The 223521-nt window shown below is 72.9% G+C and carries 219 protein-coding genes and 1 pseudogene (2 of these 220 running past the window's edge); 95 read left to right on the top strand and 125 right to left on the bottom strand.

Annotation, left to right across the window (positions count from 1 at the left end; genetic code table 11):
* The 4 genes in view from resB to hemL are tightly spaced (each overlapping or abutting the next) and all read right to left on the bottom strand, a layout consistent with a single transcriptional unit that may run on beyond the window.
* Positions 1 to 1175, bottom strand: partial view of a cytochrome c biogenesis protein ResB gene (gene resB, locus ABFT23_RS12870; RefSeq protein WP_347895754.1) — the 5' portion only. It extends 466 nt beyond the left edge of the window; the window shows 1175 of its 1641 coding nt (coding positions 1-1175); it begins with the start codon at positions 1173 to 1175; its stop codon lies beyond the left edge, outside the window.
* Entirely contained in the window at positions 1168 to 1719 is a 552-nt protein-coding gene (locus tag ABFT23_RS12865; protein WP_347895752.1) for a TlpA family protein disulfide reductase, read from the bottom strand. Before ABFT23_RS12865 ends, resB begins: the two co-directional genes overlap by 8 nt.
* The gene (locus ABFT23_RS12860) at positions 1716 to 2396 is read right to left on the bottom strand and encodes a histidine phosphatase family protein (RefSeq protein ID WP_347895750.1); all 681 of its coding nucleotides are present in this window, start codon (positions 2394 to 2396) and stop codon (positions 1716 to 1718) included. The genes ABFT23_RS12865 and ABFT23_RS12860 overlap by 4 nt, the downstream gene beginning before the upstream one ends.
* Positions 2396 to 3733: a glutamate-1-semialdehyde 2,1-aminomutase gene (gene hemL, locus ABFT23_RS12855; RefSeq protein WP_347895748.1), complete on the bottom strand. Its 1338-nt coding sequence runs from the start codon at positions 3731 to 3733 to the stop codon at positions 2396 to 2398. The genes ABFT23_RS12860 and hemL overlap by 1 nt, the downstream gene beginning before the upstream one ends.
* Before the next feature lie 259 nt (positions 3734 to 3992).
* Here hemL and ABFT23_RS12850 point away from each other — a divergent pair, with 259 nt between their 5' ends.
* The gene (locus tag ABFT23_RS12850) at positions 3993 to 5228 is read left to right on the top strand and encodes a lytic transglycosylase domain-containing protein (protein WP_347895746.1); all 1236 of its coding nucleotides are present in this window, start codon (positions 3993 to 3995) and stop codon (positions 5226 to 5228) included.
* A 24-nt stretch (positions 5229 to 5252) separates the two neighbouring features.
* On the opposite strand, the gene hemB is transcribed toward ABFT23_RS12850, so the two are convergent.
* The 7 genes from hemB to ABFT23_RS12815 all read right to left on the bottom strand — a co-directional run bounded on the left by hemB (position 5253) and on the right by ABFT23_RS12815 (position 13124).
* Entirely contained in the window at positions 5253 to 6245 is a 993-nt protein-coding gene (gene hemB, locus ABFT23_RS12845; RefSeq protein WP_347895744.1) for a porphobilinogen synthase, read from the bottom strand.
* A 97-nt stretch (positions 6246 to 6342) separates the two neighbouring features.
* Positions 6343 to 8049, bottom strand: a complete 1707-nt coding sequence (locus ABFT23_RS12840) for a bifunctional uroporphyrinogen-III C-methyltransferase/uroporphyrinogen-III synthase (protein WP_347895742.1) — start codon at positions 8047 to 8049, stop codon at positions 6343 to 6345.
* A gap of 85 nt (positions 8050 to 8134) precedes the next feature.
* On the bottom strand, positions 8135 to 9097 hold the full coding sequence (gene hemC / locus ABFT23_RS12835) for a hydroxymethylbilane synthase (RefSeq protein WP_347895740.1): 963 nt from the start codon (positions 9095 to 9097) through the stop codon (positions 8135 to 8137).
* Positions 9094 to 10383, bottom strand: coding sequence for a glutamyl-tRNA reductase (locus tag ABFT23_RS12830; RefSeq protein ID WP_347895738.1), 1290 nt, complete (start codon positions 10381 to 10383; stop codon positions 9094 to 9096). The genes hemC and ABFT23_RS12830 overlap by 4 nt, the downstream gene beginning before the upstream one ends.
* Positions 10380 to 11039 carry a redox-sensing transcriptional repressor Rex gene (locus tag ABFT23_RS12825; RefSeq protein WP_347895736.1) on the bottom strand — a complete coding sequence of 220 codons (660 nt, stop codon included), beginning with the start codon at positions 11037 to 11039 and terminating at the stop codon, positions 10380 to 10382. The genes ABFT23_RS12830 and ABFT23_RS12825 overlap by 4 nt, the downstream gene beginning before the upstream one ends.
* A gap of 154 nt (positions 11040 to 11193) precedes the next feature.
* A complete protein-coding gene (locus tag ABFT23_RS12820; protein ID WP_347895734.1) occupies positions 11194 to 11457 on the bottom strand; it encodes a glutaredoxin family protein in 264 nt (87 codons plus the stop codon).
* Positions 11454 to 13124, bottom strand: a complete 1671-nt coding sequence (locus tag ABFT23_RS12815; protein ID WP_347895732.1) for a class I adenylate-forming enzyme family protein — start codon at positions 13122 to 13124, stop codon at positions 11454 to 11456. Before ABFT23_RS12815 ends, ABFT23_RS12820 begins: the two co-directional genes overlap by 4 nt.
* Positions 13125 to 13201: 77 nt before the next feature.
* Here ABFT23_RS12815 and ABFT23_RS12810 point away from each other — a divergent pair, with 77 nt between their 5' ends.
* From ABFT23_RS12810 to ABFT23_RS12800, 3 genes are all read left to right on the top strand, one after another.
* The gene (locus ABFT23_RS12810; protein ID WP_347895730.1) at positions 13202 to 14083 is read left to right on the top strand and encodes an HAD family hydrolase; all 882 of its coding nucleotides are present in this window, start codon (positions 13202 to 13204) and stop codon (positions 14081 to 14083) included.
* 291 nt (positions 14084 to 14374) lie between these two features.
* Positions 14375 to 15124: a sigma-70 family RNA polymerase sigma factor gene (locus ABFT23_RS12805; protein WP_347895728.1), complete on the top strand. Its 750-nt coding sequence runs from the start codon at positions 14375 to 14377 to the stop codon at positions 15122 to 15124.
* A 109-nt stretch (positions 15125 to 15233) separates the two neighbouring features.
* Positions 15234 to 16415, top strand: coding sequence for a DUF5667 domain-containing protein (locus ABFT23_RS12800; protein ID WP_347895726.1), 1182 nt, complete (start codon positions 15234 to 15236; stop codon positions 16413 to 16415).
* A gap of 9 nt (positions 16416 to 16424) precedes the next feature.
* On the opposite strand, the gene ABFT23_RS12795 is transcribed toward ABFT23_RS12800, so the two are convergent.
* The 4 genes from ABFT23_RS12795 to ABFT23_RS12780 all read right to left on the bottom strand — a co-directional run bounded on the left by ABFT23_RS12795 (position 16425) and on the right by ABFT23_RS12780 (position 19288).
* Positions 16425 to 17573 (bottom strand): lysophospholipid acyltransferase family protein, encoded by a 1149-nt coding sequence (locus ABFT23_RS12795; RefSeq protein WP_347895724.1) that lies wholly within the window; start codon positions 17571 to 17573, stop codon positions 16425 to 16427.
* Between the two features lie 5 nt (positions 17574 to 17578).
* Positions 17579 to 18679, bottom strand: coding sequence for an NAD-dependent epimerase/dehydratase family protein (locus ABFT23_RS12790; RefSeq protein WP_347895722.1), 1101 nt, complete (start codon positions 18677 to 18679; stop codon positions 17579 to 17581).
* Positions 18680 to 18694: 15 nt separating this feature from the next.
* The gene (locus ABFT23_RS12785) at positions 18695 to 18796 is read right to left on the bottom strand and encodes a 30S ribosomal protein bS22 (protein WP_008356322.1); all 102 of its coding nucleotides are present in this window, start codon (positions 18794 to 18796) and stop codon (positions 18695 to 18697) included.
* Between the two features lie 288 nt (positions 18797 to 19084).
* Entirely contained in the window at positions 19085 to 19288 is a 204-nt protein-coding gene (locus ABFT23_RS12780; RefSeq protein WP_347895717.1) for a helix-turn-helix domain-containing protein, read from the bottom strand.
* Between the two features lie 217 nt (positions 19289 to 19505).
* On the opposite strand from ABFT23_RS12780, the gene ABFT23_RS12775 reads away from it, so the two are divergent.
* The 7 genes from ABFT23_RS12775 (at position 19506) to ABFT23_RS12745 (ending at position 25831) form a co-directional block, all read left to right on the top strand.
* Positions 19506 to 20783 carry a hypothetical protein gene (locus ABFT23_RS12775; protein WP_347895715.1) on the top strand — a complete coding sequence of 426 codons (1278 nt, stop codon included), beginning with the start codon at positions 19506 to 19508 and terminating at the stop codon, positions 20781 to 20783.
* Between the two features lie 27 nt (positions 20784 to 20810).
* Entirely contained in the window at positions 20811 to 22496 is a 1686-nt protein-coding gene (locus tag ABFT23_RS12770) for a DUF885 domain-containing protein (protein ID WP_347895713.1), read from the top strand.
* Positions 22497 to 22654: 158 nt separating this feature from the next.
* Positions 22655 to 23728: a tryptophan--tRNA ligase gene (gene trpS, locus ABFT23_RS12765; RefSeq protein WP_347895712.1), complete on the top strand. Its 1074-nt coding sequence runs from the start codon at positions 22655 to 22657 to the stop codon at positions 23726 to 23728.
* Positions 23729 to 23791: 63 nt separating this feature from the next.
* A complete protein-coding gene (locus ABFT23_RS12760) occupies positions 23792 to 24205 on the top strand; it encodes a hypothetical protein (protein WP_347895710.1) in 414 nt (137 codons plus the stop codon).
* Between the two features lie 12 nt (positions 24206 to 24217).
* Positions 24218 to 24643 carry a DCC1-like thiol-disulfide oxidoreductase family protein gene (locus ABFT23_RS12755; RefSeq protein WP_347895708.1) on the top strand — a complete coding sequence of 142 codons (426 nt, stop codon included), beginning with the start codon at positions 24218 to 24220 and terminating at the stop codon, positions 24641 to 24643.
* Positions 24600 to 25289 (top strand): TetR/AcrR family transcriptional regulator, encoded by a 690-nt coding sequence (locus ABFT23_RS12750; protein ID WP_347895707.1) that lies wholly within the window; start codon positions 24600 to 24602, stop codon positions 25287 to 25289. The genes ABFT23_RS12755 and ABFT23_RS12750 overlap by 44 nt, the downstream gene beginning before the upstream one ends.
* Positions 25286 to 25831, top strand: a complete 546-nt coding sequence (locus tag ABFT23_RS12745; protein WP_347895706.1) for a hypothetical protein — start codon at positions 25286 to 25288, stop codon at positions 25829 to 25831. The genes ABFT23_RS12750 and ABFT23_RS12745 overlap by 4 nt, the downstream gene beginning before the upstream one ends.
* A 76-nt stretch (positions 25832 to 25907) precedes the next feature.
* On the opposite strand, the gene ABFT23_RS12740 is transcribed toward ABFT23_RS12745, so the two are convergent.
* Genes ABFT23_RS12740 through ABFT23_RS12730 form a run of 3 tightly spaced genes read right to left on the bottom strand, consistent with a single transcriptional unit; the run spans position 25908 to position 28184 of the window.
* On the bottom strand, positions 25908 to 26417 hold the full coding sequence (locus ABFT23_RS12740; RefSeq protein WP_347895705.1) for a hypothetical protein: 510 nt from the start codon (positions 26415 to 26417) through the stop codon (positions 25908 to 25910).
* Positions 26418 to 26419: 2 nt separating this feature from the next.
* Positions 26420 to 27241, bottom strand: coding sequence for a pyrroline-5-carboxylate reductase (gene proC, locus ABFT23_RS12735; RefSeq protein WP_347895703.1), 822 nt, complete (start codon positions 27239 to 27241; stop codon positions 26420 to 26422).
* Between the two features lie 7 nt (positions 27242 to 27248).
* Positions 27249 to 28184: a proline dehydrogenase family protein gene (locus ABFT23_RS12730; RefSeq protein WP_457623400.1), complete on the bottom strand. Its 936-nt coding sequence runs from the start codon at positions 28182 to 28184 to the stop codon at positions 27249 to 27251.
* Between the two features lie 188 nt (positions 28185 to 28372).
* Between ABFT23_RS12730 and ABFT23_RS12725 the strand changes: the two genes are divergently transcribed.
* The 5 genes from ABFT23_RS12725 to ABFT23_RS12705 all read left to right on the top strand — a co-directional run bounded on the left by ABFT23_RS12725 (position 28373) and on the right by ABFT23_RS12705 (position 33833).
* Positions 28373 to 30517 carry an MMPL family transporter gene (locus tag ABFT23_RS12725; RefSeq protein ID WP_347895701.1) on the top strand — a complete coding sequence of 715 codons (2145 nt, stop codon included), beginning with the start codon at positions 28373 to 28375 and terminating at the stop codon, positions 30515 to 30517.
* A 106-nt stretch (positions 30518 to 30623) separates the two neighbouring features.
* Positions 30624 to 31832: a sensor histidine kinase gene (locus tag ABFT23_RS12720; RefSeq protein ID WP_347895699.1), complete on the top strand. Its 1209-nt coding sequence runs from the start codon at positions 30624 to 30626 to the stop codon at positions 31830 to 31832.
* Positions 31829 to 32503 (top strand): response regulator transcription factor, encoded by a 675-nt coding sequence (locus ABFT23_RS12715; protein WP_347895697.1) that lies wholly within the window; start codon positions 31829 to 31831, stop codon positions 32501 to 32503. The genes ABFT23_RS12720 and ABFT23_RS12715 overlap by 4 nt, the downstream gene beginning before the upstream one ends.
* A complete protein-coding gene (locus ABFT23_RS12710; protein WP_347895695.1) occupies positions 32500 to 32877 on the top strand; it encodes a DUF7674 family protein in 378 nt (125 codons plus the stop codon). Before ABFT23_RS12715 ends, ABFT23_RS12710 begins: the two co-directional genes overlap by 4 nt.
* Positions 32878 to 32930: 53 nt before the next feature.
* Entirely contained in the window at positions 32931 to 33833 is a 903-nt protein-coding gene (locus ABFT23_RS12705; protein WP_347895693.1) for a ribonuclease Z, read from the top strand.
* Here ABFT23_RS12705 and ABFT23_RS12700 read toward each other — a convergent pair whose 3' ends face one another.
* Together ABFT23_RS12700 and ABFT23_RS12695 are read right to left on the bottom strand one after the other, a co-directional pair.
* Positions 33834 to 34631, bottom strand: coding sequence for a sugar phosphate isomerase/epimerase family protein (locus tag ABFT23_RS12700; protein ID WP_347895691.1), 798 nt, complete (start codon positions 34629 to 34631; stop codon positions 33834 to 33836).
* Positions 34625 to 35572, bottom strand: coding sequence for a Ppx/GppA phosphatase family protein (locus tag ABFT23_RS12695; protein ID WP_347895689.1), 948 nt, complete (start codon positions 35570 to 35572; stop codon positions 34625 to 34627). The genes ABFT23_RS12700 and ABFT23_RS12695 overlap by 7 nt, the downstream gene beginning before the upstream one ends.
* Positions 35573 to 35706: 134 nt before the next feature.
* Between ABFT23_RS12695 and ABFT23_RS12690 the strand changes: the two genes are divergently transcribed.
* The 4 genes from ABFT23_RS12690 (at position 35707) to ABFT23_RS12675 (ending at position 38787) form a co-directional block, all read left to right on the top strand.
* A complete protein-coding gene (locus ABFT23_RS12690) occupies positions 35707 to 36426 on the top strand; it encodes a hypothetical protein (RefSeq protein ID WP_347895687.1) in 720 nt (239 codons plus the stop codon).
* Positions 36427 to 36436: 10 nt separating this feature from the next.
* Positions 36437 to 37198 (top strand): hypothetical protein, encoded by a 762-nt coding sequence (locus tag ABFT23_RS12685; RefSeq protein WP_347895686.1) that lies wholly within the window; start codon positions 36437 to 36439, stop codon positions 37196 to 37198.
* Positions 37199 to 37417: 219 nt separating this feature from the next.
* Positions 37418 to 38056, top strand: coding sequence for a VOC family protein (locus ABFT23_RS12680; RefSeq protein ID WP_347895684.1), 639 nt, complete (start codon positions 37418 to 37420; stop codon positions 38054 to 38056).
* A gap of 29 nt (positions 38057 to 38085) precedes the next feature.
* Positions 38086 to 38787, top strand: coding sequence for a class I SAM-dependent methyltransferase (locus ABFT23_RS12675; protein WP_347895683.1), 702 nt, complete (start codon positions 38086 to 38088; stop codon positions 38785 to 38787).
* Positions 38788 to 38794: 7 nt separating this feature from the next.
* Here ABFT23_RS12675 and ABFT23_RS12670 read toward each other — a convergent pair whose 3' ends face one another.
* The gene (locus tag ABFT23_RS12670) at positions 38795 to 39835 is read right to left on the bottom strand and encodes a LacI family DNA-binding transcriptional regulator (protein WP_347895681.1); all 1041 of its coding nucleotides are present in this window, start codon (positions 39833 to 39835) and stop codon (positions 38795 to 38797) included.
* A 536-nt stretch (positions 39836 to 40371) separates the two neighbouring features.
* On the opposite strand from ABFT23_RS12670, the gene radA reads away from it, so the two are divergent.
* Together radA and disA are read left to right on the top strand one after the other, a co-directional pair.
* The gene (gene radA / locus ABFT23_RS12665; RefSeq protein WP_347895679.1) at positions 40372 to 41811 is read left to right on the top strand and encodes a DNA repair protein RadA; all 1440 of its coding nucleotides are present in this window, start codon (positions 40372 to 40374) and stop codon (positions 41809 to 41811) included.
* A gap of 35 nt (positions 41812 to 41846) precedes the next feature.
* Positions 41847 to 42929: a DNA integrity scanning diadenylate cyclase DisA gene (gene disA / locus ABFT23_RS12660; RefSeq protein WP_347895677.1), complete on the top strand. Its 1083-nt coding sequence runs from the start codon at positions 41847 to 41849 to the stop codon at positions 42927 to 42929.
* A 3-nt stretch (positions 42930 to 42932) separates the two neighbouring features.
* Here disA and ABFT23_RS12655 read toward each other — a convergent pair whose 3' ends face one another.
* On the bottom strand, positions 42933 to 43739 hold the full coding sequence (locus tag ABFT23_RS12655) for a hypothetical protein (RefSeq protein ID WP_347895676.1): 807 nt from the start codon (positions 43737 to 43739) through the stop codon (positions 42933 to 42935).
* 14 nt (positions 43740 to 43753) lie between these two features.
* Between ABFT23_RS12655 and ABFT23_RS12650 the strand changes: the two genes are divergently transcribed.
* On the top strand, positions 43754 to 44677 hold the full coding sequence (locus ABFT23_RS12650) for an HhH-GPD family protein (protein ID WP_347895673.1): 924 nt from the start codon (positions 43754 to 43756) through the stop codon (positions 44675 to 44677).
* 75 nt (positions 44678 to 44752) lie between these two features.
* Here the strand turns inward: ABFT23_RS12650 and ABFT23_RS12645 are convergent, their stop codons facing one another.
* From ABFT23_RS12645 to ABFT23_RS12585, 13 genes are all read right to left on the bottom strand, one after another.
* On the bottom strand, positions 44753 to 47365 hold the full coding sequence (locus tag ABFT23_RS12645; protein ID WP_347895671.1) for an ATP-dependent Clp protease ATP-binding subunit: 2613 nt from the start codon (positions 47363 to 47365) through the stop codon (positions 44753 to 44755).
* A 133-nt stretch (positions 47366 to 47498) separates the two neighbouring features.
* The gene (locus tag ABFT23_RS12640; RefSeq protein WP_347895669.1) at positions 47499 to 47927 is read right to left on the bottom strand and encodes a type II toxin-antitoxin system VapC family toxin; all 429 of its coding nucleotides are present in this window, start codon (positions 47925 to 47927) and stop codon (positions 47499 to 47501) included.
* On the bottom strand, positions 47924 to 48202 hold the full coding sequence (locus tag ABFT23_RS12635; protein ID WP_347895667.1) for a hypothetical protein: 279 nt from the start codon (positions 48200 to 48202) through the stop codon (positions 47924 to 47926). The genes ABFT23_RS12640 and ABFT23_RS12635 overlap by 4 nt, the downstream gene beginning before the upstream one ends.
* Before the next feature lie 119 nt (positions 48203 to 48321).
* Positions 48322 to 48660, bottom strand: coding sequence for a histone-like nucleoid-structuring protein Lsr2 (locus ABFT23_RS12630; RefSeq protein ID WP_347895665.1), 339 nt, complete (start codon positions 48658 to 48660; stop codon positions 48322 to 48324).
* Between the two features lie 68 nt (positions 48661 to 48728).
* Positions 48729 to 49502 (bottom strand): type III pantothenate kinase, encoded by a 774-nt coding sequence (locus tag ABFT23_RS12625; protein ID WP_347895664.1) that lies wholly within the window; start codon positions 49500 to 49502, stop codon positions 48729 to 48731.
* 4 nt (positions 49503 to 49506) lie between these two features.
* Positions 49507 to 50412, bottom strand: coding sequence for a carboxylating nicotinate-nucleotide diphosphorylase (gene nadC, locus ABFT23_RS12620; RefSeq protein WP_347895663.1), 906 nt, complete (start codon positions 50410 to 50412; stop codon positions 49507 to 49509).
* Positions 50412 to 52085: an L-aspartate oxidase gene (locus ABFT23_RS12615; protein WP_347895661.1), complete on the bottom strand. Its 1674-nt coding sequence runs from the start codon at positions 52083 to 52085 to the stop codon at positions 50412 to 50414. Before ABFT23_RS12615 ends, nadC begins: the two co-directional genes overlap by 1 nt.
* A 9-nt stretch (positions 52086 to 52094) precedes the next feature.
* Complete coding sequence (panD, locus tag ABFT23_RS12610; RefSeq protein WP_347895659.1) at positions 52095 to 52511, bottom strand: aspartate 1-decarboxylase; 417 nt, start codon at positions 52509 to 52511, stop codon at positions 52095 to 52097.
* Positions 52511 to 53395 carry a pantoate--beta-alanine ligase gene (gene panC, locus ABFT23_RS12605; protein ID WP_347895657.1) on the bottom strand — a complete coding sequence of 295 codons (885 nt, stop codon included), beginning with the start codon at positions 53393 to 53395 and terminating at the stop codon, positions 52511 to 52513. Before panC ends, panD begins: the two co-directional genes overlap by 1 nt.
* Positions 53392 to 54342 (bottom strand): Rossmann-like and DUF2520 domain-containing protein, encoded by a 951-nt coding sequence (locus ABFT23_RS12600; protein ID WP_347895655.1) that lies wholly within the window; start codon positions 54340 to 54342, stop codon positions 53392 to 53394. The genes panC and ABFT23_RS12600 overlap by 4 nt, the downstream gene beginning before the upstream one ends.
* A gap of 154 nt (positions 54343 to 54496) precedes the next feature.
* Entirely contained in the window at positions 54497 to 55372 is an 876-nt protein-coding gene (locus ABFT23_RS12595; protein ID WP_347895653.1) for a hypothetical protein, read from the bottom strand.
* On the bottom strand, positions 55369 to 56316 hold the full coding sequence (locus ABFT23_RS12590) for a glycosyltransferase family protein (protein WP_347895651.1): 948 nt from the start codon (positions 56314 to 56316) through the stop codon (positions 55369 to 55371). Before ABFT23_RS12590 ends, ABFT23_RS12595 begins: the two co-directional genes overlap by 4 nt.
* A gap of 7 nt (positions 56317 to 56323) precedes the next feature.
* Entirely contained in the window at positions 56324 to 57382 is a 1059-nt protein-coding gene (locus ABFT23_RS12585; RefSeq protein ID WP_347895649.1) for a sulfotransferase family protein, read from the bottom strand.
* Positions 57383 to 57410: 28 nt separating this feature from the next.
* Here ABFT23_RS12585 and ABFT23_RS12580 point away from each other — a divergent pair, with 28 nt between their 5' ends.
* The 5 genes from ABFT23_RS12580 (at position 57411) to ABFT23_RS12560 (ending at position 61980) form a co-directional block, all read left to right on the top strand.
* Complete coding sequence (locus ABFT23_RS12580; protein WP_347895647.1) at positions 57411 to 58532, top strand: glycosyltransferase family 2 protein; 1122 nt, start codon at positions 57411 to 57413, stop codon at positions 58530 to 58532.
* A gap of 157 nt (positions 58533 to 58689) precedes the next feature.
* Positions 58690 to 59550, top strand: a complete 861-nt coding sequence (locus ABFT23_RS12575; RefSeq protein WP_347895645.1) for an ABC transporter ATP-binding protein — start codon at positions 58690 to 58692, stop codon at positions 59548 to 59550.
* Positions 59547 to 60260, top strand: coding sequence for an ABC transporter permease (locus ABFT23_RS12570; protein ID WP_347895643.1), 714 nt, complete (start codon positions 59547 to 59549; stop codon positions 60258 to 60260). Before ABFT23_RS12575 ends, ABFT23_RS12570 begins: the two co-directional genes overlap by 4 nt.
* Positions 60260 to 61042 (top strand): ABC transporter permease, encoded by a 783-nt coding sequence (locus tag ABFT23_RS12565; RefSeq protein ID WP_347895641.1) that lies wholly within the window; start codon positions 60260 to 60262, stop codon positions 61040 to 61042. Before ABFT23_RS12570 ends, ABFT23_RS12565 begins: the two co-directional genes overlap by 1 nt.
* Positions 61039 to 61980, top strand: a complete 942-nt coding sequence (locus tag ABFT23_RS12560; RefSeq protein WP_347895639.1) for an ABC transporter substrate-binding protein — start codon at positions 61039 to 61041, stop codon at positions 61978 to 61980. Before ABFT23_RS12565 ends, ABFT23_RS12560 begins: the two co-directional genes overlap by 4 nt.
* A gap of 77 nt (positions 61981 to 62057) precedes the next feature.
* On the opposite strand, the gene ABFT23_RS12555 is transcribed toward ABFT23_RS12560, so the two are convergent.
* A complete protein-coding gene (locus ABFT23_RS12555; RefSeq protein ID WP_347895637.1) occupies positions 62058 to 63143 on the bottom strand; it encodes a GNAT family N-acetyltransferase in 1086 nt (361 codons plus the stop codon).
* Between the two features lie 43 nt (positions 63144 to 63186).
* Between ABFT23_RS12555 and ABFT23_RS12550 the strand changes: the two genes are divergently transcribed.
* Positions 63187 to 64089 (top strand): sulfotransferase, encoded by a 903-nt coding sequence (locus ABFT23_RS12550; protein ID WP_347895635.1) that lies wholly within the window; start codon positions 63187 to 63189, stop codon positions 64087 to 64089.
* A 10-nt stretch (positions 64090 to 64099) separates the two neighbouring features.
* On the opposite strand, the gene ABFT23_RS12545 is transcribed toward ABFT23_RS12550, so the two are convergent.
* The 11 genes from ABFT23_RS12545 to dacB form a co-directional block, all read right to left on the bottom strand.
* Entirely contained in the window at positions 64100 to 64717 is a 618-nt protein-coding gene (locus tag ABFT23_RS12545) for a hypothetical protein (protein ID WP_347895633.1), read from the bottom strand.
* 106 nt (positions 64718 to 64823) lie between these two features.
* Positions 64824 to 65309, bottom strand: coding sequence for a DUF3180 domain-containing protein (locus ABFT23_RS12540; protein WP_347895631.1), 486 nt, complete (start codon positions 65307 to 65309; stop codon positions 64824 to 64826).
* A 7-nt stretch (positions 65310 to 65316) separates the two neighbouring features.
* Positions 65317 to 65886, bottom strand: coding sequence for a 2-amino-4-hydroxy-6-hydroxymethyldihydropteridine diphosphokinase (gene folK, locus ABFT23_RS12535; protein ID WP_347895629.1), 570 nt, complete (start codon positions 65884 to 65886; stop codon positions 65317 to 65319).
* On the bottom strand, positions 65879 to 66253 hold the full coding sequence (gene folB, locus ABFT23_RS12530) for a dihydroneopterin aldolase (protein ID WP_347895628.1): 375 nt from the start codon (positions 66251 to 66253) through the stop codon (positions 65879 to 65881). The genes folK and folB overlap by 8 nt, the downstream gene beginning before the upstream one ends.
* Positions 66250 to 67071, bottom strand: coding sequence for a dihydropteroate synthase (gene folP, locus ABFT23_RS12525; protein WP_347895626.1), 822 nt, complete (start codon positions 67069 to 67071; stop codon positions 66250 to 66252). The genes folB and folP overlap by 4 nt, the downstream gene beginning before the upstream one ends.
* A gap of 73 nt (positions 67072 to 67144) precedes the next feature.
* Complete coding sequence (folE, locus tag ABFT23_RS12520) at positions 67145 to 67762, bottom strand: GTP cyclohydrolase I FolE (RefSeq protein ID WP_457623386.1); 618 nt, start codon at positions 67760 to 67762, stop codon at positions 67145 to 67147.
* 9 nt (positions 67763 to 67771) lie between these two features.
* Positions 67772 to 69850 carry an ATP-dependent zinc metalloprotease FtsH gene (gene ftsH, locus ABFT23_RS12515; RefSeq protein WP_347895624.1) on the bottom strand — a complete coding sequence of 693 codons (2079 nt, stop codon included), beginning with the start codon at positions 69848 to 69850 and terminating at the stop codon, positions 67772 to 67774.
* Positions 69851 to 70170: 320 nt separating this feature from the next.
* Complete coding sequence (gene hpt, locus ABFT23_RS12510) at positions 70171 to 70722, bottom strand: hypoxanthine phosphoribosyltransferase (RefSeq protein ID WP_347895622.1); 552 nt, start codon at positions 70720 to 70722, stop codon at positions 70171 to 70173.
* Between the two features lie 10 nt (positions 70723 to 70732).
* Positions 70733 to 71728 (bottom strand): tRNA lysidine(34) synthetase TilS, encoded by a 996-nt coding sequence (gene tilS / locus ABFT23_RS12505; protein WP_347895620.1) that lies wholly within the window; start codon positions 71726 to 71728, stop codon positions 70733 to 70735.
* Positions 71728 to 72801: a zinc-dependent metalloprotease gene (locus tag ABFT23_RS12500; protein WP_347895619.1), complete on the bottom strand. Its 1074-nt coding sequence runs from the start codon at positions 72799 to 72801 to the stop codon at positions 71728 to 71730. Before ABFT23_RS12500 ends, tilS begins: the two co-directional genes overlap by 1 nt.
* Before the next feature lie 9 nt (positions 72802 to 72810).
* On the bottom strand, positions 72811 to 74271 hold the full coding sequence (gene dacB, locus ABFT23_RS12495; RefSeq protein WP_347895618.1) for a D-alanyl-D-alanine carboxypeptidase/D-alanyl-D-alanine endopeptidase: 1461 nt from the start codon (positions 74269 to 74271) through the stop codon (positions 72811 to 72813).
* 128 nt (positions 74272 to 74399) lie between these two features.
* On the opposite strand from dacB, the gene ABFT23_RS12490 reads away from it, so the two are divergent.
* Positions 74400 to 74891, top strand: coding sequence for an inorganic diphosphatase (locus ABFT23_RS12490; RefSeq protein WP_347895617.1), 492 nt, complete (start codon positions 74400 to 74402; stop codon positions 74889 to 74891).
* A gap of 341 nt (positions 74892 to 75232) precedes the next feature.
* On the opposite strand, the gene ABFT23_RS12485 is transcribed toward ABFT23_RS12490, so the two are convergent.
* Entirely contained in the window at positions 75233 to 76753 is a 1521-nt protein-coding gene (locus tag ABFT23_RS12485; RefSeq protein WP_347895615.1) for a molybdopterin-dependent oxidoreductase, read from the bottom strand.
* Positions 76754 to 76784: 31 nt separating this feature from the next.
* Here ABFT23_RS12485 and ispF point away from each other — a divergent pair, with 31 nt between their 5' ends.
* Entirely contained in the window at positions 76785 to 77312 is a 528-nt protein-coding gene (gene ispF / locus ABFT23_RS12480) for a 2-C-methyl-D-erythritol 2,4-cyclodiphosphate synthase (RefSeq protein WP_347895613.1), read from the top strand.
* Between the two features lie 15 nt (positions 77313 to 77327).
* On the opposite strand, the gene nirD is transcribed toward ispF, so the two are convergent.
* Positions 77328 to 77690, bottom strand: a complete 363-nt coding sequence (gene nirD / locus ABFT23_RS12475; RefSeq protein ID WP_347895611.1) for a nitrite reductase small subunit NirD — start codon at positions 77688 to 77690, stop codon at positions 77328 to 77330.
* Between the two features lie 95 nt (positions 77691 to 77785).
* Here nirD and ABFT23_RS12470 point away from each other — a divergent pair, with 95 nt between their 5' ends.
* Positions 77786 to 78478 carry an IspD/TarI family cytidylyltransferase gene (locus tag ABFT23_RS12470; protein WP_347895609.1) on the top strand — a complete coding sequence of 231 codons (693 nt, stop codon included), beginning with the start codon at positions 77786 to 77788 and terminating at the stop codon, positions 78476 to 78478.
* On the opposite strand, the gene ABFT23_RS12465 is transcribed toward ABFT23_RS12470, so the two are convergent.
* Both ABFT23_RS12465 and ABFT23_RS12460 read right to left on the bottom strand, forming a co-directional pair.
* Complete coding sequence (locus ABFT23_RS12465) at positions 78431 to 78991, bottom strand: 2-C-methyl-D-erythritol 4-phosphate cytidylyltransferase (protein ID WP_347895607.1); 561 nt, start codon at positions 78989 to 78991, stop codon at positions 78431 to 78433. The genes ABFT23_RS12470 and ABFT23_RS12465 overlap by 48 nt on opposite strands.
* 63 nt (positions 78992 to 79054) lie before the next feature.
* Positions 79055 to 79540, bottom strand: coding sequence for a CarD family transcriptional regulator (locus tag ABFT23_RS12460; RefSeq protein ID WP_347895605.1), 486 nt, complete (start codon positions 79538 to 79540; stop codon positions 79055 to 79057).
* 188 nt (positions 79541 to 79728) lie between these two features.
* On the opposite strand from ABFT23_RS12460, the gene ABFT23_RS12455 reads away from it, so the two are divergent.
* The 3 genes from ABFT23_RS12455 (at position 79729) to ABFT23_RS12445 (ending at position 82138) form a co-directional block, all read left to right on the top strand.
* Positions 79729 to 80676 (top strand): UbiA family prenyltransferase, encoded by a 948-nt coding sequence (locus ABFT23_RS12455; RefSeq protein WP_347895604.1) that lies wholly within the window; start codon positions 79729 to 79731, stop codon positions 80674 to 80676.
* A gap of 65 nt (positions 80677 to 80741) precedes the next feature.
* The gene (locus ABFT23_RS12450; RefSeq protein ID WP_347895602.1) at positions 80742 to 81395 is read left to right on the top strand and encodes a copper chaperone PCu(A)C; all 654 of its coding nucleotides are present in this window, start codon (positions 80742 to 80744) and stop codon (positions 81393 to 81395) included.
* Positions 81395 to 82138: a phosphoglyceromutase gene (locus ABFT23_RS12445; protein ID WP_347895600.1), complete on the top strand. Its 744-nt coding sequence runs from the start codon at positions 81395 to 81397 to the stop codon at positions 82136 to 82138. Before ABFT23_RS12450 ends, ABFT23_RS12445 begins: the two co-directional genes overlap by 1 nt.
* Before the next feature lie 162 nt (positions 82139 to 82300).
* On the opposite strand, the gene ABFT23_RS12440 is transcribed toward ABFT23_RS12445, so the two are convergent.
* Entirely contained in the window at positions 82301 to 83230 is a 930-nt protein-coding gene (locus ABFT23_RS12440) for a DUF559 domain-containing protein (RefSeq protein ID WP_347895598.1), read from the bottom strand.
* 355 nt (positions 83231 to 83585) lie between these two features.
* Positions 83586 to 84239, bottom strand: a complete 654-nt coding sequence (gene phoU / locus ABFT23_RS12435) for a phosphate signaling complex protein PhoU (protein WP_347895596.1) — start codon at positions 84237 to 84239, stop codon at positions 83586 to 83588.
* Positions 84240 to 84361: 122 nt separating this feature from the next.
* Between phoU and ABFT23_RS12430 the strand changes: the two genes are divergently transcribed.
* The 4 genes from ABFT23_RS12430 to ABFT23_RS12415 all read left to right on the top strand — a co-directional run bounded on the left by ABFT23_RS12430 (position 84362) and on the right by ABFT23_RS12415 (position 87689).
* Positions 84362 to 85618, top strand: a complete 1257-nt coding sequence (locus tag ABFT23_RS12430) for a sensor histidine kinase (RefSeq protein ID WP_347895594.1) — start codon at positions 84362 to 84364, stop codon at positions 85616 to 85618.
* Complete coding sequence (locus ABFT23_RS12425; RefSeq protein WP_347895592.1) at positions 85615 to 86292, top strand: response regulator transcription factor; 678 nt, start codon at positions 85615 to 85617, stop codon at positions 86290 to 86292. Before ABFT23_RS12430 ends, ABFT23_RS12425 begins: the two co-directional genes overlap by 4 nt.
* A 96-nt stretch (positions 86293 to 86388) precedes the next feature.
* Entirely contained in the window at positions 86389 to 87342 is a 954-nt protein-coding gene (locus tag ABFT23_RS12420; protein ID WP_347895590.1) for a DMT family transporter, read from the top strand.
* Positions 87339 to 87689 (top strand): DUF1304 domain-containing protein, encoded by a 351-nt coding sequence (locus ABFT23_RS12415; RefSeq protein ID WP_347895588.1) that lies wholly within the window; start codon positions 87339 to 87341, stop codon positions 87687 to 87689. The genes ABFT23_RS12420 and ABFT23_RS12415 overlap by 4 nt, the downstream gene beginning before the upstream one ends.
* 50 nt (positions 87690 to 87739) lie before the next feature.
* Here the strand turns inward: ABFT23_RS12415 and ABFT23_RS12410 are convergent, their stop codons facing one another.
* Entirely contained in the window at positions 87740 to 88234 is a 495-nt protein-coding gene (locus ABFT23_RS12410; RefSeq protein WP_347895586.1) for a GNAT family N-acetyltransferase, read from the bottom strand.
* Between the two features lie 68 nt (positions 88235 to 88302).
* Here ABFT23_RS12410 and ABFT23_RS12405 point away from each other — a divergent pair, with 68 nt between their 5' ends.
* The 13 genes from ABFT23_RS12405 to ABFT23_RS12345 are packed head-to-tail and all read left to right on the top strand — an operon-like array spanning position 88303 to position 102100.
* Complete coding sequence (locus ABFT23_RS12405; RefSeq protein ID WP_347895585.1) at positions 88303 to 89187, top strand: LysR family transcriptional regulator; 885 nt, start codon at positions 88303 to 88305, stop codon at positions 89185 to 89187.
* A 45-nt stretch (positions 89188 to 89232) separates the two neighbouring features.
* Positions 89233 to 90312 carry an acetamidase/formamidase family protein gene (locus ABFT23_RS12400; protein WP_347895583.1) on the top strand — a complete coding sequence of 360 codons (1080 nt, stop codon included), beginning with the start codon at positions 89233 to 89235 and terminating at the stop codon, positions 90310 to 90312.
* On the top strand, positions 90309 to 91790 hold the full coding sequence (locus ABFT23_RS12395; protein ID WP_347895581.1) for an AtzH-like domain-containing protein: 1482 nt from the start codon (positions 90309 to 90311) through the stop codon (positions 91788 to 91790). The genes ABFT23_RS12400 and ABFT23_RS12395 overlap by 4 nt, the downstream gene beginning before the upstream one ends.
* Positions 91790 to 92320 (top strand): 2-oxo-4-hydroxy-4-carboxy-5-ureidoimidazoline decarboxylase, encoded by a 531-nt coding sequence (uraD, locus tag ABFT23_RS12390; RefSeq protein ID WP_347895579.1) that lies wholly within the window; start codon positions 91790 to 91792, stop codon positions 92318 to 92320. The genes ABFT23_RS12395 and uraD overlap by 1 nt, the downstream gene beginning before the upstream one ends.
* Positions 92317 to 92637, top strand: coding sequence for a hydroxyisourate hydrolase (gene uraH / locus ABFT23_RS12385; protein ID WP_347895577.1), 321 nt, complete (start codon positions 92317 to 92319; stop codon positions 92635 to 92637). The genes uraD and uraH overlap by 4 nt, the downstream gene beginning before the upstream one ends.
* A 4-nt stretch (positions 92638 to 92641) precedes the next feature.
* Entirely contained in the window at positions 92642 to 93544 is a 903-nt protein-coding gene (gene pucL, locus ABFT23_RS12380; protein ID WP_347895575.1) for a factor-independent urate hydroxylase, read from the top strand.
* The gene (gene allB, locus ABFT23_RS12375) at positions 93544 to 94887 is read left to right on the top strand and encodes an allantoinase AllB (RefSeq protein WP_347895573.1); all 1344 of its coding nucleotides are present in this window, start codon (positions 93544 to 93546) and stop codon (positions 94885 to 94887) included. Before pucL ends, allB begins: the two co-directional genes overlap by 1 nt.
* Before the next feature lie 36 nt (positions 94888 to 94923).
* On the top strand, positions 94924 to 96141 hold the full coding sequence (locus ABFT23_RS12370; protein ID WP_347895571.1) for a pyridoxal-phosphate-dependent aminotransferase family protein: 1218 nt from the start codon (positions 94924 to 94926) through the stop codon (positions 96139 to 96141).
* A 7-nt stretch (positions 96142 to 96148) separates the two neighbouring features.
* The gene (locus ABFT23_RS12365) at positions 96149 to 97372 is read left to right on the top strand and encodes an allantoate amidohydrolase (RefSeq protein ID WP_347895570.1); all 1224 of its coding nucleotides are present in this window, start codon (positions 96149 to 96151) and stop codon (positions 97370 to 97372) included.
* 7 nt (positions 97373 to 97379) lie between these two features.
* A complete protein-coding gene (locus ABFT23_RS12360; RefSeq protein ID WP_347895568.1) occupies positions 97380 to 98195 on the top strand; it encodes a MurR/RpiR family transcriptional regulator in 816 nt (271 codons plus the stop codon).
* Positions 98195 to 98956, top strand: coding sequence for an FAD binding domain-containing protein (locus tag ABFT23_RS12355; protein ID WP_347895567.1), 762 nt, complete (start codon positions 98195 to 98197; stop codon positions 98954 to 98956). The genes ABFT23_RS12360 and ABFT23_RS12355 overlap by 1 nt, the downstream gene beginning before the upstream one ends.
* The gene (locus ABFT23_RS12350; protein WP_347895565.1) at positions 98953 to 101631 is read left to right on the top strand and encodes a molybdopterin-dependent oxidoreductase; all 2679 of its coding nucleotides are present in this window, start codon (positions 98953 to 98955) and stop codon (positions 101629 to 101631) included. The genes ABFT23_RS12355 and ABFT23_RS12350 overlap by 4 nt, the downstream gene beginning before the upstream one ends.
* Entirely contained in the window at positions 101609 to 102100 is a 492-nt protein-coding gene (locus ABFT23_RS12345) for a nucleoside deaminase (protein WP_347895563.1), read from the top strand. Before ABFT23_RS12350 ends, ABFT23_RS12345 begins: the two co-directional genes overlap by 23 nt.
* Before the next feature lie 119 nt (positions 102101 to 102219).
* Here ABFT23_RS12345 and ABFT23_RS12340 read toward each other — a convergent pair whose 3' ends face one another.
* From ABFT23_RS12340 to ABFT23_RS12325, 4 genes are read right to left on the bottom strand one after another with little or no spacing between them, the layout of a single operon-like run.
* Complete coding sequence (locus tag ABFT23_RS12340; protein WP_347895561.1) at positions 102220 to 103812, bottom strand: DUF6892 domain-containing protein; 1593 nt, start codon at positions 103810 to 103812, stop codon at positions 102220 to 102222.
* Between the two features lie 10 nt (positions 103813 to 103822).
* Complete coding sequence (locus ABFT23_RS12335) at positions 103823 to 104338, bottom strand: type III secretion system chaperone family protein (RefSeq protein WP_347895559.1); 516 nt, start codon at positions 104336 to 104338, stop codon at positions 103823 to 103825.
* Entirely contained in the window at positions 104335 to 105603 is a 1269-nt protein-coding gene (mshA, locus tag ABFT23_RS12330) for a D-inositol-3-phosphate glycosyltransferase (protein ID WP_457623373.1), read from the bottom strand. Before mshA ends, ABFT23_RS12335 begins: the two co-directional genes overlap by 4 nt.
* A gap of 18 nt (positions 105604 to 105621) precedes the next feature.
* Positions 105622 to 105987 (bottom strand): hypothetical protein, encoded by a 366-nt coding sequence (locus tag ABFT23_RS12325; RefSeq protein ID WP_347895557.1) that lies wholly within the window; start codon positions 105985 to 105987, stop codon positions 105622 to 105624.
* Positions 105988 to 106068: 81 nt separating this feature from the next.
* Here ABFT23_RS12325 and ABFT23_RS12320 point away from each other — a divergent pair, with 81 nt between their 5' ends.
* Both ABFT23_RS12320 and ABFT23_RS12315 read left to right on the top strand, forming a co-directional pair.
* Positions 106069 to 106830: an SDR family NAD(P)-dependent oxidoreductase gene (locus tag ABFT23_RS12320; RefSeq protein WP_347895555.1), complete on the top strand. Its 762-nt coding sequence runs from the start codon at positions 106069 to 106071 to the stop codon at positions 106828 to 106830.
* 173 nt (positions 106831 to 107003) lie between these two features.
* Positions 107004 to 107696 carry an aspartate/glutamate racemase family protein gene (locus ABFT23_RS12315; RefSeq protein ID WP_347895553.1) on the top strand — a complete coding sequence of 231 codons (693 nt, stop codon included), beginning with the start codon at positions 107004 to 107006 and terminating at the stop codon, positions 107694 to 107696.
* Positions 107697 to 107858: 162 nt separating this feature from the next.
* On the opposite strand, the gene ABFT23_RS12310 is transcribed toward ABFT23_RS12315, so the two are convergent.
* Positions 107859 to 109184, bottom strand: a complete 1326-nt coding sequence (locus tag ABFT23_RS12310; protein ID WP_347895551.1) for a protealysin inhibitor emfourin — start codon at positions 109182 to 109184, stop codon at positions 107859 to 107861.
* Between the two features lie 279 nt (positions 109185 to 109463).
* On the opposite strand from ABFT23_RS12310, the gene typA reads away from it, so the two are divergent.
* Together typA and ABFT23_RS12300 are read left to right on the top strand one after the other, a co-directional pair.
* Entirely contained in the window at positions 109464 to 111350 is a 1887-nt protein-coding gene (gene typA / locus ABFT23_RS12305) for a translational GTPase TypA (RefSeq protein WP_347895549.1), read from the top strand.
* Between the two features lie 14 nt (positions 111351 to 111364).
* Entirely contained in the window at positions 111365 to 112762 is a 1398-nt protein-coding gene (locus ABFT23_RS12300; RefSeq protein WP_347895548.1) for an MFS transporter, read from the top strand.
* Here ABFT23_RS12300 and ABFT23_RS12295 read toward each other — a convergent pair.
* Positions 112743 to 113399, bottom strand: a complete 657-nt coding sequence (locus ABFT23_RS12295; RefSeq protein ID WP_347895546.1) for a hypothetical protein — start codon at positions 113397 to 113399, stop codon at positions 112743 to 112745. The two genes, ABFT23_RS12300 and ABFT23_RS12295, sit on opposite strands and share 20 nt — an antisense overlap.
* Positions 113400 to 113499: 100 nt before the next feature.
* On the opposite strand from ABFT23_RS12295, the gene ABFT23_RS12290 reads away from it, so the two are divergent.
* From ABFT23_RS12290 to ABFT23_RS12275, 4 genes are all read left to right on the top strand, one after another.
* Entirely contained in the window at positions 113500 to 114759 is a 1260-nt protein-coding gene (locus ABFT23_RS12290; protein WP_347895544.1) for a multidrug effflux MFS transporter, read from the top strand.
* Positions 114760 to 114939: 180 nt separating this feature from the next.
* Positions 114940 to 115713, top strand: coding sequence for a GntR family transcriptional regulator (locus tag ABFT23_RS12285; RefSeq protein WP_347895542.1), 774 nt, complete (start codon positions 114940 to 114942; stop codon positions 115711 to 115713).
* A 96-nt stretch (positions 115714 to 115809) separates the two neighbouring features.
* Positions 115810 to 117117 carry an NtaA/DmoA family FMN-dependent monooxygenase gene (locus ABFT23_RS12280; RefSeq protein ID WP_347895540.1) on the top strand — a complete coding sequence of 436 codons (1308 nt, stop codon included), beginning with the start codon at positions 115810 to 115812 and terminating at the stop codon, positions 117115 to 117117.
* The gene (locus ABFT23_RS12275; RefSeq protein WP_347895538.1) at positions 117117 to 117650 is read left to right on the top strand and encodes an NADPH-dependent FMN reductase; all 534 of its coding nucleotides are present in this window, start codon (positions 117117 to 117119) and stop codon (positions 117648 to 117650) included. Before ABFT23_RS12280 ends, ABFT23_RS12275 begins: the two co-directional genes overlap by 1 nt.
* A gap of 221 nt (positions 117651 to 117871) precedes the next feature.
* Here the strand turns inward: ABFT23_RS12275 and ABFT23_RS12270 are convergent, their stop codons facing one another.
* From ABFT23_RS12270 to ABFT23_RS12210, 13 genes are all read right to left on the bottom strand, one after another.
* Entirely contained in the window at positions 117872 to 119185 is a 1314-nt protein-coding gene (locus tag ABFT23_RS12270; RefSeq protein WP_347895536.1) for an NtaA/DmoA family FMN-dependent monooxygenase, read from the bottom strand.
* A 46-nt stretch (positions 119186 to 119231) separates the two neighbouring features.
* Positions 119232 to 120857 carry an ABC transporter substrate-binding protein gene (locus ABFT23_RS12265; protein ID WP_347895534.1) on the bottom strand — a complete coding sequence of 542 codons (1626 nt, stop codon included), beginning with the start codon at positions 120855 to 120857 and terminating at the stop codon, positions 119232 to 119234.
* Positions 120858 to 120948: 91 nt separating this feature from the next.
* Complete coding sequence (locus tag ABFT23_RS12260) at positions 120949 to 121875, bottom strand: ABC transporter permease (protein ID WP_347895532.1); 927 nt, start codon at positions 121873 to 121875, stop codon at positions 120949 to 120951.
* Complete coding sequence (locus ABFT23_RS12255) at positions 121872 to 122921, bottom strand: ABC transporter permease (protein ID WP_347895530.1); 1050 nt, start codon at positions 122919 to 122921, stop codon at positions 121872 to 121874. Before ABFT23_RS12255 ends, ABFT23_RS12260 begins: the two co-directional genes overlap by 4 nt.
* Complete coding sequence (locus ABFT23_RS12250) at positions 122918 to 123724, bottom strand: ABC transporter ATP-binding protein (RefSeq protein WP_347895528.1); 807 nt, start codon at positions 123722 to 123724, stop codon at positions 122918 to 122920. The genes ABFT23_RS12255 and ABFT23_RS12250 overlap by 4 nt, the downstream gene beginning before the upstream one ends.
* The gene (locus tag ABFT23_RS12245; RefSeq protein ID WP_347895526.1) at positions 123721 to 124794 is read right to left on the bottom strand and encodes an ABC transporter ATP-binding protein; all 1074 of its coding nucleotides are present in this window, start codon (positions 124792 to 124794) and stop codon (positions 123721 to 123723) included. The genes ABFT23_RS12250 and ABFT23_RS12245 overlap by 4 nt, the downstream gene beginning before the upstream one ends.
* Positions 124795 to 125024: 230 nt before the next feature.
* A complete protein-coding gene (locus ABFT23_RS12240) occupies positions 125025 to 125246 on the bottom strand; it encodes a hypothetical protein (RefSeq protein ID WP_347895524.1) in 222 nt (73 codons plus the stop codon).
* Positions 125247 to 125249: 3 nt separating this feature from the next.
* Positions 125250 to 125795 (bottom strand): flavin reductase family protein, encoded by a 546-nt coding sequence (locus ABFT23_RS12235; RefSeq protein ID WP_347895522.1) that lies wholly within the window; start codon positions 125793 to 125795, stop codon positions 125250 to 125252.
* A gap of 315 nt (positions 125796 to 126110) precedes the next feature.
* Positions 126111 to 129983: an amidase family protein gene (locus tag ABFT23_RS12230; protein WP_347895521.1), complete on the bottom strand. Its 3873-nt coding sequence runs from the start codon at positions 129981 to 129983 to the stop codon at positions 126111 to 126113.
* A 107-nt stretch (positions 129984 to 130090) separates the two neighbouring features.
* Complete coding sequence (locus ABFT23_RS12225; protein ID WP_347895520.1) at positions 130091 to 130771, bottom strand: class I SAM-dependent methyltransferase; 681 nt, start codon at positions 130769 to 130771, stop codon at positions 130091 to 130093.
* Positions 130768 to 131571, bottom strand: a complete 804-nt coding sequence (locus ABFT23_RS12220; RefSeq protein ID WP_347895518.1) for an ABC transporter ATP-binding protein — start codon at positions 131569 to 131571, stop codon at positions 130768 to 130770. The genes ABFT23_RS12225 and ABFT23_RS12220 overlap by 4 nt, the downstream gene beginning before the upstream one ends.
* On the bottom strand, positions 131568 to 132548 hold the full coding sequence (locus ABFT23_RS12215) for an ABC transporter substrate-binding protein (RefSeq protein ID WP_347895516.1): 981 nt from the start codon (positions 132546 to 132548) through the stop codon (positions 131568 to 131570). Before ABFT23_RS12215 ends, ABFT23_RS12220 begins: the two co-directional genes overlap by 4 nt.
* 45 nt (positions 132549 to 132593) lie before the next feature.
* Positions 132594 to 133718, bottom strand: coding sequence for a FecCD family ABC transporter permease (locus tag ABFT23_RS12210; protein WP_347895514.1), 1125 nt, complete (start codon positions 133716 to 133718; stop codon positions 132594 to 132596).
* A gap of 119 nt (positions 133719 to 133837) precedes the next feature.
* Between ABFT23_RS12210 and ABFT23_RS12205 the strand changes: the two genes are divergently transcribed.
* The gene (locus ABFT23_RS12205) at positions 133838 to 134536 is read left to right on the top strand and encodes a DsbA family oxidoreductase (protein WP_347895512.1); all 699 of its coding nucleotides are present in this window, start codon (positions 133838 to 133840) and stop codon (positions 134534 to 134536) included.
* Between the two features lie 99 nt (positions 134537 to 134635).
* Positions 134636 to 136222, top strand: coding sequence for a fatty acyl-CoA synthetase (locus tag ABFT23_RS12200; protein ID WP_347895510.1), 1587 nt, complete (start codon positions 134636 to 134638; stop codon positions 136220 to 136222).
* 19 nt (positions 136223 to 136241) lie between these two features.
* Here the strand turns inward: ABFT23_RS12200 and ABFT23_RS12195 are convergent, their stop codons facing one another.
* The 4 genes from ABFT23_RS12195 to ABFT23_RS12180 form a co-directional block, all read right to left on the bottom strand.
* The gene (locus tag ABFT23_RS12195) at positions 136242 to 136832 is read right to left on the bottom strand and encodes a rhomboid family intramembrane serine protease (RefSeq protein ID WP_347895508.1); all 591 of its coding nucleotides are present in this window, start codon (positions 136830 to 136832) and stop codon (positions 136242 to 136244) included.
* Between the two features lie 159 nt (positions 136833 to 136991).
* Complete coding sequence (locus tag ABFT23_RS12190) at positions 136992 to 138263, bottom strand: glycoside hydrolase family 6 protein (RefSeq protein ID WP_347895506.1); 1272 nt, start codon at positions 138261 to 138263, stop codon at positions 136992 to 136994.
* The gene (locus tag ABFT23_RS12185) at positions 138254 to 139651 is read right to left on the bottom strand and encodes an MFS transporter (RefSeq protein ID WP_347895504.1); all 1398 of its coding nucleotides are present in this window, start codon (positions 139649 to 139651) and stop codon (positions 138254 to 138256) included. The genes ABFT23_RS12190 and ABFT23_RS12185 overlap by 10 nt, the downstream gene beginning before the upstream one ends.
* A gap of 278 nt (positions 139652 to 139929) precedes the next feature.
* Positions 139930 to 142524, bottom strand: a complete 2595-nt coding sequence (locus ABFT23_RS12180) for a reprolysin-like metallopeptidase (protein ID WP_347895502.1) — start codon at positions 142522 to 142524, stop codon at positions 139930 to 139932.
* A 90-nt stretch (positions 142525 to 142614) separates the two neighbouring features.
* Between ABFT23_RS12180 and ABFT23_RS12175 the strand changes: the two genes are divergently transcribed.
* Both ABFT23_RS12175 and ABFT23_RS12170 read left to right on the top strand, forming a co-directional pair.
* The gene (locus tag ABFT23_RS12175; RefSeq protein ID WP_347896069.1) at positions 142615 to 143343 is read left to right on the top strand and encodes a dihydrofolate reductase family protein; all 729 of its coding nucleotides are present in this window, start codon (positions 142615 to 142617) and stop codon (positions 143341 to 143343) included.
* A gap of 5 nt (positions 143344 to 143348) precedes the next feature.
* Positions 143349 to 144233, top strand: coding sequence for a dihydropteroate synthase (locus ABFT23_RS12170; RefSeq protein WP_347895501.1), 885 nt, complete (start codon positions 143349 to 143351; stop codon positions 144231 to 144233).
* 8 nt (positions 144234 to 144241) lie between these two features.
* Here the strand turns inward: ABFT23_RS12170 and ABFT23_RS12165 are convergent, their stop codons facing one another.
* The 4 genes from ABFT23_RS12165 to galE are packed head-to-tail and all read right to left on the bottom strand — an operon-like array spanning position 144242 to position 148319.
* Positions 144242 to 145414, bottom strand: a complete 1173-nt coding sequence (locus ABFT23_RS12165) for a glycerophosphodiester phosphodiesterase family protein (RefSeq protein ID WP_347895499.1) — start codon at positions 145412 to 145414, stop codon at positions 144242 to 144244.
* A 37-nt stretch (positions 145415 to 145451) separates the two neighbouring features.
* Positions 145452 to 146363: an alpha/beta hydrolase gene (locus tag ABFT23_RS12160; protein WP_347895497.1), complete on the bottom strand. Its 912-nt coding sequence runs from the start codon at positions 146361 to 146363 to the stop codon at positions 145452 to 145454.
* A 25-nt stretch (positions 146364 to 146388) separates the two neighbouring features.
* Positions 146389 to 147216, bottom strand: coding sequence for an N-acetylmuramoyl-L-alanine amidase (locus tag ABFT23_RS12155; protein ID WP_347895495.1), 828 nt, complete (start codon positions 147214 to 147216; stop codon positions 146389 to 146391).
* On the bottom strand, positions 147213 to 148319 hold the full coding sequence (gene galE / locus ABFT23_RS12150) for a UDP-glucose 4-epimerase GalE (protein ID WP_457623455.1): 1107 nt from the start codon (positions 148317 to 148319) through the stop codon (positions 147213 to 147215). The genes ABFT23_RS12155 and galE overlap by 4 nt, the downstream gene beginning before the upstream one ends.
* A gap of 9 nt (positions 148320 to 148328) precedes the next feature.
* Between galE and ABFT23_RS12145 the strand changes: the two genes are divergently transcribed.
* Together ABFT23_RS12145 and ABFT23_RS12140 are read left to right on the top strand one after the other, a co-directional pair.
* Positions 148329 to 149321, top strand: a complete 993-nt coding sequence (locus ABFT23_RS12145) for a GDP-mannose 4,6-dehydratase (protein ID WP_347895491.1) — start codon at positions 148329 to 148331, stop codon at positions 149319 to 149321.
* 8 nt (positions 149322 to 149329) lie between these two features.
* Positions 149330 to 150250, top strand: a complete 921-nt coding sequence (locus tag ABFT23_RS12140; protein WP_347895490.1) for a GDP-mannose 4,6-dehydratase — start codon at positions 149330 to 149332, stop codon at positions 150248 to 150250.
* A 98-nt stretch (positions 150251 to 150348) separates the two neighbouring features.
* Here the strand turns inward: ABFT23_RS12140 and rfbA are convergent, their stop codons facing one another.
* Positions 150349 to 151215 carry a glucose-1-phosphate thymidylyltransferase RfbA gene (gene rfbA / locus ABFT23_RS12135; RefSeq protein WP_347895488.1) on the bottom strand — a complete coding sequence of 289 codons (867 nt, stop codon included), beginning with the start codon at positions 151213 to 151215 and terminating at the stop codon, positions 150349 to 150351.
* 102 nt (positions 151216 to 151317) lie between these two features.
* On the opposite strand from rfbA, the gene rfbB reads away from it, so the two are divergent.
* Together rfbB and ABFT23_RS12125 are read left to right on the top strand one after the other, a co-directional pair.
* Positions 151318 to 152319 carry a dTDP-glucose 4,6-dehydratase gene (gene rfbB / locus ABFT23_RS12130; RefSeq protein ID WP_347895486.1) on the top strand — a complete coding sequence of 334 codons (1002 nt, stop codon included), beginning with the start codon at positions 151318 to 151320 and terminating at the stop codon, positions 152317 to 152319.
* A gap of 4 nt (positions 152320 to 152323) precedes the next feature.
* On the top strand, positions 152324 to 153706 hold the full coding sequence (locus ABFT23_RS12125; protein WP_347895484.1) for a bifunctional dTDP-4-dehydrorhamnose 3,5-epimerase family protein/NAD(P)-dependent oxidoreductase: 1383 nt from the start codon (positions 152324 to 152326) through the stop codon (positions 153704 to 153706).
* A gap of 50 nt (positions 153707 to 153756) precedes the next feature.
* On the opposite strand, the gene ABFT23_RS12120 is transcribed toward ABFT23_RS12125, so the two are convergent.
* The 14 genes from ABFT23_RS12120 to ABFT23_RS12055 form a co-directional block, all read right to left on the bottom strand.
* Positions 153757 to 154038, bottom strand: a complete 282-nt coding sequence (locus ABFT23_RS12120; RefSeq protein ID WP_347895482.1) for a DUF2516 family protein — start codon at positions 154036 to 154038, stop codon at positions 153757 to 153759.
* Between the two features lie 137 nt (positions 154039 to 154175).
* On the bottom strand, positions 154176 to 154751 hold the full coding sequence (locus ABFT23_RS12115; protein WP_347895481.1) for a hypothetical protein: 576 nt from the start codon (positions 154749 to 154751) through the stop codon (positions 154176 to 154178).
* 3 nt (positions 154752 to 154754) lie between these two features.
* A complete protein-coding gene (locus ABFT23_RS12110; RefSeq protein ID WP_347895479.1) occupies positions 154755 to 155177 on the bottom strand; it encodes a helix-turn-helix domain-containing protein in 423 nt (140 codons plus the stop codon).
* A gap of 85 nt (positions 155178 to 155262) precedes the next feature.
* On the bottom strand, positions 155263 to 156366 hold the full coding sequence (locus tag ABFT23_RS12105; RefSeq protein WP_347895477.1) for a glycosyltransferase: 1104 nt from the start codon (positions 156364 to 156366) through the stop codon (positions 155263 to 155265).
* Positions 156363 to 157637 (bottom strand): Wzz/FepE/Etk N-terminal domain-containing protein, encoded by a 1275-nt coding sequence (locus tag ABFT23_RS12100; RefSeq protein WP_347895475.1) that lies wholly within the window; start codon positions 157635 to 157637, stop codon positions 156363 to 156365. Before ABFT23_RS12100 ends, ABFT23_RS12105 begins: the two co-directional genes overlap by 4 nt.
* Positions 157638 to 157642: 5 nt before the next feature.
* Positions 157643 to 158752 carry a cellulase family glycosylhydrolase gene (locus tag ABFT23_RS12095; RefSeq protein WP_347895473.1) on the bottom strand — a complete coding sequence of 370 codons (1110 nt, stop codon included), beginning with the start codon at positions 158750 to 158752 and terminating at the stop codon, positions 157643 to 157645.
* 199 nt (positions 158753 to 158951) lie between these two features.
* Positions 158952 to 160862 carry a GNAT family N-acetyltransferase gene (locus ABFT23_RS12090; protein WP_347895471.1) on the bottom strand — a complete coding sequence of 637 codons (1911 nt, stop codon included), beginning with the start codon at positions 160860 to 160862 and terminating at the stop codon, positions 158952 to 158954.
* Positions 160859 to 162034: a glycosyltransferase family 4 protein gene (locus ABFT23_RS12085; protein ID WP_347895470.1), complete on the bottom strand. Its 1176-nt coding sequence runs from the start codon at positions 162032 to 162034 to the stop codon at positions 160859 to 160861. The genes ABFT23_RS12090 and ABFT23_RS12085 overlap by 4 nt, the downstream gene beginning before the upstream one ends.
* Complete coding sequence (locus ABFT23_RS12080; protein ID WP_347895468.1) at positions 162031 to 163155, bottom strand: glycosyltransferase family 4 protein; 1125 nt, start codon at positions 163153 to 163155, stop codon at positions 162031 to 162033. The genes ABFT23_RS12085 and ABFT23_RS12080 overlap by 4 nt, the downstream gene beginning before the upstream one ends.
* The gene (locus tag ABFT23_RS12075) at positions 163152 to 164687 is read right to left on the bottom strand and encodes a flippase (protein WP_347895466.1); all 1536 of its coding nucleotides are present in this window, start codon (positions 164685 to 164687) and stop codon (positions 163152 to 163154) included. Before ABFT23_RS12075 ends, ABFT23_RS12080 begins: the two co-directional genes overlap by 4 nt.
* Complete coding sequence (locus tag ABFT23_RS12070; protein ID WP_347895464.1) at positions 164681 to 165727, bottom strand: glycosyltransferase family 4 protein; 1047 nt, start codon at positions 165725 to 165727, stop codon at positions 164681 to 164683. Before ABFT23_RS12070 ends, ABFT23_RS12075 begins: the two co-directional genes overlap by 7 nt.
* Positions 165634 to 167046 carry an O-antigen ligase family protein gene (locus tag ABFT23_RS12065; protein WP_347895462.1) on the bottom strand — a complete coding sequence of 471 codons (1413 nt, stop codon included), beginning with the start codon at positions 167044 to 167046 and terminating at the stop codon, positions 165634 to 165636. Before ABFT23_RS12065 ends, ABFT23_RS12070 begins: the two co-directional genes overlap by 94 nt.
* Positions 167043 to 168368 (bottom strand): sugar transferase, encoded by a 1326-nt coding sequence (locus tag ABFT23_RS12060; RefSeq protein ID WP_347895460.1) that lies wholly within the window; start codon positions 168366 to 168368, stop codon positions 167043 to 167045. The genes ABFT23_RS12065 and ABFT23_RS12060 overlap by 4 nt, the downstream gene beginning before the upstream one ends.
* 438 nt (positions 168369 to 168806) lie before the next feature.
* Positions 168807 to 169784 carry an asparaginase gene (locus tag ABFT23_RS12055; RefSeq protein WP_347895458.1) on the bottom strand — a complete coding sequence of 326 codons (978 nt, stop codon included), beginning with the start codon at positions 169782 to 169784 and terminating at the stop codon, positions 168807 to 168809.
* Positions 169785 to 169883: 99 nt separating this feature from the next.
* Here ABFT23_RS12055 and cysC point away from each other — a divergent pair, with 99 nt between their 5' ends.
* From cysC to ABFT23_RS12020, 7 genes are all read left to right on the top strand, one after another.
* Entirely contained in the window at positions 169884 to 171641 is a 1758-nt protein-coding gene (gene cysC, locus ABFT23_RS12050; protein WP_347895456.1) for an adenylyl-sulfate kinase, read from the top strand.
* Positions 171641 to 172627, top strand: coding sequence for a sulfite exporter TauE/SafE family protein (locus ABFT23_RS12045; protein WP_347895454.1), 987 nt, complete (start codon positions 171641 to 171643; stop codon positions 172625 to 172627). Before cysC ends, ABFT23_RS12045 begins: the two co-directional genes overlap by 1 nt.
* A 16-nt stretch (positions 172628 to 172643) precedes the next feature.
* Positions 172644 to 173876, top strand: a complete 1233-nt coding sequence (manA, locus tag ABFT23_RS12040) for a mannose-6-phosphate isomerase, class I (protein WP_347895452.1) — start codon at positions 172644 to 172646, stop codon at positions 173874 to 173876.
* A 10-nt stretch (positions 173877 to 173886) separates the two neighbouring features.
* Positions 173887 to 174108 (top strand): hypothetical protein, encoded by a 222-nt coding sequence (locus tag ABFT23_RS12035; RefSeq protein WP_347895450.1) that lies wholly within the window; start codon positions 173887 to 173889, stop codon positions 174106 to 174108.
* Between the two features lie 59 nt (positions 174109 to 174167).
* Positions 174168 to 175466 (top strand): MSCRAMM family protein, encoded by a 1299-nt coding sequence (locus ABFT23_RS12030; protein ID WP_347895449.1) that lies wholly within the window; start codon positions 174168 to 174170, stop codon positions 175464 to 175466.
* A gap of 90 nt (positions 175467 to 175556) precedes the next feature.
* Positions 175557 to 177059 carry a glycosyltransferase family 2 protein gene (locus tag ABFT23_RS12025; RefSeq protein WP_347895447.1) on the top strand — a complete coding sequence of 501 codons (1503 nt, stop codon included), beginning with the start codon at positions 175557 to 175559 and terminating at the stop codon, positions 177057 to 177059.
* Positions 177056 to 177769, top strand: coding sequence for a hypothetical protein (locus ABFT23_RS12020; protein WP_347895445.1), 714 nt, complete (start codon positions 177056 to 177058; stop codon positions 177767 to 177769). Before ABFT23_RS12025 ends, ABFT23_RS12020 begins: the two co-directional genes overlap by 4 nt.
* Positions 177770 to 177927: 158 nt before the next feature.
* Here the strand turns inward: ABFT23_RS12020 and ABFT23_RS12015 are convergent, their stop codons facing one another.
* Both ABFT23_RS12015 and ABFT23_RS12010 read right to left on the bottom strand, forming a co-directional pair.
* Positions 177928 to 178860, bottom strand: coding sequence for a response regulator transcription factor (locus tag ABFT23_RS12015; protein WP_347895443.1), 933 nt, complete (start codon positions 178858 to 178860; stop codon positions 177928 to 177930).
* A gap of 56 nt (positions 178861 to 178916) precedes the next feature.
* A complete protein-coding gene (locus ABFT23_RS12010; RefSeq protein WP_347895441.1) occupies positions 178917 to 179897 on the bottom strand; it encodes a glycoside hydrolase family 6 protein in 981 nt (326 codons plus the stop codon).
* A 203-nt stretch (positions 179898 to 180100) separates the two neighbouring features.
* On the opposite strand from ABFT23_RS12010, the gene cysD reads away from it, so the two are divergent.
* The 3 genes from cysD to ABFT23_RS11995 all read left to right on the top strand — a co-directional run bounded on the left by cysD (position 180101) and on the right by ABFT23_RS11995 (position 183556).
* A complete protein-coding gene (gene cysD, locus ABFT23_RS12005; protein WP_347895439.1) occupies positions 180101 to 181015 on the top strand; it encodes a sulfate adenylyltransferase subunit CysD in 915 nt (304 codons plus the stop codon).
* Complete coding sequence (locus ABFT23_RS12000) at positions 181015 to 182277, top strand: sulfate adenylyltransferase subunit 1 (protein ID WP_347895437.1); 1263 nt, start codon at positions 181015 to 181017, stop codon at positions 182275 to 182277. Before cysD ends, ABFT23_RS12000 begins: the two co-directional genes overlap by 1 nt.
* A 112-nt stretch (positions 182278 to 182389) precedes the next feature.
* Positions 182390 to 183556 (top strand): nucleotide sugar dehydrogenase, encoded by a 1167-nt coding sequence (locus tag ABFT23_RS11995; protein ID WP_347895435.1) that lies wholly within the window; start codon positions 182390 to 182392, stop codon positions 183554 to 183556.
* 94 nt (positions 183557 to 183650) lie between these two features.
* Here the strand turns inward: ABFT23_RS11995 and ABFT23_RS11990 are convergent, their stop codons facing one another.
* From ABFT23_RS11990 to ABFT23_RS11975, 4 genes are all read right to left on the bottom strand, one after another.
* A complete protein-coding gene (locus tag ABFT23_RS11990) occupies positions 183651 to 184118 on the bottom strand; it encodes a Fur family transcriptional regulator (RefSeq protein ID WP_347895434.1) in 468 nt (155 codons plus the stop codon).
* Positions 184119 to 184170: 52 nt separating this feature from the next.
* Complete coding sequence (locus tag ABFT23_RS11985; protein ID WP_347895432.1) at positions 184171 to 184665, bottom strand: FABP family protein; 495 nt, start codon at positions 184663 to 184665, stop codon at positions 184171 to 184173.
* 21 nt (positions 184666 to 184686) lie between these two features.
* A complete protein-coding gene (locus ABFT23_RS11980) occupies positions 184687 to 185538 on the bottom strand; it encodes a BKACE family enzyme (protein WP_347895430.1) in 852 nt (283 codons plus the stop codon).
* 202 nt (positions 185539 to 185740) lie between these two features.
* On the bottom strand, positions 185741 to 186433 hold the full coding sequence (locus ABFT23_RS11975) for an SGNH/GDSL hydrolase family protein (protein ID WP_347895428.1): 693 nt from the start codon (positions 186431 to 186433) through the stop codon (positions 185741 to 185743).
* A gap of 26 nt (positions 186434 to 186459) precedes the next feature.
* Between ABFT23_RS11975 and dtd the strand changes: the two genes are divergently transcribed.
* Entirely contained in the window at positions 186460 to 186882 is a 423-nt protein-coding gene (gene dtd / locus ABFT23_RS11970) for a D-aminoacyl-tRNA deacylase (protein WP_347895426.1), read from the top strand.
* A 126-nt stretch (positions 186883 to 187008) separates the two neighbouring features.
* Here the strand turns inward: dtd and ABFT23_RS11965 are convergent, their stop codons facing one another.
* The 6 genes from ABFT23_RS11965 to ABFT23_RS11940 form a co-directional block, all read right to left on the bottom strand.
* On the bottom strand, positions 187009 to 187308 hold the full coding sequence (locus ABFT23_RS11965; protein WP_347895424.1) for a DUF1416 domain-containing protein: 300 nt from the start codon (positions 187306 to 187308) through the stop codon (positions 187009 to 187011).
* Positions 187308 to 188162 (bottom strand): sulfurtransferase, encoded by an 855-nt coding sequence (locus ABFT23_RS11960; RefSeq protein ID WP_347895423.1) that lies wholly within the window; start codon positions 188160 to 188162, stop codon positions 187308 to 187310. Before ABFT23_RS11960 ends, ABFT23_RS11965 begins: the two co-directional genes overlap by 1 nt.
* Positions 188163 to 188175: 13 nt before the next feature.
* Positions 188176 to 188619, bottom strand: coding sequence for a DUF4395 domain-containing protein (locus ABFT23_RS11955; protein WP_347895421.1), 444 nt, complete (start codon positions 188617 to 188619; stop codon positions 188176 to 188178).
* A gap of 233 nt (positions 188620 to 188852) precedes the next feature.
* Positions 188853 to 189272, bottom strand: a complete 420-nt coding sequence (locus ABFT23_RS11950) for a TlpA family protein disulfide reductase (RefSeq protein WP_347895419.1) — start codon at positions 189270 to 189272, stop codon at positions 188853 to 188855.
* A gap of 117 nt (positions 189273 to 189389) precedes the next feature.
* Positions 189390 to 193178 (bottom strand): Ig-like domain-containing protein, encoded by a 3789-nt coding sequence (locus tag ABFT23_RS11945; RefSeq protein ID WP_347895417.1) that lies wholly within the window; start codon positions 193176 to 193178, stop codon positions 189390 to 189392.
* A gap of 223 nt (positions 193179 to 193401) precedes the next feature.
* Entirely contained in the window at positions 193402 to 193677 is a 276-nt protein-coding gene (locus ABFT23_RS11940) for a MoaD/ThiS family protein (protein ID WP_347895416.1), read from the bottom strand.
* Between the two features lie 122 nt (positions 193678 to 193799).
* Between ABFT23_RS11940 and ABFT23_RS11935 the strand changes: the two genes are divergently transcribed.
* Positions 193800 to 194540, top strand: coding sequence for a winged helix-turn-helix transcriptional regulator (locus ABFT23_RS11935; protein WP_347895414.1), 741 nt, complete (start codon positions 193800 to 193802; stop codon positions 194538 to 194540).
* Positions 194541 to 194583: 43 nt separating this feature from the next.
* A pseudogene (locus ABFT23_RS11930) lies at positions 194584 to 195453 on the top strand (acyltransferase family protein); the annotation flags it as partial.
* A gap of 87 nt (positions 195454 to 195540) precedes the next feature.
* On the opposite strand, the gene ygfZ reads toward ABFT23_RS11930, so the two are convergent.
* On the bottom strand, positions 195541 to 196485 hold the full coding sequence (ygfZ, locus tag ABFT23_RS11925; protein ID WP_347895412.1) for a CAF17-like 4Fe-4S cluster assembly/insertion protein YgfZ: 945 nt from the start codon (positions 196483 to 196485) through the stop codon (positions 195541 to 195543).
* A 62-nt stretch (positions 196486 to 196547) separates the two neighbouring features.
* Between ygfZ and ABFT23_RS11920 the strand changes: the two genes are divergently transcribed.
* The 4 genes from ABFT23_RS11920 to ABFT23_RS11905 are packed head-to-tail and all read left to right on the top strand — an operon-like array spanning position 196548 to position 199690.
* The gene (locus ABFT23_RS11920) at positions 196548 to 196910 is read left to right on the top strand and encodes a DsrE family protein (RefSeq protein ID WP_347895410.1); all 363 of its coding nucleotides are present in this window, start codon (positions 196548 to 196550) and stop codon (positions 196908 to 196910) included.
* The gene (gene mshD / locus ABFT23_RS11915; RefSeq protein ID WP_347895408.1) at positions 196910 to 197788 is read left to right on the top strand and encodes a mycothiol synthase; all 879 of its coding nucleotides are present in this window, start codon (positions 196910 to 196912) and stop codon (positions 197786 to 197788) included. Before ABFT23_RS11920 ends, mshD begins: the two co-directional genes overlap by 1 nt.
* A gap of 10 nt (positions 197789 to 197798) precedes the next feature.
* The gene (locus tag ABFT23_RS11910) at positions 197799 to 199079 is read left to right on the top strand and encodes a hypothetical protein (protein WP_347895406.1); all 1281 of its coding nucleotides are present in this window, start codon (positions 197799 to 197801) and stop codon (positions 199077 to 199079) included.
* Positions 199076 to 199690 carry a hypothetical protein gene (locus tag ABFT23_RS11905; RefSeq protein ID WP_347895404.1) on the top strand — a complete coding sequence of 205 codons (615 nt, stop codon included), beginning with the start codon at positions 199076 to 199078 and terminating at the stop codon, positions 199688 to 199690. The genes ABFT23_RS11910 and ABFT23_RS11905 overlap by 4 nt, the downstream gene beginning before the upstream one ends.
* Before the next feature lie 16 nt (positions 199691 to 199706).
* Here ABFT23_RS11905 and ABFT23_RS11900 read toward each other — a convergent pair whose 3' ends face one another.
* Positions 199707 to 200753 carry an alpha/beta hydrolase gene (locus ABFT23_RS11900; protein WP_347895402.1) on the bottom strand — a complete coding sequence of 349 codons (1047 nt, stop codon included), beginning with the start codon at positions 200751 to 200753 and terminating at the stop codon, positions 199707 to 199709.
* 80 nt (positions 200754 to 200833) lie between these two features.
* On the opposite strand from ABFT23_RS11900, the gene ABFT23_RS11895 reads away from it, so the two are divergent.
* From ABFT23_RS11895 to ABFT23_RS11885, 3 genes are all read left to right on the top strand, one after another.
* On the top strand, positions 200834 to 203026 hold the full coding sequence (locus ABFT23_RS11895; protein WP_347895401.1) for an RNA degradosome polyphosphate kinase: 2193 nt from the start codon (positions 200834 to 200836) through the stop codon (positions 203024 to 203026).
* Positions 203027 to 203116: 90 nt separating this feature from the next.
* Positions 203117 to 203734 (top strand): DUF47 domain-containing protein, encoded by a 618-nt coding sequence (locus ABFT23_RS11890; protein ID WP_347895399.1) that lies wholly within the window; start codon positions 203117 to 203119, stop codon positions 203732 to 203734.
* Between the two features lie 2 nt (positions 203735 to 203736).
* Positions 203737 to 204774, top strand: coding sequence for an inorganic phosphate transporter (locus ABFT23_RS11885; RefSeq protein ID WP_347895398.1), 1038 nt, complete (start codon positions 203737 to 203739; stop codon positions 204772 to 204774).
* 109 nt (positions 204775 to 204883) lie between these two features.
* On the opposite strand, the gene ABFT23_RS11880 is transcribed toward ABFT23_RS11885, so the two are convergent.
* The 6 genes from ABFT23_RS11880 to ABFT23_RS11855 form a co-directional block, all read right to left on the bottom strand.
* Positions 204884 to 205738, bottom strand: coding sequence for a hypothetical protein (locus ABFT23_RS11880; RefSeq protein ID WP_347895396.1), 855 nt, complete (start codon positions 205736 to 205738; stop codon positions 204884 to 204886).
* A 477-nt stretch (positions 205739 to 206215) separates the two neighbouring features.
* The gene (gene pstB / locus ABFT23_RS11875; RefSeq protein ID WP_347895395.1) at positions 206216 to 206995 is read right to left on the bottom strand and encodes a phosphate ABC transporter ATP-binding protein PstB; all 780 of its coding nucleotides are present in this window, start codon (positions 206993 to 206995) and stop codon (positions 206216 to 206218) included.
* A 24-nt stretch (positions 206996 to 207019) separates the two neighbouring features.
* Positions 207020 to 208108, bottom strand: a complete 1089-nt coding sequence (gene pstA / locus ABFT23_RS11870) for a phosphate ABC transporter permease PstA (protein ID WP_347895393.1) — start codon at positions 208106 to 208108, stop codon at positions 207020 to 207022.
* Between the two features lie 4 nt (positions 208109 to 208112).
* A complete protein-coding gene (pstC, locus tag ABFT23_RS11865) occupies positions 208113 to 209048 on the bottom strand; it encodes a phosphate ABC transporter permease subunit PstC (RefSeq protein ID WP_347895391.1) in 936 nt (311 codons plus the stop codon).
* A 158-nt stretch (positions 209049 to 209206) separates the two neighbouring features.
* The gene (locus tag ABFT23_RS11860) at positions 209207 to 210358 is read right to left on the bottom strand and encodes a phosphate ABC transporter substrate-binding protein PstS (RefSeq protein WP_347895389.1); all 1152 of its coding nucleotides are present in this window, start codon (positions 210356 to 210358) and stop codon (positions 209207 to 209209) included.
* A 168-nt stretch (positions 210359 to 210526) separates the two neighbouring features.
* Entirely contained in the window at positions 210527 to 211402 is an 876-nt protein-coding gene (locus ABFT23_RS11855) for an NUDIX hydrolase (protein WP_347895387.1), read from the bottom strand.
* 60 nt (positions 211403 to 211462) lie between these two features.
* Between ABFT23_RS11855 and ABFT23_RS11850 the strand changes: the two genes are divergently transcribed.
* Positions 211463 to 212557, top strand: a complete 1095-nt coding sequence (locus tag ABFT23_RS11850; protein ID WP_347895385.1) for a hypothetical protein — start codon at positions 211463 to 211465, stop codon at positions 212555 to 212557.
* Between the two features lie 99 nt (positions 212558 to 212656).
* Here the strand turns inward: ABFT23_RS11850 and ABFT23_RS11845 are convergent, their stop codons facing one another.
* The 4 genes from ABFT23_RS11845 to ABFT23_RS11830 form a co-directional block, all read right to left on the bottom strand.
* On the bottom strand, positions 212657 to 212812 hold the full coding sequence (locus ABFT23_RS11845) for a hypothetical protein (RefSeq protein WP_347895383.1): 156 nt from the start codon (positions 212810 to 212812) through the stop codon (positions 212657 to 212659).
* A 211-nt stretch (positions 212813 to 213023) separates the two neighbouring features.
* Entirely contained in the window at positions 213024 to 213227 is a 204-nt protein-coding gene (locus tag ABFT23_RS11840; protein WP_056863399.1) for a cold-shock protein, read from the bottom strand.
* 269 nt (positions 213228 to 213496) lie between these two features.
* Complete coding sequence (locus ABFT23_RS11835) at positions 213497 to 214528, bottom strand: YihY/virulence factor BrkB family protein (RefSeq protein ID WP_347895381.1); 1032 nt, start codon at positions 214526 to 214528, stop codon at positions 213497 to 213499.
* Positions 214515 to 215315, bottom strand: a complete 801-nt coding sequence (locus ABFT23_RS11830) for a TetR/AcrR family transcriptional regulator C-terminal domain-containing protein (RefSeq protein WP_347895379.1) — start codon at positions 215313 to 215315, stop codon at positions 214515 to 214517. Before ABFT23_RS11830 ends, ABFT23_RS11835 begins: the two co-directional genes overlap by 14 nt.
* A gap of 181 nt (positions 215316 to 215496) precedes the next feature.
* On the opposite strand from ABFT23_RS11830, the gene ABFT23_RS11825 reads away from it, so the two are divergent.
* From ABFT23_RS11825 to ABFT23_RS11810, 4 genes are all read left to right on the top strand, one after another.
* Positions 215497 to 215670 carry a CsbD family protein gene (locus ABFT23_RS11825; protein ID WP_347895377.1) on the top strand — a complete coding sequence of 58 codons (174 nt, stop codon included), beginning with the start codon at positions 215497 to 215499 and terminating at the stop codon, positions 215668 to 215670.
* Positions 215670 to 215792, top strand: coding sequence for a hypothetical protein (locus ABFT23_RS11820; protein WP_347895375.1), 123 nt, complete (start codon positions 215670 to 215672; stop codon positions 215790 to 215792). Before ABFT23_RS11825 ends, ABFT23_RS11820 begins: the two co-directional genes overlap by 1 nt.
* Positions 215793 to 215895: 103 nt before the next feature.
* Entirely contained in the window at positions 215896 to 216633 is a 738-nt protein-coding gene (locus ABFT23_RS11815; RefSeq protein WP_347895373.1) for an SDR family NAD(P)-dependent oxidoreductase, read from the top strand.
* A gap of 50 nt (positions 216634 to 216683) precedes the next feature.
* Positions 216684 to 218447 (top strand): GAF domain-containing SpoIIE family protein phosphatase, encoded by a 1764-nt coding sequence (locus tag ABFT23_RS11810; RefSeq protein ID WP_347895371.1) that lies wholly within the window; start codon positions 216684 to 216686, stop codon positions 218445 to 218447.
* Between the two features lie 49 nt (positions 218448 to 218496).
* Here the strand turns inward: ABFT23_RS11810 and ABFT23_RS11805 are convergent, their stop codons facing one another.
* From ABFT23_RS11805 to arsM, 3 genes are read right to left on the bottom strand one after another with little or no spacing between them, the layout of a single operon-like run.
* Positions 218497 to 218937, bottom strand: a complete 441-nt coding sequence (locus ABFT23_RS11805; RefSeq protein WP_347895369.1) for an arsenate-mycothiol transferase ArsC — start codon at positions 218935 to 218937, stop codon at positions 218497 to 218499.
* Positions 218934 to 220061, bottom strand: coding sequence for an ACR3 family arsenite efflux transporter (gene arsB / locus ABFT23_RS11800; protein WP_347895368.1), 1128 nt, complete (start codon positions 220059 to 220061; stop codon positions 218934 to 218936). Before arsB ends, ABFT23_RS11805 begins: the two co-directional genes overlap by 4 nt.
* Positions 220058 to 220876 (bottom strand): arsenite methyltransferase, encoded by an 819-nt coding sequence (gene arsM / locus ABFT23_RS11795; protein ID WP_347895366.1) that lies wholly within the window; start codon positions 220874 to 220876, stop codon positions 220058 to 220060. Before arsM ends, arsB begins: the two co-directional genes overlap by 4 nt.
* Positions 220877 to 220964: 88 nt before the next feature.
* Between arsM and ABFT23_RS11790 the strand changes: the two genes are divergently transcribed.
* Entirely contained in the window at positions 220965 to 221315 is a 351-nt protein-coding gene (locus ABFT23_RS11790; protein ID WP_347895365.1) for an ArsR/SmtB family transcription factor, read from the top strand.
* 39 nt (positions 221316 to 221354) lie between these two features.
* On the opposite strand, the gene ABFT23_RS11785 is transcribed toward ABFT23_RS11790, so the two are convergent.
* Together ABFT23_RS11785 and ABFT23_RS11780 are read right to left on the bottom strand one after the other, a co-directional pair.
* Positions 221355 to 221624 (bottom strand): metal-sensitive transcriptional regulator, encoded by a 270-nt coding sequence (locus ABFT23_RS11785; RefSeq protein ID WP_347895363.1) that lies wholly within the window; start codon positions 221622 to 221624, stop codon positions 221355 to 221357.
* A complete protein-coding gene (locus tag ABFT23_RS11780; protein WP_347895362.1) occupies positions 221624 to 222040 on the bottom strand; it encodes a DUF302 domain-containing protein in 417 nt (138 codons plus the stop codon). The genes ABFT23_RS11785 and ABFT23_RS11780 overlap by 1 nt, the downstream gene beginning before the upstream one ends.
* Positions 222041 to 222198: 158 nt before the next feature.
* On the opposite strand from ABFT23_RS11780, the gene ABFT23_RS11775 reads away from it, so the two are divergent.
* Positions 222199 to 223521, top strand: partial view of an MMPL family transporter gene (locus ABFT23_RS11775; RefSeq protein ID WP_347895360.1) — the 5' portion only. The gene runs 849 nt beyond the window's last position; the window shows 1323 of its 2172 coding nt (coding positions 1-1323); it begins with the start codon at positions 222199 to 222201; the stop codon falls past the right edge of the window.

Raw genomic sequence — 223521 nt, 5'->3', positions numbered from 1 at the left:
ATGAGCGGGCGGCCGAGCGCGGGGAACTGCGTGGTCGGGTTGCCGTCGACGAAGAAGTAGGTCGGGTAGAGGATGCCCTCGAGGCCGATCTGCTGCGGTCGGGCGCTGGGCGCCTTGACGACTCCGAGCGACTGGAACGACGGGTCGGTCGGCAGGAACACCGTGGGCCCGCTGTAGGCGATGTCGCCGTTGCCGTCGCGCACGGTGATCACCGGCGCGTAGCCGTGGCCGATGAGGAAGACGTCGGTGTCGCCGATCGAGAGCGGGTGGTTGACCCGCAGGTCGTAGCTCTTCTCTTCGTCGCCCGGGTTCTCGCGGTAGGCGATCTGCGCCTCGAACTTGCGGGCGGTGCCGGCGCCGGAGCCCTCGGTGAGCCACTCGAGGTCGAAGTCGTCGACCCGGAACGAGAAGGGGTCGAAGTCGTCGGCGCCGAACAGGCTGCCGGGGTCGAGGTCGTCGTAGGACGCGGCGGTGTTGGTGAACGGCTGGCCGTTGACCAGCACGATCACGCCGCCCTGGTAGCCGAACAGCCCACCGATCGCGAACCCCACGAGGACGACGATCACCGAGACGTGGAAGAGCAGGTTGCCGGCCTCGCGCACGAAGCCCTTCTCGGCGCTCACGCTGTCGGCGCCGGGGCCGTCGGGCTCGGCGACCCTCAGCCGGTAGCGCCGCTTGCCGAGCACCTCGCGCGCGCGGGCCAGGACGGCGTCGGGCTCGAGGTCGGTGGTGTACGACGTGTGGTCGGGCAGGCGGGCGAGGTTGCGCGGCGTGGCCGGTGGCTGGGCGCGCAGCGCGCGGGCGTAGACGAACGTGCGCGGCACGATGCAGCCGACCAGCGAGACCATCAGCAAGATGTAGATCGCCGAGAACCACGGCGAGTCGTAGACCGAGAAGAGCCCGAGCCGCTCGTAGACCGGCGTCAGGCTCGGGTGGTCGGCCTTCCAGCGCGAGACCTCGAGCGAGTCGACGTTCTCCTGCGGGATCACCGAGCCGGGGATCGCGGCGAGCGCGAGCAGGAGCAGCAGCACGAGGGCCGTGCGCATCGAGGTGACCTGGCGCCAGGTCCAGCGGCCCAGCTCGCGCACGCCGAGCTCGCCGGGACGGCGTCCGCCACCGTCGTCGGGCGGCGGTCCGTCGACGTGGCCCTCGGGCCGGCTGGCGACGTCAGCCACCGTCGGCCACCTCGGTGACGACGTCCTCGAGCGTGCCGCTGGAGGTGACGGCGCCGGTGATGACGGCGGCGACGCGGCCCTCGGCATCGAGCACGTAGGTCGACGGCGGGGTGCGCGGCACGAACCGGCCGAGCTCGAGCACCTGCTCCTCGTCGGTGATGGTGGGGTACTCGATGCCGTACTCGCGCTCGAAGGAGCGCGCGTTGTCGGACGACGTCTCCCGGAAGCTCAGGCCGACGAACTCGGCGTCGAGCTCCTCGGAGGCGAGCTTGAGCACGGGCGCCTCGTCGCGGCACGGCGTGCACCACGAGCCCCACACGTTGAGCACGACCACTCCCCCGCGCAGGTCGGCGAGGTCGAGCTCGTCGCCGTCGAGGGTGGTGCCGGCGATGTCGACCGGGCCGGCGCGGTCGTCGGGGTCGACCTGCACGATGCCGGCGCCGTCGGTGCGGTAGTTGACGTCGTCGGTGCCGCTCAGCCCGCTGCACCCCGACAGGGCCGTCAGGGCGAGCAGCGCGACGACGGCGCCGACGACGCGCCTCACGGCCGCTTCTCCTCGGGCGCGCCCCCGGCCGAGAACGGCGCGTGCTTGTCGCCCACCGGGATGAGGTCGCCGGCGGGCTCGCTGTAGGCGATCTGGGTGACGCGGTCGCCGACGAAGTGCAGCGAGGTGACCGAGCACAGCGTGCACTGGCGCTTGCGGGGGTCGTGCAGGAAGGTACGTCGGCGCTCGAGGTGCAGGCGCGTCGTCCAGATGGGCAGCTGGTGCGAGACGACGACGGCCTCGTGCCCGGCCGCGGCCTCACGCGCCGCGTGCACGGCCGGCATCATGCGGGCCACGATGTCCTTGTAGGGCTCGCCCCACGACGGGCGCAGCGGGTTCCACAGGTGCCGCCACGACGACGGGTTCTTCAGGCCGTTGCGGCCCGCGGCGAAGCTCATGCCCTCGAACTTCGAGCTCGACTCGATCACCCGCTCGTCGAGCCGGACGTCGAGCCCGACCGCGTGCGCGAGCGGCGCGGCGGTCTCCTGCGCCCGCTCGAGCGGTGAGGAGACCAGGTGCACGATGTCGCGGTGCTGGAGGCTGGCGGCGACCTTCTCGGCCATCTGCCGGCCGAGGTCGGAGAGGTGGAAGCCGTCGCGACGTCCGTAGAGGACGCCGTCGGGGTTGTGCACCTCGCCGTGGCGCAGCAGGTGGACGATCGTGTCGGGCGTCGCCATCAGTCGAGCCGCCCCTCGGCCGACTGCACGCGGGCGGCGGCCGTGGCCGCGGCCGGCAGCGCGTCGAGCACCACCTGCACGGCCCGGTCGTCGTGGGCCGCGGAGAGGAACCACGCCTCGTAGGCCGACGGCGGCAGGTAGACGCCGGCGTCGAGCATCGAGTGGAAGAACGCCGCGTAGGCGGCCGAGTCGGTGCGCGAGGCGTCGTCGAAGTCGCGGATCGGGCCGTGGCACAAGAAGACCGAGAACATCGTGCCGGCCGACTGCACGACGTGCGCGACGCCGGCGGCGGTGAGCGCCTCGGACGCGGCGGTCTTGACGGTCTCGGCCACGGCACCGACGTGGGCGTAGACGTCGTCGGTGGCCAGGCGGAGCGTGGCGAGGCCGGCCGTGGTGGCGACGGGGTTCCCCGACAGCGTGCCGGCCTGGTAGACGGGGCCCTCGGGGGCGAGCATCGACATGACGTCGGCGCGGCCGCCGAACGCCGCGGCCGGGAAGCCGCCGCCCATCACCTTGCCGAACGTCATCAGGTCGGGCGCCCAGCCCTCGACGGCGCCGTCGAGGCCCCAGTAGCCCTGGCGCGAGGCGCGGAAGCCGGTCATCACCTCGTCGCTCACGAACAGGGCGCCGTGGGCCCGGCAGGTGGCGGCGAGGAAGCGGTTGAAGCCGGGCTCGGGCGGGACGACGCCCATGTTGCCCGGGGCCGCCTCGGTGACCAGGCAGGCGATCCGGTCTCCGTGCTCGGCGAAGACGGCCTCGACCGCGGCGGGGTCGTTGTAGGGCAGCACGAGGGTGAGCGCCGTCGACGACTCGGGCACGCCCGGCGTGCCGGGCACGGCGAAGGTGGCGAGCCCCGAGCCGGCCGAGGCCAGCAGCGAGTCGACGTGGCCGTGGTAGCAGCCCGCGAACTTCACCACGACGTCACGACCGGTGAACCCGCGCGCCAGCCGGATGGCCGACATCGTGGCCTCGGTGCCGGAGGAGACGAACCGGACCCGCTCGACCGGCGTCCGGGCGACGATCTCCTCCCCCAGCGCCACCTCGGGCTCGGTCGGGGCGCCGTACGACGTGCCGCGCGCGACGGCGGCCTGGACGGCGGCCAGCACGTCGGGGTGCGCGTGGCCGAGCAGCATCGGGCCCCACGAGCCGACGAGGTCGACCAGCTCGGTGCCGTCGGCGTCGGTGAGCCAGGCCCCCGACGCCGAGGTGATGAAACGGGGCGTGCCGCCGACGGCGTTGAACGCGCGTACCGGCGAGGACACCCCACCCGGGATGACGGCGCGGGCCCGCTCGAAGAGCGCCGCCGACTGGGACTGGGTCTCCTGGGGCGCGGTCACCTGTTCATTGTCGCCGAGGGCCGGTGAGCGGCCACATCCGCCCGGGGCCGACGGCGCCGAGCCTCACGGCCCGCGGCGGCCGGATTCTCGTCGTGGCCGGTCAGCGACGGGATACTTGTGCGTAACATAGGTGTCGTAGGTCACGGGGTGATGCGCCGATGGAGTGACGACCGTAACTTCTCGTGGAACAGTCAGTTGGGTCTGCAACAGCGCGGCATGGGGCCGTCGGCGCTCGTGGACACATCCGAGGGAGAGCACAATGTCCGGAACGCGAACCAGGCAGGCGAAGAAGGCTGCCGCGCTGGTCCCGCTGGCCCTGCTGTCGGCCGCGTGGACGGCCAGCATCACCTCGGCGGCCACCTCGTCGCCCGGCGGAGGCTCCGCCGGCGCCGCGGCCAGCCCCGACGACGCCACGCTCCCCGACGGCTCCAGCGTGCCGGCCGAGGCCATCGAGGCCCCCGCCTCCGTCACCGACTCGACGTCCACCACCGGCTCCGTCGGCGGGGTCGACGGCGACGCCGAGCAGATCGTGGCCACGTCGTCCACCAACGGCATCCCCTCCTCCGCGCTCGCCGCCTACCAGCGCGCCGAGACCGTCATCAACGCCGCCGACAAGGCCTGCCGGCTCAGCTGGCAGCTCGTGGCCGCGATCGGCCGTGTCGAGTCCGACCACGGCCGCTTCGGCGGCAGCGCGCTCGACGCCGACGGCATCGCCCGCCCCGACATCGTCGGGCTGCCGCTCAACGGCAAGAACGGCACCGCGCTCATCCGCGACACCGACGCCGGCCAGTACGACGGCGACACCGCCTTCGACCGCGCGGTCGGGCCCATGCAGTTCATCCCGTCCACCTGGGCGGTCGTGGGTGTCGACTCCGACAACGACGGCGTCCGCAACCCGCAGGACATCGACGACGCCGCTCTCGCCACGGCCGTCTACCTGTGCAGCGGCGACGACGACCTCTCCACGCTGTCGGGCCAGCGCGCCGCGGTCTACCGCTACAACCACTCGCAGCGCTACGTCGACCTCGTGCTCGACGTCGCCGACTCCTACCTCGAGGGCGACTTCACCGCCGTCCCCGACGGCACCATCGCCGCCGGCTACCTGACGCCCAACCCGTCCACGGCGCCCGCGCCGTCCGGCGGCCGCGGCGGCAAGGGCGAAACCAAGGACACCCGTAGCGACGCCGAGCCCGTGCCCGGCGGCGACCAGCCGAGCGCCGGCACCGACCAGCCGGCCGCGCCCGAGCCCGCCGAGGAGGAGCCGAGCCAGGCCCCGCCGTCGTCCGGCCCCGCGCCGTCGGTGCCGTCGCTCCCGGTGCCCTCGCTGCCCCCGGTCTCGGTGGCGCCGCTGCCCACGACCGGCGTCCAGCCGGTCGACGACGTGCTCACGGTCGCCCAGGCCATCGTGCAGTGCACCCTCGACGGCCACGTGAACAACCTGCTGGTCAACAACGACCCCTTCGACCTGTGCGTGAAGGAGTACACGACCCGGTAGCGCTCGTGCCGGCCGGAGCGGCCGTCAGCGCAGCAGGCGGGAGGCCGCCTCGGCGGCCCAGTAGGTGAGCACCAGGTCGGCGCCGGCCCGGCGGATCGAGACGAGGGTCTCGAGGATGGCGGCGTCGCGGTCGATCCAACCGTTCGCCGCGGCCGCCTCGACCATTGCGTACTCGCCGGAGATGTTGTAGGCCGCGACCGGCACGTCGACGGCGTCGCGCACCCGGCGGACGACGTCGAGGTAGGCCAGGGCGGGCTTGACCATCACGACGTCGGCGCCCTCGGCGACGTCGAGCAGCGCCTCGCGCACGCCCTCGCGCCCGTTGGCGGGGTCCTGCTGGTAGGTGCGGCGGTCGCCCTGCAGCGACGAGTCGACGGCCTCGCGGAACGGGCCGAAGAACGCCGAGGCGTACTTGGCCGAGTAGGCCAGCACGGCGACGTCGGTGTGGCCGGCGCCGTCGAGCGCCTGCCGGACGACGGCGACCTGGCCGTCCATCATCCCGCTCGGCCCGACGAGGTCGACGCCGGCCGCGGCCTGCGCCCGCGCCATCTCGGCGTAGACCTCGAGCGTGGCGTCGTTGTCGACGCGGCCCGCGGCGTCGAGCACGCCGCAGTGGCCGTGGTCGGTGAACTCGTCGAGGCACAGGTCGGCCATCACCGGCAGCGCGTCGCCGACCTCGGCCTTGACGTCGGCGACGGCCCGGTTGAGCACGCCGTCGGGGTCGACCCCGGCCGAGCCGACGGCGTCCTTGTGCTCGGGGATGCCGAACAGCATGATCCCGGCCAGGCCCAGCTCGGCCGCCTCGGACGCCGCCGCGAGCAGCGACGAGCGCGTGTGCTGGACGACGCCCGGCATCGACGAGATCGGCTTCGGCTCGCTCAGCCCCTCGCGCACGAAGACCGGCAGGATCAGCTGGCGCGCCTCGAGCGAGGTCTCGGCGACCGCGCGCCGCAGCGCCGGCGTCGTCCGCAACCGGCGGGGACGGACGACCGGTCGCTCGATCGGATCAGGGCTCACCACGAACTCCTTGCACGAAACTCACGGTTGTGGCCCGAAGGTTCAGGCCAGATGGCTGAGTTTCACCGGTTAACCGGTGAAACTCAGCCCCGGGCACTCAGGCCTTGGCGCGCGAGCGCCGTGCGGGCGGCTTGCGGTCGGAGGGCTTGGTGACCGGCTCGCCGGCCTCGAGCATGGCGAGACGACGCGCGGCACCGAAGTCGGCAAGCGCGCCGACGAGCTCGTCGACGTCGGGCTTGGGCGCCAGGACGTCGACGCGCAGGCCGTGCTCCTCGGCGGTCTTGGCCGTGGCCGGACCGATCACCGCGATCACGGTGGAGGGGTGCGGCTTGCCGGCGATGCCGACCAGGTTGCGCACGGTCGACGACGACGTGAAGACGACGGCGTCGAACTTGCCCGACTTGATGGCGTCGCGCGTGGGCGCCGGCGGCGGGGTGGCCCGCACCGTGCGGTAGGCGGTGACGTCGTCGCACTCCCATCCGAGCTCGACCAGGCCGGCCACGAGGGTCTCGGTGGCGATGTCGGCGCGGGGCAGGAAGACCCGGTTGATCGGGTCGAGGACGTCGTCGTACTCGGGCCAGTCGGCCAGCAGGCCGGCGGCCGACTGCTCGCCCGAGGGCACGAGGTCGGCCCGCAGGCCCCACGCGGCGATCGCGGCCGCGGTCTTGTCGCCGACGGCGGCGATCTTGAGGCCCGAGAACGCGCGAGCGTCGAGGCCGTACTCCTCGAACTTCTCGCGCACGGCCTTGACCGCGTTGACCGAGGTGAACGCGATCCACTCGTAGCGGCCCTCGACGAGGCCACGGACGGCCTTGTCCATCTGCAGCGGGTTGCGCGGCGGCTCGACCGAGATGGTGGGCACCTCCTCGGGCACGGCGCCGTGGCCGCGCAGGCCCAGCGACAGCGAGGCGGCCTGGTCCTTGGTGCGGGGTACCAGCACGCGCCAGCCGAACAGCGGCTTGGTCTCGAACCACGACAGCGTCTCGCGCAGGTCGACGACCTTGCCGATCACGACGACGGCCGGCGGCGCGATGCGCGCGGTGCGGACGTCGGCAGCGACGTGCTCGAGGGTCGAGGTGACCGTCGTCTGCTCGGTGGTGGTGCCGACGCGGGTGACCGCGACCGGGGTCTCGGCCGAGCGGCCCGCGGCGACGAGGGCCTTGGCGATGTCGCCGATCTGGCCGACGGCCGAGAGCAGCACGAGCGTGCGGTCGTCGGCGTACGTCGTCCAGTCGGTGCGCGAGGCGGCGTGGTCGCCACAGGTGACCACGGCGACCTCACGGTGGTCCTTGGTGGTCAGCGGGATGCCGGCGTAGGCGGGCACCGCGGAGACCGACGAGACGCCGGGCACGATCTCGAAGCCGATGCCGGCCTTGGCGCAGGCTTGCGCCTCCTCGGGACCGCTGGCGTAGAGGAACGGGTCGCCGGCGAGCAGCCGGACGACGCGCAGGCCACGCTTGGCCTGCTTGACGACGACCTTGGCGCGGTTGGCGTGGGTGAGCGGCTGGCCGTCCTCGCCGAAGCCGCCGTCGACCAGCTCGGGGCCGACCTGCTCGGTCTCGTCGGCGGCGTCGACCGCCGGCTCGACCGGGGCCGGGAGACCGAGCACGGTGCGCACCAGGGCGGCGTGCTCGGGCGTCTCGGTGACGACGACGTCGGCGCGGCGGAGCAGGTCGACCGCGCGGACGGTCAGCAGGTCGGGATCGCCAGGGCCGCTGCCGACGAACGACACCCACGAGCGGGCAATGCGGTCGGCGACGGTCTCGGGGCTCTTTCCGTCGGAAAGGGTCTTGGCTCGGGTCATGCGGCACCTCTGCTGACTGGTGTGCGGTCGTTCTGGCGGTGTTGCGGGTGGTGCGGGTCGTGCAGGTCGTGCGGGTCGTGCGGGATCAGGCGGGCGGGTCGTCGAGCTGCCCGGCGCCGTCGGCGAGCATCTCGTCGGCGAGCCGGTGGCCGACGCCGGCGGCGTCGGCGGGATCGCCGGCGGCCGACATGCGCACGGACAGGCCGCCGTCGACCGAGAGCGCGATGGCCCGCACCCAGAGCTCGTCGCCGTCGTCGCCCTCGACGATCTCGGCGAGCGCCCCGACGGCGGCCGAGCAGCCGCCCTCGAGGGTGGCGAGCACGGCCCGCTCGGCGACGACGGCGGCGCGCGTGGGAGCGTCGTCGAGCACGGCGAGCGCGGCGGCGAGGTCGTCGTCGCTGCGGCACTCGACGGCGAGGGCGCCCTGGCCCGGCGCCGGCAGCATCTGGAGCGGGTCGAGGACCTCGGTGGCGTCGTCGAGGCGCCCGATGCGCGACAGCCCGGCCCGGGCCAGCACGACGCCGTCGAGCTCGCCGTCGCGGACCTTGCCGATGCGGCTGTCGACGTTGCCGCGGACGCCGACGACGTCGAGCCCGAGACCGAGGGCGTGCAGCTGGGCGACGCGGCGCGGCGAGCCGGTGCCGATGCGGGCGCCGGCGGGCAGCTCGCCGAGGGTGAGGCCGTCGCGGGCCACGACGACGTCGCGGGGGTCCTCGCGCGGCGGGACGGCGGCGAGCGTCAGCCCGTCGGCCGGCTGGGTGGGGAGGTCCTTGAGCGAGTGGACGGCGACGTCGACGCGACCGTCGCGCAGCGCCTCGCGGAGCGCGCCGACGAAGACGCCGGTGGTGCTGCTGCCGGCCAGCGGGGTGCCCGCGGCCTGGCTGCGGTCGCCGTCGGTGGTGATCTCGACGAGCTCGGCCTCGCGGCCGAGGCGCTCGCGGATGAGGTCGGCGACGTGGCCGGCCTGCGTGGTGGCGAGCAGGCTGCGGCGGGTGCCGACCCGCACGGTGGCGGTGGCCGGCGCCGCGGCGGACGAGGTGGCCGTCATGGGCGCTCCTCGCTCACGGTGGCGCGCGTGACGGCGTCGACGGAATCGGGGTCGAGGGCGAAGAGCTCGGCGAGGGCCCGTTCGTAGGACACCGCGCCCTGCTCGTCGCTGAGCTCCTTGACGCGCACGGTGGGCTCGTGGAGGAGCTTGTCGGCGACGCGGCGCACGGTGTGGCGGATCTCGGCGCGGGCGGCGTCGTCGAGCTGCGGCAGGCGCGACTCGAGCCGGGCCAGCTCGGCGTCGACGACGGAGGTGGCCATCGAGCGGAGCGCGACGACGGTGGGCTTGACCTTGGCCTGGCGGCGGGCGGTGAGGAAGGCGGCGACCTCCTCGCCGACGATGCGTCGCACCTCGACGACCTCGCGGCCGGCGTCGGAGTCGGCCAGCGTGTCGCCGAGCTCGGCGAGCCCCACGAGACGGACGCCGGGCAGGTCGCCGACGCTGGGCTCGACGTCGTGCGGCAGCGCGAGGTCGACGACCAGCAGCGGACGGTCGCGGCCCTCGCGCGCGGTGGCGACCATGTCGCGGGTGACCAGCACGCCGGTGGCGCCGGCGCAGGTGATGACGACGTCGGCCTCGGCGACCTCGGCCGGCAGGTCTGCGAGCGCGACGGCGCGGCCACCGTGCTCGGCGGCGAGGCGCCGGGCGCGGTCGGGGGTGCGGTTGACGACGCTGATGCGCGCGGCGCCCATGCGGCTGACGGTGGCCGTGGCGAGGCCGGCCATCGCGCCGGCACCGACGACGACGACCGAGGCACCCTCGACGCCGTCGACGGGACCGAGGCCGGCGGTGACGAGGGTGGGGGCGACGCGATCGATGCCCGTCTCGGCGCGGGCGCGCTTGCCCACGCGCAGCGCCTGCTGGAACAGCGAGTTGAGGGCGGTGCCGACGGTGCCGGCCTCCTGGCCCGAGCGCAGCGCCTCGCGCGCCTGGCCGAGGATCTGGCCCTCGCCGACGGCCATCGAGTCGAGCCCGGCCGCCACTTGGAACAGGTGGGCGACGGCCCCGTCGTCGTAGTGCACGTAGAGGTGGGGCAGCATCGTCTCGGCGTCGCCGCCGCGCTCGAGCAGCAGCCGCGAGAGCGCCTCGACGCTGCCGTGGAAGCGGTCGACCTCGGCGTAGACCTCGACCCGGTTGCAGGTGGAGACGACGGCGGCCTCGGTCACGTGGGCGCACGCCGCGGCGTCGGTGAGGAGCTTGTGGGCGCCGTCGGCGTCGAGCGCGACGCGCTCGAGCACCGAGACCGGCGCGGAGTTGTGGGAGATGCCGACGACCAGGACGCTCATACTGCGTTCGCCTTCCGCTGCTCGTGGTAGGCCAGGATCTGGAGCTCGATCGACAGGTCCACCTTGCGCACGTCGACCCCGTTGGGCACGGAGAGCACCGACGGTGCGAAGTTCAAGATGCTGGTGATGCCGCAGGCGACCATGCGGTCGGCGACGTCGTGCGACGACGCGGCCGGTGTCGCGATGACGCCGATGGCCACGCCATGGGTCGTGACGATCTCCTCGAGGTCCTCGAACGCGCGGACCTCGACGCCGGCGACCTCCTCGCCGTGACGCGTCTCGTCGGCGTCGAGCAGCGCGACGACCCGGAAGCCGCGGCTGCGGAAGCCGGAGTAGTTGGCCAGCGCGTGGCCCAGGTTGCCGATGCCGACGATGACGACCGGCCAGTCCTGCGTGACGCCGATCTCGCGAGCGATCTGGTAGCGCAGGTAGTCGACGTCGTAGCCGACCCCGCGGGTGCCGTAGGAGCCGAGGTAGGACAGGTCCTTGCGGAGCTTGGCGGAGTTGACGCCGGCCGCACCTGCGAGCTCCTCGCTCGAGCAGGTGCGGATGCCCTCCTCGGACAAGGAGGTCAGCGCCCGGAGGTAGACGGGCAGGCGGGCGACGGTGGCCTCCGGGATGTCCCGGGCCGTCTCGCTCGAGCTGCGGGCAGTCACGACTCTGCTTCCTAGTCGGACCCTCGGGAGGCCCGGCGCGTTCACAGTAGGAGTTTGTGAACGCGAGAACAAATCGAGTGCCCGTGGCCTAGCACACCCGTTCGCCGACTTGACACGCGGACCCCGTTTCGGCGGTCGGACACCTCGCCGCCGGTCAGCCGAGCGCGGCCCGCAGCCTCGCCTCGTCGACCCGCCAGAAGTCGTGCTGGGCGCCGTCGACGAACGTCACCGGCACCTCGTCGCTGAACCGCGCCTGCAGCTGCGGGTCGGCGTCGACGTCGACCACGACGTAGGACTCCCCCAGGTCGGCGCAGACCTCGCGGACGACGGCCTCGGCCGCCTCGCACAGGTGGCAGCCGGCGCGGGAGTACAGCGTGACCCGCGGACCGCCGGGCTGCCGGCGGCGGCGCAGCCTCACTCGAGCAGCCCCAGTGCACGACGGCGCTCGAGCCCGCGCAGGCGGCCCTTCTGCACCTTGCCGGTGACCCCGACCGGCAGCCGGTCGACGACCTCGATGCGCGAGGGCACCTTGAACCGCGCCAGCGCCCGTTCGCAGGCGGCGCGGACGTCGCCCGCCAACGCGTCGGCGTCGGCGGACCCGTCGCCCGTTGCGACGACGTAGGCGACGACGGCCTCGCCGGTGGCCTCGTCGTCGACGCCGATGACGGCGACGTCGGCGACGCCTGCGACCTCGGCCACCACCCGCTCGACCTCGACCGGGTAGACGTTGAAGCCGGAGACGATGACGAGCTCCTTGACCCGGTCGACGAGGTAGACGTCGCCGCGGGCGTCGAGGAAGCCGACGTCGCCCGTGGACCACCAGCCGTCGTCGTCGGGCCCGTCGGCGCCGTCGGGCCAGTAGCCGCTGAACAGGTTGGCGCCCCGGACCTGGATCTCGCCGGGGTCGCCCGCGGCGGCGTCGATCTCGGCGCCGGAATCGTCGACCAGCCGCAGGTCGATGCCGCCGAGGGGCGCGCCGACCGAGGCGGGGTCGGGGTGCTCGGAGCACAGCGTGCTCGTGACGACGGGGGCCGCCTCGGTCAGGCCGTAGCCCTGGTGCACCGCCACGCCGGTACGCGCGGCGAACTCCTCGACCACCTCGGGGGCGACCGGGGCGGAGCCGGAGAGCACCACCCGGACCGGGCCGAGGCGGCCGGCCAGGTCGACGTCGCGCCAGTGGGCGAAGACGGCGGGCGCCACCGGGACGACGCTGCACGCCTCGTCGTCGATGAGGTCGAGGGTGCCCTGCGGGTCGAAGCGCTCGGCCAGCACGAGCTTGGCGCCGCTGCTCAGCACCGAGCCGAGCACGGCGTTGAGGCCGTAGACGTGGAAGAGCGGCAGGACGCCGAGCACGACGTCGTCGCCGTGGATCATCGGCGGCTCGACGGCGGCGACCTGGGCGATGTTGGCCGCGAGCGCGCGATGGCTGAGCATCGCGGCGCGCGGCAGCCCGGAGGTGCCGCTGGTGTAGAGCAGCGCCGCGACGCGCTCGGCGTCGTGCAGCTCGGGGGCCGGTCGTGCGGTGTCGGAGCGCAGGTGGTCGTAGGAGCGCTCGCCGGGCAGGAGCGTGGTGCCGATCGCGACCACGCGCGGCTTGACGAGGCGCTCGAGCACGTCGGCGGGGACGTCGTCGGCGAGGCTGCTGTGCTCGCCGGCCAGCGCGGCGTCGACGGCGGCCGCGGCCTCGCGCACGAGGCCGATGGTGGTCTCGTCGGCGACGACCATGCGGGCGCCGCAGTCGGCGACGACCCGGGCCACCTCGCGCGGGCTCGACCCGGGGTTGAGCGGGACGGCGACGGCCTGCGCCCGCAGGATGCCGAGGTAGGTGGTGACGAACTCGAGCCGGTTGCCACAGACCAGCACGATCCGGTAGCCGGCGACGACCCCCGCTGCGGCCAGGCCGGTGGCGACCCGGGCGACCTCGGCGTCGAGCTCGGCCCAGGTGAGGCTGCGGCCGCGCGCCTCGACGACGGCGAGCTTGTCGGGGTGCTCGGCGGCCGCGGCGGCGAGCAGCTGCGCGGGTCCGGCCACGTCGTCGACCCCGGCGTCGGCCGTCGGGACGTCGGTCGTGGGCGCGCCAGGCATGCGCGGCAGTCTACGTACCGCCCCCGATCCGTCTCGTGGCCCGAACGGACGGACCCGGATGTGCATAGGCTCACCCCATGTCCTCCAGCGACAAGACGCGTCGGCCGCCGAACCTGCGGCAGCGCTCGACGCTGGCCGGCGAGGCGGCGGCGGCCGCGGCGGAGGTCGAGGCGTCGCTCGACCACCCGGTCGACCCGACGTCGGCGGCCTTCTTCGACGTCGACAACACCGTCATGCAGGGCGCGAGCATCTTCCACCTGGCCCGCGGCCTGCACCGACGCGACTTCTTCACGACCCGCGACATCCTCGGCGCGATGTGGAAGCAGGCCTACTTCCGCGTCGTCGGCGTCGAGGACCCCGACCACATCGCCGAGACCCGCAACTCGGCGCTCAGCTTCATCGCCGGGCACACGGTGACCGAGCTGGAGGAGCTCGGCGAGGAGATCTTCGACGAGGGCATGGCGCACCGCATCTGGCCGGGCACCCGGGCGCTGGCCCAGCTGCACCTCGACCAGGGTCAGCGGGTGTGGCTCGTGACGGCGGCGCCCATCGAGATCGCGCAGATCATCGCCCGCCGGCTGGGGCTCACCGGCGCGATGGGCACGGTGTCCGAGCACGTCGACGGCGTCTACACCGGCCGGTTGGTCGGCGACCTGCTGCACGGCCCGGCCAAGGCCGAGGCGATCCTGGCCCTGGCCGCGCGCGAGGGACTCGACCTGGCGCGCTGCTCGGCCTACTCCGACTCCAGCAACGACCTGCCGATGCTCGGTCTCGTCGGCGACCCGGTCGCCATCAACCCCGACGCCCGCCTGCGCGCGCACGCCCGCGAGCAGGGTTGGCGCATCCGCGACTACCGCACGGGTCGCAAGGCCGCCCGGGCCGGGCTCGTCGTGGCCGCCACCACCGGAGCCGTGACCGGCGCCGTCGCGGCCGGTGTCGCCGTCCGCCGCAAGCGCTGACCTGCTAGCTGGTCCCAGCCTCGGCAAGCGCGGCGGTAGTCCCTCACGTCGATCAAGCCCGACGCCCCGGAAAGGTTGATGTCCGTCAGGGACTATCCCGCCGCGGGCCGCGTCGGACGAGCCGCGCCAGCCGGCGGCAAGCGGGTCGGAGGTGACGGACGTCACCGCGGCGTGCGGGTCCGTCGGGTCCGGCTTTTGCTGTACGGGCCGGTGATACCTGATCTACCCTCAGGTATCGGCCCCGGGGAGGGGGCCAGCCGGGAGGGCGACATGCCTCAGTCGAGGCGGGACGTGACGCGCGGGCTCGACGCGCTGCGCCACGCCGTCGCGCGGCTCCTCGTCCCCGCACCGGGTCTCGCTCCTGCCGGCCCGCTGCTCTCCGAGGCCGTCTCCGAGGACGTCGACCACGACGCTCCGCTCGGCGGCACCGGTTCCGGCGGTGGCTTCGACGACGCCGAGATGGCGACGTCGTCGGAGGAGACCGAGGCCGAGCGCACGCGGCTGATCGCCCTGGTCGAGCTCGCCCGCGGTGGCGACGCCGAGGCGTTCGGCCAGCTCTACGACCACTACCAGCCGTCGGTCTACCGCTTCCTCTACTACCGCACCCGGTCGGCCACGCTCGCCGAGGACCTCACCTCCGAGACGTTCTTCCGCGCCCTGCGCAACATGACCTCGTTCCGGTGGCAGGGCAAGGACTTCGGCGCCTGGCTGATGACCATCGCGCGCAACCTGGCCACCGACCACTTCAAGGCCGGTCGCACCCGCCTCGAGTCCACCACCGAGGACATGGGCGCCCACGACGACACCACCGAGGGCCCCGAGTCGCTGGTGCTGGCGAGCCTGACCAACGAGATGCTCCTCGAGGCCCTCACGCAGCTGCCCGACGAGCAGCGCGACTGCCTGGTGATGCGGTTCCTGCAGGGCATGAGCATCGCCGAGACCGCCGCCGTCCTCGGTCGCAGCGACGGCGCCGTCAAGCAGCTGCAGCTGCGCGGGGTGCGCAACCTGGCCAAGCTGATGCCCGAGGGGATCCGCGACTGATGGCCACGACCCGAGCCCCGCGCACGACGACCGTAACCTCGACCGTCCCCGCCTCGTTGAGGGGTGCGACAGGCCTCCGCGGCATCGGTCACCACCCAGGACGGAAGCGATGAACCCCGTGTTCCCGGCGCGTCGACGCGCCGACGAGTTCAACGCGATGGTCGAGGACGCCTCGACCGTGCCGTTGGCCGACGCGGAGTCCGCCAGGGTCGCCGAGCTGACGGCGCTCGTCGACGTCGTCACCGCCCTGCGCGCCGCTCCCCCGGCCGAGGCGCGACCCGAGTTCGTCTCCGACCTCCGCAGCCGGCTGGTGCTCGCCGCCGAGACCACGCTCGTGCCCGATCCCCCGGCCCGGCTCGAGGTGCGCCGCCAGGCCCAGAGCCGGCGCACCTCGCGCGAGCGCCGCCTCGCCGTCGCGATCGGCGGCTTCGCCCTGGTCAGCGCGTCGGCCTCGATGTCGGTCGCGGCCCAGTCGGCCCTTCCGGGCGACACCCTCTACCCGCTCAAGCGCGGCCTCGAGAACGTTCATGAGCGCGTCGTCCGCGACCCCGACGACCGCGGCGCCACGATGCTCGCCAACGCCGAGGGCCGCCTCGACGAGGTCGACTCCCTCAGCCGGGCCGGCGACGGCGACGCCGAGGTCATCGCCCAGACGCTGGAGGACTTCTCCGACCAGGCCGTCGAGGCCTCCACGGTCCTGCTCGACGACTACGCCGACACCGGCCGCGTCCGCCCGATCGAGGACCTCCGCGCGTTCACCGCCCAGAGCATCGGCACGCTGCGCCGGCTCGAGGCCGTCGTCCCCGTCGACGCGCGCGGCACCCTGATCAGCGCGGCCCGCATCATCGACGGCATCGACGCCGAGGCCCTGCTCGCCTGCCCCGCGTGCGGCGACGCCCTCCCGGTCGGTCCGCTCGAGACGGCCGGCGACCTCGGGCCGATCCTCGACCTCCTGCCGCCGCCCGGCAAGCCCGCGCCGGCCACACCGGCCGCACCTGCCCCGACGCCGAGGGCCGAGGCCCCCCAGACGCCGGCCCCGGCCGGCCAGCCGGCACCCGTGCCGGTCGAGCCCGTCGTCCCGGCGCCCGTGGAGGAGCCCGCCACGCCGGTCCTCCCGCAGCCGTCGACGCCGCAGGCGCCGTCCGGCGACGGCACGCCGCGCAACCCGCTGCAGGTCCCGCTCGCCGGCCTGCAGAGCCCGGTCGAGGAGCTCGGCGACCTGCTCACCGGCGCGGTCGACGAGACGGTCGGCGGTCTGCAGGGCCTGCTCGGGGGTCAGCCGAAGAACTAGCGCCGTCGGCTACTTGAAGACCGACTGGCGCTGCATCAGCAGGGTGTAGAGCGTCTGCTGGATCGTCTCGCGCACCTGGTCGGTGACGTCGAAGACCAGCATCGGGTCCTCCGCCGCACCGGGCTCGTAGTCGTCGGTGCGGATCGGCTCGCCGAACTCGAGCAGCCACTTCGAGGGCAGCGGCACCATGCCGAGCGGCCCGAGCAGGGGGAACAACGGTGTGATCGGGATGTAGGGCAGGCCGAGCAGGCGCGCGAGCGCGGGGATGTTGCCGACGAGCGGGTAGATCTCCTCGGCCCCGACCACGGCCAGCGGCACGATCGGCACACCGGTGCGCAGCGCCGCGGAGACGAAGCCGCCCCGGCCGAACCGCTGCAGCTTGTAGCGCTGCGAGTAGGGCTTGCCGATGCCCTTGAAGCCCTCGGGCCACACGCCGACGAGCTCGCCGCCGCGCAGCATGCGCTCGGCGTCCTCGTTGCAGGCCAGGGTGGCGCCGCCCTTGCGGGCGACGCTGCCGACGACCGGCATCTTGAACACGAGGTCGGCCCCGAGGGGCCGCAGGAAGCGCTGGGTGTGGTCGTGGATCGAGACCATCGTCATCAGGCCGTCGATCGGCACCGTGCCGGAGTGGTTGGAGACCACCAGGGCTCCGCCGGCGGTCGGGATGTTCTCGACGCCCCGCACCTCGATGCGGAACCACTGCTGGGCGATCGGGCGCAGCGCGGCCATGAAGAAGCGCTGGGTGACCTCGGCGTCGAAGCCGTACTCGTCGACGACGTAGTCGCCGGTGACCCGGCGCCGCAGGAAGGCGAGGAAGTGAGCCAGCCGCGGCTCCCACTGCTCGCCGAACACCTCGAGCGCGGCCTGCTGGAACGCCGAGAGCCAGGCCGAGGTGGGGATGCCGCGCATCGGGTGCCGCTCGGACGTCGTGACCGGTGCCGCCGGGCCCGTCGCGGTCTCGGTGACCGCGACGTCGTCGTCGGTCGGGGCGACGTCGGCCGGGGGGTCGATGACGGCGTCGGGCTCGGGGCTGGCCGGCGGGCGGGCCGGCGTGCGCGGCTTGGGCGCGAGTCCGCGCGCGGCCGACGACGGCTGCTTGCCGCTACCGCGCCCGGGCTTGCCACGGGTGCCGATCGGGATGATCTCGGCGTCGCCCACGCGACTCACCTCGCCTTTCCGGAGGCCGGCGGCCGGGGCGCGACGGCGAGCGCGGGCCGGACGTCGACGGGGCGGTCGGCGGTGACCGAGGGCGTGGAGGGCAGCCGCTCGGCGAGGCCGGCGAGGGCACGCTCGGTGCGGCCGCCGGTCGGCGTCAGGTCGGCGGCGAAGTCGGCGAAGGCCTCGGCCGTGGAGTACTGCGGCTCGAAGCCCAGCACGTCGCGCATCTGGGTGGTGTCGACGCCGCGGCCGAAGGTCAAGAAGGCGGTCTGCTCGGGCGAGAAGTCGGCCAGGCGTGCCGAGCGGAGCACGTTGCCGAGGCTGCCGACGGCGAAGCCCGGCATGGGCACGCTCGGGCGCTGCAGGCGTCGGATGGCCTGGCTGAGCATGAGGACGCCGTCGCCGGCCACGTTGAACGTGCCGGGGACGTCGTGGGCGACCGCGTGCTGGAGCACGCCGCGCAGGTCGTCCTCGTGCAGGAACTGCATGCGGGCGTCGAAGCCGAGCACCGTGGGCAGCACCGGCAACCGGAAGTAGGAGGTGATCGGGCTGACGACGTGGGGCCCGATGACGTTGGCGCAACGCAGCATCGTGACCCGGACGTCGCCGCGACGGCGCGCGAAGCCGCGGACGTAGCCCTCGATCTCGGCGACGTCCTTGGCGTACCCGGTGCGCGGGGCACCGCGCGGGTCCATGTCCTCGGTGAACATCGCCGGGTCGCGGTTGCTCGCGCCGTAGACCGTGGTGGTCGACTTCACGACCAGGTCGGTGACGCTGGGCGCCTTCTGGCAGGCCGCGAGCAGCTGCATCGTCCCGATGACGTTGAGCTCCTTCATCGTGGCCCGGCCGCCGGTGGCGCCGGGGGTCGCGATGACGCTCATGTGGACGACGGTGTCGACGTCCTCCTTGGCGATCACCTTGGCGATCACCGGGTTGCGGATGTCGGCGCGCACGAACGAGACGTCGCCGAGGTCGCCCCGCGGAGGGGTCACGTCGACGCCGATCACCCGCCGGACGGACGGGTGCTCGGCGATGGCGCGCGCACAGCGGCGGCCGAGGTCACGGGAGACCCCGGTGACGAGCACGACCTTGTCGCCGCCGCCCATGAGGAGAGGCCTGCGCTACTTCCCGAGCTTGCGACGCTGGACGCGCGTCTTCTTCAGGAGCTTGCGGTGCTTCTTCTTGGCCATGCGCTTGCGGCGCTTCTTGATGACGGAACCCACGGGACCCAACTCTCAGACAGACGTGCAGCGCCTGGAGGTGCCCAGGCGATCCGGGTCAGCCTATCGGCCCCACCCACGCGGCAGAGAATCGCCCGTCCCACCGCGCTCGCGCCCGTGCAGCCGCTGAGCTCTCAACGCCCCCTCATGTGCAGCCGGCGCGCTGCGAGGGCGTCTCGGTGCGCGTCGAGGGTGCGCGGAGCGAGGTACGAGCGGAGCGTGCGCTCGGCGTGTGCCGAGGCGGCCTCTTCAGGCGGCGCGCCACGCGCGAAGCGGAGCGAGCGCCATCACCTAGCCAGCGTTGAAGAACGAGTTCTTGAGGTACTCGTCGACGTCGTCCTCGGAGACGCGGAAGGAGCGGCCCACGCGGACGGCGGGCAGCTCGCCGTTGTGCACGAGCCGGTAGACGGTCATCTTCGAGACCCGCATGAGTGCGGCCACCTCGGCGATGGTCAAGAACTTCGGGTCGGAGAGGCCTCCGGACGTGTTGGACACGTGGCACCAGCTTTCTCTACGCCCGCCACCGGCTTCCCCACCGGTGATGACACGAGCGCTTCGAGAGGACAATAGGGCTTCGTGTGACGCGTGGGGAAGAATTTGCCAGGTGAAACTTCTGGGATCTCGGCGAGCCTACCAAGGATCCCCCCGTCCGGCGTGCTAGCCGACCCCGGCCGGGGACGGCGCGGAGGGGCCCCGGCCTACCCTGTGCGGCATGACGGGGACGGCGACGGAGCGGCTGCGCCTGCCGACCGGTGACGACGTCCGCGCCCTACCGCTGTGGGTCAAGGCGGCCGCGATCTACCTCGCGATGCGCCTGGTCAGCGGGCTGCTGCTGGCCCAGGCGGCCGACCAGGCCGGGTTCTTCCCGGGCGTGCAGCCGGGCGTCGTGGGGCCGACCGAGGACGACCTCACCCTGACCCTCAACTGGGACGCGCGGTGGTACGGCGAGATCTACGAGAACGGTTATCCCGACGAGATCCCGGTCAACCCCGACACCGGCCGGGCCGAGCAGAACCCGTGGGCGTTCTACCCGGCCTATCCCTACGCGGTGCGCCTCGTCGCGACCCTGCTCGGCTCCGACTTCGCCACGACGGCTCCCCTGCTGGCCCTGGTCGCCGGGCTCGGCGCGGCCCTGGTGATGGCGCGACTGCTGGTCGAGTCGCTGCCGTCGGGTCCGCGGGTCGAGGTGGCGGCGCTCTCCGTGGTGGCCGTGTGGGCGGCCTGCCCGGTGTCGCCGGTGCTGCAGATGGCCTACACCGAGTCGTTCTCGATGCTGCTGCTGGTCACGGTGCTGTTGTTCCTGCGCCGGGAGTGGTGGTGGGCGGCCGGCGTCGCCGCCCTGGTGCTCGGCCTGACCCGGCCGATCGCCCTGCCCCTGATCGTGGTGGTCGCGGTCGGGCTGTGGCTGCGCTGGCGGGCACGGGCCGATCGGCCGATCGCGCCGCGCGAGGCCGTGGCGATGCTGTGGACGTTCGGCGCGACCGGCCTGTCCGGCATCCTCTGGACGACGATCGCGGCGTTGGCCACGGGGCGCCGCGACGCCTACCCGGCCACGATGACCGCCTGGCGCTCGACCGACGAGATCGACCCGATCGCGCCGTGGAAGCGCACCGTCGAGGCCGCCCTCGAGACCCACGACAAGACCTGGGTGCTCTCGGCGCTCGGCCTGCTCGTGCCGCTGGCCCTCGCACTGGCGATGCTGCTGCCCCAGGTCGCCCGCGGGCTCGACCTGCGCCTGCGTGTGTGGTCGGCGGCCTACGCGCTCTACCTGCTCGCCGTCGTCGACGGCCACACCAGCATCTTCCGCTACCTGATCCCGCTCTTCCCGCTGCTCGCGCTGCTGGTCGGCGCCCACCGCGACCCGCCCCGCTGGCTCGGCCTGCGCACGACGTTCTGGCTCGTCGCGGGCGTCGTCGGCCAGGTCGGCTGGATCTGGTGGCTCGTGGTCTTCGAGCCGCCGCCCGGTGGCTACGGCGACTGGCCGCCGTGACCCGAGGGGTGGTCGTAGGGTCGGTCCATGACCGAGACCCCGGACCCCGCCCAGGCCGCCAGCGACGACCTCACCCGGCTCGCCGAGGCGTTCTGGGGCCACTACCTCGAGACCAACCCCACCGAGGCGCACCTGCTCGGCGTCTACCGCTACGCCGCGTTCTACGAGGACTTCACCCGCGAGGCGGAGGACCGGCAGATCGCCGCGCTGCGCACGTTCGCCGACGACGCCGAGGCGATCGACCCCGGCGCCCTCGACCCGGCCGAGCGGACGACGCGCGCCGTGCTCATCGACATCGCCACCTCGACGGCCGGGCGGCTCGAGACGCGGCTCGGCGAGGTCGCCGCCGACCCGATCTTCGGGCCGCAGGTCGGCATCCCAATCGTCACCGGCATGCTCGCGCTGCCCGACGCCGACGTGGCCGAGGCCCTCGTCGACAAGCTGCGCGGGGTGGCCCGCGGCTACCGCGAGGAGGCCGACCGGTTCCGTCAGGGCGTGGCGGCCGGCCGGCTGCCGGCGGCGTTCGCGGCGTCCGACACGGTGGCGCAGATCGACGCGATCCTCGACGGCCCGGTGGCCGACGACCCGGTGCTGGGTCGCGTGCCCGAGCCGCCGTCCGGCGTCGACGCCGACACCTGGCGCGCTCGGGTGGCCGCGGTCGTGGCCGACGAGCTGCGCCCGGCGATGGGCGCCTACCGCGACGTGCTGCGCGACGAGGTGCTGCCGCAGGCGCGGCCCGACGAGCGGTGCGGCCTGTCGGGGCTGCCCGATGGTGAGGCCGCCTACGCCGCGATGCTCCGCTACTACACGACCACCGACAAGACGGCCCAGGAGATCCACGACCTCGGCCTCGCGACGGTCGCCAAGCTCGCCGACGAGTACCGCGCGCTCGGGCCGGAGGTCGTCGGCACCGACGACCTCGCCCGGATCTTCGAGGCGATGCGCACCGACCCCAAGCTGCACTTCGAGCGCGGCGAGCAGCTCGTCGAGGCCTCCGAGGTCGCGATGGCCCGCGCGTGGGAGGCGATGCCAGCGTGGTTCGAGGTGCTCCCCCAGGCGCCGTGCGCGGTCGAGTCGACCATGACCGGCGCGAAGGCGTTCTACTTCCCACCGGCCGGCGACGGCAGCCGGGGCGGCACGTTCTTCATCAACATCGACGACCCGTCGTCGTGGGGCACCTTCGAGCTCGAGGCGATGGCCTTCCACGAGGGCATCCCGGGCCACCACCTGCAGCTCGCGATCGCCGCCGAGCTGCAGGGCATCCCCGAGTTCCGCAAGCACATCCACAACTCCGCCTACGCCGAGGGCTGGGGCCTCTACACCGAGCGGCTCTCCGACGAGATGGGGCTCTACTCCTCCGCCGTCGACCGCATGGGCATGTACGCCGCCGACTCGATGCGCGCCTGCCGCCTCGTCGTCGACACCGGTCTGCACGCGCTCGGGTGGAGCCGGGAGCAGGCCGTGCAGTACATGGTCGAGAACTCCCCGTTGGCCGAGGGCGTTGTGCGGCCCGAGGTCGACCGCTACGTCGTCACGCCCGGCCAGGCGTGCTCGTACATGGTCGGCCGGGTCGAGATCGAGCGCATCCGTCGCGAGGCCGAGGCCCGCCAGGGCGCGGCGTTCGACGTCCGGGCGTTCCACTCCGCCGTTCTCGACTCGGGCTCGCTGCCACTCGGCGTGCTCGACGAGGTGGTCACCGCACGCCTGCCGTGACATGCTCGGCTCGTGCTGACGACCCGATCCACCCAGTGGTGGCCCGCCTGACCGGCGGACCACCCCTCTGACGCACACCTCAGACACGGCCGCCCACGGGCGGCCGTTCTGCATCTGCGCGGCGCGGTGTCCGTGGGCCCTCACTCCAGGAGCCCCGCATGACCAGCCCGACCCGCACGCTGTCGTTGCTCACGCCGTCCGGCCACCTCACCCTCGGCAGCCTGCTCGGCGCGCTCGCGCCGATGCGCGAGCGTCAGGACGACGCCTTCTACGGCATCGCCGACCTGCACGCCATGACGACCGACCAGCACGACCCGGGCCGGCTGCGCGCGGCCGCCGACGAGATGGCGGCACTGTTCCTGGCTCTCGGCCTCGACCGGGCCACCCTGTTCCGCCAGAGCCACGTGCCGGCCCACGCCCAACTGGCCTACCTGCTCGAGTGCGTGGCCACGACCGGCGAGCTCGGCCGGATGACGCAGTTCAAGGAGAAGTCGAAGGCCGACGAGACGCGCTTGCGCGGCTCGTCGACGGCCTTCGAGGTTGAGGAGGCTGGGCTCACACCGTCGCGCCAGCGACGGGCTGAGCCAGCTGCCTCGAAACCACGCGGGGTCGCCTCGACCAGGGTGAGCCTGTTCACCTACCCCGCGCTGATGGCGGCCGACATCCTGCTCTACGCCCCGCGCGCCGTCCCGGTGGGCGCCGACCAGAAGCAGCACGTCGAGCTGACCCGCGACCTCGCGCTGCGCTTCAACCGGCGCTACGGCGAGGTGTTCGTGGTGCCCGAGGTGGTCACCGCCGACGACGGCAGCGCGCGCGTCATGGACCTCGCGCAGCCGACCCGCAAGATGTCGAAGTCGGCCGAGGCGCCCGGCACGATCTACCTCCTCGACCCCCCGGACGTCGTGCGCCGCAAGGTCGGTCGCGCGGTCACCGACGGCGACGTCGGGCCGGACGCCGTCCGCCGCGACCGCGAGGCCAAGCCCGGGGTGACCAACCTGCTCGAGGTGCTCGTCGCGTGCGGCGGGTCGGGCGACGGGCTCACGACGTACGGCGCCCTCAAGCGGGCGGTCACCGACGCGGTGGTGGCGACGCTGGAGCCGATCCAGAAGCGGTACGCCGACCTGGCCGACGACCCGGAGCACGTGCGGTCGGTCTTCGCCGACGGCGCCGCGCGGGCCCGGTCGGTCACCGAGCCGGTGCTGGCCGCAGCGCAGGCGGCCATGGGACTTTGAACGCGTTCAGAATCACGCTACCGTAGTCTTGAACACGTTCAAACACCTACCCGGGAGCCTGCCATGGACTGGACCGTCGCCACCTACGTCACCTACCTGCTCGTCGCCGTCCCGCTCACCGTCTGGGTCGCGCACACCCTGTCGAGCAACGGCCAGGTCTTCCTCGAGGAGGTGTTCACCGGCAACGAGCGGCTCGCCCAGGCGGTCAACCGGCTGCTCGTCGTCGGGTTCTACCTGCTCAACCTCGGCTTCGTCAGCCTGTACCTGCGCACCGGCGGCGAGGTGGTCGACCTGCGCGGGCTGCTGGAGGAGCTGAGCGTCAAGATCGGCGTGGTGACGCTCGTGCTCGGCGTCCTGCACTTCCTCAACGTGTGGGCGTTCAGCTCGATGCGGCGCCGGCACGCGATGGACTCCTTCCGCAGCGCCCCGGTCGCCCCGCAGGGCTTCGTCCCGGCCACGCCCTACCCCGCCCCCTGAGCCGGGCGCGCGATGACCACCGCTCTCTACGTCCTCTACGACGCGAGCTGCCCCCTGTGCTCGCGGTTCCGCGACTGGCTCGGCGCCCAGCGCACGCTGGTGCCGTTGCGGCTCGTGCCGGCGGCGTCAGCGCAGGCCAGGGAGCTCTTCCCGACGCTCGACCACGCCGCGACGCTTTGCGACATCACCGTGGTCGGCGACGACGGGAGCGTGTGGACCGGCGAGCACGCCTGGGTGATGTGCCTGTGGGCGACGCGGCGGTTCCGGCCGATGGCCGAGCGTCTCGCGCGACCGGCGTGGCTGCCGCTCGCCCGCGGGGCGGCCGCGAGCGCCGCCGGCCTGCGCCACCTGCTCACCACCGGAGCGCCACAGGGAGGTGGTTACGCTGACTGCCGTGCCGGAGCCTGCTCGCCGAACGTCGCTCACCAGCAAGGCTGAGCAGACCCGGGCGACGATCGCCGACGCCGCCATGCGGCTCTTCCGCCGCGACGGCTTCGACCGGACGACGATGCGGGCCGTCGCCAAGGAGGCCGGCGTCTCGGTGGGCAACGCCTACTACTACTTCTCCTCCAAGGAGCACCTGATCCAGGCGTTCTACGACGGCATCCAGGTCGAGCATGCCGAGCGGGCGGACGCCGTCCTCGAGCGCGAGACGTCGCTCGAGGCCCGGCTGCGCGGGGTGCTCGAGGCCTGGCTTGACGTCGCGGCGCCCAACCACGAGTTCGCCGCCCAGTTCTTCAAGAACGCCGCCGACCCCGCCAGCCCGCTCTCGCCGTTCAGCGAGGAGTCGACACCGGCGCGCGAGGCCAGCATCGAGCTCTACCGCCGCGTCGTCGACGGGTCCGAGGCGAAGATGACCCCTGCGCTCCGCGCCGAGCTGCCCGAGCTGCTGTGGCTGCTGCAGATGGGGTTCGTGCTGTTCTGGGTTCACGACGCCTCGCCCGGCCAGACCCGCACCCGCACCCTCGTCGCCCAGGCCACGCCCCTGGTCGACCGGCTCGTCCGGCTCGGCCGGCTGCCCGTCGTCCGCGGCGTCATCGACGACCTCATGGGCGTCGTCCGCACGATCAGGTCGACGGCGTGAGGCACCTGCTCGTGGCCCTCGCCGCCGCGCTCGCCCTGACCGCGTGCAGCGGCGACGACGAGCCCGGCGGCAGCCCCCCGCCCGCCCCGGCGTCCGGGACGACGTCCAGCCCGTCGACCCCGTCGCCCACCCCGACCGCGACGCCTCCGGTCGCGTGCGAGGCCTTCGTCGACGCCGTCAACGCCGAGGTCGCACCCCTGCTGGCGGCCGGCGACTTCAGCCCCACCGGCGAGCTGACCCAGCTCTGCCTGGCGACCAACGACCGCGGCGACGAGCTCTCCGTCGTCGCCCTCGACCTGCCCGACGAGGGCTGTCTCGGCGAGACCCGGGACCTGCCGGGCCTCGGCCGCGGCTCCTACTCCTGCGTCGGCGAGCAGCAGGGCACCCAGGTGCTGCAGGGCACGGTGGTCGCCGAGGGCGCGACCCGCTCGCTCACCGCGCTGGTCGAGCTGGCGCCGAGCCCCGAGCTGGCCTACACCACCAGCGACCTCGCGCCGGTCGCCGCGACCCTGGCGCGCAGCCTGGCCGGCCTCAGTCCGTAGGAGACGCGACCAACGCCCGGCGCACGACCGCGCGCAGCGCCGAGCGCCGACGGTCGTGATCGGCGTCGGGGTGGCCTCAGCCGGTCGTGGTCTGCTCGGCGAGGTCGCGCAGCGTGTGCAGCTGCTTGCGCATCATCGCCAGGTCGCCCCACGCCAGGGCGTCGAGGGCCGGCCGCGGCCAGGTGGCCACGAGGCGGCAGACCAGGCGTGACGACGCCGGCGAGACCGGCTCGGCGGCGTAGGTGATCGCGGCGGCGCCCAGCCGTCCGCGGCCGGGCGTGACCGCCGTCCAGTGGTGGCCGTCGTCGAACGTCGTCAGCCGGAAGACCTTCGCCATCGGCTGACCGGCCTCGAGCCGGTCGGCGCCCGGCGTGAGCTCGCGCGGGCTGCGCCGGAAGCCGTTGTCGACCCAGTCGTAGCTGTACGGCGCCACGGCGACCTGGCAGAGCCACCGCCACAGCACCTCGGACGGCGCGGCGACGTCGACCGCGCGGGTCATCGGCCGACCCTCGACGGCGTCGTCGGCCGGGTAACGGCGGGCGGCCTCCTCGGCCGTCGCGCCCCAGACCCACGGCAGCCCGCTCACGCTCAGGACCCCTCGGCGAGCTCCCGCGAGCGGTTGCGGGCCGACTCCATGGCGGCCAGGAACGCGGCGCGGACCTTGTGGATCTCGAGCTCGCGCAGCGCCGAGGCGGTGGTGCCGCCGGGCGAGGTGACCTGCTCGCGGAGCACGGTGGGGTGGGTGCCGGTCTCGCGGAGCATCTTGGCCGAGCCGACCAGGGTCTGGATGACGAGGTCGCTGGCGGTGGCGCGCGGCAGGCCGAGGTGCACGCCGGCCTCGATCATCGACTCGACGACGAAGAAGATGTAGGCCGGGCCGGAGCCGGAGATGGCGGTGACGGCGTCCTGCTGCCGCTCGGGGATGCGCAGCACCCGACCGACCGAGGCGAGCAGCGCCTCGGCCTCGGCGAGGTCGTCGTCGGAGCAGTGCGAGCCCGGCGAGATCGCAGCCATGCCCTCGTCGACGAGCGCCGGCGTGTTCGGCATGACCCGGACGACGGCGACGCCCTCGGGCACGCGCGACTCGATGAACGCCGTCGTGATGCCGGCGGCCAGCGAGACCAGCAGCTGCCCCGGTCGTAGTGACGGGGCGATCTCGGCGAGCACGTCGCCCATGTCCTGCGGCTTGACGACGAGGGCGAGCGTGTCGGCCTTCGCGGCGGCGTCGACGTTGGAGACGACGGAGACGCCGTAGCGCTCCTCGAGCTCGGCCGCGCGCTCGACGCGCTTCTCACCGACGAGGAGCCGGTCGACGCGGCGTCCGGCCCGGACGAGGCCGGAGAGCAGGGTCTCGCCCATCACGCCGGCGCCGATGATGGCGGTGGTCGAGGGGCTCGAGGTCGACGTCATGGCGGGCCTACTTCTTGGAGATGAGCGAGCGGAGGAAGAAGGTCAGGTTCTGCGGACGCTCGGCGAGCCGGCGCATGAGGTAGCCGTACCACTCCTGGCCGTAGGGCACGTAGACGCGCACGGTCTCGCCGGCCGCGGCCAGGCGGCGCTGCTCCTCGGGACGGATGCCGTAGAGCATCTGGTACTCGTAGGTGCCGGTGGCGCGGCCGAAGCGGCTGGCCAGCGAGGCGGCGATGGCGATCATCCGCGGGTCGTGCGTGGCGATCATCGGGTAGCCGGCACCGGCGAGCAGGACCTTGAGGCAGCGCACGTAGGACTTGTCGACGTCGATCTTGTCCTGGAACGCCACCGACTCGGGCTCGTTGTAGGCGCCCTTGCACAGCCGCACGCGCGAGCCCTCGTGGGCCAGCGATCGACAGTCGGACTCGGTGCGGCGCAGGTAGGCCTGCAGGACGGCACCGGTCTCGGGGAAGTCCTTGCGCAGGTTGCGCAGCACCGCGAGCGTGCGGTCGGTCGTGGTGTGGTCCTCCATGTCGAGGGTGACCGTGGTGCCGGCGTTGCGGGCCGCTCGGCAGATCGTGCGGGCGTTCTCGAGGGCGACCTTGTCGCCGACGTCGGGCAGGGCCTGGCCGATCGCGGAGAGCTTGACCGACACCTCGGCCCGCCGGGCCAGGCCGCGCTCGCCGAGCGCCTTGAGCACCTCGACGTAGGCCGCGACGGTGGCGGCGGCCTGCTCGGCGTCGACGGTGTCCTCGCCGAGGAAGTCGAGGGTGACGGTGAGGCCGTCATCGACCAGGCGACCGGTGGCCTCGACGGCGGCGGCGGTGGACTCGCCGGGGACGTAGCCCGTGACGATGCCGGAGGTGACCGGCATCGTGCTCACGAGCTTCTTGACGCCGCTGCTGCGCGCGAGCAGCAGGATCGGCTGGCGGAGCAACGACATGGCTCCAGGCTACGTCTGCACCGCCTCCCCCTTCGGCGGTGGTCCTCGTCGAGCGATCGCGCGCAAAGGACCACCGGCGACTATGCCCACGGGTGTACGACCGGCGGAGTACGTCGTCCCCTGGGCAGAGCCGCAGTCACACCCGCAGGACGACGCGACCGATCCCCTCCGACGACGAGGGTTCTGGCATGGACACCACACCCTCCCAGGCCCCCTCGCCGACGCGGTCCGAGTCACCGTCGGGCACCGGACCGGTCGCCCGCTTCCTCCGGCTCGCCCACTCCTCCCCGCGGCGCGCGCTGCTCGCCGTCTTCTTCTTCGTGCTCCTCGCCGGTGCGGTCGGCGGCCCGGTCGCCGGGGCCCTCTCCTCGGACGGCGGCTTCGCCCCGCCCGACGCCGACTCGGTCGCCGCCGTCGAGCGCATCGAACAGGCCACCGGGCGCGAGTCGTCGCCCGGGCTCATGGTCCTGGTCGACGGCACCGACCAGGCCCGCGTCGACGCCGTCGCCGACCGGCTCGCCGCGATCGACGGCATCGTCGAGGTCACGCCGGGCGGCATGGCCGACGACGGCACGTCGTCCCTCGTGCTCGCCACGGCCGCCGCCGACGCCAGCGGCGAGGCCGTCGCGGAGGAGGCCGTCGAGGTCTTCGCCGACGACGGCGACGTGACCGTCGGTGGTGGGGCCGTGATCGGCCTCCAGATCGGCTCGCAGGTCGAGGAGGACCTCGCCCGCGCCGAGCTGATGGCGTTCCCGCTGCTCGCCCTCCTGGCGTTGCTGATCTTCGGCGGCCGGGCGGCGGTGCTGCCGCTCGTCGTCGGCGTCACCACCGTGCTCGGCACGTTCCTCGCGCTGGCCGGGGTCAACGAGGTCTACGGCCTCAGCGTCTTCGCCCTCAACCTGGTGATCGGGCTCGGGCTCGGCCTCGCCATCGACTACACGCTGTTCCTGCTGACCCGCTACCGCGAGGAGCTCGACCGGCAGGGCGCCGGCCTCGGCGCCGTCCGGACGACGATGGCCACCGCCGGGCGCACCGTCGTGTTCTCCGCCGCCACCGTCGCGGTCGCCCTCATCACCCTCACCGTCTTCCCGATGGGCTTCTTGAAGTCGATGGGCATCGCCGGCGCGATCGTCGCGGTCGTCGCGGCCGTCGCCTCGCTCGTCGTCTCCCCCGCGATCTTCGGGCTGTGGGGCGCCAAGCTGGCCCGCCGGCGCCGGAGCGACGCCGCCGAGGGCCGCTGGTACCGCTTCTCGCACGCCGTCATGCGCCGTCCCGGCCTGATCGCGGTCGCAACCGCTGCCGTGATGGTGATCCTGGCCGCGCCCGCCCTGCGGGCCGAGTGGACGCCGATCGACGCCACCGTCGTGCCCGAGGGCGAGAGCGGCCGCGTGGTCGCCGACACCCTCACCGACTCCTACGGCGGCGCGGGCACCACCCCGGTCACCGTCGCGGTCGAGGGCGACGCCGGCGACGCCGGCGCCCTGGCCCGCGAGGCCTCCGGCCTGCCCGGCGTCCTCGCCCCGGCCGAGCCCGTCGACCTCGGCGGCGGCACCTGGCAGGTCGACCTCACCGTCGACGGCGACCCCGCAGGCGAGACGGCCCGCGGCGTCGTCCACGAGGTGCGCGACCTGGCCGACGACACCGGGACCGACGCGCTCGTCGCCGGACCGGCCGCGGAGTTCATCGACCAGCAGGACGCGATCGCCAGCAGCCTCCCGCTCGCGGCCGGGCTGCTCGTCGTCCTGACGATGCTCGTGCTGTGGCTGATGACCGGATCGGTCGTGCTGCCGGTCAAGGCGATCGTGATGAACGTGCTCACCGTCGGCGTCTCGCTCGGCGCCCTGACCTGGGTCTACCAGGACGGCCGCTTCACCGACCTGCTCGGCTACACGCCGAACGGCGGCATCGAGCCGACCGACTTCCTCGTCGCCGCCGCTCTCGTGTTCGCGCTCTCCACCGACTACGGCGTCTTCCTGCTGGGGCGGATCAGGGAGGCCCGCGAGGCCGGGCTCGCCGAGCGCGAGGCCGTGGCCGTCGGCCTCGGGCGCACCGGCGCCGTCGTCACCGCGGCCGCGATCCTGCTGGCCGTCGCGATCGGCGCGTTCTCCACCAGCGAGATCAGCTTCATCCAGCAGATCGGCGTCGCGACCGCGGTCGGCGTCCTGGTCGACGCCTTCGTCGTCCGCTCGCTGCTGGTGCCGGCGCTGATGGGCCTCATGGGCAAGTGGAACTGGTGGTCGCCGATGTGGCTGCGCCGGGTGCACGACAAGGTCGGGTTCTCGGAGGGCGAGGCGCCCGCGCCGGCGGTGGAGAAGGAGCTCCTGCCTGCCTAGCTGGATCTCGAGACGTCGAAGGCCCGGGCGAGCTCGGTCCGACAACGCGCCGGGATACTCCCCCAGGCCGACGCCCGGCCGGGCCACCCGCGGATACGGTCTGCGGGTGGCCCGGTCGTCGTCGTGCATGTCGTGGTGGAGCAGGTGGCGCGGCCCCGTCGTCGACGGGGCCGCGTTCGCGGTCACCCTCGCCTCGATGCTCGTCGAGCTCTTCGGGTCGCCGAAGGACGACCCCTCCGGCGCGCTCTCGGTCGCGGCGATCGTCGTCCTCGCGCTGCCGATCCTGGTCCGCCGGCGGTGGCCGCGGGCCTCGTTCGCGGTCGCGATGGTGCTGGTCTTCGCGCTGGTCGGGCCGGCCTGCATCTACGAGACCATCGGCATCCCGGCCGTCATCTGCGCCTACACCCTGGCCGCCACCCACGGACGACGCGCGGCGCTCTGGGCCGGCGTCGGCGCCATGCCGGTCGTGGTCGCCATCCTGCAGCTCTACAGCCCGCACGCGATCATCACCTGGGACTACGCCCGCAACCTGGCACTCGTCGCCCTCCCCCTCGCCTTCGGCGTGGCCGCGCACGAACGACGCGCTGCCACGCAGGCGCTGGTCGAGCGGGCCGAGTCGGCCGAGCGCACCCGCGAGGAGGAGGCGCTGCGCCGCGTCGGCGAGGAGCGGCTGCGCATCGCCCGCGACGTCCACGACGTCGTCGCGCACGCGATGGTGGCGATCAACGTGCAGGCCGGCGTGGGCGCGCACCTGCTCGAGCGCGACCCCGACCAGGCCCGCGCGACGCTGCGCGACATCAAGCGGGTCAGCGGCGACGCGCTCACCGACCTGCGCTCGATGCTCGGCCTTCTCCGCCCCGACGACGACGCACCCGTCGTGCCGACCCAGGGCCTGGCGCAGATCGACGACCTCCGCGAAGGTCTCGCCTCGGCCGGGGTCGACCTCGACGTGACCATCGACCCGGCCGCCGACCAGCTGCCGGTGACCGTCGGCACGGCCGGCTTCCGGATCGTCCAGGAGGCCCTGACCAACGTGCTGCGCCACGTCGGCCCGACGGCCGCCCGGGTGCGCGTGACCCGCGAGCCGCACACCGACGACGGACGGCGCGACGTGCTCCGCATCGAGGTCGAGGACGACGGCGGCACCGCACCCACCCCGCTCGACGCCACCGGGTCGGGCAACGGCCTCCGCGGCATGCGCGAGCGCGCCGCGGCCGTGGGTGGCTCGCTCGAGGCCGGTCCCCGCGCCGACGGCGGGTGGCGGGTCTCGGCGCTGCTGCCCGTGGCCGTCGACGGTACAGGCGGTGCGGGGTGATCCGGGTGCTGCTGGTCGACGACCAGACGCTGGTGCGCGCCGGGTTCCGCGCGCTGCTCGGCTCCGAGCCCGACATCGAGGTCGTCGGCGAGGCGGTCGACGGCGCCGAGGGCGTCCGGCTCGCCACCGAGCTCGCCCCCGACGTCGTCCTCATGGACATCCGCATGCCGCGCGTCGACGGCCTCGAGGCCACCGCGCGCATCACCGCCACGCCCGCGCTGGCCGGCACGCGCGTCGTCGTCCTGACGACCTTCGAGCTCGACGAGTACGTCTTCGGCGCACTGCGCGCCGGGGCCGCCGGGTTCCTGCTCAAGGACGTCGAGCCCGAGGCGCTCATCGACGCCGTCCGGCTGGTGCACGACGGGCAGGCGCTGCTCGCCCCGCGGGTGACCAAGCGGCTCATCGAGGCCTACGTGGCGTCGGCGCCGGTCGAGACGGTGCCCGTCGCTGCTCCGCCCGACGACGGGCGTCTTGCCGACCTCACCCCGCGTGAGCGCGAGATCCTGGCCCTCGTGGGGCGTGGGCTGTCGAACCAGGAGATCGCCGCCGAGCTGGTGCTGTCGCCGCTGACCGCCAAGACCCACGTGTCGCGCCTGTTCCTCAAGCTCGGCGCACGCGACCGGGCCCAGCTGGTCGTGACCGCCTACGAGACCGGGGTGGTGACGGCGTGATCACCTACGCCGAGGTGCTCGACCTGGTGCTGCCCACGCTGCCCGATCCGCCCGAGCTCGACGACGCCGGCGAGCTCCCCTACCTCGACGCCTCGACCCTCGCCGTCCACGTCGTCGATCTCGTCCGCGCCGGCCGGAGCGACGTGCTCGGGCCGTTCTTCGCCGCCGTCGAGCGCCTGCACCTGGAAGGCGACGGCGACGTCACCACCCTCGCGACGATCGGCTACCTCGAGTCGCTGCAGAACTACGCCGGGCACGCGGGGCTCGACACCTCGGTGTTCCTGCCGCTGCTCGGACCCGAGTCCGCGCGGTGGTGGCGCGGGCTCGACGCGTTCTGGGCGGGCGAGGCGCCCGCCGTGCTGCCGGTCGACTGAGGTCCCCCGGCGGGCCGCACCACGCACCGCACCCCGCCTGCGACGATGACCGCATGGTGCGCGAGATCGTCCTGCTCGGCACGGCCAGCCAGGTGCCGACCCGCGACCGCAGCCACCACGCGGCCTTCCTGCGGTGGGACGACGAGGGCATCCTCCTCGACCCCGGCGAGGGCGCCCAGCGACAGATGCTCCTCGCCGGCCTGCCCGCCTCGGCGATCACGTGCATCTGCATCACGCACCTGCACGGCGACCACAGCCTGGGCCTGCCGGGCGTCGTCCAGCGACTGTCGCTGGACGGCGTGCGGCACCCGGTGCCCGTGCACTTCCCGGCCTCGGGCGAGCCGTTCTACGACCGGCTCCGGCACGCGACGTCGTTCTTCGACGTCGCCGACGTGCACGCCGCGCCGGTGCACGAGACCGGGGTGGTGGCCACGGGCGCATTCGGGCGGCTCGAGGCCGTGCGGCTCGACCACGCCATCGAGACGTTCGGCTACCGCCTGGTCGAGCCCGACGGACGACGGATGCGACCCGATCTCCTGGCCGCCGCGGGCATCGGCGGGCCCCGGGTGCGCGAGCTGCAGCTCGCGGGCGAGCTCGACGGCGTCGGCATCGAGGAGGTCAGCGAGCACCGCGCCGGTCAGCGGTTCGCCTTCGTCATGGACACCCGTCCCTGCGACGGCGCCCGCGAGCTGGCCCAGGACGCCGACCTCCTCGTGGCCGAGGCGACCTACCTGCACGACGACGTCCACCTGGCCGAGGCGCACGGGCACCTGACGGCCCGGCAGGCCGCCACGCTCGCCGCCGAGGCGGGGGTACGCACCCTCGTGCTCACCCACTTCTCCCAGCGCTACCCCGACCTGACGCCGTTCCGGGCCGAGGCCGCCTCGGTTTTCGCCGGACACGTCGTCGTGGCCAACGACCTCGACCGCGTGCCGGTGCCGCGCCGCAGTGAATGATCAGACGCTACGTACGACGAAGTGCTCGCGCGCGAACTCGAGCGACTCGCGCAGGTCGGCCTCGCGCTCCTCGCGGGTGGAGCACTTGCGGGTGTTGATCTCGAGCACGACGTCGCCGGTGAAGTCGAACGACGGCGCCGAGATGTGGCGCAGGAAGCGCTCGGCCCCCATGATGCCGCGGCCCGGCACGAGGTGCTCGTCCTTGGCCGAGCCCGTGCCGTCGGTGAGGTGCACGTGACGCAGGCGCGAGCCGAGGCGGTCGGCCATCTCGACGACGTCGGAGCGGGCGATCGCGGCGTGGCTGAGGTCGATGGTGGTGTTGGCGTAGGGCTCCTGGGAGGGGTCCCACCCGGGGAGGTACATCTCGGCACCGCGCTTCTTGGTCGCCCGCCACGGGTACATGTTCTCGACCGCAAAGTGGATGCCGGTGGAGTTCTCGAGGGCCGCGATGCCGTTGACGAAGTCGCGAGCGTACTCCTTCTGCCACCGGAACGGCGGGTGCACGACGACGACCTCGGCCCCGACCTCGGCCGCCATCTCGGCCGATCGCTCGAGCTTGCCCCACGGCTCGGTGCCCCAGACGCGCTGGGTGAACAGCAGGCACGGCGCGTGGACGGCGCAGATCGGCATGGCGTGGTGCTCGGAGAGCTGCTTGACCGCCGACGTCTGCTGGCTCAGGGCATCGATGCCGACCATCACCTCGACCGCGTCGTAGCCGACCGAGGCCGCGTAGGTGAAGGCGTGCGCCGTCGACTCGGGGTAGACCGAGGACGTCGAGAGGCCGATCCGGGTCACCACGAATCGGTTCCGCTGGTGACGCCGATGCGGTCGATGCGCTCGAGGATGACGCCCTCGCGCAACGCCCACGGGCAGATCTCGAGCTCGGCGAGGTCGAAGATGTCCATGCACGCCTCGGCGACGAGCGCTCCGGGCACGATCTGGTGGGTGCGGCTCGGCGAGACGCCGGGCAGCTCGGCGAGCGCGTCGGCGTCCATCGCCACGAGCTTGGGGATCCACTCGCGCAACGTCGCGAGCGGCAGCGTGCGCGGCACCAGCGCACCCTCGCCCGACGGCGCGGCGCCGCAGATGCGCGCGAGCGAGCGGAAGGTCTTCGAGGTGGCCGCGGCCTTGTGCGGGGCGCCGGCGCGCAGCAGGTTGCCGGCGTCGCGGGCGATGGCCGTGCGGATGCCCTTGCGGATCTGCTTCAACCCGGCCTCGTCGGGCCACTCGCTGAAGTGGGCGCGCGCCAGGCGGGCGGCGCCGAGCGGCAGCGACCAGGCGACGTCGGGACGCTCGTCGCCGCCCGCGGCGATCTCGAGCGAGCCGCCGCCGATGTCGAAGACCGCGAGACGCCCGGCCGACCAGCCGAACCACCGCCGCACCGACAAGAACGTGAGCCGCGCCTCGTCCTCGCCGGACAGCACGCCGATCTCGACGCCGGTGCGCTCCTTGACGTGCGCCAGGACGTCGTCACTGTTGGCGCTGTCGCGCACCGCGGAGGTGGCGAACGGGAGCATGTCCTCGCACCCCTTCTCCTCCGCGACGACGAGGGCCTCGGCGGTGAACGCCGTGAGCGCGTCGATGCCGGTCTGCGAGACCGCCCCGCCGGCGTCGAGGTGCTCGGCGAGCCGCAGCGGCTGCTTGTAGGAGAACGCCGGCAGCGGGGCTGCGCCGTCGTGGGCGTCGACCACCAGCAGGTGGCCTGTGTTCGAGCCGATGTCGAGGACGCCGAGGCGCATGAGGCCCACGCTACAACTCGTCCCTGGTGCCCGGGTCCGCGCGTGGGGTCGTGTGCCGCGACCGCTACCGAAGTCACACCGGGCGATACCGCAGCACGATCCGCCGTCCCCGTGGGCGGTCCTAGCGTCGGGTCATGGCCGTGCAGCGCTGGGACCTCGTCACCGATGGCGTCCGCCACCGGGTCGAGGCCGACACCGGCGGCTGGCGCAAGCACCTGCGCTGGTGGGTCGACGACGAGCTCGTCGCCGAGCGTCGCACCGCCGAGGACAAGGTGCGCCTCGAGCCGGACGACGAGTCCTCCGGCGCCGGTACCGTGCGGCTGCGCTTCAGCGGGCTCGGCAAGCCACGTCGCGCCACCTTCTACGCCGCCGGCGACGACGTCGACGCCGCCCTGGGCACGGGCGGCCGCGACCTGGTCCCCGAGCCCGGGTCACCGGCCGCCGTCCACGAGGCGTGGATGCTCGAGCACCCGCGACGCTACGAGGCGCAGAAGGTGGCCGGCGGCGTGGCGGCCGTCGTCGTGCCGATCCTGCTCACGCTGCTCGTCGTGCGGTTCGCCGTCCACCTGCCGTGGCCCGACTGGGACCTGCCCTCGATCCCGACGCCCGACCTGCCCTCGATCCCGCTCCCGTCGATCCCGCTCCCGTCGATCCCGTGGCCCGACTGGTCGCTCCCCTCCGTGCCGGGCTGGGTGGCCTGGCTGGCCGACAAGGTCACGTACGTCTGGCCCGTCGTGCTCGCGTACGTGCTCGCGCGCGCCGAGATCAAGCGACGCCGTAAGCAGGCCGAGCAGCAGACCGAGCAGCAGACCGAGCAGCGGCGCACCGCCGACGACGAGACCCCGCAGCCGTAGGCTCCTCCTCGTGCCTGAGGTCGACCTGGTCTTTCCGCGTGCCTACGTGGAGTTCCCCAACCCCGCCGACGACTCCGAGGTGATGCGCTGCGACCTCACCTGGTTGACGAGCAGCTACATGTGCATCTTCGGCCAGGGCTGTCAGGGCATCTACGAGACCTCGCCCGACACCGGCTGCTGCACCCTCGGGGCTCACTTCGCCGACCGGGACGACGAGAAGCGCACCGCGGAGTTCGTCGGCATGCTCGACGAGACCCTGTGGCAGTTCCACCCGGGCCGCAAGGTCAAGAAGAAGGACTGGGTCGAGGTCGACGACGACGGCGAGCGCAAGACCGCCACGAAGACCGTCGACGGCCAGCAGGCCTGCGTCTTCCACAACCGCCCCGACTTCCACCTCGGCGCCGGCTGCGCCCTGCACGCCCTGGCGTTCGTGCTCGAGAAGAACCCCGTCGCGACCAAGCCCGACGTGTGCTGGCAGCTGCCGATCCGGCGCACGTTCCGCACCGTCGAGCGACAGGACGGCACCTCCTACACCGAGGTCTCGATCGGCGAGTACGACCGACGCGGCTGGGGACCCGGCGGCCACGACCTTGACTGGTACTGCTCCGGCAACACCGAGGCGCACGTGGCCCCCGAGCCGGTCTACGTCACCCACGAGGCCGAGCTGGTCGAGCTGATGGGGCGCGCGGCCTACGACCAGCTCGTCGTCCACTGCGACGCGCACGTGCGCTCACGGTCGGCCCTCGCCCTCCACCCGGCAAGCCGGCCGTGAGGGCGCGAGGGACGAGCGCCCTCACGTAGCCGGCGCAGGTCGAGCAAGCGCAGCGCCTGAGGAACGAAGGCGCGAAGCGCGCCGAGACCCCCGCAGCCGATCCGCCGACGCAACCCCGACCGACCCCGGCGATAGCCGGTACCGCCCGAGACCTCTCGACGTCAAGAGATCCGACCCCCGGCGTCGCGGGGCAGGCGGGGGTTACTCACAATTGTCGGCATGCGCCTCGATCATCTCTCCTACGCCGCCGGACCTGATGGTCTCGAGGCCACCGCTCAGCGCATCGGGCACCTCCTGGGGCGCCACTTCGTCGACGGCGGCATCCACCCCCGCTTCGGCACGCGCAACCGCATCCTGCCGATGGCCGACAACACCTACCTCGAGGTCGTCGAGGCGCTCGACCACCCGGCGTCCGACAAGGCCCCGTTCGGCCAGGCGGTCAAGGCCCGCTCGGCCCTCGGCGGCGGCTGGCTCGGCTGGGTCGTCGCGGTCGACGACATCACCGTCGTCGAGCAGCGACTCGGTCGCGCCGCGGTGAAGGGCAACCGGCACCGCCCCGACGGCACCGAGCTGCTGTGGAAGCAGATCGGCGTCAACGGCACCATCTCCGACCCGCAGCTGCCGTTCTTCGTGCAGTGGGACAGCCCGGCCGAGATGCACCCCTCGGCCGGCGCCGACGCCACGTTCTCCCTGGCCTGCCTGGAGATCGCCGGCGACCCGCAGCGGGTCAGCGAGTGGCTCGGCGAGACCGTCGAGGCGCCGCTGGAGGACATCAAGGTCGAGTGGGTCGCCCCGCACGGCACGCCCGGCATCCTCGCCGCGCAGGTGCAGACGCCCGGCGGTCTGGTCCGGATCTGACCCGGGTCCGGCGCCGGTCCGAGGCGCGGATGAGCCGTCCGCTCCCAGGGGCCGTGCCGAGCCCCAACATCTGGAAGCACACCGCGACCTACGAGCTCGAGAACCGCGCCGTCGATCCCGACGGGCGGCTGTGGACGACGCTCGAGGGCCTCGCCGACTGGTCGGGCCGCACGGTCCTCGACCTCGGCTGCGGCGCCGGCTTCCACCTGCCCGCCTTCGCCGAGCGGGCCGGCTCCGTGATCGGCGTCGAGCCGCACCCCGACCTGCTCGCCCTCGCCCGGCGCCGGACGGCGTCCCTGCCCGTCGTGCGCTGCCTTCCCGGCACGGCGCAGCAGGTGCCGCTGCCCGACCGTTCGGTCGACGTCGTCCACGTGCGCTGGGCCTACTTCTTCGGCCCCGGGTGCGAGCCCGGGCTGGCCGAGCTCGACCGGGTCGTGCGTCGGGGCGGCACCGCGATGGTCATCGACAACGACGGGTCGCGCTCGACGTTCGGCGCGTGGTTCCGTCGGGGCTACCCCCACCTGCCGCCGCCGTCGGAGATCGAGCGTTTCTGGGTCACCCGCGGCTGGACCCGCACGTCGGTCGACATGGGCTGGCGCTTCACCTCGCGCGCCGACCTCGAGGCCGTCGTGCGCATCGAGTTCAAGCCGTCGATTGCCGACGAGATCCTGCGCCACCACGACGGGCTCGAGGTCGACTACGCCGTCAACGTGTGGTCGCGGACCTTCTGAGCGGCGGTCAGCTCGAGCCGCGGACCGTGAGCGACGGCGCCAGCAGCAGGCCCTCGCCGACGTAGGACGGCGTGGCCAGCAGGTCCTCCAGCGACCGGACGACGGCGACTGCGACCTCCTCGAGGGGCTGACGCACCGACGTGAGCCCCGGGTGCACGACCTGGGCGACCTGGGAGTCGTCGAAGCCGACGACGGCGATGTCGCGTCCCGGGTGCAGACCGCGCTCGGCGAGGGTGTGGAGCACGCCCATCGCCAGCGTGTCGGAGGCGCACACGAACGCCGACGGGCGGGCCTCGTCGAGCAGCCAGGCGCTCGCTTCACGGCCGCTGCTCACGGTGTCCTCGACGCGGGAGGCCATGCCGGTGGTCGACAGCCCGCGGTCGCGCAGGGCCCGCGACCAGCCGGAGCGGCGGTCCTCGCCGATGAAGGAGTCCTTGCGCCAGCCGATCCAGGCGATCTTGGTGTGGCCGCGGTCGAGGAGGTGGCGGGTGGCCAGCTCGGTGCCGGCGGCGCCGTCGACGTCGACCCACGGGTGACGGGCGTCGTCGTCGTCCCACGGGCGACCGAAGGCGACGAAGGGCGCGCGGCGCTCGCGCAGCCAGGTGGCCTGCGGGTTGCCGAGGTAGGTGTCGGTGACGACGAACGCGTCGACCGCGGTCGAGCGGAGGAGGTCGTCGTAGCCCTCGAGCGGGTCGGGACCCTCGCCGGAGAACAGCAGCACGTGGTAGCCGGCCTCGCGCGAGGTCCAGACGAGGGAGTGCACGAAGCGGTCCATCACCGCGGTGGCGGTGCCGTCGATGAGCGGACTGAGCCGCATGCCCACGAGGTGGGAGGCGCGGGTGCGCAGGTTGCGCGCGGCCCGGTTGGGCACGTAGCCGAGCTCGACGATCGCCTCCTGCACGCGCGCGAGGGTGTCCTCGCGCAGCAGGTCGGGGTTGTTGACCGCGTTGGAGACGGTCTGCCGCGAGACGCCGGCCCGCTCGGCGACGTCGGCGAGTGTCGGCGCGACGGCCGGGATGCGCGAGTGGATCCGCGGGACGCGCTCCACGCCGACCACCTCCCTCGCGTCGAAGCCAGCGGTCTGGATCGATCCAAGCCGATCGTAACCGGACGCGACGCCGACCCCGCCGGTGTCCGCACCGGCGCGCCGCGAGGGCGTCTCGGTGCGCGTCCGGGGTCCGCGTCGGTGCGGACCGCTGGGATAGTCCCTGACGTCGATCAACGATCCGACGTCATGATCCCTGATTGACGTCAGGGACTATCCCGGACGCCGCGACGAACCCGTTTGCGAGACGGCCTCTTCAGGCGGCGCGCCACGCGCGAAGCGAAGCGAGCGCCATCGGAATGGCGCGCCGCGAGACGGCCTCTTCAGGCGGCGCGCCACGCGCGAAGCGGAGCGAGCGCCATCGGAATGGCGCGCCGCGAGGGCGTCTCGGTGCGCGTCGAGGGTGCGTCCGGAGCGAGGAACGAGCGGAGGACGTGCGCTCGACGTGTGCCGAGACGGCCTCTTCAGGCGGCGCGCCACGCGCGAAGCGGAGCGAGCGCCATCCAACACTGTCGGTGGTCGCGTCTAGCGTCTCCCCCATGCCTGCGAAGTCCACCAAGTCTCCTCGCCCGTCCTACGTGTGCGCCGAGTGCGGGTGGCAGACGGCGAAGTGGGTCGGTCGCTGCGGCGAGTGCCAGGCGTGGGGCTCGGTGGCCGAGTCCGGCGCTCCCACGGTGCGGGCGAGCGCGGGGCCGGTGACGACGGCGGCGGTGCCGATCGGTCAGGTCCAGGTCTCGCAGTCGGCGTTCCGGGGCACGGGCGTCGCCGAGCTCGACCGGGTGCTCGGCGGTGGTCTGGTGCCCGGGGCGGCCATCCTGCTGGCCGGCGAGCCGGGTGTCGGCAAGAGCACGCTGCTGCTCGAGGTCGCCGCGCAGACCGCACGCACCGGTCGTCGGGTGCTTTACGTCACGGGTGAGGAGTCGGCGTCGCAGGTGCGGTTGCGGGCCGACCGCACCGGCGGTGTCCACGACGAGCTCTACCTCGCGGCCGAGACCGACCTCGGCGCGGTGCTCACCCACATCGAGCAGGTCCGGCCCGACCTGCTCGTCGTCGACTCCGTGCAGACCATCGGCGCCACCGGCGTCGAGGGGGTGCCGGGCGGCGTCACGCAGGTCAAGGAGGTCTCGGCGGCCCTGGTCCGGGTGGCCAAGACCCGCGACCTCGCCACGGTGCTCGTCGGCCACGTCACCAAGGACGGCGCGATTGCCGGCCCCCGGGTGCTCGAGCACCTCGTCGACGTCGTCCTGCAGTTCGAGGGCGACCGCAACAGCCGCTTCCGCATGGTGCGGGCGGTGAAGAACCGGTTCGGCCCGGTCGACGAGGTCGGCTGCTTCGACCTCGCCGCCGACGGCATCTCGGCGGTCGCCGACCCCACCGGGCTGTTCGTCGAGCACCTGCACGGCCGGGTCGCCGGCACCTGCGTGGCGGTCACCATGGAGGGACGTCGTCCGCTCCTCGCCGAGGTGCAGGCCCTCGTGACGCCGTCCCCGCTCGAGCGGCCGCGGCGCACGACGTCCGGCCTCGACGGCTCGCGCATCGCCATGGTGCTGGCGGTGCTCCAACAGCACTGCGGCATCAGGCTGCACGCCCACGACGTGTTCGCCTCCACGGTCGGCGGCGCCAAGCTGTCCGAGCCGGCCAGCGACCTGGCCGTGGCGGTGGCCATCGCCTCGGCCACCTTCGTCACCCCGCCACCGGTCGGCGTGGTGGCGATGGGCGAGATCGGCCTGGCCGGTGAGCTGCGACGGGTGCGTGACCTGCCGCAGCGCTTGGCCGAGGCGTCGCGCCTCGGCTTCAGGATGGCCGTCGTACCGGCGCCGGCGAGCGGGCGCGAGGCGCCGGGGCCGCGCTCCGAGCGCTCCGACCGCGTCGTCGAGGGCATGCGGGTGGTCGAGGTGCGCGACGTCCGGTCGGCGCTGCACCTGCTCCACCTCGACTCCCGCACCAAGCACGCGCTGGAGGTGGTCGATCCCGGATGACCCCCCGTCGCCTGCATCACCGTTAGGCTGCTGGCATGAGTGACGGCCGCAGCGAGGAGCAGCTGCGCCTGCGCGCGACCCTGGCGCAGATCGCCCCCGGCACGGCCCTGCGCGACGGCCTCGAGCGCATCCTGCGTGGCCGCACCGGAGCGCTGATCGTCATCGGTCACGACCGCATCGTCGAGTCCATCGCCACCGGTGGTTTCCGGCTCGACGTGCCGTTCACCGCCACGGGCCTGCGCGAGCTGGCGAAGATGGACGGCGCGATCATCGTCGACACCAACCTGACCCGGATCATCCAGGCCGCGGTGCACCTCATGCCCGACCACACGATCCCGTCGGAAGAGACCGGCACCCGGCACCGCACCGCCGACCGGGTCGCCAAGCAGACCGGGTGTCCGGTGATCTCGGTGTCGCAGTCGATGCAGATCATCGCCGCCTACGTCGGCGAGACCCGGCACGTGCTGGAGGACTCCGGCCAGATCCTCTCGCGCGCTAACCAGGCCCTCGCCACGCTCGAGCGCTACAAGCTGCGCCTCGACGAGGTGTCGAGCACGTTGTCGGCGCTCGAGGTGGAGGACCTCGTCACCGTCCGCGACGTCGCCGTGGTCGCGCAGCGGCTCGAGATGGTCACCCGCATCGCCCGCGAGATCGAGGACTACGTGCTCGAGCTCGGCAGCGACGGCCGCCTGCTCGCGCTCCAGCTCGAGGAGCTCATCACCGGCGTCGACGCCGAGCGTGAGCTCGTGATCCGCGACTACGTGCCCGCCGGACGCCGCACCAAGAGCCCCGAGGTGCTCCTCGGGCGCCTCGAGGCGCTCTCCCCCACCGAGCTGGTCGACCCGGCCTCCGCCGCGCGCGTGCTCGGTCTCGGCACCGCCGAGCACCTCGACGGTGCCGTCGCGCCGCGCGGCTACCGGCTCCTGGCCAAGGTCCCGCGGCTCCCGGCCCCGGTCGTCGACCGGCTCGTCGACCACTTCGGCACCCTGCAGAAGCTGCTCTCGGCCGGCATCGAGGACCTCCAGACCGTCGACGGCGTCGGCGAGCTCCGGGCGCGCAGCGTGCGCGAGGGTCTCTCGCGTCTGGCCGAGTCGACGATCCTCGAACGCTACGTGTGACCGCTAGCCCGGCTGCTGGGTCGGCTGCTGCGCCTGCTGGTCGCCGCGCTTCTTCTTGCCCTGCGTGCCCTGACCCTCGCCGGTCTGCGCCGCGGGCGCGGGCGGTGGCGGCGGGTCGGTGAGCGCGAACTCGACGACCGGCGACGGCTCGCCGCCGATCGCGGCAGCCTGGACGCCGTACTCGCCCGGCTTCGCGTGGTCGGCGCCGGGCGGGCAGTCGCGGGTGGAGGTCCGCCCGGTCCAGGCCAGCCGGTAGACGGCCGGCGTGGCGCTGCGCAGCACGATGGTGTCGTCGGGCACCTGGGCGGGGCAGTGGCTGCTCGACCAGACGTCGGTGTCGCCGTCGGTGATCTTGTAGGCCAGGTGGTCGCGGTCGATCGTCCACGTGCAGGCAGGCGTCTCGATGGTGCGCATCGTCAGGGTGATGAGCACAGCACGGCCGGCGATCGCGGGTTGCATGGTCGGGGTCACCGAGACGTCGGCGTTGTCGCAGGTGCCGACCGGGTCGGGCAGCGGCGGGGGCGGCTCCGGGGTCGGGGTGGGTGTGGGCGTCCGGTCGCGCTGACGCTCCTGGTTGCGGCCCTTGTTCTTGCCGCCGTTGCGGCTCGGCGCGTCGGTGGCGGACGTCTCGGTGGAGGTCGCGCCGACCCCCTGCACCGTGTCGGCCACCGGCCGGTCGGGTCCGTCGCCGTTGACCATGTCGACGACGGCGACGGCGAGCAGCACGACGGTGGCGCCGACCATCAGTCGACGACGCCGGTAGACGCCGCGCGACGGCGTCACCCGGGGCGGAGGCTGACGGTTCGACACGGGTCACCACGCTAATGAGCGACCCGGCCCGGTCGTGGCTGCCACACCGAGGGGAGAATGCCGGAGTGCCGACGTCACCGCTCCACGACCCCGTGCTGAGGTGGTACGCCGACCACCAGCGCGACCTGCCGTGGCGTCGTCCGGAGGCCTCGCCGTGGTCGGTGCTGGTCTCCGAGCTGATGCTGCAGCAGACCCCCGTCGTGCGGGTGCTGCCGGTGCATGAGGCCTGGATGGAGCGGTGGCCGACTCCGGCCGACCTCGCCGCCGAGCCCACCGGCGAGGCCGTGCGGGCGTGGGGGCGGTTGGGCTACCCGCGCCGGGCGCTGCGGCTGCACGCCGCTGCGGCGGCGATCGTCGAGCGTCACGACGGCGAGGTCCCGGCCGACTACGACGACCTCATCGCGCTGCCTGGCGTGGGCGACTACACCGCCGCCGCCGTCGCCAGCTTCGCCTTCGGACGACGCCACGTCGTGCTCGACACCAACGTGCGCCGGGTGCTGGCCCGGGCCGTGTCGGGCGTCGAGCTGCCCCACACCTCGGTCACCCGCGCCGAGCGCGACGCCGCCGCCTCCGTGCTGCCCGACGACGACGCCACCGCCGCTACCTGGGCGGTCGCGACGATGGAGCTCGGGGCCCTCGTCTGCACGGCGGCGAACCCGCGCTGCGCCGACTGTCCGGTCGTCGACCTCTGCGCCTGGACGGCGGCCGGGCGCCCGCCGTACGACGGCCCGCCCCGCAAGGGCCAGGCCTGGGCCGGCACCGACCGCCAGTGCCGTGGCCGGCTGATGGCGGTGCTGCGCGAGAGCGTCGGACCCGTGCACCGCTCGGCGCTCGACGCCGTGTGGTCCGACGAGCCGCAGCGCACCCGGTGCCTCGCCACCCTCCTGACCGACGGCCTCGTGGCCCGGACCGGCCCGGACACCTACGCCCTCCCCTGACGCCGACCCATCGTCGGCGGAAAACGCAGCTCGACCCGCCGTACTCGCGTACGACGGGTCGAGCTGGTGGACGGGTCAGAGGGTGCCGGTGCCCTGCGCGCCGCCCTCGGCCTCGGGGGTGGTCGGGTTCGACTTGGTGATGTCGACCGGACCGTCGTCGAGCGACTTGCTGAGGTCGGGGCCACCGACCTCGGCCGTCTCGAACGGGGGCAGGTCGGGCAGCTCGCCCATCTTCTGGCCGGCGAAGGTGAAGGTGGCCGTGGGGCCCTCCCCCTCGACGTCGACCAGCACGATCTGGCCAGGGCCGACCTCGCCGTAGAGCATCTTCTCGGCCAGCACGTCCTCGATCTCGCGCTGGATGGTGCGCCGCAGCGGGCGAGCACCGAGCACCGGGTCGAAGCCGCGCTCGGCGAGCAGGGCCTTGGCGGCCGAGGTGAGCTCGATGCGCATGTCGCGGTCGCGCATGCGCAGCTCGACCGAGGCGACCATGTTGTCGACCATGGCCACGATCTGCTCCTGCGAGAGCGGCGGGAAGACGATGATCTCGTCGACACGGTTGAGGAACTCGGGGCGGAAGTGCTGCTTGAGCTCGTCGCCGACCTTGTTCTTCATCCGCTCGTAGGAGCCCGCCGCGTCGCCGCTCTGGTTGAAGCCCAGGTGCACCGACTTGGCGATGTCGCGGGTACCGAGGTTCGTGGTCATGATGATGACGGTGTTCTTGAAGTCGACCACGCGGCCCTGCGAGTCGGTCAGGCGACCTTCCTCGAGGATCTGCAGCAGCGAGTTGAAGATGTCCGGGTGGGCCTTCTCGACCTCGTCGAACAGCACGACCGAGAACGGCTTGCGGCGCACCTTCTCGGTGAGCTGGCCGCCCTCCTCGTAGCCGACGTAGCCCGGAGGCGAGCCGAAGAGACGCGAGACGGTGTGCTTCTCGCTGAACTCCGACATGTCGAGCTGGATGAGGGAGTCCTCGTCGCCGAAGAGGAACTCGGCAAGCGTCTTGGACAGCCACGTCTTACCGACACCGGACGGGCCGGCGAAGATGAACGAGCCACCGGGACGCTTCGGGTCCTTGAGGCCGGCACGAGTGCGGCGGATGGCCCGCGAGAGTGCCTTGACGGCCTCGTCCTGGCCGATGACGCGCTTGTGCAGCTCGTCCTCCATCTTGAGCAGCCGCGAGGACTCCTCCTCGGAGAGCTTCACGATCGGGATGCCGGTCGCGACGGCGAGCACCTCGGCGATGAGCTCCTCGTCGACCTCGGCGACCTCGTCCATGTCGCCGGCGCGCCACTGCTTCTCGCGCTCGGACTTGCGCAGCATCAGCTGCTTCTCCTCGTCACGCAGGCGCGCGGCGGCCTCGAAGTCCTGGCCGTCGATCGCGGCCTCCTTGCGCGAGCGGACGTCGGCGATCTTGTCGTCGTACTCGCGCAGGTCGGCCGGCGCCGTCATGCGGCGGATGCGCAGACGCGAGCCCGCCTCGTCGATGAGGTCGATGGCCTTGTCGGGCAGGAATCGGTCGGAGATGTAGCGGTCGGCCAGCGTGGCGGCCGAGACCAGCGCCTCGTCGGTGATGGTGACGCGGTGGTGCGCCTCGTAGCGGTCGCGCAGGCCCTTGAGCATCTCGATCGTGTGCGCGATCGACGGCTCGGCGACCTGGATGGGCTGGAAGCGGCGCTCGAGGGCGGCGTCCTTCTCGAGGTACTTGCGGTACTCGTCGAGGGTGGTGGCGCCGATGGTCTGCAGCTCGCCACGGGCCAGCATCGGCTTGAGGATGGAGGCCGCGTCGATCGCGCCCTCGGCCGCACCGGCGCCGACGAGGGTGTGGATCTCGTCGATGAACAGCACGATGTCGCCGCGGGTGCGGATCTCCTTGAGCACCTTCTTCAGGCGCTCCTCGAAGTCGCCGCGGTAGCGGCTGCCGGCGACGAGCGCGCCGAGGTCGAGGGTGTAGATCTGCTTGTCCTTGAGCGTCTCGGGCACGTTGCCCTTGACGATGTCCTGGGCGAGACCCTCGACGATCGTGGTCTTGCCGACGCCGGGCTCACCGATGAGCACCGGGTTGTTCTTCGTGCGGCGCGACAGGATCTGCATGACCCGCTCGATCTCGCTCTCGCGACCGATCACGGGGTCGAGCTTGCCCTCGCGGGCGTCCTGGGTGAGGTTGCGGCCGAACTGGTCGAGCACGAGCGAGGACGACGGGGCGTCGCTGCCGCTGGCCGAGGCGGCCGCGGCCTGCGTGTTCTCCTTGCCCTGGAAGCCGGAGAGCAGCTGGATGACCTGCTGGCGCACCCGGTTGAGGTCGGCGCCGAGCTTCTGCAGCACCTGGGCGGCGACGCCCTCGCCCTCGCGGATGAGGCCGAGCAGGATGTGCTCGGTGCCGATGTAGGAGTGGCCGAGCTGCAGCGCCTCGCGCAACGACAGCTCGAGCACCTTCTTGGCGCGCGGGGTGAAGGGGATGTGGCCGGACGGCGCCTGCTGGCCCTGGCCGATGATCTCCTCGACCTGGGCGCGCACGGCCTCGAGCGAGATGTCGAGGGACTCCAGCGCCTTCGCCGCGACTCCCTCTCCCTCGTGGATGAGGCCGAGCAGGATGTGCTCGGTGCCGATGTAGTTGTGGGAGAGCATGCGGGCCTCTTCCTGGGCCAGCACGACCACCCGGCGAGCTCGGTCTGTGAACCGCTCGAACATGCGTTGCTCCTCGTACGTCGTGGGGTCCCCGTCCGCTCCTGGGTGGAGGGAGGGGTACGGGATGTACAACCCCACGACCCAGCCTACGCGTTCCCTGGATCACCCCAACGACGTCCGCTGACAGCGAACACGGTCACTGACGACCCAGGCTGCCGAGCGCCTCCGAGGGCGGGACGACAGCGAGCCCGGGCACCACGGCGAAGTCGCTGTCGGCGCTCACGATCGACTCGAAACCGAGTGCCTGCGCGGTGGCCGCGTGGACGGCGTCGCGCCCGCGGATCGGACTGGACTCGATCAGCACGAGCGAGCGGCGCAGGACGTCCTCGTCAAAGGGGTGCAGCACAGCCAGGGCACTGAGCTCCCGACCGGCCTGCAGTGCCGCCCCGCGAGACACGCGGCGCATCCGGTGGAAGACCACCTCCTGCACCGCCTCGACACTGAGGTGGAGCACGCAGCGCCCCTCGACGGCGGCAGTCACGACGGCCGCACAGGACGAGCGAAGCTCGCTCGGCCGACCGAGCGCGTAGAGGACCACGCCGCTGTCGATGAACAGGCCCGTCACGGGTGCCGCGCATCCTGCCGCTCGGCGAGGTCGGCGTCGAAGATCTCCTTGAGCGCGACCGGGTCTTCCATCGGCGGTGCGTCAGAGCCGTCGGCGAGCGCCAGCAGCCGCAGACCCGCCTCGCGTCGGACGACCACCTCGTCGGAGAACCGCACGTCGATGGCCTCGCGGATGACGGCAGCGACACTGCGCCCCGACCGCGTGGCTTCGGCCGCGACCCGGTCGTAGCGCTCCTGATCGAGCAGCAGCTGCAGGCGACGCTCCATCACGGACATGCACATGAGCATACGTGTGTATGTCCGGTCGCCTGCAGGAGGACATCGACGACGGCGACGTAGACGCGCGTCGGCCGATCTCCCTCGCGCGAGGGAGATCGGCCGACGGGCGCCGCGGGTCAGTTGGCGGCGTCGAACGCCTCGCGCACGTGGGCCGGGATGCGGCCGCGGTCGGGGACCTCGTAGCCGTTGGACCGGGCCCACTCGCGGACCTCGGCGGCACTGCTGCCGGAATTAGCGGCGGCGGCCGGGGCGGACTTGCGGGTCGCGGCGCGGCGTCCGCCGGAGACCTTGCGGGCATTTCCGACATATCCGGCGAGGGCCTCGCGCAGCGAGGTGGCATTGTCGGAATTCAGGTCGATCTCGTAGGTGGCCCCGTCGAGACCGAAGGTCACGGTCTCGTCGGCGTCGGAGCCGTCGATGTCGTCGACCAAAGTGATGTTGACCTTCTGAGCCATGTGATCGCGGCCTTTCCGGAACGGTGAATCCGAGATATCGGAATTCACTATGACAGAAAGGACAGGTCTTACATATTCCGACGGAAGACGAGCTCGAGGCCCTTCAGGGCGAGCCACGGGTCGACGTCGGTGAAGCAGTCGCACTCGTCGATGACCAACGGGGCGAGATGTCCCGTCGCGATCACGCGGACGTCGCCGACGTCGGCGCCGAGCTCGTCGATCATGCGCTCGACGATGCCCTCGACCTGGGCGGCCACGCCGAACACGAGACCCGACTGCAGCGCCTCGACGGTGTTCTTGGCGATCACCGTGCGCGGGCGCACGAGCTCGACCTGGCGCAGCTGCGCGCCGCGGCGGCCCAGGGCCTCGATGGACAGCTCGATTCCCGGGCTGATCGAGCCGCCGATGTACTGCCCCGCGGCATTCACGACGTCGTAGGTGGTCGCGGTGCCGCCGAAGTCGACGACGATCGCCGGGCCGCCGTACTCGGAGGCGGCGGCCAGGGAATTCACGATGCGATCGGTGCCGACTTCTCGGGGATTGTCCATGAGCACCGGTATCCCGGTCTTCACCCCGGGCTCGACGATGAGGTGCTCGACGTCGCCGAAATGGCGCGTGAGCATGTCGCGCGCGGCCAAGGTGACGGCCGGAACGGTCGAGCACACCGCAATTGCGGTGATGGTGTCGAGATGGCGACGCAGCAATCCGCGCAACAGCACCGCCCATTCGTCGGCGGTGCGGTGCTCGTCGGTGGAGACCCGCCACTCGTCGCTCACCGTTCCCGACGAGATCAGGCCGAGGACCGTGTGCGCATTTCCGACGTCGACCGCGAGCAATGGCATCGGACTATTCCCGGAAGTCGAGGCCGAGGTCGAACACGACCACCGAGTGCGTGAGGGCGCCGACGGAGATGAAGTCGACGCCGGTGGCGCCCACCGCACGGGCCCGGTCGAGGGTGAGGCCGCCGGAGGCCTCCAGGCTGGCCCGGCGGGCGCTGATGCGCACCGCCTCGGCCATCGTGGCGTCGTCCATGTTGTCGAGCAGCACCTCGGTGCAACCGGCCTCGAGCACCGCGCGCAGCTGGTCGAGGTCGGTGACCTCGACCTCGACGCGCAGCCCCGGGTGGGCGGCGACGACGGCGCGGTAGGCCTCGACGACGCCGCCCGCCGCGACGACGTGGTTGTCCTTGACCATCGCGCGGTCGACGAGGCTGAACCGGTGGTTGGTGCCGCCGCCGCAGCGCACGGCGTACTTCTGCAGCGCGCGCCAGCCGGGCAGGGTCTTGCGGGTGTCGAGCACCCGGGCGCCGGTGCCCTCGAGCGCGTCGACCCAGCGCGACGTCGCGGTGGCGACGCCGGACAGGTGCGAGGCGAAGTTGAGCGCCGTGCGCTCGCCGGTGAGCACGCCGGCCACCGGTCCGGACACCGTCATCACGACGTCGCCCGGTGCGACCCGGGTGCCGTCGGGCACCCGGCCCGTGACCTCGACGTCGTCGCCGAGGGCGTAGCGGAAGGCGAGCTCGGCGACCGCGAGCCCCGCCACGACACCCGGCTCGCGGGCGGCGATGTCGGCGACCGCGCGGCCCATCGGCGGCATGGCCGCGCTGGTGGCGTCGTCGACGCCGCCGGGGAGGTCCTCCTCGAAGGCGAGCGCGACGTGGGTGTGGATGGCGGCAGGGTCGAGGCCCGCGGCGCTCAGCTCGTCGACGAGGGACGACGACAGGTCGGCCAGGGCGGTGCGCGCGATGGGCATCAGGCGAGGTCCTGGTCGGTGGCGGCGGCGGGCCGGAAGGTCGTCTCGGCGCAGTGCCCGTCGCCGTCGGCGGTCATCACGGTGTCGACGTGCCCGGCCCAGCGGGCGTCGTCGCGGTCGGGGAAGTCGTCGCGCCAGTGCGAGCCGCGCGTCTCCTCGCGCAGCGTCGCGGCCTCGGCGAGCACGGTGGAGATGGTGAGCAGGTTGGTGGTCTCCCAGGCCGCGAGGTCGACGACGGTCGAGCCCTGCCCGGCGAGCTTGTCGAGGACGGCGGACGCCTCGCCGAGCCCGGCCGAGCCGCGCAGGACGCCGACGTGCGACGTCATCACCTCCTGCAGCTCGACGCGCGCCTCACCGGAGACGAGGCCTGGGGTGCGCGCGTCGGCGGCCGGCTCGCCCCACGGCCGCAGCTCGCCGGGCAGTACCTGGGCGATGCGGCGCGAGAACACCAGGCCCTCGAGCAGCGAGTTGGAGGCGAGCCGGTTGGCGCCGTGCACGCCGGAGCACGCGACCTCGCCGGTGGCGTAGAGCCCCGGGACGTCGGAGCGGCCGTGGAGGTCGGTGCGCACGCCGCCCGAGGCGTAGTGGCACGCCGGTGCGACCGGGATGAGCGCGGTGACGGGGTCGACGCCGTGCGAGCGGGCGGTGGCCAGGATGGTCGGGAAGCGGCGCTCCCAGAACTCCGCGCCGAGATGACGCGCGTCGAGCCACATGTGGGGGTGGCCGGTGTCGAGCATGCGCCGCATGATCGCCTTGGCGACGACGTCGCGCGGGGCGAGGTCGGCGAGCTCGTGCACGCCCTGCATGAACCGGTCGCCCTCGAAGTCGACGAGGAACGCGCCCTCGCCGCGCACGGCCTCGGAGATCAGTGGCTGCTGGCCGGTGGAGTCGGCGCCGAGGTACATCACCGTCGGGTGGAACTGCACGAACTCGAGGTCGCGCAGCGTCGCGCCGGCGCGCAGCGCGAGGGCCATGCCGTCGCCGGTGGAGACCGACGGGTTCGTGGTCTGGCTGAACACCTGGCCGAGGCCGCCGCTGGCGAGCACGACCGCCCGGCACCGGACGGCGCCGACCCCGTCGCGCTGGCCCTCGCCCATCACGTGCAGCGTCAGCCCGGCCACCGCGCCGTCGGCGTCGAGCATCAGGTCGACGGCGAGCGCCCGCTTGATCACCTCGATCTCCGGTGCGGCGCCGACGGCCGCGACCAGCGCCCGCTGGATCTCGGCGCCGGTGGCGTCACCGCCGGCGTGCGCGATGCGGTCGCGGTGGTGGCCGCCCTCGCGCGTCAGCGACAGGACGCCGTCGGGCCCGTGGTCGAACACGGCGCCGAGCGCGATCAGCTCGCGGACGGCGTCCGGGCCCTCGTCGACGAGCACCTGGACGGCCTCGGCGTCGCACGCCCCGGCGCCGGCGACGAGGGTGTCGACGGCGTGGTCGTGCGGGCTGTCACCCGGGCCGAGGGCGGCCGCGATGCCGCCCTGGGCCCACTGGGTCGAGCCCGCCGAGAGCCGGTCCTTGGTGACGACGAGGATCTTGTCGACCTGACCGCGCAGGCGCAGCGCGGCGGTGAGGCCGGCGATGCCGGAGCCGACGATGACGACGTCGGCCTCGGTGGTCCAGCCTGGCTCGGGGGCGGTCAGCCGGCCCGGGAGACGGCGCACAGCGGTGGGCATCGTCCGAGACTAGTGCGCGGTGAGGTCGCCTCGGCGCAGCGTGTCGTCGCCGAACGTCTCGGCGGGGTCGAAGCCGGTGGCCAGGATCGCGTTGTCGGCGTCGACGAACACCACGTGCGGCTGATGCTCGCGTGCCTCGGCGGTCTCCATCTGGGCGTAGGCGATGAGGATGACCAGGTCGCCCGGGTGTACCAGGCGGGCGGCGGCGCCGTTGATGCCGATCACGCCGCTGCCGCGCTCGCCGGCGATCGTGTAGGTCTCGAGCCGGGCGCCGTTGGTGATGTCGACGATGTGCACCAGCTCGCCGGCGAGCAGGTCGGCGGCGTCGAGGAGGTCCTCGTCGACGGTGACCGAGCCGACGTAGTGCAGGTCGGCCTGCGTCACCGTGGCGCGGTGGATCTTGCTCTTCATCATCGTGCGCAGCATCAGGCGGTTCCTCCGGTGTGGCCCAGGACGAGGGGCAGGTTGTCGATCAGGCGGGTGGTGCCGACCCGGGCCGCGACGAGCGCGCGGGCCTCGGTGCCGGCCGGGGCGTCGCGGGGCACCGGCGAGAGGTCGGGCCGGGTGATCTCGAGGTAGTCGAGGTCGACCCCGACGGCGTCACGCACCTCGGCACGGGCGGCGTCGAGCGCGGCGGACAGCCCGGACGGCGCCGCCTCGGCAGCGACGCGCAGCGCGCGGTGCAGCGCGAGCGCGTGGCGCCGCTGCTCGGCGTCGAGGTAGCGGTTGCGGCTCGACAGCGCGAGGCCGTCGGGCTCGCGCACGGTCTCGGCCCCGACGACCTCGACGCCGAGGCACAGGTCGGCCGCGAGCTGCCGGATCAGCACGAGCTGCTGGTAGTCCTTCTGGCCGAAGACGGCGACGTCGGGGCGCACGAGGCCGAGCAGCTTGGCCACGACCGTGAGCACGCCGGCGAAGTGGCCGGGCCGGGTGACGCCCTCGAGCAGGTCGGCGAGGGGGCCGGGGTCGACGGTCACGGACGGCGGCCAGACCGGGTAGACCTCCTCGACCGGCGGGGCGAAGACGACGTCGACGCCCCGGTCGGCGCAGACCTCGAGGTCGGCGTCGAGGGTGCGCGGGTAGCGGTCGAGGTCCTCCCCCGGCCCGAACTGCATCGGGTTGACGAACACCGAGACGACGACCGGGCCGTCGCCGACGTCGGCGCGGGCCCGGGTCATCAGGCTCGCGTGGCCCTCGTGCAGCGCACCCATGGTCGGCACGAGGCCGACGCGGGCGCCGTCGCGCCGGGGTGCGGCGAGGGTCGCGGCGAGCTCGGCCCGGCCGGTGACGAGCTGCGGGGTGGCGCTCACGTCAGCCGGCGGACCGGGCGCGCCGCGGCGGTGGCCTCGGCGTCGTCGAGCACCTGGCTGAGGCGCAGCGCCCGGATGGGCAGCAGACGACCGTCGGTGACGGCGCGGCTGAGGGTGGCCCGGGCGAGCGCGAGGTAGGAGGGCAGCGTGGTGGGCGCCTCGGCGAGCACGCTCTCGAGGTGTGCCTCGACCGTGCCGACGTCGCCACGCACGATCGGACCGGTGAGCGCCGCGTCGCCGTGCTCGAGCGCGTTGTCGAGCGCGGCGGTGAGCAGGGGGCGCAGGGTGGCGGCGGGGTCGTCGGCGCCGGCCGCGGCGAGGATCTCCATCGCCTCGGTGACGAGGGTGACGAGGTGGTTGGCGCCGTGGGCCAGGCCGGCGTGGTAGAGCGAGCGCCGGGTCTCGGGCACCCACATCGGGCGCCCGCCGAGGTCGGCGACGAGCGAGGCGGCGACGTCGCGCTCCTCGGGCTCGGCGGTCAGGCCGAACACGCACCCGCCGAGGCGCTCGAGGTCGACGGCGGTGCCGGTGAACGTCATGGCGGGGTGCAGCGCGACGGTGCGGGCGCCGACCGCGACGGCGGGCGCCAGGACGGCGAGGCCGTGCCGGCCGCTGGTGTGCACGACGAGCTGGCCCTCGCGGATCGCGCCGCTGTCGGCGAGCACCGTCACGACGTTGGCGAGCATGTCGTCGGGCACGGTGAGCAGCAGCAGGTCGGCCGCGCGGGCGACCGCGCTGGGCTTGAGCACGGCCACGCCCGGCAGCAGGGCCTCGACACGACCGCGGGAGGCGTCGGACTCGCCGGCGGCGGCGACGACGTCGTGCCCGGCGGCGCGGAGACCCGCGGCCAGGACCGCGCCGACGCGTCCGGCACCAATGACGCCGATGCGGTACCGGTCGGAGCTCTCGGTGTGCGGGCGCGCGGGCTCGCTCGGGTGGTGCGACATGTCGAGCTCCTCGGTTCCAGTCCCGCGAGGGGTACCGGACGTCTGGGTTCGGGTGGTGCTGTCAGCAGTGCAACGCCCACGCTAGCCGCGATGTTTCCGCGATGTCTCCGGAACGTGACGTGGCGCACGTCGCCCGCGCACACGCCGACCGGCGTCACCCGACGTCGAGGTCGCAGTACGTCGCGAAGAACCGCCGCAGGGTGGCGCGGGCGTCGTCGGACAGCGGCAGGTGGAACAGCGCGTTGTCGGCGAGCCCGGGCGCCTCGACGTGCAGCGGCACCAGGGTGCCGACCTTGTCCTCGGCGAGGGCGTGCGGGTCGCAGCGCCCCGGCACCAGGCGGAGCACCGGGCGGAACGTGGTGCCGGCGGTGAGGGGCACGGCCGGCGTCGTCGGCCACACCGCGGAGCCGTCGCGCAGGCTGAACAGCACGGTGCGCTCGAAGCCGCCGAAGGAGACGTCGTCGCGATCACCGGTCGCGGTGATGGTGACCGGCAGCTCGTAGTACGACGACCGGCCGCGGCCGCCGACCACGCGCGGCTCGCCGAGGGTCAGGTCGGCGGCCTCGTCGAACGTCGCCTGCGCGCAGTCGCGCTCGAGCAGCAGCGCGATCGCGCCGTAGCGGTCGGTGGCGGTGGTGGTCGAGACCTGCTCGGGGCCGTCGTCGAGGCGGTAGGTCAGCCGCACCTCGGCGTCGGCGCCGGTGCCGCAGGTGCCGGCCGGCATCTCGAACGGCAGGTCGGCCTCGTTCATGAAGGTCTCCTCGCCGGTCCACGTGACCGCGCCGAAGCGTGCGGAGGTGACCTCGGCGCGGGTGACGGTGACGGTGCCCTTGCCCTCGTGCACCAGCCGGACGAACACGTCGCGGCCGATGCGGGCCAGGCGGCTCTGGTCGACGTAGGCGGTGAGGCTGTCGGGGAACGGGACGGCGGGCTCGGCACCGACCGGGGCGTCGTCGTTCTCGTGGCCACAGGCGGCGAGCAGCGTGGAGGCGGCCAGCAGGGCGCCGAGCACGGCCAGCCGCGGGGTCATCGGACGTCGTCCGAGGTGACGACCGTGCCGACCTCGAGCGGCCGCGGGGCCCGCGGCAGCCACTCGCGCGTGACGTGGTCGACGACGTGGACGCCGTCGGGGGCGACGATCTCGTGCACGCCCTCGGGCACGACGCCGTCGTTCAACGAGTTGAAGACCTGCCACTCGCGGCGCTTGCGCTTGTTGCGGTAGCTGGTGGCGAACGACGCCGGATCGGTCCAGTGGGCGAACTCGTCGCCGTCGAGGTACTTCAGCTCGACGCACAACCCGTGCGGCAGGCCGATGGAGATCACCGGCTTGGGGGTCGTGCGCACCTCCCACTCGAAGGCCTTGGTGAACACGAAGTCGGGACCGATCGGGAAGCCCCACTCCTCGGCGTTGCGCAGGCCGAGGTCGAGCCAGCCCCGCGACGGCGTCCGCGAGTCGAGGTAGAGGCCGTGGCGTGGCACCCGGATGATCGACTGCACGTCGCCGACCTGCCAGGCGAGGTCGGCCAGCGAGGCCTCGCCCTCGGCGGTGAGCACCATGTCGCCGTCCCACTTGAACGAGTAGCGGGTGCCGACCTGGGCGAAGCACCAGTTGTAGAAGTAGCTGAGCGAGTGCACCGACAGCTCGTGGACGGCGCGGTGCTCGGCCCCGGCGCGCGCGACGGCGAACGGGTAGGAGGTCTGGGTCAGCTTGTGCGCGAGCCCCGCCTCGCTCGCGGTGGCGGCGGTGACGTCGGGGGTGCCGTCGGTCGAGCCGTTGTCGACCACGAGCACGTGGTCCATCGCGCGCAGCAGCGGCGGCAGCACCCACGGCATCGACAGCGCCTCGTCCTTGACCCGCAGGACGGCGGTCGAGCCGGCCCGCAGGCCCTCGGGCCGGGCCCAGGGCCAGGTGATGTCGAAGTCGGTGTGGCCCTCGAGGTTCGCGATGCCGGTGGTGCCGGCGTGGGCGGTCATGCCGGGCTCACTCGGAGCGCTCGCGGCCGGCGGCCTTGCGCAGGCCGCGACGCACCGACGGCGGGATCGCGGCCCGGACGCCGTGCGGGATGCGGTCGACGACGCCCGGCGCCGCCGGCTCGGGCTCGGGAGCCGGGAGGGCCCGACCCTTCAGCCGGTGCTCGGCGTGCACGACCGAGGAGCGCGAGATGGCGGCCGACTCGGCGTAGAGGTCGGCGTAGGCCTCGCGCAGCGCGTCGAGGGTGGCGTGCGCCTCAGCGGTGTCGCCGCCGGGCTCGGCGAGCCGGTTGAGCTGGTCCCAGGTCTCGGAGACCAGCTCGTGCAGGCGCTTCGGCAGGCCGAGGTCGTCGAGGGTCTGGGTCATCCGGCGCAGCGACGGGTCGACGAAGCGGTGCCCGTCGCGGATCTGCTCGCTGTTGGCGTGCAGCACGTGCTGCAGCTGCAGCCGCTCGCCGACGTCCATGGTCACGCGGGTCCAGTCGTCGAGCAGGTCGGCGTAGCGGACGAAGACCCGGTCGCTGTCGCGCGTGCCGCGCTCGGTGTGCAGCAGCATGTTGAGCCACGACGCCGCGAGGTGGGCCGAGCCGAGCTTGTTGGCGTAGTAGGTCTGCTTGCTGCCGACCACCTCGGCCGGCGGGCGGAGCATGGTGGCGAAGACCGGGCGCGCGCCGGTGCGGACGGCGGCGACGCGCCACAGGCCCAGGAACCAGCTCAGTCGCGGGTCCTTGACCACGAGCTCGGGGCTGACCTCGAAGTGGCTCTCGAGCCAGGCGGCGGTGGCGATGCGCTCGGGCTCGCGGGTGCTGACCCGACCGGTGTCGAACCACGCCTCGGGCCGGCTGTCGCTGACCTGCACGAGCGCCTCACGCAGCAGTCGGTCGTGGTGGTCGACAACCCACTGCGGCTCGCCGAACCCCTTCGGGTTGGTCGCGTCGGCGACCACCTCCGGCTGCGGCACGTGCAGGCCGAGGATCTTCATCAGCCCGGCCATCGTGCTCGTGCCGCTGCGGCCGGCGCCGGCCACGAACAGGGCCGTGCGCGGGTAGTCGGGGACGGGATCACTCACGGGGGCTGAGCCTACTAACCTCCAGACCATGCGCTGGACCCGACGCACTCCCCCCCGGATCAGCGTCGTCGTCCCGGTCTACGACGTCGAGGCCTACCTCGCCGAGTGCCTCGACAGCGTGCTCGCCTCCACGTGGGCCGACCTCGAGGTCGTCGTCGTCGACGACGGCTCGACCGACGGCTCCGGCGCGATCGCCGACGACTACGCCGGGCGCGACGCGCGCGTGCGCGTCGTCCACACCGACAACCACGGCCTCGGCGCGGCCCGCAACGAGGGCCTGCGCCACACGACGGGGCCGCTGGTCACCTTCGCCGACTCCGACGACACCGTGCCGCCGACGGCCTACGAGGTGCTGCACCGCCAACTGCACCGCTCGGGCTGCGACTTCGTGACCGGCTCGATCGCCTGGTGGACCCCCGGCGCCGAGACCGAGCTCGTGCAGCCGCCGTGGATGCGTCGACTGCACCGCGACCGCGCCGCGCTGGTCGTCGACCAGCACCCGGAGATCCTCGGCGACGTGTTCGCGTGGAACAAGCTGTTCCGCCGCGACTTCTGGGACGACGCCGACCTGGCCTGGGTCGAGGGCCACCGCTACGAGGACCAGCCGACCACCACGAGGGCCTACGTGCAGGCCCGCCGGTTCGGCGTCGTGCCCGACGTCGTCTACCACTGGCGCATCCGCTCCGACGGCAGCTCGATCACCCAGCAGCGGGCCTCGCTCGACGACCTGCGCGACCGGTGGGCGACCAAGCGCATGGCCCGCGCCACGGTGCTCGACTACGGCTCGTCGAAGGTCACGAAGGCGATGCTCGAGAAGGTGCTGCCCGGCGACCTGCACCGCTACTTCCTGCTCATCCCCGAGGCCGACGACGAGTGGTACGCGCTGCTGGAGTCGGGCGTGCGCGAGTTCTGGGGCGCTCGCTCGTTGGTGCACTCGGGGCTGCCGCCGGTGCACCGGTTGACCGGCTGGCTGGTCGAGCAGGGCCGCCGCGCCGACGCCACCCTCGTCATGGACTACGTCCACACGCTCGCTCCCGGCGAGCGCGTGCCCCGCGTCGACGACGCCCACGGCACCCGCCTCGACGTGCCCGGTCTCCCGGCCGGGTCGGTCGACCGGGCGGCGATCGACGTCCGCGACTCCGAGCGCTGAGCAGGCCCCCCGGCACACGCCCCTCACAAGGGTCGTCCGGGCTCAGAAGCCAGGCGCAACACGGGTTCTGACGCGCCCAATCGCCCCTTCGGGTATGTCGCTGCGGTTACTGTGGGTCGGCTCCATCCTCCAAACCGGCCGACAGACGGGTCATCCCATGATCGAGTTCGACTCGGTGTCCAAGCAGTTCGACGACGGCACGGTGGCCGTGGAGGACTTCAGCCTCGTGCTGCCCTCACGCCAGACGACGGTGTTCGTCGGCTCCTCCGGCTGCGGCAAGACCACGCTGCTGCGCATGGTCAACCGGATGATCGAGCCGACCTCGGGGCGGATCACCATCGACGGCGTCGACATCGCCGGACGCGACAAGGTCGAGCTGCGGCGCAGCATCGGCTACGTGCTCCAGGCCGCCGGCCTGCTGCCGCACCGCCGCGTCGTCGACAACGTGGCCACCGTCCCGCTCCTGACCGGCACCGGCAAGTCCGAGGCCCGCGCACGGGCCCTCGAGCTGCTCGACACGGTCGGCCTCGACCGCTCGCTCGCCCGGCGCTACCCCCGCCAGCTCTCCGGCGGCCAGCAGCAGCGGGTCGGCGTCGCCCGGGCCCTGGCCGGCGACCCCAACATCCTGCTCATGGACGAGCCGTTCGGCGCCGTCGACCCCATCGTGCGGGCCGACCTGCAGGCCGAGCTCGTCCGGTTGCAGCGCGAGCTGGGCAAGACCATCGTCTTCGTCACCCACGACATCGACGAGGCGTTCCTGCTCGCCGACCAGGTGGTCATCCTCGCCAAGGGCGGCCGCATCGCCCAGGCCGGCACGCCGGCGCAGATCCTCGCCGAGCCCGCCGACGACTTCGTCGCCTCCTTCGTGGGGGCCGACAAGGGCAAGCGCACCCTGCACCTGCAGCAACGTCCCGGCGACGACGGCCTCACGCTCGTCGTCGACGGCGACGGCCGACCGATCGGCGTCCTGCGCGACGGCCAGGTCGACCCGCTGTCCAAGGGCGGGGCGGGCACATGAGCTGGACCTTCGACAACCTCGGGCTCATCCGGGAGCTCACGGTCAACCACGTCCGGCTCGCGATCGTGCCGATCGTGCTGAGCTTCGTGCTCGCCATCCCGCTGGGCTGGATCGCCACCCGCAACCGGGCGCTGCGCGGGCTGGTCATCGGCGGCGGCAGCCTGCTCTACACGATCCCGTCGCTGCCGCTGTTCGTCATCCTGCCGACCATCATCCCGACCCGGGTGCTCGACGACACCAACCTCGTCGTCGCGCTCACGATCTACGGCGTCGCCATCATGGCCCGCTCGGCCGCCGACGCGCTGGCCTCGGTCGACCGGACGACGATCGACGCCTCCACCGCCGTGGGCTACTCCCCCGCCGCGCGGTTCGTGCGCGTCGAGCTGCCGCTCGCCGGGCCCGTGCTCCTCGCGGGCATCCGGGTGGTCTCGGTGAGCACGATCGCCCTGGTCTCGGTCGGGGTCATCATCGGCTCGAACAACCTCGGCTACCTGTTCCAGAACGGCAAGCAACGCGGCATCCTCGAGGAGGTCGTGGTGGGCATCGTCGTCAGCCTCCTCCTCGCGCTCGTCTTCGACCTGCTGATCGTCACGATCGGACGCATCCTGATGCCCTGGAACCGTCCCGACCGCGGCGGCCCTCGACGCCGGAAGGTCCCGGTCCCCGGGCCCGAGACCCGGGCTCCCGTCGTCGGCACCGGGGGCGTCTGATGGACCTCCTCCTCAGCGCGCTGCGCTGGATCTTCGACCCGGCGCAGTGGCAGTCGGGCAGCATCAGCCCGCTCCCGATCCAGGACCGACTGATCGAGCACCTGCGCTACACCGTGATCTCGCTGCTCATCGCCGCGGCGATCGCGCTGCCGCTCGGCTTCTACATCGGCCACACCGGTCGTGCCCGACAGTTCGTAATCTCGTTCACCGGCGCCATGCGGGCCCTGCCGACGCTCGGGCTCCTGTACTTCCTGCTCATGGTGTTCGGCTACTGGCTCTCGTTCGACACCGCGCCCATCGTCGGCGCGACGATCGCCTTCGTCGTCCTCGCCATCCCCTCGATGCTCGCCGGCGCCTACGCCGGGCTCGAGTCGGTCGACCGGCAGACCATCGACGCCGCCCGCGCCAACGGCATGACCGAGTGGCAGATCCTGGTGAAGGTCGAGATCCCGCTCGGCCTCCCGCTCATCGTCGGCGGGCTCCGGGCCGCGACGCTGCAGGTCATCGCCACCGTCACGATCGCCTCCTACGCCGGCCTGGGCGGCCTCGGTCGCATCATCACCAGCGGCATCGGGCTCAACGACTACGACCGCATCCTCGGCGGCGCGCTGCTGGTCACCGCGCTCGCCCTCGTCGTCGACGCGCTGTTCGCCGTCGTCCAGCGCCTCACCGCCACCCCCGGTCTCTCGGACCATCGCCCCGCGGCACGCCGCCGCCCCACTCTCCGGTCACCACGACCGGACGCGCCCCCGAGGCGCGAGAAGAAGGAGACACCCTCATGAACCACGTCCGCCTGCGCCGCTTCGGCGCCATCGTCGCCGGGCTCGGTCTCGCGACCGCTCTCGCAGCCTGCGGCTCCGACGACCCGACCTCGACCGGCAGCGACAACACCGACGCGGACGTCGCCAGCGGCGAGAAGATCGTGGTCGGCTCGTTCGCCTACCCCGAGAGCGAGATCCTCGGCGAGATCTACTTCCAGGCGCTCGACGCCAAGGGCGTCGAGGTCGAGAAGAAGTTCAACATCGGCCCGCGCCAGCAGACCATCCCGGCCCTGCAGGACGGCTCGATCAACCTGATCCCCGAGTACAACGGCAACCTGCTCGCCTACTACGACACCGAGTTCACCCAGCGCACGACCGAGGACGTCGACGAGGCCCTCGTCGACGCCGTCGCCGTCGACGACCTGCGGGTGCTCGACTCCGCCGAGGCCGAGGACAAGGACGCCTACGTCGTCACCCGTCAGACGGCCGACGAGAACGACCTCGTCGAGATCGGCGACCTGTCGGCGATCGAGCCGTTCAAGCTCGGCGCGAACCCGCAGTTCGGCGAGCTCGGCTACGGCATCCCCGGTCTGGCCGACACCTACGGCGTCACCGACGTCGAGTTCGTCCCGATCGAGGACTTCGGCGGGCCCGACACCGTGAAGGCCCTGGTCGACGACTCGGTGCAGGTGGCCGACATCTACACGACGTCGCCGGCCCTCGTGGCCGAGGACCTCGTGGTGCTGGAGGACCCCGAGAACCTCATCGCGTCGCAGAACATCATCCCGCTGATCGCCGACAACGCCTACACCGACGAGATCGGCGAGGCGCTCGACGCCATCTCGGCCGAGCTGACCACCGAGGACCTGATCGCGCTGCGCGACCGGGTCGAGGGCGACGAGAAGGCCTCGGCGGCCACCGCGGCCACCGACTGGCTCACCGACAAGGGCCTCATCTGAGGTCTGTCGCTCACTGATCGGCAGCACCGACCGGCAGCGCCGGCCCGTCCACTCCTGGACGGGCCGGCGCTGTCGTCTCAGCCCACCGGCACGTCGCGGTGCCAGCTCTCGGTGACGTACCTGGTCTCCCAGCCCATCGACGTGTAGAGCCCGTCGGCTCCGGTGGAGGAGTCGGCGTCGACCTCGAGGCCGACGCGGTCGCGACCGCGCAGGGCGGCGTCGGCGACGATCGTGCGGAGCAGGCCCTTCGCCACGCCGCGCCCGCGGGCGGCCTCGCGCACGCCGATGTAGGACACGTACGAGCCGTCGGGCTGGCCGGGGCCGCCCTCGGAGACGGTGCCCACGAGCGCGCCGACGGCCTCGCCGTCGTCCTCGAGCTCGGCGAGCCACCAGTGGTCCCAGCGGTGGCCGGGGTCCTCGCGCAGGCGGTGGAGGAACTCGTCGAAGGTCTCCTCCCACGAGTTGAAGTGGTCGAGGAACGCCTCCTCGAGCACGTCGTGGACCGCGCGCAGGTCGCTCTCCTCCGGCATCCCGTCGTCGGCCCGCCGCACCTGGCGGATGCGGACACCCTTGGGCGTCGACCACGACTCCACCGACGGCACCAAGGCGCCCTCGTCGCGGCCGACCGGGCGCGACATCTGCCACCAGGTGCGCACCCGCGTGAAGCCGGACGCCGCCAGCCACCGCGCCTGGCGCTCGTCGCCGGCGTAGGCGCCGGTGTCGATCTGCTGCACCTCGAGCCCGCGCGCCGTCCCGACGGCGACGGCCTGGCCGACCGACCACTCGACGAGCAGGTCGGAGCACGCCCGGCCGGTGGCCTCGTCGAGCTCGCGCGAGACGACGTGCACGAACAGCATCCGTCCGCCGGCCCGGTCGTGCACGCTCCCCCACGCCTGGATCAGCCCGGTCTCGTCGCGCACCACCACGTTCTCGCGGGTGCGCAGGCCCGCCTCCGACACCTCGACCAGCACGTCGTCGACACCGGCCCCGGCCCACCCGCGGCCCGCCCGCTCGTGGTCGCGGAGCAGCTGGGTGAGGCGCGCCAGCTCGAACCGGTCGGCCGGGTCGGGCGTCCCGACGCTCCAGCCCTCGGCGAGGCCGGTGGGCTCGTCGCCGACGATCTCCTCGGGGTCGGACTCGAAACGGGACTCGTCGGGGATCACGGCACTCGATTGTGCCGCACGCCCGTGCGTTACGTTCACGGCCATGCCCCGACAGCCGGCGTCCGCGCCCGATGCCCGACCGACCTTCGTGCTCGGCATGGGCGCCCAGAAGGCCGGGACGACGTGGCTCGGCCGCTACCTCGGCGCGTCCCCCGAGTTCCGTCGCGGGTTCCGCAAGGAGTACCACGTCCTCGACGCGCACCACCTGGCCTCCGAGCGGTGGCTGCGCGACCACCTGGTGGCCGGGGCCCGGACGTCGCTCGACGAGGTCGAGGAGGGCGCGCCCGGGCCGCGCGCTGGTCGCCTCCTCCTCCGGGCGGCGATGGTGGCCGACCTGCGGATCTACTTCGACCACTTCGCCTCGCTGGTCGACCGCGACGACCGTGTCCGCGCCACCGGCGACCTCAGCCCCGAGCACGCACTGCTCCACACCGACCACCTCGTCGGCGTGCGCGACGGCTTCGCCGAGCGGGGCCTGCGCACGGCCGCGATCTTCTTGATGCGCGACCCGGTCGACCGGGTGTGGTCCCAGATCCGGATGCGGGCGGCCTACACCCAGCACGGCTCCGGTGGCTCCAGCATCGACGAGCTGCGCTCAGACCACGCCGTCGAGCGTTTCGCCGCCCGGACCCGCTACCACGAGACGCTGCGCCGCATGGGCGAGGCCTTCCCCGTCGACGACGTCTTCGTAGGCCTGTTCGAGACCATGATCGCCGACCCCGACGTCGCCGCGTCGGTGAGCGAGCTGGTCGGCATCACGCGCCGGGTGCCCCGCGCGCTGTCGAGGCCGAGCAACACCTCACCGCGCGACGTGGCGACGGTGCCCGACGACGTCGCGCGCATCGTGGCCCGGCACTACGCCGAGACCTACCGCGAGGTCGACCGTCTGCGTCCCGACCTCGAGGTGGCCCGCCACTGGCCCCACGCACGCTGGGTGCTCGGCTGAGCCGCCGGCGTCAGGCGTGCTTCTTGCGCAGCGCCGCACCCGTCGACTGCCACGCCACGAGCTCGGCCTGGACGACGTCGAGCTCGTGCTCGAGCTCGGCCACCCGGACGACGGCGACGGCTGCGCGCTCCTCGGCGTCCTCGAGGCGCGCCTGCAGGCGCCGCAGGTCCTGTTCCGAGGCGTCCTGGACGGCGAGCACCTTCGCCTGCTCTACGGCCAGCGCCTCGCGGGTGTCGGCGACCTCGGTCGCGGCGTCGGCCAGGCGGCTCTCGAGCCGCCCGATCGTCGCCTCGTGACGCGCGATCCGGCCGCTGGTGTCGGCGACGTAGAGCGCCTGCTCGGTCGTGCGGGTCTCGGTGATCGCCGCGTAGGCCTGCGCCTGCTGGGCCCGGTCGCGCGCCCACGCACGCCGGGTGTCGGCGACCTCGGTGTAGGTGATGCGCGTGGCGGCGGCGCCGAGCACGGAGGCGGCGACCGCGGCGATCGTGGCGACCAGCCACGAGCCGCTGATCAGCGCGGCGACCGCAGCCACCACGCCCAGCGCGAGGAGCGCGCCGGCCACGAGGAGCCGGGTCGAGCGCTGACGACGGCGCACGGCAGGACCGGGTCGAGCAGACGGGGAAGTCATGGTCGCAAGGTAGTAGCCCCGGGCCCGCCGGCGGCGCAGGCGCACCGGGGCGGGTCGACGTCCCTTGGCGCGGCCACCGCAGGACCAGGCCGCGGCAGCGGCGCCCCTACCGCTCCGGGTCGTCGTCCTGGCGTACCCGGCACGCACGCTCGAGCAGCAGGGCGGTGACGACCATCAGGAGACCGCCGAGGGCGGCGAGGGACGAGCGGACGACGCGGTCGTCGGCGAGGGGCGAGGCGTCGCCGAGCCAGCTCGCGGCGTAGCCGAGGTAGCCGCCGCCGACGATCGCGCCGGCGTAGGCGCAGGCGCGCGCGAGGACCAGCCGGTTGACGGCCTGGTGCGGCTCGAGGCGCTCGTGCCGCACGTGCACGGTGCGGTAGGTGGCCCAGGCCGTGCCGCCGAGGATCGCGGCGACGAGGAGCAGGCCGAGGGGCTGGGCCCAGCTCACCAGCGGCGGGACCCGGTCGAGGCGCTCGATCACGAGCCGCACGAGCCACCCGAGGACGAGGCCGATCACGGCCCACGCCGCGAGGATCGCCGGCGGCGTCGGTCGCAGCGTCCCGCCGCCCTGCGGGTCGGAGGGCGCGCTCACGCGCGGGTCACTCGACGTCGAGCGTGAGGTCCTCGCGCGCGGTGAGGCCGTCGACGCCGGTCTTGGCGAGCAGCTCGGCGATCGGGCCGTAGCCGGGCAGCTCGGCGTCGGGCTCGAGGTCGAACCACGGCTTGAGCACGAAAGCGCGCTCGGCGGCGCGCGGGTGCGGCAGCTGGAGCGTCTCGGTGTCGCTGCGGCGGTCGCCGACGACGATCAGGTCGACGTCGAGGGTGCGCGGGGCGTTGGGGACGTCGCTGCGCTCGCGGTCGTAGGCGTCCTCGACGGCGAGGGCCCGCTCGAGCAGCCGGTTGGCGGCGAGCGTGGTGTCGAGCAGCAGGATCGCGTTGAGGAAGTTCTGCGCGTCGGGCGGGCAGTCGACCGGGGTGGTCTCGTAGACCGGGGAGACGCCGGTGACCCACACGTCGGGGGTGTCGGCGATGGCGTCGACGGCGCCCTGCAGGGCCGACATCGAGTCGCCCAGGTTGGACCCCAGTGCGATCACCACCCGCCGGATCGGACGCATCTCACCGGTGAGGGTGTCGGCGTCGACGATGTTGGGGTTGGGGGTCTCAGTCACGGGGGACCTCACGCTCTCGGGTGATCGTCAGCGCGACGTCGGAGAACGTCGCGTCGATGGGGGCATTCGGTTTGTGGACCGTGACCCGGGCCCATTCAACACGACCGTCCAAGAGGCAGACGTCCGCGATCCGCTGGGCCAGAGCCTCGATCAGGTCGAGGGGGTCTCGAGCTACGGCGGCTTTCACCGAGGTCACGAGACTCCCGTAGTCGACGGTGTCGTGCAAGTCGTCGGAGGCCGCCGCGGGACGGGTGTCGAGACCCAGCACGAGGTCGATCACGAAGGTCTGTCCGTCGCGCTTCTCGAACTCGAAGACGCCGTGATGACCCCAGCACTCGATGCCGGTGACGGCGAGCTCGTCGGTCATCCCTCGCGCAGCTGTTCCCACACGGTCAGCACATCACGGGTGCCTCGGACGTCGTGCACCCGGACCCCCCAGACGCCACGCTGGGCGAGCACCAGCGTGATCGCGTGGCCGGCCGTCTCGCGCTCGGCGACGGGCCGCGGGACGCCGTCCGGACCGGCGAGCAGGGCACCGAGGAACGACTTGCGGCTGGCCCCGACCAGCAGCGGGAACCCGAGCCCGGCGACGGCGTCGAGGCCGGCGAGCAGCTGCCAGTTGTGGTCGCCGCGCTTGGCGAAACCGAGCCCGGGGTCGAGCACGACCCGGTGGTCGGGCAGGCCGGCGGCCCTGGTCGCCGCGACCCGGTCGCCGAGCTCGCGCACGACCGCGTGCACGACGTCGTCGGGGCCACCCGGCTCGTCGTAGGTGGCGAGGTCGGTCATCCGGTCGCTGTGGGCACGCCAGTGCATGGCGACGTAGGTGGCCTCGGTGGCTGCGACGGTGGTCAGCATCGCGGGGTCGGCGAGCCCGCCCGAGACGTCGTTGACGATCGTCGCTCCCGCGGCGACGGCCGCGGCCGCCACCTCGGCGCGCATCGTGTCGACCGAGACGATGGCGCCCTCGGCCGCGAGCGCCTCGATCACCGGGACGACGCGGTCGAGCTCCTCCGAGACCAGCGGCCGGGTCGCGCCGGGCCGGGTGGACTCACCGCCGATGTCGAGCACGTCGGCACCGTCGGCGAGCAGGCGTCGTCCGTGCGCCACGGCGGCGGCGGTGTCGGCGTAGCGTCCGCCGTCGGAGAACGAGTCCGGCGTGACGTTGACGACGCCCATCACGATCATCGGACCAGGATCCACCACGCGGGCGAGCGCGCCGGTGTCGGCCCGGGCACGCGTCGCCGCCTCAGTGGGCGCCTCAGTGGGCGCGGTGGATGAGCGCCATCGCCTCGGCCCGGGTGGCGGCGTCGGTGCGCATGGTGCCGCGCACGGCCGAGGTGGTGGTGCGGGCACCGGCCTTGCGGACCCCGCGCATGGTCATGCACAGGTGCTCGGCCTCGATGACGACGATGACGCCGCGGGCCTCGAGGATGTCGACGAGCGCGTCGGCGACCTGCGTGGTGAGGCGCTCCTGCACCTGGGGGCGCTTGGCGTAGACGTCGACGAGGCGGGCCAGCTTCGACAGCCCGGTGATCTTGCCGCTGGCGGCCGGGATGTAGCCGACGTGGGCGACGCCGGTGAACGGCACCAGGTGGTGCTCGCACATCGACCACAGCTCGATGTCGCGCACCAGGACCATCTCGTCGTGGCCGAGGTCGAAGGTCGTGGTCAGCACGTCCTCGGGGCGCTGGCGCAGCCCGACGGTCAGCTCGGCGTAGGCGCGGGCCACCCGGGCCGGGGTGTCGAGGAGACCCTCGCGGTCGGGGTCCTCGCCGATGGCGAAGAGCAGCTCGCGCACGGCGGCAGCGGCACGCTCGTGGTCGTAGTCGGGGACCTGGGCGGGGTCGGTCGCCGGCTGGTGGATCGGGTCGGTCACCCGGCGAGCCTACGCAGGCCCGCCGGTGCCGCCCGGCCAGGGCGGCGTGGGCTGGTCGCCCGGGGCGGCGACGCCCGGGTCGTGGACGTCGCCCCCGGGCCCGGGCGGTGTGACGACGGCGCCGCCGGTGTCGGACTTGGCCAGCAGGCCGTTGGCGGCGACGCGGTCGCGGACCTCCTGCGGGATCTCGACGGCCGGGATCTCCGAGGGTCGGCGGGTCGGCGAGCCGGTCCAGGCCGGGCGTGCCTCACGGCGGCGCAGCGGCTTGAAGATCTCGGCGACCTCCTCCTTGTTGAGGGTCTCCTTGTCGAGCAGCGCGAGCACCAGGGCGTCGAGGACGTCGCGGTTCTGCTCGAGGGCGTCGAAGGCCTCCTGGTGGGCCGTGGTGAGCAGCTTGGTGACCTCGTCGTCGACGATCGCGGCGACGTCCTCGCTGTAGTCGCGCGAGTGGCCGAGGTCGCGGCCGAGGAACGGCTGGCTGTTGTCGCTGCCGAGCTTGATCGCGCCGAGCTTCTCGGTCATGCCGTACTGGGTGACCATCGCGCGGGCCAGCCCCGTGGCCTTCTCGATGTCGTTGCCGGCGCCGGTGGTCGGGTCGTGGAAGATCAGCTCCTCGGCGGCCCGCCCGCCGAGCATGTAGGCCAGCTTGTCGAGCAGCTCGGAGCGGGTCTGGGAGTACTTGTCCTCGTCGGGCATCACCATCGTGTAGCCGAGGGCGCGACCGCGCGGCAGGATCGTGATCTTGTGCACCGGGTCGGTCTGCGGCATGGCCGCGGCGACGAGCGCGTGGCCGCCCTCGTGGTAGGCGGTGACGAGCTTCTCCTGCTCGTTCATCAGCCGCGTGCGCCGCTGCGGGCCGGCGATCACGCGGTCGATGGCCTCGTCGAGCGCGGCGGCGTCGATCATCTTGCCGTTGTTGCGCGCGGTGAGCAGCGCGGCCTCGTTGAGCACATTGGCGAGGTCGGCGCCGGACATGCCGGGCGTGCGGCGTCCGACGTTCTCGAGGTTGATGTCGGGGGCGAGCGGCTTGCCGCGCGAGTGGACCTTCAGGATCTGGGTGCGGCCGGCGAGGTCGGGGGCATCGACCTGGATCTGGCGGTCGAAGCGACCCGGGCGCAGCAGCGCGGGGTCGAGCACGTCGGGCCGGTTGGTGGCGGCGATGAGGATGACGCCGCCGCGGACGTCGAAGCCGTCCATCTCGACGAGGAGCTGGTTGAGGGTCTGCTCGCGCTCGTCGTGGCCGCCGCCCATGCCGGTACCGCGGTGACGGCCGACGGCGTCGATCTCGTCGATGAACACGATCGCCGGCGCGTTCTCCTTGGCCTGCTCGAACAGGTCGCGCACGCGGCTGGCGCCGACACCGACGAACATCTCGACGAAGTCGGAGCCGGACATCGTGTAGAACGGCACGCCCGCCTCGCCCGCGACCGCGCGGGCGAGCAGCGTCTTGCCGGTGCCGGGCTGGCCGTAGAGCAGCACGCCCTTGGGGATCTTGGCGCCGACGGCCTGGAACTTGGCCGGCTCTTGGAGGAACTCCTTGATCTCGCCGAGCTCCTCGATGGCCTCGTCGCAGCCGGCGACGTCGGCGAAGGTCGTCTTCGGCATGTCCTTGGTGATCAGCTTGGCCTTGGACTTGCCGAACTGCATGACCCGGCCGCCGCCACCCTGGACGCTGTTCATCAGCCACAGGAACAAGGCGATGATGAGAATGAACGGGATGAGCGTGAAGAAGATGCTGGCGAGGGTGCTCGGCTGCGGGTTCTCCGACTCGAGCTTCTCGAGCTTGCCGCCGTTGGTCTCGAGCTGGGCGTCGGCCTGCGCGATGAGGCCCTGCTGCTGCCCGGCGACCCAGTAGGAGGCGACCTGGTCGCCGTCGTCGCGGACGCCGTCTTGCAGCGTCGCCTCGATCTTCTGCTCGCCGTCGATGAACTTGATGTCCTTGACCTGGTCCTTGGCGATGTACTCCTGCATGCGCGACGTCGGGACGTCGTCGTAGCCACCACCGGACGCGAGGAGCTGGAGTGCCAGGACGACGGCCACCACGGCGACCGCGATCCAGACCCAGGGACCCTTGAAAACGCGCTTCACGACCACACTCTCGCTGTTGGCGCCCTGCGGCGCTGCTGAGCCCACGACGGTACAGGTCGCCGGGGACGGAACCATCCTCTCAAACCGGTGTCTAGCCGTCCCGGATCGGCCCCTGACCCGTTCGGGCCAGCCGGTCCCGACCGAACGCCTGCCCCTCACGCGACTCACGCTGGTCGAGGTGCGACGAGCCCTGCGACTCACGCTGGTCGAGGTGCGACGAGCCCTGCGAGGAGCCTCGAGACCCCTGACCCCGGTCGGCTCGGACGCGGAAGGCCGGAGATCTCGAGGCTCGCTCCGCTCGCACCTCGATCAGCGTGTGGTCAGCTGTACACGTGCGGCGCGAGGGTGCCGATGTCGCGCAGGTTGCGGTAGCGCTCGCGGTAGTCGAGGCCGTAGCCGACGACGAACTCGTTGGGGATGTCCCAGCCGACGTACTTGACGTCGACCGGCATGCGCTGGGCCTCGGGCTTGCGCAGCAGGGTGCAGATCTCGACGCTCGCCGGGTTGCGCGAGGTCAGGTTCGAGGTGAGCCACGACAGCGTGAGGCCGGTGTCGATGATCTCGTCGACGATGAGCACGTGGCGCCCGGAGATGTCGGTGTCGAGGTCCTTGAGGATGCGCACGACGCCACTCGACTTGGTGCCCGAGCCGTAGGAGGACACGGCCATCCAGTCCATCTCGACGTGCCGCGTGAGGGCGCGCGCCATGTCGGCCATCACCATCACCGCACCGCGCAGGATGCCGACGATGAGGAGGTCCTCGCCCTCGTAGTCCTGCTCGATCCGGGCGGCGAGCTCGCCGAGCTTCTCCTGGATCTGGGCCTCGGTGAAGAGGACGTTCACCAGGTCGTCGTCGATGTGCGCGGCGTCCATGCGGATCAGGCTAGATGGTTCGGCCGAAACGCAGGACGTCGCCCTCACGGATCGCCGTCACGTGCCCCGGCAGCTGCACGTGCTTGGGCAGGTTGCGGTCGTTGGCCACCTGGCGGCGCAGCTCGAGCACGTGCGCGAAGGTGAGCTCGGACGGCGGGCACCCGGCCCGGATCGCGGCCAGCCGCAGCACCCGGTCGCGGATGGCGGCGTCGAGGGGCTCGAGCGTGCGCACGTCGAAGCCGGTCTCGTCGTCGTAGCGCTCGGCGAGCTGGTCGCGGGCGATCGCGTCGAGCAGCCCGGTGTCGTCGTAGAGCTGGGTGGCCGTGCGGGCGAGCGCCTCGGCGATGCCGGGCCCGAGCTCGCGCTCGAGGGTCGGCAGGACGACGTGGCGCACGCGGGCGCGGGCGAAGCGCGGGTCCTGGTTGTGCGGGTCGTCCCAGAACGCGAGGCCCTCGGCTGCGCAGGCCGCCTCGGTCTGCGAGCGGCGGAGGCCGAGCAGGGGGCGCACGAAGAGCGGCCCGTCGGGGTCGTCGCCGTGGTGGAACGCCGGCCGCATGCCGGCGAGCGACCGCCCGCCGCTCCCCCGGGCCAGGCCGAGCAGCACCGACTCGGCCTGGTCGTCGAGGGTGTGGCCGAGCAGCACCCGCTGCGCGCCGAAGTGGTGGGCCATCTGGTCGAGCACGTCGTAGCGGGCGACCCGGGCGCCGGCCTCGGGACCGATGCCGCCGTCGTCGACCTGCACGCGCGCCGAGACGGTCTCGTCGACGCCGAGCGCGGCCATCTGCGCGACGACCCGGGTGGTGTGCTCGGCCGAGCCGTCCTGCAGGCCGTGGTCGACGACGGCCCCGACCACCCGGACGGCGTGCGGCCGGGTCACGTGGACGGCGGCCGCGAGCAGCGCGAGGGAGTCGGCGCCGCCGGAGCAGGCGACCAGGACGGTGTCGACGCCGGTCTCGACCAGCGAGCGCCGGACGGCCAGACGGACCTCGTCGAGGTCGCCGGGCATCAGCCCAGCACCCGGGCGACCCAGCCCTCCGGGTCGGACAGCTCGGCCTTGGACGGCAGGTGCTCGGCGCGCTCCCACACGACGTTGAACTCCTCCATGCCGACCTTGTCGACGACGGCACGCACGAACGTCGCGCCGTCGCGGTACTGCGCCATCTTGGCGTCGAGGCCGAGGAGGCGCCGCAGCAGCCGGTCGAGGCTGCCGACGCCCTTGCGCCGCTGGGTGAAGCTCTTGCGGATCGAGGCGACCGAGGGGATGACGGTGGGCCCGACGTCGTCCATGACGACGTCGGCGTGGCCCTCGAGCAGCGACATCATCCCGGTCATGCCGTCGAGGATGGCCTTCTGCTCGGGCGTGCTGAGGAGGTCGACGATGCTGGCCTTGCCGATGCCGTTGCCGAGCGCGTCGGTGACCCGCTTGACGAGCTCGTCGAGGCCCGACGGGCTCACGGTCGCCGAGAGTGCCTGCACCTGGGCGAACATGTGGTCGCGCATCCAGGGCACCGCGGTGAACTGCACGCGGTGCGTCTCCTCGTGCAGGCAGACCCACAGCCGGAAGTCGGTGGGGTCGGCGTCGATCTCGCGCTCGACGTGCACGATGTTCGGCGCCACGAGCAGCAGGCGCCCGTCGGGGGCGTGGAACGGGTCGAACTGGCCGAGCACCTTGCCGGCCAGGAAGCCGAGCAGGCCGCCGACCTCGGCGCCGGTCACGCGCGAGCCGACGGCGAGGGCCAGGCCCGACGGCGGCTTCTTCTGCTTCTCGGCGAGCTGGTCGACGATCGGGCCGGTCAGGTGGCGGAAGGCGTCGGCGTTGGCCTGGATCCAGCCCGGCCGGTCGACCACGAGCACCGGCGCGGTGTGGTCGGCGGCGACGAGGCCGGTGAACTCGCGCACGAGCCCGGTGGACCGCTCGGCGCCCGCCCGCAGCTCGGCGACCACGGCGGCGGCCTCGTCGGCCGACACCTCCGGCCCGGCCCCGGCGAGGCGGGAGGCCATGCGGACGGCAAGGTCCCAGTCGACCATCTCGGGGCGCCCGGGGCGCTCGGCCGGCTTGTCGGACGACGGGAGGCTCATGGGCCGAACCTACCGGCCGCAGTCACACGCCCCGAGGGCCGCGGCGGCGCTGTCGAGGTCGGTCTGGGCCTGCACCTGCAGGTCGCCGGCGATCCGGTCGGCCATCAGCACGAAGGCCAGCACGGTGCCGTCGGGCGTGGTGGCGATGCCGGCCAGCGACCGGACGCCGGTGAGGGTGCCGGTCTTGGCGTGCACGCGACCGCGCCCGGCGGGCGGGCCGGCGTCCATGCGGTTGGTGAGCGAGCCGGTGAAGGCGGCCACGGGCAGGCCGGTGACGACGGCACGGAGGTCGGGGTGGTCGGGCGAGGCGGCGAGGCGCAGCACGCCGAGCAGGGTGCTCGGATCGGCCCGGTTGCGGCGCGACAGGCCGCTGCCGTCGTGGAAGACGCTGTCGCCCCAGGGCACGCCCGCGTCGGTGAGCGAGCGGCGGACGGCGTTGCTGCCGGCGGTGATCGAGCCGTCGCCACCGGCGGCGAGGCCGACGTGGCGCAGCAGCACCTCGGAGGCCTCGTTGTCGCTGACGTCGAGGATGCGGCTGACGATCTGCGACAGCGGCGCGCTGTCGACCGCGGCCAGGGGCTCGACGTCGGGCGCCGGCGCTGCCGTCGGCTCGCCGACGACCCGCACCCCGGCGGTGGCGAGGGCGGCGGCGAAGGCCGCGGCCGCCTCGGCCGACGGGTCGGCCACGCGACCGGCCCCCGAGGGCGAGCGGCCCTCGTCGACCCACAGCGCCGTCGTCGGGCTGACGACGCCGTCGGGCACGTAGTCGGGCTCCCAGGCCGGGTTGACGCCGTCGCCGGCGAAGAGCGAGTCGTCGTAGGACAGCCGCACCCGGGGGACGCCCGCGGCCGCGAGGGCCGCGGCCGTCTCGGTGGCGAGCGCGGCGAGGTCGGCACGGGCGGGGTAGGCCCACGGGCGCCCGGCGAGGTCGCGCGGCGCGCGCTCGAGGAGCGGGTCGCCACCGCCGACGAGGCTGAGGCGGCGTCCGGCGAGCCGGGTCTCGGTGGTGAAGACGTGGTCGGGTCCGAGCGCCAGCAGCGCGGCGGTCGTGGTGACGACCTTCGTCGTCGAGGCCGGCGTCGCGGTGTCGGCGCCCCCGCCCCGCGTGAACACCGCCGGACCGCCCTCGAGCGGGGCGACCTCGGCGAGCACGTGGTCGCCGAGGTCGACGTCGCGCAGGTAGGGCCGCAACGTGCGCCGGACGACGCCCGCGGCCACCGGCCTGGTGAGGCTGGCCGCGGCGGCGACGGCCGGCGGTGCGACGACCTCGGGCACCTCGACGCCGGGCGGCGGGGCGACCGCGACCGGGTCGGTGCTCGGGTCGGCCGGGGCGGCGGCGTCGTCGAGCCACCGGTCGAGCAGGTCGTAGTGCCACACGGCCACACCACCGGCGACCAGGGCGAGAACGAGGACCAGCGCGAGCGTGCCGCGGACGGCGCCCGAACCGTGGTCTGCGTCACGTGCGGCCACGTTGTCCCCTCCCTGATGCGCGATCGGGGACATTGTGCGCGACACTGGCGACCGGCAGACCACCCGGTCGCCCCACTGACCTGCTCACGACCCGTATCGACTGACGGCCCCACCGACGGAGGAAGCACGTGCTCGAGTTCGACGTTCTCATCGAGATCCCCAAGGGTGAGCGCAACAAGTACGAGGTCGACCACGAGTCGGGCCGCATGCGCCTCGACCGCCTGCTGTTCACCTCGACGCAGTACCCGGCCGACTACGGCTACATCGAGAACACCCTCGGTCTCGACGGCGACCCGCTCGACGCCCTCGTGCTCCTCCAGGCCCCGACGTTCCCGGGCTGCCTCATCAAGTGCCGCGCGATCGGCATGTTCCGCATGACCGACGAGGCCGGCGGCGACGACAAGGTGCTGTGCGTGCCGGCCACCGACCCGCGCCAGGAGCACATCCGCGACATCAACCACGTCCCGAAGTTCGACCGCCTCGAGATCCAGCACTTCTTCGAGGTCTACAAGGACCTCGAGCCCGGCAAGTCCGTCGAGGGTGCCGACTGGGTCGGTCGCTCCGACGCCGAGGCCGAGGTGCGCGCGTCCTTCGAGCGGTACCAGCCGCACGGCCACTGAGCCGTCGCTCCCCCGGCCCCTGGACCCCGTTCCTCGGGCCGCCGGGGCTCGGCCCGGTGGCACTCTCCGCGCAATCGCGCGCGTAGTACCGGCGACCGGCTGATCCGGTGGCACTCTCCGCGCAATCGCGCGCGTAGTACCAACAACCCGCCCGCCCAGGTGGCACTCTCCGCGCAATCGCGCGCGTAGAACCAACAACCGCCCGCCCGGGTGGCACTCTCCGCGCAATCGCGCGCGTAGTACCGGCGACCGGCTGACCCGGTGGCACTCTCCGCGCAATCGCGCGCGCAGTGCCACCGGCCGAGCGGCGTCGCTGACGATCCGGCGGGACACGCGCCCGCTCAGGAAGCGGTAAACTCGACCGAGTGCCACCCGGTGGCGCCGTCGGGGAGGACGTCGGCGCGGACGCTGGTCTGCACCTCGCCCGCCTGGTCGGTGGCGCGCACGGTGACCTGGTGGTCGCCCGGCTCGACGTCGAGCGCGACGCGCCACTGCACCCAGGTGTCGGTGTTCGGCACCCGCGCGAGCTCGGCCGGCGTCCAGGGGCCACCGTCGAGCTGGACCTCGACGCCCTCGATGCCGGTGTGCTGGTGCCAGGCCGTGCCGGCCACGACGACCTCGCCGGCGGCGACCTCGTCGTCGTTGGCCGGGACCTCGATCTTCGAGGCCATCTTGACCGGCCCGAGCTCGCCCCAGCCACGCTGGGTCCAGTAGGCCTCGACGTCGTCGAAGCGGGTGATCTCCATGTCGACGACCCACTTGGTCGCCGAGACGTAGCCGTAGAGGCCGGGCACGATCGTGCGCACCGGGTAGCCGTGCTCGATCGGCAGCGGCTCGCCGTTCATCGCGATCGCGAGCATCGCCTGCCGGCCGTCGGTGATCGTGTCGAGCGGGGTGGCGCAGTCCCAGCCGTCGTGGGAGGTCTGCTTGATGCAGTCGGCGCCCGGCAGCGGTCCGGCCTCGGCGATGATCGGGGCGAGCAGCGCCCCGCTCCACCAGGCGTTGCCGATGAGGTCGCCGCCGATCTCGTTGGAGACGCAGTTGAGGGTGATCCAGGCCTCGACGCCGGCGCGGGTCACGAGGTCGTTGTAGGTCAGCTCGATCTCGCGCTCGACCATGCCGTGGATGCGGAGCTTCCACTCCTTGGCCAGGATGGCGGGCTTCGAGAACACGGTGTCGATCAGGTAGAAGTCGTCGGCCGGCGTCATCCAGGGCTGGACGCCGTCGACCTCGACCCGGACGCCGTCGGGCACGACCGGCGGCGTGACGGGCAGCCGCAGCTGCTCCTGCTCGGCCTCGACGGCCTTCTCGTCGCGGCCGAGGTAGCGGCCGACCAGCGTGCTGACGGCGGCGACGCCGAGCACCGCGCCGACCACCACGAGGAAGTCGCGCCGGTGGCCGCGCCAGGCCTCGCCGAACACGTCGTCGTCGTCGACCGCCTGCAGGCGGGTCAGCCGCTCGCCCAGCAGGGCCATGGCGACGGTCATCACCGCGAAGCCGAGGGCCACGGGCAGCAGGTAGGCGACGGTGGCGCCGTTGCCGGCCAGCACGGCGGCGCCGCCGACGGCGGAGATCACCGCGAAGCCCAGCACACCGAGCCACCACCGGCGCCGGGCGAGCCGGCCGACCGCGCCGAAGAACAGCGCGAGCAGCACGACGATCGCCGGGATCGTGATCGCCTTGCCGTGGTTCTCGCGGGCCCAGTTGACCAGGTCGGCGGGAGCGTGGTCGCGCACGAAGACCGCCACGGCCTCGATCGCGGAGGCCTGGTTGGCGCCCTCGGTGACGGCGTAGTCGACGGCGATGCCGGCGAAGCCGGCGACGACGCCGGCCAGCGCCCAGGCGGCCGAGGACCTCTTCATGACGACATTCTCACTCAGGCATGATCACCACGTGACTTCGCCGGACCGATCCGACGTCCCGCCGCCGCCACCGCGCCCGCCGCGCCTGCCGCGCACGGGCATCGGGGTCGACGTCCACCGCTACGCCGACGGGGTGCCGATGCACCTCGCCGGGCTCGCGTTCCCCGACGAGCCGCAGGGCCTCGAGGGTCACAGCGACGCCGACGTCGCCGCCCATGCCGCGTGCGACGCGCTGCTCTCGGCCGCCGGTCTCGGCGACCTCGGCAGCAACTTCGGCACCGTCGAGCCCGAGTGGGCCGGGGCCGCCGGCGTCGTCCTGCTCGCCGAGACCGCGCGCCGGGTGCGAGCCGCCGGCTACGAGGTCGGCAACGTCGCCGTCCAGGTGATCGCCGTCCGGCCCCGGCTCGGGGGACGCCGCGCCGAGGCCGAGCAGGTGCTCTCCGACGCCGTCGGCGCGCCCGTCTCGGTGGCGGCCACCACCACCGACGGCCTCGGGCTCACCGGCCGCGGTGAGGGCGCGGCCGCCATCGCCACGGCCCTGGTCGTCCAGGTCGACTAGGCCGTCCAGATCGGCTCAGGCCGCCGCGGACTTGCGGTGCCCGACGAGGATCACGCCCTCGACGACCTTGACGTCGTAGGCCGGCACCGAGACGTGGACGTCGTCGAGGCACCGGCCGGTGCGCAGGTCGAAGGCGTGCTTGTGGGTGGGTGAGGCGACGAACGGCACGCCGGAGCGGACGCCGACGATGCCGCGCGCGATCATCGACGACTTCGCGAACGGGTCGTGGTTGCCGAGGGCGTAGACCGTGTCGTCGGAGCCACGGAAGATCGCGACCGACTGGCCGTGCACGAGGGCCGCGACACCGCGGTCCACCTCGAGCTCGGCCATCCGGCACACGGGGTGCCACTCCTCCCGAGAGGGTGCGCGGGGCGTCATGCCTTGGGACCGTAGGTCGGCGTCGCGCACCGGGACGTTTCGCCGTGTTACGGGCGTGAAAATGATTGCCCGCGGTGGGCTGCGAGGATGAGCGCGTGCCCTCTGCCGCTGTCGTCGTCCTCGCCGCCGGCTCCGGCAGCCGGGTCGGGGCCGAGGTGAACAAGGTCCTCCTCCCACTGCTCGACCGCCCGGTGCTGGCCTGGTCGATCACCACCGCGATCGCGCTCGAGGGCGTCGGCCCGGTCGTCGTGGTGGTCCGCGACGGCGAGCAGGACGCCGTCGCCGGCGCGCTCACCCCGTACCTCGGCACGGCCGAGGTCCGTCTGGTCGCCGGCGGAGCGACCCGGCACGCCAGCGAGCTCGCGGCGCTGCGGGTGCTGCGCCCCGACGTCGAGCGGGGCGAGGTCGACGTCGTCGCGATCCACGACGGCGCGCGGCCGTTGGCGTCGTCCGAGCTGTTCGGCGCGGTGCTGATCGCGGCCCGCACGCACGGTGGCGCGATCCCGGTGGTGCCGGCGCCGGCGCTCTGGGGCGCCGAGGGGCCGGTCCGCGGTCTCGGCGCCGTGCAGACTCCCCAGGCCTTCGACGCCGTCCGGCTGCTGGCGGCCTACGACCAGGCCGAGCGCGCCGGCTTCGCCGGCACCGACACCGCGGCGTGCCTCGAGCGGTTCGCCCCCGACGTCGACGTCGCGGCGGTGCCGAGCAGCTCGCTCAACCTCAAGGTCACCTGGCCGCAGGACCTAGCGCTGGTCGAGCGCCTCCAGCAGGCGGACGTCGTCAGGCCCTGAGACCCGCCCGGCGCTCGGCGGCGCCTCGACCCGCACGACCTCGTGGTCGACGGCGAGGGCGCTCACCAGCTCGGTCAGGTCGGACGACGGCGCCTCGGCCAGGCCGGCCACGACCGGGGCCGGCAGCACGACCGGCGAGCACACCAGCGTCATGGCGTCGCGGTCGACGGTGGCCCCGACCAGCCCGTCGGCGACGACCTTGAGGGTGTCGGTGACCGGGCGGACGCCGACCACCACCGCCCCGGTCTCGCGCGCACGGTCGAGGCAGGCGGCGATGAAGTCGGGCGGCGTCAGCGGGCACAGGCTGTCGTGGAGCACGAACGGCTCGCCGTCGGCCCCGGCCTCGCGGACGCCGTCCCAGCTGACGGAGGCGTCGACGATGGTCACCCCGGCCTCGCCGAGGCTCCAGGCGGCCGCGGCCGCCAGCGCCTCGCCGTGCACCAGCAGGAACGGCAGCGAGCCGCGGTCGTCGGTCAGGACCGCGCCGAGGGCGGTGGGCTCGTCGTCGTACACGGACCGAGTGTAAAAACCGAAGAGGCCCCGGCCGGAGCCGGGGCCTCTCAGGAAGAGGGTGGTTCAGGAGGCGAGGACCTCGTCGAGGATGGTCTCGGCCTTGTCCTCGTTGGTGTGCTCGGCCAGGGCGAGCTCGGAGACCAGGATCTGCCGGGCCTTGGCGAGCATGCGCTTCTCGCCGGCCGACAGGCCACGGTCGCGCTCACGACGCCACAGGTCGCGCACGACCTCGGCGACCTTCATGACGTCGCCGCTGTGCAGCTTCTCGAGGTTGGCCTTGTAGCGCCGCGACCAGTTGGTCGGCTCCTCGACGTGCTCGGCACGCAGGACGTCGAACACGCGGTCGAGTCCTTCCTTGTCGACCACGTCGCGAACTCCGACGAGATCGAGGTTGCACGCGGGCACGCGTACGACCAGGTCCTGCTGGGCTACGATCCGAAGGACGAGGTACTGCCGGTCCTCCCCCTTGATCTTGCGCATCTCGATGTCTTCGATGACTGCGGCCCCGTGATTGGGATAGACGACCGTTTCGCCGACGGTGAATGTCATATGTGATGAACCCCTTCCTAGGGGATCGATACTACCACGTCTCAGCAACCTCTCAGTCGGCGTTTGCGCAGGTCAGAGGCCTGATCGGGGTCGGCGATGATCTTGACAGAACCTGCTTTTCGTGGTGGCACGGGTCACGACGGGGTCGCTCCGGACGTCGTCGGGTCCCGTGGTCGATACTGCTCGGCATGGCGAAGCTGCAGCGGTGGAGGCGTCGCGACCAGGGCCCGGCCGAGCCCCTTGAGCCGGGGTCGGACGTCGTGCCCGACGACTCCTCCGACGGGGCCGACGACGGGGTTGCCGAGGGGTCCGACGAGGGGGCTGACGGGGTCTCCGGGCCGGCGTCCGCGACGGCGACCGCCACCGCGACCACGACGGCGGTGGCGGTCGAGCCGCCGGCCCGCGGGACGTCGAACCGGCTGGCGCGGTCGATCCTCGACTCCCAGGTCGTCGCACTGCTCCTCGCTGCCCATCCCCGCCAGGCGCTGACCACGGGCGTCGGGCTCGGCCTCGTGGCGCTCGCCGCCGGGCGTCCGGTCCGTGAGGCTGCCGTGGTCGCGGCGACGGCCCTCGTCGGCCAGGCGATCCTGGGCTGGCACAACGACATCGTCGACCGCGAGCGCGACCGCCGGCACCGCACGGCGCGCAAGCCCGTCTCCGACGGCCGCCTCGAGCCCGGCACGGTCTGGTACGCCCTCGTGCTCGCGCTGCTGCTCGTCGTCCCGCTGTCGGTCTCGACCGGCGTCACCGCGGGCACCTTCTACCTCGGTGCGCTCGCCGTCGGCCTCGTCGGCAACGTGGTGCTGCGGCGCGGCAAGCTCTCGTTCCTGCCCTGGATGGCGCAGTTCGCCCTCTACGCGCCCTACCTGTCGTACGGCGGCTGGGGCGGCGGCGGCGACGGCGACCCGCCCGAGCCCGCGATGGTCGCGCTGTTCGCGCTCGTGGGCCTGGGGGTCCACGTCCTGCGAGCGATCTGGGGGCTCGTGGCCGACGACGCCGACGGGTGGACGTACCTGCCCCTGGTGCTCGGTCGCAAGGTCGGCGCCACACGGTTGCTGGTGCTGGTGCTCGTCTACCTCGGCGTCGTCGTCGCCGTCATGGTCGTCGTCGGCAGGAGCGTGGGCCTGCGGGCCTGAGCCCGGCCGGGGTCGACTAGACTGAGCTCGTCCCGACGTCTCCTCGAAGCGTGAAGGTCTGACCCATGCTCCTGCGGCCCCACCGCGTTCCCCGCCCGGCCCTGCTGGCGGCCTCGGCCCTGCTGGCCGGTTCGCTGCTCGGCGGCTGCGGCTTCGACTACGCGACCGACCGGGTCAACACGATCAGCGCCGGCATCAACGACCGCGAGGGCACGGTCGACGTGCTGGGCGCCGTCGTCATCGCCGGCCAGGACGACAGCGGCGTCTTCGCGGCCACGCTCGTCAACAAGGACGTCGAGACCGAGGTCGCCCTCGACGGCCTCGACCAGACCGAGCAGGTCGCCGCGGCCGAGCCCGCCGAGACGGTCGAGATCCCGGCCGGCGGCCGGGCCAACCTGTTCGACACCGGTGGCATCGACGTCTCGGGCACCTTCGGCGCCGGCGACTTCGTCGACGTCACGCTCGCCTTCGACAACGGCCAGATCACCACGATGACCATCCCGGTCGTCACCCCGTGCCACCAGTACTCCCCCGACAAGTTCCCGAACATCCAGCTGCCCACGCAGATCGACCCGGGCGACGGCACCGGTGAGCCCTCCGCCTCCGAGTCGGCCGACGAGGAGCACTCCGAGGCCGAGTCGCACAACGAGGCCATCGAGGCCGACCCCTACTCCTGCGAGCCGCTCGAGCAGGTCGAGCACGGCGGGGGTGAGGAGTGATGGGCGCGACCCTGGTCCTGCTCCGCCACGGTGAGAGCGAGTGGAACGCCAAGAACCTCTTCACCGGCTGGGTCGACGTCGACCTGACCGAGAAGGGCCGCGCCGAGGCCGTCGCCGGCGGTCGCCTGCTGGCCGAGTCGGGCCTGCTGCCCGACGTCGTCCACACCTCGCTGCAGCGTCGCGCGATCACCACCGCGCACCTCGCGCTCGACGCCGCCGACCGCCACTGGATCCCGGTGCGCCGTTCGTGGCGGCTCAACGAGCGCCACTACGGCGACCTGCAGGGCAAGGACAAGAAGCAGGTCCGCGACCAGTACGGCGAGGAGCAGTTCATGCTCTGGCGTCGCTCGTTCGACATCCCGCCGCCGCCGATCGCCGACGACTCCGAGTACAGCCAGGCCGACCTGCCGCAGTACGCCGGCCTCGGCGCCGACATGCCGCGCACCGAGTGCCTCAAGGACGTCATCGCGCGCCTGCTGCCCTACTGGGAGTCCGACGTCGCCGCCGACCTGCGCGCCGGCCATACGGTGCTGGTCGCGGCCCACGGCAACAGCCTGCGCTCGATCGTCAAGCACCTCGACGGCATCAGCGACGACGACATCGCCGGCCTCAACATCCCGACCGGCATGCCGCTGCACTACGACCTCGACGACGACCTGCGCCCCACCACCCCCGGTGGGCGCTACCTCGACCCCGAGGCCGCGGCCGAGGCGGCCGCCGCCGTCGCCAACCAGGGTCGCTGAGCGCATTCCCCTTCGCAGTCACCTGGCACTCTCCGCGCAATTGCGCCCACAGTGCCACCAGGTGACCTTGTCGCTGGGACTCTCCGCGCAATCGCGCCCACAGTGCCACCAGCTCGCGGGGCGCGATGACTCGTCGCGTCGGGCGACCTGCCGAGGTGCGAACTAGCTCGCGAAGTACTCGCGCCACACCGGGTCGAGGTCGGGCACGTCTGGGATCCCACGCTCGACGAGCTGCCGGCGAATGCGCTGCAGCGTGACGAGAGGCTCGCGGTAGATGCCGCGCGCGGTGACGACCAGGATCCGGTAGCCGTCGTCGTCGAACTCCTCGCGTCGCTCGAGGTCGATCTGCCACTGCTCCGGGGACGCGTGGTGGAGTCCGTCGTACTCGACGATGAGCTTGATGCTCGGGTAGCAGAGATCGAAGCGCCGACGCCAGGTGCCGTCGTCGCGGTAGATCCGGTAGTTGACGACCGGCTCAGGGAGTCCGGCCAGCACGATGAGCATGCGCAGCCGGGACTCCATCGGCGAGTCGACGCCCTCACGTACGAAGGAGGCGGCGAGAAGCGCGAGCTTGGCGTAGTAGTCGGTGCTCTCCGAGCAGGCTCGCACGAGCACGGCCGGCGAGATTCCAAACCTTCTGACCAGCGCATCGCCGAGCACCACCATGTCGACGAGCCCGAGGTGCCCAGCGCAATCGATGAATGTCTCGATGACGTCGGTGACCGGGATGCCGTCGACCACGACTATCCGCTGACGTCGGTCGGTGACATGAGCCTTGATCTCCGGCCGGAAGCGCCGATCTTGGTGGCGCGTCACCGTGATGTGCACGAACGGGGTCTCGGGCACCGGCAGGCCGTGGACCGCAGCGGCAGTGAGCCGCGAGGCGTACGCGCCCTCGGGGTGGATGACCAACGCTGCCCGCAGGACGGTCGAGCGATCGACCGCGCTGGCCAGTACCCATGCACCCACCACGGGTGAGATGTAGGACTCGCCGCGCCACACCGAACGCATGTTCATCCCGACCGCGCGCGCCTGGGTCGAGGTGAATGGGCGCGACGGGTCCAGGGAGGCCTTCTCGGGCTCGAACGTCATGCCAGCAGCATGCGACGAGACACCGACAGTCGAGCTGGGTTATCCACAGCCCCCGCCGACGTGGCGTTCTTCCCCACGATCTCGAGGCCAGGAGTGGCACTCACCGCGCGATTGCGCTGCTAGCACCAACGATCAGGACTGCGGTTGGCACTCACAGCGCCATTGCGCGGCCGGTACCGGCGACCGAGCCCGTTCATGGCACTACGGGCGCAATGGCGCGGCTAGTGCCGGTGACCAGGTCGATTCGCGGCACTACGAGCGCAATTGCGCGCAGAGTGCCACCGGTCAAGCCGCTCGCTCCCGAGCAGGTCTGATCGAACAGACAGGCACGGATGCGAGCGCGAGGTGGTCGCGATCAGGAGACCGCGGTGGGCTTCTCGCCGGTGACGACGAAGACGACGCGGTTGGCGACGGAGACGGCGTGGTCGGCGATGCGCTCGTAGTAGCGGCCGAGGAGGGCGATGTCGACGGCGGCCTCGACGCCGTGGTCCCAGTCGTCGGAGAGGAGCTCGGCGAAGGAGGTGCGGCGCAGCTGGTCCATCTCCTCGTCGTCGCGGCCGAGGATGATCGCGGCCTCGACGTCGCGGGTGCTGATGATGTCGGCGACGCGGGCGACCATGTCCTCCGCGACGGCGGCCATGCGCTGCACGGTCGGCTTGGCGGCGTCGGGGACGGCGATCTCGGGCACCCGGAGGCGGGCGATCTTGGCGACGTGCACGGAAAGGTCGCCCATGCGCTCGAGCTCGGTGACCATCCGCAGCGCGGCGACGACGACGCGGAGGTCGCCGGCCACGGGCTGCTGGAGGGAGAGCAGCTCGAAGGCGCTCTCCTCGACCCGCTCGCGGGCCCGGTCGATGTCGACGTCGGCGTCGATGACCCGCTCGGCGGTGGTGACGTCCCCGCTCATCAGGGCGGCGGTGGCCCGGGTGACGGCGGTCTCGACCTGGCGGCAGATGGCCGCCAGCTCGACGAAGACGGAGTCGAGCTGCTCGTGGAACTGATCGCGCATGAGACCGACCCTAGGTGGGGGTGGGAGCGGTCCTGGGGTGAACCGGTGAACGCCGGATGAACAGAGGGAAGTCACACGCTCGCCGGTCAGGGACACACGTCACACCGCCGTACCATCGACGGGTGGACCCGACGACGCAGGCGTTCCTCGCCGCGATCATCGGCGCGGTCGTGGCCGGCGGCGCCGTGCTCGCGTGGCACGTCAGCGACCGCCAGCAGCACGCCCGGCCACCCGTCGCCGAGCCCGCCGTCCCGCCGCCGGTGGCCGCGGTGCTGTCGGTGCTGCGCAGCAGCGCGCTCATCGTCGACGACTCCGACGTCGTGCTCAAGGCCTCGGCGCCGGCCTACGCGATGGGCCTGGTGCGCGGCACGACACTGGTCACCCCCGAGCTGGCGAGCATGGTCAGCGAGACGCGCCGCGACGGCCAGATCCGCGAGACCGAGCTGGTGATGCCGCGCGACAACGCGCCGGCGCGCCACGTCACGGTGCGCGTGGCCCCGCTCGGCTCGCGCATGGTGCTGGCGCTCGTCGAGGACCGCACGCGCGAGCGCCGGGTCGAGTCGGTGCGCCGCGACTTCGTCGCCAACGTGAGCCACGAGCTCAAGACCCCCGTCGGCGCCATCCGCTTGCTGGCCGAGGCCGTGCAGGAGGCCGCCGACGACCCCGAGGCGGTCCAGCGGTTCTCCGACCGGATGCTGCTCGAGAGCGACCGGCTCACGGTGCTCGTGCAGCAGGTCATCGAGCTCTCGCGCCTGCAGGGCGACGAGCCGCTCGACTCGCCGCTGCCGATGTCGATCGACGAGGTGATCGGCACGGCCGTCGACACCAGCGCGATCGACGCCGCCACCAAGGGCATCTCGGTCGTCACCGGCGGCACCCGGGGCCTCAAGGTCCTCGGCAACGAGGAGCAGGTCGCGACCGCCGTGGCCAACCTGGTCGCCAACGCCGTCCACTACTCCGACCCCGACTCCACCGTGCTGGTCACCACCCGCCTCGAGGAGTCGTTCGTCGCGATCAGCGTCGTCGACCAGGGCATCGGCATCCCCCGCGTCGAGATCGACCGCATCTTCGAGCGCTTCTACCGCGTCGACCCCGCCCGCCACCGCTCCACGGGCGGCACCGGCCTCGGCCTGTCGATCGTCAAGCACGTCGCCGCGACCCACGGCGGCGAGGTCAAGGTCTGGTCGGTCGAGGGCCAGGGCTCCACGTTCACGCTCACGCTGCCCCACGCCGAGCCCGGCGCCACCGTCGCCGACGCCGACGTCGACCTCGACGTCGACGTCGACGACGACTGCCCCGAGGCCACGCTGGCCTCGGCTCCCGCACCTACCGAGGCGACGCACACGGCGTCCGCCCAGAACCAGAAGGACAACGGATGACCCGCGTACTCGTCGTCGAGGACGAAGAGAGCTACAGCGAGGCCCTCGCCTACATGCTGCGCAAGGAGGGCTTCGAGGTCGCGATCGCCGCTGACGGCAACACCGCCCTCACCGAGTTCGACCGCAACGGCGCCGACATCGTGCTGCTCGACCTCATGCTGCCCGGTCTGCCCGGCACCGAGGTGTGCCGCACGATCCGCCAGACCTCGAACGTGCCCGTCATCATGGTCAGCGCCAAGGACGACGAGGTCGACAAGGTGGTCGGCCTCGAGCTCGGCGCCGACGACTACGTCACCAAGCCCTACTCGCCGCGCGAGCTCGTGGCGCGCATCCGCGCCGTCCTGCGCCGCGGTCAGGACCCCGACCTGCTGCCCGACACCCTCGAGGCCGGCCCGGTCCGCATGGACGTCGAGCGCCACGTCGTCACCGTCGACGGGCACGAGCAGCGGCTGCCGCTCAAGGAGTTCGAGCTGCTCGAGATGTTCCTTCGCAACCCCGGTCGGGTGCTGACCCGCGGCCAGCTGATCGACCGGGTCTGGGGCTCCGACTACGTGGGCGACACCAAGACCCTCGACGTGCACGTCAAGCGCCTGCGCGCCAAGCTCGAGCCCGACCCGAGCGAGCCGAAGTACCTCGTCACCGTGCGCGGCCTGGGCTACAAGCTCGACCTCTGAGTCGACGGCGTCGCAGCAGCCCGGTTGGCAGCAATGCATGGTGCGACGACCGAATTCCGCTGGGCACGACGTCATCGGCGTCCGTAGCCTTGGGTCGTGACGCAGACGCACGAACCGGCCACGCCCGCCGCACCCGCCGCCGCCCCGCCCGCCTGGCTGCCGCTCGCGGCGGTGAGCACGACGCTGGTGCTGTGGGCCTCGGCGTTCGTCGCGATCCGCCACCTCGGCGGTGACTTCTCCGCCGGACCGCTCTCGCTCGGCCGACTGCTGGTCGGCGCGGTGGCCCTCGGCGTGGTCACCGTGCTGATGCGCCGAGGGGCGCCGCTCCCGCGCCCGACCGGGCGCCAGTGGGTCTCGATCGCCACGATCGGCATCTTGTGGTTCGGCGTCTACAACGTGGCCCTCAACGAGGGCGAGCAGCGGGTCGACGCCGGCACGGCCGCGATGCTCATCCAGGTCTCGCCGGTGCTGATCGCCGTCCTGGCCGCGGTGTTCCTCGACGAGCGCTTCACGCCGCAGCTCGCCCTCGGGCTCACGCTGGCCTTCGGCGGCGTCGCGCTCATCGGCCTCTCCGGGTCACCGGACGGCGACCGCGACCTGGTCGGGGTCGGGCTCTGCCTGCTCGCCGCGGTCGTCTACGCGGTGAGCCTGGTGCTGCAGAAGCCGCTCGTGGCGAGGCTGCCCGCCGTCATGATCACCTGGCTGGCCTGCACGATCGGCGCGGTCGCGTGCCTGCCCTACGCCGGCGGACTCGTCGACGAGGTCGGCGACGCGCCGACGTCGTCGGTGGCCTGGCTGGTCTACCTCGGCGTCTTCCCGACGGCCATCGCGTTCAGCACCTACGCCTACGCGCTCAAGCACATGAGCGCCTCGAGCCTCGGCGTGACGACCTACGTCGTGCCGGTGATCACCATCGTGCTGAGCCTGGTGTTCCTCGACGAGGTGCCGCCGGGCCTGGCCTACGTGGGCGGGGCGCTGGCGCTGGTCGGGGTCGCGGTGGCGCGGCGCAGGGCCCGACCGCGGACGGTGGCCACTACGCTCCCCCGGTGAGCATCGTCGCGGGCGTCCTGGTCGGCCTGGTCGCCGCCCTCCACCTCTACATCCTGGTCCTGGAGATGTTCTTGTGGACCCAGCCGATCGGCCGCCGTGCCTTCGGCCTCGACGCGGAGTTCGCCGAGGCCTCGAAGGCGATGGCGGCCAACCAGGGCCTCTACAACGGCTTCCTGGTCGCCGGCCTGGTCTGGGGACTCGTCTCGGGCGAGACCGACGTCCGGTTGTTCTTCCTCGGCTGTGTCGCCGTGGCCGGCGCCTACGGGGCCGTGACGGTCTCGCCGCGGATCCTGTTCGTGCAGACCGTGCCGGCCGTCGCCGCCGGGGCGGCCGTGCTGCTGGCCTGAGGTCTCGAGGCTCGTCGCCAGGGCTCCTCGTACCTCGACCAGCGCCGGGCTCAGAGGTCGAGCGCCATCGCGACGTCGGCGCGGGCGTAGGGACCGGGCTCGTGCTCGTCGGCGCCGAGGTGCCGGAAGCCGTGCTCCTCGTAGAGGTGCACGGCCGCGACGAGCCGGGCGTTGCTCTCCAGCTCGATGCGCGTGGCGCCGAGCTCGCGCGCCCGGGCCACGGCGGCGGCCACGAGGGCGCGGCCGGTGCCGTGACCCTGGTGGTCGGGCGAGACGGCCATCTTCACCAGCTCGACGACGCCGGGACGCGGTGTCGCGGCCAGGCCGACGCAGCCGATGACCTCCGCGTCGGGGCCGGCGCCGAGCCGGGCCACCAGGACGGCGCCGCCGGGCTCGACCAGCTGCTCGACCGGGTGCCGCAGCTGACGGGCGTCCTCGGGCTCGAGGGCGAAGAACTGCTCGATCCACTGCTCGTTGAGGCGCCGGAACGCAGTGGCGTCGGCGTCGTCACGGAGGTCGTCGATCATGAGGGTAGGACTGGACACGACTCCAGTGTGACCATGTGACCGAGTCGCGTCCAAGACCTGTTCCGCACGATCGATAACCTGGATGCATGGATCTCGCCGACCGGGTCGACCTCCGCCTGCTGCGGTCGTTCGTCGCCGTCGCCGAGGAGCTGCACTTCGGACGCGCGGCCGAGCGGCTCCGCATCGCGCAGCCGGCCCTGTCGCAGCAGGTACGGCGCCTCGAGCGCGACCTCGACGTGCAGCTGCTGACCCGCACCTCGCGCAGCGTCGCGCTCACGCCGGCCGGGCGGGTGCTGCTCGACCGCGCGCACGCCGTCCTCGCCCAGCTCGCCCGCGACCTCGACGAGACCGTCCGGGTCGGCAAGGGCGAGCAGGGCCGGCTCGACGTCGGCTTCGTCAGCTCGGCGCTGCCGCTCGGCCCGCTGCAGCACGTGCAGTCGTTCCGCGAGCGCTACCCGCGGGTGCAGGTCGAGCTGACCGAGGGCTACACCTCCCACCTGGTCGCGCAGCTGCACCGCGGCACCCTCGACATCGCCGTCGTGCGCGACCCCGACCCCGACGACGCCCTCACCTGCAGCCCGTTCCACGTCGAGCCCTACGTCGCCGTCGTGCCGGCGTCGCACCGTCTCGCGCGACGGCGCCGCATCCGGGCCCGCGAGCTCGGGGGCGACCCGTTCGTCTTCTTCCCGCCCGACGCCGGCGCGCTGGCCACCGAGCGCAACCTCGCCCCCGTCGTCGAGGACGGCGTCCTGCCGCGCGTCGTGCAGGTCGGCTCGTCGTGGGCGACGCTGCTGCACCTCGTGCGGGCCGGCGTCGGCGTCACGGTCGCGCCGGCGAGTGCGCTGCTGGTGGCGCCCGACGGCGTGGTCGCGCTCGCGCTGGAGGGCAGCCGGCACCGCAGCGAGCTGGTCTGGGCGCGGCGCGCCGGCGACGACCGGGCCATCCTCCACAACGTCACCGCCGGCGGGTGACTCGCCCGGAACACGCCTGAAACGCGGGTTCCGTAGGGTCGGCGCGTGCCCGCGCTCCCCGTGCTTCAACCCGGTCGGGGACCGGTCCGGGCCGACGCCTACCTGCCCGCCGACGTCGACGCGGTGCTGTGGGGCCGGCTGCCGTGCGCCACCGACGCGCCGGTGCTCACCGTCGAGCCGGGCACCGAGGTCACCGTCGACACCATCAGCCACGAGGGCCTGCTCGAGGACCAGGGCCGCGACCCCCGCCGGTTCTTCGAGGCCCACGGCGCGACCGACGTCCTCGACGACGCCGTCGCGCTCGCGGCGTCGTCGACCGTCCACGACCCCGCCCACGACGGGCCGCACGTGGTCTCCCGACCGATCGCGGTCAGCGGCGCGCGCCCGGGCGACCTGCTCGCGATCACCGTGCTCGAGACGCTGCCGCGTGTGCCCTACGGCGTCGTGTCGAACCGGCACGGCCGCGGCGCCCTGCCCGGCGAGCTGCCCGCCGGGCCCGACACCGTCTCGGTCTTCGCCGCCGTCACCGACGACGGCACCCACGGCGTCCTCCCGCTCGTCGACGGCGGCCCGCCCGCCGTGTCGTTCCCGCTCGCGCCGTTCCTCGGCATCATGGGCCTCGCCGTGCCCGGCGACCAGCGGCCGCACTCGGTGCCACCGGGACCCCACGGCGGCAACCTCGACATCAACCTCCTCACCACCGGCGCCACCCTCTACCTCCCGGTCCAGGTCGACGACGCCCTGGCCTACGTCGGCGACCCCCACTTCGCCCAGGGCGACGGCGAGGTCGCCCTCACCGCCATGGAGGCCTCCCTGCGCGCCACCGTGCGCTTCGACGTCATCGCCCACGAGGACGCCGTCCGGCAGTTCGGCGAGCTCGCCGGCCCTCTCGCCGAGACCGCCGACCACCTCGTCCCGACCGGCCTCGACGCCGACCTCGACGTCGCCGTCCAGAACTGCGTCCGCGCCGCGCTCGCCCTGCTCGAGGCGCGCTACGGCATGCAGCGCCACCTCGCCTACGCCTACCTCTCCGCCGCGACCGACCTCGACATCAGCCAGGTCGTCGACGTCGTCAAGGGCGTCCACGCACGCATCCGCAAGAGCGACTTCGAGCTCCGCCCATGACCGACCTGCTGGAGGCCTTCTGGGCCTACGAGCGCGCGCTCATGGCCGACGACCTCGAGGCGATGGACGCACTCTTCGCCCCCGGCCCCGCGACCCTGCGCGGCGACGCCGACGGGCTGGTCGTCGGCCACGACGCGATCGCCGCCTTCCGTCGCAGCCGCGGCGGAGCGCCGCCGCGCACCGTCCTCGAGGTGCACGTCACGCCCGTCGACGACGACCACGCGCTGGTCGTCGCCATCACCGCGCCGGCGGGGGGCGGTCGCGGGCAGCAGACCCAGCTCTGGCGACGCACGGACGGCGTCTGGCAGGTCGTCGTGGCGCACGTCGCCGTCCCGGCGCCGGCGCTCGACCCGCGGGTCTGGCGGGTGGTCGGCGACCCGCTCGTGCCGACGACGGTCGACGACGGGCCGCTGGCCGGCGAGACCGTCGCCGTCAAGGACCTCTACGCCGTCGCCGGCCACCGCGTCGGCGCCGGCAACCCCACGTGGCTCGCCGAGGCGCGCGTCGAGATCGCGCACGCCCCCGTCGTGCAGGCCCTGCTCGACGCCGGCGCCTCGCTGCGCGGCATCGCCCGCACCGACGAGCTCGCCTACTCGCTGGCCGGCACCAACGCCCACCACGGCACCCCACCCAACCCGGCCGCACCCGCTCGCATCCCGGGCGGGTCGTCGTCCGGCTCGGCGACGGCGGTCGCGCTGGGTCACGCCGGCATCGGCCTCGGCACCGACACGGGCGGCTCGGTGCGGGTGCCCGCGGCGTACCAGGGCCTGTGGGGGCTGCGCACGACCCACGGCGCGATCAGCCGCGACGGCCTCGTGCCGCTCGCCCCGAGCTTCGACGCCGTCGGGTGGCTCACGCACACCCCCGAGCTGCTCGCCCGCGTCGGCGACGTGCTCCTGCCGGACGCCGAGCCCCGACCGGTGCCGGCGGTCGTGGTCGTCCCCGAGCTCGTGGCGCTGGCCCGGCCCGACGTCGCCGCCGCGGTCACCCGGCACGCGGAGACGATGGGAGCGACACCGGAGTCGTGGGACCTCACCGACCTCGCGTCGTGGCGCGCGGCCTTCGCCACCTGGCAGGCCTGGGAGGCGTGGCGCGCACACGGCGACTGGCTCGACGGCCGGCTCGACGTGCTCGGGCCCGACGTCCGCGGCCGGTTCGAGACGGCGTCCCGGGTCGGCGAGGCCGAGGCCGAGGAGGCCCGCGCCCTCTGCGCCGTCGCCGGCGAGGTCGTGCGCGAGCGGGTCGGCGACCGCGTCGTGGTGCTGCCGTCGGCGTCGTCGGTCGCGCCGGCGCTCGGCTCCGACCTCGGTGTCGTCCGTGAGGCGACCCAGCTGCTCACCTGCCTCGCCGGGCTCGGCGGACTGCCCGCGCTCAGCGTGCCCCTCACGACCGACGACCGACTGCCCACCGGCGCCTGCCTGCTCGCGGCCCCCGGGCGCGACCGCGACCTGCTCTCCCTCGTCTCGGACGGCGCCTGATGGACGTCGCCGCCTTCAACGCCCTCCCCCGCGACGAGGCCGTCGCCGTCGTCGCGGTCTGGGCGGCGATCCCCTCCTGGGTCGAGGCGCTGGTCGATGCACGCCCCTATCCCGACCGGGCCACCCTCGTCGCGGCGGCGACCCTCGGCGCGGCGTCGTGGTCCGGCGCCGAGGTCGAGGCCGCCCTCGCCGACCACCCGCGCATCGGCGAGCGGCACGCCGGCTCGGGCGCCAGCGCCGCGCACAGCGCCCGCGAGCAGGCCGGCGTCGACCCCGCCGACGCCGACGTCCGGGCCCGCCTCGCCGACGGCAACCGGCGCTACGAGGAGCGGTTCGGCCGGGTCTACCTCGTGCGGGCGGCCGGCCGGACGGCGTCCGAGATGGTGGCGATGCTCGAGGAGCGGCTCACCCATGACGACGCCACCGAGCGCGCCGTCACCCGCGAGCAGCTGGCCGAGATCGCGCTGCTGCGGCTGACCTCCGCCGTCACCGACGGCACGACCGACCGCACCGGCGAGGATGAGGCATGACCACCCTCAGCACCCACGTGCTCGACGCCGCCCTGGGCCGCCCGGCCGCCGGTCTCGACGTCGTCCTGCTCGACGCCGACAGCGACCGGCTCGAGACGGCGACCACCGACGCCGACGGGCGCGTCCGCCTCGCGACCGTCGTCGAGCCCGGCGACTACACGGTCGGCTTCGGCACCGGCCGGTGGTTCGCCGCCCAGGAGCGCGACACGTTCTTCCCGCACGTGGCGGTCGCGTTCACCGTGACCGCCGACCAGCCGCACTACCACGTGGCGCTGCTGCTGAGCCCGTTCTCCTACACCACCTACCGAGGGAGCTGAGCCCATGGCTGACGGCGACATCGTGCTGGGCGCCAACCAGTACGGCAAGGCCGAGTGCCGGCTCGTGCGGGTCACGCGCGACAGCGACGTGCACGAGATCGAGGACCTCAACGTCACCACGCAGCTGCGCGGCAACTTCGCGGCGTGCCACGTCGATGGCGACAACAGCCAGGTGGTCGCCACCGACACCCAGAAGAACACCGTGTACGCGTTCGCCCGCGACGGCATCGGCTCGCCCGAGGCCTTCCTGCTGCGGTTGGCGCGACACTTCGTCGACGGGTTCGACTGGGTCACCGGGGCCTGCTTCGAGTCCGAGGCCTTCACCTGGCAGCGCATCGAGGTCGACGGCCGGCCCCACGACCACGCCTTCGTGCGTGCGGGTGCCGCCACGCGCACCACCGTCGTCCAGCTCGACGGCGACGAGACCTGGGTGCTCGCGGGACTCACCGACCTCACGGTGCTCAAGTCGACCGGCTCGGAGTTCCACGGCTTCCCGCGCGACCGCTACACGACGCTCGCCGAGACGACCGACCGCATCCTCGCCACCTCGGTCACCGCGCGTTGGCGCTACAGCACGATCGACGGAATCGACTTCAACGCCACGTTCGACGCCGTCCAGGCCCTGCTGCTCTCGACCTTCGCCGGCACGCACTCGCTCGCGCTGCAACAGACGATCTTCGCGTGCGGCAAGGCGGTGCTCGAGGCGTTCCCGCAGATCGCCGAGATCAGGCTGTCGTGCCCCAACAAGCACCACTTCCTCGTCGACCTGTCGCCGTTCGAGCTCGACAACCCCGGCGAGGTCTTCCTCGCCGCCGACCGGCCCTACGGGCTCATCCAGGCCGCCGTCGAGCGCGAGGGCGAGCCCGCCGCCCCGGGCGCGTGGGCCGCGATCCCGGGCTTCTGCTGATGGTCGCCTCGGTCTCCGGCAGGAACGTCCTCGTCGACGGCGTCCTCCGGCCGGCGACCGTCGTCGTCGACGGCGGGCGCATCGCCTCGGTCTCGGCCTACGACCCCGACGCCGACGGCCTCCACGCCCCCGACACCGCCGTCGTGCTGCCCGGGGTCGTCGACACCCACGTGCACGTCAACGAGCCCGGCCGCACGCACTGGGAGGGCTTCGCCACCGCCACCCGGGCCGCCGCGCTCGGCGGCGTCACGACGATCGTCGACATGCCCCTCAACTCGATCCCGCCGACGACGACCGTGGCCGGCCTCGAGGCCAAGCGGGCCGCGACGACGGGGCAGCTCGCCGTCGACGTCGGCCTGTGGGGCGGCGCCGTGCCCGGCAACCTCGCCGACCTCGAACCCCTGTGGGAGCACGGGGTCTTCGGGTTCAAGTGCTTCCTGTCGCCGTCGGGCGTCGACGAGTTCCCGCCGCTCGACGCCGACGGCTTCGCGGCCGCGATGACCGAGGTCGCCCGGCTCGACGCGCTGATGATCGTGCACGCCGAGGACCCCGCCGTCCTCGACGCCTCGCCCGCGCCGTCCAGCCGCGCCTACGCCGACTTCCTGCTCTCACGCCCCGACGCCGCCGAGGTCGACGCGATCGCGCGGGTGGTGCGGGTCGCGCGCGAGACCGGCGCGCGGGCGCACGTGCTGCACCTGTCGAGCGCGCGGGCGCTCGACCTGATCGCCGACGCGCGGGCCGACGGCGTCCGGCTCACGGTCGAGACCTGCCCGCACTACCTGACGTTCGCCGCCGAGGCGATCCCCGACGCCGCCGCGCGATTCAAGTGCTGCCCGCCCGTCCGCGACGCCGGCAACCGCGACGCCCTGTGGCAGGCCCTGCAGGAGGGGATCGTCGACGTCGTCGTCACCGACCACTCCCCCGCCACTGCGGCGGAGAAGACGAGGGGCGACGGCGACCTCCAGCTGGCGTGGGGCGGCATCGCCGGGCTGCAGGTCGGCTTCACCGCCGTCGCCCACGAGGCGCTGCGCCGCGGCCTCGACCTCGCCGACGTCGCCCGCTGGATGGCGACCTCGACGGCCGACCTCGTCGGCCTCGCCCACAAGGGCCGCATCGTGGCCGGCGCCGACGCCGACCTGGTCGTCTACGACACCGCGCGTCCCCTCGACGTCCGCGTCGCCGAGCTGGCGCACAAGAATCCGATCTCGGCCTACGACGGCCTGCACCTCGACGGCCGCGTGACCCACACCGTCGTCCGCGGGCGGCTGGTCGACGTCGACGCGCCGGACCCGACGTGGGGCCGGGTGCTCGACCGCTCCATCACCAGAGCGCCCCGCGCGTGAAACACCGGTGAAACGACGGTTTCATAGGCTGGCGTCGTGACCGGACCGATCGACCCCCCACCCCGCCTGCTCATGGGCCCGGGTCCGGTCAACGCCGACCCGCGCGTGCTGCGGGCCATGTCGGCGCAGCTCGTCGGGCAGTACGACCCGTGGATGACGGCCACGATGACCGAGACCATGGGCCTCTACCGCGAGGTCTTCCGCACGGACAACGAGCAGACCTTCGTCGTCGACGGCACCTCGCGCGCGGCGATCGAGGCCGCGCTGGTCTCGCTGGTCGAACCGGGCGACCGCGTGCTCGTCCCGGTGTTCGGTCGGTTCGGGCACCTGCTGGTCGAGATCGCCCAGCGCTGCGGCGCCGAGGTGCACACGATCGAGGTGCCGTGGGGCGAGGTGTTCGCACCCGAGGTGGTCGAGGACGCCGTCCGCGCGACGCGGCCGAAGGTGCTGGCCGTCGTCCAGGGCGACACGTCGACGACGATGTGCCAGCCCCTGGCCGACCTCGGCGAGATCTGCCGCCGTCACGACGTGCTGCTCTACTGCGACGCCACCGCCTCGCTCGGCGGGAACGCGTTCGAGCACGACGCCTGGGGCCTCGACCTCAGCACCGCGGGCCTGCAGAAGTGCCTGGGCGGGCCGAGCGGCAGCGCCCCGATCACCATCGGTCCGCGCGCCGTCGAGGTGATCGACCGGCGCCTGCACGTCGAGACCGGCATCAGGGACGACGACGACGAGACCGGCCCCGGCGGGCGCATCCGCTCCAACTACCTCGACCTCGCTCAGGTCATGGCCTACTGGGGACCCCGCCGGCTGAACCACCACACCGAGGCCACCACGATGCTCTACGGCGCCCGCGAGTGCGCCCGCCTGCTCGTCGAGGAGGGCCTCGACGCCGCCGTCGCCCGGCACGAGCGGCACGGCCGCGCGATGCTCGCCGGCGTCCGGGGGCTGGGCCTCGCGGTCTTCGGCGACGTCGCGCACAAGATGCACAACGTCGTCGCGGTCGAGATCCCCGACGGCGTCGACGGCGACCGCGCCCGTGCCGGCCTGCTCGACGACTTCGGCATCGAGATCGGGACGTCGTTCGGCCCGCTCCACGGCCGCGTGTGGCGCATCGGGACCATGGGCCACAACGCCCGCAAGGACGCCGTGCTCGTCACCCTCGCCGCGCTGGAGCAGGTGCTGCGTGCCTCCGGGGCGTCGGTCACGGCCGGCGGCGGCGTCGGCGCCGCCCAGGAGGTCTACGCCTCGTGAGGACCGCATGACGACCGCCACCCAGGTGCTCGAGCGCTGCGCCCACCTCGACCGCTACTCCTCCGACCCGCGGGTGCTGACCCGCGTGCACCTCTCGCCCGAGCACCGCTTCGCCAACGACCGCACGGCGATGTGGATGCAGCAGGCCGGGCTCACCACCTGGCAGGACGCCGCCGGCAACCAGTGGGGCCGCCGTGAGGGAGCCACGGCGGGCCTGCCCGCCCTCGTGCTCGGCTCCCACCTCGACACCGTGCCCGACGCCGGCAGCTTCGACGGCATGCTCGGCGTCGTCATGGCCATCGCCGTCGCCGAGCGGCTACGCCACGTCGCGCTGCCGTTCGCGCTCGAGGTCGTCGGGTTCAGCGACGAGGAGGGCACCCGCTTCGGCAAGGCGCTCCTGGGCAGCCAGGCCGTCGCCGGGCTGTGGGACGAGGACTGGTGGGCGCTGCGCGACCGTTCCGGGACGACGCTGCTCACCGCCTTCGAGGAGTTCGGCCTCGACCCGCGCCGGGTGGGCGAGGCGGTGCGTCGTCCCGACGAGCTGGTCGGCTACCTCGAGGCGCACATCGAGCAGGGACCCCGGCTCGAGGCGGCCGACGAGGCGCTGGGGTTCGTCACCTCGATCGCCGGCGCACGCCGCTTCCGCATCGCGGTGCTCGGCGAGGCCCGCCACGCGGGCGGGACGCCGTACCCGCGTCGTCGCGACGCGCTCGTCGGGGCCGGCGAGGTGGTGGTCGCGATCGAGCGCCTGGCCCGCGAGTCGCGCTGCCTGGCCACCGTCGGCCGGCTCGAGGTGCAGCCGGGCGCCGTCAACGTCATCCCCGGCCGCGTCGACCTCAGCCTCGACCTGCGCGCCGAGACCGACGCCGAGCGCGACGCCATGTGGGAGACCATCCACGCCGAGCTGACCTCGATCTGCGAGGGCCGCCGGCTGCGGGCCGAGGTCGTCGAGACCCACGTCGCCGCCTCGGCCTGCTGCGCCCCGTGGCTCCAGGACGCCGTCGTCGCCGGCATCCGGGCCACCGGCCACGACGCGCCGTCCGGCCTGTGGAGTCCGGCCGGCCACGACGCCATGGCGATGGCCGAGGTCACCGACATCGGCATGCTGTTCCTGCGCTGCCACGACGGCATCAGCCACCATCCCGACGAGAACGTGCTCGAGGACGACGTCGCCGTCGGCCTCGACGCGTTCGAGCAGACCGTGCTCGCCGTCGCGCGGGCCGAGGCGTGAGGCACCCGTGAGCGAGCTACGCATCGAGCAGCGCATCGCCGAGCGCCAGGACGCCCTGTCGCCGCAGGAGCGACGCGCAGCGGCCACCCTCGTCGACCACCTCGACGACCTCGCCACCTACCGCGCGGCCGAGCTGGCCGACCTGGCCGGGGTGTCGAAGGCGACGATGAGCCGGCTGTTCCGCAGCCTCGGCTACGCCGACTTCGACGAGGTCCGAGCCCACCTCCGGGCACTGCGCGAGGCCGGCGAGCCGCGCCGTCTCGACGGTCCGCCCGACCTCGGCGCGCACGCCGAGGCCGAGGGCGAGCTCGTCCGGCGGGCGCTCGCCCAGCCCCGCCTCGACGACGCGGTCGCCCTCGTCGCCGACGCCGCCCGCGTCACCGTGCTGGGCTGGCGCAGCGGCTACCCCGTCGCGCTGCACCTGCGCCAGCAGCTCGCGCACGCCCGGGGCGACGTCCGGCTCGCGCCCGCGCCGGGCCAGGTGCTCGGCGAGGAGATCGCCGACCTCACCGCCGGCGACGTCGCCGTCGTGCTCGGCTTCCGGCGCCGGCCGGCCGGCTTCGGGGCGCTGCTGGCCGCCGTCCACGACACCGGGGCGACGGTGCTGCTCGTCGCCGACCGCACGGCGTCGATGCACGCCCACCACGCCGACCTGTGGCTCGAGTGCCCGGTCGAGACCCGGCTGGCCTTCGACTCCTACGCCGGCGCGATGAGCCTCGTCGGCGTGCTGGCCGACGGCGTGCTCTCGCACCTCGGCGCGCCCGCCCGGCGCCGCGCCGCGGCCATCTCGGCCACCTACGCCCGCCTCGGCGAGGTCGAGTGATGGACCTGAGCACCGTCACCTCGTTCCGCTCGGCGCGCTCGCGCGACGACCTCGCGCTCGCCCCGGGCGAGGCCTGGCTGGGCGGCGGCACGTGGTTGATGTCCGACCCGCAGCCAGCGACGTCCGGCCTCGTCGACCTGACGACGCTCGACTGGGCCCCCTGGGAGGCGGTCGACGGCGGCCTGCGCATCGCCGCCACCTGCACCATCGAGCAGGTGGTCGAGGCGCCGTGGCCCGAGCACGTGCGCGACGTCGTGCGCGAGTGCGCCGACGCGCTGCTGATGTCGTTCAAGGTGCAGCAGGTCGCCACGGTCGGCGGCAACGTGTGCCTGGCGCTGCCGGCCGGTGCGATGACCGCGCTGATGGTCGCGCTCGACGCCGACGTCGTCGTGTGGACGCCGGACGGCGGCGAGCGCCGTCAGTCGGTCGCGTCGTTCGTCACCGGCGTCCGGTCGACCACGCTGGCGCCCGGCGAGGTGGTGCGCGCCTTCGAGGTCGCGTCGACCGCGCTGGCCTCCCGCCTGGCGTTCCGGCGCCTGGCACTGCACCGGCTGGGCCGGTCGTCGGCGCTCGTCGTCGGACGCTCCACCGACGCCGGACCGGTCGTCACCGTCACCGCCTCGACGCCGCGTCCCTACGTCGTGAGCTCGGTCTCCGACCTCGCCGGCCTCGACTGGTACGCCGACGCCCACGGCGCCGCCGACTGGCGCGCGGCCGTGACGCGGTTGCTCGTCGGCCAAGTGCTGGCGGAGCTGGCATGAGCGGCACGACGGTCGACGGCGTCCCGCTCGACGCCGAACCGGAGCCGGGCCAGTGCCTGCGCACCTGGCTGCGCGAGCACGGCCACACCGCACCCAAGAAGGGCTGCGACGCCGGCGACTGCGGCGCCTGCTCGGTGCTGCTCGACGGCCGGGCGGTGCACTCGTGCCTGGTGCCGGCCGCGCGCGCCGTCGGCGCCACGGTGACGACGGCCGCCGGGCTGGGCACGCCCGAGCGGCTCTCGCCGGTGCAGGAGTGCTTCGTGCGCGCCGGTGGGTTCCAGTGCGGGTTCTGCACGGCCGGCTACGTCGTCACGGCCACCGCCGTGGCCGAGAAGGAGGTCGACGTCGACCGCGCCTTCAAGGGCAACCTGTGCCGCTGCACCGGCTACCGGTCGATCCGGGACGCGCTGTCCGGCGAGGTCAACCTCGACGACGCGACCGACAAGCCGTTCGGAGCCTCCCTCGGCGCCCCCGCCGGACGACGCGTCGTGACCGGCCGCGAGGCCTACACGCTCGACCTCCCGCCCGACCCCGACCGGCCGACGTTGCACGTCGCGCTGCTCGGCAGCCCGCACGCCCACGCCCGCATCACGGCCGTCGACACCACCGCCGCCGAGGCGTTGCCCGGCGTCCGGCTGGTGCTCACCCACCTCGACGCACCCGACGTCCTCTACTCGACCGGGCGCCACGAGAACCGGCTCGACGACCCCGACGACACACGGCTGTTCGACGACGTCGTTCGATTCGTCGGACAACGTGTCGCAGCGATCGTGGCCGACTCCCGGGTCGTGGCCGAGCGCGCCCGGTCGCTGGTCCACGTCGACTACGAGCCGCTGCCCGCCGTCCTCGACCCCGACGAGGCACGGCGTCCCGGTGCCCCGTTGCTGCACGGCGACAAGTCGCCCGAGACCTCGCGCATCTCCGAGCCGGGGCGCAACGTGGCCGCACAGTCGCACGGCGAGGTCGGCGACGTCGCCCGCGGACTGGCCGCGGCCGCGGCCACGGTGCGCGGCACCTGGCGCACGGCGCGGGTCACGCACGCCTCGCTCGAGACCCACGGCGCCCGCGGCTGGATCGACGACGACGGCCGGCTCGTCGTCCGCACCAGCACGCAGGTGCCGTTCCTCGTGCGCGACGAGCTGGCGCGCGTGCTCGGCCTCGCCCGCGAGCAGGTGCGGGTCGTGACCGCGCGCGTCGGCGGCGGCTTCGGCGGCAAGCAGGAGCTGCTCGTCGAGGACGTCGTCGGGCTCGCCGTCCTGCGCCTGCACGAGCGCGGCGACCTGCGGCCCGGCCAGGGCGTGCAGCTCGAGCTGACCCGCGAGGAGCAGTTCACGATCGTGCCGTGCCGTCACCCCATGCGGGTCTCGGTCGAGCTCGGCGCCGACGCCGACGGCGTGCTGACCGCGATGGCGATCGACGTCGTCACCGACACCGGCGCCTACGGCAATCACGCACCGGGCGTGATGTTCCACGGCTGCCACGAGTCGATCGTGCTCTACCGCTGCCCCAACAAGCGCCTCGACGCCGAGGCCGTCTACACCAACAACCTGCCATCGGGGGCGTTCCGGGGCTACGGCCTCGGGCAGGTGATCTTCGCCGTCGAGTCGGCCCTCGACGACCTGGCCCGCGAGCTCGGCCTCGCCCCGGCCGAGATCCGGCGACGCAACGTGGTCCGCCCCGGCGACGACCTCGTCGTCAACGGCCCGCCCGGCACCGACCTCGTGCTGGGCGGCTACGGCCTCGACCAGTGCCTCGACCTGGTCGAGGCCGCCCTCGCCGCGCCGCCCGCCGACCAGCCGGCCGTGCCCGAGGGCTGGCTGGTCGGCGAGGGTCTCGCGGCCAGCATGATCGCCACCATCCCGCCGCGCGGCCACCACGCCGACGTCGCCGTCACGCTCCACCCCGACGGCGACGCCGTCGTCCGGGTCGGCACGGCCGAGTTCGGCAACGGCACCACAACCGTGCACACCCAGGTCGTCGCCGCGACGCTCGGCATCGACCCCGACCGGGTGCGCGTCGAGCAGTCCGACACCGACCTCGTCGGGCACGACACCGGCGCCTACGGGTCCACCGGCTCGGTCGTCGCGGGCGCGGCGGTGCTGCAGGCCGCCCTCGAGGTCGCCGACCGCGTCGCGCTGCTCGGCGGACGCCTCGACGAGCCGGTGACGGCGACCGGCAGCGCCGACGGCTCGAAGCGGTCGGCGGCGTTCAACGTGCACGGGTTCCGGGTCGCCGTCCACCCCGCCACGGGCGAGGTGCTCGTGCTCGACTCGGTGCAGGCCGTCGACGCCGGCGTCGTCATCAACCCCGAGCAGCTGCGCGGACAGGTCGAGGGCGGGGTCGCCCAGGGCCTCGGCAGCGCTCTGTGGGAGGAGATGACGATCGCCGACGGCGTCGTCACCACCCGCACCCTCCGCGACTACCGGGTCCCGCAGATCGGCGACGTCCCCCGCACCCGCGTGCTGTACGCCGACACCTACGACGAGCTCGGCCCGTTCGGCGCCAAGTCCATGAGCGAGGCGCCCTACAACCCCGTCGCCCCCGCCCTCGCCAACGCGATCCACGACGCCGTGGGTGCGCGCCCCTACGAGCTGCCGATGAGCCGCGACCGGCTCTGGCGGCTGTGCCGCACCACCGCCCAGGAGACACCTCATGATGACGCCGACCAACCCTGACCTCGCCTGGCTCGACCAGGCCCTCGACCTCGCGATCGCCAACGTCGACGCGGGCGGCGGACCGTTCGGGGCCGTCGTCGTCCGCGACGGCGGGGCCGTCGCGGTCGGCCAGAACCGGGTCACCCGTGACCTCGACCCGACCGCGCACGCTGAGGTCGTCGCGATCCGCGCCGCCTGCCGGGCCCTCGACACCTTCGCCCTCGACGGCTGCACGCTCTACGCCTCCTGCGAGCCGTGCCCGCTGTGCCTGGCCTCGTCGCTGTGGGCCCGTCTCGACCGGGTCGTCTACGCCGCCGACCGCCACGACGCCGCCCGCGGCGGCTTCGACGACCTCGCGTTCTACGACCTGTTCGGCGAGGACCGCGACACCTGGCCTATGCCGGTCACCGTCGCGGTGCCGGCCGGCGCGACCGCCGCGGCGGCGCCGTTCGACAAGTGGCTCGCCACCGCGGCCCGCACGCACTACTGAGTCCGGGACCGGGGCGGGGAACACCCGGTGCACCGGGTGACCCCGTCGTTCCCAGGCGCTGCAACCCCTGAGAAGCGCACGAAGTCCCTGAGAAGCCGGCCGGTCCGCCGCGACGCCGTCTAGTGCAGCCGGGCGTCGATGCCGCGACGGCGCAGCGCCTCCAGCGTCGCCTCGTCGCCGCCGAACAGCTCGACGGTGCGCAGGTTCGGCAGCAGGTCGACGTCGTCCCACGACCGGACGTCGAAGGCGTCGTCGTCGCCACCCCAGTGCGGTGCGACCTGCAGGTAGATGTCGTTGCCGCCGTCCATGTGGATCGCGTCGACCTGCTCGAGCAGCCCCCGCGCGACGGGGAGGTCGGCGAAGTACGCCAGCGCCTCGGGGATCGGGTCGTAGCCCTCCTCGGCGAGGTCGATCTCGCGCTCGTCGTACGAGGCGACGAACTCGTCGATGTCGAAGACCGGCTCGATCACGCGGCGCTCGTACATGAGCACCTGCACGACGGCGAGCTTGAGGTTGAGGTCGGCGAACTCGACGGCGTCGACGGCCGCGGCCGGCTTCGGGGCGGCCTTCTTCGCCGGGGCGCGCTTCCGGCGGGGCGTCGGGTGGTCGACGATGATGCGCTGCACGTGCTGGTCGGAACCGGGGTCGGTGCGGGCGGCCATCACGGTCGCCTTGCCGAGAGCGACCGGCGACGACTCGTAGGTCGAGCCGTGCGGCGCGAACAGCCGCCGGTAGCCGCGCCCGTCGATGCGCACGCGGTGGCCGAGCTTGTCCATGTCGATCGTGAACGACTCGGCGTGCACGTCGTCCTTGGTGGCGGCCGTGATGCCGGCCTCGCGCCACCACCACGCCGCCCGCAGGCGGGCGCTGGCCGGCCGGACGGCGGGCTCACCGAAGATCTCGGCGACCTCGGCGAGCACGACGGGGAAGGTCAGCAGGCGCCCGTCGATGGTGATGCCGTCGGCGGTGATCTCGACCGGCGGTCCGTCGGCGCTGTCGACGTCGTCGAGCTCGGCCACGCCCGGGACGTCGAGCCCGAGCGATCGCGCAGCCGCGAGGTGGAGCGCCAGCTCGCGGTCGAGTCCGGGCACCCAGCCCGGGTCGCCCTCGCGCAGGGGGAGGTCGCGCAGGCCGGCCGCCGACTCCAGGGCGACCGCGCGGGCCTCGGGCGACAGTGCGTCGAGCACCGTGGTCAGCGCCGCCAGCGCGTGCTCGGGCCCGAGGACCCGGTGCAGGTGCGGGAGGTCGATCGCGTGCGGCAGGCCGGCCTCGGGGTCCCAGTAGCCGCGGGCGATCCAGTCGGACGCCGACTCCTCGGGCTCGCCGAACGCGACGAGCACGGGCACCAGCACGTGCGCCGTCCACGACATGACCTCGGCGAGCGTGGCCTCGAGGTCGGCGTCGGTGGTGACGTCGAAGTGGAGGGGGACCCGGGCCGCCACGGTCGCCGAGGTGTCGGCGAACGGGCCGTCGGGGAACGGGCCGTCGTAGGCAGCGAGGTCGACGATCAGCGTGATCTCGTCGGGGGTGTTCTGCGCGAGCGGGGAGCGCAGCCACACCATCGCCGCCGGGGCCTCCGCGCGGACCAGCCGGCGATCGCCGTCCCAGGCGAAGCCGAGGGAGGCGAAGGTCTCGGCCAGGCGCTCCCCCACCTGTCCGATGCGCTGCAGGGCGAGGGCGTCGAGCTCGGTCCGGTCGTCGGTGGCGGCCATGCCGCGAACCCTATTCAGCCGCTGGTGAGGCCTCGTCGGAGCCGGTCTCGAGCCAGCCCCGGAAGGCCTCGAGGTTCTTCGTCGACTCGCCGCGCAGCCGGCGCCACTCCCACTCCTTGCGGATCGAGGAGGCGAAGCCGAGCTCGAGGATGGTGTTGAACGACTCGTCGGAGGTGGCCAGCACCGAGCCGAGCAGCCGGTCGAGCTCGTCGCCGGTCGCGGCGGCGAGCGGCAGCCGGGCGTCGAGGTAGATGTCGCCGAGCCGGTCGACGGCGAACGAGACGCCGTAGGTGCGCAGGTTCTTCTGCAGCAGCCAGCGGTAGACCTGTTCGTGGTTCTCGTCGGGGGCGCGGCACACGAACGCGTGCACGCCGAGCGCGTGCGGGCCGACGTCGATGCGGACGGCGGTCTGCAGCTTCTTCTCGCCGGGCAGAGCGAACGAGAAGACGCCGTCGACCTCCTCGAACTCCAGGTCGTTGTCGCTCAGGTGCTCTCGGACGACGGCGGCCGGGTCCGGGGTGCTCACCCCACCGACTCTCGCATGGCGGCACGGGCGCGGCGGTACACCCCGAGCGTCTGGTCGGCGGTGACGTCCCAGGAGAAGTCGCAGGCGTGCTCCAGCGCACCGGCGGCGAGCCGGGCGCGCAGCTCGGGGTCGCCGACGACGCGCCCGAGGGCGGCCGCCCAGGCGGCGGGGTCGTGGCCGTCGACGAGCAGCCCGCTGAACCCGTCGCGGACCACGGTGGTCAAGCCCCCGACGGCCGCGGCGACCACCGGGGTCCCGCAGGCCTGCGCCTCGACGGCGACCAGGCCGAAGGACTCGTTGTACGACGGCACGGCGACGAGCGTCGCGGCGGCATACCAGCGACCGAGCTCGGCCTGGGTCACCGGCGGCACGAAGCGGACGACGTCGTCGATGCCCAGCTCGGTGGCCAGGGCGGCCAGGGCGGTGGGCCGGTCGAGGCCGCTGCCCGAGGGGCCTCCCACGATCGGGACGACGAGCCGGCGCCGCAGGCCGGGGTCGCGCGCCAGCAGCTCGGCGACCGCCCGCAGCAGCACGTCGGGCGCCTTGAGCGGCTGGATGCGGCCGGCGAACAGCAGCACCGCCGCGTCGGCGGGCAGGCCGAGGCCGGCGCGGGCGTGGGCGAGGTCGGTGGGCCGGAAGACGTCGAGGTCGACGCCGGGGTGCACGACCTCGACCCGGCCGGGGTCGGCGTCGTAGAGGTTGATCAGCTGCTTGGCCTCGAGGTCGGTGTTGGCGACGAGCACGTCGGCGGCCTCGACCACCTGCTCCTCGCCGATCACGCGCGCCGCCGGCTCCGGGGTGTCACCCTCGGCCAGCGCGGCGTTCTTCACCTTCGCCATGGTGTGCATGCTGTGCACGAGCGGCACGCCCCAGCGGTCGCGCGCCAGCGCGCCCACCTGGCCCGAGAGCCAGTAGTGCGAGTGCACGGCGTCGTAGTGCCCGACCGGCAGGGCCGCCTCGGTGCGCAGCACCTCGCGGGCGAACACGCACAGCTGACCGGGCAGCTCGTGCTTGGTGAGGCCCTCGAACGGTCCGGCGGTGATGTGCCGCACCTGGACGCCATCTGCGAGCGGCACCAGCGGCGCGAGGCGCGAGCTCGTCGTCCGGGTGAACACGTCGACCTCGACGCCACGGGCGGCCAGCCGCCGGGCGAGCTCGACGACGTAGACGTTGAGACCGCCGGCGTCGCCCGTGCCCGGCTGGTCGAGCGGTGAGGTGTGGAGGCTGATCATCGCCAGCCGTCGCAGCTCACCCAGGTCTCGCACGTGCTCTGCAACCACGGATCAGGACCGATGATTCCCGGCGCGGGCCGCGCCGCCCGTTCCGGGGGTGGCCGGCGTCCGACGGAGGACGGCGAGGGCGACGCCCAGCGTCGCGACGCCGCCGGCGATCGCCTCGACCTCCCGGGCGGACGACGGCACCTCGTCGCGGAGCGTCTCGAGCAGCGCCCAGGCCAGCGCGAGCGAGCCGACGCCGGAGACCACCGCGAGCCACGGGGCGCGGACCAGGCGCGCCCCGGCGACCAGCACCGCGAGGCCGACGAGGCCCAGACCGACCCACGAGAGCGCCTCGACGTCGACGAAGAGGTTCGCGACCAGGCACATGCCGCCGGCGAGTGCGGAGCCGAGCGCGACGAGACGCATGCGCACCCGCACCCCTCCTGCACCCGGGGGTCGACCCCATGCCGCCCCGCCGACGGGTCAGTCTGCCAGCCCGGCGATGATCGGGGCATGACTGACTTCGCTGGCCGGACGGCCGTCGTGACCGGCGCGAGCTCGGGCATCGGCGCCGCCACCGCCCGATCGCTCGCCGCCGAGGGCTTCCGGGTGATCTGCGCGGCCCGACGCACCGACCGCGTCGAGGCCCTGGCCGCCGAGATCAACGGGGTCGCGGTGACCTGCGACGTGACCGACGCCGACTCGGTGGCCGCGCTGGCCGACGTCGTGGGCGACCGGCTCGACGTCCTGGTCAACAACGCCGGAGGGGCCTTCGGTTCCACCCCGGTGTCCGAGGCCGACGCCGACGACTGGCGGCGCATGTACGAGGTCAACGTCATCGGCCTCATGCAGGTCACCCGCGCACTGCTGCCCGCGCTCCTGCGGGCCGACGACGGCGCCGGCATCATCTGCAACGTCGGCTCGACCGCCGGCCGCATCGCCTACGAGGGCGGTGCGGGCTACACCGCCGCCAAGCACGGCACCCAGGTCGTCACCGAGACCCTGCGCCTCGAGCTGTGGGACCAGCCGGTCCGCGTCACCGAGGTCGCGCCCGGCATGGTCAAGACCGACGAGTTCGCGATGGTGCGCTTCGACGGCGACGCCGACAAGGCCGCCGCGGTCTACGCCGGGGTCGCCGAGCCCCTGGTGGCCGACGACGTCGCCGACGCGATCACCTGGGTGGTCACCCGGCCGCGCCACGTGAACGTCGACGAGCTCGTCGTCCGGCCGCGGGCCCAAGCCGCCCAGCACAAGGTCCACAGAGCCGCTCCCTGACCGACGGAGGAGGTCAGGGGGCGAGGTCGAGGAGGTCGAGCAAGGCCCGCGAGCGAGGAACGAGCTCGCGACGGCCGCGTCGAGACCACAGGAGCGCCAGCTCGACCGGGCCACGCACGGCGTGGGCACGGACGCCGTCCAGCAGGCGCCGGCGCCTTCCCTAGACTCCCCCCATGCAGACGATCGGCCTCGTCGGGGGCATGAGCTGGGAGTCCAGCGCGGCCTACTACCGCGCGCTCAACCTCGGCACGCGCGAGCGTCAGGGCGGCCTGGCGTCGCCGAGGCTGGTGATGAGCACGGTCGACTTCGCCGAGCTGACCGCGCTCGAGGAGGCCGAGCGCTGGGACCAGATCGGCACGCTGCTGGCCGATGCGGCGCGCAGCGTCGAGCGCGGCGGCGCCGACTTCCTGCTGCTGTGCACCACGACGTTCCACAAGGTCGCCGACCAGGTGGCCGACGCCGTCGACATCCCGTTGCTGCACCTCGGTGACGTCGTGGCCGACGCGGCGAAGGACGCCGGGCTCAGCACGATCGGCGTCATCGGCACCACCGTGGCGATGTCGGACGGCTTCCTGGCCGGACACTTCGCCGACCGCGGCCTCGAGACGGTCGTGCCCGACCCGGCCGACCACGACTGGATCAACACCGCGATCTACGAGGAGCTCGTGCACGGCCACGTGCTCGACCGCACCCGGCGTCGCGTCGTCGAGGTGATCGACCAGCTCTGGGACCGCGGCGCCGAGGGCGTGCTGCTCGGCTGCACCGAGATCGAGCTGCTCATCGGCCAGTCGGACGTCGACCTCCCGGTGCTGCCGGCCACCACCCTCCACGTCGCCGCCGCCCTCGACCGCGCGCTCGGGGCCTGACGCTCGTCGTCCTCGCGTTGGCACTCTCCGCGCGATGGCGCGCACAGTGCCAGCGCATGAGCAGATCGGTGGCACTCTCCGCGCGATTGCGCGGAGAGTGCCGAACCGGAGCGGACCACCGACCGTCGGGTCAGGGCCGGTGGGCGCGAGCGTCGTGACGGGTCAGGAGCCGGAGCCGTCGCGCAGGACGACGTCGACGATGCGGCGCAGGTCGGGGCTGAGGTCGGCCTCGCACAGGTGCACCGTGCGGCCGTCGACCTCGACGTCGTAGCGGAACCCGTCGGGGCGCGGAGCGGCGTGGCCGTCGGGGAGCGCACCCACGCGACCGAGCAGGGTGCGCAGCTCGGGCGCGCGGTCGTCGTCGGCCTCGAGGTCGACCTCGGCCTCGACGGTCTGCCCGACGAAGCCGCCGCTGCGGCGCACGCGCACGCGGGCCGCGGGCAGGTCGACCGGGGCGGGTGGACCCTCGGGGGCCGGCGCACCGGACGAGCCCGCGGCACCGACGCCGACCTGCTCCCACGCACCACGGACCGCGTCGGCGTGCTCGCCGGCCGCCGCGACGGTGGCGGCGGCGAAGCCCGCGAAGTCGGTGTCGGGACCCACCTGGTCGCCGGTGAGCGCGCGGAACCAGATGGGGCCGGCTCCCTCCCACGAACGACCGCCGATGGCGACCGCGGCGAGCTGGAAGGCCCGGTTGGGGATGCCGGAGTTGAGGTGCACGCCACCGTTGTCGTCGGTGGTGTCGACGTAGTCGTCGAGGTGGCCGACCTGCGGGTCGGCGCCGAGGCGCGGGTCGTCGTAGGCGGTGCCCGGTGCGCGCATGTCGCGGAGCGCACGGGCCGAGACGCCGGGCTTGAAGAGCCCCGCACCGATGAGCCAGTCGGCCTCGTCGACCGTCTGGTCGCGCAGGCGCTGGACGAGGCAGGCGGCGAACACGTCGGAGACCGACTCGTTGAGCGCACCGGACTGGCCCTGGTAGACCAGCCCCGCGGTGCGCTCGGTGACGCCGTGCGCGAGCTCGTGCCCGATGACGTCGACCGGCTTGGTGAACCGCTCGAACAGCTCGCCGTCGCCGTCGCCGAAGACGAGGTGGGCGCCGTCCCAGAAGGCGTTGACGTAGTCGTGTCCGAAGTGGACGGTCGCCAGCACCCGGGCCCCGGCGCCGTCGTAGGAGTCGCGTCCGAAGACCTCGGAGAGCAGGGCCAGCGACGCCGCGACGCCGTCGGCGGCCTCGTCGGCCGCGACGTCGCCGGTGGCCGGGTCGCCCGCGGAGCGCACCGGGCGCCCGGGCAGGTCCTGGGTGCCCTCGGCGTCGTGCACCGTGTAGGCCGGCTCGGCGACGAGCGTCGGGACGACGGCGGGCACGTGCCCGGCCCGCGCCGTGCGGAAACGCGCGTCGAGGAGCAGGGTCTCGGCCGCGGCCGGCATGCTCGCGGCGAGGTGGCGGATCAGGTGGGGCGGCAGGAATGGGTGTGGGGTCCGAGGCATGGCTCGTTCGTACCACCGACGTCCGACTCCGGCGTCTGGTCCGCCGCGGTCATTTCCGCGCGATCGCTCGACCAGGGCCATCGGAGCCGCCCGGCCGCGGTCCTTTCCGCGCGATCGCTCGATCAGGACCACCGCCCCACCACCGGGTGTGGCCGAGTCGTCAGGCCCGACGAATCGGCCGCAGGCACGGTGCGGACCTAGACTCGACAAGGCCCTCGGGCCGCCCGTAGCCCGCCGTCCCCGCACGGCAGCCCCGACCCGACAGGACGTCGAACACCCATGACCACCCGCGCCGATCTCCGCAACGTCGCCATCGTGGCCCACGTCGACCACGGCAAGACCACGCTCGTCGACGCGATGCTCCGCCAGGCCGGGGCGTTCACCGCCCACCAGGCCGAGAGCGTGGCCGAGCGGGTCATGGACTCCGGCGACCTCGAGCGCGAGAAGGGCATCACGATCCTCGCCAAGAACACCGCCGTGCACTACGCGGGCCCGGCGGCCGAGGGCAAGCCGATGACGATCAACATCATCGACACCCCCGGGCACGCCGACTTCGGCGGCGAGGTCGAGCGTGGCCTGTCGATGGTCGACGGCATCGTGCTGCTCGTCGACGCCTCCGAGGGCCCGCTGCCGCAGACCCGCTTCGTGCTGCGCAAGGCGCTCAACGCCGACATGCCGGTGATCCTGGTCGTCAACAAGACCGACCGGGGCGACGCCCGCATCGCCGAGGTCGTCGACGAGACCTACGAGCTGTTCATGGACCTCCTCGACGACTCCCACAGCCAGGACGCCCTCGACTTCCCGGTCGTCTACGCCTCCGGTCGCGCCGGCATCGCCAGCCTGACCCAGCCCGAGAACGCCACGATGCCCGACGGCGACGACCTCGAGCCGCTGTTCCGCACGATCCTCGACACCATCCCGGCCCCGGAGTACGAGGAGGGCGCGGCGCTGCAGGCTCACGTCACCAACCTCGACGCCTCGCCGTTCCTCGGCCGCCTGGCGCTCGTCCGCGTGCACCAGGGCACCCTGAAGAAGGGCCAGCAGGTCGCCTGGATGCGTCGCAACGGCGACGTCAAGAACGTCAAGATCACCGAGCTCCTCGTCACCGAGGGTCTCGAGCGCCAGCCCGGCGAGTCCGCCGGGCCGGGCGACATCGTCGCCATCGCCGGCATCCCCGAGATCACCATCGGCGAGACGCTCGCCGACCCGGAGAACCCGGTCGCCCTGCCGCTGATCCACGTCGACGAGCCGGCCATCTCGATGACCATCGGCACCAACACCTCGCCGCTGGTCGGCAAGGTCAAGGGCGGCAAGGTGACCGCCCGTCTCGTCAAGGACCGCCTCGACTCCGAGCTCATCGGCAACGTGTCGCTGCGCATCCTGCCGACCGAGCGTCCCGACGCCTGGGAGGTCCAGGGCCGCGGCGAGCTCGCGCTGGCGATCCTGGTCGAGCAGATGCGCCGCGAGGGCTTCGAGCTCACCGTCGGCAAGCCGCAGGTCGTCACGAAGGAGATCGACGGCAAGCTGCACGAGCCGTTCGAGCGCCTGACGATCGACGCCCCCGAGGAGTACCTCGGCACCATCACCGAGCTGCTCGCCGCCCGCAAGGGCCGCATGGAGCAGATGACCAACCACGGCACCGGCTGGGTCCGCATGGAGTTCCTGGTGCCCGCGCGCGGCCTCATCGGCTTCCGCACCCAGTTCCTCACCGACACCCGCGGCACCGGCATCGCGCACGGCATCTCCGAGGGCTACGAGCCGTGGGCCGGCGAGATCCGCTCGCGCGCCTCGGGCTCGCTGGTCGCCGACCGCAAGGGTGCGGCCACGGCCTACGCGATGACGTCGCTGCAGGAGCGCGGCGTGATGTTCGTCGAGCCCACCACCGAGGTCTACGAGGGCATGATCGTCGGCGAGAACTCCCGCGCCGACGACATGGACGTCAACATCACCAAGGAGAAGCAGCAGACCAACATCCGGTCCGCCACCTCCGACAACTTCGAGAAGCTCATCCCGCCGCGCAAGCTCTCGCTGGAGCAGTGCCTGGAGTTCTGCCGCGACGACGAGTGCGTCGAGGTCACGCCGGACGCCGTCCGTATCCGCAAGGTCGTCCTCGACCAGAACGAGCGGGCCAAGACGGCGGCCCGCGCGCGCAAGGGCTCCAAGTAGCACCACGCGGGCCGGTGGACGGGGTCGGACCGCCGCGCGGGCGTGACCGCCGGCGGCTGACCACCCTCGCGCTGGTCACGACGGTCGGCGCCGTCGTCAGCAGCCTCGGGGCGCCCCTGGTGCCCTCGATCGCGCAGGAGTACGACGTCTCGTTGTCCTCGGCGCAGTGGGCGCTGACGGCGACGCTGCTGACCGGCGCGGTCGCGACCCCCGTGATCGGGCGCCTCGGCAGCGGCCGGTGGCGGCGTCCGGCGATGCTGGCCGGCATCGCGGCCGTGCTCGTCGGCACGCTGGTCGCGGCGCTGCCCCTGGGCTACGTGGCCCTGGTCGCGGGCCGGGCTCTGCAGGGCGTCGGGCTCGCGCTGGTGCCGCTGGCCCTGGCGATCGCCCGCGACGCCTACACCGGCACCGAGCAGGCCCGGGTGCTCGCCCTGCTCTCGGTGACGACGGTCGCCGGCGCCGGCCTCGGCTACCCCGTGACGGCGCTGGTGGCCCAGGTCGCGGGCCTGCACGGCGCCTACGTGTTCGGGTCGGCTCTCGTCGCCGTCACGCTGCTCCGCGCGCTGCGCGACGTGCCGGCCGACCTCGACGTCGACCGCCAGCCGGTTGACCTCCTCGGAGCCGTGCTGCTGACCACCGGCACCCTCGCGCTGCTCCTCGCGATCAGCCAGGGCTCGTCGTGGGGCTGGACGTCGCCCGCGACGCTGGCGCTGCTGGCCTGCGGCGTCGTCGTCTACCCGGTCTGGGTCGCCTGGACGCTGCGTAGTGCCCACCCGATCGTCGACCTGCGCCTGGCCGGGCGACCGGGCGTCGTCGGCCCGCACGCCGTCTCCCTCGTGCTCGGCGTCGGCATGTACGGGCTGCTGAGCCTCGCCGTCGTCGTGGTGCGCGCCGACGGCTCGGCCGGCTTCGGCCTCGGCCTCGGTGTCGCCGCGGCCGGACTGGTGCTGGTGCCCTACTCGGTGATGAGCGTCGCCGGGAGCCAGGGCGCCCGGCGGCTCGAGCGCCGGTTCGGCAGCCGCGTGCTGCTCCCGCTCGGGTGCTCGTCGTTCGCGGCCTCGTTGGCGCTGCTGGCCTGGCGCCACGAGCACCTGTGGCAGGTGCTGCTCGCGATGGCCGTCGGCGGACTCGGCAGCGGCCTGTCCTTCGCCTCGCTGGCCGGCCTCATCGTGCCGCACGTGCCGGCGTCCGAGACCGGCAGCGCGATGTCCTTCAACCAGCTGCTGCGCTACCTCGGCTTCTCGACCGGGTCGGCCGTGAGCGTCCCGCTCGTCGAGGTCTACGGCGGCGACGGCGCCGGGCTCACGGCGGCGCTGGCCACACTGGCGGCGGTGTGCCTGGTGGCCGGCGCCGTCGCGGTGCTGCGCCGCCGCGTCCCTGGTGCGACGGGGCTCAGCGCGCCGTCCGCGTGAGCAGGCGGGCCATCGCGACGACGTGGGCCCGGCGGGCCCGTCCCTCGTCGAGCTGGATCCACGAGCGCTCGATCCGGCTGCCCTTCAGGACGTAGACCTCGAGGTCCTCGCGGCGGTCGCCGCTCTCGACGGCGACGGTGCGGAACCCCACCTGGCGCTGCCCGAGCCGCGGCACCCGCACGGTGTCGACCGTCTTGCGGTAGCCGTCGTCGCTCGTCCGGCCCTGGCATCGGTTCACGTAGTCGGCGATCAGGGCGTAGCCGGCGCGGGCCCGGGCGGTTGTGGCGAACTGGTAGACGACGAAGGTCGGGTCCTCCTCCCCCTGGAAGTAGCCCTGGTCGCCGTCCGCGGTGGCGTAGGAGGCGAAACGGGCCTTGGCCGGCACGCCGGAACCGTAGGAGAGGCACGACTCGTCGGCGACCTCGAGCCGGTTGCTGCGCGACGTCATCCGTCGACCGCCGGCGAGGTAGCCGAAGGTGTCGTCGACCTGGGCCACCTGGGGCAGGTCGGCGCCGGTCGGCGCGGGCGGCCCGGACGGCGGGGCCGCCGAGGCGGTGACGGGGGTGAGCGCCGCGGCCGTGGCGGCGGTGGCGGCGAGGAGGGCGAGGCGGCGCAGTGGCTGGGAGGTGGGGTTCATGCCCGGTGTGATGCGCGTCGTCCCGCTTTGGTTGCCGCGCAACGGGGGCGTTACGACGGACGCGGTGTTCGGCAACGCCCGTCCCGTTGCATGAGGGGCGATGAAGCTCAAGCTCATGGTGATGCTGGCGGTGGTCACCTCCTTCGGACCCTTCTCGCTCGACCTCTACCTGCCGGGCCTGCCCGACCTGCGCACCGAGCTGGCGGCCGACGCCTCCACGGCGCACCTGACGGTCACGGCGTGCATCGCCGGGCTCGCGCTGGGCCAGCTCTGCGTGGGCCTGGTGCCCGAGCGGTTCGGACGGCGTCCACCGATGCTCGCCGGCATGACGATCTGGATCGTCGCGACGCTGGCCTGCGCGGCGGCGCCCACGATCGAGACGGTGATGGCGTTCCGGCTGGTGCAGGGCTTCGGCGCCGGCATCGGCATGGCCGTGGTCCGCGTCGTGATCGCCGACCTCGACCCCGACAAGATGGCCCGGCACGTCTCACGGATGATGCTGATCCTGGCCGCCGTCCCGGTGCTCGCGCCGAGCCTCGGCGCCGTCGTGCTGTCGTTCACCGACTGGCGCGGCGTCTTCGTGCTGCTCGCCGTCATCGGGGTCGGGTTCGTCGCCGCGATCTGGCGTTGGCTGCCCGAGAGCCACCCCGTGGAGGCGCGCGGGGCGGCAGCCGGCGGCGCCCGGCGCACGGTGGCCCGCTACGGCGTCCTGCTGCGCAACCCGCGCTTCCTGGTGCCGGTGGCGACCAGCGGGGCGGCGCTGGGCGTGATGTTCTCCTACATCGGCGACTCGGCCTTCGTCTTCCGCGACGGCTACGGCTTCAGCGAGATGCAGTACGGCGTGCTCTTCGGTGTCAACGCCGTGGCCCTGATCGCCGGCATCCAGGTGTCCCCGGTGCTCGCCGAGCGCATCGGGCCCCGGCCGATCCTGCTGGGCGCCTCGGCTGTCGGCAGCCTCGGCGCGGTGGCGATGGTCGGGTTCGCCGCGAGCGGCGCCGGCGGGGCGCTCGCGGTCGCCGTCGCGCTGGGCTTCGTGCTGTTCTGCGCGGGCTCGCTCGTGCCGCTCTCGACCGCCGCCGCGATCGACGCCGACCTCGCCAACCGGGCCGTCGCCTCGGGCCTCATGGGTGCGGCGCAGTTCGGCATCGGCGGCTTCTTCGGTGCGCTGCCCGCGGTGCTCCCCGGCCACGGCGCGGTGCCGCTCGGCCTCGTCGCGGGGCTGTGCCTGCTGACCGCGTGCGTCCTGTCCCTGCTGGGGGCGCGTCGTCCGGTGCCGACGTCGGCGCCGCTGCTGACCGCGACGCCGCACGGCGTTGTGAGCCCGGTCGTCGACCTGGCCGAGCCGCGACGCTCGGCCTGACCTGCGGCTTCACCGAGCCGAAACACCCGTGGCCTCCGCGTAAGGCTCTGCGTCACCGACCGTGACGGGTCGGCAACCGCGACAGGGTCTCCTGGTGTCATCAACGATCAGGACTCCTCTCCGCCCACCTCCGCGAACGGCGACGGCGCCGTCCCTCAGACCACCCCGTCGGGAGACACCGTGCCCCACCCCGCCCACGGCGCCACGGCCGCCGTCCACCACCCCCGTTCCGTCAACGGCTCCGCCATGCGACGCGGGGAGCGTCAGTCCTCCGCCCGTCGCGTGTACGACGTGCTCCGCACCGCCATCCGGCAGGGCGAGCTGCCGCGCGGCAGCAGCCTGGTGGAGGAGCACCTGATCCACGCCATGTCGGCCAGCCGCCAAGCCGTCCGCGAGGCCCTGCAGGCCCTGGCCACCGAGGGTCTCGTCGCCCGCCGGCGCCGGGTCGGGACGACGGTCTCCGCCTCGATCATGACCGTCGCGGCCGACCAGCTGATGACGCTCGACGAGCACCGCGACCTGCCGGCCAAGAGCGAGATCGAGGTCCTCGAGGTCCGCGACCTGCCGTGCCCGCCATGGCTGCGCGAGCGCCTCATCCTCGGCCCCGACGAGCAGGTCCGCATGACCGAGCAGGTCATCCGCGTCGACGGCGAGCCGGCCTGCACCCGCGTCGCCTACGTCCCGCTCACGCGGCTCCCGTCGTCGTCCGTCGAGTCGGTGCACGACCTCGCCTCCGCGTTCGAGATGTCGTTCGGGGTCGCCATGGCGCCGGTCGAGTCGCTCGTCGAGGCCGTGGCCGCCGATCCGATGACCGCCGAGCTGCTCGACGTCCCGGCCGGGTCGCCGCTGCTGGTGCGGGAGTCGCTGATCTCCGGGGTCGACGGGATCCCGCGCGAGGTCTGCTACATGCACTACCGCGGCGACCGTTTCTGCTTCGTCAGTCAGTCCGTCTGACCACAACCCTCGACTCCACGCCCGGCGTCCGGCCGGTCGTGCGATGGAGCCTGCCTCGGGCAGCCCACACCACTCACCACAGAACAAGGAGAGCTCATGTTCCACCTCGGCTGGTTCCTCGGCGACGGGTTCGGCATCCACCCCTGGACGGAGCCCTGGTCGGGCCGCAACGGCTGGGACTGGACCAACCCGCGCATCTACACCGACCTGGGCTGCGCACTCGAACGCGCCGGCTTCGACCTGATGTTCATCGAGGACACCTCGATGGTCGAGGACACCTACGGCGGCTCGATGGAGACGACGCTCAAGTACGGCCTCATGGCGCCGAAGAACGACCCGATGCCCCTCGTGCCGCTGATCTCGCAGGCCACACGGCACCTCGGCATCGTCTCCACGATGTCGACGATCCAGTACCCGCCGTTCCTCGGCGCGCGCCTCATGACGACGCTCGACCACCTCACCGAGGGCCGGGTCGGCGTCAACGTGGTCACCTCGGTGACCCACCGGGTGGCGCAGAACTTCGGGCTCGACGCCCACATGGCACACGCCGAGCGCTACGAGATGGCCATGGAGTGGATGGACGCCGTCAGCGCCCTCTGGGAGTCGTGGGAGCCGGACGCCGTCATGGTCGACGACGACGCGCCCCGCTACGCCGACCACACGAAGGTGCACACGGTCGACTTCGAGGGCAAGTACTTCAAGACACGGGGTCCGATGAACACGATCCCGGGCCCGCAACGGCGTCCGGTCGTGGCGCAGGCCGGAAACTCCGGCCCCGGGCGCGAGCTGGCGGCCAAGCACGCCGACACGATGCTGGCTCTGGCCCGCACCCCCGAGGCGATGAAGGACCTCCGCGCCGACATGAGCGAGCGCATGGAGAAGTACGGCCGCAAGCCCGACGAGCTCAAGATCCTCTTCATGACGACGCCGTGGCTCGCCGAGACCCGCGACGAGGCGCAGGCGAAGCTCGACCGCTACAACGAGCACCGGCACAGCCCCGAGGCGATCGAGAAGATGCTGTGGGGCATGAGCTACGTCAGCGGCGGCGAGTTCGACTACAGCACCTACGACCTCGACGGCCCGGTGCCCACCGCCGTCGGCAACGGCGAGACCACGAGCATGAAGGGCATCCTCAAGGACGCCGAGAACCTGACGCTCCGCGACGTCGTCACCGGCCCGTCGAAGTACGGCATGGACTTCGTCGGCACGCCCGACGACATCGCCGCGCAGATGGACGAGGTCTACCAGGAGACCGGCCTCGACGGCTGGCTCGTCTACTCCCCCATGACGCGCCACTCGATCAGCCTCGTCACCGACGGCCTCGCGCCGTCGCTGCGCAAGCGCGGCCTGATCCGCTCGTCGTACGACGGCGCCACCTTCCGCGACAACCTGCTGGCGTTCTGATGTCGACCCCGCCGCTCCCGGCCGGAAGCACCGTCACCGTGGTCGCCGGCAACCCCAAACCGGGCTCGCGCACGCTCGACGCCGGCGTCCGCCTCGCGCAGGCCCTGGCCGGCGACCCACCCGACCACGTCGTCGACGTCGTCGACCTCGGGCCCGGGCTGCTCGGCTGGGGCGACCCGGGGGTCGCGGCCGCCGTCTCGACGGTCGCGTCGTCGTCGCTCGTGGTCGTGGCCAGTCCGACGTTCAAGGCGACCTACACCGGTCTGCTCAAGGTCTTCCTCGACCAGTTCGAGACCGCCGAGGGTCTGCGCGACGTCGTCTGCGTGCCGTTGATGCTCGGCGCCGGGCCGGCGCACGCCATGGCGCCCGAGGCGTCGTTGCGCCCCTTGCTGGCCGAGCTCGGCGGCACCTGTCCCGCCCCCGGTCTCTACCTGCGCGACACGACCTACGCCGACGACGGCGTCCTCGAGGCCTACGTCGAGCGATGGGGTCCGGCGCTGCTGCGGGCCGTGGCGGCCCCTGTGCCCGCCTGACCCGACCCGCGCCGTCCAGGGCGCCTCCCGGCCTCGGCCGGGAGGCGCCCTTCGCGTTGCGTGACCCGGTCGGGCGGTGCGTGAGCCACCGTTCCGGCGCCGTCCGAGGGCTCGTTCGGTGGCTCACCTACCGCCCACCCAGCCACCCGGCCACGCACGCACAGCGGCGGGCGGACCCCGAAGGGACCGCCCGCCGGTGCGCGCGTGGGTGCGAGAAGCGCTCAGAACTCCAGGAGGTTCTCCTGGAACGTGTCGTAGGCGTACGACGTGCGGGTCAGGCCGCGGCGCTGGAGCGCCGGGACGAGGCCCTCGGTGATCTCGGTGATGTAGCGCCGCGAGAGCTCGCCGGAGATGAGGAAGCCGTCGCCGCCGACGTACTCCATGACCTCGCCCATGCGCTCGGCCACCGTGTCCGGCGAGCCGACGAGCGGAACCGAGCTGATCGACCAGTTGGCGGCGCGCTCCTTGAGCGTGTCGCCCGGCGTGTTCTTGAGGAAGTCGCCCAGGGTGCTGCGGTGGCCGTTGGTGGTCAGCTCGGGCACCGGGCCGTCGAGGTCGAACTCGGAGAAGTCGTTCTCGGTGAGCGCCGAGAGGTGCGCGAGCGCCGCCTCGGCGTTCCAGTCCGCCTGCGACCGCATGCGCTCGACCTTGGCCTGTGCCTCGGCGTCGGTGTCGGCGAGCACCGGCGACACCACGTAGAGCAGCTTGACCGAGTCGGGGTCGAGGCCGGCCTTCTCCCGACGCTCGCGGATGTCGTCGCGGTAGGCCTTCATCGCCTCGATGCCGATGGCCGAGGTGATGATGGTGTCGGCCGTCTCGGCGGCGAACTGTCGACCGCGCGGCGAGCCGCCGGCCTGACAGATCACCGGGCGTCCGCCGATCGGCGGCAGCGTGTTCAGCGGCCCGCGCACCTTGAAGTAGGCGCCCTTGAAGTCGACCGGCTCCACCTTCGTGAAATCGGCGTAGGTGCCGGTCTCGCGGTCGAGGACGACGGCGTCCTGGTCCCACGAGGCCCACAGCTTGTTCACCACCTCGACGAACTCGTCGGCCCGCTCGTAGCGCTCGTCGTGCTCCCACAGCTCGTCGAGGCCGTAGTTCTGCGCGGCCCGGTGCTCGCTCGAGGTGACGACGTTCCAGCCCACGCGGCCGCCCGTGAGGTGGCTGAGCGTCGCCATCGTGCGGGCGAGCAGGAACGGCGGGTAGAACGACGTCGACATCGTGGCGACGATGCCGATCTTCTCGGTCGCCTTGGCGAGCACGGGCACCAGGGGCACCGGGTCGTGCTTCGGGGCGTAGAGCGAGTGCTTGAGCTCGACCTCGCTGGTGCCGCCGTAGGCGTCGGGCAGCATCGAGGAGTCCTCGAGCATCATGTAGTCGAAGCACGCCCGCTCGAGCGCCTTGACGAAGTCGACGTAGAACTCCCCGTCGGCCCAGGTCTCGGCGTCGTGCCCGCCCCAGCTGCCGCGCCAGGACTTCGGCGGCATGAAGTTCATGAACCAGCCGAGGTGGAAGCGCTGATCGGTGTCGTCGGTCATGGGTTTCCCTTTCGTGGGCAGTGCTCGTGACGGTGAAGAGGCGGGATCAGCTCTTGGTGAGCTGGGAGAAGTCGAGCTGGTTGTCGGAGCGCCAGGCGAAGCCGCCGACGTCGTCGCTCATCGCCACGTTCGGCTGGATCTGGGCGATGAAGAGGATCGGCGCCTCGTTGACGTAGATGCGCTCGGCCGCGTTCCAGGCCTTGCCGGCCGCCTCGGAGAACGGGTCGGCCTCCTCGTAGCCCTTCTCGAGGGCGGCGTAGAAGTCCGGGTCCTCCCAGTCGGCGAGGTTGTTCGAGCCACCCTCGGCCGTGTAGACGAGCAGCTCGTACGACGGGCTCAGGGTGATCGGCCAGTCGCGGACGATGAAGGCCTGGAAGGTGTGGTCGACGCGTCCGGCGGCGTAGGCGGCGTCCGGCACCTGGTTGATCTCGATCTCGAAGCCGGCCTCCTTGGCCGCGGTCTGGATCTGGATGGCGGTCTCGCGGATGTCGGGGTAGGCCGCGCTCACCGTGATGGTGAACTCCACGCCGTCGGGGTAGCCCGCGTCGGCCAGCATCTGCTTGGCCTTGGCCGGGTCGTAGGCGAAGTCGGTGAAGCCGGAGCCGTCGTAGCCGGGACGGTCGCGACGCAGGAAGCTCGGCCCGTTGCGCACGGCCTTGCCCTGGTAGACGTCCTCGACGATCGCCTCGTACGGGACGGCGTAGCCGAACGCCTGCCGGACGGCGACGTCGTCGAACGGCGCCTTGTTGGTCACCAGCGGCATGAGCACGTAGGCGTTGGGGTTGTCGATCACCGGGACCGTGGTGCCCTCGCCCTCGGCCAGCTCGACGAGGTCGGCCGGCTGCAGACCGGAGGCGAGGTCGGCGTCGCCACTGCGGACGGCGTTGGCGCGGGTGCCGGCGTCGGGCACGACCTTCATGATGATGGTGTCGACGTCGGGCTTGCCGAGCACGAAGTCCTCGCGGGCCTTGAGCGTCACCTGGGCGTTGGGCTGCAGGTCGACGACCTCGTAGGGGCCGAAGCCGTGGTTGACGTTGGTGGCCGACCACTCGACGGCGTAGGGGTCGTCGTCGGTGGCGTGCTCCTTGAGCAGGGTGCTGTCGTAGACGTGCGCGGTGAGGTCGGACAGGAGCGCCAGCATCGTGACGCCGTAGCCGGCGCGCTCGATGGTGATCGTGAAGGTCTTGTCGTCGATCTTCGCGAACTGGTCCATCGAGGTGATCATCGGCGCCTGCACCGACATCGAGACGCTGCGCGGGCTGTTGATGCGCCGCTCCCACGACCACAGGACGTCGTCGGTGGTGATCTCGTTGCCGGCCTGGCTGACGGCGTCGCTGAGCGTGAAGGTGTAGACGAGACCGTCGTCGCTCACCTCGTAGCTCTCGGCGAGGTAGCCCTCGAACTCGTCGACGTTCTGCTGGAGCGCGCCGCCGGACGACGCCTCCACGTAGGGCTTGCGCAGCAACGTGCCCTGCACGTTGATGGTCGGCTCGCTGCCGCCGAACCCGTTGTCGATGGCGAACGACCAGGACGTGTCGGGGACGACCATGGTGATGGTCTTGCCACCGGCGTCGCCGCCGCCGGCGGAGTTGGCGCTGTCGGCACAGGCCGCCAGGGTGGTGGCCGCCAGCAGGCCGGTGGCGGCCAGGGCGATCTTCTTGAGGGCGTGCAAAGGAGGCTCCTTCAGGAGGGTCGACGATCTGGTCGGCCCGGACCGACACGGATGGTGCGAGAGGGTGCGAGAGGGTGGGAGACGTGCCGGGCTACCGGCGGCGGCCGAACAGGAGCTGTCCGGCCATGGCGACCGCGGCCACCGCGACGACGATCGCCGCCGCGGGGAACAGGGCCGACCACCAGCGTCCGACGGCGGCGTCGGAGGCACCGGTGGAGATCATGGAGCCCCACTCGGGGGTGGGTGGCTGCAGCCCGACGCCGAGGAACCCGAGTGTCGAGGTGAGCAGGATGGCCGCGCCGAAGACCACGGTGGCGTTCTCGAGGGCCGGCCAGCTGGAGTTGGGCAGCACGTGCCGCACGGTGAGCCCGAGCTCGGTCTGGCCCGACATGCGCGCGGCGTCGAGGTAGGCCTCGGTGCGCACCTGCAGCACCTCGGTGCGCACGAGCCGGGCCTGGTTGGGCGCGAGGATGGCCGCGAGCGCGATGCTCATCGACCACAGCGAGGTACCGAAGAAGGCCACCAGGGTGAGGGCGACGACGACGGCCGGCACCGACTGCACGAGGTCGAGCACGCGGGCGCTGATCCGGGCGGCCCAGCCGACCAGCCCCGCACGGGACTCGTTCATGCCGATGAGCAGGCCCCCGAAGATGCCGGTGACCGTGCTGACCACGGTGACCGCGATCGCGATGACGATGTCGTTGCGGGTGGCGGCGAGGACGCGGGAGAACACGTCGAGGCCCGAGCTGTCGGTGCCGAACCAGTGATCTCCGCCGGGCGCGATCGCGGGCGAGGCGACGACCTCGGTGGCGCTGTGGGGCACGAGCCACGGCCCCACGACGGCGAGGGCCACCAGCGCGAGCGCCGGCGCCAGCCGCCAGCTCCCTGGCGGCACCCGGCGCGTGTGGGGCGCGCTCTCGACCTCGGCGACGACGGCGATCGGCTCGACGTCGACGGTCTCGACGCCCGGGGACGTCGTCGCGGCCGAGGGGTCGGGGTGGTGCGGCGTGGTGGTCATGCGGCGCCCTCTCCGCCGCGACCCGGCCGGCGGCGCGGGTCGAGCAGCATGGTCACGATGTCGACGAGCAGGAAGACGACCAGCGACAGTGCGGCCACCAGGAGCAGGAAGCCCTGCAACGAGACGAGGTCGGAGGTGTTGACGGCGTTGACGCCGAACTGGCCCATGCCGGGCATGCTGAACAGCTGCTCGACGACGACCGCGCCGCCGAGGAGGTAGCCGAACAGGGTGCCGAGCATCGCGACGGCCGGCGGGGCGGCGCGGCGCGCCACGCTCAGCAGGACCGCGCGGCGCGACCCGCCGGAGGCGATCCGGAAGCGTGTCGGGGCGGCGTCGACGGCGTCGTCCAGGGCCCGCACGAGCAGCTTGAGCAGCAGCGGGGTGTAGGCGAGGACCAGGACCATGAGCGGCATGAACAGGTGGCTGGCCATCGACTGCAGCAGCGCCGTGTCGCCACTCAGCATCGCGTCGAGGATCGGGAAGCCGGTGAGGTCGGGCGGCGGCAGCAGCGTCGGGTCGTAGCGGCCGAGCGGGGCGGGTGCGACGCCGAGGAGCCGGTAGAACAGGAAGATGCCGGCGACGCCGAGCACGAAGTCGGGCACGGCACCGGCCGAGCGCGTGTAGGCGAGCAACACGCGCGACACGGGGTTCCTCGGCTTCATCACGACCAGGAAGCCGACCGCGAGCGTGAGCACGGTGGTGCCGAACATCGCGACGACGGCGAGCTCGAGCGTCTCGAACAGGCGCGTCGTCATCGTCTCCCAGACAGGTTGTCCGGTGATCATCGAGCGGCCGAAGTCGAGCGTCAGCACGTTGGCGAAGTAGGCGCCGAGCTGGTCGAGCATGCTGCCGGACAGTCCGAGGGACTCGCGGGCGGCCTCGATGGTCTCGGGTGTCGCGTTCTGGCCGCCGAGGAGGGTGAGCACGGGGTCGCCGGGGATCAGGCGCACCAGGAAGAACACCGCCAGGGCGAAGCCGAGCAGGTGCACGGGCAGCACGGCGACGCGGCCGAGCCACCAGCGCTGACGGGCGAGGAACGCGGTCATGCGGCCACCCCCGACCCGCCCTGCTCGACCGAGCGGTAGGCCTCGATCAGCGATCGGGTGTAGGGGTGCTCGCTGCGGTTGACGACGTCGTCGACGGGGCCGTGCTCGACGATCCGGCCGTGCTTCATCACCACCATCTCGCGGGTGACGAACGCCGTGGCCGGCAGGCCGTGCGAGACGAACACCAGGCCCGCCGAGGCCTCGTCGCAGTAGGCCTTGAGGAAGTTGAGCACCGTGCCCTGCACGGAGACGTCGAGCGCCGAGACGACCTCGTCGCACACCAGCACCCGCGGCTTGACGACGAGCGCCCGGGCGATCGCGATGCGCTGCCGCTGACCGCCCGAGACGTCGGTCGGGGGCCGGTCGACCATGCCGGGCCCGATGCCCACCATCGCCAGGGTCTCGTCGACGAGCTCGTCGGCGCGCGCCCGGTCGACGCCGAGCAGCGTCTGGGCCGGACGACGCAGCGAGTCGCGCAGCGTGCGTCGGGGGTCGAACGACGACGACGTGTCCTGGCCGATCATCTGCACCTCGCGACGGAAGTCGCGCAGCTCGGCGGTGCCCATGCGGTGCACGTCGTTGCCCCGGAACAGCACCTTGCCCGAGGTCGGGCGCTCGAGCCCGACCATGATGCGCGACATCGTCGACTTGCCCGAGCCGGACTCCCCCACGATGCCGACCCGCGTCGTCCCGTCGAGGGTGAGGCTGACGCCGGCGAGCGCAGGTCCGCGGTCGCTCCTGCCTCCGCCGAAGTCCTTGACGACGTCGACGACCTCGACGACGGCCTGCTCCGGGGTCGTCACGACGCCACCGCCGGCAGCGGCAGGTCGACCGGTCCGGTCGTCGTGGCCGCGGGGTTGAAGCAGCGGACCGCGCGGCCGGCACCGAGGTCGGTCCGCGCCGGCGGCGTGGCGCACGCGTCGGTGGCGCGCGCGCACCGCGGCCGGAAGCCGCAGCCGCCCGCCGGGTCGTGCTGCCCGGTCGGGGCGAGCGGGATGGTCGGCAGCACGTCGAGCGTGGCGCTCGCGAGCGTGGGGACGCTGTCGAGGAGCGCCCGCGTGTAGGGGTGGGCGGCGTCGCGGTCGAGGGTCCGCGAGGCGCCCTCCTCGACGACGCGGCCGCCGTACATCACGAGCATGCGGTCGGTGTAGGTCTGGCATAGGTGGATGTCGTGGCTCACGAGCAGCATGCCGGTGCCGGTCTCGGCCGCGAGCGCCACGAGGAGCTCCATGACGTCGCGGGCGAGCGAGGCGTCCAGGGCGCTCGTGGGCTCGTCGGCGATCAGCAGCCGCGGCGACCCGGCGAGGGCGAGCGCGATCATCGCGCGCTGCCGCATTCCGCCGGACAGCTCGTAGGGCCGACTGCGGAGCACCCGCTTCGTGTCGGTGAGACCGACCTTGACCAACCAGTCCGCCGCCCGGGCACGGGCCTCGCCCCGGCTCACGTCCCGGGTGGTGCGGATGACGTCGCGCAGCTGGCTGCCGATGGTCCACACCGGGTCGAGCGAGGTGCTGGCGTCCTGGAAGACCATCGCGAGACCCGGGGTGCGGCGGGGCAGACGGCCCGCTCGCCGCTCGGTCACGTCGTCGCCGTCGAAGAGGATCGAGCGGGCCTCCACCCGGGCGTCGGGGTGGGTGAGGAAGCCGGCCACCGCCATGCAGGTGCCGGTCTTGCCCGAGCCGGACTCACCGACCAGCGCCACGCGCTCACCACGAGCGACCCGGAGGGAGACGTCGTCGACGGCGGTGGTGACGCCGTGCCGCGTCTCGTAGCGGACCGTGAGGCCGTCGACCGCGAGGAGCGACGTCGTCTCCTCGGTCGCGGTGGCAGTGGCGGTGGTGACGGGCTTGTCGAGGGTGCTGCTCTGCGTCATCGGTGGTGCTCCCTGCTCGCGTGCCGACCTCGGGGTCGGCAGGGTGTGGGCGATGGGTGGATCCGGTCCCGCCGGCGCTGGCAAGGACCTCAGTGAAGGACGACGGTGTTTCTGCTCGGCGCGCCGGAGGCGTACCGCCGATTACGCCGCTCGGCGCCGGCTCGTCGCACGCTCGTCGGGCGGTGCTCCGAGGGTGGCGGGCCGGGGTGCGGGCGCCGGTTTCGAGCCGGTTACGCCGTGTGGCCGGGCAGGTCGGCCACGGACGGGTAGGCCCACCGCAGGTAGCCGAGCGGCACCCCGGTGACGTCGGCCACGCGCACGTGGTCGACGTCCGGCCCGAGGTCGCGGACGGCGTCCGCGACGGCCTCGGTCCGGCGCGCGGCGCGGGTCGCGCGACGCAGGTCGAGCTCGTGACGCCCGGTCCGGCGGCGTTGCGACCTCCAGTGCGCCACGGCTCAGCTCGCGACGAGCTGCTGCAGCTGCCGGAACGCCGAGGCGTGGAAGACCAGCGGCTCGACGCCAGGGGTGGTGGTGAGGGCCTCGACCCCCAGGAGCACGATGCCGTGGTCGCCGGCCGGGACGACGTCGCGCACCGTGCACTCCAGCCACGCCCCGGCGCCGTCGAGCAGCACCGCACCGGAGGCCGTGGTGTGCAGGCCGAGCCCGGCGAACCGCGAACCGGTCTTGGAGGCGAGCTGTCGCGCCGCCAGGTCGTGCGAGGCGCCGAGCACCGAGATGCCGAGGGTGCCGGCCTTCTCGAGCACCGGCCACGTCGACGACGTCCACTGCACGCAGAACGCGACGATGGGCGGCTGGATCGAGACCGGCACGAACGACGAGGCCGCCATGCCGACCGGGCCGTCGTCGGTCATCGCGCAGACGCCGACGACGCCCGAGGGGAAGCTGCCGAACGCGCTGCGCAGGACTCCCTGGTCGAGCTCGGCCCGGGCGTGCTGCAGCGTGAGGTGCGGGGTGGTCGGACTCTCCTGGACGGCGGTCATCGCGTCTCCCTGTGGTGGAGTGTGGACGTCGTGGGCGTCGTCGGTGACAGGGCAAGAGGACCCCGCCGTGATTGCGCCTGCGGCTCGCCGCCGTAAAGCCAGGATTGCGCAGCGCGCCTCGTCCACCGGGTCGCGCTGACCTGCGACGACGGCGACGACACGTCTCAATGCGCCGGATCGGGGCGTCGTCCGGGAGCCGCGGTCGGGTCGCGCGTGCCGGGCCACGGCCCCATTACGCCGATGCCCGCACGAGGACGACGAGACGCCCCCGCCGCGGGCGGCAGGGGCGTCTCTGGGGGCCGGGCGGCCCGGCGGCTAGCGCCGCCGGACGACGCGCAGCCGGACCGTGTCGGTGCTCGGCCTCAGCGTGCCGTTGCCGGCGTAGCGCACGGTGAGGGTGCGCACCCCGACCTTCGCGAACCTGGGGAGCGTGAAGGTGGTCCGGCCGCCCGAGAGCCGCCGCTGACGGCTCTTGATGCCCGGGCCGACGAGCGCGACCCTCCCGGTCGCGGCCACGCCCTTGACGCCGGCAACCGTCACCACCACACGCGCACGGGTCTTGCCGACCACGACCTTCTGGGTGGCGACCCGCGCCTTGAGGGTCGAGGGCGCCTTCGCCATCGTGACCACCAGCGCGCCGCGGGCGGTGCCGCCCTGGCCGGTGTAGGTCGCGGTGACGACCGATCGTCCGACCGGCAGCCGGCGTCCGGGCACGGTCAGCGAGGCGCTCCCGTCACCGCCCACGGGGGCCGAGCCGAGCGCGGACGACCCCCGCGCGAACGTCACCCGTCCGGTGGCGTTCGCCGGCAGGCCGGTCACGAGCACGCGCAGCGCGACGGCCCGGCCGTAGGTCGCGGCCACGTCGGCACCGGTCACGGCGAGCGGCGCCGGCGCCTGCGGCTGGACGACGCCCTGGGTCGGGTCGGCGGCCAGCACGTAGCGGTCGCCGGTGTTGCAGTAGGCGCCGGTGAAGAACGTGCTCCCGGGCACGCAGCGCCACATGCTGGGGTTGGTCCAGCTGACGGCGCGGCGCACGTCGGTGGCCACCTCGAGCGCGTGGGCGTCGGCGAGCAGCCGGGCCTCGCTGTAGGCCGTGCCCACGAAGGTCACGCCGACCGGGTTGCGGCCGGCCGAGCCGGTGCCGTAGCCGGCCGGGACGGTCAGGGCCGGGTAGCCGGCGCGGTCGGCCGAGGCGATCACGGGGCTGGCCGCGGGGACGAGGATCGCGTCGAAGTCGTCGCTGGCGTCGTCCGGCGTGCCGTTGGTCAGGACGCCGTCGATGACGGCCCGGTTCGCCGCACGGCCCGCGGCGAGGTCGGCCTCGTAGGCGGCCCCGACGGTCGGGTCCGCGAGGTCGACCGCACCGGCGGCCGCGAGCCGCTCCTGCTGGTACTTCAGGCCCTCCTGGGCGTTGGCGGTGTTGTAGGCCAGCACCTCGTCGAGCGAGCCGGCGCCGCCGGTGGCGTCGGCGGCCAGGAACGCGTCGAGGTCACGGCCGATCTCGGTGTCGACGACGCTCGGCACCGAGGCGGGCGTGCCGGGCGTGACCTGGGTGGTGGTCGCACCGGCCGCGGTCAGGGCGGCGACCATGGCGTTGTAGGGCGCGCTCGTGCTCGACACGACCGCGATCCGCCGGCCGGCGAGCGCGCCGCGGTCGAGGCTGGCGGTGTAGTCGACGTCGGCCGGCGCGTCGGCCGTGGCCGGGTCGGTCGCGTCGGGCCCGGCCATCGCGTTCAGGGCGAGGGCGGCGTCGAAGACCGTCCGGGCGATCGGCCCGGGTGAGTCCTGCGAGCGGGCGACCGGCATCACCCCGGTGCGGCTGACCAGTCCCACGGTCGGCTTGAGGCCAACGACGCCGGCCGCGTTGGCGGGGGCGAGGAGCTGGGCTGCGTCGGGTGAGGTCTCCAGGCCGAACGTGATCGCCGCCAGGCCCGACGAGGTGGCGGCCGCGGCACCGGCCGACGATCCGGCCGGGGTCTTGTCGGTGTCGGAGGGCAGCAGGACCTGTCCGCCCAGCGCCGAGTAGCCCTGCGGCATGTCGGTATCGACGACGCCGCCGAGCTCGGTCACGTTGGTCGTGCCGAGCACGAGGGCGCCGCGCTCCTCCAGGGCGGCGACGATGGTCGCGTCGGCCGCCGGCACCCGCTCCTGCAGGGCGATCGATCCGCCGCTCGACGGCAGCGAGGCGACGTCGTAGCCGTCGCTGACCAGCACGGGGAGGCCGAACAAGGGGTCGAGCTGCCGCTTCTCGGCGCGCGCGGCGGCGAGCTCGACGTCGGCCGCGGCGGCCTGGTCCAGGATCGTCGGGTCGAGATCGCGCACCGCCTGGGTGGCCGGACCCTCGGCGTTGGTCAGGGCGATCCGGTACAGGTAGGCCCGGGTGAGCGCGGTCGCGGTGAGCGTGCCGTCCTGCAGCCGCATGCCGAGGCTCTGCGCCGACTCCGTCTCGAGCGAGAACGGCAGGGGCGCCGGGGCCTGGCCGCCGAGGAGCTCCATCACCTCGTCGTAGGTCGGGTTGCAGCTGCCGCGCTCGGCGTACGGCGGCGCCGGCACCGTGTCGGCGCAGCGGTACATCGCGGGGTTGACCTCGCTGGCCGGCTGGCGCAGGCGCGTGCCCTGCTCGATGACGTAGGCGACGCCGAGCAGGTCGAGCTCGTCGTAGGCACCGCCGTGCACCGAGACGTTGAGCGTGCGACGGTTCGCGGCGCCGTAGCCCATCGGGATCGCCAGCTGCGGGTAGCCGGCCCGGGGGCCCTGGGACACGCTGCCGAGGATCGCGATGAAGTCGTCGCTCGCGTCGTCCGGGGTGTCGTTGCCCATCATCCGGTCGATGCCCGACTGCGCGCGCTGCTTCCCGACGACGAGGTCGCTCTGGTAGGTCGCGGTGTCGGCCGAGCCGGGCGAGATGTCCTGGGCGAACGCGGAGCGGTGGGTGCCGTTGCCGAACTTGAGCGCCTGGTGCCACTCGCGCTCGTTGACGGCGAGCTCCTCCTCGAGGCTCTGGACGGGCGCGTCGGGGCCGAGGTTCTCGTAGTAGTGGTCGATGTCGCGGCGCGCCTCGTAGGCGAGCACGCCGCTGGGCATGGTTCCGGGGCTGATGACGGGCCGCTCGACCATGATCGCCCCGGCCGCGACCAGGGCGTCGTAGGCCTGCTTGAGGGGCGAGCCCTCGGTCAGGGTGCCGTTCCAGCCGATGCGCTTGCCGGCGACGTAGTCGAGGTCGAGGGCGTCGAGGTAGTCGGGCAGCTCGGCGGGCAGCGGCGGGATGATGTCCTCGTCGTCGATGCCGGCCCCCCAGATGCCGCTGTAGTAGGCGGCGTTCTCGGCGTCGTAGCCGGCGATCGCCTGCAGCGTGTAGGCGGCGTCCTCGACCGTGCGGGTCATCGGGCCGGCGGTGTCCTGCGACGCCGAGATCGGCGCGATGCCGATGCCCGGCACCAGCCCGACGGTCGGGCGAAGGCCGACGAGGCCGTTGGCGTTGGACGGGGAGATGATCGAGCCGGACGTCTCGGTGCCGATGCCGAGCAGCGACATCGCCGCGGCCATCGACGACCCCGTGCCCGACGACGACCCGCTCGGGTTCTGGTCGGCGTCGACGCCGTTGACGACCTGGCCGAGCAGGTTCGAGAACCCGGAGGGCTGGCTGCCGAAGTAGTTCGCGTACTCCGACAGGCCGACCTTGCCCAGGATGACGACGCCGCTCTCGCGCAGCTTGGTCACGAGGCCGGCGTCCTCGGCCGGGTAGCTACGACGCAGCGAGAAGTTGCCGGCCGAGGTGTACATGCCCTTGACGTCGATGAGGTCCTTCAGCAGCACCGGCATGCCCATCGTCGGGCCGAGGTCGGTGCCGGCGGCACGCAGCTCGTCGGTGCGCGCTGCCTCGAGCAGCGCCTGCTTGTTGAGCTGCGTGAAGGCGTTCAGGCCGGGGCCGGACTTGTTGAGCGCGTTGATCCGGTCGATGTAGGCCTGGGTGAGCTCGACCGAGGTGATGGCGCCGTCCGCCAGCAGCTGACGGGCCTCGACCGCGGTCAGCGTCTCGAGGTCGAGGTCGAGGTCGGCGGGCAGGGCCCGGCTCGGCGGAGCGACGCTCGAGGCCTGGCCCGAGGGGGCCGTCGCGACGAGCCCGACACCTCCCAACGGCAGGGCGAGGGCCACCGTGGCGGCGAGGGCACGGGCACGTCTGTTCACACGGACTCCTGGGCGGATGACGGCGTGCCCGGGTGGGCGCGACGCGCCGAACCTAGGGTGGTCCGGTCGTCGGCCCGTGACGGTCGTGTGCCCGTCGCGTTACGTCGTCATCGCTCCCGGCGCCCGGTGACGAGGTACTGCATCTGCACGTGGTGGCCCGGGGCGACGCCGTGCTGCTCGTCGAGGGCGTAGATGCTCTCGAGCGGCGTCACGGCGACCTCGGCGAAGCCGGCGGAGGCGAGCACCGCGGCCGAGTCGTCGATCGAGGTCGACTCGGCGAGGGGCAGGTCGGTCTCGGGTCCGTCGTAGAGGTCGCCGATCCCGTCGGGGAACCAGGTGCTGTCGACCATGGCCACGGTGCCTCCGGGCCGGAGGAGGTCGAGCCAGTGCCGCGCTGCCTCGGCCGGGTCGCGCAGGGTCCACATCACGTAGCGGCCGACGACGGCGTCGAACGACTGCGACGGGAAGGGCGGCGAGACCGCGTCGCCCACCTCGAAGCGCGGCGCCCGCTCGAGGCCGGACGCGTGCTCGCGGGCCCGCTCGAGCATGCCGTCGGCGAGGTCGATGCCGGTGACGTCGTGCCCGAGGCCGGCGAGCAGGAAGGCGACGTGGCCGCTGCCGGTGCCGACGTCGAGCACGGCGGCAGGGGCGGACGGCAGTGCGGTGCTCCAGATCTGCGACCAGGCGGCGACGTCGAGGTCGCGACGCTCGGGCCGGCGCTGGTAGTCGTCGTAGGACGGCGCACGCTCGGTCCAGTAGTCGTTGATGGTGTCCTGCAGGCCGGTCATGCGATCTGCTCCTCGAGGGTCGCGGGTGGTCGGACGAGCTGGTGGAAGAGCAGGTGGAGGCCCGAGTCGGTCTCGAGCCGCTCGACGCCGATCTCGTAGACGGGCTCGAGCACGTCGGGTCGCAGCACCTCCTCGACGGTGCCGGACGCCGCCACCGTGCCGCGGTCGAGCAGCACGACGTCGTCGCAGTAGCGGGCGGCGAGGTTGAGGTCGTGCAGCACCACGACCACGCAGGTGCCGGTGCCGGTCGCGAGCGAGCGCACGAGCGACAGCACGTCGTGCTGGTAGCGGATGTCGAGGTGGTTGGTCGGCTCGTCGAGCAGCAGGTGGGTGGCCTCCTGCGCGAGCGCGCGGGCGATGAGGCAGCGCTGCCGCTCGCCGCCGGAGAGGCCGGCGAACGGACGCTCGGCGAGGTGGGCGGCTCCCACGCGCCGCAGCGCACGGGCCGCGGCCACCCGGTCGGCCGCCCCGGTGCGCTGGAAGGTCGACAGGTGCGGCACGCGGCCGAGCAGCACCATCTCCCCCACCGTCAGCGACGTCTCGCCGCCGCTCTCCTGCACGACGACGGCGATGCGTTGCGCGACGTCGCGCGCCTTGAACGACGCGATCGGCTCGCCGTCGAGGCGGACGTCGCCGTCCGGGCTGCGCAGGGCGCCGTGCAGCAGCTGGAGCAGGGTCGACTTGCCGCTGCCGTTCGGTCCGATGAGCCCGAGCACGCGGCCGTGCTCGGCGGCCAGGCCGGCGGCGTCGAGCACCCGGGTGCGGCCGTAGGCGAACGAGACCTCCCGGGCCGCGATCACGACGCGAACCGCTCGACGATGCGCTCGAGGCCGTCGACCGACAGCGGCGTGGGCGGCTCGGTGAAGTTGAACAGCTGGGTCATCACGTCGCCGTTGGTGACCGCGGTCAGCCTGTCGGCGCCGGGCAGGTCCTCGAGGGCCTGCTCGACGTCGGCCGGGTCGCCGTCGGAGTGCAGGAGCACGAGCACGTCGGGGTCGCGACCCAGCAGCTCCTCGAGCGAGACCTCGAAGACCCGCTCGTCGACGTCGCCGAAGACGTTCTCGAACCCGGCCGCCTCGAGCTGCGGGTCGGCCATGCTCTGGTTGCCGTAGGCGTAGGTCACCCCGCCGCCGACGGTCGGGTAGAGCACCGCGGCGGTGCGCCCGGACGTGTCGGCCAGCGCCTCGGCGGCGGCGGTGCGCTCCTTCAGCTCGGCGACGGCGTCGGCCGCCTGGTCGGGCCGGCCGTAGACCCGGCCGTAGAACTCCATCTGCGCGTAGACGTCGTCGAAACCGGGGTCGTCGATGCCCTCCTCGCACAGGGCCGGCTCGACGAGCTGCGGGATGCCGACTGCCTCGAGCGATTCACGAGACAGGTTGTCCACCTGTCCGAGCACGACATCAGGCTCCTGACCGATCACGACCTCCTTCGAGATCTGCAGGTGGCCGCTGGAGTCGAGCTGGTCGGTGAGCAGGTCGACGTCCTCGATCTCGGCCAGCGTCTCGTCGTCGTAGTACTCGGCGGGGTAGGCGCCGGCCCGGGAGACCACGCGGTCCATCACGCCCAGCGCGTGCAGGAACGGCACGGGGGACGACGTCAGCAGCACGGTGCGCTCGGGCGCACGCTCGATGGTGACGTCGGCTCCGCAGTTCTGCACGGTCAGCGGGTAGTCGCCCTCGCTGACCGACGTCGGCTCGGCGCCGGCGTCGTCACCGCAGGCGGCCAGCAGCGCGGCGAGGACGAGCAGGGCGCCTGCAGGTGCGATTCGGACGGTCACTCTGTCTCCCAGATGCTGTCGGTGATGTCGATGGTGTCGGCGAGGTCAGGCCACGTCGGCGTGCAGACGCCGGATGAGGACGAGCAGGAACGGGGCACCGACGAGCGAGGTGATGATGCCGATCGGGATCTCTTGCGGCGCGAGCAGCGTGCGGGCGACGAGGTCGGCGGCGATGAGCAGGATGGCGCCCATCAGCGCCGCCACCGGGACGACGCGGGCGTGGGTCGAACCGACGGCCCGGCGGGCGAGATGGGGCACGACCAGGCCGACGAAGGCGATGCTGCCGGACGCCGACACCACGACCCCGACGGCCAGCGCCACGACGACGAGCAGCACGGTGCGGAACCGCTCGGGGTCGACGCCGAGCGCGCGGGCCGTCTCGTCGCCCACGGCCAGGGCGTCGAGACGCCGCCCCCACAGGGCGAGCAGGCCGCAGGTGACGAGGACGGCGCCGGCGACGACGGCGAGCAGGCCGTTCCACTGGGCGAGCCCGAGCGAGCCGAGCAGCCAGAAGAGCACCGAGCGGGCACCCTCGGCCGACGACGAGGCGAACACCAGGAAGCTGGTGAGGGCATAGAGGGCGTAGCCGACCGCGACCCCGGCGAGCAGGAGCCGGACCGAGGTGACCCGGCCGCCGCTGCGGGCGACCAGGAAGACCACGAGGGAGGCCGCCAGCGCCCCCGCGAACGCGCTGCCGGGCAGGGCGTACTCACCGAGCCCGGCGCCGAACCCGAACAGGATGGCCGCGGCCGCGCCGCTCGAGGCGCCGGAGTTGACGCCGAGCAGGTAGGGGTCGGCGAGCAGGTTGCGCACCATCGCCTGGAGCGCGACTCCGGTGACCGCGAGGCCGGCGCCGACCAGCGCGGCCAGCAGCACCCGCGGGGTACGCACGTCCCACACGATCGAGTCGGTGGGCACCGACCACGTCACCTCGCCCGGCCAGCCGGCCAGGTGGTGGCCGAGCACCTGCACCACGGTGACCGGCGACTGGTTGACGGCGCCGACGCCGATGCCCAGGACCATCGCCACCAGCAGGGCGGCCGCGAGGCCGAGCAGCCAGGCCGTCGTCCGGCGCGACGCCGCGCGACCGAGCCGTTCGTCGCCGTCGTCGCCGTCGGACGAGCCCCGACCGGCCCTCGGCCCGGTCCGCTGGTCGTGCACGACCGTCACCGCGTCGTCCCGTCGTCGTAGTTGCACATTGCTTGCAACAACGTATCGGCTGCGAGACGGGCTCTGGCACTCCCCCCGACGAGGCGGAACAAGATCGCGCCCGTGCCGGTTCACCGTTCGTGCGCATCGAGATCTGGTCCGACGTCGTGTGTCCGTGGTGCTACATCGGCAAGCGCCGGCTCGAGGAGGCCCTCGCCGGCTTCGAGCACCGCGACCAGGTCGAGGTCGAGTGGCGCTCGTTCCAGCTCGACCCGTCGGCCCCCACCGAGCCCCACGAGCACGTCGGCGAGATGCTGGCCCGCAAGTACGGCGGCGGCGCCCGCGTGGGCCAGATGCAGGCCCAGATGCTGCAGGTCGCGGCCGAGGTCGGCCTCGACTTCTCGCGCCACTCCGAGAGCCTGCACCTCAACACCGTCGACGCACACCGCCTCCTCCACGCGGCCGGCGATCGCCGGGCCGACCTCAAGGAGGCCCTGCTCCACGCCTACTTCGTCGAGGCCCGCAACCTCGCCGACCACGACGTGCTCGTCGACGTCGCGACGTCGGTCGGCCTCGACGCCGACGCCGCCCGCACCGTGCTCGCCTCCGACGCCCACGCCGACGACGTCGCGGCTGACGTCGCCCAGGCGGCTGCCTACGGAGCCACCGGCGTCCCGTTCTTCGTCGTCGACGCCAAGTACGGCGTCAGCGGCGCCCAGCCCACCGAGGTGTTCAGCCAGCTGCTCGAGACCGCGTGGGCCGAGCGCTCCCCGATCCAGCTCGTCAACGCCGGCGACGCCGCGGCCCCCGGGTGCGAGGGCGACAGCTGCGCGATCTGATGGCTCGCTGCGGCTGTCTCCGATTCGTGGTGACGCTGACCTGGCGCCGAGGTCACCAGCACGAGCCGGACCTACCCGGTTCGCACCTACAGTCGGAGCATGACGCAGGTCACCTCCGACATCAGCATCGCCCGCCAGCACGCCCTCGGCGACCTGCCCCGTCGCACGGCCCGTCGCTACCCCGACAAGGTCGCGATCACCGACGGCGCCACGTCGTTCACGTTCGCCGAGCTCGACGCCGTCGTCGACCGGGCCGCGGCGGCCCTCACCGACGCCGGCCTGGCCCAGGGCGACAAGCTCGCGCTGCTGTGCCACAACTCGTGGCAGTACGCGGTGCTCGTCTTCGCAACGGCGCGGGTGGGCGTGGCGCTGGTGCCCGTCAACTTCATGCTCGGGCGCGACGAGGTGGCCTTCATCCTCGACCACAGCGAGGCCCGGGCCTTCGTCGTCGAGGACGCCCTGCTCGACGTCGCCACCGGCGCGCTCGAGGGCCTCGACGTGCCGACCCGCGCCGTGGTCCGGCTCGCCGGGGGCGACGTCCCCGACGGCTGGGACGACGCGCAGCAGTGGTTCGACTTCGAAGGATCACCGCCCGTCGTCCACGTCGCGGACGACGACCCGGTGCGGCTGATGTACACCTCCGGCACCGAGTCGCGGCCCAAGGGCGCCCTGCTCAGCAGCCGGGCGCTGATGTGGCAGTACGTCAGCTGCGCGCTCGACGGCGACTACTCCCCCGACGACGTCGACCTGCACACGCTGCCGCTCTACCACTGCGCCCAGCTCGACGTGTTCCTCGGACCCGACGTCTACCTCGGCACCTCGTCGGTCATCCTGCCCGGCCCCGACCCGGCCGCCGTGCTGAGGGCGATCGAGGAGCACCGGGTGACCAAGTTCTTCGCCCCGCCGACCGTGTGGATCGGCCTGCTGCGCCACCCCGGCTTCGACGACGCCGACCTGTCGTCGCTGCAGAAGGGCTACTACGGCGCCTCGCCGATGCCGGTCGAGGTGCTCAAGGAGATCCAGGAGCGGCTGCCCGACGTGAGGCTCTGGAACTTCTACGGCCAGACCGAGATGTCGCCCCTGGCCACCTCCCTCGGCCCCGACGAGCAGCTCACCCACGCCGGGTCGGCCGGGCGCGCCTCGCTCAACGTCGAGACCCGCGTGGTCGACCCCGAGGGCACCTCGGTCGACCCGCTGCCGGCCGGTGAGGTCGGCGAGATCGTGCACCGCTCACCACACGCGACGCTCGGCTACTACAAGTCCGAGGAGAAGACCGCCGAGGCGTTCCGGCACGGCTGGTTCCACTCCGGCGACCTCGGCTACCTCGACGACGGCGGTCGGCTCTACGTCGTCGACCGCAAGAAGGACATGATCAAGACCGGCGGCGAGAACGTCGCCAGCCGCGAGGTCGAGGAGGCGGTCTACACGATGCCGGCGGTGGCCGAGGTCGCCGTGTTCGGCGTCAGCCACCCCCGCTGGGTCGAGGCCGTCGTCGCCGTCGTCGTGCCGAAGGACGGCGAACGGGTCACGCCCGACGACGTGATGAGCCACGCCCGATCGGTGCTGGCCGGCTACAAGACCCCGAAGTACGTCGTGGTCGCCGACTCCCTGCCCAAGAACCCGAGCGGCAAGATCCTCAAGCGGCAGCTGCGCGACGAGCACGCCGGCCTCGCCGCCGACGACTGAGCGCCGACCGCGGCGGGGCTCAGACGACCGCGCGCTCGCGCCGGGGCTCGCCCAGCAGGAACGCCGCCAGCCCGCCGCCGATCGCGCCGAACAGATGGCCCTGCCACGAGATGCCCGGCTCGCCCGGCAGCACGCCGAGCAGCACGCCGCCGTAGACGAGGAACAGCACCACCCCGATGAGGATCTCGACGGTGTTGCGGTTCCAGAAGCCCCTCAGCACCAGGTAGACGAGCCAGCCGAAGATCAGGCTCGACGCGCCGAGGTGGATGGTGCCGGAGCCCGCGACGAGCCAGACCCCGATGCCGGCGACCAGCCAGATGATCGCGGTGGCCTGCAGGCCACGGGCCACCCCGGACAGGAGCACCAGGAACAACAGCACCAGGCACGGCAGCGTGTTGGCCTCGAGGTGACGCCACCCGCCGTGCAGCAGCGGCGCGAACAGGATGCCGAGCAGCCCGTCGCCCGTGCGCGGCTCGATGCCGTACCGGTCGAGGCGGTGGTCGGCGGAGGCGTCGACGATCTCCAGCAGCCACAGCAGGACGACGAAGGCGCCCGAACCGATCGCGGCCACGACCCACGGTGGACGACGCTCCGGCTGCCGGCTGCTCATGGCTCCAGCGTAGGCGGCAGGCCCCACGCTGATCGAGGTGCGAGGTCGCCCGCGACCTCGCCTCGAGATCTCCGGTCCAACGCACCCAGGCCCATGGTCGACGGGTCTCGAGGCTCCTCGCAGAGCTCGTCGCACCTCGACCAACGTCCGTCGCCGGGCTCAGAACCAGGGCGAGCTGCGCACGATCTTGAGCGCCCGGTCGACCTCGAAGGGCGAGTTCTGCCGGTAGAGCCACGGGCGCCCGAACCACAGGTAGGCGTCGACGTGGTCGCGGGCGAGTCGGTTCACGTCGTCCGGCAGGCCCCACCGTGGGTCGTCGACCTCGGTGGTCGGCGGGATGCCGAGGCTGACGCAGGTGCGACCGTCGTCGGGCGACTCGCACGGGTAGGCGTTGTCGGGATCGGGGCCGGTGTAGTCGCCGAACTCGAACGGGTGGCCGTTGCTGCTGGTGTTGATGACGACCTTCTTGCCCGGCAGGCCGCGGCGGGCCAGCTCGTCGACGAGGGCCGCGCCGCGGCGGACCTCGATCTCGGTCGAGGAGTAGTGCGTGCTGTTGAGCGCGACGCCCCGCACGTGCTCGATGCCGGCCGGCATCAGGAAGTCGACGGCCGCCGAGACGCCACCCTGACCCTCGGAGGGCCAGTCGCCGGCGCCGGCGTCGAGGTAGACCGAGGTGTTCGGCAGGGCGGAGAACGTCTTCGCGGCATAGGAGATGAGGTCGGCCGGGACCGGCGATCCACCGGGCACGCACTGCAGGAACGGGCCGTCGGGCTGCAGGACGATCGCGGTGTGGGCGTCGCCGACGGCGCGGGCGAACTCGTCGGTCCAGCGCCGGTAGGAGTCCTGCTCGGCGCCGGAGGGCAGCCGGTCGCAGGCCTCGTGCTCCCAGGGCTCCATGCGGAAGACCGCGAACTGCACGAGCGCCTCGGGGTCGCCGTCCTGGGCGATCTCGATGTTGTTGCGCACCGACTCGTAGACGGTGTCGTCGCTGAACCACGACCCCATCCAGGTCGCCTTCGGCGTCAGCGCGATGGTGGCGAGGGTCTCGCGGTCGGCCCCGGAAGCGCTCTCGTACGGACCCCAGGCGAGCTCCTGCGGGCCCTGGTAGACGCCCATCGGCCGACCGGCGAGCGGGTTGAGCCGCTCGAGGCGCCGCTGCTCGCGCCTCTCGGCCCGCCGGGCCTTCCGGGCCCGCTGCTCCTTGCGGCGCTGCCGCTCGGCCTGCGCCTGGGCCTTCGCGGCGAGGTCGGAGACCTCCGGCGTCGCGGCGGACGGCGGCGGCGTCGACGACACGACCGGCGGTGCGGGGCTCGGCGGCGCTGTCGTCGGGGCAGTGGTCGGGGCGACGTCGGCCCGGTCGTCTGCGCCGGAGCCGCAGGCGGTCACGCCGAGCACCAGGCAGGTCAGGACCGCGGTCACGCTCAGACGCATCGCTCCTTCCTACAACAGATCGACGACCCGGTGGACATCGTCGGGGTCGTCGCGACGCTCGCTCCCTCCGGCAGAGGGGCCGCCCGGCCGGGACGCAGCTGCGGCGCGAGCACGCCGAGGCCGACCAGCGGCAGCACGCCGAGCACCAGCAGGGCGCGGTCGATGCCGATCGGGTCACCGAGGCCGCCGACGACGGCCGAGCCGACGCTGCCGCCGACCAGGAAGACGAGCGTCGCGACGCCGAGGGCGACCCCGCGCACGTCGGCCTCGACGGCGTCGGCGACGGCCGAGGTCATGGCCGGCTGGGCGGTGCCGAACGCGACGGTGACCAGCAGGACGGCGCCACCGAGCACCGGCGCCGACGTGGTGGCTGCGCCGACGGAGGCGAGGGCGAGCGCGACCACCGCGGTCACGGCCCCGCCGGCGATCGCCCAGCTGGGGCCGACCCGGGTGATGGCGGGGCCGGCGATGCGCGGGACCACCAAGGCGATCAGAGCGCTCGGCAGCAGCAGCACGCCGACCTGCCACGGCTCCCACCCGTCGGCCACCAGCACGGCCGGCACGGCGACGAGCAGGGCGAACCAGGCCGACGGCACGGCCGCCGCGGCAGCGGCGCTGCGCACGACGGTGCTGTTGCGCACCACCGAGACCGGCAGGAACCCGTGCGGACGGCGCCGCACCCACGCGACGGTGGCCGGCGCACCCAGGGCGAGCAGCAGGACGCCGGCGATCGCGACGACCAGCCCGGTGGACGGCGACTGCACGAGCAGCACGACGCCGGCCGCGGTCAGCGCGACGAGCACGGCACCGAGCAGGTCGAGCCGGGCGCCGGTGCCCTCGCGGGTCAGGGCGGGCCACAGCAGGGGCAGCACGAGCAGGCCGAGGATCGGCAGCGCCATCACCGCGCGCCAGCCGAAGGCGTGCTCGACGAGGCCGCCGACGAGCGGGCCGAGGCAGCTGACGGCGGCCGCGACCCCGGCCAGGCGCCCCAGCGCGAGCCCGCGGACGGCGCCGCTGTAGCGACCGTTGAGGACGGCGACGCCGAGCGTCGGCACCGCCGCCGCGCCCGCACCCTGCACGAGCCGGGCGAGGAGGAGCACCTCGAACGTCGGCGCGGCCGCCGCGAGCACGGCGCCCGCCGTCATCAGCCCGGTGCCGACCATGAGCGGCAGGCGGATGCCGACCAGGTCGGAGACGCGGCCGTAGACGGCCGTCGTCACCGCGAGCATCAGCGTGTAGAGGCTGATCGTCCAGGTCGCCTGGCCGGCCGTGATCGCGAAGTCGTCGGAGATCAGCGGCACCGCGACGGCCGCGGACGACGAGCCCATGCCGGCCAGCCCGAACAGGAGGCCGAGCAGCAGGGAGACCCGGCGCGAGTCGTCGCTCATCCCGGCGGTGGTGGAGCCGGTCGAGACATCGGTGCGCACGACAAGCCGCAACCCCGCCTCACCACTGGTTGTTCCCGACAACGACACGACCCGGTCGCTGATCGAGGTGCGAGCGGAGCGAGCCTCGAGATCTCCGGCCCATCGCGCCCGAGCCGACCGGGGTCGGGAGGTCTCGAGGCTCCTCGCAGGGCTCGTCGCACCTCGACTAGCGTCGGCGCCCCACGCTGATCGAGGTGCGAGGCCCCTCTCAGGGCTCGTCGCACCTCGACCATCGAGACTCAGCGGATGCGGAAGTCCCGGTTGCTCACGGCGTAGAAGTAGCTGCCGGCGGCCTCGACGACGATGCGCGCCTTCGTGGTGCGGACGCCGCGCGGCAGGGTGACCCGCTGGAAGCCGTCGTTGGCCGTGGCGCGGGTGAGCCTGCGGTTCCAGGTGCGGCCGCCGTCGGTCGAGAGCAGGACGCGGACCCGCTTCGAGAGCGCCTTCGTGCCGTTGACCCGCCAGGTCACGCCGATGGTCGAGCCGGCCCTCACCGACAGCCCCTTGCGCGACTGGGAGACGACCTTGAACGGTCCGGCGGACTTGGCGATGCGGAGCTTGGTGTTGCGGTAGGCCACGCCGCCGCGACCGTCGCGGACCGTGAGCCGGAAGTGCATCACCCGGGCACCGGCACCCTGGGTGCCGAGGTAGCCCTTGGTCGGCAGGTACTCGCTGTAGCAGTCGACCACGCGCGCCGACGGCGGCTTGTACAGGTCGAGGTCCTCCGGCGGCGGCGCGACCTTCGGGCAGGTGCCGGTACGGGCGTTGGTGTTGCCGGAGAGCACCTGGGCGAGGTCGGGGAAGAACCGGGTGCCGCTGCGGCCGGCGATGTTGATGCCCGGCGACGGCGACTCGAGCGTGCCGGCGTCGGTGACGTTCGCCCGGGTGCCGAAGACCCGGAACAGGGGGCCGTAGATCTTGCGGTTGCTCACCAGCGAGGTGCCCCTGGCCTCCAGGCCGCGGTCGGCCTGCTCCCACAGGTAGGTCAGCGGGTCGCCGTCGGGGTCGGTGGCGCGACCGCTGAGCTTGAACGGCGTGCGCACGGGGATGGTGCGCGGGATGCTCGCCTCGACCACGCGCGGCGCGCGGTTGCCGGTGGTCGCGGTGCCGGTGCCGCCGTTGTCGGCCGGACCGCCCTTGGCGACCTCGCCCACGAAGCCGCTCACGCCGGCGCTGGGGGCGCTGACGGTGAGCGACGGCTCGTCCTGGTGGTTTCCGGGCTCGTCGGGCTTCGCCGTCGGCGCGAAGATCACCTGGAAGCCGGTCGGACCGGGCGGGGTCAGCGGCGCCGGGTACGGGACGACGTCGTCGCCGCCGTAGGGGTCGTAGGCCCAGCCGGCGATGGTGACGTCCTGACCGACCAGGCCCTCGACGGCGGCCTCGACCGAGGCCGCGGTGTAGTCGTCGGCGCTGATCGTCACCGGCTCGGCGTCGCCGAACCCGAGCTGGAACGACGAGCCGGGGGCGCCGAAGCCGCTCAGCGACACGGTCTGCACCTCGACGACGCGCGCGGTCGGGCGGCCGGTGTAGCGGTTGACCTCGTCGAGGGTCTGCCACGAGAAGTACGGGTCGGTGTGCGGCTGCAGGTCGTCCTGCAGGCAGATGCCGGCGTAGGCCATCACCGAGGAGCCCGAGCCGGGCTCGACCGAGGTCGCACCGTTGCGGTTGCCGCCCGAGCAGGCGTTCTGGACGCCGTCGAAGGTGTGGTTGCCGGCGAACTGGTGGCCCAGCTCGTGGGCGACGTAGTCGATGGCGAAGAAGTCGCCCTGGGGCTGCGGCAGACCGGTGCAGCCGCCGCCCTTGTAGTCGGCGCCGACCACGCCGAGGTAGGCGATGCCGCCGCCGTTCACGCCGAGCGCGAGGTGACCGACGTCGTAGTTGCTGGCGCCGACCACCTGGCCGAGCACGACCCGGTTGCGGGCCAGAGCGCGACCGCTGCAGAAGTCGAGGTCGCCGTAGTCGTCCTCGTCGCCGGGGGTGGCGCTGCGGTAGCAGGGCTCGCCGCCGCACGGGCCGTCGGGCAGCGTGGCCTTGGCCGCGGTGTCGAAGTTGAGCTCGTCGGTCTCGTTGATCAGCTGGAGGCGGATCGCGAGGTCCTGGCCGTAGATCTGGTTGACCCGGTTGATGAGCGTGGCCTTCTCGGCCAGCACGTTGTCGGTGCCGAAGTAGGCGGCGTAGGTCGGGTCGGAGACCAGCGCGAGACGGTAGCGCTTCTCGACGACGGCGCCACCAGGCTTGGCGGCGCGGAGCTGCGCACGGTCGCCCCGGCGCGCCGCGGCCCGCCGGATCTCGGGGGCCTGCCGCTCGGCGAACTGCTCCTCGGGCCGCGTCGTCGCACTGCCGTAGAACGACAGGTGGGTGGTGGTGCCGGCCTTGTCGTAGGCCGGGTCGACGTACCAGGAGCCCTGCCCCTGCGGCCCGCGGACGGCGGCGTGGAAGCCCATCGGCGTCACGTCGAGCGCGATCGTGGTCGTCGGGTCGGAGACCGAGCGGCCCTCGAAGGCGGCGATCTCGGGGTGCTCCCGCGCGATCTCGGGCGCGAGCACGTCGCTCCGGGTGACCTCGAACCGCTCCATGCCGCCGGACGGCGTGGGCACGTCGACCGTCGCCTTCGCACCCTTCAGCTGAGCGCGCACCTGCGCGAGGTCGACCCGCACCGCCGAGAACCTCGACGGCGCGACGCGCACCTTGTCGCCGCTCGGCTTGAAGCTCGGCACCGGTCGGAACACCGGGTCGGCCGCGACGGCCCCCGGCGACGACGTGACGACGGGCAGCAGCCCGGCGGCGAGGACGACGGCCGTGGCCGCGGCGAGACGGGCGGGGACTCGAGGCATCCTCGCACCCTAGGGCGTGTCGCGACGTCCGGCCATCACTCCGGGGTGGAGCCTTCCGGACGGCCGGCCCCTACGGTCGTCGACGTGGAGATGATCTTCGGCCCCGACCGTGGCGAGCTCGACGACGACGCGGTGGCCGCGGCCTACCCGTGGCCCGACGCCGGGCCCTGGGTACGGGCGATGATGGTGACGACGCTCGACGGCGCCCCGGCCGGCCCCGACGGGCTCAGCGGGTCGATCTCGGGCGACGCCGACCGGGGCGTGTTCGACGCCGTCCGACGGCACGCCGACGCCGTCCTCGTGGGCGCCGGCACCATCCGTGCCGAGGGCTACGGCGCCCAGACCGCGAAGCCCGCCGACGCCGCGGCCCGCGCCGCGCAGGGCCAGCGCCCCGCGACCGTCCCGGCGATCGTCAGCCCCTCGCTCGACCTGCCCTGGGACTCCGAGCTGTTCACCGGCTCCGACGAGGTCCCGATCGTGCTCACCGTCGCCGACCCGCCCGCCGACGCGCTCGCCCGTGCCCGGGCCGCGCGGGCCGACGTCCGGCGGGCCGAGGGCGACGACGTCCCGGCGCGCTGGATCCTCGACACGCTCGTCGCCGAGGGGCTGCGGCGCGTGGTCTGCGAGGGCGGCCCGCGGCTGCTCGAGTCGATGACCCGCGCCGGGCTCGTCGACGAGGCCGACATCACCGTCTCCCCCGCCTTTGCCGGGCTCGCCCACGTCAACGCCACCGACGGCCTCGACGAGATCCGCACGTTCGACCTCGTGCACGTGCTGACGGCCGACGGCTTCCTCATGGGCCGCTACGTGCGACCCTGACCGGCGTGATCAGCCTCTCCGGCCTCGTCGCGCTCGCCGCCGAGCACGCCGACGACCTCGACCTCCCGGTGGCCCCGCTGCCGCTCGGCGGCCGCGACCTCGACACCGACGAGCGCGCCGCGGTCATGGGCGTCGTCAACCTCTCGCGCGACTCCTCCTACCGCACCAGCATCGCGATGTCGGCCGCCTCGGCCGTCCGGCGCGGTGTCGTGCTGGCCGCGCAGGGGGCCGACGTCGTCGACGTCGGCGCCGAGTCGACGCAGGCGATCGCGGCCAAGGTCGACGCCGACGGCCAGGAGCGCGCGCTCGTGCCCGTCGTCCGGGGGCTGGTCGAGGCGGGCGTCACCGTCTCGGTCGAGAGCTACGAGGCCTCGGTCGTGCGGGCCTGCCTCGCCGCCGGCGCGTCGGTGCTCAACCTCACCGGCTCGGTGGACGACGCCGCGATGTTCGACCTCGCCGCCGAGCACGACGCCACCGTCGTCCTGTGCCACGTGCAGGGGCCGCACGCGCGCGCCCTCGAGCGCCAGGACGTCGACGACGACCCGTTCCCGGCGATGCTCGAGCAGTTCGGCCGGCGCCTGGACGACGCCCGCGCGCGCGGCGTCCGGGGCCTCGCGATCGACCCGGGGCTCGGGTTCGGGTTCCGGCTCGACGACCCGCTGCTGCGGGTGCGCCACCAGACCGCCGTCCTGCTGGCCGGCTTCCGCCTCCGCCGGCTCGGGGTGCCCGTGTGCCAGTCGGTGCCGCACGGGTTCACCCTCTTCGAGGACCAGTTCCAGATCGGCGAGGGGTTCTTCTCGGTGCTCGCCCACCTCGGCGGGACCGGCCTCTACCGCACCCACGAGGTGCCGCAGCTGGTGGCGATCCAGGCCGCGCTGCGCACCCTCTGACCGCGGGCTCAGCCCTCGGCCGGGGACTCGGCCGGGGCCGACGAGGCGGCCTCCTCGGCCGCGAGCTCGTCGTTCAGCGCGATCACCTCGGCCGGCGCCTCGGCCAGGATGACGTCGGTGCCGATCAGCCGCAGGGCGCGGACCTGGCCCTTGAGGTCACCGCGCCCGGCCGGGTCGGGCCCCTCGGTGAACGCGCTGACCAGCCGGTCGTTCTCGAACGAGATCGGGAAGACGACCAGCGCGTAGCCGGCCGCGTGGACGGCGTCGGACAGCGCGAAGGCGTCCTGGCCCAGGAACGAGTCGATCGCGACCGCGACCGCGTCGACGGTGTCGGGCAGCGCCTCGAGGGCGGCCGGCGTCAGCAGGTCCGGGTTGCCCGGGTTGACGACGAGCGCGGTGAGGACGTTGTCGCCGAGGTTGACCTCGAGGCGCTCGAGCACCGACACGTCGTCGGACTCGATCGTCACGCGCTCGCGGTCGTTGGTCAGCCGGGCCTTGCGCAGCGCTTGGCCCAGCGGGCCCTCGATCGGCGTCCGCTCGCTGCGGAAGTAGGCCGGCTCGAGCGGCTCGACGAACAGCCCGATGCGCCGGCCCTGCTCCTGCGAGACCTCGACCAGCCGCTCGAGCAGGGTGTCGAAGCCGATCACCGAGAGCTGGCCGTCGTACTCGGCGGCGTCGAGGCGCACGTCGGGCTCGGCCTCGACGGCGCGCAGCGTCTCGAGCTCGGCGAGGGTGAAGTCGTCGGTGAACCAGCCCGTGCGCGACTCGCCGTCGACGACCTTGGTGGTGCGCCGGTCGGCGAACTCGGCCTTCTCGGCCACGTCGGTGGTGGTGCTGAGCTCGATGTCGCCGCGGACGACGAGCACGTCGTCCTGGGTGAGCGCGACCCGCGCCTCGATGTGGTCGACGCCGGCCGCCATGGCGATGTCGAACGACTCCATCGTGCCCGCCGGGCGGTCGACCGGTGACCCGTACCGGCCGGCGACGAGCGGCTCACCGAGCCGCAGCGGGCCGTCGGAGACCTCGGCCGACGGCGCGTAGGTGGGCGGCGCGGCCACGTCGTCGGCCTCGGCGTCCGGGGAGCCGGAGCGCACCTGCACCACGGCGTAGACGGCGGTCACGATCCCGACGACGAGCAGCACCGACAGCACGGCGCGACGCACCCACCAGCCATCCTCCACGGGCGCGACTGTAGTGCCCCGGGCGCCGGTCGGGCCGTCAGCCCCGCAACAGCGACCGGGTGCGTCGCGCGACGTCGAGCAGAGCCGCGGCGGCGGCGGGGCTCATCGGCCCCATGTCGATGAAGCCGTGCACCAGCCCGTCGTAGCGCACGGTCTCGACGGCGACGCCGGCGTCGCGGAGCCGCTCGGCGTAGGCCTCGCCCTCGTCGCGGAGCGGGTCGAACTCGGCCGTCACGACGAGCGCCGGGGCGACGCCGGCGACGTCGCCCAGCAGCGGTGAGTGGCGCGGGTCGGCGAGGTCGGCGCCCTCGCCGAGGTAGTGGCCGGCGAACCAGACCATGGTCGCCAGGTCGAGGAAGTAGCCCTCGGCGTTCTCGACGCGCGACGGGTAGTCGCCCGCCATGTGGGTGGCCGGGTAGAGGAGCACCTGGGCGTCGACCAGGTCGGGCAGGTGCTGGGCGGCCACCGCCGCGAGGTTGCCGCCGGCCGAGTCGCCGGCGACGCCCAGACGCTCGCCGCCGCCGAGGTCGTCGCGGTGCTCGGCCGCCCACCGGACGGCGGCGAGCGCGTCGTCCACCGCCGCGGGGAACGGCGCCTCGGGCGCGAGCCGGTAGTCGACGGCCAGCACCGCCGTCTCGGCCTCGCGGCACAGGGTGCGGCACGTCTGGTCGTGGGTGTCGAGGTCGCCGATCACGAAGCCGCCCCCGTGCAGGTAGACCAGCGTCGGCACCGGCTCGTCGCCCTCGGGGCGGTAGAGGCGCGCGGGCCGGCCGGCCACCTCGAGGTCCGTCACGCTGCCGACCGGCACGCGGTTCTCGTCGGTGACGAGGTCGACCGTCATCGCGCGCAGGGCCCTGCGCGCCGTCTCGGGCGTGCCCTCGTGCATGGGCGGGTACGGAGAGGCGTCGATGAGCTGGAGCAGCGCGGCGATCCCGGCGTCGAGGGGCATGCGCCGGACTGTAGGTGATCGCGGGTCAGCCCAGGTACGCCCGCACCGCCGTCACGAGCGCCGCGGCGTACCGCTGACGGCCCGCCGGCCGCGTCATCGTGCGCGCGTCGCCGGCGTCGCGCATGTTGCCGAGCTCGACCAGCACGGTCGGCACGTCGGAGAGGTTGAGCGTGCCGAGGTCGCGGCGGACGTCGATGCCGTCGCGGCCGCGGTAGGTCGACGACGCGAAGCCGCGACCGCGCAGGGCCTTGCGGACGTCGAAGGCGAGCGCACGGGAGGGGCGCGCGATGTCGTCGGTCCACGGCGCCCGCGCCGGCGGCCGGACGACGTGGAAGCCGTGGGCCCCCGGCTCGTAGGAGCCGTCGGCGTGGATGCTGATCTTGACATCGGCGCGCGACCGGTTGCCGGCGCGGCCCCGGACGTCGACGCAGGGGCCCCACCGGCGGTCGCTGTTCGTCTTCCGGGTCATGACCACCCGGGCACCGAGGCGCTTCAGCCGGTGCCTCGCCAGCCGGGCGACCTGGAAGGTGAAGGTCGCCTCGGGGTAGCCGGCGTCGGTCGAGGTGCCGGTGGTGTTGCACGGCTTGGTGAACCCGCCGGCCGGCACCGGCCGGTTGATCCGGTCGGGGAAGTTCCGGTTGCCGAGCTGGTGCCCGGGGTCGAGGACGACGGTGCGCCCGGCGAGCGGCCGGACCGGGGTGGACGGCGACGCCGACGACGTCGGCGAGGCGGTGGCGGACGACGTCGACGTGGCGACCGGTCCGGGCGCGGCGTCGGAGCCCGATGCGCAGCCGCTGAGCACCGACGCGGCCAGCGTCAGCGCCACCGCCGCGGCCGCCGTCCGGGAGGTCACTCGTAGCCCAGGATCTCCTGGCGCCGCTCGGCCCAGGCCAGGGCGGAGGCGATGCCGTCGTCGAGGCTGAGCTCGGTGCGCCAGTCGAGGAGGCGGGCGGCCTTGTCGGCGTTGGCGAACGCGCCGATCGCATCCCCCGGCCGCGGCCCGGCCTCGGTGATCGGCACCGGCGAGCCGAAGACGCGCTCGAAGGCGGCCACCAGCTCGCGCACGGTGGTGCCCTCGCCGCCGCCGATGTTGAGCACCGTCGAGGTCTCGCCGACCTCGGCGAGCACGTGGTCGAAGCGCTCGACGGCGCGCACGTGGGCGCGGGCGAGGTCCCAGGCGTGGATGTAGTCGCGGATGCCCGTGCCGTCGCGCGTCGGGTGCTCGGTGCCGGTGATGGTGAACGACGGCTTGAGGCCGCGCGCGGCGAGCACGAGCTGGCCGATCACGTGGCTCGGCTCGCGCACGTAGATGCCCGACTCGAGGTCGGGGTCGGAGCCGATCGGGTTGAAGTAGCGCAGGATCACCGCACGCAGGTCGGTCGCGGCCGCGAGGTCGATGAGGACCTGCTCCATCATCCGCTTGGTGCGGGCGTAGGGCGAGGCGGGGTCGAGGGGGTCTTCCTCGACGACCTCGAAGTCGTCCTTGGCGGCGTACAGGCTCGCCGACGACGAGAAGAGCACGCGGGTCAGGCCGAGCGCGGTGAGCTCGTCGAAGAGCTCGAGCGACTTCGCGACGTTGTCCTTGTAGTAGAGGTAGGGCTGCTCCATCGACTCCGGGACGACGATGCGGGCCGCCATGTGGATGGTGGCGTCGAGGTCGGGGTGCTCGGCGGCGATGCGGCGCAGCAGCTCGCGGTCGGCGATGTCGCCCTCGTAGAAGACCCGGTCGCGGGTGAAGACCCGGGGGCCGTTGAGCAGCGAGTCGAGGACGACGGGCGTGTGCCCGGCCTCCTCGAGCGCCTTGCAGGTGATCGAACCGAGGTAGCCGGCGCCGCCGGTGACGAGGACCTTCACGACGAGCAGGCTAACGGCCCGGGTGGTCGCGACCGGGAGCGCACGTCGCCGACCTCTGATCCCGTGCGGGCAGCACCGATCGCCGGCCCCCGTTGCTGGCAGGATCGAGCCATGGCACCCGCGCCCTCCGCACTGATCACCGGCATCACCGGTCAGGACGGCCTCTACCTCGCCGAGCTGCTCGTCGCGAAGGGCTACGACGTCCACGGCCTCATCCGGGGCCAGAACAACCCCAAGCTCGGCCTGGTGCGCGAGCTGCTGCCGACGGTGACGCTGCACAACGGCGACCTGACCGACATGAGCAGCCTCATCCGCGCGCTGCGCGAGTCCGACCCCGACGAGGTCTACAACCTCGGCGCCGTCTCGTTCGTCGCCTACTCGTGGGAGCAGGCCGCGCTCACCACCGACGTCACCGCCAAGGGCGTGCTCAACATGCTCGAGTCGCTGCGCCTGCACTGCCGCGACGACCTCGGGCGGGTGCGGTTCTACCAGGCATCGAGCTCGGAGATGTTCGGCAAGGTGCAGGACGTCCCGCAGCACGAGCGCACCCTGCTGTGGCCGCGCTCGCCGTACGGGGTCGCCAAGGTCTTCGGGCACCACATGACGATCAACTACCGCGAGTCGTACGGCATGCACGCCTCGAGCGGCATCCTGTTCAACCACGAGTCGCCGCGCCGCGGTCCGGAGTTCGTGACCCGCAAGGTCAGCCAGGCGGTCGCGCGCATCCACCTCGGGCTCCAGGACGAGCTCGTGATGGGCAACCTCGACGCCGAGCGCGACTGGGGCTTCGCCGGCGACTACGTCGAGGCGATGTGGCTGATGCTGCAGCAGCCGGTCGCCGACGACTACGTCATCGGCACGGGCGAGACCCACTCGGTGCGCGAGTTCGTCGAGACGGCCTTCGCCCACGTCGGCATCGACGACTGGGAGCGCTTCGTCCGCTTCGACGAGCGCTTCGTGCGCCCCGCCGAGGTCGACCAGCTGATCGGCGACGCGGCCAAGGCCCGCGACGTCCTGGGCTGGAAGCCGAGGGTGAGCTTCACCGAACTGGTCTCGCTGATGGTCCAGGCCGACATCGAGGCGTTCCGCGCCGGCTGGAAGTGACTCCTCCGATGACCCGGGCCCTCGTCACCGGCGTCGGCGGCCAGGACGGCGGCTACCTCGCCGAGGCCTTGCTCGACGACGGCGTCGAGGTGCACTCGCTCGGCCTCGGGCACGACGTCGTGCCCGCCGGGGTGGTCGGCCACGTGGGCGACCTCGCCGACGTCGACGCCACCCGTGCCCTCGTCCGCGACCTGTCCCCCGATGTGGTCTACAACCTCGCCGCGATCTCCTCGGTCGCGCTGTCGTGGGAGCAGCCCGACCTGGTCGCACGGGTCAACGGCACCGCCGCGGTGGCGCTGCTCGAGTCGGCGCGGCTGGTGGGTGCCCGCGTCGTCCAGGCCTCGAGCGCCGAGATCTTCGGCGAGCCGGCGACCTCCCCCCAGGACGAGTCGACGCCCGTCCGGCCGCTCAACCCCTACGGTGCCGCCAAGGCCTACGCCCACCTGGCCGTCGAGGTCTACCGGCGGCGCGGCCTCCACGCATCGAGCATGGTGCTGTACAACCACGAGTCACCACGTCGTCCGAAGCAGTTCGTGACCCGCAAGATCACCTCGACCGTCGCCGCGATCGCGCGCGGCGAGGCCGACCGGCTCGTGCTGGGCAATCTCGACGCCCGTCGCGACTGGGGCTGGGCACCCGACTACGTCGCCGCGCTCCGCCTGGCCGCCGCGGCCGACCAGCCGGACGACTACGTCATCGCCACCGGCGTCGCGCGCTCGGTGCGCGACTTCGTCGGAACGGCCTTCGCCCGCGCCGGGGTCAGCGGCTGGGAGCGGCTGGTCGAGGTCGACGAGGCGTTCGTGCGTCCGGCCGACGCCACCGAGCTGGTCGGCGACGCCTCCCGCGCGAGGGCCCGTCTGGGCTGGGCTCCCACGATCGGCTTCGAGGAGGTCGTCGGCCGCATGGTCGACGCCGACCTGCACGGTTGACCACGCCTCGGCACGACGAGCCGTACCTGACCATGAGACCGCCGTGGCCCGTCGCGTCCGCTGGAAGCGCCACGGCACGCCGAGCTCCGCTCGGCCGGCTATCCGTGCTCGAGCAGCCCCAGCAGGTAGGTGCCGTAGCCGCTCTTGAGCAACGTCTCGGCGATGGCGCGCAGCTCGTCGTCGTTGATGTAGCCCATGCGCCAGGCGACCTCCTCGGGCGCGCCGACCTTCGTGCCCTGGCGGGCCTCGATCGCGCGGACGAAGTTGCTGGCGTCGTTGAGGTCGTCGAACGTGCCGGTGTCGAGCCACGCCGAGCCGCGCGGCAGCACCTCGACCTGCAGGCGGCCCTCGTCGAGGTAGAGCCGGTTGAGGTCGGTGATCTCGAGCTCGCCGCGGGCGGAGGGCTTGAGCGAGGCGGCCTTCTCGACGACGTCGTTGCCGTAGAAGTACAGCCCCGGGACGGCGTACTGGCTGCGCGGCTGGGCCGGCTTCTCCTCCAACGAGACGGCCCGGAACTCGTCGTCGAACTCGACGACGCCGTAGGCCGTCGGGTCGGCGACGCGGTAGCCGAACACGGCGGCGCCGTCGAGGTCGGCGAAGCGGCGCAGCCGGGTGCCGAGGCCGCCGCCGTAGAAGATGTTGTCGCCGAGCACGAGGCCGACCCGGTCGTCGCCGATGTGGCCGGCGCCGATGACGAACGCCTGCGCGAGCCCGTCGGGGCTCGGCTGCACGGCGTAGGAGATCGAGATGCCGAAGCGGGAGCCGTCGCCGAGCAGGCGGACGAACTGCTCGGCCTCGTGCGGGGTGGTGATCACCAGCACGTCGCGGATGCCGGCCAGCATCAATGTCGAGAGCGGGTAGTGCACCATCGGCTTGTCGTAGACCGGCATCAGCTGCTTGCTCACGGCGTGCGTGATCGGGTGCAGCCGCGAGCCGGTGCCACCGGCCAGGATGATTCCGCGCATGTGCCCCATCGTGTCGCATCGAGGCACCGTCGTCAGATTCGCCGCCTCGACCCTCGCAGCCGACATTCGGACCAGGCACCGCTGCCTCGTAGAGTGCACCGCGTGCAACGGATCCTCGTCACCGGCGGCGCCGGCTTCATCGGCTCCAACTTCGTCCACCACCTCGTGCACCAGACCGACGCGGTCGTCACGGTGCTCGACAAGCTGACCTACGCGGCCTCCCGCGAGTCGCTGGAGGGTCTGCCCGCCGACCGCGTGAGCCTGGTCGTCGGCGACGTCGCCGACCAGCCGCTGGTCGAGGAGCTCGTGGGTGAGCACGACGCCGTGGTGCACTTCGCGGCCGAGTCCCACAACGACAACTCGCTGAGCGAGCCGGGCCCGTTCATCCAGACCAACATCGTCGGCACGTTCGTGATCCTCGAGGCGTGCCGCAAGCACGGCGTCCGGCTGCACCACGTCTCGACCGACGAGGTCTACGGCGACCTCGAGCTCGACGACCCCGCCCGGTTCACCGAGGCCACGCCGTACAACCCGAGCAGCCCCTACAGCGCCGCGAAGGCCGGCTCCGACCACCTCGTCCGGGCATGGGTGCGCTCGATGGGGGTCGAGGCGACGATCAGCAACTGCTCGAACAACTACGGGCCCTGGCAGCACGTCGAGAAGTTCATCCCGCGCCAGATCACCAACGTGCTCGACGGCGGTCGGCCGAAGGTCTACGGCACCGGTACCAACGTGCGCGACTGGATCCACGCCGAGGACCACAGCTCGGCCGTCTGGACGATCCTGCAGCGGGGCCGCATCGGCGAGACCTACCTCATCGGCGCCGACGGTGAGAAGAACAACCTCGAGGTCGTGCAGATGATCCTGACGAACCTCGGCCGCCCGGCCGACGACTACGACCTCGTCACCGACCGCGCCGGCCACGACCTGCGCTACGCGATCGACTCCACCAAGCTGCGCACCGAGCTCGGCTGGACGCCGGCCTTCCCCGACTTCGGCGAGGGCCTCGCGCGCACGATCCAGTGGTACGCCGACCACCGCGACTGGTGGGGCCCGCACAAGGCCGCCACCGAGGCCTCCTACGCAGCCAAAGGTCAGGCCTGAAGCCGTGCCCAACGACCTCGCCGTCGAGACCACGCCGATCCCCGGCCTGCTCGTCGTCCACCTGCCCGTGCACGAGGACGCCCGCGGCTGGTTCAAGGAGAACTGGCAGCGCGAGAAGATGGTGGCCCTCGGCCTGCCCGACTTCGACCCCGTGCAGAACAACGTCTCGTTCAACGCCCGCCGCGGCGCCACGCGCGGCATCCACACCGAGCCGTGGGACAAGTTCGTCTCGGTGACCAACGGCCGCGCGTTCGCGGCCTGGGTCGACATGCGCGACGGCGACTCCTACGGCACGACCTTCACGATCGAGCTCGACCCCGGCACCGCCGTGTTCGTGCCGCGCGGCGTCGGCAACAGCTACCAGACCCTCGAGGACGGCGTCGCCTACGCCTACTTGGTCAACGAGCACTGGCGTCCCGGCCTCACCTACCCCGCGCTCGACCTCGCCGACCCGACCGTGGCGATCGACTGGCCGATCCCGCTCGACGAGGCCGAGATCAGCGACAAGGACCGCGCCAACCCGCAGCTGGCCGACGCCGTGCGCATGCGGGCGCGCACGCCGCTCGTGATCGGCTGCCACGGCCAGCTCGGCCGGGCGCTCATGGCCGCCTTCCCCGACGCCGTCGGCGTCGACCTCGACGACCTCGACGTCACCGACCCGGCTGCCGTCGCCGCATGGCCGTGGCACGAGCACTCGGTGATCCTCAACGCCGCGGCCTACACCGCCGTCGACCAGGCCGAGACGCCCGAGGGCCGGGTGGCCGCCTGGGCCGCGAACGCCGCCGCGCCGGCCACCTTGGCCACGGTGGCCGACGCCCACCGGCTCACGCTGGTGCACGTCTCCACCGAGTACGTCTTCGACGGCACCCGCGAGGTGCACGACGAGACCGAGCCCGTCTCGCCGCTCGGGGTCTACGCCCAGTCGAAGGCGGCCGGCGACCTGGCCGCCGGCACGGCCAAGCGGCACTACGTCGTCCGCACGTCGTGGCTCATCGGCGAGGGCCACAACTTCGTGCGCACGATGGCCCGCCTCGCCGGCGACGGCGTGCGGCCCAGCGTCGTCGACGACCAGGTCGGCCGGCTCACGTTCACCACCGAGCTGGTGCGCGCCATCCGGCACCTGCTCGACGTGGGCGCCGACTACGGCATCTACCACGTGAGCAACGGCGGCGAGGCGATGTCGTGGGCCGACGTGGCCGCGGAGGTCTACGCGCTCAGCGGCCGCGACGCCGCCGACGTCGGCCGGGTGACGACGGAGGAGTACTTCGCCGGCAAGGCGCTCGCACCGCGGCCCCTGCACAGCACCTTCGACCTCACCAAGCTGGCTGCGACGGGGTTCGAGAGCGAGCCCGCCATGCGTGCGCTCCGCCGGTACCTGTCCGCCTGACCCGCCGGCTCGCGCGGGCGCGAATCCGACGTCCGGGGCCGCGGAGGGCGTCAGCGCCGGTAGAGGCTGGCGAGCGCGGGTCGCACGTCGGCGAGGTAGACGAGCGCGGCGATCAGGAGGATGAAGTTGATCAGCAGCAGCGGGACCGGCACGAAGAAGAGCACGACCCCGATGCCGAGGATCGTGCACCACGTCGGCTTGTTGAGCTTGCCGGCGGCCTCGTAGGCCTCGGGCTTGTAGAGCAGCGAGTTGACGAAGGCGAAGATCGAGACGGTCAGGCACGCCAGGTAGATGACGAGCCGGACAATGCTCTCGGCCTCGAAGACATTCATGGTGGCAGCACCCTAACGTGACGACGCCTGACCGGACACGCCGAACACCCGGGCCTCCGCAGCTCATACCTGCGGAGGCCCGGGTGGCACGCGTGCGGCGAGGCTCAGAACAGCGTCGGCTGCTCGTCGCCGGCTCTTCAGCTGGCCGACGTGGCCTTCTTGGCCGGGGCCTTCTTGGCGGCCGGCGCCTTCTTGGCGGTGGTCTTCTTGGCAGGCGCCTTCTTGGCCGTGGTCTTCTTGGCCGTGGTCTTCTTCGCGGCGGGGTTGGTCGTGTTGACCTTGACCTCGACGGAGGCGCTCGAGGGCAGCTTGGTGCCCTTGACGACGGCCTCGCCACGCTTGGCCAGGTCGGTGTAGGTGCTGACGACGGTGCCGGTCACGGTGCCGGCGTACTCCTTGGCGGCGGCCTGCGACTTCGTCGGCAGGGCCTGCAGCTCGGCGACCCGGGCCTCGACGGCGGCGCGGCGGGCCTTGGCCTGCTCGAGCGCGGACTTCTGCAGCTTGGCGGCGTCGAAGTCGGTCACGGTCTTCTGCACGTCGCTCACGCGGGCGGTGGCGTCCTTCTGCAGGCCGTTCAGCCGCTTCTGCACGTCGGCGACGTACTCCTTGACGGCGGTGACGGCCAGGTCGCCCGCGCCGACGCCGGCGTAGAGCGGCTTCTGGGCGGCCGCGGGGATCTCGAGGGACTTGAAGTCGATCTTGGTCTTCGCCATGGGTCAGCTCTCCTGAGGGTGGGTAGTGGCGGTGGTGGTGGTTTCTTCGTCGTCGTCCGCGGGCCGTTCGGCGGCGTTGAGCGCCAGGAACGACGAGTAGACATCCAGCAACGACTGCTTCTGCCGCTCGGTGAGGCCCGCGTCGGCGAGGACGGCCAGCTCGACCGTGCCTCCGGCACCCGGCTCCGGGCTGACGATCCCCGCGCGCACGTAGAGCTGTTCGGCGGAGATGCGCAGCGCCTTCGCGATCTGCTGCAGCACGTCGGCCGAGGGCTTGCGCAGACCGCGTTCGATCTGGCTCAGGTAGGGGTTCGAGACGCCGGCCTGCTGGGCGAGCTGCCGCAGGGAGAGTCGCGACGCGAGCCGCTGCTCCTTGAGGTAGTCGCCGAGCGACTCGACGGTCTGCCCGACCTTGCTCTTGGCCATGCCTCCATGGTGCTAGCAGCAGCTAGCAAAACGCAAACAGAGCTAGCGTGGGTCTGGTCACAGCGATACCCCCAAGGGTCCCGGGCTAACGGACGCCGGCGACCACCGAGGTCATCCGCGCGCGGAAGTTCTCCTCGGAGAAGTACTCGGAGTGGCGGCGGATGGCGTGGGGGTCGAACGAGACGGCGTCCATGCGGCGCAGCGCGTCGGCGAAGGCGTCGGCGTGCTGGTGGTGCGTCGCCCCGTGCGGGTGCACGAGCAGGCCGGTCTCGCCGTCGCGCACGTAGTCGAGGGCGCCGCCCTCGCCGAGCGCGATCACCGGGGTGCCGCAGGCCATCGCCTCGACCGGCACGATGCCGAAGTCCTCGACGCCGGTGAACAGCAGGCCCCGGGCCCGGCGCATGAGGTCGAGCATCGTGGCGTCGTCGACGCGGCCGGCGAACTCGATGCCGGGGCCGGCGTGGGCACGGCACGCCGCCATGGCGCGCCCCTCCCCCACCACGATCAACCGGACGCCGGCGCGCCGGGCCGCGCTGACCGCGACCTCCGGGCGCTTGTAGGGCACCAGGCGGCCGGCGATGAGGTAGAAGTCGTCGCGCTCGACGCCCTCGTCGACACCGAAGAGGTGCGTGCGCACCGGCGGCGGGACGACGAGCGCCTCGCGACCCCACCAGTCCTCGATGCGCTGGGCGACAGCGGTGGAGTTGGCGACGAGGCGGTCGGGGCGGGCGGCGGCGCGGCGGTCGGCGGCACGCTGGGTGGAGGCGAACGCGGTCAGCCCCACCTCGCCGATGCGGCCGCCGGGCTCACCGGCCCGGGTGCCGGCCTCCCACATCCACCGCGCGGGCGTGTGCACGTAGCTGACCATCGGGACGCCGTCGGGCACCCGCACCCGCTGGGCGAACGCGTGGTGGGAGGTGAGCACGAGGTCGGCGTCGGACAGGTCGGCGCGCGCCATCGCCATCGGCAGCAGCGGCAGGAGGTGCGCGTAGCGACCGTCGTTGCGGTAGAGCCGCTGCAACCCGCTCGTGCGCACGCTGGACGCCGGCACGCCCTCGGGACGGCCGCGGTCGTCACCGACGGGTACGAACACCTCGGCGCCCGGGAAGGCGGTGACCAGCTGTTCGACGACCCGCTCGGAGCCGCCCAGCTCGGTGAACCGCTCGTGGACGACGACCGTGCGGCTCACGCGGTCGCGCCTGCCGTCGCCTCGCGTCGCTCGTCGACCCCGGCGGCGTCGTCGGAGCCACGGGACTCGCGGCCCGGCGAGCGCACCGACTCGCGCAGCGCCACGGCGACGACGTCGAGGTCGAGCGCGCGCATCGTGGTGACCTCGCTCTGGATGGCGCGCCGGCTCGTGCGCTGGTCGACCTCGAGCACGACGGGTCCGGACAGCGCGGAGGCCAGCGGCAGCAGGTCGTCGACCGTGGCCACCTCGGCCGCGAGCACGACGCGCTCGTCGTCGCCGGCCGTGGCGCTCGAGCCGTCGGAGACGTCGTGGAGCACGACGAGGTCGCCGCGGGCCGCGAGCAGGTCGGCCAGCAGGCCGGCGCTGCGCCCCTCGGCGCCGGCGCCGACGCCGACCACGACGACGTCGCGGGCCTCGCCGATCGCCGGAAGCAGGGGCGCGACCGCGGTGGCACCGGCCGAGGCCGGGACGACGGTGGCGGCGAGGCCGGTCGCGCGGGTGACGTCGGCGGCGGCGTCGCGGGCCGACAGCGAGCCACGGAACGCCCGCACCAGGACGACGCCCTCGGCGGTCAGGACGAGGAAGACCAGGAAGGCGAGCAGGGCGTCGCGCAGCGGTCGCGGCGCGTCGGGCGACTCGGGGACGTCGGCGGGCTCGACCAGGGCGAGGCGCCACGGGTTGGTGTCGGCCAGCGTGCGCAGGGCGCCGAGCAGCGCCTCGCGCTCGCGGTCGAGGGCGCCGACGGCGAAGATGTCGTTGGTCGCCGCGGTGCGGCGGCGCTCCTCGGCCACCGCGGCGATGGAGTCGGTGATCGCCGACCGCTTCTCGGCGACGTCGTCGGCCTGGTCGGTGCGCACCTGGTCGCCGAGCACCTGGGCCACGGCGTCGGCGAGCACGGCCGCCTCCTCGCCCGACTCGCCGGAGGCGCTGATGACGACGAACCCGGGCTCGTCGCCGGCGTCGGTGGTGATCTCCTCGGCGGCGTCGCGGACGGCGTCGCTGTCGTCGTCACGGCCGAGCAGGCCGAGCGCCGCCTCGACGACCCCGGGCGTCGCGGCCCGGCCGCTGACCTGCGTGGCGTAGTAGGACACCTGCGGAGTCGGGTCGCTGTCGTCGGTGACGGGCACCCGCACCTGCACGGTCGCCGACGCCGTATAGTGCTCCGGCGCGGTGGAGCGCCAGGCGAACACGCCGACGGCCGCGACGACCGCCACCGCGAGGACGATCCAACGCCTGGCCCAGACGCCGGCCGCCTGCTCGAGTAGATCCATGGGCCTCAGTTTGCCCTGCGGAGCATGCTCCTCAGGGCGAAGTAGGCCGGTTTGGGCTGTCCGTCGTGACCGATCAGACCGAAATTCGACTCGATGTCGGCAGGCTCGTTGCTCAGGTCGCGCAACGCGTACAGGTAGATCGGCCCCGTGAACGGCAGCCGGCGGGCCAGCGTGATGGCCTGGGTGATCATCTGGGCCTGCAGGTCGCCGGGCACCGAGCGGTCGCTGGCGCCGGTCGGGGCGCCGTACTCGGTCATCCAGATCTTCTTGCGGCCGTCACCGGCGCGGCGCATGACGTCGTACATCGCGCGCATGCGGAAGAAGGTGTTCCAGCTCTCGGTGCTGCCCGGCAGGGCGGGATAGCTGTAGGGGTGCACCGACACCGCGTCGAACCGGCGGCGGTCGACGCCGGCGGCGTAGACCTGGCGCAGGAAGGTGACCGGGGAGTAGGCGCTGCCGTCGGCGGCGTCGTCGGCGGGCGAGAAGGCGCCGATGACGATGCGGGCCCGGGGCGCGCTGCGGCGGATGGCGGCGCCGACCACGTCGACCATGCGCGCGTAGACGACGGGGCTGGGCAGGTCGCCGTCCCAGCCCATGGTGCGGTTGGGCTCGTTCCACAGCTCCCACGAGCGCACCTGCGTGCGGTAGCGACGGGCGGCCGCGCCGACGAAGCGGGCGAACTGCCGGCGGCCGGCGGCCTCCTTGAGCGGGCGGGCCCAGTGGGGCCGGTAGCCGGTGACGGCCAGCACCTGGAGGCCGGCCTGGCGGGCCGAGCGGATGACCCGGTCGGTGTCGGCCCAGTTGTACTGGCCCGGGCTCTGCTCGATGCGGGCCCAGCCGACGTCGAGGCGGACCCGGTTGACGCCGGCGCTCTTGGCGGCACGGAAGTCGGCGGCCTGGGCGGCGGGCGAGAGGTCGATGACGCCGAAGCCGGGGCTGACGCCGACCGGCACCCGGGGCGCCTTCCACTTCTTGCGCTTCTTCTGGCGCCGCTCGGCGGCGTCGGCCGTGACGGCGTTCGCCGCGCCCGGCTTGGCCGCGCTCACGGACGCCGCGGCCAGCGGCTCACGGGCCGAGGCGGTCGGCACGGCCAGCAGCGTGACGGCGAGGGCCATCGACGCGAGCAGCGTGAGGGGGATCGCTCGACGGCGAGCGCGTTGGGGGTGCGCAGAAAAGCGCGTGTTCGCGACCATGTCGCACACGTCCTCTCCCGGCGGTGGGGGGGAGACCGCCGGACGAGATCAGCATGCCAGGACTGTGACGGGACGCGACACCGCTGGGGGTGACATAGGGTCGAACGATTCGGGTAACCACTCACAACGAGCCAGACGAAATGTCCGATCGGTGGTTGCGCCGCTCGGCCAGGGCGACGGCGGCGTCGACCACCCGCCACGCCGCGCTCGAGCCGGCGCGCACCTCGACGGTGTCGTAGCCGCCGTTCGACCACTGCCTCTTGGTCTGCGAGACCCCGAGCAGCATGTCGACCCGACGGACGCCGTGGTCGGGTGCGATGCGGAAGGTCTCGCGGAACATCAGGTGCCCGGGGCTGTACCTGGCCCCTGCGGGGTCGTAGCGGGTGGTGAAGAGCGACATCGTCGCGGTCGACGGCGTCAGCAGCGCGAGCAGGAACGAGACCGGGTGCTCGTCGACGTAGGCGACCAGCGTGATGCACCGGCCGGCGTCGGCCTCGCGGCGCAGGTAGTCGAGGGTGAACCCGCCCCACGGCTCGTGGAGCAGGTGCTGCTTGGGGGCGGCCGCCTCGGCGTGGTCGAAGACCTGCCGCAGGTCGGGCAGCAGCTCCTCGAGCTTGGCCCGGTCGACCGCGACCTGCACCGAGTAGGTGCGGCCGTCGGCGGCGAGGTCGCGGTCGGCCCGCCGGAGCACGCGACGCGCGTGGCGGGCGCTGGGCGCCTCGAGGTGGGCGAGCCCGGTCTCGCCGAGCTCGGTGACCGGGCACCGGTCGCGCGGCGTGACGGTGACCGGACGACGGGGCCGGTCGAGGGCCACGAGGGCCGCCAGCGCCGGGCTGTCGGCCCGGGCCTCGACGAGGTCGAGCACGCGGCGCGGCGAGAGGAGCGTCGTCCAGAGCAGCGTCGCGGCGTCGTCGCGCCCGGGCGCGACGAGCACCTCGGAGACGGTGCCGAGCCCGTGCCCGAGCCACCGGACGACGCCGATCGGGCCGGCGCGCCGCTCGTGCAGGGGCGCGAGGGCGACGAGCCGGTCGCCGTCGTGGACGGCGCCGACGAGCAGCCGCCCCTGGCCGACGTGGTGCCACCAGGTCAGCGCGTAGGAGGGGCGCACGAGCGGTCCGGCGCCGACCTCGTCGGCGAGGGCGTCCCAGGCGTCGGCGAGGTCGGCGGCCCGGGCGGGGTCGCTGACCAGCTCGCACCGCAGGCCCGCGGTGGGGATGACGTCGCCGGTGTGCTGCTCGACGACGCGGTCGAGCTGGTGGTCGGGCCAGGTGCCGGCCGGGCGCGCGAGGTGGTAGGCGAGGCGCGTGGCGTCGTGGTGCTGGCCCATGGTCAGGCGCGGCAGCCGGAGGCGGTCGTCGTCGACGCCGATGCGTCCGTTGAGGAAGGTGTAGGCCGCCTCGTAGCCGGCGTCGGCGACGGCGTCGAGGGCGGCGCGGTCGAAGTGGCCGAACGGGTAGGCGAACTGGGTGACCGCTCGGCCCTGGAGCTGCTCGAGCCGGTCGCGGGTGCCGCAGACCTCGTCGCGGAGCCGCCCGGGCTCGAGGCCCGCGAGCGAGACGTGGGTGCGGGTGTGGGCGGCGATGTCGAAGCCGAGCGTGACGGCCTCGGCGAGCTCGACGCCGGTCATGGTGCGGCCCATCTGGGGCCACCAGGCCGGGTGCTCGCCCCAGCCGTCGCCGACGACCATCAGCGTGGCCGGCGCGTCGAGCTCGACCAGGGCCGGCAGCGCGTGCCGGGCCACGCCCTCGAGCGCGTCGTCGAAGGCGATGGCTGCGAGCCCGTCGGTGGGCTCGCCCCGGGCGGCGCGGGCGCCGATCGCGTCGAGCGGCACGACCTCGAAGCCGAGCCGGCGCACCACCTTCACGTGGGTGACCAGCTGGGCGAGGGTGACGTCGAGCGGGTCGCGCAGCTCGGTGCGGGTGCCGACGACGTCGTGGTAGGCCAGCACGATGCCGCCACCGTGGGCGGCGCGACCTGACGCCGCCCGGCCGACGGCGGCCACGACCCCCGAGCTCTTGTCGAGCGCCGTCACGACCGGGGCCCGGGCCCGGCCCCGTCGGCGCTCGCGGCGGCGAACCTCTCGCGGGCCTCGGCCAACGTCGCGACGAGCCTGGCCGTGGAGGCCTTGGCGTCGTAGGTGGTCGCGAACCGCTCGCGACCGGCCTGGCCCATGCGCGCGCGCAGCGCGGGGTCGTCGATGAGCTCGCGCAGCACCCGGACGAGGCCGGCGTCGTCGTCGCGGGCGACGAGGCGCCCGCACTCGGGCGGCACCATCTCGGGCATCGCCGACAGCTCCAGCCCGACGACGGGCAGGCCCGCGCACATCGCCTCGATGACGGCGTTGGGCGCCTGGTCGATCGTGCTGGGGAAGCAGAAGATCGCCCCGGCCCGCAGCACCTCCCACAGCCGGCCCGAGCCCACCGTCACGTCGTGCACCGCGCGCACGTTGCGCCCGGGTGGCACCTCCTCGGTGGTCACGAGCACCAGCTCGGCGACGTCGGCGAGGTGCTCCTGGTGGAGCCGGTGCAGCCGCAGCGCACCCTTGCGCCCGAGCTGGCGACCCACGAAGACGATCTGCGGCAGGCCCTGGGGCGCCACCGTGCCGGGCGCCGGACCGTCGCCGAGGTCGGGCGCGGTGATGCCGAACGGGTAGGTGCGGAGCCGGTCGTCGCCGACGCCGTAGTCGTCGCGGATCGACTCGGCCACCCACGCGGTGTTGGCGACCACGAGGGTGGCGGCGTCCCAGACCGGCTGCTCGAACCGCCGGGCCTGCTTGACCGCCCACGGGGTGAACCGGGTGGCCTCGCGGTAGGGCAGCCGGTAGGCGTTGAGCACGTTGGTGGAGTCGGTCGAGACGACCGAGGGCATCGAGGCGATGATGTCGGCGCTGCGGAGCCCGGCGTTCTGGGTGTAGACGTGCAGGGCGTCGTAGCGCGGGCCGGCCGCGCCGACCTCGCCGAGGCGGAGCAGGATGCGACGACGCACCCACCGGCTCAGTGCCAGCTGGGCCCGCAACGACTGGAGGTCGAGGTCGAGGCGCCCGAGCCCGGGCACCCGGGTGCCCACGGCCCGACGCAGTCCGCTCGGCGGCGGGACGTCGATGAAGTCGGCCTCGACGTCGGGGTGGTCGACCAGCGCACGACGCAGGTGGGTGTGCACGCTGGCGTGGCCACCGATGTTCTCGTTGACGAAGAGCACCCTCACGGGGCACCACCCTGCCGCACGGAGCCCGCGACGGTGTCGAGCTGTCCGAGGAGCGCGTCGACCTGGCGGTCGGCGTCGTGCGCGCGGCGCACCCGCTCGAGGCCCATGACCGCATGCTGCTCGCACAGGTCGGCGTCGTCGAGCAGGCGCGCGAGGGCCGCGGCGAGCGCCGGCGCGTCGCCGGGCGGCACGAGCACGCCGGCGCCGTCGAGCACCTCGGGCGAGCCGCCGTGGTCGCTGGCGACCACCGGGACGCCGATGCTCATCGCCTCGAGCACGTTGAGCGGGCACGCCTCGGGGTCGGTGCTCGCGCTGACCGCGACCGTCCAGCCGGCCATCACGCCGAGCGGGTCGGACTGGTGGCCGAGCACGGTGGCCCGCTCGCCGAGCCGGGTGCCCTCGAGGCGGGCGCGCACCGAGGCGGCGTAGTCGGCGTCCTTGGGCAGCTGGCCGCCCATCAGCTCGACCCGCACGGGCCGGTCGATCATCCAGAGCGCGTCGAGGAGGACGTGCTGGCCCTTCCAGGACGTCAGCAGGCCGTTGAGCCCCACGACGGGCGGGCGCTCGGCCGACACGGCCGGGCGCGGGGCGCGCTCGCGGCGCGCGACGCCGTTGTGGACGACAGTGACCTCCGGCCCGCTGCCGGGAACGTCGTCGCGCAGCCGCACCGCCACGGCCTCGGACACCCCGACGACCCGGGCCAGCCCGGCCCGGCAGGCGCGGTAGAGCCGCAGCCGGCTCGGCGCGACGACGACGTCGTGGGCGAGCCACACGGCCGGCGCCGACCGGGCCGCAGCGGCCAGGCGCACGGTGGGCAGCGCGAGCAGCGAGTTGACCAGGACGACGTCGGCCTCGCGCGCGGCCCGCCGCAGGGTGCGGGCCGCGCGGCCCCACCGGGCGACGGTGCGCACCGCCGCGGCCGGACGCGGTCCGTCGGCCAGGCCGAGCTCGGGCACCGCCCGGTGCCGGGCGCCGGTGGCGGCGACCTCGGCCGCGAGCGGGCCGTCGGGGCACAGGCACTCGACGTCCCACCCCCGGCGGACGGCGGCCGCGAGCGTGCGCAGCAGCACCCGCTCGGCGCCGGAGACCTGGCCGGTGGCGTTGAGGGCGACGAGCCTCACGAGCGCACCTTCCGCAACGACCCGCTGACGCCGGAGGCCGCCAGCACCCCGCCGGCGGTGGCGGCGCCGAGGAAGGCCGCGACGGCCAGGGTCGCGGCGAGCACCCACGGCAGCACGAGGTCGGCGCCGATCCCGACCCCCACGCCGGCGCCGATGGCGACCGGGACGACGAGGAAGCGGCCCAGCCCCCAGGGCCGCAGCTCGCGCACCCGGAGCAGCAGCACGCACAGCATCGTCAGGACGACGACCTCGGAGATCAGCGTGGCCACCGCGGCGCCGCGGTAGGAGTAGGCCGGGATGAGGGCGATGTTGAGCCCGAGGTTCAGCACCAGCCCGGCGAGCATCACCAGCGGGTAGCCGCGGTGGCGCTCGATCGCGACCAGGCAGGTGATGGCCAGGCTGGTCAGCAGCGCCAGGCCGATCGCGACGGCGAGGACCTTGGTGGCGTTGGCGCCGACCGCGTAGTGCTCGCCGTACAGCACCGAGGTGAGCGGCTCGGCGAAGCCGACGAGCCCGACGATGGCGGTGCCGCCGAGCAGGCCGAGCAGCATCGTCGAGCGTCGGACGGCGGCGCGGAAGCCGGCCAGGTCGCCGGGCCAGGTGGTGACCAGCACGGTCAGCAGCGGCACCGTGACCGCGACGGCCACCGACTGCACGATGTCGATGAACTTGTAGGAGACCCCGTAGATGCCGACGGCGTCGAAGTCGTCGAGCTGGGAGAGCATGATCGCGTCGACGCGGTAGTAGATGGTGGCCAGGCCGAGCCCGACGGTGAGGGGCAGCGCCTCGCGCAGCATGCGCCACCACAGCGCCCGGTCGACACGCAGGCGGATCGGCACGAGGCGGTGGGCGGCCGGGATCTTCCAGGCCAGGATCACCACCTGGCACAGCACCGCGGGGATGCAGAACAGCAGCAGGGTGCCGCCGGCCGCGGCGAGCGCGGCGGTGAGCGCGAACTGGGCCGCCAGCCCGACGACGCCGAGCACGCTCACCCCGCCCATGCGCAGCCGGGCCTGGAAGACGACGTCGAGGGCCGACGACGGGGTGGCCAGCAGCACCACCACGCCCGCCACGGCGGCGCCGACCGCGACCCGCGGGTGACCGAGGGCGAGCACGATGACGATCACCAGGACGTAGCCGACCACGCCGAGCAGCGTGCGGAGCAGCAGGTAGGCCCCCGCGAAGTGGGCGGCGTCGCCGCCGGCGAGCGGCTGGCCGTCGTCGCCCTCGAGCTCGCCGAGCATGCCGCGGACGGCGATGCGGCCGATGCCCATGTCGGTGACCACCGACATCAGCCCGAGGATGGTGAAGATCAGGGTGAAGCGACCGAAGTCCTCGATCGACAGCGTCCGGGCGATGAGCAGCGTGCCGCCCCAGCCGAGCACGGCCTGGCCGAGCCGGCTGCCGATGAGCCAGCTGGTGTTGAGCAGGGCGCGGTGGCCCTGGTCGTCGTGGTGCTCGCCGAGGGCGTCGTCCGGCGCACGGTCCGGCACCTGGTCGGTCGCCTCCTCGGTGGCGGGTCGTCTCAGCACGGGACGTCGAGCCTTCGGTAGACGGACAGGGTCTGCGCGGCCGTGTCGTGCCAGCGCAGTCGGGCGGCGGCGTCGACGCCCGCCGACCGCAGGCCGGCGTTGGTACCAGCGTCGCAGACGACCTCGCGCAGCGCATCCACGAGCAGGTGCTCCTCGTCGGCCGGCACCAGCCGGGCGCCGTCGCCGACGACGTCGGGCAGGGCGCCGACGCGGGTGGTGACGACGGCGGCCCCGCAGGCCATGGCCTCGACGGGCGGCAGGCCGAAGCCCTCGTAGACCGAGGCGTAGGCGACGCAGTCGGCGGCGGCGTAGAGGCCGGGCAGGTCGGCGGCGGGCACGTAGCCGAGCGGGCGCGCCGAGGCCGGCACGCTCACGCCCGGCGCGACCGCCCCACCGACCAGCAGGCTGACGCCGGCGCGCTCGCAGGCGGCGGCGAGCAGGTCGACGCGCTTGCGGGGCTCGACGTTGCCGAGGTAGAGCACGCTGCGTGCGGGCAGGTCGTAGTGGCGACGGACGCGCTCGACCTCGGCGGCGTCGGGCGGCGACATCTCGGGCCCGGCCGCGAGGTGCGTGACGGTGCTGCTGCGCCCGAACAGGGCGGCGATGCGCTCGGCGGTGAAGTTGCTGACGGCGATGATCTCGTCGGCCCGCCGGACCGCGCGGCTGACCAGCAGCCGCTCCCCGCGGGCGCGGACGCCGCCGTGCGCCCACGGCACGTCGAAGACCGACAGGTCGTGCACGGTGATGACCAGAGGGCCCTCGGTGCGCAGCGGCAGGTCGACGTCGAGGCCGTGCAGCAGGCCCGGGCCAGGTCGCATGGTGAGCCCGGCCAGGGCGCGGCGGGCGCCGCTGGAGACGGGGTGACGCACGGCCTCGACCGAGGCGGGCAGCTCGCCGGCGGCGTCGTCCTGCACGTGCGCGACCAGCGGGGTGCCGGTCGCGGTGCTCAGCGCGCCGAGGAGCTCGCGGACGTAGGTCTGGACCCCGCTGCCGCCGGGGCGGAGGGCGAGGGCGTTGAAGCTGATGCGGTGTCCAGGCACAGGAGGATCCCCACGGTGAGCCAGAAGTAGAAGTCGAGCGGGAAGATCTCGAGGTAGGTCGAGACGAGCGAGGCGGCCGCGGCGCCGATGGTGGCGGCGGCGATGCCTTGGGCGAGGGCGCGGTCGTCGCCCTCGGTGCGGCGGGCCGCCGCGAAGGCGGAGGCGATGATGCCGGCGCCGAGCAGCAGGAACAGCCACAGGCCGATCGGACCGAGCTCGATGGCGGTCTTCACGTACTGGTTGTCGGGCAGGTAGAGGTCGACGCCGGTGGTCGACGGCACAGTGACCAGCAGGTCGGGGTCGACGCCGAGCTCGAGCGACTTCTCCGCGGCCGCGCCCGTCGTCCCGACGCCGTTGCCGAGCGGTGCGGCGGCGACCAGCGAGATGATGTCGGACCAGCCCGACGTGCGCTCGCCGAGGCTGCTGGAGGAGAAGTAGGCGGTGAGCGCCGAGGCCGGCACGAAGGCGAGCGCGACGAGCGCGGGGACGCCGGCGTGCAGCAGGCCGCGGAAGCGCCACGCCGCCAGCACGAGGCCGCCGACGACGAGGGCGAGCATCGCCCCGCGCACGACCGACGACGCCATGGCGACGACGAGGAAGGGCGAGGCCACGAGGAAGAGCAGGTTGCGGGTGCGCTGCCAGTCGGCCATCGCCACGGGGAGAGCGACGAGCAGCACGAAGCCGAGGTAGAGGCCGAACGAGAACGGCTGGGTGAAGGTGGAGAACGAGCGCATCAGGTCGCCGGAGAACCGGATCGCGGTGTTGTACTCCCACCCGAGGGCGTTGAGCCGCTCGGGGCCGAGCACCTGCTGCACGAGCCCGAAGGCCCCGACGGCGACGGCGGTGCCCATGAGGATGGTGACCAGGCGGTCGCGATCGCGCGCGTCGAACGGGCAGCGCCAGAGGATGATCGGCACCAGCAGGTAGAAGTAGCCGATCTTGAAGCCCCAGGTCCCGACGGTGCCGCCGACGACGACGGCGGAGACCAGGCCGAGGGCGACGAAGACCACGAGGGCCGGCACCCAGCCGGGCAGCCGCGACAGCAGCGTCTCACCACCGTCGGGCGGACGACGGCGGGCCGAGGCCGGCGCGACGAACGTGGCGGCGAGGGTGGCGCAGGTCAGCGCCTCCTTCCACGGCCCGACGGTCTCGCCGAAGGACACGATCTGCAGGAGCCCGTCGAAGGGCAGCAGGAGCGCGAGGATCAGCAGCCCGAGCTGCGGGCGACGACAGACGGCGAGCGCGACGTGCCCCAGCACGACCGCGCCCACGAGTGCGAGGGCGGCGGCCTCGAACGAGTCGAGGACGCCGAGGCTCACGAACCGCGCCTGAGCAGGACGGTGCCGACGGTGCGGGTGATGATCTTGGCGTCGAGCCAGAGCGACCAGTTCTGGATGTAGTAGTTGTCGAACCGGGCGCGCTCGGCGATCGAGGTGTCGCCGCGCAGGCCGTTGACCTGGGCCCAGCCGGTGAGGCCGGCCGGGGTGCGGTGGCGCGAGTGGTACTGCGGGACCTCGGCGCTGAACTGGTCGACGAAGACCGGGCGCTCGGGGCGCGGCCCGACGATGCTCATGTCGCCCCGCAGCACGTTGACCAGCTGGGGCAGCTCGTCGATCGAGGTCGCGCGGATGAACTTGCCGACCCGGCCGAGGCGGGCGTCGCCGTTGATCGACCACACGGCGCCGGCGTCGGCCGGCAGGCGCAGCGAGCGGAACTTGTAGATGGTGAACGGCGCACCGTCGAGGCCGACGCGGACCTGGCGGAAGATGATGCCCTTGCCCATCTCGAGCCGGACGGCGAGGGCGACGACGAGCAGCAGCGGGGACAGCGCGAGCAGGGCACCGCCCGAGGCGACGACGTCGAAGGCGCGCTTGAGGCGCCACGACGGGGTGCGCCAGGTGCCGCGGCGGAAGCGCGTGAGGGGGATGCCCCACAGCTCGTCCATGTCGCGGCTGCGGTGGTGCAGCTCGTAGTGGCTGGGCACGGCGAAGACCTCGGTGTCGAGGCGGTCGCACTCGCGGACGGTGTCGACGACGCTCTCGCCCTCGACGCCCGAGGCGATGATGACCTCGCTGATGTGCTCGCGGCGCACCAGGCGGGCGAGGTCGTCGATGCCGCCGAGGTGCGGGACGTCGAGGTCGCGGAAGTCGCTGGGGATCTCGTCGTCGACGAAGCCGACGGGCACCAGGCCGTACTCGGGGTGGTCGAGGGCCGAGCGCACGAGCTTGCGGCCGACCTCGCCGGTGCCGAGCACGAGGAGGCGGTGGGCGAACAACCCACGGCGTCGGGCCTCACGCACCACAGCGTAGAGGCCGGCGCGCAGGCCCGCGAGCGTGCCCATGAGGACGGCGATCTCGACCGCGGCGGAGAGCGGGGTGATGGCCCGGGTGATGTCGGCGAGGTGGTGCGCACCGATGCCGGCGATGGCGGCGACGAGCAGCGAGGGCATGTCGTCGAGCACCGAGACGGTCAGCCGGGCGCGGTAGAGGCTCAGCGTCTGCGCGGCGACGACGACCGCGGCCACGGCGGCGACGTAGGCCGGCCACCAGGCGAAGGCGCCGACGAGCAGCAGCGTGAGCGCCACGGCGACGGCGTCGACGGCGACGAGCGCCGGCGGGAGCAGGTGCCGGCGGTGCGGCATCGTGAGAGCATCGCCACCCGCGGGCCCGACGAGGTCGGCCGTGTCGGCCGGGCCCATCGGCTCGAGATGACGGTTGGTGGCGTTGACTGCCTCGAGACGGAACACCCGTGCGGCCGACGCTCGCGTCGTTTCCCCCCATACGGACATGACTTGCTACTCCTGTCGTGGGCCGCGTGGGGCGGCCACCCCCTGATGACAGGGACAACCTTCCCGGACAGCCCGCAACAGCAGATCCACACAAAACCAACGTCGGCGTTACCCGCGACGCGATGTTCCGAGCACCTGGCTGAGCACAGCCGGATCAATTCCCCCGAGGCCCACTCAACCCCTTCAGACCGGTGCTTAGCCTCAAGGAAACCTCAAGACCTTCAAGATCCGCTCGGATTCGGTCCACCACCCGTAACCCCGGAATGTGAACCAGATCTCGCGACCACTGGTCTAGACGTGTGCGCCGTCGGCGGCCGGAGGCGCCGCCTCGAAGGTCGCCCGGATCTCGCCGACCTGTCGTCCGCCGCCGAGCAGCGGCAGCACGCCGGTGGCGTCGACGGCCTCGTCGTGCACGCCCGAGCGGCGCAGCGCGGCCGCCATGAGCACCGGTCGCACGCGGGGGGCGCCGTCGTCGGTCTTGAGCGCGACCGCCCGGCCGTCGGGCAGGGCGACGGCGTAGCACGACTCCGCGCCCGCCTTGCCGATGGCGCCCGGCAGCGCGGTGAGCAGGCCGAGCTCGTCGCGCCGGGTGCCGGACACGTTGGCCGGGTGCTGCCGGATCGCGTCGGCGACGCGGCGCTCGGGCCCGCCGTCGGCGACCGCCAGCGCGCGGAACGCACGGGCGAGGCCGGTGAGCGACGTCGAGAGCAGCGGCGCCCCGCAGCCGTCGACGGCGACGACCTCGACCGGCTCGCTGGTGAGCTCGGCGAACGTGGCCGCGATCGCGACCTGGAGCGGGTGGTCGGCGTCGCGGTAGGTGGCGACGTCCCAGCCGCGCAGCACGCAGGTGGCGAGCATCGCGGCGTGCTTGCCGGAGCAGTTCATCGAGATCGGGTCCTTGGCCCGGCCGGCCCGGATCGCCTCCTCGCGCGCGACGTCGTCGAGCGGGTGGTCGGGCGGGGTCTGCAGCGCGCTCTCGTCGAGCCCGGCGCCGGCGAGGATGCGCCGGACGCCGTCGAGGTGGAAGTCCTCGCCGGAATGGGAGGCGCAGGCCAGCGCGAGCAGGTCGGGCGGCAGGTCGAGCCCGAGGCGCACCATGCCGAGCGCCTGCAGCGGCTTGTTGCACGAGCGCGCCAGCATCGGGCCGTCGGCGTCACCCACCGACCACGCCACCGACCCGTCGGCGTCGAGCGCGACGACCGAGCCGTAGTGGTGGCCCTCCACGAACCCGGAGCGGACGATCTCGGCGACGATCTCTGGCTTGCTCACACCCTGGAGGCTAGGTGGGCGGCGCGTGAGCCACCATCTCGCCCCGACTTCGACCCGGGAACGGTGGGTCACCTACCGCCCACTGGCAGGATGTCCGGCGTGTCGAGCCCTCAGCACTGCCCGTCGCCCCGTGAGCTCGACGACCTCGAGCTGCTCACGTCGGGCGCCCTGACCCCCCTCACCGCGTTCGACGTCCCCGGCTCGCCGGTCACCCTCGACCTGCCCGAGGCGCTCGCGGCCGAGCCGACCGTCGAGCTGGTCGACCCCGAGGGCCTCCCGCTCGCCCTCGCGCACCGCGACGACGACGGCAGCCGGCGCGTCGAGGCGCTCACCCACCCCCAGCACGGGCCGTTCCGCCGCCTCTACCTGACGCCGGCGCAGGTCCGCGCGCAGCACGCCGAGCGCACCGTCGTCCCGGTCACCGACGCGGTCACCGACGCCCAGCTCGACCAGCTGCAGTCCCTCGGGCCGGTCACGCTCCTCGCCCTGGTCGGCCACGGCACGCCCGGCCTCTCCCCCGTCGCGCTGCTGCGCGCCACCCTCCGCGTGGCCGCCTCGCTCGACGCGGTCGTGGTCGCCGTCCCGCTCGCGAGCCACGGCGACGCCGACGTCGACCACGACCTCGGCGTCCAGGTCGTGACGACCTACGCCGGCGGCGACCCCGTCGTCGGCCTGGTCGACGACGGCGAGCCGCTCGCCGAGCTCGCCGACATCGTCGACGCCGACCGGCCCGCACCCGACCGGCAGGGCCTCGTGCTCTTCTTCACCGGCCTGTCGGGCAGCGGCAAGTCGACGCTGGCCCGCGCGCTCATGGACCGCCTGCTCGAGCAGGGCCACCGCACGGTCACCACGCTCGACGGCGACGTCGTCCGCCGTCACCTCAGCGCCGGCCTCACGTTCTCGAAGGCCGACCGCGAGACCAACATCCGCCGCATCGGCTGGGTCGCGGCCGAGATCAGCCGGCACGGCGGCGTCGCGGTGTGCAGCCCGATCGCACCGTTCGACGAGACGCGGCAGCAGGTGCGCGCGATGGTCGACGAGGCGGGCGGCGCGTTCTTCCTCGTCCACGTCGCGACGCCGCTCGAGGAGTGCGAGCGGCGCGACCGCAAGGGCCTCTACGCCAAGGCCCGGCGCGGCGAGATCCCCGAGTTCACCGGCATCTCCTCGCCCTACGAGGCACCCGACGACGCCGACGTCGTCGTCGACACCACCGGCCGCACCATCGACGACGCCCTCGGCGACGTGCTCGACGAGCTCGCGGTCCAGGGCTACCTCGACCTGCGGCCCACCCCCGCCGAGGCCGTCGACGACCAGCGACCGCTCCGGGTGCTCTTCGTCTGCACCGCCAACATCTGCCGCAGCCCCACGATGGAGGTCGTGGCCCGCCGGATCGCCGGGCCGGTCGCGACGTCCGGCGTCGAGTTCAGCAGCGCCGGCGCGCACGGCTGGCAGGACGCGCCGATGAACCCGCCTCTTGCGGCGGCCGCCTTGAGGCACGGCGCCGACCCCGCCGACGTCGAGGCGTTCCGCAGCCGGCCGCTGACCCGCGAGCTGCTCGACGACGCCGACCTCGTCGTCACCGCCGAGGCGACGCACCGCCAGTTCGTGCTCGACGACCACCCCGAGGCGTTCCGCAAGGTGTTCACGCTCGGCCAGCTCGCCGAGGCCGTGCGCCAGGCCCCGGGCGACCTCGACCGCGACGCCCTGCTGCAGAGCATCGGCGAGCGGCGCGGGCCGGCCTCGACCGAGCTCGACGTCCCCGACCCGTACGGACGCGGGGACGAGGCGGCCGAGTCGTGTGCCACGCTCGTCGACGCCTACCTGACCACCGTCGTCCCGAGACTGAGGACATCCTGATGGACCTGCTCACCATGACCGCGCTCGGCATCCTGGCCGCCGGCTTCTTCGTCGGCATCGTCGTCGGGCTCACCGGCATGGGCGGTGGCGCGCTGATGACGCCGGCGCTGCTGTTCCTCGCGCCGCACCAGTCGGCCGCGGCCGTGGTCTCGGCCGACCTCACCGCCGCCGCGGTCTACAAGTCCGGCGGCGCCCTGGTGCACTCGCGCGAGGGCTCGCCGAACCTGACGCTGGCGAAGTGGCTGATCATCGGCTCGGTGCCGATGGCGCTGCTCGGGCCCTACGCGGTCAAGGCGCTGACCGACGACGCCGACCAGCTCGACCAGGTGCTCAAGTTCTCGATCGGCATCGCGCTGCTGCTGGCGGCGTCGACCTACGCGGCGCGGCTCTACCTCAACCTGCGCCGCGTGCGCTCCGGCGGCGCCCTCGGCGACGAGAACCCGACGATCCGCCCGATCCCCACGCTGCTCGTCGGCGCCCTCGGCGGCCTGCTCGTCGGCATCACCAGCGTCGGCTCGGGCTCGGTGATCATGGTCGCGCTCCTGATGCTCTACCCGGGCCTGTCGGCGGTGAAGCTGGTCGGCACCGACCTCGTGCAGGCCGTGCCGCTCGTGCTCGCCGCCGCGATCTCCAACATCGCGATCCACGGCCTCGACTGGGAGCTGCTGATCCCGCTGCTGGTCGGCTCGATCCCCGGCACCATCCTCGGCAGCAAGCTCGCGCCGAAGGTGCCGCAGTCGTTCATCCGCCGCGCGATCGTCGTCGTCCTGACGATGTCGAGCGTCGCGCTGCTCGGCAAGGCAGGCTGGGAGCCGTTCGGCGAGACCGCGCAGCCCTACTTCATCGCCGCGACCGGCGTCGCGATGGTCGTGCTCGTGCCGCTGGTGTGGGGTTTCCTGCGCAAGGGCCAGGGCCTGCCCATGTACGGCGCTCCGACCGTCGCCGAGCTCGAGGGCACGACCTACGCCGACCGCACGGGCAAGTAGGCGACCCGTGTTCCTCATGGGCAACCCCCTGCGCGACTACGCCTGGGGGTCGACCAGCCGGATGGCGGAGTTCCTCGGCCGGCCGCCGACGGGCGGCCCCGAGGCCGAGCTCTGGATCGGCGCCCACGAGAGCGACCCCTCGACCCTGCCCGACGGACGCCGTCTCGACGCCGTCATCGCCGAGACGCCCGAGCCGCTGCTCGGCTCGCGGGTGTGCGGGATCTTCGGCGACCGCCTGCCGTTCCTGATGAAGGTGCTCGCCGTCGACCAGCCGCTGTCGTTGCAGGTGCACCCGAGCGAGACCCGCGCCCGCATCGGTCACCGCCTCGAGACCCAAGCCGGCATCCCCGTCGACGACGGCACCCGCAACTACAAGGACGAGCGGCACAAGCCCGAGCTGATCTTCGCGCTCACCCGCTTCGAGGGCCTGGCCGGCTTCCGCGAGATCGAGCGGACGACGGCGCTGCTGCGCCTGCTCAAGGTCGACTGGGCCGAGCGCACCGCCGCCCGGCTCGAGACCGGGCCCGCCTTCCAGGCGCTGCGGGCCGTCGTCGTCGACACCATGGCGCTCGAGGGCCGTGCGCTCGGGCGCATCCTGCGCGACGTCGGCGACGCCGCTCGCCACGCCGGAGCCCGCGCCGAGCGCGAGCAGACCCGGCACGCCGTCCACCGCCGGGGCGACGAGCGCGTGAGGGCCGAGGCGGTGCGCGTGTTCGCGCGGGTCGGCGAGCTGGTGCGGGCCTACCCCCGCGACCCCGGCGTGCTCGTCACGCTGCTGCTCAACAACGTGCTGCTGGCCCCCGGCGAGGCCATGTTCGTCAACGCCGGCGTCGTGCACGCCTACCTCGAGGGCTTCGGTGTCGAGATCATGGCGTCGTCCGACAACGTGCTGCGCGCGGGCCTGACCCCCAAGCACATGGACGTCGACGAGCTGGTCGAGGTCACCAACTTCACCCCGATCCCCCCGCCGCGCTGGGACCCCTCCGAGCGCACCCCCGACTTCTGCTACCTCGAGCCGCCGGTCGCCGAGTTCTCGCTCACCGTCGGTCGCACGCCCCTGCGCCGGGTGCCGGCGACCGGGCCCCGGGCTGTGCTGGTGCTCGAGGGCACGGTCACGGTGACCGCCCGCGGCGACGCCGCCACGAGCATCACGGCCACCCGGGGCGAGTCGGTGTTCGTCCCGCACGCCGACGGCGCGGTCGACGTCAGCGGGCAGGGCCGCGTCGCCGTCGGCGCGGTGGCCCTGTGAGGACGGCCCTGTGATGACGCCGTCGCGGGCCCTCGTCCTGCTGCTCGTCGCGGTGCAGTCGCTCCTCACCGCGGCCTGGGTGCTGCGCCCCAACGACGACGGCCGGGTGGTGCTGGTGCTCACCCGCGAGCACGGCCTGCACTCCAGCGACGTGCCGGTCGTCGTGCTGTGGTTCGTCGTGGTGGCCGGGTGCGCGTGGGTCTGGACGCAGACCGGACGACGCGACCGGTAACCCCGGTCACAACCGGGCGTTCGCGAGCGTGCGGACGCCGCGTGACTCATCATGGTCCGGTGGAAACATCGCTCGTGCGTCGTCTGCGGACCGCCGTGACCTCCCTGTGCCTGGTCGTGGCGACCGTCGTGTTGTCGCCCGTGGTCCCGTCGTCGGCCGCCACCGTCGCTACCGCCGTGGCCCCATCAACGTCGGCCGCCCCGGCCGAGACCTCGGCCCGGGCAGCGGCGACCGGCCGCGTACGCGGCGAGATCCTCCGGGCCGGCCGTGGTCCGGCGCCGACGGTGAAGGTGCTCTGGTTCAGGTCCGACTGGACCTACCTCGGCGCCCGCAAGGCCACCGGCGCCTACTCCCTGACGCTGCCGGCGGGCCGCTACTTCCTCCAGTTCGTCGACCAGCGACCGAGCTACGACGTGACCAAGCTGCGCCCGACGACCGTCTCGGTCGTCGTCCGGGCGGCGAGCACGACGATGAAGACCGTGCGGATGCGTCGCGGCGCCTCGATCGGCGGCACCGTGCGCGTGGGCGGCAAGCCCGGCGGCGGTGCGCGGGTCGTGGCCGCCAACACGTACGAGCAGTCGTTCGAGGTCACCGCAGACCGCCAGGGCAACTACGCCCTCGGCGGCCTGCCTCCGGGCAGCTACTCGGTGTTCACCTACGACCGACGCGCGCAGTTCGTGGGGCCGAGCACCTACCTGAAGAAGGTGCGCGGATCCCGTTTCACCCGGGTCGACATCAAGCTCAAGAAGCGAGCGGGCGCCCTGCTGCTCGACCTCTACGCCGGCGACGGGCGCTACCCGGGCGTGGCCTACCCGACGGCCGTGAGCCGCAGCACCGGCCAGTTCTGGACGGCGAAGGCGCGGGGCGGCAGCGTCACGTTCACCGGGCTGTACCCCGGCCGCTACGACATCCAGGTGCCGGGCGTGGGGCCGTGGCTCGGCGCCACGGTGCGCACCACTGTCGTGGTCCGCAGCGGTCGCACGGCGTTCGGCTCGGCCCGGCTGACCAAGCGCGGCGCCTCGGTCACGGGCACGGTCGTCGACGGCAACCGCACCGACACCCCGCTGAAGGACGCCGTGGTGCGCCTGCTCGACGCCGGGGGCGCCGAGCTGGCCCGCACGACGTCCGCGAGCAACGGCACCTTCACCCTCACCGGGCAGCTGCTCACCCAGCGCGGGGTGAGCGTCGTCGCCGGCCCCGCGCAGTTCACGCCCTACCTCGGCACCGGCGACAGCGAGTGCAAGTACGGCAACCGCCGGGTGTCGGGAGTGACGCTCACCACCGGCCGCGCGACCTCGGTCGGCGCCGTCGCGCTCCCCCACCTGCCGAGGGCGCAGCAGGACGACCCGAACTGCTAGATCTGATGCGGCGTCCGGCCATTTCGTGACCTGCGTCCCTGTTGCCCCGAAACGCCGCGGCGCAGGGTCGCGATGACTCACACTGTCGACATGGCGTCATCCCACGACGAGGCCGGAACGAGCGCGCTCGTCGAGCCCACTCACCCGACCACCGCTCCCGTCGTCCCCGACGGCTACGTGCGCACACCCGACCCGGGCCTGTCCGCCTACAGCGAGCAGTTCCTCGACGAGGTCTCCTCGATCCCCGAGCACCGGGCGACCGTCGGCTGCATCATCCCGGCCTACAACGAGGCCGAGACGATCGCCGGCGTCCTCGACTCGCTGCTCATGCAGACCCGGCTGCCCGACGTCATCCACGTCATCATCAACAACACCACCGACGACTCCGTCGAGGTCGCGAGCCACTTCGCCGGCCCGCACGAGCGCCAGACGTCGGCCGGCCCGCAGCACACCGAGATCTACGTGCACGACATCGGCAAGAACCCCGACAAGAAGGTCGGGGCCCTCAACTACGGCTACACGCTGGTCGAGCACATGGACTTCGTGCTCGGCGTCGACGGCGACACCACGCCCGAGCCGGACGCCGTCGAGCACCTCATCGACGAGATCACCAGCGACGACCGCATCGGCGGCATCTCGGCGATCTATTCGATCGACGACAGCGCCCTCGACGGCCCGATGGCCAAGTTCCTCATCGCCGGCCAGCGCGCGCAGTTCTCCGCCTTCAACATGCAGAACCTGCTGAAGGGCCGCAACATGGCGGTGCTCGGCGGACAGTTCTCGATCTTCTCGACCCGCGCCCTGCGCGACGTGCTGCGCGACAGCCACCAGCGCACGCCGTGGGTCAACGACAGCGAGGTCGAGGACTCCCTGCTCTCGCTGCAGATCAAGAGCGCCGGCTACCTGACCAAGATCAGCGCCCGGGCCCGGGCCCACGTCGGCGGCATGACGACTCTGCGGGGCCTCGACGCGCAGCAGGTGAAGTGGAACTTCGGCGCCATCGACCTGATGTGGCCCGGCCAGCGCGGCGACACCCGCGGCCAACCGCTGCACCCCAACCTGCGGCTGCGCTGGTTCGAGCACCTCTCGATGGTCGTCAACATGGTGACCCGGCTGGGCTTCCTCCTCCTGCTCGGCGGGTCGCTGGTCATCGACGCCTTCGTCTTCCAGCTCTGGTGGCTCATCCCGCCGCTGGCCGCGATCGCGCTCAACGTGAAGGTGGCGCGCTCGATGGCGTTCGCCAACCGGCGCGACTACCTCTTCGCCCTCCTCCTCGCCCCCGCCGAGCTGTACATGTGGATCCGCATGGGCCACTTCGTACGGGCGTGGGTGAAGTTCTTCAGCCACCAGCAGACCGACAACTGGGCGGCCCAGGCCAAGGCCGAGCGTGGCAAGGGCACGGCCTGGCTCTACCCCTACGTCGTGCTCGTCGCCTTCCTGGTGGTGTGCGCGGTCGTGTGGTCGCAGCTCTCGATCCCGGTCCGCTCCGACGTGCTCGCGGTGAGCTGGCCGATCCTGGGCGTGGTGACGCTGCTGCAGACGGCGTGGATGATCGTCAAGATCATGAAGCCCCACCGGGGGTTCAAGGCATGAGGTCCACCCTGCTGCGCGGCGTCGCGGCCGCCGTCCTGGCGCTCGCCCTGGCGGCGTGCGACACCAGCGGCGGCGACGAGACGCCGGCCGGCACCCCGGCCGGCACGGCGTCGGCGCCGGCCGACCTGGCGATCAGCTCGGAGTTCACCTCGAGCGGCACCTTCCAGTCGCACACCTCGGTACGCGGCGCCCGGGGCGTCGACCTGGTCCTCACGATGTACCCGACGAAGGCCACGCCCCGCACCAACGAGTGGTACCCCGGCGGCTCGAAGTTCTTCACCTTCACCTTCCAGGGCTACGACCTGTCCCAGCCCCTGCGGGCGCCGTTCGACACCAAGCGCCTGATGTACCTCGAGACCATCGAGGTCACCTCGGCGACGATCACCGCGAACGGCGGCGCCACCGAACGGCCCTACTCCCTCGACGCCGAGGCCGCCGACGTCACCTTCGACCCCGAGCCGGCGCGGAGCCGCTTCGGGATGCTCATCACCTCGCCGAAGGGCGCGCTCGAGGTGCGCAACCAGGAGATCGGCCCGATGAGCCCCGACACCCGCGGCGTCGAGCTGACCTTCCGCGCGGTCGTGCACATCGAGAAGCGAGCCGGCTCCGGCGAGTACCTGACCCGTACCGTCAAGCAGGTCGTGCCGATCGCCATCTTCGCCTCCGACGACCCCACCGTCGCCACGCCGATCCCCGAGAACGCCAGCTGACCTCGACGCTGGTCGAGGTGCGTCCATCGCTGGTCGAGGTGCGACGAGCTCTGCGAGGAGCCTCGAGACCCCTCCACCCAGACTCGGGTGCCCGAGGCCAGGGATCTCGAGGCGAGGTCGCGGGCGACCTCGCACCTCGATCACCATAGAGGCGAACGTCAGGCCGGCTCGGCCATCCGGTACCCGACGCCGCGCACCGTCTCGATGTAGCGGTGGGCCGCGGCGTCGTCGTCGCCGAGCTTGCGCCGCAGGCCGGCGACGTGGGCGTCGACGGCGCGCTTGTCGGCCTCGTTGACGAAGTGCGAGGTGACGTACTGCTGGCCGCGCAGGGTGAGCACCAGGTCGGCCTTGCTGCGCACCCGTCGTCCGGTGCGCATGAGCGACAGCAGGATCTCGCTCTCGGGCACGGTGAGGTCGAGGCGTCGTCCGCCGAGGGTGGGACCGGCGCCGGTGGTGTCGTAGACCAGGGCGCCGTGCCGCAGCACCGGCTCGGTCGACGGCTCGGCGACCGGCGTCCGCGGGACCGGCACAGCACGCCTCGGGGCGGACGGGGCCGGCGTGGCGGCCGGTGCGGTGGCCGCGGGCGTCGCGACGTCGTCGTCGAGCGGGGTGCTGATGTGGTCGCGGATCTCGCGCGCGGCGACCGCGGCCCACGACTCGGGCCGCTTCGGCTCGTCGCGGCCGGCGTGGCGACCGTCGGTGCGCTCCGTCTCGGTGGCGGCGCTGACCCGGCGCAGCATCGCGTCGGCCCGGGCCCTCAGCTCGCGCGGGCGGAACGGCTTGACCAGGTAGTCGTCGGCGCCGGCCTCGAAGCCGCGCACGATGTCGATCTCCTCGGCGAGCGAGGTGATCATGATCATGTAGGTCTGGCTGAACGAGCGCACCCGCTTGGCGACGGCGAACCCGTCGATGCCGGGAATGTTGATGTCGAGCGTGGTGAGCAGCGGTTCGTGCTCGCGGATGGCGTCGAGCGCCGCGTCGCTGTCGTCGGCCAGCACGGTCGTGAAGCCCGACTGGCTGAGGATGAGCTGGATGAGGTCGCGGGTGTCGGGGTCGTCCTCGACGATCACCGCGGTGCGGGTAAAGGGCACGGGTGGATGCTATCGAGCCCTCCGGCACCGCGTCCGCGGTTCACCCGCTTCGGCTGTCACCAGCCGGCGGCCTCCGCCAGGGCGACGGCGCGCTCGATCCAGATCTCGCCGGCCGGCGGGCCGCCGTGGCAGGTGCCGTCGCTCTCGGCCGGTGGCTTGACCCACAGCAGGGCGTCGAGGGCCGTGTCGTCGTCGATGTAGCCCGGTTCGTCGCCGAGGGCCTGCCCCTCGGGGTTGCACCAGTCGCTCACCGGGACGCCGGTGCGGCTCGAGGCACCGGACCGGCCGGTGTCGATCACGTAGTGGGCGCCGTCCAGCAGCCCGCTGAGCTGCTCGGCGTAGGCGCGCTCGAGCGTGAGGGGCTGGTAGTTGGCCACGTTGGTGGCGAAGCCGCGCACGCGGTCGACGTCGACCTGCTCGAGCAGCGAGGCCATCTCCTCGGCCGGCACCCAGTCGGAGTGGCCGGCGTCGACGTAGGTCTCGGGGCCGGCCTCGTCGAGGGCGTGCACGGCGTCGCGCAGGAGGTCGATGCGGTCCTCGACGCCCTCGCAGGTGGCCGCTCCGCCGAGTGCGTCGGGCTCGAGCACCACCACCGAGTCGGGGCCGGCGGCCGTGGCGATCTCCTGCACCCAGGGCACGTAGCTCTCGGGCGGCAGCCCGCCGGCCGACAGCTTGCCCGTGCAGTCGCGGTTCGGGATGCCGTAGACGACGAAGACCGGCACGGCGTCGGGGTCCTGGGCTAGAACCGACGACACGTAGCCACCGACGGCGCCGATGGGCAGGCGCTCGGGGGTGAGCCAGATGCCGGTCGGCACGCTCGAGAGCCGCTCGAGCACGCTCGCCTTCTCGGTGTCGCCGTCGGCGGCGGCCTGCTTGGTCGCGGCCTCGAGGCGTGCGTTCGACACGACGACCTGCGGCTCGTCGCGGAGCAGGTTGTCGCCGCCGGACACGTCGTCGGACCCGCACCCGGCGAGCACCGCGACGAGCAGCCCGAGCGGGGCGAGGAGGCGGGTCGCGCGATCGGCGGTACGTGGCACCGACCAAGTCTGCACCACCCGCCGGGCGACGGCAGCGCGTTCACGCTGACGGTGGGCCGCAGGCGACGCTGACATGAGACGCCTCGCTAGTAGTGTGCGCTGGTCGACATACTTGTCACTTCGCCGCCTTGCCCCGCACCGTGGCACGATGGCGGTTGCTCTGCGTCCCGACGCACTTCATGCGAGAGGCAACACCTGCACCGATGACCACCACCCACGCCGACTACCGGCTCAGCCAGCTCGACCAGCTGGAGGCCGAGTCGATCCACATCTTCCGTGAGGTCGCTGCCGAGTTCGAGAAGCCCGTGCTGATGTTCTCGGGCGGCAAGGACTCCATCGTCATGCTGCGGCTCGCCGAGAAGGCGTTCTTCCCGGCCAAGATCCCGTTCCCGATCATGCAGATCGACACGGGTCTCGACTTCCCCGAGGTCATGGAGACCCGCGACAACTGGGTCAACCGCCTCGGCGTCCGGCTCGTGGTCGCCTCGATCGACGATGCGATCGCCAACGGCGTGGTCATCGACGACGGCAAGACCAGCCGCAACCGCATGCAGACCGGCACGCTGCTCAACGCCATCGAGGAGAACGGCTTCACCGCCGCCTTCGGTGGAGGTCGCCGCGACGAGGAGAAGGCCCGCGCCAAGGAGCGCGTCTACTCCCACCGCGACGAGTTCGGCCAGTGGGACCCGAAGAACCAGCGCCCCGAGCTGTGGAGCCTCTACAACGGCCGCCTGCACGAGGGCGAGCACATGCGGATCTTCCCGATCAGCAACTGGACCGAGCTCGACGTGTGGGACTACATCGGCCGCGAGGGCATCGAGATCCCCTCGATCTACTACGCCCACCAGCGCCGCGTGTTCGTGCGCGACGGCATGCTGATGTCCGAGACGCCGCTCAACCCGACCCGCGAGGGCGAGGAGGTCACCGAGCGCACCGTCCGGTTCCGCACCTGCGGCGACATCACGCTCACCGGCTGCGTCGAGTCGACCGCCTCGACCATCCCCGAGATCATCGACGAGATCTCGGTCGCCAAGCTCACCGAGCGCGGCGCCACCCGTGGCGACGACCGGTTCTCCGAGGCCGCCATGGAGGACCGCAAGAAGGAGGGCTACTTCTGATGGCCACCAACATGGACCTGCTCCGCTTCGCCACCGCCGGCTCCGTCGATGACGGCAAGTCGACCCTCATCGGGCGCCTGCTGCTCGACTCCAAGTCGATCTTCGAGGACCAGCTCGAGGCCGTCGAGGCCACCTCGGCGTCCAAGGGCTACGACTACACCGACCTCGCGCTGCTCACCGACGGCCTGCGCTCCGAGCGCGAGCAGGGCATCACGATCGACGTCGCCTACCGCTACTTCGCGACCCCGACGCGCAAGTTCATCATCGCCGACACCCCCGGCCACGTGCAGTACACGCGCAACATGGTCACCGGCGCCTCGACCGCCGACCTCGGCCTCGTGCTGGTCGACGCCCGTCAGGGCCTGACCGAGCAGTCGCGCCGCCACGCCGTGATCCTGTCGCTGCTGCGCGTGCCGCACCTCGTGCTCGCGGTCAACAAGATGGACCTCGTCGACTTCGACCAGGACGTCTACGAGAAGATCCACGCCGAGTTCACGCAGTTCGCGACCAAGCTCAACATCCCCGACCTCGAGGTCATCCCGATCTCGGCGCTCAACGGCGACAACGTCGTCACGCGCTCGGAGAACATGGCCTGGTACTCCGGCCCGACGCTCATGCACCACCTCGAGCACGTGCACGTCGCCTCCGACCGCGACCTCATCGACGCCCGCTTCCCGGTGCAGTACGTCGTCCGGCCGAAGTCCGACGAGCACCACGACTACCGCGGCTACGGCGGCCAGGTCGCCGGTGGCGTCCTCAAGCCGGGCGACGAGGTCGTCGTCCTGCCGTCGGGCATGACCTCGACCATCGAGGGCATCGACCTGTTCGACCGCGAGATCACCGAGGCCTTCCCGCCCATGTCGGTGACGGTGCGGCTGGCCGACGACGTCGACGTCTCGCGCGGCGACATGATCGCCCGCGTGAAGAACGCCCCGACGCCGTCGCAGGACATCGACGCGATGATCTGCTGGATGACGACCACGCCGCTCAAGCCGCGGCAGAAGCTGGCCATCAAGCACACCACCCGCACCGCACGGGCGTTGGTCAAGGACATCCAGTACCGCCTCGACGTGAACACGCTGCACCGCGACCAGGAGACGAAGGAGCTCGGCGTCAACGAGATCGGTCGCGTGCAGCTGCGCACGACCGTCCCGCTGCTGTGCGACCCCTATGCCCAGAACCGCACCACGGGCTCGTTCATCCTCATCGACGAGGCCACCGGCGTCACCGTCGGTGCGGGCATGATCAACTCCGGCAGCTGATCCCCAGCAGACGCACGACGAGGGGCCCGGTCCGTGCGGACCGGGCCCCTCGTCGTCCGCCGGCCACCCGTCGGATGCTCCGGCGCCGCCGGCGATCACTAGGGTGGCACCCGTGAAGATCGTCGTCGTCGGCCTGGGCTACGTCGGGCTGTCGAACGCCGTCGTCCTGGCCCAGCACAACACCGTGGTCGCGGTCGACCTCGACGCCGGGCGCGTCGACCTCGTCTCACGTGGGCTCTCCCCCATCGAGGACGTCGAGCTCGAGGACTACCTCGCCCACCACGAGCTCGACCTCACCGCCGCCACCGACGCCGCCGGTTCCTACCCCGACGCCGACTTCGTCGTCGTCGCCACCCCGACGAACTACGACGAGGACAGCAACTACTTCGACACCTCGAGCGTCGAGGCGGTCGTCAGCGAGGCGCTGAGCATCAACCCCGGCACGACGATCGTGGTGAAATCGACGGTGCCGGTCGGGTTCACGGCCCGTCTGCGCGAGACGCACCCTGGGGCCTCGATCCTCTTCTCGCCCGAGTTCCTCCGCGAGGGCCGAGCGCTGCACGACAACCTGTACCCGAGCCGGATCGTCGTCGGCGACACCACCGAACCGGCCCGGCGCTTCGCCGACCTGCTCGCGCAGGGCGCACTGGCCGACGACGTGGCGGTGGTCTTCACCGACCCCACCGAGGCCGAGGCGATCAAGCTGTTCGCCAACACCTACCTGGCCCTGCGGGTCGCCTACTTCAACGAGCTCGACACCTACGCCGCCGTCCACGGGCTCAACACCGCCCACATCATCGAGGGCGTCGGGCTCGACCCGCGCATCGGCAGCCACTACAACAACCCGTCGTTCGGCTACGGCGGCTACTGCCTGCCGAAGGACACCAAGCAGCTTCAGGCCAACTACCGCGACGTGCCGCAGAACCTCATCAGCGCGATCGTCGAGGCCAACACGACCCGCAAGGACTTCATCGCCCACGACGTGCTGCGTCGCAACCCACAGACGGTCGGCATCTACCGGCTGATCATGAAGTCCGGCTCCGACAACTTCCGCGACTCCAGCGTCCAAGGCGTGATGAAGCGGCTCAAGGCCAAGGGCGTCGAGGTGCTCGTCTACGAGCCGGCCCTCGAGGATGCGACCTTCTTCCACTCCGAGGTGCTCGACGACCTGGACGACTTCAAGCGCCGCTCCGACGTCATCATCGCCAACCGCCGCACCGACGTGCTGGCTGACGTCGAGGGCAAGGTCTACACGCGCGACCTCTTCAGCCGCGACTGACCGAGGGTCTGCCCGCCCGGGCACGGCCATGGTCGCGCCCCGCCCCCGAGACGCGGCTCCCTACCGCGTCGTCGGTGACGACGGTCGGGCCGGCTCAGCCACGGCACGCCCGGCAGGTACCGAAGACCGTCAGGTGGCCCACGTCGGCGGCGAAGCCGAGCTCGGCCTCCAGCCGGGTGGTGAGCGCGGTGGCCACCTCGACGTCGACCGAGACGACCTCACCGCACCCGCGGCACTTGAGATGGAAATGCTCGTGCCCGGTGACGGAGTGGTAGGTCGGGGCCCGGTCGGACAGGTGGGCGTGCCGCACGAGGCCGAGCTCTTCCAGCACCTCGAGCGTGCGGTAGACGGTGGAGGCGTTGACCGACGACACGCGCGACTGCACGTGGGTCAGCACCTCGTCGGGGGTGGCGTGTCCGAGGTCCTCGATGGCGCCGAGGATCAGCTCGCGCTGCGGGGTGAGGCGGTAGCCCTTGGCTCGCAGCTCGGACCGCCAGTCGCCGGGGGCCTCGACGTGGTTGTCGTCGGCGTGGTCATGGTCGGGTCGAGCCTCCGGCTGCAAGGGGCTCGACTCGGGCTCGCCGGAGGCTCGCCCGGCTCGACCAACGGCACCGTCAGGCACGTTGCAGCCTCGCCCACAGGTGCGGTTGCATCTCCTGCCCCATGGCCTCCATGTCGTAGGCGTAGAGCAGGTCGCCCTCGACGTTGCCGTAGAGCCGGTGCCCAGCCGTGACCTCCTTGGCGGTCTCGGTGTAGCTGACGCCGGCCGTGTGCAGCTCGATCTTGCCCTCGGCCGCGACGCCGTACCAGATCTCGGCGAAGCCGGTGTTGTGGGCCAGCAGTAGCTCGAGCTTGCCGTCGTCGAGGCAGCGCAGGAAGCCGGTCTCCTGGGCCGCCTCGCGCACCTTGTCACCGTTCTCGTCGATCACCCACGAGCGGGCGAAGTAGTGGAGGAACGGGCGGCCGTCCTGCTGGAAGACCAGCTCCTGGCCGTACTGGTAGGGCTCGATGGTCGGGTAGTCGCCACGGCCGTTGCCCTGCCACGTGCCCAGCAGCCACACGACGGGTGCGCAGTTGGGGTGGAGGTTCTCGGGGATCTGGAACGGCATGGTGCCGAGTCTAGGGAGCGCTCAGGCCGTGCGCGTGCCGAGCAGGGCGCGCGCCTCGTCGGTGGTCATCGGGCGGCGCTGCGCGAGCGCGCCCATCGCCACGGCCCGCTCGACGAGCTGGGTGTTGCTCTCGACCGGCACGCCTCGCGCGAGGGTCAGGACGTCCTCCATGCCGACCCGCAGGTGACCACCCTTGCTCAGCGCGGCCAGCCCGACGGCGAGGGTGCTGCGCCCGATGCCGGTCGCGCCCCACGACGTCACCTCGGGCGGCAGCGCGGCGACGCCGGCGACGAGCGCGTCGGCCGTGCCCGGCATGCCGCCGGGCACGCCCATCACGAAGTCGACGTGCACACGGCCGCCGTACGGCAGGCCGTAGGTCTTGAGCAGGCGAGCGAGCGCAGCGACGTGACCGAGGTCGAACAGCTCGAACTCCGGCACGACCTCGCGCTCCTGGCTGAGCTGGTAGAGGTCGCACACGAACGGCCACGGGTTGGAGAACACGTCGTCGCCGAAGTTGGTGGTGCCCATCGTCAGGCTGCACGAGTCGGGCGCCGCGTCGAGCACCTTCAGGCGCAGGTCGAGAGGGTCGTGCACCGAGCCGCCCGTCGACAGCTGGACGACGAGGTCGGTGCCCTCGCGCAGGGCCGCGACCGTGTCGGCAAGACGCTGGCCGTCGAGCGTGGGCGCGTGGTCGTCGTCGCGGATGTGCACGTGCACCATCGCCGCTCCTGCGGCCTCGCACTCCTGCGCGGCGGCGACGAGCTCGTCGAGCGTCGTGGGCAGCTGGGGGCAGTCGGCCTTGCTCGTCTCGGCCCCGGTGGGGGCAACGGTGACGAGGAGGGCCTCGGCGGGCGGGAGGGTGCGGTCGGGCATGGCCGACATGCTGCCAGGTCGCCGATCCGTGCTGATCGAGGAAGGGGTCGGCCCGCAACCTCGCCGACCCACGCTGATCGAGGTGCGAGGTCCCCGCGACCTCGCCTCGAGATCTCTGGCCGACGCACCCAGGCCCACCGGCACAGGGGTCTGGAGGCTCCTCGCAGATCTCGTCGCACCCCGACCAGCGATGAAGCAACCCTCAGGCGATGCCGAGGCGGTCGAGAGCCCTCATGACGACCCGGGTGATCGCGGCGTGCCCTCGGTCGTTGGGGTGGAAGGCGTCGCGCGGGCCGAGCTCGGTCGCGGACCCGACCGGTCCGCGGAGCCCCGGGCGCTCGTAGGCGCTGCTCAGCCCGACGTAGACATGGTCGGCGCACAGCCGGCGCACGACGCTCTCGTACGGCGCCGACGCGACGCTGGGTCCCCACGGCCCCAGGCACACGATCGCGGCGTCCGGCGAGGTGGCGACAACCGCGGCCAGCAGCTGACGGTAGGCGCGGCGCCACGCGCTCAGCGTGGTGGTGCCGACGTCGTTGGCGCCGGCCTCGAGGACGGCGACGTCGATCGGCGCCTCGCCCACCATCACGTCGCGCGCCTCCCGCGCGATGCGCCAGGTGCGCGCGCCCGGCACGGCTGCGGAGAGCGACGTGACGTCGTACCGCTCGCCGAGCAGTGTCGTGACCAGCTCGGCGAAGCTGTTGCTCGGCCGCGACGCGTAGTAGCCGGCAGCGATCGAGTCACCGGCGACGACGACCCGCAGCGGCTCGCGCGGCACTGCCTCCGTCGCGGTGGGCGCGCCGGCCTCACCAGATGCGGTGTCCGACGAAGGATCGCCGCCGGCGCACCCACACAGCAGCACGAGGGTCGTCGCGACCACCGCCCACCGTCTCACCCACGACAGGGTAGAGAATCGGGGGCGTGCGCGCGGTGGTCCAACGAGTCCGGTCGGCCTCGGTCGAGGTCGACGGCACGACGGTCGGCGCGATCGACGCCGGCCTGCTGGTCTACGTGGGCATCACCCACGCCGACGGCGCGGCCGAGGCCGACTGGCTGGCGCGCAAGATCTGGGGCCTGCGCATCCTCGACGGCGAGCGCTCGGCGTCCGACGTCGGCGCACCCGTGCTCGTGGTCAGCCAGTTCACGCTCTACGGCGACGCCCGCAAGGGGCGTCGTCCGACGTGGGAGGCGGCCGCACCCGGCCCGGTGAGCGAGCCGCTGTACGAGGCCGTGTGTGCGGCGCTCGAGGGTCTCGGGGCGCACGTCGAGCGGGGCGTGTTCGGCGCCGACATGGCGGTGACGTCGGTCAACGACGGGCCGTTCACGGTGCTGCTCGAGCGCTGAGGACGGCGAACGGCCCCTCGACCGGACCAGGTGGTCCGATGGAGGGGCCGGTGCGGCGATCTCGACTCGCCGGGCCTTGAGCGCGGCCTGCGCCTCGACCCAACTCGGCTCGATCAGCGAGGGGCTTCAGGCCAGCGCGACCTCGACCTCGGCGACGCTGCCGATGGCAGCCTGCACCTGGCGGTCGACCGGGTCGGCCTGCGGGGCGAGGGTGCGCAGCGTCCACTGACCCTCGCCGGCGAAGAACCGGAAGTGGCCGGTGGCCGAGGTGGGCACCTCGGCGGTGAACTCACCGGTCTTGTCGAGCAGGCGCACGTAGGCGTTGCCGACCGGCTCGCCGTCGCGCAGCACCTGGCCCTGGATCACGGCCTCCTTGGCGACGTTGACGCCGTCGAGCGACAGCCCGCCCTTGGTCGCGCCGCACATCAGGCGTCAGCCTTGCCGGGCTCGTCGCCGAGGGCGATCGGGACGCCGACCAGCGAGCCGTACTCGGTCCAGGAGCCGTCGTAGTTCTTCACGTTGGCGTGGCCGAGGAGCTCCTTGAGCACGAACCAGGTGAGCGAGGAGCGCTCACCGATGCGGCACAGGGCGATGGTGTCCTTGGAGTCGTCGATGCCGACCTCGTCGTAGAGCTTCTTGAGGTCCTCGTCGGACTTGAAGGTGCCGTCGTCGTTGCAGTTCTTGCTCCACGGCACGTTGAGCGAGGTCGGCACGTGGCCGGCGCGCTGCGACTGCTCCTGCGGCAGGTGCGCCGGGGCGAGGAGGCGGCCGGCGTACTCGTCGGGGCTGCGGACGTCGATGAGGTTCTGCTTGCCGATCGCGGCGACGGTGTCGTCGCGGAAGGCGCGGATCGAGGTGTCCTGCTCCTGGGCGGTGTACGACGTCGTCTCGCGGGTCGGCACCTCGTCGGTGAGCTCGCGGGAGTCGAGCTCCCACTTCTTGCGGCCGCCGTCCATGAGCTTGACGTCGGCGTGGCCGTAGAGCGTGAAGTACCAGTAGGCGTAGGCGGCGAACCAGTTGTTGTTGCCGCCGTAGAGCACGACGGTGTCGTCGTTGCTGATGCCCTTCGACGACAGCAGCTGCTCGAACTGCTGCTTGTTGACGAAGTCGCGACGGACCTGGTCCTGGAGGTCGGTCGTCCAGTCGAGCTTGACGGCGCCCTTGATGTGGCCCTTGTCGTAGGCGGTGGTGTCCTCGTCGACCTCGACGAGCACGATGCCCGGGGTGTCGAGGTTGTCCTCGACCCACTGGGTGGTGACGAGAGCGTCTTCGCGGCTCATGTGGTGGTGCCTTTCAGTTGGTTGCCGGTACGGCGGTGAAGCGACGGATGCGGAGGTAGACCTCGCAGCCCAGGCAGAACCTGAAGACCGCGTTGAGCAGGGCGGCCACGAGGGCGGCCCCGACGGCGACGTAGGCGACGACGTCGAGACCAGAGATCAGGCCGACGAGCCCGATGACCGCGAAGAACAGGCCCACGGCCTGCGCGAAGCGCGGCGGGGCGGGGTCCTCGAGGTGGTCGGGCGCGCCGAGTCTGGGTCGTACGAGCGTGCGGAAGAGCCAGGCGACCGGGGTGTGCTGCACGCCGGCGGCGGCACCCCAGGCGAAGAGCACCGCCTGGACGGCGAGCAGCACCGTCGACACCGGCGTCGGCATGACCAGCACCGCGACGAGCACCAGCGCCGTGAGCGACGCGGTGAACTGCGGACCTCGCGGGTCGATCCCGCTCGTGGTGGACATGACTCTCCTGCTGGACTGGCTCCGAGACGCCCCGGTGGTCGGCGGGGCACGGTGGATCGGCGAGCGGGCTCGTCGATCAGCAGGCGCGACACAGGGCCGAGCGCGTGCGGCAGTGGTCCACTGCACGCCGCTTCGTCAGCCAGGTCGTCGACATGACCAGAACGGTACGGGGCTCTCCGGCGATCCTCCTCATCCGCGTCTCGACATGTGGATGGTGCATCCACGATGTGAGATCAGGCGACCGGGAGGACACTCTCGACCTGCGCCCGCGTCGGCGCACCCGCCGCGCGGCCGAGCTCGCGCCCGGCCGGGTCGAGCACGATCGTCGTCGGCGTCCGCATGACGCCGAGGGTGCGCACGAGGTCGAGGTGCTGCTCGGCGTCGACCTCCACGTGGGCGACGCCGTCGTGGCGGCCGGCGACGTCGGCCAGCACCACCCGCGTCGTGCGGCACGGCGCGCAGAACGCCGACGAGAACTGCAAGAGCGTGGCCCGCTCCCCCAGGCTGTCGTCGAAGGGCGTGCCCGCCAGCACGGAGGTCGTGCCTGCGTCGTCCTGCACCTCGCTGAACCTCCCGTCGACCCGGCGTCGCCAGAGCCCGAACGCCAGCGCGACGACGACCGCCGCGACCGCGACCCAGGCTCCGGTGCTCACGGTCGACTAACGATCGGCCCCTCGGAACCATTCCGTCCCGTGACGCGAACGGTCTCTCGACCGGGCCTTGGTGGCCCGGTCGAGAGACCGGTTGCGGTGGGTCTCGACTCGCCCGAGCTACTTCTGGATGCGCACCACCTTCACCGCGGCGCGGCTCGCCGCGTAGCTGCCCCGGGCGGCGAAGACGGCCGAGACGTTCAGCTTCTTGCCGTTGCGCGGGGCGGTGATCTCGAAGGTGACGGTGCGCGAGGCCGGGAGGGCCTTGACCCGGGTCAGCGACTTCCCGCCGGTGACGCGCAGGGTGACGGTGCCGGTCGGGGCCACGCCCGCGACCTGGCCGCCGACCGCGACGGTGACCTTGATCTTCCGGCCGGGCTTCACGCTGCCCGGCACGGCGAGGCGCGTGGTGGTCGCCTTCTTGGTGACCACCACGGTGCCGCTCACCAGGGCGGACGCCGCGGCGTCGTCGTTGCCGAGGAACCGCGCCGAGACCGGGTACGACCCGGCCGGCGTGGTCGCGGGCAGCGGGAGCCGGGCGTGGCCGGTCCGGTCGACCGGCACCGTCAGCACCCGCCCGGCGATCGCGAAGGCGACCTCGCCCGAGGTCTCGCTCACCGCGACGTCGAGCGTGACCGGCGTGCCGAAGACCGCGCGGGCCGGCGTCACCGTCAGCACCGCGGTGCTGGCCCGCGGGTCGAGGGTGAAGGCGATCGGCGACGACGTCGACCCGGTGGTGCGCTCCGAGCCGCCGAACACCGCCGTGAGCGAGTGCTCGCCGGCGCCTAGGCCCGGCACGGTGAGCGTCGCGACGCCCTCGACCGTCTCGGCGCTGCCGAGCGAGGTGGTGCCGTCGAGGAACTCGACGCTGCCCGCGGGATCACCGGCGGTCACGGTGGCCGTCAGCGTCAGGGGCTCACGCAGCCTCGGCACGACGGGCGAGATCGTCAGCGCGGTCTCGCTCGTGCCCTGGACCGCGAGGGTGCCGGTCGCGGTGCGGCCGGTGCCGAAGCCGGTCGCGGTCACGGGCAGCGGGCCCGTGGCCAGGCCGGCCGGCACGGCGAGCACGGCGGACGCCGTCCCGGTGCCGTCGGCGACCACGGCGACCGACGAGAGGCCGGCGGCGGCGAAGCTCACCGACTCCCCGGGCCGGAACCCGGTGGCGCTGACCGGGGTGTCGGCGCCGGGCCGCACCGTCTCGGCCGTGACGACCGAGCCGCCGGCCAGGAAGGAGCCCAGCTCGTCGCAGACCGGGCCGGGCGTGCCGACGGGCGGCAGCTCGGCGACGGCCGGAGCGGGCGGGGTGGTCGAGGGCACGGTGCCGTCGTCCTCGCGGATCGTGGTGTTGACGATCGCGCGCTTGCCCTGCACGGCGCCGGAGACGTTGATGACGCTCGCCTTGACGACCGTGCCGTTGGCGGTGCTCGCGGCGGTGTCGCCCTGCAGCGCGGCGGTGACGACCTGGCAGGTCTCGCCGGGTGCGAAGGTGACCGGCTCCATGGTCGCGCCGGCCCGGCTGGTGCTCGAGCCGAGCAGCGAGACGTAGCCGGTGACCGGGGTGGCCGCCGGGGCGTCGAGGTAGACGGCCAGGTCGTAGGTGCCCGGGGCGTCGCCCTCGTCGACAGCCGGCGCGTAGACGTCGACCACCGGCTCGGTGGCGTTGGCCGCCGTGCCGACCGAGGAGCTCTCGAACGCCAGGTCGGACAGGTAGGCCGCGCCACCCGCGGTGGCGTCGGCGCCCACGCCGGCCACGAAGCGGACCTCGCGCAGGTCGGTGACGACCAGACCGGCCGAGGCCAGCGTCGCGACGGGCACGTTGACCTGCTGCAGCACGATCTTCTTCAGCGTGGTCGTGGCCGCCGAGCTGGACGACGTCGGGAACCGCACCAGCGCCAGCGGGTTGAGGGCCGAGACGGGCGAGGTCCACGTGGTGCCGGAGCCGTCGACGACGGCGATGCTCAGCTCGGTGCCGGTGACGACGGTCTCGTCGGCGGCGACCTTGACCGAGAGGCGCTCGAAGCCGGAGGCGTCGCGCTTGCCGGCCGGCACGGTGACCCGCACCTGGCCGGTCTCGGAGGTCCACGCCATGCGGGTCATCGGCGTCGCGGGCACGTTGCCGCCGTTGGACGCCGGCGTCCAGTGCGGCACCTGGGCGCTGGCCATCGTGGTGGTGCACGGGGCGAGCAGCTGCGGCGTCGTCCGGCCGTTCATGCTGGCGCACGGGGCGGCCGTGGCGGTGCCGAAGGTGCGCACCAGCGACGAGGGGCCCTCGAAGGTGGTGATGGTCGAGCGGGCCGACGACGGCGCGGTGGCGTGCGTGCGCACGTCCTCGCCGTTGAGCGCCGCCGGCACCTGGCCGGTGCCGTCGAACATCGGCAGGAACGCCTGCTCGCCGCCGAGGGTCAGGCGGAACCAGGCGGTCATGTACGACGTGCCCTGGTCGTACTGCTCCTGCGGCGTCATGCGGATCGAGGTCTCGGCCGTCGACGGCGCCGTGCCGCACACAGGTTCGGTCGCGCGGGCCGAGGTGACCGACGTGCCGCTCCAGTCGTCGCTGACGCTGTAGGCGTAGCGGCCCGGCGTCCACACGGTGTTGTAGAAGTTGTGGTTCGCTCCCATCACCCACGTGCCCGCGCGCAGGACGTCGTCGCCGAAGGCGTAGCGCGAGTCGTCGAGCATGTGCTGGCCCTGCTGGTTGCTGACGTCGCCGTCGCAGTAGGGCAGGAGCACGTTCATGGGCACGTTCGGCACGGTCATGCGGCCGAAGTCGACCGGCGCGAGCGGCAGGATCGACTCGATCGCCCACGGCTCGTCGAGGGCCTGGTTGAGCGTGGCCGCCGAGGTGACGCCCTCGCCGCCACGCGAGTGGCCCATCATGCCGATGGTGCTCAGGTCGAACTTGCCGACGAGGTCGGCGGCGGTGACGGTGTCGAGCGCGGGCGCCCCGCCGACGAAGCCGTCGGCGCGCAGGGCGTAGGACGCCGTCCCGTCGACGAGCGCCTCGTCGAGCGTGCGGGTGCGGCCGGTCCAGGCGTCGTAGTAGCTCACCGGCTGGCCGGCGTTGGCCGTCTTCAGCATGGTGAGGGTGTCGAGGAGCAGCTGGCCGCGGGCCTGGGCGCCCTGGTCGGCGGCGAGCTGGTTGTCGTTGGAGTTGATCGCGTTGGCCGAGATCGACACGACGGCGTAGCCGCGGCTGGCCAGCGCCCGGGCGGTGCCGTCGTAGCCGGCGTAGCTCGGGATCGACAGGCGGTCGGTCTTGTCGGGCGCGGTCGCGCACGGCCACCGGTTCGGGTTGGCCGTGCCGGGGCCGTAGCAGGAGGTGTGGCGGCCGTGCAGCAGCACGACGGTGGGCCGGGGGCCGTCGGTGGTGGGCAGGTACATCTTGCCCTCGAGCTCGCCGCGGATGCCGCCGATGCCGGCCAGGTCGATCGCCTGGTCGCCGAACAGGTAGATCGACTCGGTCCAGTCGTAGTCGCCGAGCTCGGCCGGGTTCACGTTGAGCGCGCGCTGGGCGCGGCGTGCGGCGTCGGGCACGTCGACCGCCCTGGACGGCGTGACGCCGGCGGCCGTCGTCTCGCTGGCCCAGCCGGGGTCGACGCGGTCGGCGCGGAGCACGGAGGGGTCGGTGGTGAAGACCGACAGCGACCGCCCGTCGGCGGCCTCGGTCGCGATGCCGATCGCCTCGCCGTCGACGACGACCGTCGGTGCGTCGCCGCGCACCGGCAGCGGCGCGTCGAGGTCGACGACGACCTCGTAGCCGCCGGCCACCTGGGTGATGGTGAAGTCGTCGCCCGAGACGACGGCGGGGTCGGCCGCGGAGGCCGAGGTCGGCGCGAGGCCGACGAGGGGTGCGGACAGCAGAGCTCCGCCGAGGGCGAGGCTCAGGGTCCGCGAACGGAACGGGTGCACGTGGTCTCCCAACACGAGGGCACGGGTCGGGCGACCCGGCCTCGTGAACGTAGAGAGCCCGTATTACTCCGGCGTTTCCGAGCCGTGTCGGGCGCGCACTTCTGTCTGATTGCCTGACAGATCACCCTCGCGGGTTCGGGAGGGCCGGGATAGTCCCTGACGTAAATCAAGGAAACGCACCCCGTGGGCCTGATGTACGTCAGGGACTATCCCGAGCGTGGACTCACCCGCCGGCGAACGGCGGCAGGAACTCGACGACGTCGCCCGGCGAGACCGTGACCGTGGCCGGGTCGAGGCTCTTCACCGGGCGATCTCCCACCAGGACCGAGCAGGCCTCGAGCACCTGCGGCAGGCGGCCACCGGGGTGGGCTGCCACGACCCGGGCGAGCAGGTCGGTCAAAGAGACGGGTCCGGGGACGACGACGGCCTCGGAGTCGACCCCGGCCGCGGCCCGTGCCGACGCCCAGTAGCGCACGGTGATGATTTGAGTCTCAATCATCGGCGTCCGGCCCCCGTGTCCTTCTCGTTTCGGTAGTCTTCCCCACTAGTTAACCCGGCCGGAGCCCGATGACGTGTCCCGGTCTCGATCCCATGAGCCTTTCCATGGTGAGGAGACCACCCATGAGCACGCTTCTGCTGCTGACCAGCGCCCTCCAGCCGTCTGTCGAGGTGCTGCCCGCGTTGTCGCTGCTCGGTCACTCGGTCAAGATCCTGCCCGCCGAGGGCAGCGCGCTGCTCGAGGCCCCCGAGTCCGACCTGCTGCTGGTCGACGGCCGCCAGGACCTCGCCGGCGCCCGCGACCTGTGCCGACTCATCCGCACCACCGGCACCGACGTGCCCGTGCTGCTCGTCGTCACCGAGGGCGGGCTGGCCGTCGTCACCCACGACTGGGGCATGGACGACGTCGTCCTGCACACCTGCGGCCCGGCCGAGCTCGAGGCCCGACTCAAGCTGGCGATCGGCCGGCTCGCCGCCGCGCGCGACGCCGCCGACCCCGACGCCCACGTCATCCGCAGCGGCGAGGTCGTCGTCGACGAGGCCACCTACACCGCCAAGATCGGCAAGCGCGCGCTCGACCTGACGTTCAAGGAGTTCGAGCTCCTCAAGTTCCTCGCCCAGCACCCGGGGCGCGTCTTCAGCCGCCAGCAGCTGCTGCAGGAGGTGTGGGGCTACGACTATTTCGGCGGCACCCGCACCGTCGACGTCCACGTGCGCCGCCTGCGCGCCAAGCTCGGCCCCGAGAACGAGACCCTCATCGGCACCGTGCGCAACGTCGGCTACCGCTTCGTGCTGCCGACCAAGGACAAGGACGCCGCGGCCGACGCCGACCGCATGGGCGCCCGGCACGCACAAGACGCCTGACGTTCTGCCGGCGGTCACGCCGGCTCCCTAACGTGGCCTGGCCATGCGCACCCGATGGATCGACGTCCTCCGCGGCGCGCTGCTGCTGATGGTCGTCGTCTACCACGTGCGCAACGGCGCGATCTCCGACGACGTCGCGCGACCCGCGTGGCTCGACGACCTCCTGCGCGGTCTCCTGCCGTTCCGCATGCCGGTGCTGATGATGCTGTCCGGGATGTTCCTGCACCGGGCGCTGGCCAAGGGCCCGCGGCGCTACGTCGTCGGCAAGCTGTCGGCGCTCGTGGTGCCCTACGTGGCCTGGTTCCTGCTGTTCTACGTCGTGCTGCTCGGCGACACCCACCGCCCCGACGACCGGTGGTACGTCGAGGTGTTCGTGCCCCAGACGCCGCTGTGGTTCCTGTGCTACCTGTCGTGCTACTTCGCGCTGTCACTGCCGCTGCGGACGGCCTGGCTGCGCCTCGCCGGTCTCGCCGCGGCGCTGACCTGGCTGCAGGTGGTCGGCGACGACAGCCAGTTCCACCTCGTCTTCCACTACGCCTGCTTCCTGGCCGGCTCGGTGGTCGCCGACCCGCCGGACGCCGTCCGCCGCCGGGTCGGGGCGTGGTTCACCGGCCGCGCGCTCGGCCTCTGGACGGCGGCCGCCACCGTCGTCGTGGGGTGGGCGTGGACGACGGCCGTGGACGGCGGCACCGAGCGCACCGCCCCGTGGATCCTGGTCGCGCTCGCCGGGCTGCTCGTCGGGCGGCGCCTGGCGCTGCTGGTGCAGGACACTCCCCCGGGCCGCTGGCTGGCCGCGCTCGGCCCGATGACGATGGTCGCGTTCCTCGCGCACACCGCGCTGCTGGCGGCACTGCCGTCGCCGGGCACCACGTGGTGGTCGTCGCTGCTGGTCACGCTCGCGATGACGCTCGCCGCCGTCGCGATCGTGCGGCGGTGGGAGGCGGCGTGGCTGCCGTTCGACGTCCGGCGGGGGTGGCGGGCGCTGCGCGCGGGCGCCGGGTCAGCGCAGGCGCGGGCGCACGTGCAGGCCGACCTCGGGGTCGACGACGACCTCCTGGGCCGCCGCGACGCCGTCGACCATGAGCTCGGCGTCGACCGCGGTGTTGCGCTTGAGGAGCGCTAGGGCGATCGGTCCGAGCTCGTGGTGGCGGGCGCTGGTGCCCACGAAGCCCACCGACTTCTCGCCGAGAAGCACCTCGGCGCCCACGGCAGGCAGCCGGTTCTCGGAGCCGTCGAGGTGCAGCAGCGTGAGGCGACGCGGCGGACGGCCGAGCGTGTGCACGCGGGCGACCGTCTCCTGGCCGCGGTAGCAGCCCTTGTCGAGGTGGACGGCGGGCCCGATCCAGCCGACCTCGTTGGGGATCGTGCGGTGGTCGGTGTCGAGGCCGAAGCGCGGCTCGCCGCGCTCGATGCGCAGCGCCTCGTAGGCCCACAGCCCGGCCGCGGGGCCGGCCGCGGCGGCGTACGTCGTCAGGTCGGCGCGCGGCACCAGCCGGTGGCCGGTCGAGGGGCGCCAGGTGAGCGCGTGCGCGGCCGTGACGTCGGTGATCTCGGCGCGCATCATGAACTTCATCCGCTCGAGGAACTCCGCCAGCGCGGCGGCGCGGCCCGGCTCGGTCCAGACCGTGAGCGCCTCGCCGTCGTCGACGCCGCGGAACTCGTGCTCGACGTGGCCCTGCGGGCTGAGCACCAGCGCCTGGGTCTCGACGCCGGGCTGCAGGCCCGTCAGGTGCTGGGTGGTGATGTTGTGCAGCCAGGTGAGACGGTCGGGGCCGGCGATGCGCAGCACGTCGTGGTGCGACAGGTCGACGAACCCCTCGCCCGCGGCCAGCGCCCGTTGCTCGCCGTTGAACGAGCCGTAGTGGGCGGCGACGGGCGCGTCGACGCCGTCGCCGGCGACGGCTCCGGACAGGTCGAGCAGCGGGCTGCGGGGCGTGCTGGGCATGGGGTCCACCCTCGCAGAACCATGGTGGGCGCCGCGCTCTTCCCGTCCGTAGGGTGGCGTCCATGACGCGACCGCTGGCCGTGAAGCTCACCTGCGGCGCCGAGGCGCCCGAACGCGCCAACCAGGCCCTCACGGTCGCCGGCGCGGCCGTGACCGCCGGAGCCGAGGTGTCGCTGTGGCTCACCGGCGACGCCGTCTGGTTCGGCGTCGCCGACCGCGTGCCCGACCTCGGGCTCGCGCACGCCACGCCCGCGGCCGACCTCGTCGAGGCGGTGCGCGCCGGCGGCTCGATCACGGTGTGCTCGCAGTGCGCCGCCCGGCGCTCGCTCACCGAGGCCGACCTCGTCGACGGCGCCCGCATCGCCGGTGCCGTCGCCTTCGCCGAGCTCGTGCTCCGCGACGACGTCCAGGCGCTGGTGTACTGATGGACGCCGTGAGCGACGTCGACGACGTGCACGCCATCGAGGCCATCCGTGCGGCCTGCCTCGCCCACGACGGGCACGACCCGCTCGACGAGGCCGCCGCCCTCGCCCTGAAGAACCACGGCACCGCCGGCACGTCGGTCGTCGTGGCCGACGGCGGCTTCGCGCTCGTGCGCGACGGCGAGCTCACCCTCGCCGTCGCCCCCGACGCGCGGCGACGCGGCGTCGGCACCCGGCTGCTGGCCGCGGTCGGCGCGGCCGACCTCGCCTGGTCGCACGGCGACCACCCCGGCGCCGCGGCGCTCGCGGCGTCGTCCGGGTGGCAGCGGGTGCGCGACCTGTGGGTGATGCGTCGTCCGACGTCGGCGGCGCTGCCCGACGTCGTCGTGCCCGACGGCGTGACCCTGCGGGGCTTCGAGCCGGGCGACGAGGCGCAGGTGCTCGCCGTCAACGCCGCCGCGTTCGCCCACCACCCCGAGCAGGGCGGGCTCGACGCCGCCGGGCTCGCCGAGCGCATGGCCGAGCCGTGGTGGGACCCCGCCGGGCTGATCCTCGCCGTCGACACCTCCGCCGACCCCTCGGGCACCGCCGGCGAGGTGCTCGCGTTCCACTGGACCAAGCAGCACGACGCCGGGCTCGGCGAGGTCTACGTCGTCGCCGTCGGGCCGGGCGCGCAGGGCCGCGGGCTCGGCCGCGTCGTGACGCTCGCCGGCCTGCACCACCTCGCCGGTCTCGGCGTCGCCGAGGTGCTGCTCTACGTCGAGTCGGACAACACCCCCGCCGTGCGGCTCTACTCCTCGCTGGGGTTCGCCCACGCCGCGGCCGACACCCACGTCCAGTACCGCGCGAAGTCCGCCGCGACGGGCGCTGCGGCTGAGTAACATCCGCGGCATGGAACCCTCCGATGCTCCCCGGGGGCGATCGCGCCGGTGGTCGTTGGGGCGCCGTCCCGACGACGACGCGGACTCGTCCCCGGTCGACCAGGAGGAGATGATCGCGCGGCTCACGGTCTTCGGACGTCGCCCGTCGCCTGAGGTCGAGGCCGAGCCTGAGGTCGAGGCCGAGCCGGAGGTCGAGGCCGAGCCGGAGGTCGAGGCCGAGCCGGAGGTCGAGGCCGAGCCGGAGGTCGAGCCGGAGGTCGAGCCGGAGGTCGAGCCGGAGGTCGAGCCGGAGGTCGAGCCGGAGCCGGTGGTGGTCGCCGAGGAGCCGGGGCCCGACGACGACGCGGATGCTGCGCTGACCACGGTGAGCGCGGACCCGCTGGCCGGTCCGTGGGCGCCGGACGACGGGCAGGACCGCCCCGCGGCGCCGTGGAGCGATCCGGCAGCACGGGCGGCCGCGGTCGAGTCGGCCCGGGCGGCGATCGGACGTGGGCTGGAGCGGGTCCGCCAGGCGGCGGCCGAACGTGCCGAGGCGGCGCGGGCCGCCGCGATGCCCGCCGAGCCCGAGCCGGACCTCGAGCCGGAACCCGAACCCGAGCCGGAACCCGAGCCGGAACCGGAACCCGAACCCGAGCCGGAACCCGAGCCGGAACCCGAGCCGGAACCCGAACCCGAGCCCGAACCCGAACCCGAGCCCGAACCCGAACCCGAACCCGAGCCCGAACCCGAATCCGAACCGGAGCCCGAACCGGAGCCGGGACCCGAACCCGAGCCGCCGGCGGCCACGACGCCGCCACCGGCGTCCGCTGCGTCCACGACGTCGGGCCAGGCCTACCGGTCCGTGCGCCGGGGGGCGACGGGCTGGCTCGCGACGGCGGTCGCGCTCGGCTGCGCGGCCGCGATCTTCGTGCTGGGCGGTCGGGGCGACCTCGACGGCAACCCGGTGCTCGCGCTCGCGGTCGGGGTGGCCGGCGTCCTCGCGGGCCTGCTCGCCTACCGCCGCCTCGGCCGGTCGAGCCGGGTGGAGCTGGCCACCGACGGCACCCTCACCGTGCACCTCGGACGCCGGCGCGAGATCGTCACGCTCGCCGACCCCGAGCCCGTGCTGGTCATGCACGGCACGCCGGGCTCGGTGGGGTGGGCGATCGACGTCCGACCGCACGGCCGGCCCGCCGATGACCCGGACCCCGGGACGGAGGGAGCGCCCGAGGGCACGATCTCGATCACGACGGCCGCGGTCGACCCGGTCCGCTTCACCGAGGCGGTGCGCCAGTGGCGCCCGACCCTGTGAACGAGTCGCCGGAGGGCGACCTCGTCGCCGAGCGCGACGCCCTGCTCGCCCGCGCGGTCGAGGCCGAGGCGCTCGCCGAGCAGCTCGCCGAGCAGCTGGCCGAGGCGCGCCGACAGCTGGCGCGGCGACCGATCGACCCCGACGACGCCCAGCACCTGACGCTGTTCGACGACGCCCCGCCGGCCGCGGCCCGGGGGCACTTCGCCGCCGACGGCAGCGACCGGGCGGTGCTCTCGATCGCGCTCGCGGCGACGGCGGTGGTCGCGCTGCTGGTCTGCGTGCTCGCGCTGGTGACCAGCGGGGTGTCGATCTTCGCGCTGGTCATGCTGGGCCTCGCCGCCGTCCTCGGGTGGGCGGCGCTGCAGACCAGGGTCACGCCCGTGACGGTGGAGGTGCGCGACGGCGTCGTGGTCGTCACGGCTCGAGACGACACCAAGCGGTTCGACCTGACCAACGACGGCGTGCGGGTCGAGGTGCAGGGCCGCCCGGGCGATGCCTACTGGCGCGTGCGGTTTCACCGCCGCGCCCTCGACCCGGTCGACGTCGACGCCTCGATGGTCGACGCCGCCACGTTCATGCGCCGCCTGCGGGAGTACCGCCCCGAGCTGTGACCCCCGGCGGTGCGGGTCAGGCCAGCCCGGCCTTCAGCGCCGCCGCGATCTCGTCGACCGCGGCGCGCGAGCGGCGTCCGGCGACGATGATGTTGAAGAAGCCGTGGATCAGGTCAGGGAACCGCTTCAGCTCGACGCCGACCCCGGCGTCGGCGAGCCGGCGCGCGTAGGCCTCGCCCTCGTCGCGCAGCGGGTCGAAGCCGGCCGTGGCGACGTAGGCCGGGGCCAGGCCGTCGGGCACGTCGCCACGCAACGGCGACACCCGCGGGTCGAGCCGGGAGGCGGCGTCGGGGGTGTAGCTCTCGGTGGCCAGCTCCATGAACCGCGTGGTGAGGAAGAAACCCTCGCGGAACAGCTCGTAGCTGCGCGTGGCCCGGTCGGCGTTGTCGGTGGCCGGGTAGACGAGCAGCTGGAAGGCCAGCGGCCGCCCCTCCCGGGCGGCCGCGACGGCGACCGCCGCCGCCAGGTTGCCACCGGCCGAGTCGCCGCCAACGGCGACGCGGGTCGGGTCGGCGCCGAGCTCGTCGGCGTGCGCGAGCGCCCACCGGAAGGCAGCGAGGGAGTCGTCGTAGGCGGCCGGGAACGGCGCCTCGGGCGCGAGGCGGTAGTCGACGGCGAGCACCTTCACCCCCGCCTGCTCGGCGAGCACGCGGCAGGTCGCGTCGTGGGAGTCGAGCCCGCCGTAGATGAACCCGCCGCCATGGAAGAAGACCAGCAGCGGCGTCGCCCCGGCGCCGGTCAGCGCGGCGGACGGCGTGTAGAGCCGCCCCGCGACGCCGTCGAGGTCGAGGCTGCGCACCGACCCGACCGGCGGGGTGCCGCCGGTCATCGCCGACTGGTGGTCGATGACCCGGCGGCCCTCGGGGATCGGCATCGTCTCGGCGCCGGGCAGGCGCGCGACCCGCTGGAGGCGGAGCATGAGCTGGAGCTCGGGGGCCAGCGTCTGCCCGTCGACGACGACCGGGCGGCCGGCGAGGCGCCGCTGCACGGGCTCGGGCAGCGACAGGGCGCCGCGCAGCAGGGACGTCTCGACACGGGTCTGGAGGTCGGCCTTGATGCTCACGCAGGAAACCTACCGGTCGGTAGCGCCCGCCGCGACGGTCGATCCACCCGGCGTTCACCCGCCGGTGACAGACTCCCCCCATGTCGCTCGAGATGGTCCCGGACCCCACTGCACCCACCGCGACCGGACCCGGCGTCCCCGACGAGTCCTACGACGTCGACGTGCCCTACACGCCCGACCCCGAGCTGGTCGCCGCCGTCGAGAAGTTCGACGACCGCTTCCTCGACCGCGAGCTGTCGTGGCTGCGCTTCAACCAGCGCGTGCTCGAGCTCGCCGAGGACGAGTCGCTCCCGTTGCTCGAGCGCACCCGGTTCCTGGCCATCTTCACCAGCAACCTCGACGAGTTCTTCATGGTCCGCGTCGCCGGCCTCAAGCGCCGCATCGCCGCCGGGCTCGCCGTCCGGGCGGCGTCCGGGCTGATGCCGCGCGAGGTGCTCGAGCAGATCTGGACGACGGCCCGCGAGCTGAGCGAGCGCCAGGCACGGCTGTTCCGCGACGTCGTCGTGCCAGCGCTGGCCGAGCACGCGATCGAGCTGGTCCGCTGGGACGACCTCGACGCCGAGGAGCAGAAGACCTGCAAGCGCCTGTTCAAGAACCGCATCTTCCCGGTGCTGACGCCGCTCGCCGTCGACCCGGCCCACCCGTTCCCCTACATCTCGGGCCTCTCGCTCAACCTCGCCGTGCTGATCCGCAACCCGAGCACCGGCAAGGAGCACTTCGCCCGCGTGAAGGTCCCGCCGATCTTCGACCGGTTCATCCCGCTCGAGCGCACCGACGGCGGCCAGGGGGCCCGGTTCGTGCCGCTCGAGGACGTCATCGGCGCCCACCTCAAGCGCCTGTTCCCCGGCATGGAGGTGCTCGAGGCGCACACGTTCCGCGTCACCCGCAACGAGGACCTCGAGGTCGAGGAGGACGACGCCGAGAACCTGCTCGCCGCCCTCGAGAAGGAGCTCCTGCGCCGCCGATTCGGCCCGCCGGTGCGGCTCGAGGTCGAGGAGTCGATCTCCGACGGCGTCCTCGACCTGCTCAAGGAGGAGCTCGACGTCACCGACGAGGAGGTCTTCCGCCTGCCCGGCCCGCTCGACCTGCGCGGCCTGCACGGCATCGCCGACCTCAACCACGAGGTGCTCAAGTACCCCGCGTTCGTGCCGACGACGCACAGCCGGCTCGCCGAGGTCGAGTCGTCGGCGCCGGTCGACGTGTTCAAGGCCGCGCGGCGCCACGACGTCCTGCTGCACCACCCCTACGACTCGTTCGCCACGTCGGTGCAGCGCTTCATCGAGCAGGCCGCAGCCGACCCGCACGTGCTCGCGATCAAGCAGACCCTCTACCGCACCTCGGGCGACAGCCCGATCATCGACGCCCTGATCGACGCCGCCGAGGCCGGCAAGCAGGTGCTGGTGATCGTCGAGATCAAGGCCCGCTTCGACGAGCAGGCCAACATCCGCTGGGCGCGCAAGCTCGAGCAGGCCGGCTGCCACGTCGTCTACGGCCTCGTCGGGCTGAAGACGCACTGCAAGCTCGCGCTTGTCGTCCGCGACGAGGCGCACCACGGCCAGGGCATCCGGCGCTACACCCACATCGGCACGGGCAACTACAACTCCAAGACCGCCCGCACCTACGAGGACCTCGGCCTCATCACCGTCGACGAGGCCATCGGCGAGGACGTCGCACACCTGTTCAACAACCTCAGCGGCTGGTCGCGCAAGCCGTCGTACGGGCAGCTGCTCGTCGCGCCCGACTCGGTCCGGTCGGGCCTGGTCGACCAGATCTTCCGCGAGATCGCCCACCACGAGGCGGGGCGACCCTCCGGCATCCGACTCAAGGCCAACTCCGTGGTCGACGAGGCCGTCATCGACGCGCTCTACCTCGCCTCGCAGGAGGGCGTGAAGGTCGAGCTGCTGGTGCGCGGCATCTGCGCGCTGCGCCCCGGCGTCCCAGGGCTGTCGGAGAACATCACCGTCCGCTCGGTCCTGGGCCGGTTCCTCGAGCACAGCCGGGTGTTCTGGTTCGTCAACGGCGCCGAGCCGCAGGCCTGGATCGGCTCGGCCGACATGATGCACCGCAACCTCGACCGACGCGTCGAGGTGCTCGTGCGCATGCCCGGTGACGACTCCGTCGAGTCGATCGGCCGCCTGCTCGACCTCGCGTTCGCGCCCACCACCAACGCCTGGGAGCTGCAGACCGACGGCACCTGGACCAACAACGGCGCCGCCGACCACCTGCAGGAGGTGCTGATCGAGGGCCAGCGGCGACGTCGCTCGGGCGGCTGAGCCGAGGGTCACCGCGACGCGGGTTTGCGTCGTCACGGTCGACACCCCCTACGCTGGACGCCGTTTGCTTCCCTCTCATCAGGAGTTCACGTGGGACTGCGCTTCCGGCCGGTCGACTCGGCGTTCTACGACCTGTTCACCGAGCAGGCCCAGCACACCGTCGTCGGCGCCGCACTCCTCGCCGAGATGCTGGCTGAGACCTCCGACAAGTCCGACGTCGCGGCCCGCATGCGTGCGGCCGAGCACGACGCCGACGAGACGACCCACGCCATCGTGCGCCGGGTCAACAGCACCTTCGTCACGCCGTTCGACCGCGAGGACATCTACGCGCTCGCCTCGGGCCTCGACGACGTCATGGACGAGATGGACGAGGTCGTCGACCTGATCCTGCTCTACGAGGTCAAGGTGCTGCCGCCCGAGCTCTCCGAGCAGGTCGAGGTGCTGCAGCGCTGCGCCGAGCTGACCGCCGACGCCATGCCCCGACTGCAGTCGATGCAGTCGCTCGACGACTTCTGGATCGAGATCAACCGCCTCGAGAACGCCGGCGACAAGAACCACCGCCGCACCCTCGCCAAGCTCTTCTCCGGTGAGTTCAAAACGATCGAGGTGCTCAAGCTGAAGGACATCGTGGAGTCCCTCGAGGCCGCGATCGACGCCTTCGAGAAGGTCGCCAACATCGTGGAGACGATCGCGGTCAAGGAAAGCTGATCGTGGACCTGACCCTGGCGATCGTGATCGCCGTCGTCGTCATCGCGCTCGCGTTCGACTACACCAACGGCTTCCACGACGCCGCCAACGCGATCGCCACGTCGGTCTCGACCCGGGCGCTCACCCCGCGCGTCGCGCTGATCCTGGCCGCGATCATGAACTTCGTCGGCGCACTGCTCGGGCAGGGCGTCGCCAAGACGGTGGCCGACACGATCACGATCCAGGACGAGGCGACCGAACGGCTGTTGGTCGGGGTCAACCACGGGCTCGTCATCGTGATGGCCGGCCTGCTCGGCGCGATCACCTGGAACCTCATCACCTGGTGGTTCGGGCTGCCGTCGTCGTCGTCCCACGCGCTGATCGGCGGCCTCGTCGGCGCCGCGATCGTCGGCGGCGTCCGCGTGAAGTGGGACGTCATCCTCGACCGCGTCGTGATCCCCATGGTGATCGTGCCCGTCGCGGCGTTCGGCTTCTCGTTCGCGCTGATGCTGGCGATCATGTGGATCCTGCGGCGGCGCAACCCGCACAAGATCAACCGCGCCTTCCGCGTGCTGCAGACCGTGTCGGCCGCCGGGCTCGCGCTCGGCCACGGCCTGCAGGACGCCCAGAAGACGATGGGCGTCATCGTGCTGACGCTGGTGATCGCCTACCCGGCCGAGCACACCACCGATGAGGTGCCGCTGTGGGTGGTCTTCGCCGCGGCCACCGCCATCGCGGCCGGCACCTACGCCGGCGGCTGGCGCATCATGCGCACCCTCGGCCGCAAGATCATCGACCTCGACCCGGCCCGTGGCTTCTCCGCCGAGGCCGTCGGCTCGGCCGGCCTCTACATCGCCGCCATCGGCTTCCACGCCCCCGTCTCGACCACCCACACCATCACCTCCGCGGTCATGGGCGCCGGCGCCACCAAGCGCTTCAAGGCCGTCCGCTGGGGCATGGCCCGCTCCATCGGCGTCGCCTGGGTCTCCACCATCCCCGCGGCCGCCCTCGTCGCCGCCGCCTGCTACTACGTCGCCCACTTCTTCCTCGAGGTCCTCTGACCCATCGGCGCGTCTTCTCGGCCCCACCGGTGGGGTAGTCCCTGACATAACTCAACAAAGCCGGCCCCCGGACCTTGATCTGCGTCAGGGACTACCCCGGCGCGGGGCCTCACGACGTAGCCCGGTAGCGGAGCAAGCGTCGCCGTTGGTCGGGGTCGAGGGCGCGACGTTGAGCGACGGTCATCGTCGGCGTCCACCAGGACGGCGGGTCGATCGTCCATCGTCGTCGGACCAGCTTGCGGGCCGCTGCTCGGGCATAGGCCTGATCGAGGCGACGAACGAATGCCGTGGGATCTCCCCGGTCGGCCGACGTCATGACCACCTGCTCGATGCCGTAGTCACGAAGGATCGCCTCGCGCCGGACGTCGGCGGCCCGCACCGCTCGACCCAGGTGCACCTCTCCCTCGTAGTCGCCGGCCACGCCGGCGACCGGGTCGAAGACGTCGGGTGTCACGACGTGTCGTCCGGTGAGCCGATCGAAGACCGGCGGGTTGCCGAGCGGCCGCGGGCGAGCCGCCACGACGACCCAGACCACGCTCAGGTCCGCCTCGGTCGGCGACCACATCGACTCGCTGCCGAGCAACAGCGCGTCGCGCGCCCGGGGGACGCCGGTCCAGGAGCTGAGGCCGGGATTGATGAACTCGTCCATCTCGGCAATCGACACCAGGTCGTCGTAGGCCGCCATGTCGAGCACCCGCACCGCTGCCCGAAGCGACGGCGCGTACCGCATCGCGAAGGCCACAGCGGCGCGGACGTCGGCCACCGCCACGCCGTCGACCACCTCCTTGAGGTGCTCGCCGACCTGCTCGCCCGACAACCGGAGACCCGGACGCCGGCGGATGTCATGCGTCCCGATGAGGACGTCGATCGGCAGCTCGCGACCTGCGGCATCCGTGCCCGTGAACCAGCGGCCCCCTCGCCAGTGCAGGTTCGCCCAGCCGGTCAGGACGTGTCCCGGCCGCATCACCACCGCGGCTTCGACGATCCGCTGCGCCGTGCTTCGCTCGACCGTGACCGGCAGGTAGAGCCCACGAGACGTGCGGCGAACCCGCCTCCCCTGCGCCTCGGACCGGGTCGGCCCGGTAAGGCCGAGGTGGTCCAGCGCGCCGGGTCGACACAGGCCAGGCCGCTCGGGGTGCCACGGCTCCGGTTCGAACATGAGGCCACCGTGCGGGACCCTGCCGACAGCCGCCCGACGTCAGCCCCCGCCGTCCACAGGTACCCCGTCGTCCACAGGCCTACCCATCGTGCCTGGACGTTCGTACCGGCTGGTAACCGAGCCGTCGCGGTAGTCCCTGACGTAAATCAATGGAATCGGCCGCTAGAGGCTGATTTGCGTCAGGGACTACCCCAGCGGAGACGACGAGAGGGTCCCGGCGTCGACCGGGACCCTTCCCCTGGGGCCGAGCGGGCAACCGTCGGCCGAGATGAACAGCGGACGTCAGCCGAAGCGACCCGAGATGTAGGCCTCGGTGGAGGGCTCGTCGGGGTTGGAGAACATCTTCTTCGTCGGGTTGAACTCGACGAGGTGGCCGGGCTCGCCAGTCGCCTTGAGGTTGAAGAAGCCGGTCTCGTCGGAGACGCGTGCCGCCTGCTGCATGTTGTGGGTGACGATCACGATCGTGAAGTCGGACTTGAGCTCGTGGATGAGGTCCTCGATCGCCGACGTCGAGATCGGGTCGAGGGCCGAGCACGGCTCGTCCATGAGCAGCACCTGCGGCTCGACGGCGATCGCGCGCGCGATGCACAGGCGCTGCTGCTGGCCGCCCGACAGGCCCATGCCGGGCTTGCTGAGGCGGTCCTTGACCTCGTTCCACAGGTTCGCGCCCCGCAGCGACTTCTCGACGATCGAGTCGGCCTCGGACTTCTTCATCTTCTTGGAGTTGAGACGGTTGCCGGCGAGGACGTTCTCGTAGATCGACATCGTCGGGAACGGGTTCGGACGCTGGAAGACCATGCCGATCTGACGACGGACGGCGACCGGGTCGATCGTCGGGTCGTAGAGCGACTGGCCGTCGACGACGACCTTGCCCTCGACGCGCGCGCCCGGGATCACCTCGTGCATCCGGTTGAGCGAGCGCAGGAAGGTCGACTTGCCGCAGCCGGACGGGCCGATGAAGGCCGTGACGGCGCGCGCCTTGATCGTCATGTTGACGCCCTGGACCGCCAGGAAGTCGCCGTAGTAGATGTTCAGGTCGGAGACGTCGATGCTCTTGGCCATGATGAGTTCCTCTCAGGGCGCCGGTCAGCGACCGGTCTTGGGACTGAAGATGCTGCCGATGACCCGCGCGAGGAGGTTCAGCGCCATCACGATGATGATCAGGACGAGTGCCGCGCCCCAGGCCCGCTCGACCTGGAACGGCACGTAGCGGGCGAGGCCGCCGCTGGTGGCCTGGGAGAAGATGAACACCGGCAGGGTCTGCATCGCCCCGTCGAAGGGGTTGAAGTTGGTCACCCGCAGCACGCCGCAGGTGAGCAGCAGCGGCGCGGTCTCGCCGGCCACGCGGGCGATCGAGAGCGTGACGCCGGTGACGATGCCGCCGAGGGCGGTGGGCAGCACGACCTTGACGATCGTGCGCCACTTCGAGACGCCGAGCGCGTAGGAGGCCTCGCGGAGCTCGTCGGGGACCAGCTTGAGCATCTCCTCGGTCGAGCGCACGACGATCGGGATCATCAGCACCGACAGTGCCACCGAGCCGGCGACGCCCATGCGCGTGCCGGGCCCGAACAGCAGGGTGAACACGGCCAGGGCGAACAGGCCGGCGACGATCGACGGGATGCCGGTCATGACGTCGACCAGGAAGGTGAGCACCTGCGAGAGGCGGTTCTTCTTGCCGTACTCGACCAGGTAGATCGCGGCGAGCACGCCGATCGGCACCGAGATCAGCGCCGCGATGCCGGTGACGATGAGCGTGCCCATGATCGCGTGGTAGATGCCGCCACCCTCGCCGAGGACGCCGTCCATCGAGTAGGTGAAGAACTCCGCCGACAGCGCCGGCGCACCCCGGCGCACGACGGTGGTCAGCACCGCGAACAGCGGCAGCATCGCGACGGCGAACGTCGTCCAGATGAGCGCGGTGACCAGGCGGTCGGTGCTGCGGCGCGGTCCCTCGATGGCGCGCGACCAGGCCGGAAGCGCGAGCACGAAGATGATCCAGCCGACGACCACGATGCCCGGGATGCTGCCGCCGAGGGCGATGATGCCGATCAGCGCGGCGAGGCCCCAGGCGATGACCGCGACCAGCAGCGGCGCGAAGCGCGGCAGCTGCGGGTTGGTCATGGAGATGTGCTTGTCGCCGCCCAGCGTGGACGACTCCTTGGCCAGGTTGGTCATGCGATCACTTCGCCTTCGCGACGCCACGGGACGCCAGGTAGCGCCCGAGGAAGTTGACGGCGAACGTCACGACGAACAGGACCAGGCCGCCGAAGATCAGCACGTTGGTCTTGATGCCGGAGGCGTTCGAGTAGTTGAGGGCGATGCTCGCCGCGATCGTCGAGGGGTTCTGCGACGAGATCAGGTTGATGGTGATCACGCCGGACGCCGCCAGCACCATCGCCACGGCCATCGTCTCGCCGAGCGCGCGGCCGAGGCCGAGCATCACCGCCGACGTGACGCCGGAGCGGGAGTAGGGGAAGACGGTGAGCTTGATCATCTCCCAGCGCGTGGCGCCGAGCGCGAGCGCCGCCTCCTCGTGCATGCGCGGGGTCTGCGAGAAGACCTCGCGGCACAGGGCGGTGATGATCGGCAGGGCCATCACGGCCAGCACGATACCGGCCGTGAGGATCGTGCGGCCCGTGGTCGCCGGGCCCTTGAACAGCGGGATCCAGCCGAGGTTGTCGGCCAGCCACTGGTAGATCGGGCGGACCTGGTCCTGGAAGGTCTGCCGGCCCCACAGGCCGTAGACGACGCTCGGGACGGCGGCCAGCAGGTCGATCAGGTAGCCGATCGGCTTGGCGACGCGCCGCGGGGCGTAGTGGGAGATGATCAGCGCCACGCCGACCGCGAGCGGGGTGGCGATCACCAGGGCGATGATCGCGGCCAGCACGGTGCCGTAGAGCAGCGGCCACACGTACAGGACGATGTTGTCCTTGCCGTAGGCGTTGTTGCCCGAGGCCTCGAGGGCCGGGACGCTCTGCACCACGAGGAAGATCGCCACGCCCGCGAGCACGAGCATGATCAGGAGCCCGGCTCCCTGCGAGATGCCGGCGAAGATCGCGTCACCGCGCCTGGTCGACGGCGGCGCCTTGGTCGGCGGCGGTTCGGTGGTGGTCACTCGGTCCCTCTCTCGGGCTGCTCTGGCTGCTCTGGCTGCTCGGACTGCTCGGACTGCGGTGGGTCAGGTCGGCGGACGGACCGCCTGCCCGCCACGAGGGGCCTGGACCGCGATGCGCGGTTCAGGCCCCATCGTGACGTGCTGGCTGGATGGCTGGATCAGCCGGCCGAGATCTTGCCGACGATCTCGAGCGCCTGGCTCTCGATGTCCTCGGCGAGCGGGGCCACACCGGCCTCCTCGGCACCGAACTGCTGGCCGTCGGCGCTGAGCACGTACTCCATGTAGGTGCGCACGAAGTTGGCCTCGGCCTCGTCCTCGTAGGTCGAGCAGGCGATGAGGTACGACGTCAGCACGATCGGGTACGCGGCCTCGTCGGGGGTGTAGTTCAGGTCGAAGACCAGCTGGTTCTCGCCGGCCTCGGCGGCCGGCTCGGACGCGCTCAGGATGGCGGCCGCGGCCTCGGGCGTCGGGTCGATGAACTCACCGTTGACCTCGATCGAGGCCTTGCCGAGCTCGCTGGCCTGGCTGGCGTCGGCGTAGCCGATCGAGTTCTCACCGTTGGTGATGGCGTCGATGACACCGGAGGTCTGGGCCGCGCCCTCGCCGCCGGCCTCGCCGGGCCAGGTCTCGACCTCACCGGCGGTCCACACGTCACCGGCGACCGAGCTGAGGTAGTTGGTGAAGTTCTCGGTCGTGCCCGACTCGTCGGAGCGGTGCACGGCGTTGATCGCGGCGTCGGGCAGGCCCGGGTTGTCCTCGGCCAGGGCCGGGTCGCTCCAGTTGGTGATCTGGCCGGCGAAGATGCCCGCGAGGGTCTCCGGGGTGAGCTTCAGCTCGGTGACGCCCTCGATGTTGAAGGCGATCGCGATCGGGCTGACGTAGTTGGGCACCTCAATGGGGGCCTCGCCCTGGCACCGCTCGGTGGCCTTCGACAGCTCGTTGTCGGGGGCCTCGTCGACCAGGTAGGCGTCGGAGCCCGCCAGCGGGTACGCGCCGGAGATGAAGTTCTCGCGGCCACCGCCCGAGCCGATGGCCTCGTAGGTGACGGTCGCGCCGGGCTGCACGTCGGTGTAGCCGATCGTCCACGCGTTCTGGGCGGCCTCCTGCGACGAGGCACCACCGATCGTGAACTGGCCGTCGACGGTGACGTCGCTCGCGCCGGCCTCGCCGTCGGTGCTGCCGCTGTTGCTGCCGCCGTCGTTGTCGGAGCCGTTGTCGCCCTCGTTGCCGGCACCGCAGGCGGTCATGGCGAGGATCGCCGTGACGGCGATGCCGGGGGCAACGACCCGGCGAAGGGAAGTGCGGATCACTTCGTGTCTCCTGTTTCAGTATCGGGAGTGACGAAGCAACTGTGATGAGGCGAGGTGGACGGATCGGCGGCCGTAGGTGAACCAGGGGTGAACTCGAACGGCCCAGTCGGCGACCGATGCCTGTGACCTGGGCGACAGTTGGGTGAACTAGCCCGGCCGACCCTTGACTCAGGGCGCCTGATGGCGTTCGGTCCCGGCCACCCGCCCCTTGCGCAGGTGGACGACGAGCAGCTCGCCGGCCTCGAGGTGCGGGTCGGCGAGGCCGAGGGCGTCGAAGACCTCCGGCAGCACCGGCCGGTGGCTGCAGACCACCGCGCCGGTGACGTCGTCGTCGAGGCTGTCGACGACGTCGTCCACCACTGCCGCGACCCCGTCGGGCGTGGCGTCCTCCTCCGACAGGCGCCGGCGCGTCTCGAGCTCCCAGCCGGTCGTGCGCACGTAGGGCTCGACAGTCTGCACGCACCTCAGGCTGGTCGAGCTCACGACCCGCGAGACGCCGTAGGCCGCGAGCAGCGGCACCAGGCGCTCGGCCTGCGTCTCGCCGGCGCGCACGAGCGGACGGTCGCGGTCGTCGCGGCGCCAGGCCTTGCGCGAGCGCGCCTGCCCGTGCCGCAGGACGACGACCGGTCGGGTCCGGCGCCGGTTCGGCACGGCCTCGGCGAGCGTCGTCCGGTCGCGCTCGTAGGTGAGCAGCTCGGCCGCGTCGTCGGCCGTGACCCAGCGGACGTCGTCGATCTCGTCGTTCGGCCGGTAGCCCGAGACGTCGTGCGGCCCGACGACGCGGCCGGTCCAGTAGTGCACCGTCTTGTGCCCGGCCTGCACCGGGTACTCCTGCAGGCTCAGCGGCAGGCACAGCCGCACGTGCAGCCCGGTCTCCTCGGCGACCTCGCGGACGGCGGCCGCGGCCACGTGCTCCCCCGGGTCGAGCTTGCCCTTGGGGAACGACCAGTCGTCGTACTTCGGCCGGTGGACCAGCAGCACGCGTCGTCCGGGCCGGAAGACGACGACCCCGGCGGCGAGCACGTCCTTGGCAGCGGCGGGCACGGCACTACTGTGTCAGCACCTCGCACCCCGCGGGACGGCGGACGGAAGAACAGGTCGCACGTGTCGGACGAACAGCCCAGCACGCCCGGCCCTGCCCGACCCGCGCTGCGTCGTCCGGTGGTCGTGGTCGGTGCCGTCGTCGTGCTGGTCGTGGCCGCCGTCCTGGTGGTCGTGCGACTCGGCGGCGACGACGACGAGCGCGGCCGCCTCGAGCGCGCCGTCGCGTTCACCCCGCGCGACAGCCAGCGCATCCTCTGGACCGACTGGGCCGGCGTCCGCGACGAGCTCGGCGCCGACCTCGGGGCCGACCCGAGCGCGGCCGAGGTGCAGGACCTCCTCGACCGCGGCTTCGAGTCCGACCTCACCTCGACCAGCGCGCTCGGCTCGTCGGCGGTGGCGATGCAGGAGCGCCTCGGCTTCTCCCCCGCGACCCTCGAGTGGGAGCTCTACACGCAGTCCGAGAGCGGCGCCGCGCTCGTGCTCCAGCTGGCCGACGGCGTCAGCACCGACGACGTCACCGACCGGCTCGCAGGCCTGGGCTACGCCGAGCCCACGGACGACGACGGGTACTGGGTGCTCGGCACCGATGCGCCGTTCTCCACCGAGATCACCCCCGAGCTGGTCTACCTCACGTTCGACGACGACGCCGGGCTGGTCATCGCCGGCGACAACGCGGCCGGGCCGGCCGAGGCCCGCGAGTCGGTGCGCGCGGCGTCGTCCGAGCCGGTGCCGGACGGCGTCGTCGCGCAGCTGGGCGCACCGTTGTCGGCGGCGATCTTCACCGGCTCCTACGCCTGCTCTGCGCTGGCGATGGGCAACGCCGACGACCGCGACCGGGCCGCCGCCGACGACCTCGTCGCCCAGGCCGGCGAGATCGACCCGCTCACGGGGTTCGGGATGGGCGTCGAGCCGGGCGGGTCCGTCCGCGTGACGATGGGCTTCGAGACCGAGGCCCAGGCGCGCACCAACGCCGACACCCGGGCGCGCCTGGCGACCGGCCCGGCCCCCGGCCAGGGCGGCGACTTCGCCGACCGGTTCGCCCTCGCGAAGGCGAGCGCCGAGGGGTCCGTGGTCGTGCTCGACCTCGACCCGGTGGACGGCGCCTACGTCGTCTCCGACCTCAGCAGCGGACCCGTGCTCTTCGCGACCTGCTGAGCGTCACCCGACACGAGGCCAGAGGAGCCGGCGCGCCGAGACGCCCTCTTCAGGCGGCGCGCCACGCGCGAAGCGGAGCGAGCGCCGTGAGAAGGAGCTCTAGCCCCGCTCGGGGACGACGCCGAGGATGCGGTCGATCTCGTCGACCGGCAGCCGGTCGTCGGCCTCGCTGGCTGCGATGATCAGGTTCGTGGTCAGCTCGACCTCACCGAGGAGGTCGACGTCTTCGAGCGACACGTCGAACTGGTCGAACATCCGAACCCCTCCGCTCCCGATCGCCGGACTTCGTTGGGCCCATCGTAGCGACTGTCCGGTCGTCGCCGTGATGGTCATTCCTGATCATTCGGAAACTTCCACCCTGACTAGGCGCCGCTTGACGCATGACACGTCGTGGGTATGCGGGACGCACGAGACCCCGCCGGCTCAGCCGACGGGGTCTCGTTGGTGGTCTCGTGACCAGCCGGTCTCAGACGGGCCGGACGTTCTCCGCCTGGGGGCCCTTGGGGCCCTGGGTGACGTCGAACTCGACCTTCTGGTTCTCGTCCAGGGACTTGTAGCCCTGGGTCTGGATCGCCGAGTAGTGCACGAAGACGTCGTCGCCGCCGTCCTCCTGCGCGATGAAGCCGAAGCCCTTCTCAGCGTTGAACCACTTCACGGTGCCCTGAGCCATCTGCTCAATTCTCCTTGTATCGGGGCGAGAGCCGCCACATCAGCGACCCACAACTCATGCGGGTGACACGTCGCTCCGACCCATGGGATGACACCACAAACCAGAAACGCCGTTGGATCACAAACTCCTTAGGCGTCAGACCAGCTGGAACTCTGCATCAGTTGCACTGCAGACCCTATCAATCACGGCGCCGGAGAAAACCCCCTGCGCCACATCGATCGTCGGCCCCTGGGTGAACTTCTGGTTTCGGCCCTCGGCGAGGCACGCGGTCACGGCCGGGGCGGGTCGTCGTCGTCCGGCTCGCCCTGGCGCTCGCGCTCCTCCAGCGGGCTGGCGGCGAACTCGACCTCGACGGTCTGGAAGCCCTTCTGCTGCTGGGCCTTGGCGAGCTCGGTGTAGGACCGCTTGTCGGCGTCGGTGAGCACGACGTTGTCGGTGAACGGGGTGAGCAGGGTGCGCGGGTGCAGCCGGTCGACCAGGACGACGTTGAGCTCGAGGCACAGCACCAGCACCACGCACGTCAGGTACAGGAAGGCCAGCAGGCCGAGGACGACGGCGAACACGCCGTTGGTGGCGCTGGACGTCGCGGTGGTGCGGCCGACGTAGGCGACGCCGACGTACTGCAGGCCCAGCCAGGCCACCGCGGCCAGGCACGCGCCCGGCAGGACGTCGCGCCACGCCAGGTCGCGCGCCGCGGCGAAGCGGAACACGAACGCGAACGCGGCGGCGTGGATGGCCAGGGTGCCGACGAGCAGGGCGATGCTCGAGAGCGGCCCGAGCACGGTCGCCGCGCCGATGACGCCGGCCAGGGCGGTGGTGCCGATGACGTCGACGCCGATGACCCCCAGCAGCACGATGCTGCGCCCGCGCAGCACGAAGGGGTTACCGCGCTCGTTGCGCGGCACGGTCCAGGCGGTGTTGCAGGCGTTCTGCACAGCCTGGCCGACGCCCATGGCGCCGTAGAGCGCGCCCGCGAGTCCGACGACCAGCCCGGTCGCGCCGCCGCCGATGCCGGAGGGCCGCTGGAGGTCGTCGCCGACGACCGGGAGCTGGCCGAGCGCGGAGTCGATGAGGCGCTGCTGCAGCTCGCCGTCGCCGGCGAGCACGAAGCCGAGGATGGTCGAGGCCAGCAGCAGTAGCGGGAAGAGCGAGACGAAGGCGAAGTAGGTGATGAGCGCGGCGAGCTGGGGGCCGCCGTCGTCGACGTACTTGTAGACGACCGAGATCGGCAGCCCCACCACCTTGTGGCGCTGCTGGAAGGCGTCGAGCCGGGCGACGAGCCCGGGCTCAGAGCTCGACACGGACGACCGCGATGCGGTTGAGGGTCTCCTCGAGGGCCGCCTCGAACTCGGCGGCCGCGTGGTCCTCCCCCAGGCCGGCACGCAGCCGGGCCACGGTGGGGAACTCGCGCAGACGCTCGTCGTCGGCCTCCTCGTCGTCGAGCACGTCGAGCGGGCCGATGTCGGCGCCGAGCGTCGCGACCTCGAGCAGGAGGGTGCCGAGCAGGAAGCTGGTGAACGCGCGGTAGCTCGCCACGGCCGCCTGGTCGCTGAACCCCTCGCTGCACAGTCCCGACAGGAACGTCTCGACCCAGTCGAGGCTGCGCAGCGGCGGTCGGAGCCAGGGGGCCTCGGGCGGGCGGGAGGCGACGAGCGGGAACGACTTGGGGTGCGCGAGTGCCGCCCGGCGCACTCCGTGTGCCAGGCGCTGGAGGAAGTCCTGCCACCCGTTGACCGGGGCCTTCACGACCTCGGGGTCGGCGTGCATGTCGCTGACCAGGGCCTCGACGACGCCGTCGAGCAGCTCCTCCTTGCCCGGCACGTAGCGGTAGAGCGACATCGCCTCGACGCCCAGGCGGGCACCCAGACGCCGCATGCTGAGGGTGGCGAGGCCGGCCTCCTCGATGTGCTCGAGGGCCGCCGCGACGATGCGGTCGCGATCGAGCCGCACCCGCGCGGACGGCGGCTCCTGCCCGCGCACCAGCGCGGCGTCGGCGTCGAGGTGGCCGTCGGCGTCGGTCGGGCGGTCGGGTGGGGTGTCGATGACCAGGTCTCCTCTCGTGCCGGGGAAACGGTATCGGCGCCGCAACCGCGCCGACCCCTCCGAGGGGTGATCGGCGGCGCCTCGTTCCAAAGGGTGAACGGCCCGCCAGGCTTACAACGTAAGTTGTTTCGTGCCGGCATCACGATCGTCACCCGAGACGACGCCGGATACATCACCCGTCGGTGGACACCTGTTCACCGAATCCATCACCCAGAAGGAGAAGTCGATGGGACTCGCAGACAAGGCCAAGAACGCCGCGCAGGACGCCGCCGGGAAGGTCAAGGAGACCCTCGGCGACAAGACCGACAACGACGACCTCAAGGCGGAGGGCAAGGCCGACCAGGCCGAGGCCAGCGTCAAGAAGACCGGTGAGGGCATCAAGGACGCGTTCAAGGGCTGATGGCCAAGCCGAAGCGCAACGCCTTCGCGCTGCTCGGGTGGGTGGTCTGGAAGCTGCTCGCCCTGTTCGGTCTCCAGTACGCGAAGGACAAGCTCAAGCACGACAGGCATCGCCGGGCCTGAACCCGCGGGGTGCGCCTGACCCGGCGCACCCCGTCGGTCTTTTTCCACCGGCGGTCTCCGACGAGGTGGTCCGACCCGACGCGCCGCTGCGCACACTGGCCGCATGACACACCCCGACCTCGACCGCCTCGACGGGCAGGTCGCGCTGGTGACCGGCGGCAGCCGCGGCATCGGCCTCGCCGTCGCCCGCGGTCTCGGCGGCCTCGGCGCGACCGTCGTGCTCGTCGGCCACACGCCCTCCGGGGCCGAGTCGGCCGCCGCCGTCCTGGTCGAGGAGGGCATCGACGCGGTCGGGGTGGGCTGCGACGTCGCCTCGGCGTCCGAGACGGCCGCCCTGCCCGGCCGGCTCGGGCCGCTGGCCGCCGTCGACGTGCTCGTGTGCGCGGCCGCGGTGATGAGCGAGCGCACCGCCAAGACGCTGCGCACCACCGAGGACGAGTGGCGTCGCGTGATGGACGTCGACCTCGACGGCGTCTGGCGCACGATGACCGCCTTCGTGCCCGGCATGGTCGAGCGACGCCACGGCCGCGTCGTCGCGCTCAGCGCCTGCCTCGGCCGGATGAGCGGACCCGGCACCGCCGGGGGCCTCGCGCCCTACCGGATCGCCAAGGCCGGGGTGAACGCGCTCGTCCGCAACCTCGCCCACGAGCAGGGTCTCGGCCGGCGCGGCGTGCTCGTCGACGCCACCTGCCCCGGCCACTGCCGCACCGACATGGGCGGGCCTGACGCCCCGCGCTCGGCCGAGCAGGGCGCCGAGACCGCGGTGTGGCTCGCCGCGCGGCCGGCCGAGGGCGCGCAGACCGGGGTGCTGTGGGAGGACCGCCGGGTCGTGCCCTGGTAGACCCGCGTTCGGGGGCGGTCGGGATGGACTTCTCGTATCGTGGTCGGGCCATGGCCCCGACGAGCGACCCCTCTGCGGCAGCGGACGATCGCGGCTCCGACCTGCTCACCTCGTTCGACCGCTACGCCAGGCTCGTGCAGCAGCTGCTCGGCGTGCCGGTGGCCCTGGTCACCGTCGTCGAGCGCGACCGACAGGTGTTCCGCGGCCAGCTCGGCCTGCCCGAGCCCTGGGCCAGCCGGGGCGAGACCCCGCTGACGCACAGCTTCTGCCAGTACGTCGTCGCCGACCAGGCCCCGCTCGTCATCGCCGACGCCCGCGACGACGAGCGGTTGCGCGACAACCTCGCGATCGAGGACCTCGGCGTCGTCGCCTACGCCGGCCACCCGATCGTCGACCACACCGGGACGACGGTCGGCTCCCTCTGCGCGATCGACCAGGTCCCCCGGCGGTGGACCGCCCACGAGCTGGAACGGCTGGCCGATCTCGCCGGCGCGTGCTCGGCCGAGCTCGCCCACCGCGGCCTCTCCCTCCTCGCCCGCGACGCCTGGACGGTGGCCAACGAGCGCGACCGGCAGTCGCGGGTGCTGCTCAGCCTCAGTCACCGGTTGTCCGAGACCCGGACGCTCGCCGACGTGGCCTCGGCCGTCGAGCGCGTCGCCCGCGAGCAGTGGGGTTGTCCGCACGCGGCCATGTGGCTCCGGACGACGGCGGACGACCCCCAGTCCGACCCGTCGGGGGCCGGGACACGGCACCTGCTGCTCGCGGCCGAGGAGGTCGTCGGATGGCGCCAGGCGCACGACCACCCGCGACTCGCCGTCACGAGCGAGACCCCCGTCGGCGCGGCCTACCGCAGCGGCGATCCGCAATACCTCGACACCCGCACCGACCAGTGGTCCGACCAGGTCGGCGGCGACCGCGTCTTCGTGCCCCTGCGTCACTCCGGCGTGGTGCACGGCGTCCTGGTCCTGGACTGGGAGTCGGCCCGGCCCCTCGGCCAGGACGTCGCGGACACGGTGACCGCCATGTCGCTCTACACCGCCCAGGCGGTGGCCCAGGCGCGGCTCCTCGACGAACGGGCCCAGGCCGCGACCACGCTGCAGGAGGCGATGCTGACGCCCCTGCCGGACGTCGCCGGACTCGACCTGGCGGCCCGGTACCGGCCGGCCGCCGTCCGCGACCAGGTCGGCGGGGACTGGTACGACGCCGTCACCCTCCCCTCGGGCGGCACGGCCCTGGTCATCGGCGACGTCGTGGGCCACGACATCGGCGCGGCCGCGACCATGGGCGCGCTGCGCACGACCCTGCGCACGCTCGCCTGGACCGCGGCACGACAGCGACCGGCCACCGTGGTGGAGCAGTTCGAGACCGTCGTGACCGACCTGGTGCCCGGCGCGATGTGCAGCCTGGTCTACGCCCACGCCCTGCCTGCGCCCCGTGGCGGCGACGGGTGCCTCGAGGTGCACTGGTCCAGTGCCGGCCACCCCGCGCCGCTCGTCCTGCACCCCGACGGCACCACCACCTGGCACGACGACGCCCACGGGGCCATGATCGGCATTGGCGTCGGCCGCAACCGCCCCCGCGGCGAGGCCTCCCTGACCCTCACGCCCGGCTCGACGCTGCTGCTGTTCACCGACGGACTGATCGAGCGCCGCCGCGAGACCCTCGACGCCGGCCTGGCCCGGCTGGCCGAGGCCGTCGCCCGGCACGCCACCGCCGACCTCGACGCGCTGATCGAGGCCGTCCTCGACGACGTCCTGCCGCCGACGCCCGAGGACGACGTCGCCGTCATCGCCGCCCGCTGCCGGCCCGCCTGAGGCTCGACCGGCGCGGCGGCACGTGGTCGGCGCCGCCGGCGAGCCCGTGTCAGGTCGCGGGGACGACGGACGGCGGGAGCGGGTGCCCGGGGGCGAGCTCGGCGACGAGGTCGCGGACGCGGGTGTCGATGTCGGCGATGATGCGTCGCACGGTGGCGTCGTCCTGGCCCCTGGGGTCGTCGAGGGGCCAGTCGCGGTAGGTGGCTCCGGGGACGTAGGGGCAGCTCTCGCCGCAGCCCTGGGTGATGGCGAGGTCGCTGGCCGCGATCATCTCGGGCGTGAGCAGCCGGGGTCGCTCGCGGGAGGTGTCGAGGCCGAGCTCCTCGAGGATGCGTGCCACCTCGGGGTGGATGTGGTCGCCGGGCTCGGTGCCGGCCGACAGGGCGATGACGTGGCCCTGCGCGTAGTGCTCGGTGAGCAGGCGCGAGGCGACGGACCGGCCGCCGTTGGCGCGGCAGGCGAACACGACGCGGGGGACGTGGACGGTCATGAGGTTGCTCCGGTGTCGGTCGTCGTGGCGGGTGCTGCGCCCGCTGCTGCGGGGGTGGCGTCTGCGAAGTAGCGGCGGGCCCAGAGGCTGACGTAGACGAGCCCGACGAGGACGGGGACCTCGATGAGAGGGCCGACGACGCCGGCGAGCGCCTGGCCGCTGGTGACGCCGAAGACGGCGATGGCGACGGCGATCGCGAGCTCGAAGTTGTTGCCCGCCGCGGTGAAGGCGACGCTGGTGGCGCGGGGGTAGCCGAGGCCGAGGCGGTGGGCGACGAGCATCGACCCGGCCCACATGAGCGCGAAGTAGACCACGAGCGGCAGCGCGATGCGGGCGACGTCGAGGGGCTGGGCGGTGATGGTGTCGCCCTGGAGGGCGAACAGGACGACGATCGTGAACAGCAGGCCGTAGAGGGCCCAGGGCCCCAGGCGCGGGAGGAGTCGTCCTTCGTACCAGTCCCGGCCGCGACGGGCCTCGCCGATGCGGCGGGTGAGGTAGCCCGCCGCCAGCGGGACGCCGAGGAAGACCGCGACGCTGCCGGCGATCTCCCACGGCGAGACCTCGAGCCCCGAGGTCGCCAGTCCGAGCCAGCCGGGGAGCAGGTCGAGGTAGAACCAGCCGAGCGCGGCGAACGCGACGACCTGGAAGACGGAGTTGAGCGCGACGAGCACGGCGGCGGCCTCGCGATCGCCGCAGGCGAGGTCGTTCCAGATGATGACCATGGCGATGCAGCGCGCGAGGCCGACGATGATCAGCCCGGTGCGGTACTCGGGCAGGTCGGCGAGGAACACCCAGGCCAGGGCGAACATCAGCGCCGGCCCGACGAGCCAGTTCAGGACCAGCGACAGCACGATCAGGCGGGTGTCGCGGGCGACGGCGCCGATCTCGTCGTAGCGGACCTTGGCCAGGACGGGGTACATCATCACCAGGAGGCCGAGCGCGATCGGCACGGAGATCGACCCGACGCTGACGGCGTCCAGGGCATCGGCCATGCCGGGGACCCACCGTCCGAGCAGGAGCCCGACGGCCATCGCCGCCCCGATCCAGACCGGCAGGTACCGGTCGAGGGTCGACAGCCGGCCTGCCGCCTGGGGGTCGGCCTCGGTGGCCTGGGCGGTCGTCATGCGACGGGCCCGGCGGGCTTGATGGCGCGGATGATGGCGCCGTGCATGCCTGGGGCGGCCTCGTGGGTGAGCTCGACCTCGGCGTCGAAGAAGCCCGCGGCCGCGAGTCCGTCGAGGTACTCGGCGCGGGACAGGGCACCGGCGATGCAGCCGACGTAGGAGCCGCGCTCGGCTCGTTCGGCGGGGCTGAGGTGGTCCTCGGCGACGACGTCGGAGATCCCGATGCGCCCGCCGGGGGTGAGCACGCGGAAGGTCTCGGCCAGCACGCGGGGCTTGTCGACCGAGAGGTTGATGACGCAGTTGGAGATCACGACGTCGACCGAGGCGTCGTCGAGCGGGATGTCCTCGATGGTGCCCTTGCGGAACTCGACGTTGGTCGCGCCGGCGCTGGCCGCGTTCGCGCGGGCGAGCTCGAGCATCTCGTCGGTCATGTCGACGCCGTAGGCGTAGCCGGTCGCGCCGACGCGGCGCGCGGACAGCAGGACGTCGATGCCGCCGCCCGAGCCGAGGTCGAGGACGCGCTCGCCTGCCCGGAGGTCGGCGACCGCCGCGGGGTTGCCGCAGCCCAGGCTCGCCGCGACCGCGTCGGCGGGCAGTCCGTCCTGGTCCTCCGCGGCGTAGAGGCCGGCTCCGAACGACGGGCCGACCTCGACCTCGGTGCCGCCGCAGCAGGCGGAGCCGGACTCGTCGCCGACGTCCTGCAGGGCCTCGTTCACCTGCTCGTTGGTGCTGCCACGGCCCACCGCGACCGCGGCGGCGGCGTAGCGCGAACGGACCTCCTCGATCACCTGGTCCGGTTCCTGGGGCTGTGACATGGTGCGGCTCCTCCAGATCGGCGAACGTCGATGCATCGAGCATTCTCGATGCATCGACGTATGTCAATCCGTCTGGCACGATGGAGGCATGGCCCGAGCCCGCACCCTCCCCCTGCTCGACGCCGCCGGCTCCTGCTGCTCCTCGGTCGTCGGCGGCGCGCTGGACGCCGAGGACGCCGAGCGTCTCGCGCGGGCCTTCAAGGCCCTCGGCGACCCCACGAGGGTCCGCCTGCTCTCGCTGATCGCCGCGAGCCCGGGGCGCGAGGCGTGCGTCTGCGACCTCGTCGACCCGGTGGGCCTCAGCCAGCCGACCGTCTCGCACCACATGAAGCTCCTCGTCGACGCCGGCCTGGTCGTGCGCGAGCAGCGGGGCCGATGGGCCTTCTACCGCCTCGTCGACGACGCCCTCGCGGCGCTCGGCCGGTCGCTCCGACCCTGACCCGCCGGATAGCGACGACGTCGTCGGCCCACCGCCCGCTCAGGCCAGGGCGAGGAACAGCTTCTCCATCTTCTTGACGTCGACGTTGTCGAGACCCTCGTCGCCGGCGTCCTCGAGGCAGTGCTGCAGCCCGGTGGCGACGATGGCGTAGCCGGCGCGCGAGAGGGCCTTGTTGACGGCCGCGAGCTGGGTGAGGACCGACTCGCAGTCCGAGCCCTCCTCCATCATGCGGATGACGGTGGCGAGGTGGCCGTTGGCCTTCTTCATCCGGGTGATGATGGCCTTGATCTCGGTGGGCTCGAGCTCCATCAGTCCTGTCCTTCCTGGGCCGCGACGGCCGCGAGGGCCGAGAGGAGTCGGGCGCGGGCGTCGTCCGAGACGGCGCGCAGCGTCTCGCTGGGGGTGTCGACGAACGAGGTCATCATCGCCGGGTCGAAGGCCTCGACCACGGTGGTCGAGACCCCCTCCGACCTGACCACGACGTTGCAGGGCAGCAGCACAGCGATCGACGGCTCGGCCGCCAGGGCCTGGTGGGCCAGCTGCGGACGGCAGGCGCCGAGGATCACCTGGGGCGCGGCGTCGACGTCGAGCTTGGCCTTGAGGGTGGCACGCAGGTCGATCTCGGTCAGCACGCCGAAGCCTGCCTCGGCGAGCTGCTCGCGCACCGCGGTCACGGTCTCCTCGTAGGGGCGCTCGGTGGTGATCGAGAGCGTGTAGTCCGCCATGTCGTGCCTTTCGTCGTGGTGTTGCGCGGCGTCGCGAGCCCCCGGCCCGGGCCCTGACGTCGTCGACTGTACAACCCCCCGGGGGGTTCTGCTAACTTCCGGTACGTAACCCCCCGGGGGGTTAAATGCCACCGGACCACCCACCGAACGGAACCTCCATGAGCACCACCTCCGACCTGGACGCCGACCGTCGTCGGTCCCTCGACATCACTCCGACGTCGCGCCCGGGACCGCTCGGGCGGCTCGGCGTCTGGGTCACCGACCACGCCAGGATCGTCACCGGCGTCTGGCTGCTGCTGATCATCGGCCTGGGCGCCTTCGCCCCCCAGGTCGAGCACAACCTGTCCGGCGCCGGCTGGCAGGCCGACGGCTCCGAGTCCGTGGCCGCGCGCGAGCTCGCCCAGGACCACTTCGGCGGCAACGCCTCCTCCGCGATCCAGGTCGTCGTGCACTCCACCGACGGCCCCGTCACCGAGGGCCCCGGCGCCGACGTCCTCGCCCGCGTCACCTCGGTCCTCGAGGCCGAGCCCCGCATCGCCGACGTCGTCGCCCCGACGCCGGGAGCGACGGTGAGCGCCGACGGACGGACCGCCATCGTCCTGGCCGGCGCCGGCACCGACACCAACGAGATGGTCCGCGTCGCCACCGACCTCAAGGGCGAGCTCGAGGACCTCTCGGTCGACGGCGTCCAGGTCAACCCCACCGGGTCCTCGCTGCTGTGGTCGGACTTCAACGAAGCCAACCTCGAGGCGATGCTGACGTCCGAGATGGTCTCCTGGCCCGTCACCATGGCCATCCTCGTGCTCGCGTTCGGCGCCCTGGTCGCCGCCGGACTGCCGCTGCTGCTCACCCTCGCCGGACTGGTCGCCTCCGCCGGCTCCCTGGTGCTCATCAACGAGCTCGTGCCCGTCTCCATCTGGGCGATGAACTTCGCCATGATGTTCGCCCTGGCCCTCGGCATCGACTACGCCCTGTTCCTCGTCGTGCGCTATCGCGCCTCGCGCACGGGCGCCGACAACACCGCCCGCCAGGCCATCGCCGAGACCATGGACACCGCCGGCAAGGCCGTCCTGCTCTCGGGCGCGACCGTGCTCATCTCGCTCTCGGCCGTGATGCTCGTGCCGTCACCGTCGTTCCGCTCCATGGCCGGCGGCATCATGCTCTCGGTCGTCTTCGTCCTCGCCGCCACCCTCACCCTGCTGCCCCTGGTCCTGTTCAAGCTCGACCACCGCATCGACAAGCTCGCCCTGCCCCGGGCCACGACCGGCGAGCACCGCTCGGCCCGGTTCACCGCCTGGGGCGAGCGCCTGTGGAAGCGCCCTGTCGCCTTCGGCCTCGCCGCACTCGTCGTCCTGCTGGCTCTCGCCGCCCCCGTCGTCGGCCTCCAGACCGCGATGCCCTCCATCAAGGTGCTGCCCGAGGACGCCAGCGCCCGGGTCGGCTACGACCTCGTGCAGGACGCCTTCGGCGACGGCGCCCCC

This window comes from Nocardioides secundeburneus (genome assembly GCF_039939255.1).
GTDB lineage: Bacteria > Actinomycetota > Actinomycetes > Propionibacteriales > Nocardioidaceae > Nocardioides.
The sequence above is the reverse complement of the archived record's forward strand: the minus strand, read 5'-3'. Positions and strand labels throughout refer to the sequence as shown.

Excerpts from the sequence above, each read along its gene's own strand:
- ABFT23_RS12860 (WP_347895750.1), bottom strand. The coding sequence starts at position 2,396 with ATGGCGACGCCCGACACGATCGTCCACCTGCTGCGCCACGGCGAGGTG.
- ABFT23_RS12850 (WP_347895746.1), top strand. The coding sequence starts at position 3,993 with ATGTCCGGAACGCGAACCAGGCAGGCGAAGAAGGCTGCCGCGCTGGTC.
- ABFT23_RS12840 (WP_347895742.1), bottom strand. The coding sequence starts at position 8,049 with ATGACCCGAGCCAAGACCCTTTCCGACGGAAAGAGCCCCGAGACCGTC.
- hemC (WP_347895740.1), bottom strand. The coding sequence starts at position 9,097 with ATGACGGCCACCTCGTCCGCCGCGGCGCCGGCCACCGCCACCGTGCGG.
- ABFT23_RS12830 (WP_347895738.1), bottom strand. The coding sequence starts at position 10,383 with ATGAGCGTCCTGGTCGTCGGCATCTCCCACAACTCCGCGCCGGTCTCG.
- ABFT23_RS12815 (WP_347895732.1), bottom strand. The coding sequence starts at position 13,124 with ATGCCTGGCGCGCCCACGACCGACGTCCCGACGGCCGACGCCGGGGTC.
- ABFT23_RS12810 (WP_347895730.1), top strand. The coding sequence starts at position 13,202 with ATGTCCTCCAGCGACAAGACGCGTCGGCCGCCGAACCTGCGGCAGCGC.
- ABFT23_RS12800 (WP_347895726.1), top strand. The coding sequence starts at position 15,234 with ATGAACCCCGTGTTCCCGGCGCGTCGACGCGCCGACGAGTTCAACGCG.
- ABFT23_RS12790 (WP_347895722.1), bottom strand. The coding sequence starts at position 18,679 with ATGGGCGGCGGCGACAAGGTCGTGCTCGTCACCGGGGTCTCCCGTGAC.
- ABFT23_RS12775 (WP_347895715.1), top strand. The coding sequence starts at position 19,506 with ATGACGGGGACGGCGACGGAGCGGCTGCGCCTGCCGACCGGTGACGAC.
- ABFT23_RS12770 (WP_347895713.1), top strand. The coding sequence starts at position 20,811 with ATGACCGAGACCCCGGACCCCGCCCAGGCCGCCAGCGACGACCTCACC.
- trpS (WP_347895712.1), top strand. The coding sequence starts at position 22,655 with ATGACCAGCCCGACCCGCACGCTGTCGTTGCTCACGCCGTCCGGCCAC.
- ABFT23_RS12760 (WP_347895710.1), top strand. The coding sequence starts at position 23,792 with ATGGACTGGACCGTCGCCACCTACGTCACCTACCTGCTCGTCGCCGTC.
- ABFT23_RS12755 (WP_347895708.1), top strand. The coding sequence starts at position 24,218 with ATGACCACCGCTCTCTACGTCCTCTACGACGCGAGCTGCCCCCTGTGC.
- proC (WP_347895703.1), bottom strand. The coding sequence starts at position 27,241 with ATGACGTCGACCTCGAGCCCCTCGACCACCGCCATCATCGGCGCCGGC.
- ABFT23_RS12730 (WP_457623400.1), bottom strand. The coding sequence starts at position 28,184 with ATGTCGTTGCTCCGCCAGCCGATCCTGCTGCTCGCGCGCAGCAGCGGC.
- ABFT23_RS12725 (WP_347895701.1), top strand. The coding sequence starts at position 28,373 with ATGGACACCACACCCTCCCAGGCCCCCTCGCCGACGCGGTCCGAGTCA.
- ABFT23_RS12705 (WP_347895693.1), top strand. The coding sequence starts at position 32,931 with ATGGTGCGCGAGATCGTCCTGCTCGGCACGGCCAGCCAGGTGCCGACC.
- ABFT23_RS12695 (WP_347895689.1), bottom strand. The coding sequence starts at position 35,572 with ATGCGCCTCGGCGTCCTCGACATCGGCTCGAACACAGGCCACCTGCTG.
- ABFT23_RS12690 (WP_347895687.1), top strand. The coding sequence starts at position 35,707 with ATGGCCGTGCAGCGCTGGGACCTCGTCACCGATGGCGTCCGCCACCGG.
- ABFT23_RS12680 (WP_347895684.1), top strand. The coding sequence starts at position 37,418 with ATGCGCCTCGATCATCTCTCCTACGCCGCCGGACCTGATGGTCTCGAG.
- ABFT23_RS12675 (WP_347895683.1), top strand. The coding sequence starts at position 38,086 with ATGAGCCGTCCGCTCCCAGGGGCCGTGCCGAGCCCCAACATCTGGAAG.
- radA (WP_347895679.1), top strand. The coding sequence starts at position 40,372 with ATGCCTGCGAAGTCCACCAAGTCTCCTCGCCCGTCCTACGTGTGCGCC.
- disA (WP_347895677.1), top strand. The coding sequence starts at position 41,847 with ATGAGTGACGGCCGCAGCGAGGAGCAGCTGCGCCTGCGCGCGACCCTG.
- ABFT23_RS12650 (WP_347895673.1), top strand. The coding sequence starts at position 43,754 with ATGAGCGACCCGGCCCGGTCGTGGCTGCCACACCGAGGGGAGAATGCC.
- ABFT23_RS12645 (WP_347895671.1), bottom strand. The coding sequence starts at position 47,365 with ATGTTCGAGCGGTTCACAGACCGAGCTCGCCGGGTGGTCGTGCTGGCC.
- ABFT23_RS12635 (WP_347895667.1), bottom strand. The coding sequence starts at position 48,202 with ATGTCCGTGATGGAGCGTCGCCTGCAGCTGCTGCTCGATCAGGAGCGC.
- ABFT23_RS12630 (WP_347895665.1), bottom strand. The coding sequence starts at position 48,660 with ATGGCTCAGAAGGTCAACATCACTTTGGTCGACGACATCGACGGCTCC.
- ABFT23_RS12625 (WP_347895664.1), bottom strand. The coding sequence starts at position 49,502 with ATGCCATTGCTCGCGGTCGACGTCGGAAATGCGCACACGGTCCTCGGC.
- nadC (WP_347895663.1), bottom strand. The coding sequence starts at position 50,412 with ATGCCCATCGCGCGCACCGCCCTGGCCGACCTGTCGTCGTCCCTCGTC.
- ABFT23_RS12615 (WP_347895661.1), bottom strand. The coding sequence starts at position 52,085 with ATGCCCACCGCTGTGCGCCGTCTCCCGGGCCGGCTGACCGCCCCCGAG.
- panD (WP_347895659.1), bottom strand. The coding sequence starts at position 52,511 with ATGCTGCGCACGATGATGAAGAGCAAGATCCACCGCGCCACGGTGACG.
- ABFT23_RS12600 (WP_347895655.1), bottom strand. The coding sequence starts at position 54,342 with ATGTCGCACCACCCGAGCGAGCCCGCGCGCCCGCACACCGAGAGCTCC.
- ABFT23_RS12595 (WP_347895653.1), bottom strand. The coding sequence starts at position 55,372 with ATGACCCCGCGGCTGGCCGTGCTCGGCGCCCTGCTGGCCGCCTCCACG.
- ABFT23_RS12590 (WP_347895651.1), bottom strand. The coding sequence starts at position 56,316 with ATGACCGCCCACGCCGGCACCACCGGCATCGCGAACCTCGAGGGCCAC.
- ABFT23_RS12580 (WP_347895647.1), top strand. The coding sequence starts at position 57,411 with ATGCGCTGGACCCGACGCACTCCCCCCCGGATCAGCGTCGTCGTCCCG.
- ABFT23_RS12575 (WP_347895645.1), top strand. The coding sequence starts at position 58,690 with ATGATCGAGTTCGACTCGGTGTCCAAGCAGTTCGACGACGGCACGGTG.
- ABFT23_RS12570 (WP_347895643.1), top strand. The coding sequence starts at position 59,547 with ATGAGCTGGACCTTCGACAACCTCGGGCTCATCCGGGAGCTCACGGTC.
- ABFT23_RS12565 (WP_347895641.1), top strand. The coding sequence starts at position 60,260 with ATGGACCTCCTCCTCAGCGCGCTGCGCTGGATCTTCGACCCGGCGCAG.
- ABFT23_RS12560 (WP_347895639.1), top strand. The coding sequence starts at position 61,039 with ATGAACCACGTCCGCCTGCGCCGCTTCGGCGCCATCGTCGCCGGGCTC.
- ABFT23_RS12550 (WP_347895635.1), top strand. The coding sequence starts at position 63,187 with ATGCCCCGACAGCCGGCGTCCGCGCCCGATGCCCGACCGACCTTCGTG.
- ABFT23_RS12545 (WP_347895633.1), bottom strand. The coding sequence starts at position 64,717 with ATGACTTCCCCGTCTGCTCGACCCGGTCCTGCCGTGCGCCGTCGTCAG.
- folB (WP_347895628.1), bottom strand. The coding sequence starts at position 66,253 with ATGACCGACGAGCTCGCCGTCACCGGCATCGAGTGCTGGGGTCATCAC.
- folP (WP_347895626.1), bottom strand. The coding sequence starts at position 67,071 with ATGATCGTGATGGGCGTCGTCAACGTCACGCCGGACTCGTTCTCCGAC.
- hpt (WP_347895622.1), bottom strand. The coding sequence starts at position 70,722 with ATGGACGCCGCGCACATCGACGACGACCTGGTGAACGTCCTCTTCACC.
- tilS (WP_347895620.1), bottom strand. The coding sequence starts at position 71,728 with ATGCCCGGCGACCTCGACGAGGTCCGTCTGGCCGTCCGGCGCTCGCTG.
- ABFT23_RS12500 (WP_347895619.1), bottom strand. The coding sequence starts at position 72,801 with ATGAGCCTCCCGTCGTCCGACAAGCCGGCCGAGCGCCCCGGGCGCCCC.
- ABFT23_RS12485 (WP_347895615.1), bottom strand. The coding sequence starts at position 76,753 with ATGAAGAGGTCCTCGGCCGCCTGGGCGCTGGCCGGCGTCGTCGCCGGC.
- nirD (WP_347895611.1), bottom strand. The coding sequence starts at position 77,690 with ATGACGCCCCGCGCACCCTCTCGGGAGGAGTGGCACCCCGTGTGCCGG.
- ABFT23_RS12460 (WP_347895605.1), bottom strand. The coding sequence starts at position 79,540 with ATGACATTCACCGTCGGCGAAACGGTCGTCTATCCCAATCACGGGGCC.
- ABFT23_RS12455 (WP_347895604.1), top strand. The coding sequence starts at position 79,729 with ATGGCGAAGCTGCAGCGGTGGAGGCGTCGCGACCAGGGCCCGGCCGAG.
- ABFT23_RS12450 (WP_347895602.1), top strand. The coding sequence starts at position 80,742 with ATGCTCCTGCGGCCCCACCGCGTTCCCCGCCCGGCCCTGCTGGCGGCC.
- ABFT23_RS12445 (WP_347895600.1), top strand. The coding sequence starts at position 81,395 with ATGGGCGCGACCCTGGTCCTGCTCCGCCACGGTGAGAGCGAGTGGAAC.
- ABFT23_RS12440 (WP_347895598.1), bottom strand. The coding sequence starts at position 83,230 with ATGACGTTCGAGCCCGAGAAGGCCTCCCTGGACCCGTCGCGCCCATTC.
- phoU (WP_347895596.1), bottom strand. The coding sequence starts at position 84,239 with ATGCGCGATCAGTTCCACGAGCAGCTCGACTCCGTCTTCGTCGAGCTG.
- ABFT23_RS12425 (WP_347895592.1), top strand. The coding sequence starts at position 85,615 with ATGACCCGCGTACTCGTCGTCGAGGACGAAGAGAGCTACAGCGAGGCC.
- ABFT23_RS12405 (WP_347895585.1), top strand. The coding sequence starts at position 88,303 with ATGGATCTCGCCGACCGGGTCGACCTCCGCCTGCTGCGGTCGTTCGTC.
- ABFT23_RS12395 (WP_347895581.1), top strand. The coding sequence starts at position 90,309 with ATGACCGACCTGCTGGAGGCCTTCTGGGCCTACGAGCGCGCGCTCATG.
- uraD (WP_347895579.1), top strand. The coding sequence starts at position 91,790 with ATGGACGTCGCCGCCTTCAACGCCCTCCCCCGCGACGAGGCCGTCGCC.
- uraH (WP_347895577.1), top strand. The coding sequence starts at position 92,317 with ATGACCACCCTCAGCACCCACGTGCTCGACGCCGCCCTGGGCCGCCCG.
- pucL (WP_347895575.1), top strand. The coding sequence starts at position 92,642 with ATGGCTGACGGCGACATCGTGCTGGGCGCCAACCAGTACGGCAAGGCC.
- allB (WP_347895573.1), top strand. The coding sequence starts at position 93,544 with ATGGTCGCCTCGGTCTCCGGCAGGAACGTCCTCGTCGACGGCGTCCTC.
- ABFT23_RS12365 (WP_347895570.1), top strand. The coding sequence starts at position 96,149 with ATGACGACCGCCACCCAGGTGCTCGAGCGCTGCGCCCACCTCGACCGC.
- ABFT23_RS12355 (WP_347895567.1), top strand. The coding sequence starts at position 98,195 with ATGGACCTGAGCACCGTCACCTCGTTCCGCTCGGCGCGCTCGCGCGAC.
- ABFT23_RS12350 (WP_347895565.1), top strand. The coding sequence starts at position 98,953 with ATGAGCGGCACGACGGTCGACGGCGTCCCGCTCGACGCCGAACCGGAG.
- ABFT23_RS12345 (WP_347895563.1), top strand. The coding sequence starts at position 101,609 with ATGATGACGCCGACCAACCCTGACCTCGCCTGGCTCGACCAGGCCCTC.
- ABFT23_RS12340 (WP_347895561.1), bottom strand. The coding sequence starts at position 103,812 with ATGGCCGCCACCGACGACCGGACCGAGCTCGACGCCCTCGCCCTGCAG.
- ABFT23_RS12320 (WP_347895555.1), top strand. The coding sequence starts at position 106,069 with ATGACTGACTTCGCTGGCCGGACGGCCGTCGTGACCGGCGCGAGCTCG.
- ABFT23_RS12315 (WP_347895553.1), top strand. The coding sequence starts at position 107,004 with ATGCAGACGATCGGCCTCGTCGGGGGCATGAGCTGGGAGTCCAGCGCG.
- ABFT23_RS12310 (WP_347895551.1), bottom strand. The coding sequence starts at position 109,184 with ATGCCTCGGACCCCACACCCATTCCTGCCGCCCCACCTGATCCGCCAC.
- typA (WP_347895549.1), top strand. The coding sequence starts at position 109,464 with ATGACCACCCGCGCCGATCTCCGCAACGTCGCCATCGTGGCCCACGTC.
- ABFT23_RS12295 (WP_347895546.1), bottom strand. The coding sequence starts at position 113,399 with ATGAACCCCACCTCCCAGCCACTGCGCCGCCTCGCCCTCCTCGCCGCC.
- ABFT23_RS12290 (WP_347895544.1), top strand. The coding sequence starts at position 113,500 with ATGAAGCTCAAGCTCATGGTGATGCTGGCGGTGGTCACCTCCTTCGGA.
- ABFT23_RS12280 (WP_347895540.1), top strand. The coding sequence starts at position 115,810 with ATGTTCCACCTCGGCTGGTTCCTCGGCGACGGGTTCGGCATCCACCCC.
- ABFT23_RS12275 (WP_347895538.1), top strand. The coding sequence starts at position 117,117 with ATGTCGACCCCGCCGCTCCCGGCCGGAAGCACCGTCACCGTGGTCGCC.
- ABFT23_RS12270 (WP_347895536.1), bottom strand. The coding sequence starts at position 119,185 with ATGACCGACGACACCGATCAGCGCTTCCACCTCGGCTGGTTCATGAAC.
- ABFT23_RS12260 (WP_347895532.1), bottom strand. The coding sequence starts at position 121,875 with ATGACCACCACGCCGCACCACCCCGACCCCTCGGCCGCGACGACGTCC.
- ABFT23_RS12255 (WP_347895530.1), bottom strand. The coding sequence starts at position 122,921 with ATGACCGCGTTCCTCGCCCGTCAGCGCTGGTGGCTCGGCCGCGTCGCC.
- ABFT23_RS12245 (WP_347895526.1), bottom strand. The coding sequence starts at position 124,794 with ATGACGCAGAGCAGCACCCTCGACAAGCCCGTCACCACCGCCACTGCC.
- ABFT23_RS12235 (WP_347895522.1), bottom strand. The coding sequence starts at position 125,795 with ATGACCGCCGTCCAGGAGAGTCCGACCACCCCGCACCTCACGCTGCAG.
- ABFT23_RS12225 (WP_347895520.1), bottom strand. The coding sequence starts at position 130,771 with ATGACCGGCCTGCAGGACACCATCAACGACTACTGGACCGAGCGTGCG.
- ABFT23_RS12200 (WP_347895510.1), top strand. The coding sequence starts at position 134,636 with ATGACGCAGGTCACCTCCGACATCAGCATCGCCCGCCAGCACGCCCTC.
- ABFT23_RS12195 (WP_347895508.1), bottom strand. The coding sequence starts at position 136,832 with ATGAGCAGCCGGCAGCCGGAGCGTCGTCCACCGTGGGTCGTGGCCGCG.
- ABFT23_RS12190 (WP_347895506.1), bottom strand. The coding sequence starts at position 138,263 with ATGCGTCTGAGCGTGACCGCGGTCCTGACCTGCCTGGTGCTCGGCGTG.
- ABFT23_RS12185 (WP_347895504.1), bottom strand. The coding sequence starts at position 139,651 with ATGAGCGACGACTCGCGCCGGGTCTCCCTGCTGCTCGGCCTCCTGTTC.
- ABFT23_RS12180 (WP_347895502.1), bottom strand. The coding sequence starts at position 142,524 with ATGCCTCGAGTCCCCGCCCGTCTCGCCGCGGCCACGGCCGTCGTCCTC.
- ABFT23_RS12175 (WP_347896069.1), top strand. The coding sequence starts at position 142,615 with ATGATCTTCGGCCCCGACCGTGGCGAGCTCGACGACGACGCGGTGGCC.
- ABFT23_RS12160 (WP_347895497.1), bottom strand. The coding sequence starts at position 146,363 with ATGCCCCTCGACGCCGGGATCGCCGCGCTGCTCCAGCTCATCGACGCC.
- ABFT23_RS12145 (WP_347895491.1), top strand. The coding sequence starts at position 148,329 with ATGGCACCCGCGCCCTCCGCACTGATCACCGGCATCACCGGTCAGGAC.
- ABFT23_RS12140 (WP_347895490.1), top strand. The coding sequence starts at position 149,330 with ATGACCCGGGCCCTCGTCACCGGCGTCGGCGGCCAGGACGGCGGCTAC.
- rfbA (WP_347895488.1), bottom strand. The coding sequence starts at position 151,215 with ATGCGCGGAATCATCCTGGCCGGTGGCACCGGCTCGCGGCTGCACCCG.
- ABFT23_RS12120 (WP_347895482.1), bottom strand. The coding sequence starts at position 154,038 with ATGAATGTCTTCGAGGCCGAGAGCATTGTCCGGCTCGTCATCTACCTG.
- ABFT23_RS12115 (WP_347895481.1), bottom strand. The coding sequence starts at position 154,751 with ATGGCGAAGACCAAGATCGACTTCAAGTCCCTCGAGATCCCCGCGGCC.
- ABFT23_RS12110 (WP_347895479.1), bottom strand. The coding sequence starts at position 155,177 with ATGGCCAAGAGCAAGGTCGGGCAGACCGTCGAGTCGCTCGGCGACTAC.
- ABFT23_RS12100 (WP_347895475.1), bottom strand. The coding sequence starts at position 157,637 with ATGGATCTACTCGAGCAGGCGGCCGGCGTCTGGGCCAGGCGTTGGATC.
- ABFT23_RS12095 (WP_347895473.1), bottom strand. The coding sequence starts at position 158,752 with ATGGCCCTCGCCGTCACGCTGCTGGCCGTGCCGACCGCCTCGGCCCGT.
- ABFT23_RS12060 (WP_347895460.1), bottom strand. The coding sequence starts at position 168,368 with ATGCCGCACCGCCGGCACCTGCTCCCGCCGGCGCTCGTCGCCGTCGAC.
- ABFT23_RS12045 (WP_347895454.1), top strand. The coding sequence starts at position 171,641 with ATGGACCTGCTCACCATGACCGCGCTCGGCATCCTGGCCGCCGGCTTC.
- manA (WP_347895452.1), top strand. The coding sequence starts at position 172,644 with ATGGGCAACCCCCTGCGCGACTACGCCTGGGGGTCGACCAGCCGGATG.
- ABFT23_RS12025 (WP_347895447.1), top strand. The coding sequence starts at position 175,557 with ATGGCGTCATCCCACGACGAGGCCGGAACGAGCGCGCTCGTCGAGCCC.
- ABFT23_RS12020 (WP_347895445.1), top strand. The coding sequence starts at position 177,056 with ATGAGGTCCACCCTGCTGCGCGGCGTCGCGGCCGCCGTCCTGGCGCTC.
- cysD (WP_347895439.1), top strand. The coding sequence starts at position 180,101 with ATGACCACCACCCACGCCGACTACCGGCTCAGCCAGCTCGACCAGCTG.
- ABFT23_RS12000 (WP_347895437.1), top strand. The coding sequence starts at position 181,015 with ATGGCCACCAACATGGACCTGCTCCGCTTCGCCACCGCCGGCTCCGTC.
- ABFT23_RS11985 (WP_347895432.1), bottom strand. The coding sequence starts at position 184,665 with ATGCCGTTCCAGATCCCCGAGAACCTCCACCCCAACTGCGCACCCGTC.
- ABFT23_RS11980 (WP_347895430.1), bottom strand. The coding sequence starts at position 185,538 with ATGCCCGACCGCACCCTCCCGCCCGCCGAGGCCCTCCTCGTCACCGTT.
- ABFT23_RS11965 (WP_347895424.1), bottom strand. The coding sequence starts at position 187,308 with ATGTGCGGCGCGACCAAGGGCGGGCTGTCGCTCGACGGCGTCAACGTC.
- ABFT23_RS11960 (WP_347895423.1), bottom strand. The coding sequence starts at position 188,162 with ATGAGCCGCGAAGACGCTCTCGTCACCACCCAGTGGGTCGAGGACAAC.
- ABFT23_RS11955 (WP_347895421.1), bottom strand. The coding sequence starts at position 188,619 with ATGTCCACCACGAGCGGGATCGACCCGCGAGGTCCGCAGTTCACCGCG.
- ABFT23_RS11940 (WP_347895416.1), bottom strand. The coding sequence starts at position 193,677 with ATGATTGAGACTCAAATCATCACCGTGCGCTACTGGGCGTCGGCACGG.
- ABFT23_RS11935 (WP_347895414.1), top strand. The coding sequence starts at position 193,800 with ATGAGCACGCTTCTGCTGCTGACCAGCGCCCTCCAGCCGTCTGTCGAG.
- ygfZ (WP_347895412.1), bottom strand. The coding sequence starts at position 196,485 with ATGCCCAGCACGCCCCGCAGCCCGCTGCTCGACCTGTCCGGAGCCGTC.
- ABFT23_RS11920 (WP_347895410.1), top strand. The coding sequence starts at position 196,548 with ATGACGCGACCGCTGGCCGTGAAGCTCACCTGCGGCGCCGAGGCGCCC.
- mshD (WP_347895408.1), top strand. The coding sequence starts at position 196,910 with ATGGACGCCGTGAGCGACGTCGACGACGTGCACGCCATCGAGGCCATC.
- ABFT23_RS11910 (WP_347895406.1), top strand. The coding sequence starts at position 197,799 with ATGGAACCCTCCGATGCTCCCCGGGGGCGATCGCGCCGGTGGTCGTTG.
- ABFT23_RS11895 (WP_347895401.1), top strand. The coding sequence starts at position 200,834 with ATGTCGCTCGAGATGGTCCCGGACCCCACTGCACCCACCGCGACCGGA.
- ABFT23_RS11880 (WP_347895396.1), bottom strand. The coding sequence starts at position 205,738 with ATGCGGCCGGGACACGTCCTGACCGGCTGGGCGAACCTGCACTGGCGA.
- pstB (WP_347895395.1), bottom strand. The coding sequence starts at position 206,995 with ATGGCCAAGAGCATCGACGTCTCCGACCTGAACATCTACTACGGCGAC.
- pstA (WP_347895393.1), bottom strand. The coding sequence starts at position 208,108 with ATGACCAACCTGGCCAAGGAGTCGTCCACGCTGGGCGGCGACAAGCAC.
- ABFT23_RS11845 (WP_347895383.1), bottom strand. The coding sequence starts at position 212,812 with ATGTTCGACCAGTTCGACGTGTCGCTCGAAGACGTCGACCTCCTCGGT.
- ABFT23_RS11840 (WP_056863399.1), bottom strand. The coding sequence starts at position 213,227 with ATGGCTCAGGGCACCGTGAAGTGGTTCAACGCTGAGAAGGGCTTCGGC.
- ABFT23_RS11825 (WP_347895377.1), top strand. The coding sequence starts at position 215,497 with ATGGGACTCGCAGACAAGGCCAAGAACGCCGCGCAGGACGCCGCCGGG.
- ABFT23_RS11820 (WP_347895375.1), top strand. The coding sequence starts at position 215,670 with ATGGCCAAGCCGAAGCGCAACGCCTTCGCGCTGCTCGGGTGGGTGGTC.
- ABFT23_RS11815 (WP_347895373.1), top strand. The coding sequence starts at position 215,896 with ATGACACACCCCGACCTCGACCGCCTCGACGGGCAGGTCGCGCTGGTG.
- ABFT23_RS11810 (WP_347895371.1), top strand. The coding sequence starts at position 216,684 with ATGGCCCCGACGAGCGACCCCTCTGCGGCAGCGGACGATCGCGGCTCC.
- ABFT23_RS11805 (WP_347895369.1), bottom strand. The coding sequence starts at position 218,937 with ATGACCGTCCACGTCCCCCGCGTCGTGTTCGCCTGCCGCGCCAACGGC.
- arsB (WP_347895368.1), bottom strand. The coding sequence starts at position 220,061 with ATGACGACCGCCCAGGCCACCGAGGCCGACCCCCAGGCGGCAGGCCGG.
- arsM (WP_347895366.1), bottom strand. The coding sequence starts at position 220,876 with ATGTCACAGCCCCAGGAACCGGACCAGGTGATCGAGGAGGTCCGTTCG.
- ABFT23_RS11790 (WP_347895365.1), top strand. The coding sequence starts at position 220,965 with ATGGCCCGAGCCCGCACCCTCCCCCTGCTCGACGCCGCCGGCTCCTGC.
- ABFT23_RS11785 (WP_347895363.1), bottom strand. The coding sequence starts at position 221,624 with ATGGAGCTCGAGCCCACCGAGATCAAGGCCATCATCACCCGGATGAAG.
- ABFT23_RS11780 (WP_347895362.1), bottom strand. The coding sequence starts at position 222,040 with ATGGCGGACTACACGCTCTCGATCACCACCGAGCGCCCCTACGAGGAG.